206 protein-coding genes, 5 tRNA genes, 1 other RNA gene, 2 pseudogenes and 4 riboswitches (2 of these 218 cut by a window edge) are annotated in these 229604 nt (G+C 55.4%); of the genes and pseudogenes, 106 read left to right on the forward strand and 108 right to left on the reverse strand.

What is annotated here, in order from left to right; translation table 11 throughout:
• The 7 genes in view from xylB (AC1Z3F_RS14775) to AC1Z3F_RS14805 are tightly spaced (at most 46 nt apart) and all read left to right on the forward strand, a layout consistent with a single transcriptional unit that may run on beyond the window.
• On the forward strand, positions 1–1006 hold the 3' portion of the coding sequence (gene xylB / locus AC1Z3F_RS14775; RefSeq protein ID WP_131090669.1) for a xylulokinase. The gene continues 383 nt to the left of window position 1, outside the view; the window shows 1006 of its 1389 coding nt (coding positions 384–1389); the start codon falls outside the window, past its left edge; it ends in the stop codon at positions 1004–1006.
• Positions 1007–1032: 26 nt separating this feature from the next.
• Complete coding sequence (locus AC1Z3F_RS14780; protein WP_131090668.1) at positions 1033–1902, forward strand: glycerophosphodiester phosphodiesterase; 870 nt, start codon at positions 1033–1035, stop codon at positions 1900–1902.
• Between the two features lie 46 nt (positions 1903–1948).
• A complete protein-coding gene (locus AC1Z3F_RS14785) occupies positions 1949–2632 on the forward strand; it encodes an AzlC family ABC transporter permease (RefSeq protein ID WP_131090694.1) in 684 nt (227 codons plus the stop codon).
• Between the two features lie 2 nt (positions 2633–2634).
• The gene (locus AC1Z3F_RS14790; RefSeq protein WP_131090667.1) at positions 2635–2952 is read left to right on the forward strand and encodes an AzlD domain-containing protein; all 318 of its coding nucleotides are present in this window, start codon (positions 2635–2637) and stop codon (positions 2950–2952) included.
• Positions 2953–2977: 25 nt separating this feature from the next.
• Positions 2978–3280, forward strand: coding sequence for a thiamine-binding protein (locus tag AC1Z3F_RS14795; RefSeq protein WP_483566161.1), 303 nt, complete (start codon positions 2978–2980; stop codon positions 3278–3280).
• A gap of 14 nt (positions 3281–3294) precedes the next feature.
• Positions 3295–3444 carry a hypothetical protein gene (locus AC1Z3F_RS14800; RefSeq protein WP_242632618.1) on the forward strand — a complete coding sequence of 50 codons (150 nt, stop codon included), beginning with the start codon at positions 3295–3297 and terminating at the stop codon, positions 3442–3444.
• A 24-nt stretch (positions 3445–3468) separates the two neighbouring features.
• Positions 3469–3870 carry an O-methyltransferase gene (locus tag AC1Z3F_RS14805; RefSeq protein ID WP_242632617.1) on the forward strand — a complete coding sequence of 134 codons (402 nt, stop codon included), beginning with the start codon at positions 3469–3471 and terminating at the stop codon, positions 3868–3870.
• 130 nt (positions 3871–4000) lie between these two features.
• Here AC1Z3F_RS14805 and AC1Z3F_RS14810 read toward each other — a convergent pair whose 3' ends face one another.
• Positions 4001–4381, reverse strand: coding sequence for a hypothetical protein (locus AC1Z3F_RS14810; RefSeq protein WP_131090665.1), 381 nt, complete (start codon positions 4379–4381; stop codon positions 4001–4003).
• Between the two features lie 154 nt (positions 4382–4535).
• Between AC1Z3F_RS14810 and AC1Z3F_RS14815 the strand changes: the two genes are divergently transcribed.
• Together AC1Z3F_RS14815 and AC1Z3F_RS14820 are read left to right on the forward strand one after the other, a co-directional pair.
• Positions 4536–5042 (forward strand): GNAT family N-acetyltransferase, encoded by a 507-nt coding sequence (locus AC1Z3F_RS14815; RefSeq protein WP_242632626.1) that lies wholly within the window; start codon positions 4536–4538, stop codon positions 5040–5042.
• Entirely contained in the window at positions 5035–5862 is an 828-nt protein-coding gene (locus AC1Z3F_RS14820; protein ID WP_131090663.1) for a spermidine synthase, read from the forward strand. Before AC1Z3F_RS14815 ends, AC1Z3F_RS14820 begins: the two co-directional genes overlap by 8 nt.
• Here AC1Z3F_RS14820 and AC1Z3F_RS14825 read toward each other — a convergent pair.
• Positions 5859–6362 carry a DUF2087 domain-containing protein gene (locus AC1Z3F_RS14825; RefSeq protein WP_165477400.1) on the reverse strand — a complete coding sequence of 168 codons (504 nt, stop codon included), beginning with the start codon at positions 6360–6362 and terminating at the stop codon, positions 5859–5861. The genes AC1Z3F_RS14820 and AC1Z3F_RS14825 overlap by 4 nt on opposite strands.
• A 94-nt stretch (positions 6363–6456) precedes the next feature.
• Positions 6457–7905, reverse strand: coding sequence for an NCS2 family permease (locus tag AC1Z3F_RS14830; RefSeq protein WP_131090661.1), 1449 nt, complete (start codon positions 7903–7905; stop codon positions 6457–6459).
• A 170-nt stretch (positions 7906–8075) separates the two neighbouring features.
• Here AC1Z3F_RS14830 and AC1Z3F_RS14835 point away from each other — a divergent pair, with 170 nt between their 5' ends.
• Positions 8076–9050, forward strand: a complete 975-nt coding sequence (locus AC1Z3F_RS14835) for a universal stress protein (protein ID WP_131090660.1) — start codon at positions 8076–8078, stop codon at positions 9048–9050.
• A gap of 75 nt (positions 9051–9125) precedes the next feature.
• Here AC1Z3F_RS14835 and AC1Z3F_RS14840 read toward each other — a convergent pair whose 3' ends face one another.
• A complete protein-coding gene (locus AC1Z3F_RS14840) occupies positions 9126–10832 on the reverse strand; it encodes a C40 family peptidase (protein ID WP_483566162.1) in 1707 nt (568 codons plus the stop codon).
• A gap of 526 nt (positions 10833–11358) precedes the next feature.
• Positions 11359–11730 (reverse strand): metallopeptidase family protein, encoded by a 372-nt coding sequence (locus tag AC1Z3F_RS14845; protein WP_131090658.1) that lies wholly within the window; start codon positions 11728–11730, stop codon positions 11359–11361.
• Positions 11731–11864: 134 nt separating this feature from the next.
• Between AC1Z3F_RS14845 and AC1Z3F_RS14850 the strand changes: the two genes are divergently transcribed.
• From AC1Z3F_RS14850 to AC1Z3F_RS14865, 4 genes are all read left to right on the forward strand, one after another.
• Positions 11865–11937 (forward strand) — tRNA-Glu (locus tag AC1Z3F_RS14850).
• A 55-nt stretch (positions 11938–11992) separates the two neighbouring features.
• Positions 11993–12066: transfer RNA gene (locus AC1Z3F_RS14855), tRNA-Asp, on the forward strand.
• 49 nt (positions 12067–12115) lie between these two features.
• A tRNA-Phe gene (locus tag AC1Z3F_RS14860) sits at positions 12116–12188 on the forward strand.
• 60 nt (positions 12189–12248) lie between these two features.
• A tRNA-Asp gene (locus tag AC1Z3F_RS14865) sits at positions 12249–12322 on the forward strand.
• A gap of 56 nt (positions 12323–12378) precedes the next feature.
• Here AC1Z3F_RS14865 and AC1Z3F_RS14870 read toward each other — a convergent pair.
• Together AC1Z3F_RS14870 and AC1Z3F_RS14875 are read right to left on the reverse strand one after the other, a co-directional pair.
• Positions 12379–13233 carry a DUF8083 family protein gene (locus AC1Z3F_RS14870; RefSeq protein WP_483566163.1) on the reverse strand — a complete coding sequence of 285 codons (855 nt, stop codon included), beginning with the start codon at positions 13231–13233 and terminating at the stop codon, positions 12379–12381.
• A 2-nt stretch (positions 13234–13235) separates the two neighbouring features.
• The gene (locus AC1Z3F_RS14875) at positions 13236–14036 is read right to left on the reverse strand and encodes an exodeoxyribonuclease III (RefSeq protein ID WP_131090656.1); all 801 of its coding nucleotides are present in this window, start codon (positions 14034–14036) and stop codon (positions 13236–13238) included.
• Between the two features lie 105 nt (positions 14037–14141).
• Here AC1Z3F_RS14875 and AC1Z3F_RS14880 point away from each other — a divergent pair, with 105 nt between their 5' ends.
• Entirely contained in the window at positions 14142–15170 is a 1029-nt protein-coding gene (locus tag AC1Z3F_RS14880; RefSeq protein WP_131090655.1) for a 3-hydroxyisobutyryl-CoA hydrolase, read from the forward strand.
• A 24-nt stretch (positions 15171–15194) separates the two neighbouring features.
• On the opposite strand, the gene AC1Z3F_RS14885 is transcribed toward AC1Z3F_RS14880, so the two are convergent.
• Positions 15195–15698, reverse strand: coding sequence for a MarR family winged helix-turn-helix transcriptional regulator (locus AC1Z3F_RS14885; protein WP_131090654.1), 504 nt, complete (start codon positions 15696–15698; stop codon positions 15195–15197).
• 193 nt (positions 15699–15891) lie between these two features.
• On the opposite strand from AC1Z3F_RS14885, the gene AC1Z3F_RS14890 reads away from it, so the two are divergent.
• The 3 genes from AC1Z3F_RS14890 to AC1Z3F_RS14900 are packed head-to-tail and all read left to right on the forward strand — an operon-like array spanning position 15892 to position 16822.
• The gene (locus AC1Z3F_RS14890; RefSeq protein ID WP_483566164.1) at positions 15892–16089 is read left to right on the forward strand and encodes a hypothetical protein; all 198 of its coding nucleotides are present in this window, start codon (positions 15892–15894) and stop codon (positions 16087–16089) included.
• A complete protein-coding gene (locus tag AC1Z3F_RS14895; protein ID WP_262198705.1) occupies positions 16086–16526 on the forward strand; it encodes a hypothetical protein in 441 nt (146 codons plus the stop codon). The genes AC1Z3F_RS14890 and AC1Z3F_RS14895 overlap by 4 nt, the downstream gene beginning before the upstream one ends.
• Positions 16523–16822, forward strand: coding sequence for a winged helix-turn-helix domain-containing protein (locus AC1Z3F_RS14900; protein WP_262198703.1), 300 nt, complete (start codon positions 16523–16525; stop codon positions 16820–16822). Before AC1Z3F_RS14895 ends, AC1Z3F_RS14900 begins: the two co-directional genes overlap by 4 nt.
• Positions 16823–16825: 3 nt before the next feature.
• On the opposite strand, the gene nadE is transcribed toward AC1Z3F_RS14900, so the two are convergent.
• The gene (gene nadE / locus AC1Z3F_RS14905; protein ID WP_483566165.1) at positions 16826–17650 is read right to left on the reverse strand and encodes an ammonia-dependent NAD(+) synthetase; all 825 of its coding nucleotides are present in this window, start codon (positions 17648–17650) and stop codon (positions 16826–16828) included.
• 96 nt (positions 17651–17746) lie between these two features.
• Complete coding sequence (locus tag AC1Z3F_RS14910) at positions 17747–18190, reverse strand: MarR family winged helix-turn-helix transcriptional regulator (RefSeq protein ID WP_131090649.1); 444 nt, start codon at positions 18188–18190, stop codon at positions 17747–17749.
• Between the two features lie 39 nt (positions 18191–18229).
• Here AC1Z3F_RS14910 and pyrE point away from each other — a divergent pair, with 39 nt between their 5' ends.
• A complete protein-coding gene (pyrE, locus tag AC1Z3F_RS14915) occupies positions 18230–18787 on the forward strand; it encodes an orotate phosphoribosyltransferase (protein WP_207306536.1) in 558 nt (185 codons plus the stop codon).
• Between the two features lie 79 nt (positions 18788–18866).
• Here pyrE and AC1Z3F_RS14920 read toward each other — a convergent pair whose 3' ends face one another.
• A complete protein-coding gene (locus AC1Z3F_RS14920) occupies positions 18867–20069 on the reverse strand; it encodes a LacI family DNA-binding transcriptional regulator (RefSeq protein WP_483566166.1) in 1203 nt (400 codons plus the stop codon).
• A 93-nt stretch (positions 20070–20162) separates the two neighbouring features.
• Here AC1Z3F_RS14920 and AC1Z3F_RS14925 point away from each other — a divergent pair, with 93 nt between their 5' ends.
• The 5 genes and pseudogenes from AC1Z3F_RS14925 to AC1Z3F_RS14945 all read left to right on the forward strand — a co-directional run bounded on the left by AC1Z3F_RS14925 (position 20163) and on the right by AC1Z3F_RS14945 (position 27586).
• Positions 20163–21461 carry an ABC transporter substrate-binding protein gene (locus AC1Z3F_RS14925; protein ID WP_131090647.1) on the forward strand — a complete coding sequence of 433 codons (1299 nt, stop codon included), beginning with the start codon at positions 20163–20165 and terminating at the stop codon, positions 21459–21461.
• Positions 21462–21529: 68 nt separating this feature from the next.
• Complete coding sequence (locus AC1Z3F_RS14930) at positions 21530–22507, forward strand: carbohydrate ABC transporter permease (protein ID WP_483566167.1); 978 nt, start codon at positions 21530–21532, stop codon at positions 22505–22507.
• A complete protein-coding gene (locus AC1Z3F_RS14935; RefSeq protein ID WP_131090645.1) occupies positions 22504–23391 on the forward strand; it encodes a carbohydrate ABC transporter permease in 888 nt (295 codons plus the stop codon). The genes AC1Z3F_RS14930 and AC1Z3F_RS14935 overlap by 4 nt, the downstream gene beginning before the upstream one ends.
• Before the next feature lie 50 nt (positions 23392–23441).
• The gene (locus AC1Z3F_RS14940; RefSeq protein ID WP_262198695.1) at positions 23442–25772 is read left to right on the forward strand and encodes a glycoside hydrolase family 3 N-terminal domain-containing protein; all 2331 of its coding nucleotides are present in this window, start codon (positions 23442–23444) and stop codon (positions 25770–25772) included.
• 137 nt (positions 25773–25909) lie between these two features.
• A pseudogene (locus AC1Z3F_RS14945) lies at positions 25910–27586 on the forward strand (FAD-binding dehydrogenase).
• A gap of 150 nt (positions 27587–27736) precedes the next feature.
• Here the strand turns inward: AC1Z3F_RS14945 and AC1Z3F_RS14950 are convergent.
• On the reverse strand, positions 27737–28579 hold the full coding sequence (locus AC1Z3F_RS14950; RefSeq protein ID WP_131090643.1) for an HAD-IIA family hydrolase: 843 nt from the start codon (positions 28577–28579) through the stop codon (positions 27737–27739).
• A 138-nt stretch (positions 28580–28717) separates the two neighbouring features.
• On the opposite strand from AC1Z3F_RS14950, the gene AC1Z3F_RS14955 reads away from it, so the two are divergent.
• From AC1Z3F_RS14955 to AC1Z3F_RS14975, 5 genes are all read left to right on the forward strand, one after another.
• Positions 28718–29374 carry a TrmH family RNA methyltransferase gene (locus AC1Z3F_RS14955; protein ID WP_131090642.1) on the forward strand — a complete coding sequence of 219 codons (657 nt, stop codon included), beginning with the start codon at positions 28718–28720 and terminating at the stop codon, positions 29372–29374.
• Positions 29375–29480: 106 nt separating this feature from the next.
• Positions 29481–30878, forward strand: a complete 1398-nt coding sequence (locus tag AC1Z3F_RS14960; protein ID WP_483566168.1) for a M23 family metallopeptidase — start codon at positions 29481–29483, stop codon at positions 30876–30878.
• A gap of 161 nt (positions 30879–31039) precedes the next feature.
• Positions 31040–32062 carry a class II fructose-bisphosphate aldolase gene (gene fbaA / locus AC1Z3F_RS14965; RefSeq protein WP_131090640.1) on the forward strand — a complete coding sequence of 341 codons (1023 nt, stop codon included), beginning with the start codon at positions 31040–31042 and terminating at the stop codon, positions 32060–32062.
• A gap of 2 nt (positions 32063–32064) precedes the next feature.
• Entirely contained in the window at positions 32065–32481 is a 417-nt protein-coding gene (locus AC1Z3F_RS14970; protein WP_131090639.1) for a DUF3151 domain-containing protein, read from the forward strand.
• A gap of 95 nt (positions 32482–32576) precedes the next feature.
• Positions 32577–34529: a serine/threonine-protein kinase gene (locus tag AC1Z3F_RS14975; RefSeq protein ID WP_131090638.1), complete on the forward strand. Its 1953-nt coding sequence runs from the start codon at positions 32577–32579 to the stop codon at positions 34527–34529.
• 110 nt (positions 34530–34639) lie between these two features.
• Here AC1Z3F_RS14975 and AC1Z3F_RS14980 read toward each other — a convergent pair whose 3' ends face one another.
• The 7 genes from AC1Z3F_RS14980 to AC1Z3F_RS15010 form a co-directional block, all read right to left on the reverse strand.
• Complete coding sequence (locus AC1Z3F_RS14980) at positions 34640–35557, reverse strand: hypothetical protein (protein WP_483566169.1); 918 nt, start codon at positions 35555–35557, stop codon at positions 34640–34642.
• Between the two features lie 47 nt (positions 35558–35604).
• Positions 35605–36198 carry a DUF805 domain-containing protein gene (locus AC1Z3F_RS14985; RefSeq protein WP_131090636.1) on the reverse strand — a complete coding sequence of 198 codons (594 nt, stop codon included), beginning with the start codon at positions 36196–36198 and terminating at the stop codon, positions 35605–35607.
• Between the two features lie 48 nt (positions 36199–36246).
• Positions 36247–36726, reverse strand: a complete 480-nt coding sequence (locus AC1Z3F_RS14990; RefSeq protein WP_131090635.1) for a DUF1307 domain-containing protein — start codon at positions 36724–36726, stop codon at positions 36247–36249.
• A gap of 205 nt (positions 36727–36931) precedes the next feature.
• Positions 36932–41251, reverse strand: coding sequence for an FtsK/SpoIIIE domain-containing protein (locus AC1Z3F_RS14995; RefSeq protein ID WP_483566170.1), 4320 nt, complete (start codon positions 41249–41251; stop codon positions 36932–36934).
• A gap of 81 nt (positions 41252–41332) precedes the next feature.
• Complete coding sequence (locus AC1Z3F_RS15000; protein ID WP_131090633.1) at positions 41333–42646, reverse strand: type 1 periplasmic-binding domain-containing protein; 1314 nt, start codon at positions 42644–42646, stop codon at positions 41333–41335.
• Positions 42646–43602: a hypothetical protein gene (locus AC1Z3F_RS15005; RefSeq protein ID WP_483566171.1), complete on the reverse strand. Its 957-nt coding sequence runs from the start codon at positions 43600–43602 to the stop codon at positions 42646–42648. Before AC1Z3F_RS15005 ends, AC1Z3F_RS15000 begins: the two co-directional genes overlap by 1 nt.
• Positions 43553–45886, reverse strand: coding sequence for a hypothetical protein (locus AC1Z3F_RS15010; protein WP_483566172.1), 2334 nt, complete (start codon positions 45884–45886; stop codon positions 43553–43555). Before AC1Z3F_RS15010 ends, AC1Z3F_RS15005 begins: the two co-directional genes overlap by 50 nt.
• A 375-nt stretch (positions 45887–46261) precedes the next feature.
• On the opposite strand from AC1Z3F_RS15010, the gene AC1Z3F_RS15015 reads away from it, so the two are divergent.
• From AC1Z3F_RS15015 to AC1Z3F_RS15040, 6 genes are all read left to right on the forward strand, one after another.
• Complete coding sequence (locus AC1Z3F_RS15015; RefSeq protein ID WP_131090631.1) at positions 46262–46543, forward strand: pyrophosphorylase; 282 nt, start codon at positions 46262–46264, stop codon at positions 46541–46543.
• A 121-nt stretch (positions 46544–46664) separates the two neighbouring features.
• On the forward strand, positions 46665–52418 hold the full coding sequence (locus AC1Z3F_RS15020) for a DUF6531 domain-containing protein (RefSeq protein ID WP_483566173.1): 5754 nt from the start codon (positions 46665–46667) through the stop codon (positions 52416–52418).
• Between the two features lie 20 nt (positions 52419–52438).
• Entirely contained in the window at positions 52439–52885 is a 447-nt protein-coding gene (locus tag AC1Z3F_RS15025) for a hypothetical protein (RefSeq protein WP_483566174.1), read from the forward strand.
• Between the two features lie 124 nt (positions 52886–53009).
• Positions 53010–53267, forward strand: a complete 258-nt coding sequence (locus tag AC1Z3F_RS15030; protein ID WP_131090628.1) for a hypothetical protein — start codon at positions 53010–53012, stop codon at positions 53265–53267.
• A gap of 295 nt (positions 53268–53562) precedes the next feature.
• A complete protein-coding gene (locus AC1Z3F_RS15035; protein ID WP_131090627.1) occupies positions 53563–53859 on the forward strand; it encodes a hypothetical protein in 297 nt (98 codons plus the stop codon).
• Positions 53856–54155 (forward strand): hypothetical protein, encoded by a 300-nt coding sequence (locus tag AC1Z3F_RS15040; RefSeq protein WP_483566175.1) that lies wholly within the window; start codon positions 53856–53858, stop codon positions 54153–54155. The genes AC1Z3F_RS15035 and AC1Z3F_RS15040 overlap by 4 nt, the downstream gene beginning before the upstream one ends.
• A 16-nt stretch (positions 54156–54171) precedes the next feature.
• Here AC1Z3F_RS15040 and AC1Z3F_RS15045 read toward each other — a convergent pair.
• Positions 54172–54948 (reverse strand): annotated as a pseudogene (locus tag AC1Z3F_RS15045) (ISL3 family transposase); the annotation flags it as partial.
• A complete protein-coding gene (locus AC1Z3F_RS15050; RefSeq protein ID WP_262198660.1) occupies positions 54949–56256 on the reverse strand; it encodes an ISL3 family transposase in 1308 nt (435 codons plus the stop codon).
• A gap of 248 nt (positions 56257–56504) precedes the next feature.
• Here AC1Z3F_RS15050 and AC1Z3F_RS15055 point away from each other — a divergent pair, with 248 nt between their 5' ends.
• The 4 genes from AC1Z3F_RS15055 (at position 56505) to AC1Z3F_RS15070 (ending at position 59580) form a co-directional block, all read left to right on the forward strand.
• A complete protein-coding gene (locus tag AC1Z3F_RS15055) occupies positions 56505–56918 on the forward strand; it encodes a hypothetical protein (protein WP_131090624.1) in 414 nt (137 codons plus the stop codon).
• 181 nt (positions 56919–57099) lie between these two features.
• On the forward strand, positions 57100–57249 hold the full coding sequence (locus tag AC1Z3F_RS15060; protein WP_165477399.1) for a hypothetical protein: 150 nt from the start codon (positions 57100–57102) through the stop codon (positions 57247–57249).
• Between the two features lie 832 nt (positions 57250–58081).
• Positions 58082–58762, forward strand: a complete 681-nt coding sequence (locus tag AC1Z3F_RS15065; protein WP_131090623.1) for a DUF4956 domain-containing protein — start codon at positions 58082–58084, stop codon at positions 58760–58762.
• On the forward strand, positions 58762–59580 hold the full coding sequence (locus tag AC1Z3F_RS15070) for a polyphosphate polymerase domain-containing protein (RefSeq protein WP_131090622.1): 819 nt from the start codon (positions 58762–58764) through the stop codon (positions 59578–59580). Before AC1Z3F_RS15065 ends, AC1Z3F_RS15070 begins: the two co-directional genes overlap by 1 nt.
• Before the next feature lie 15 nt (positions 59581–59595).
• Here AC1Z3F_RS15070 and AC1Z3F_RS15075 read toward each other — a convergent pair whose 3' ends face one another.
• The 4 genes from AC1Z3F_RS15075 to AC1Z3F_RS15090 all read right to left on the reverse strand — a co-directional run bounded on the left by AC1Z3F_RS15075 (position 59596) and on the right by AC1Z3F_RS15090 (position 62709).
• Positions 59596–60264 (reverse strand): response regulator transcription factor, encoded by a 669-nt coding sequence (locus AC1Z3F_RS15075; protein ID WP_131090621.1) that lies wholly within the window; start codon positions 60262–60264, stop codon positions 59596–59598.
• Complete coding sequence (locus tag AC1Z3F_RS15080; RefSeq protein WP_483566176.1) at positions 60261–61709, reverse strand: sensor histidine kinase; 1449 nt, start codon at positions 61707–61709, stop codon at positions 60261–60263. Before AC1Z3F_RS15080 ends, AC1Z3F_RS15075 begins: the two co-directional genes overlap by 4 nt.
• Positions 61702–62154 (reverse strand): hypothetical protein, encoded by a 453-nt coding sequence (locus AC1Z3F_RS15085; RefSeq protein WP_483566177.1) that lies wholly within the window; start codon positions 62152–62154, stop codon positions 61702–61704. The genes AC1Z3F_RS15080 and AC1Z3F_RS15085 overlap by 8 nt, the downstream gene beginning before the upstream one ends.
• A 69-nt stretch (positions 62155–62223) precedes the next feature.
• Positions 62224–62709 (reverse strand): Lrp/AsnC family transcriptional regulator, encoded by a 486-nt coding sequence (locus tag AC1Z3F_RS15090; RefSeq protein ID WP_242632613.1) that lies wholly within the window; start codon positions 62707–62709, stop codon positions 62224–62226.
• A 104-nt stretch (positions 62710–62813) separates the two neighbouring features.
• On the opposite strand from AC1Z3F_RS15090, the gene kynU reads away from it, so the two are divergent.
• From kynU to AC1Z3F_RS15105, 3 genes are all read left to right on the forward strand, one after another.
• The gene (gene kynU / locus AC1Z3F_RS15095; RefSeq protein WP_483566178.1) at positions 62814–64094 is read left to right on the forward strand and encodes a kynureninase; all 1281 of its coding nucleotides are present in this window, start codon (positions 62814–62816) and stop codon (positions 64092–64094) included.
• A gap of 126 nt (positions 64095–64220) precedes the next feature.
• Positions 64221–65603 carry an amino acid permease gene (locus tag AC1Z3F_RS15100; protein ID WP_483566179.1) on the forward strand — a complete coding sequence of 461 codons (1383 nt, stop codon included), beginning with the start codon at positions 64221–64223 and terminating at the stop codon, positions 65601–65603.
• A 150-nt stretch (positions 65604–65753) separates the two neighbouring features.
• Positions 65754–66377, forward strand: coding sequence for a thymidine kinase (locus AC1Z3F_RS15105; RefSeq protein WP_131090617.1), 624 nt, complete (start codon positions 65754–65756; stop codon positions 66375–66377).
• Between the two features lie 151 nt (positions 66378–66528).
• Here the strand turns inward: AC1Z3F_RS15105 and AC1Z3F_RS15110 are convergent, their stop codons facing one another.
• Together AC1Z3F_RS15110 and AC1Z3F_RS15115 are read right to left on the reverse strand one after the other, a co-directional pair.
• Positions 66529–67062, reverse strand: a complete 534-nt coding sequence (locus AC1Z3F_RS15110; protein ID WP_131090616.1) for a TetR/AcrR family transcriptional regulator — start codon at positions 67060–67062, stop codon at positions 66529–66531.
• 40 nt (positions 67063–67102) lie between these two features.
• Complete coding sequence (locus AC1Z3F_RS15115) at positions 67103–67849, reverse strand: gamma-glutamyl-gamma-aminobutyrate hydrolase family protein (protein ID WP_165477396.1); 747 nt, start codon at positions 67847–67849, stop codon at positions 67103–67105.
• A 377-nt stretch (positions 67850–68226) separates the two neighbouring features.
• Between AC1Z3F_RS15115 and AC1Z3F_RS15120 the strand changes: the two genes are divergently transcribed.
• The 3 genes from AC1Z3F_RS15120 to AC1Z3F_RS15130 are packed head-to-tail and all read left to right on the forward strand — an operon-like array spanning position 68227 to position 71008.
• A complete protein-coding gene (locus tag AC1Z3F_RS15120; protein WP_483566180.1) occupies positions 68227–69465 on the forward strand; it encodes an ammonium transporter in 1239 nt (412 codons plus the stop codon).
• 24 nt (positions 69466–69489) lie between these two features.
• Positions 69490–69837, forward strand: a complete 348-nt coding sequence (locus tag AC1Z3F_RS15125) for a P-II family nitrogen regulator (RefSeq protein ID WP_483566181.1) — start codon at positions 69490–69492, stop codon at positions 69835–69837.
• A 40-nt stretch (positions 69838–69877) separates the two neighbouring features.
• Complete coding sequence (locus AC1Z3F_RS15130) at positions 69878–71008, forward strand: tyramine oxidase subunit B (protein ID WP_131090612.1); 1131 nt, start codon at positions 69878–69880, stop codon at positions 71006–71008.
• Positions 71009–71445: 437 nt separating this feature from the next.
• Here the strand turns inward: AC1Z3F_RS15130 and AC1Z3F_RS15135 are convergent, their stop codons facing one another.
• From AC1Z3F_RS15135 to AC1Z3F_RS15145, 3 genes are all read right to left on the reverse strand, one after another.
• Positions 71446–71949, reverse strand: coding sequence for a hypothetical protein (locus tag AC1Z3F_RS15135; protein ID WP_131090611.1), 504 nt, complete (start codon positions 71947–71949; stop codon positions 71446–71448).
• Positions 71950–72500: 551 nt separating this feature from the next.
• A complete protein-coding gene (locus AC1Z3F_RS15140) occupies positions 72501–73739 on the reverse strand; it encodes an allantoate amidohydrolase (protein ID WP_483566182.1) in 1239 nt (412 codons plus the stop codon).
• Positions 73740–73772: 33 nt separating this feature from the next.
• A complete protein-coding gene (locus AC1Z3F_RS15145; RefSeq protein ID WP_061952768.1) occupies positions 73773–74939 on the reverse strand; it encodes an FAD-dependent oxidoreductase in 1167 nt (388 codons plus the stop codon).
• A gap of 116 nt (positions 74940–75055) precedes the next feature.
• On the opposite strand from AC1Z3F_RS15145, the gene AC1Z3F_RS15150 reads away from it, so the two are divergent.
• Positions 75056–75931, forward strand: coding sequence for a LysR family transcriptional regulator (locus AC1Z3F_RS15150; RefSeq protein ID WP_061952770.1), 876 nt, complete (start codon positions 75056–75058; stop codon positions 75929–75931).
• A 54-nt stretch (positions 75932–75985) separates the two neighbouring features.
• Positions 75986–76549, forward strand: a complete 564-nt coding sequence (locus AC1Z3F_RS15155) for a hypothetical protein (RefSeq protein WP_131090610.1) — start codon at positions 75986–75988, stop codon at positions 76547–76549.
• An 84-nt stretch (positions 76550–76633) separates the two neighbouring features.
• Here AC1Z3F_RS15155 and AC1Z3F_RS15160 read toward each other — a convergent pair whose 3' ends face one another.
• The 3 genes from AC1Z3F_RS15160 to xylA are packed head-to-tail and all read right to left on the reverse strand — an operon-like array spanning position 76634 to position 80565.
• Positions 76634–77902 (reverse strand): FAD-binding protein, encoded by a 1269-nt coding sequence (locus AC1Z3F_RS15160; protein WP_131090609.1) that lies wholly within the window; start codon positions 77900–77902, stop codon positions 76634–76636.
• A gap of 9 nt (positions 77903–77911) precedes the next feature.
• A complete protein-coding gene (gene xylB / locus AC1Z3F_RS15165; RefSeq protein WP_131090608.1) occupies positions 77912–79339 on the reverse strand; it encodes a xylulokinase in 1428 nt (475 codons plus the stop codon).
• Between the two features lie 38 nt (positions 79340–79377).
• Positions 79378–80565, reverse strand: coding sequence for a xylose isomerase (gene xylA, locus AC1Z3F_RS15170; RefSeq protein WP_131090607.1), 1188 nt, complete (start codon positions 80563–80565; stop codon positions 79378–79380).
• Between the two features lie 132 nt (positions 80566–80697).
• Here xylA and AC1Z3F_RS15175 point away from each other — a divergent pair, with 132 nt between their 5' ends.
• Complete coding sequence (locus tag AC1Z3F_RS15175; protein WP_131090606.1) at positions 80698–81933, forward strand: ROK family transcriptional regulator; 1236 nt, start codon at positions 80698–80700, stop codon at positions 81931–81933.
• Here AC1Z3F_RS15175 and AC1Z3F_RS15180 read toward each other — a convergent pair.
• Positions 81930–82727 (reverse strand): MerR family transcriptional regulator, encoded by a 798-nt coding sequence (locus tag AC1Z3F_RS15180; RefSeq protein WP_131090605.1) that lies wholly within the window; start codon positions 82725–82727, stop codon positions 81930–81932. The genes AC1Z3F_RS15175 and AC1Z3F_RS15180 overlap by 4 nt on opposite strands.
• Positions 82728–83232: 505 nt before the next feature.
• Positions 83233–84252, reverse strand: coding sequence for a hypothetical protein (locus AC1Z3F_RS15185; protein ID WP_131090604.1), 1020 nt, complete (start codon positions 84250–84252; stop codon positions 83233–83235).
• Positions 84253–84684: 432 nt separating this feature from the next.
• Between AC1Z3F_RS15185 and AC1Z3F_RS15190 the strand changes: the two genes are divergently transcribed.
• From AC1Z3F_RS15190 to AC1Z3F_RS15210, 5 genes are all read left to right on the forward strand, one after another.
• Positions 84685–85338, forward strand: a complete 654-nt coding sequence (locus AC1Z3F_RS15190) for a Pr6Pr family membrane protein (protein WP_131090603.1) — start codon at positions 84685–84687, stop codon at positions 85336–85338.
• A 155-nt stretch (positions 85339–85493) separates the two neighbouring features.
• Positions 85494–86783 carry an adenylosuccinate synthase gene (locus AC1Z3F_RS15195; RefSeq protein WP_131090602.1) on the forward strand — a complete coding sequence of 430 codons (1290 nt, stop codon included), beginning with the start codon at positions 85494–85496 and terminating at the stop codon, positions 86781–86783.
• A gap of 169 nt (positions 86784–86952) precedes the next feature.
• Positions 86953–87501 carry a hypothetical protein gene (locus AC1Z3F_RS15200; RefSeq protein WP_483566183.1) on the forward strand — a complete coding sequence of 183 codons (549 nt, stop codon included), beginning with the start codon at positions 86953–86955 and terminating at the stop codon, positions 87499–87501.
• 209 nt (positions 87502–87710) lie between these two features.
• Positions 87711–88160: a hypothetical protein gene (locus AC1Z3F_RS15205; RefSeq protein WP_483566184.1), complete on the forward strand. Its 450-nt coding sequence runs from the start codon at positions 87711–87713 to the stop codon at positions 88158–88160.
• Between the two features lie 132 nt (positions 88161–88292).
• Entirely contained in the window at positions 88293–89273 is a 981-nt protein-coding gene (locus AC1Z3F_RS15210) for a TIGR00730 family Rossman fold protein (RefSeq protein ID WP_131090598.1), read from the forward strand.
• A gap of 93 nt (positions 89274–89366) precedes the next feature.
• On the opposite strand, the gene AC1Z3F_RS15215 is transcribed toward AC1Z3F_RS15210, so the two are convergent.
• Positions 89367–90896 (reverse strand): sodium:solute symporter family protein, encoded by a 1530-nt coding sequence (locus AC1Z3F_RS15215; RefSeq protein WP_131090597.1) that lies wholly within the window; start codon positions 90894–90896, stop codon positions 89367–89369.
• 359 nt (positions 90897–91255) lie between these two features.
• On the opposite strand from AC1Z3F_RS15215, the gene AC1Z3F_RS15220 reads away from it, so the two are divergent.
• The 3 genes from AC1Z3F_RS15220 to AC1Z3F_RS15230 all read left to right on the forward strand — a co-directional run bounded on the left by AC1Z3F_RS15220 (position 91256) and on the right by AC1Z3F_RS15230 (position 94478).
• On the forward strand, positions 91256–92911 hold the full coding sequence (locus AC1Z3F_RS15220; RefSeq protein ID WP_131090596.1) for a thiamine pyrophosphate-dependent enzyme: 1656 nt from the start codon (positions 91256–91258) through the stop codon (positions 92909–92911).
• Positions 92912–93527: 616 nt separating this feature from the next.
• The gene (locus AC1Z3F_RS15225) at positions 93528–93932 is read left to right on the forward strand and encodes a hypothetical protein (RefSeq protein ID WP_131090595.1); all 405 of its coding nucleotides are present in this window, start codon (positions 93528–93530) and stop codon (positions 93930–93932) included.
• A 114-nt stretch (positions 93933–94046) separates the two neighbouring features.
• Positions 94047–94478, forward strand: a complete 432-nt coding sequence (locus AC1Z3F_RS15230; RefSeq protein WP_131090594.1) for an SRPBCC family protein — start codon at positions 94047–94049, stop codon at positions 94476–94478.
• A 23-nt stretch (positions 94479–94501) separates the two neighbouring features.
• Here AC1Z3F_RS15230 and AC1Z3F_RS15235 read toward each other — a convergent pair whose 3' ends face one another.
• The 9 genes from AC1Z3F_RS15235 to AC1Z3F_RS15275 all read right to left on the reverse strand — a co-directional run bounded on the left by AC1Z3F_RS15235 (position 94502) and on the right by AC1Z3F_RS15275 (position 104792).
• Positions 94502–95098, reverse strand: a complete 597-nt coding sequence (locus AC1Z3F_RS15235) for a polysaccharide deacetylase family protein (RefSeq protein WP_165477395.1) — start codon at positions 95096–95098, stop codon at positions 94502–94504.
• Positions 95099–95384: 286 nt separating this feature from the next.
• A complete protein-coding gene (locus AC1Z3F_RS15240) occupies positions 95385–96689 on the reverse strand; it encodes an MFS transporter (protein WP_131090592.1) in 1305 nt (434 codons plus the stop codon).
• Between the two features lie 125 nt (positions 96690–96814).
• Positions 96815–97093, reverse strand: coding sequence for an HPr family phosphocarrier protein (locus AC1Z3F_RS15245; protein WP_131090591.1), 279 nt, complete (start codon positions 97091–97093; stop codon positions 96815–96817).
• 52 nt (positions 97094–97145) lie between these two features.
• A complete protein-coding gene (gene ptsP / locus AC1Z3F_RS15250) occupies positions 97146–98828 on the reverse strand; it encodes a phosphoenolpyruvate--protein phosphotransferase (protein WP_131090590.1) in 1683 nt (560 codons plus the stop codon).
• The gene (locus AC1Z3F_RS15255) at positions 98825–100831 is read right to left on the reverse strand and encodes a PTS fructose transporter subunit IIABC (RefSeq protein WP_483566185.1); all 2007 of its coding nucleotides are present in this window, start codon (positions 100829–100831) and stop codon (positions 98825–98827) included. The genes ptsP and AC1Z3F_RS15255 overlap by 4 nt, the downstream gene beginning before the upstream one ends.
• The gene (locus tag AC1Z3F_RS15260; RefSeq protein ID WP_131090588.1) at positions 100828–101808 is read right to left on the reverse strand and encodes a 1-phosphofructokinase family hexose kinase; all 981 of its coding nucleotides are present in this window, start codon (positions 101806–101808) and stop codon (positions 100828–100830) included. The genes AC1Z3F_RS15255 and AC1Z3F_RS15260 overlap by 4 nt, the downstream gene beginning before the upstream one ends.
• A complete protein-coding gene (locus AC1Z3F_RS15265; RefSeq protein WP_131090587.1) occupies positions 101805–102581 on the reverse strand; it encodes a DeoR/GlpR family DNA-binding transcription regulator in 777 nt (258 codons plus the stop codon). The genes AC1Z3F_RS15260 and AC1Z3F_RS15265 overlap by 4 nt, the downstream gene beginning before the upstream one ends.
• Positions 102582–102924: 343 nt before the next feature.
• Positions 102925–103419: a CoA-binding protein gene (locus tag AC1Z3F_RS15270; RefSeq protein ID WP_131090586.1), complete on the reverse strand. Its 495-nt coding sequence runs from the start codon at positions 103417–103419 to the stop codon at positions 102925–102927.
• A complete protein-coding gene (locus tag AC1Z3F_RS15275; protein ID WP_131090585.1) occupies positions 103419–104792 on the reverse strand; it encodes an O-acetylhomoserine aminocarboxypropyltransferase/cysteine synthase family protein in 1374 nt (457 codons plus the stop codon). Before AC1Z3F_RS15275 ends, AC1Z3F_RS15270 begins: the two co-directional genes overlap by 1 nt.
• A gap of 118 nt (positions 104793–104910) precedes the next feature.
• Positions 104911–105005: riboswitch (SAM riboswitch) on the reverse strand.
• A 111-nt stretch (positions 105006–105116) separates the two neighbouring features.
• Here AC1Z3F_RS15275 and AC1Z3F_RS15280 point away from each other — a divergent pair.
• The 3 genes from AC1Z3F_RS15280 to AC1Z3F_RS15290 all read left to right on the forward strand — a co-directional run bounded on the left by AC1Z3F_RS15280 (position 105117) and on the right by AC1Z3F_RS15290 (position 106896).
• Positions 105117–105677 (forward strand): histidine phosphatase family protein, encoded by a 561-nt coding sequence (locus AC1Z3F_RS15280; protein WP_131090584.1) that lies wholly within the window; start codon positions 105117–105119, stop codon positions 105675–105677.
• A 95-nt stretch (positions 105678–105772) separates the two neighbouring features.
• On the forward strand, positions 105773–106270 hold the full coding sequence (locus AC1Z3F_RS15285) for an RNA polymerase sigma factor (RefSeq protein ID WP_131090583.1): 498 nt from the start codon (positions 105773–105775) through the stop codon (positions 106268–106270).
• Entirely contained in the window at positions 106267–106896 is a 630-nt protein-coding gene (locus AC1Z3F_RS15290) for a methylated-DNA--[protein]-cysteine S-methyltransferase (RefSeq protein WP_131090582.1), read from the forward strand. Before AC1Z3F_RS15285 ends, AC1Z3F_RS15290 begins: the two co-directional genes overlap by 4 nt.
• 14 nt (positions 106897–106910) lie before the next feature.
• On the opposite strand, the gene AC1Z3F_RS15295 is transcribed toward AC1Z3F_RS15290, so the two are convergent.
• Positions 106911–107747 (reverse strand): shikimate dehydrogenase family protein, encoded by an 837-nt coding sequence (locus tag AC1Z3F_RS15295; protein WP_131090581.1) that lies wholly within the window; start codon positions 107745–107747, stop codon positions 106911–106913.
• Positions 107748–107921: 174 nt separating this feature from the next.
• Between AC1Z3F_RS15295 and AC1Z3F_RS15300 the strand changes: the two genes are divergently transcribed.
• A complete protein-coding gene (locus tag AC1Z3F_RS15300; RefSeq protein ID WP_131090580.1) occupies positions 107922–109259 on the forward strand; it encodes an MFS transporter in 1338 nt (445 codons plus the stop codon).
• Positions 109260–109354: 95 nt separating this feature from the next.
• On the opposite strand, the gene katG is transcribed toward AC1Z3F_RS15300, so the two are convergent.
• Both katG and AC1Z3F_RS15310 read right to left on the reverse strand, forming a co-directional pair.
• Complete coding sequence (gene katG, locus AC1Z3F_RS15305) at positions 109355–111535, reverse strand: catalase/peroxidase HPI (RefSeq protein WP_131090579.1); 2181 nt, start codon at positions 111533–111535, stop codon at positions 109355–109357.
• A gap of 90 nt (positions 111536–111625) precedes the next feature.
• Positions 111626–112060, reverse strand: coding sequence for a Fur family transcriptional regulator (locus tag AC1Z3F_RS15310; protein ID WP_207306535.1), 435 nt, complete (start codon positions 112058–112060; stop codon positions 111626–111628).
• Positions 112061–112720: 660 nt separating this feature from the next.
• Between AC1Z3F_RS15310 and AC1Z3F_RS15315 the strand changes: the two genes are divergently transcribed.
• Positions 112721–114568 (forward strand): BCCT family transporter, encoded by a 1848-nt coding sequence (locus tag AC1Z3F_RS15315; protein ID WP_262198639.1) that lies wholly within the window; start codon positions 112721–112723, stop codon positions 114566–114568.
• Between the two features lie 106 nt (positions 114569–114674).
• Here AC1Z3F_RS15315 and acs read toward each other — a convergent pair whose 3' ends face one another.
• The 4 genes from acs to AC1Z3F_RS15335 form a co-directional block, all read right to left on the reverse strand.
• Entirely contained in the window at positions 114675–116636 is a 1962-nt protein-coding gene (gene acs / locus AC1Z3F_RS15320) for an acetate--CoA ligase (RefSeq protein WP_131090577.1), read from the reverse strand.
• Between the two features lie 62 nt (positions 116637–116698).
• Positions 116699–117511, reverse strand: a complete 813-nt coding sequence (locus tag AC1Z3F_RS15325) for an ABC transporter permease (RefSeq protein ID WP_131090576.1) — start codon at positions 117509–117511, stop codon at positions 116699–116701.
• A 6-nt stretch (positions 117512–117517) separates the two neighbouring features.
• Positions 117518–118540 carry an aliphatic sulfonate ABC transporter substrate-binding protein gene (locus AC1Z3F_RS15330; RefSeq protein ID WP_131090575.1) on the reverse strand — a complete coding sequence of 341 codons (1023 nt, stop codon included), beginning with the start codon at positions 118538–118540 and terminating at the stop codon, positions 117518–117520.
• 81 nt (positions 118541–118621) lie between these two features.
• Positions 118622–119431 (reverse strand): ABC transporter ATP-binding protein, encoded by an 810-nt coding sequence (locus AC1Z3F_RS15335; RefSeq protein WP_131090574.1) that lies wholly within the window; start codon positions 119429–119431, stop codon positions 118622–118624.
• A gap of 5 nt (positions 119432–119436) precedes the next feature.
• Positions 119437–119539: riboswitch (SAM riboswitch) on the reverse strand.
• Between the two features lie 267 nt (positions 119540–119806).
• Positions 119807–119898: riboswitch (SAM riboswitch) on the forward strand.
• A gap of 15 nt (positions 119899–119913) precedes the next feature.
• Between AC1Z3F_RS15335 and AC1Z3F_RS15340 the strand changes: the two genes are divergently transcribed.
• Positions 119914–121254, forward strand: coding sequence for an acyl-CoA dehydrogenase family protein (locus AC1Z3F_RS15340; protein ID WP_131090573.1), 1341 nt, complete (start codon positions 119914–119916; stop codon positions 121252–121254).
• Between the two features lie 51 nt (positions 121255–121305).
• The gene (locus AC1Z3F_RS15345; protein ID WP_131090572.1) at positions 121306–122706 is read left to right on the forward strand and encodes an LLM class flavin-dependent oxidoreductase; all 1401 of its coding nucleotides are present in this window, start codon (positions 121306–121308) and stop codon (positions 122704–122706) included.
• Between the two features lie 84 nt (positions 122707–122790).
• On the opposite strand, the gene ggt is transcribed toward AC1Z3F_RS15345, so the two are convergent.
• Together ggt and AC1Z3F_RS15355 are read right to left on the reverse strand one after the other, a co-directional pair.
• Positions 122791–124614: a gamma-glutamyltransferase gene (gene ggt, locus AC1Z3F_RS15350; protein WP_483566186.1), complete on the reverse strand. Its 1824-nt coding sequence runs from the start codon at positions 124612–124614 to the stop codon at positions 122791–122793.
• Between the two features lie 219 nt (positions 124615–124833).
• The gene (locus tag AC1Z3F_RS15355; protein ID WP_131090570.1) at positions 124834–125697 is read right to left on the reverse strand and encodes an SDR family oxidoreductase; all 864 of its coding nucleotides are present in this window, start codon (positions 125695–125697) and stop codon (positions 124834–124836) included.
• A 283-nt stretch (positions 125698–125980) separates the two neighbouring features.
• Positions 125981–126070, forward strand: a riboswitch (SAM riboswitch).
• 85 nt (positions 126071–126155) lie between these two features.
• Here AC1Z3F_RS15355 and AC1Z3F_RS15360 point away from each other — a divergent pair.
• The 8 genes from AC1Z3F_RS15360 to AC1Z3F_RS15395 all read left to right on the forward strand — a co-directional run bounded on the left by AC1Z3F_RS15360 (position 126156) and on the right by AC1Z3F_RS15395 (position 132628).
• Positions 126156–126965 (forward strand): methionine ABC transporter ATP-binding protein, encoded by an 810-nt coding sequence (locus AC1Z3F_RS15360; RefSeq protein WP_242632612.1) that lies wholly within the window; start codon positions 126156–126158, stop codon positions 126963–126965.
• Positions 126966–126981: 16 nt separating this feature from the next.
• Positions 126982–127698, forward strand: coding sequence for a methionine ABC transporter permease (locus AC1Z3F_RS15365; RefSeq protein WP_131090568.1), 717 nt, complete (start codon positions 126982–126984; stop codon positions 127696–127698).
• 40 nt (positions 127699–127738) lie between these two features.
• Positions 127739–128614: a MetQ/NlpA family ABC transporter substrate-binding protein gene (locus AC1Z3F_RS15370; protein WP_131090567.1), complete on the forward strand. Its 876-nt coding sequence runs from the start codon at positions 127739–127741 to the stop codon at positions 128612–128614.
• 91 nt (positions 128615–128705) lie between these two features.
• Positions 128706–129923: an acyl-CoA dehydrogenase family protein gene (locus AC1Z3F_RS15375; RefSeq protein ID WP_131090566.1), complete on the forward strand. Its 1218-nt coding sequence runs from the start codon at positions 128706–128708 to the stop codon at positions 129921–129923.
• A 2-nt stretch (positions 129924–129925) separates the two neighbouring features.
• On the forward strand, positions 129926–131344 hold the full coding sequence (locus AC1Z3F_RS15380) for an NtaA/DmoA family FMN-dependent monooxygenase (protein WP_131090565.1): 1419 nt from the start codon (positions 129926–129928) through the stop codon (positions 131342–131344).
• A 108-nt stretch (positions 131345–131452) separates the two neighbouring features.
• Entirely contained in the window at positions 131453–131869 is a 417-nt protein-coding gene (locus AC1Z3F_RS15385) for a CoA-binding protein (RefSeq protein WP_131090564.1), read from the forward strand.
• 11 nt (positions 131870–131880) lie between these two features.
• Positions 131881–132300, forward strand: a complete 420-nt coding sequence (locus AC1Z3F_RS15390; protein WP_131090563.1) for an MmcQ/YjbR family DNA-binding protein — start codon at positions 131881–131883, stop codon at positions 132298–132300.
• A gap of 4 nt (positions 132301–132304) precedes the next feature.
• Positions 132305–132628, forward strand: coding sequence for a putative quinol monooxygenase (locus AC1Z3F_RS15395; protein ID WP_131090562.1), 324 nt, complete (start codon positions 132305–132307; stop codon positions 132626–132628).
• Positions 132629–132701: 73 nt separating this feature from the next.
• On the opposite strand, the gene AC1Z3F_RS15400 is transcribed toward AC1Z3F_RS15395, so the two are convergent.
• The 3 genes from AC1Z3F_RS15400 to AC1Z3F_RS15410 all read right to left on the reverse strand — a co-directional run bounded on the left by AC1Z3F_RS15400 (position 132702) and on the right by AC1Z3F_RS15410 (position 136317).
• Positions 132702–135056, reverse strand: coding sequence for a bifunctional metallophosphatase/5'-nucleotidase (locus tag AC1Z3F_RS15400; protein ID WP_131090561.1), 2355 nt, complete (start codon positions 135054–135056; stop codon positions 132702–132704).
• Positions 135057–135230: 174 nt separating this feature from the next.
• Entirely contained in the window at positions 135231–135440 is a 210-nt protein-coding gene (locus tag AC1Z3F_RS15405) for a hypothetical protein (RefSeq protein ID WP_131090560.1), read from the reverse strand.
• Between the two features lie 169 nt (positions 135441–135609).
• Positions 135610–136317, reverse strand: coding sequence for an HNH endonuclease family protein (locus AC1Z3F_RS15410; RefSeq protein WP_483566187.1), 708 nt, complete (start codon positions 136315–136317; stop codon positions 135610–135612).
• A 345-nt stretch (positions 136318–136662) separates the two neighbouring features.
• On the opposite strand from AC1Z3F_RS15410, the gene AC1Z3F_RS15415 reads away from it, so the two are divergent.
• Positions 136663–136932 (forward strand): hypothetical protein, encoded by a 270-nt coding sequence (locus AC1Z3F_RS15415; protein WP_483566188.1) that lies wholly within the window; start codon positions 136663–136665, stop codon positions 136930–136932.
• Between the two features lie 206 nt (positions 136933–137138).
• Here the strand turns inward: AC1Z3F_RS15415 and AC1Z3F_RS15420 are convergent, their stop codons facing one another.
• Positions 137139–138341, reverse strand: coding sequence for a siderophore-interacting protein (locus tag AC1Z3F_RS15420; RefSeq protein WP_483566189.1), 1203 nt, complete (start codon positions 138339–138341; stop codon positions 137139–137141).
• A gap of 211 nt (positions 138342–138552) precedes the next feature.
• Between AC1Z3F_RS15420 and AC1Z3F_RS15425 the strand changes: the two genes are divergently transcribed.
• Both AC1Z3F_RS15425 and AC1Z3F_RS15430 read left to right on the forward strand, forming a co-directional pair.
• Positions 138553–138900, forward strand: a complete 348-nt coding sequence (locus AC1Z3F_RS15425) for a zinc ribbon domain-containing protein YjdM (protein ID WP_131090556.1) — start codon at positions 138553–138555, stop codon at positions 138898–138900.
• A gap of 163 nt (positions 138901–139063) precedes the next feature.
• A complete protein-coding gene (locus AC1Z3F_RS15430) occupies positions 139064–140446 on the forward strand; it encodes an FAD-dependent oxidoreductase (protein WP_242632611.1) in 1383 nt (460 codons plus the stop codon).
• A gap of 19 nt (positions 140447–140465) precedes the next feature.
• Here the strand turns inward: AC1Z3F_RS15430 and AC1Z3F_RS15435 are convergent, their stop codons facing one another.
• Complete coding sequence (locus AC1Z3F_RS15435) at positions 140466–141050, reverse strand: CGNR zinc finger domain-containing protein (RefSeq protein WP_131090555.1); 585 nt, start codon at positions 141048–141050, stop codon at positions 140466–140468.
• Between the two features lie 81 nt (positions 141051–141131).
• Between AC1Z3F_RS15435 and AC1Z3F_RS15440 the strand changes: the two genes are divergently transcribed.
• A complete protein-coding gene (locus AC1Z3F_RS15440) occupies positions 141132–142214 on the forward strand; it encodes an LLM class flavin-dependent oxidoreductase (RefSeq protein ID WP_483566190.1) in 1083 nt (360 codons plus the stop codon).
• A 50-nt stretch (positions 142215–142264) separates the two neighbouring features.
• The gene (locus AC1Z3F_RS15445) at positions 142265–142894 is read left to right on the forward strand and encodes a cysteine hydrolase family protein (protein ID WP_131090553.1); all 630 of its coding nucleotides are present in this window, start codon (positions 142265–142267) and stop codon (positions 142892–142894) included.
• A gap of 51 nt (positions 142895–142945) precedes the next feature.
• On the opposite strand, the gene AC1Z3F_RS15450 is transcribed toward AC1Z3F_RS15445, so the two are convergent.
• The 5 genes from AC1Z3F_RS15450 to purS all read right to left on the reverse strand — a co-directional run bounded on the left by AC1Z3F_RS15450 (position 142946) and on the right by purS (position 148210).
• The gene (locus AC1Z3F_RS15450) at positions 142946–143650 is read right to left on the reverse strand and encodes an NADPH-dependent F420 reductase (protein ID WP_483566191.1); all 705 of its coding nucleotides are present in this window, start codon (positions 143648–143650) and stop codon (positions 142946–142948) included.
• Positions 143637–144680: an LLM class flavin-dependent oxidoreductase gene (locus tag AC1Z3F_RS15455; RefSeq protein WP_483566192.1), complete on the reverse strand. Its 1044-nt coding sequence runs from the start codon at positions 144678–144680 to the stop codon at positions 143637–143639. The genes AC1Z3F_RS15450 and AC1Z3F_RS15455 overlap by 14 nt, the downstream gene beginning before the upstream one ends.
• 214 nt (positions 144681–144894) lie before the next feature.
• On the reverse strand, positions 144895–147210 hold the full coding sequence (gene purL / locus AC1Z3F_RS15460) for a phosphoribosylformylglycinamidine synthase subunit PurL (protein WP_131090551.1): 2316 nt from the start codon (positions 147208–147210) through the stop codon (positions 144895–144897).
• The gene (purQ, locus tag AC1Z3F_RS15465) at positions 147207–147959 is read right to left on the reverse strand and encodes a phosphoribosylformylglycinamidine synthase subunit PurQ (protein ID WP_131090550.1); all 753 of its coding nucleotides are present in this window, start codon (positions 147957–147959) and stop codon (positions 147207–147209) included. Before purQ ends, purL begins: the two co-directional genes overlap by 4 nt.
• Positions 147959–148210: a phosphoribosylformylglycinamidine synthase subunit PurS gene (purS, locus tag AC1Z3F_RS15470; RefSeq protein ID WP_038991933.1), complete on the reverse strand. Its 252-nt coding sequence runs from the start codon at positions 148208–148210 to the stop codon at positions 147959–147961. The genes purQ and purS overlap by 1 nt, the downstream gene beginning before the upstream one ends.
• Positions 148211–148430: 220 nt before the next feature.
• On the opposite strand from purS, the gene AC1Z3F_RS15475 reads away from it, so the two are divergent.
• The gene (locus AC1Z3F_RS15475) at positions 148431–148841 is read left to right on the forward strand and encodes a YchJ family protein (protein ID WP_131090549.1); all 411 of its coding nucleotides are present in this window, start codon (positions 148431–148433) and stop codon (positions 148839–148841) included.
• A gap of 3 nt (positions 148842–148844) precedes the next feature.
• Here AC1Z3F_RS15475 and AC1Z3F_RS15480 read toward each other — a convergent pair whose 3' ends face one another.
• The gene (locus AC1Z3F_RS15480) at positions 148845–149888 is read right to left on the reverse strand and encodes an ankyrin repeat domain-containing protein (protein WP_131090548.1); all 1044 of its coding nucleotides are present in this window, start codon (positions 149886–149888) and stop codon (positions 148845–148847) included.
• Between the two features lie 180 nt (positions 149889–150068).
• Here AC1Z3F_RS15480 and rlmD point away from each other — a divergent pair, with 180 nt between their 5' ends.
• On the forward strand, positions 150069–151199 hold the full coding sequence (gene rlmD, locus AC1Z3F_RS15485; protein ID WP_131090547.1) for a 23S rRNA (uracil(1939)-C(5))-methyltransferase RlmD: 1131 nt from the start codon (positions 150069–150071) through the stop codon (positions 151197–151199).
• On the opposite strand, the gene AC1Z3F_RS15490 is transcribed toward rlmD, so the two are convergent.
• The 3 genes from AC1Z3F_RS15490 to AC1Z3F_RS15500 are packed head-to-tail and all read right to left on the reverse strand — an operon-like array spanning position 151196 to position 154185.
• Positions 151196–152773: a cation:proton antiporter gene (locus AC1Z3F_RS15490; protein WP_131090546.1), complete on the reverse strand. Its 1578-nt coding sequence runs from the start codon at positions 152771–152773 to the stop codon at positions 151196–151198. The two genes, rlmD and AC1Z3F_RS15490, sit on opposite strands and share 4 nt — an antisense overlap.
• 50 nt (positions 152774–152823) lie before the next feature.
• Positions 152824–153252 carry a hypothetical protein gene (locus tag AC1Z3F_RS15495; RefSeq protein ID WP_131090545.1) on the reverse strand — a complete coding sequence of 143 codons (429 nt, stop codon included), beginning with the start codon at positions 153250–153252 and terminating at the stop codon, positions 152824–152826.
• 33 nt (positions 153253–153285) lie between these two features.
• Positions 153286–154185, reverse strand: coding sequence for a 3-methyladenine DNA glycosylase (locus AC1Z3F_RS15500; protein ID WP_131090544.1), 900 nt, complete (start codon positions 154183–154185; stop codon positions 153286–153288).
• 75 nt (positions 154186–154260) lie between these two features.
• Here AC1Z3F_RS15500 and AC1Z3F_RS15505 point away from each other — a divergent pair, with 75 nt between their 5' ends.
• On the forward strand, positions 154261–154818 hold the full coding sequence (locus AC1Z3F_RS15505) for a mycothiol transferase (protein ID WP_483566193.1): 558 nt from the start codon (positions 154261–154263) through the stop codon (positions 154816–154818).
• Between the two features lie 75 nt (positions 154819–154893).
• Here AC1Z3F_RS15505 and AC1Z3F_RS15510 read toward each other — a convergent pair whose 3' ends face one another.
• Entirely contained in the window at positions 154894–156318 is a 1425-nt protein-coding gene (locus AC1Z3F_RS15510) for a CitMHS family transporter (RefSeq protein ID WP_131090542.1), read from the reverse strand.
• 231 nt (positions 156319–156549) lie between these two features.
• Between AC1Z3F_RS15510 and AC1Z3F_RS15515 the strand changes: the two genes are divergently transcribed.
• Positions 156550–158196: a sensor histidine kinase gene (locus tag AC1Z3F_RS15515; protein WP_483566194.1), complete on the forward strand. Its 1647-nt coding sequence runs from the start codon at positions 156550–156552 to the stop codon at positions 158194–158196.
• Between the two features lie 2 nt (positions 158197–158198).
• Positions 158199–158870, forward strand: a complete 672-nt coding sequence (locus tag AC1Z3F_RS15520; RefSeq protein ID WP_131090540.1) for a response regulator — start codon at positions 158199–158201, stop codon at positions 158868–158870.
• Positions 158871–159011: 141 nt separating this feature from the next.
• Here the strand turns inward: AC1Z3F_RS15520 and AC1Z3F_RS15525 are convergent, their stop codons facing one another.
• From AC1Z3F_RS15525 to AC1Z3F_RS15535, 3 genes are all read right to left on the reverse strand, one after another.
• A complete protein-coding gene (locus tag AC1Z3F_RS15525) occupies positions 159012–159686 on the reverse strand; it encodes a nucleoside/nucleotide kinase family protein (RefSeq protein ID WP_207306533.1) in 675 nt (224 codons plus the stop codon).
• 65 nt (positions 159687–159751) lie between these two features.
• A complete protein-coding gene (locus AC1Z3F_RS15530) occupies positions 159752–160207 on the reverse strand; it encodes a DUF6176 family protein (RefSeq protein WP_131090538.1) in 456 nt (151 codons plus the stop codon).
• 105 nt (positions 160208–160312) lie between these two features.
• Positions 160313–160837, reverse strand: a complete 525-nt coding sequence (locus AC1Z3F_RS15535; RefSeq protein WP_131090537.1) for a GNAT family N-acetyltransferase — start codon at positions 160835–160837, stop codon at positions 160313–160315.
• Between the two features lie 440 nt (positions 160838–161277).
• Between AC1Z3F_RS15535 and AC1Z3F_RS15540 the strand changes: the two genes are divergently transcribed.
• Positions 161278–162888, forward strand: a complete 1611-nt coding sequence (locus AC1Z3F_RS15540) for an alkaline phosphatase D family protein (protein ID WP_483566195.1) — start codon at positions 161278–161280, stop codon at positions 162886–162888.
• Positions 162889–162968: 80 nt separating this feature from the next.
• On the opposite strand, the gene AC1Z3F_RS15545 is transcribed toward AC1Z3F_RS15540, so the two are convergent.
• The 9 genes from AC1Z3F_RS15545 to AC1Z3F_RS15585 form a co-directional block, all read right to left on the reverse strand.
• The gene (locus tag AC1Z3F_RS15545; protein WP_131090535.1) at positions 162969–164255 is read right to left on the reverse strand and encodes an aspartate kinase; all 1287 of its coding nucleotides are present in this window, start codon (positions 164253–164255) and stop codon (positions 162969–162971) included.
• Positions 164256–164460: 205 nt separating this feature from the next.
• A complete protein-coding gene (locus tag AC1Z3F_RS15550; RefSeq protein ID WP_131090534.1) occupies positions 164461–165012 on the reverse strand; it encodes a hypothetical protein in 552 nt (183 codons plus the stop codon).
• Between the two features lie 116 nt (positions 165013–165128).
• On the reverse strand, positions 165129–165605 hold the full coding sequence (locus AC1Z3F_RS15555) for a MarR family winged helix-turn-helix transcriptional regulator (RefSeq protein WP_131090533.1): 477 nt from the start codon (positions 165603–165605) through the stop codon (positions 165129–165131).
• Between the two features lie 10 nt (positions 165606–165615).
• Positions 165616–167322: an MFS transporter gene (locus tag AC1Z3F_RS15560; protein ID WP_262198598.1), complete on the reverse strand. Its 1707-nt coding sequence runs from the start codon at positions 167320–167322 to the stop codon at positions 165616–165618.
• Positions 167323–167519: 197 nt separating this feature from the next.
• Entirely contained in the window at positions 167520–168320 is an 801-nt protein-coding gene (gene recR, locus AC1Z3F_RS15565) for a recombination mediator RecR (RefSeq protein ID WP_131090531.1), read from the reverse strand.
• 91 nt (positions 168321–168411) lie between these two features.
• Positions 168412–171951, reverse strand: a complete 3540-nt coding sequence (locus AC1Z3F_RS15570) for a DNA polymerase III subunit gamma and tau (RefSeq protein ID WP_131090530.1) — start codon at positions 171949–171951, stop codon at positions 168412–168414.
• 9 nt (positions 171952–171960) lie between these two features.
• Complete coding sequence (gene gluQRS, locus AC1Z3F_RS15575) at positions 171961–172881, reverse strand: tRNA glutamyl-Q(34) synthetase GluQRS (RefSeq protein ID WP_131090529.1); 921 nt, start codon at positions 172879–172881, stop codon at positions 171961–171963.
• Between the two features lie 27 nt (positions 172882–172908).
• Positions 172909–173005, reverse strand: an RNA gene (gene ffs, locus AC1Z3F_RS15580) — signal recognition particle sRNA small type.
• Positions 173006–173116: 111 nt separating this feature from the next.
• Complete coding sequence (locus AC1Z3F_RS15585; RefSeq protein WP_262198594.1) at positions 173117–174649, reverse strand: HNH endonuclease signature motif containing protein; 1533 nt, start codon at positions 174647–174649, stop codon at positions 173117–173119.
• A 188-nt stretch (positions 174650–174837) separates the two neighbouring features.
• Here AC1Z3F_RS15585 and AC1Z3F_RS15590 point away from each other — a divergent pair.
• Both AC1Z3F_RS15590 and AC1Z3F_RS15595 read left to right on the forward strand, forming a co-directional pair.
• Positions 174838–174925: transfer RNA gene (locus AC1Z3F_RS15590), tRNA-Ser, on the forward strand.
• A 134-nt stretch (positions 174926–175059) separates the two neighbouring features.
• Entirely contained in the window at positions 175060–175449 is a 390-nt protein-coding gene (locus AC1Z3F_RS15595; protein ID WP_262198592.1) for a VOC family protein, read from the forward strand.
• 81 nt (positions 175450–175530) lie between these two features.
• Here AC1Z3F_RS15595 and AC1Z3F_RS15600 read toward each other — a convergent pair whose 3' ends face one another.
• Positions 175531–176571, reverse strand: coding sequence for an isopenicillin N synthase family dioxygenase (locus AC1Z3F_RS15600; protein ID WP_262198590.1), 1041 nt, complete (start codon positions 176569–176571; stop codon positions 175531–175533).
• Between the two features lie 391 nt (positions 176572–176962).
• Here AC1Z3F_RS15600 and AC1Z3F_RS15605 point away from each other — a divergent pair, with 391 nt between their 5' ends.
• Both AC1Z3F_RS15605 and AC1Z3F_RS15610 read left to right on the forward strand, forming a co-directional pair.
• Positions 176963–177265 (forward strand): type II toxin-antitoxin system VapB family antitoxin, encoded by a 303-nt coding sequence (locus AC1Z3F_RS15605; RefSeq protein WP_131090525.1) that lies wholly within the window; start codon positions 176963–176965, stop codon positions 177263–177265.
• Positions 177266–177346: 81 nt separating this feature from the next.
• Positions 177347–177964: a LytR C-terminal domain-containing protein gene (locus AC1Z3F_RS15610; RefSeq protein WP_131090524.1), complete on the forward strand. Its 618-nt coding sequence runs from the start codon at positions 177347–177349 to the stop codon at positions 177962–177964.
• Positions 177965–177995: 31 nt separating this feature from the next.
• On the opposite strand, the gene AC1Z3F_RS15615 is transcribed toward AC1Z3F_RS15610, so the two are convergent.
• Positions 177996–178682: a DsbA family oxidoreductase gene (locus AC1Z3F_RS15615; protein WP_131090523.1), complete on the reverse strand. Its 687-nt coding sequence runs from the start codon at positions 178680–178682 to the stop codon at positions 177996–177998.
• A gap of 135 nt (positions 178683–178817) precedes the next feature.
• Between AC1Z3F_RS15615 and AC1Z3F_RS15620 the strand changes: the two genes are divergently transcribed.
• Positions 178818–179537 (forward strand): YoaK family protein, encoded by a 720-nt coding sequence (locus AC1Z3F_RS15620; protein ID WP_131090522.1) that lies wholly within the window; start codon positions 178818–178820, stop codon positions 179535–179537.
• A 69-nt stretch (positions 179538–179606) separates the two neighbouring features.
• Here AC1Z3F_RS15620 and AC1Z3F_RS15625 read toward each other — a convergent pair whose 3' ends face one another.
• Positions 179607–180956, reverse strand: coding sequence for an amino acid permease (locus AC1Z3F_RS15625; protein WP_131090685.1), 1350 nt, complete (start codon positions 180954–180956; stop codon positions 179607–179609).
• Positions 180957–181199: 243 nt separating this feature from the next.
• Between AC1Z3F_RS15625 and AC1Z3F_RS15630 the strand changes: the two genes are divergently transcribed.
• Positions 181200–181769, forward strand: coding sequence for a histidine phosphatase family protein (locus AC1Z3F_RS15630; RefSeq protein ID WP_262198584.1), 570 nt, complete (start codon positions 181200–181202; stop codon positions 181767–181769).
• Here AC1Z3F_RS15630 and AC1Z3F_RS15635 read toward each other — a convergent pair.
• The 5 genes from AC1Z3F_RS15635 to AC1Z3F_RS15655 all read right to left on the reverse strand — a co-directional run bounded on the left by AC1Z3F_RS15635 (position 181766) and on the right by AC1Z3F_RS15655 (position 187574).
• Positions 181766–182851 carry an alpha/beta hydrolase gene (locus AC1Z3F_RS15635; protein ID WP_483566196.1) on the reverse strand — a complete coding sequence of 362 codons (1086 nt, stop codon included), beginning with the start codon at positions 182849–182851 and terminating at the stop codon, positions 181766–181768. The two genes, AC1Z3F_RS15630 and AC1Z3F_RS15635, sit on opposite strands and share 4 nt — an antisense overlap.
• Before the next feature lie 130 nt (positions 182852–182981).
• The gene (gene aceB, locus AC1Z3F_RS15640) at positions 182982–184619 is read right to left on the reverse strand and encodes a malate synthase A (protein WP_131090519.1); all 1638 of its coding nucleotides are present in this window, start codon (positions 184617–184619) and stop codon (positions 182982–182984) included.
• A gap of 79 nt (positions 184620–184698) precedes the next feature.
• Positions 184699–186012 (reverse strand): isocitrate lyase, encoded by a 1314-nt coding sequence (gene aceA, locus AC1Z3F_RS15645; RefSeq protein WP_131090518.1) that lies wholly within the window; start codon positions 186010–186012, stop codon positions 184699–184701.
• Positions 186013–186341: 329 nt separating this feature from the next.
• Complete coding sequence (locus tag AC1Z3F_RS15650; RefSeq protein WP_131090517.1) at positions 186342–186944, reverse strand: HutD family protein; 603 nt, start codon at positions 186942–186944, stop codon at positions 186342–186344.
• 9 nt (positions 186945–186953) lie between these two features.
• Complete coding sequence (locus tag AC1Z3F_RS15655) at positions 186954–187574, reverse strand: AAA family ATPase (protein ID WP_131090516.1); 621 nt, start codon at positions 187572–187574, stop codon at positions 186954–186956.
• Between the two features lie 282 nt (positions 187575–187856).
• Between AC1Z3F_RS15655 and AC1Z3F_RS15660 the strand changes: the two genes are divergently transcribed.
• Positions 187857–189278 carry a helix-turn-helix transcriptional regulator gene (locus tag AC1Z3F_RS15660; RefSeq protein WP_242632622.1) on the forward strand — a complete coding sequence of 474 codons (1422 nt, stop codon included), beginning with the start codon at positions 187857–187859 and terminating at the stop codon, positions 189276–189278.
• A gap of 4 nt (positions 189279–189282) precedes the next feature.
• Entirely contained in the window at positions 189283–189996 is a 714-nt protein-coding gene (locus AC1Z3F_RS15665) for an AAA family ATPase (protein ID WP_315973741.1), read from the forward strand.
• 8 nt (positions 189997–190004) lie between these two features.
• Here AC1Z3F_RS15665 and AC1Z3F_RS15670 read toward each other — a convergent pair whose 3' ends face one another.
• Together AC1Z3F_RS15670 and AC1Z3F_RS15675 are read right to left on the reverse strand one after the other, a co-directional pair.
• Complete coding sequence (locus tag AC1Z3F_RS15670) at positions 190005–190667, reverse strand: alpha/beta hydrolase family protein (protein WP_131090514.1); 663 nt, start codon at positions 190665–190667, stop codon at positions 190005–190007.
• 62 nt (positions 190668–190729) lie between these two features.
• Complete coding sequence (locus tag AC1Z3F_RS15675) at positions 190730–191284, reverse strand: hypothetical protein (RefSeq protein ID WP_207306532.1); 555 nt, start codon at positions 191282–191284, stop codon at positions 190730–190732.
• Positions 191285–191447: 163 nt separating this feature from the next.
• On the opposite strand from AC1Z3F_RS15675, the gene AC1Z3F_RS15680 reads away from it, so the two are divergent.
• Positions 191448–191654: a hypothetical protein gene (locus tag AC1Z3F_RS15680; RefSeq protein ID WP_165477385.1), complete on the forward strand. Its 207-nt coding sequence runs from the start codon at positions 191448–191450 to the stop codon at positions 191652–191654.
• A gap of 53 nt (positions 191655–191707) precedes the next feature.
• Here the strand turns inward: AC1Z3F_RS15680 and AC1Z3F_RS15685 are convergent, their stop codons facing one another.
• The 3 genes from AC1Z3F_RS15685 to AC1Z3F_RS15695 all read right to left on the reverse strand — a co-directional run bounded on the left by AC1Z3F_RS15685 (position 191708) and on the right by AC1Z3F_RS15695 (position 195643).
• Entirely contained in the window at positions 191708–192121 is a 414-nt protein-coding gene (locus tag AC1Z3F_RS15685; RefSeq protein ID WP_131090683.1) for a GNAT family N-acetyltransferase, read from the reverse strand.
• A gap of 151 nt (positions 192122–192272) precedes the next feature.
• A complete protein-coding gene (locus AC1Z3F_RS15690) occupies positions 192273–194831 on the reverse strand; it encodes an ATP-dependent Clp protease ATP-binding subunit (RefSeq protein ID WP_131090513.1) in 2559 nt (852 codons plus the stop codon).
• A gap of 137 nt (positions 194832–194968) precedes the next feature.
• Positions 194969–195643: a response regulator gene (locus AC1Z3F_RS15695; protein ID WP_131090682.1), complete on the reverse strand. Its 675-nt coding sequence runs from the start codon at positions 195641–195643 to the stop codon at positions 194969–194971.
• Positions 195644–195949: 306 nt separating this feature from the next.
• On the opposite strand from AC1Z3F_RS15695, the gene AC1Z3F_RS15700 reads away from it, so the two are divergent.
• Positions 195950–197134 (forward strand): sensor histidine kinase, encoded by a 1185-nt coding sequence (locus AC1Z3F_RS15700; RefSeq protein WP_483566197.1) that lies wholly within the window; start codon positions 195950–195952, stop codon positions 197132–197134.
• A 349-nt stretch (positions 197135–197483) separates the two neighbouring features.
• On the opposite strand, the gene AC1Z3F_RS15705 is transcribed toward AC1Z3F_RS15700, so the two are convergent.
• The gene (locus AC1Z3F_RS15705) at positions 197484–198689 is read right to left on the reverse strand and encodes a hypothetical protein (RefSeq protein WP_483566198.1); all 1206 of its coding nucleotides are present in this window, start codon (positions 198687–198689) and stop codon (positions 197484–197486) included.
• A 323-nt stretch (positions 198690–199012) separates the two neighbouring features.
• On the opposite strand from AC1Z3F_RS15705, the gene AC1Z3F_RS15710 reads away from it, so the two are divergent.
• Positions 199013–200290 (forward strand): NAD(P)/FAD-dependent oxidoreductase, encoded by a 1278-nt coding sequence (locus AC1Z3F_RS15710; protein WP_483566199.1) that lies wholly within the window; start codon positions 199013–199015, stop codon positions 200288–200290.
• A 106-nt stretch (positions 200291–200396) separates the two neighbouring features.
• Here the strand turns inward: AC1Z3F_RS15710 and AC1Z3F_RS15715 are convergent, their stop codons facing one another.
• Positions 200397–201251 (reverse strand): NAD-dependent epimerase/dehydratase family protein, encoded by an 855-nt coding sequence (locus AC1Z3F_RS15715; protein ID WP_483566200.1) that lies wholly within the window; start codon positions 201249–201251, stop codon positions 200397–200399.
• Between the two features lie 115 nt (positions 201252–201366).
• Here AC1Z3F_RS15715 and AC1Z3F_RS15720 point away from each other — a divergent pair, with 115 nt between their 5' ends.
• From AC1Z3F_RS15720 to AC1Z3F_RS15730, 3 genes are all read left to right on the forward strand, one after another.
• Entirely contained in the window at positions 201367–202572 is a 1206-nt protein-coding gene (locus tag AC1Z3F_RS15720; protein WP_483566201.1) for an MFS transporter, read from the forward strand.
• Between the two features lie 232 nt (positions 202573–202804).
• Positions 202805–203941, forward strand: coding sequence for a glycosyltransferase 87 family protein (locus AC1Z3F_RS15725; RefSeq protein WP_444612630.1), 1137 nt, complete (start codon positions 202805–202807; stop codon positions 203939–203941).
• Positions 203942–204018: 77 nt separating this feature from the next.
• On the forward strand, positions 204019–204435 hold the full coding sequence (locus AC1Z3F_RS15730; RefSeq protein WP_131090506.1) for a LexA family protein: 417 nt from the start codon (positions 204019–204021) through the stop codon (positions 204433–204435).
• Between the two features lie 255 nt (positions 204436–204690).
• Here the strand turns inward: AC1Z3F_RS15730 and AC1Z3F_RS15735 are convergent, their stop codons facing one another.
• The 5 genes from AC1Z3F_RS15735 to AC1Z3F_RS15755 form a co-directional block, all read right to left on the reverse strand.
• The gene (locus AC1Z3F_RS15735; RefSeq protein ID WP_131090505.1) at positions 204691–205542 is read right to left on the reverse strand and encodes a LysR family transcriptional regulator; all 852 of its coding nucleotides are present in this window, start codon (positions 205540–205542) and stop codon (positions 204691–204693) included.
• A 124-nt stretch (positions 205543–205666) separates the two neighbouring features.
• Entirely contained in the window at positions 205667–206230 is a 564-nt protein-coding gene (locus AC1Z3F_RS15740; RefSeq protein ID WP_483566202.1) for a pyridoxine/pyridoxamine 5'-phosphate oxidase, read from the reverse strand.
• A 31-nt stretch (positions 206231–206261) separates the two neighbouring features.
• Positions 206262–207254: an acrylyl-CoA reductase family protein gene (locus AC1Z3F_RS15745; RefSeq protein WP_483566203.1), complete on the reverse strand. Its 993-nt coding sequence runs from the start codon at positions 207252–207254 to the stop codon at positions 206262–206264.
• Positions 207251–207682 carry a tautomerase family protein gene (locus AC1Z3F_RS15750; protein WP_483566204.1) on the reverse strand — a complete coding sequence of 144 codons (432 nt, stop codon included), beginning with the start codon at positions 207680–207682 and terminating at the stop codon, positions 207251–207253. The genes AC1Z3F_RS15745 and AC1Z3F_RS15750 overlap by 4 nt, the downstream gene beginning before the upstream one ends.
• Positions 207683–207741: 59 nt before the next feature.
• Positions 207742–208965, reverse strand: coding sequence for a YbfB/YjiJ family MFS transporter (locus tag AC1Z3F_RS15755; protein ID WP_483566205.1), 1224 nt, complete (start codon positions 208963–208965; stop codon positions 207742–207744).
• 460 nt (positions 208966–209425) lie between these two features.
• Between AC1Z3F_RS15755 and AC1Z3F_RS15760 the strand changes: the two genes are divergently transcribed.
• From AC1Z3F_RS15760 to AC1Z3F_RS15770, 3 genes are all read left to right on the forward strand, one after another.
• Complete coding sequence (locus AC1Z3F_RS15760; protein WP_242632607.1) at positions 209426–210526, forward strand: NAD(P)H-dependent flavin oxidoreductase; 1101 nt, start codon at positions 209426–209428, stop codon at positions 210524–210526.
• Positions 210527–210918: 392 nt separating this feature from the next.
• Complete coding sequence (locus AC1Z3F_RS15765; protein ID WP_131090500.1) at positions 210919–212244, forward strand: Y-family DNA polymerase; 1326 nt, start codon at positions 210919–210921, stop codon at positions 212242–212244.
• 69 nt (positions 212245–212313) lie between these two features.
• On the forward strand, positions 212314–213567 hold the full coding sequence (locus AC1Z3F_RS15770; RefSeq protein ID WP_483566206.1) for a glycoside hydrolase family 3 N-terminal domain-containing protein: 1254 nt from the start codon (positions 212314–212316) through the stop codon (positions 213565–213567).
• An 89-nt stretch (positions 213568–213656) separates the two neighbouring features.
• On the opposite strand, the gene AC1Z3F_RS15775 is transcribed toward AC1Z3F_RS15770, so the two are convergent.
• The 5 genes from AC1Z3F_RS15775 to AC1Z3F_RS15795 form a co-directional block, all read right to left on the reverse strand.
• Positions 213657–216944, reverse strand: a complete 3288-nt coding sequence (locus AC1Z3F_RS15775) for a S8 family peptidase (RefSeq protein ID WP_131090498.1) — start codon at positions 216942–216944, stop codon at positions 213657–213659.
• A 369-nt stretch (positions 216945–217313) separates the two neighbouring features.
• Positions 217314–217802: an FBP domain-containing protein gene (locus AC1Z3F_RS15780; RefSeq protein WP_131090497.1), complete on the reverse strand. Its 489-nt coding sequence runs from the start codon at positions 217800–217802 to the stop codon at positions 217314–217316.
• 372 nt (positions 217803–218174) lie between these two features.
• Positions 218175–218996, reverse strand: a complete 822-nt coding sequence (locus AC1Z3F_RS15785) for a hydroxymethylpyrimidine/phosphomethylpyrimidine kinase (protein ID WP_131090496.1) — start codon at positions 218994–218996, stop codon at positions 218175–218177.
• 34 nt (positions 218997–219030) lie between these two features.
• Complete coding sequence (locus AC1Z3F_RS15790; protein ID WP_131090495.1) at positions 219031–219645, reverse strand: hypothetical protein; 615 nt, start codon at positions 219643–219645, stop codon at positions 219031–219033.
• Between the two features lie 124 nt (positions 219646–219769).
• The gene (locus tag AC1Z3F_RS15795) at positions 219770–220426 is read right to left on the reverse strand and encodes a TetR/AcrR family transcriptional regulator (RefSeq protein WP_262198549.1); all 657 of its coding nucleotides are present in this window, start codon (positions 220424–220426) and stop codon (positions 219770–219772) included.
• 404 nt (positions 220427–220830) lie between these two features.
• Here AC1Z3F_RS15795 and AC1Z3F_RS15800 point away from each other — a divergent pair, with 404 nt between their 5' ends.
• The 4 genes from AC1Z3F_RS15800 to AC1Z3F_RS15815 all read left to right on the forward strand — a co-directional run bounded on the left by AC1Z3F_RS15800 (position 220831) and on the right by AC1Z3F_RS15815 (position 224358).
• The gene (locus AC1Z3F_RS15800) at positions 220831–221541 is read left to right on the forward strand and encodes a queuosine precursor transporter (RefSeq protein ID WP_262198547.1); all 711 of its coding nucleotides are present in this window, start codon (positions 220831–220833) and stop codon (positions 221539–221541) included.
• Positions 221542–221606: 65 nt separating this feature from the next.
• Positions 221607–222302: an ABC transporter ATP-binding protein gene (locus AC1Z3F_RS15805; RefSeq protein WP_131090492.1), complete on the forward strand. Its 696-nt coding sequence runs from the start codon at positions 221607–221609 to the stop codon at positions 222300–222302.
• Entirely contained in the window at positions 222292–223893 is a 1602-nt protein-coding gene (locus AC1Z3F_RS15810) for a hypothetical protein (protein ID WP_483566207.1), read from the forward strand. Before AC1Z3F_RS15805 ends, AC1Z3F_RS15810 begins: the two co-directional genes overlap by 11 nt.
• Before the next feature lie 9 nt (positions 223894–223902).
• Positions 223903–224358, forward strand: a complete 456-nt coding sequence (locus AC1Z3F_RS15815; protein WP_131090490.1) for a GNAT family N-acetyltransferase — start codon at positions 223903–223905, stop codon at positions 224356–224358.
• Between the two features lie 72 nt (positions 224359–224430).
• Here the strand turns inward: AC1Z3F_RS15815 and tgt are convergent, their stop codons facing one another.
• Positions 224431–225726, reverse strand: a complete 1296-nt coding sequence (gene tgt, locus AC1Z3F_RS15820) for a tRNA guanosine(34) transglycosylase Tgt (RefSeq protein WP_131090489.1) — start codon at positions 225724–225726, stop codon at positions 224431–224433.
• 133 nt (positions 225727–225859) lie between these two features.
• Between tgt and AC1Z3F_RS15825 the strand changes: the two genes are divergently transcribed.
• Positions 225860–226951: an FUSC family protein gene (locus tag AC1Z3F_RS15825; protein WP_131090488.1), complete on the forward strand. Its 1092-nt coding sequence runs from the start codon at positions 225860–225862 to the stop codon at positions 226949–226951.
• A gap of 2 nt (positions 226952–226953) precedes the next feature.
• On the opposite strand, the gene AC1Z3F_RS15830 is transcribed toward AC1Z3F_RS15825, so the two are convergent.
• Positions 226954–227493 (reverse strand): NUDIX hydrolase family protein, encoded by a 540-nt coding sequence (locus tag AC1Z3F_RS15830; RefSeq protein WP_131090487.1) that lies wholly within the window; start codon positions 227491–227493, stop codon positions 226954–226956.
• Between the two features lie 208 nt (positions 227494–227701).
• On the opposite strand from AC1Z3F_RS15830, the gene AC1Z3F_RS15835 reads away from it, so the two are divergent.
• Together AC1Z3F_RS15835 and AC1Z3F_RS15840 are read left to right on the forward strand one after the other, a co-directional pair.
• Entirely contained in the window at positions 227702–229150 is a 1449-nt protein-coding gene (locus AC1Z3F_RS15835) for an MDR family MFS transporter (protein ID WP_131090486.1), read from the forward strand.
• Between the two features lie 154 nt (positions 229151–229304).
• On the forward strand, positions 229305–229604 hold the start of the coding sequence (locus AC1Z3F_RS15840) for an SDR family NAD(P)-dependent oxidoreductase (RefSeq protein ID WP_131090485.1). It continues 477 nt past the right edge of the window; 300 of the gene's 777 nt are visible here — the first part of the coding sequence; its start codon is at positions 229305–229307; its stop codon lies off the right edge, out of view.

Raw genomic sequence — 229604 nt, forward strand, 5'->3', positions numbered from 1 at the left:
GCTACGTTGGCTACGTGATCAGGAAACGGAGAACGCAGAACGCACAGCGATGGTCTTATTGCCACACGACTACCTCACCTGGCATTTAGGTGGACGCAAAGAGGCGGTCAGTGATCATGGGGACGCCTCGGGTACGGGATACTATTCCCCAGCGCAGCGCCGCTTTGTACCCGAAATAGCTGCCGCAGCGTTGGGGCACCAGGTGCAATTGCCACGCCTAGCGCAGGGCAACGAGGTGGTCGGTCGAACGTCCACCGGGGCGGTAATCGGTGCGGGTACCGGAGATAATATGGCGGCCGCCTTGGGGCTGGATCTGCAGCCCGGTGACGTCTGCATTTCCATGGGCACCTCCGGGGTGGCCTCCGCAGTGGTAGAACACAGCGTGCATGACGGATCGGGCATGGTTAACGGCTTTGTGGCCGCCAACGACAAATTTTTGCCACTGGCCTGCACGCTAAACGGGGCACCGGTGCTGGACTTCGGCGCCCGCATGCTCGGGGTGGGACAACAAGAATTTTCAGACCTCGCGTTGGCTGCACAACCGGGCTCGGGCGGGGTTGTATTACTGCCCTACTTTGGCGGAGAACGTACCCCCAATCGGCCCGAAGCCACCGGTCTATTACAGGGGTTACGCACCAGCACTTCCCGCGAACAGATTGCTCGCGCGTATGTGGAAGGACTGTTGTGCTCCATGAAAGATGCGGTGGCTGCCCTGGAGGCGAGCACCAAGGTGAGAACCCGACGCATCTTGCTGATCGGTGGGGGAGCGCAGTCCGAAGCGGTGCGAGTGATCGCCCCACAGATCTTCGGCGTCGCCGTCCAGGTCCCGCAAACAGCAGAGTACGTGGCCTTGGGTGCTGCGAGGCAAGCGGCCTGGGCACTGAGCGGGCAGGATCAACCGCCGGTATGGAATAGCGCCGAGTCCACTACCTATGAGGCGCAATCCCGTCCAGAAATTTATGCGAACTATGCACGCCTGCGTGATGACACTAAGGGGTGGAAATAAGCGACAGATCGCGTAGCGTAGGGACTATGGATACGCTCTTTTTCGCCCACCGCGGCAGTTCCCACAAATATTCGGAGAACACCCGGGCCGCCTACCTGCAGGCCATTGATGAGGGTGCGGACGGTATTGAATGCGATGTCCATTTGAGCTTGGACGGTCAAGTGGTATGCCACCACGACCCCACCGTTGATCGCACCTCTGATGCCTCGGGACTGGTATCTACCTTTACCCTCGAGCAGCTCAAAGCCATGGACTTCACCGGGGTTGTACCGACCGAAGTACCGGCAGAGTACGGCACGGAAAATGAGCAGCTACTGAGCCTTGATGAGCTTTTGACGCTGATCGAAGAACGCGGCAAACCGGTGGGTTTGGCTGTGGAGATCAAACACCCCAGCCCTTATGGGTATCTACTTGAAGACCGGGTCATGCAGGTCCTTGCTGCTCACGGTTTTGATCCTCAAACCGGGCGGGCCGGAAGCGCGGGGCAGATCGCGGTGACACTGATGAGCTTTGATCCTGGCTCATTGCGCTACCTTGGCCGCAAGGTGAATCCGGACTTGCTCTGCCAGCTGATGACCGAGGTGAATCCCGATTACATTCAGGAGCTTGTAGATTCGGGGCAGGTGGGCCGGGCCGGTGTGTATTCGGTGCTGTACCGTTCGGTGGCCGAAGGCATTGAACTGATCAACGCCGGTGGAGCCGGGATTATCGGCTCGGGCGTTGCCTGGACGCGTGCCAATGAACCGATGGTGCGCCAATGGTTGGCCGAAGGGCGACATGCTCGCATCTGGACGGTGGACCGCCCTGCCGATGCACAGTATTTGATTGACCTTGGGGTTGGTGAGCTCACCAGCAACCGGCCAGTGGAGCTTCGCCGGGAATTGGAACAGCATTAAAAGATGAGCGATACAAGTGAATAAATGGTTGACCCCGGCCACCAAGATGGGCCTATCCATCGCGGTCGCGACCGGGTTGTACGGTATTTCTTTTGGTGCGTTATCCATCGCCGCGGGGCTGAACCTGTGGCAGACACTCGCGCTGAGCGCGCTGATGTTTACCGGCGGATCGCAGTTCGCTTTTATCGGCGTGATCTCTGGCGGCGGGGCCGCATCGGCGGCATTTTCCGCGGCTTCATTATTGGGCATCCGCAACGCGGTATACGGGATGCAGATTAAACAATCCTTGCGCCCGCGCGCAGCGCAGGTGCCGGGAATGGCCCAAATAACCATCGACGAATCCACGGCCGTGAGCCTAGGACAAGCAGAAATCGGCGAAAAGCGTCGCGGATTTTTCACCGCGGGCATTGGCGTTTATCTGCTGTGGAATCTCTTTACCCTGGTGGGAGCACTGCTGGGTGAGAAGATGGGGGATCCTGCCGCTTGGGGCCTCGACGGTGCAGCGGTGGCCGCGTTTATTGGGTTGCTGTGGCCGAGGCTCAAGTCGATGCAACCGATACTGATCGCGCTCGCGGCGGCGATCGTTACTGCGCTCGCGGTGCCGGTGGTTGCACCGGGCTTACCGATCCTTTTAACTGCTATTTGTGCCGCCGTTTATGCGGTGCTTTCGGCGCGACAAAAGCCTGCTGCTACCCAGCACGGTGATCTAGACCGTGTGGACGGGGAGTAACAATGAGTGAATTAAGCTGGTGGGTTCTAGCCAGTTGCCTCACGGCCTATGCCATCAAATTGTGCGGCTATTTTGTCCCGCGCAAGGTGCTGGATTCGCCGATGATGTCCCATGTGGCTTCCACCTTGACCGTTGCCCTGCTGGCCTCCTTGGTGACAGTAAACGCCTTCACCTCGGGCCAAGAACTGAAAATTGATGCCCGCATTGGCGCCTTGGCAGCGGCAATTATTGCGCTGATCTTCAAAGCGCCCTACCTGGTGGTGGTATTGGCTGGCGCACTGGCAGCGGTGCTCTTGCGGGCCACCGGGCTAGCGGCCTAAGCCAAGTAAGTGGGACAGTAGAGGCATGATTGTAGCTTTTTCTGTAGCCCCAAGTAACGACAACCCCAACGGTTCAGTCCACGATGCCGTGGCTGAAGCTGTGAAGATCGTGCGTGATTCCGGTCTGCCTAATCGCACCAGCTCCATGTTCACAGAAATTGAGGGTGAATGGAACGAGGTTATGGAGGTCGTTAAGCAGGCCACGATGGCCGCTGGAAAGTTCGGATCCCGCGTTGCGCTGGTGCTCAAAGCCGATATTCGTCCCGGCTACGAGGGCGAAATTGACGCGAAGATTCAACGGCTTGAGAAGGCTATCAAGGATAGTTAGGAGAGTGCGTCGCCATGATTCACCATAGGGCTGAACGTGAGGCCGGTGCGGTTGAGCAGTATCTGGAAGAATCCCTCGGGCTTCAGGTCCAGGCCCTGGAAAAAGGCCGTGAGCATGATCGGGCCTCGGGGCTGCCGTCCATTGAAGTCAGCACGGGGCAGTGAAAATTTCTGTAGTTAGTAGCGCAGATGATTGGCGCTCGCCGAGTGCTAGAGATCGGGACCTTAGGTGGCTACTCCACCAGCTGGCTGGCCCTTGGTGTTGGTGAATCGGGCAAGGTGATTACCTGCGAATTTGAGCCCTTGCATGCCCGCGTAGCGAGAGGAAACCTCGAACGGGCCAGGCTTGGCGACCGTGTAGAAATCAAATTAGGTGCCTCCCAAGCAACCTTAGACTCACTGATTACCAAACGCACCGAGGCATTTGATCTGATCTTTATCGATGCCGACAAGCGCAATAACGTGATCTATCTTCAACGAGCGCTGGAACTCTCGCACCCGGGAACGGTGCTGGTCTCAGACAACGTGGTGCGAGGCGGGGCGATCTTGGATGATTCGGGCCAATTGGGAAGCCAAGAAGCCGACGTGTGAGGAGTCCAAGAGGCACTGATCTGGCTACGTTATCATTCGCGGGTCTCAGCCACCGCACTGCAAACAGTGGGCGCCAAGGGCTGGGACGGGTTTGCGCTGGCCAGGGTGCTGTAAAAATGCGGAGACGGTACTAGCGTGCCGAGTGGTGTTCGCTGAAGCTGCGTTCGGGTTCCTCGTCGGCCTCCGGAGCAAAAGGTGGGGCCTTGATAATCAAGACGTACATTGCCACAGCGCAGATCACGGCGACCGGGGCTCCGATCCATAGGGCGTATTCGGTGTTGCGCACTAATCCTGCAACAACCGGGCCAATGAGCATCGGGACGATGTAGTAGTAATGCTGCGGTGTGGCCGGGCCCCAAATACGCTCGAGTTTTGAGATGAGACTGAAGCCGGCGGCCAAAAGAATGCATCCGAGCAGGATGACCCAGAGCGTTGATGAAAGGCTGATAGTCAGGGTCAGCGAGCCGACTAGGCCCGCGGTTAGATAGGCGTACTTCGTATTTTGATGCAAGCCTTCTCCCTTTTCTGCTCCAGTTTGATTTGATGCGATACATGTATTTTTTCAAACCTTTGGACAGTTCGCAATGCTACTTAAGTAGGAGGGGTGCCGGGAGCGTTGAAAGAAATAAGCCCAAGCACTGCCGTAGGCTAGAAATGTGCCACAAATGAACGACTACCGAATCCGACTGGCGACCGAAAACGACGTACGCCCAGCCTTGGAAATGAAACTTGATTCCTGGCGCGAAGCCTATGCTGCGTTACGCGAGCCCTCCTTCTTCGCCCATCACCAAGAACAGCTCGAAGGCCAAGTAGCTTGGTGGGAGCGGGGCTTGGCTTCCGGCGCGCAATTTTTTATCGCCGAAGATGAGCAGGGCAAGATCATTGGCCTTGCCGGCGGTACCCCAACCATTGAAGAAGACAAAGACACCGGCGTTGAGATCGAGCTGGGCATGCTCTACGTAGAAAAGCAGTACTACGGCAGCGGGCTGGGTGCACACCTGATGGACGTGGTGCTCGGTCAGCGTGATGCGCTGGTTTGGGTGCTGGAAGGTAATTCGCGAGCCCAGGCCTTCTTTGAAAAGCAGGGTTTTAAAGCCGATGGAACTACCGAGTCACTGGTGGGCACCTGGCAGGGATTGATTGAAAGACGGATGGTACGCGCCCATGGCTAGGGACTCCAAGGACTCATTGCTCGGCGAATTCCCCATTGATACGGGCACAGCCATTATTGAGTCCGATCCCTACGGCGGAAACCGGTACATCCTCAAGGTCAACGGGGTCCCGTCCTCGCATATTGACCTCGACGACCCGACGTACCTGGACTTTGAGTACATGCGCTGGATGGAACCGATTTTCACCTATGGTTTCCCCGCCGAAGACTTTGACGGCCGCGCCCGAAAACTGCGGGTGCTGCACCTAGGCGGCGGCGGTTGCTCGATGGCCCGCTGGGTGGCCGCGAGCTACGAGAACGCTCGCCAGGTGGTGGTGGAGCTCGATGCCAAGCTGGCCGAGCTGGTCCGTACCTCATTCGACGTGCCTCGTGCTCCGCTGGTGCGCCTTCGTGTGGGCGATGCCGCCGCGGTATTGCCAACCCTGAGTGATGACAGCCGCGACGTCATCATCCGCGACGTTTTTGCCGGAAGCACCACACCGCGGCAGCTGACCACGGTGGAGTATGCGCGAGATGCCCAGCGGGTTCTGGATGCGGGAGGTGTGTACATCATCAACTGTGGTGACACCGCCGATCTGGCCGGAGCTAAGGCTGAGGCCGCCACCCTATTAGAGGTCTTTGAACACGTGGCCATGATCGCCGACCCGCCAATGCTTAAGGGCCGTCGCTACGGGAACATCGTGTTCTTGGCCAGCGACGAACCATTGAAGCTCGGGGCCGGATTTGAACGCAACCTGCGCACCGCACCCTTGCCAGCACAGTTGGTTGCAGGGGCAGGTGTGCAACGCTTCGCTACCGGCGCCAGCGCAATCCTGGCCTAGTTAGCGGCACCGCGCTGGTAGCTGGAGCCATCAGCAGCACGCAGCAAAAGGCCGTGATCAACCATGTAACGACGCAACAGTGCCACATCGGGGTGAAAGACCCGCAGGCGCTCATTAACCTGTTCCTCGCGCAGTTGATCATCCTGGCCGATGATCGCATCACGAAGGTAGACCAGTACCTCGTGGCGGTCCGCCGGCTTGGCCGGCAAGGTATCCAAACGGTGACCGGTGAAAAAACGCTGAATGCCGCTGGACTCCGGCTTTGTTGCCGCGGCCGAGGCTAGCGTTCGCTCCAAGAACTGCTCGTTGAGTACCCAACAGTCATCCGCTTCGGACAACAAACCGATTTTCACCCAGCGCGCTAAATCTTTGCGTTGGGTTTTGGCAGGTTGCTCAGCAAGGTCGGACCCGGAAAGCACTGCACCAAGAAGCTGACGCATTGAAGGGTTTTTTAGCCCGGCAGCAACCTGAATCCACTCATTGGTCTGTTGTTGACTCATGAGCAACAGTCTAACCATTTTCTGCCTTTGCTCTGGATGCACAACAGCCCGCCATGACTAGGTCATGACGGGCTGTGAAGACAAGTGGTGAGTATTAGACCCCAACCCACATTTCAATCAAGCCAATGCCGAAGAACAGCACAAAGGCCGCGGAAACAACCCACATCAATGGGTGGATTTCCTTGGCGCGGCCCTGGGTGGCGCGGATGAAGACGTAGGAGATGAAGCCTGCACCGATGCCGTTAGCGATCGAGTAGGTGAAAGGCATCAGGGTGAAGGTCAGGAATGCTGGCAGCGCAATGCCCCAGTCGTTCCAGTCGATCTTTGAGACCTGAGTGATCATCATGAAACCAACAACTACCAGTGCAGGCGCCACAGCTTCGAAAGGCACCAAGTAGATCAGCGGGCTCAGGAACATGGCCACGATCATCAACAGACCGGTCACCACAGACGCCAGACCGGTGCGTGCACCTTCGCCGATGCCGGCGCCGGATTCCACAAAGATTTGCGCCGAGGAACTCGAGGTACCGCCACCGACGATAGCGCCGGCTGCATCAACCATCAGGACCTTATCCACGTCTGGGATCTTACCGTTTTCATCCATGGTGCCAGCTTCAGAAGCCAGACCAACCATGGTTCCCATGGCGTCGAAGAAGATCGATAGCAGGATCACGAAGGCCAGCAGCGAGGCGGCGGTGAAGCCCAGCTTGCTGAAGGCGCCGAAGATGTTGACGTGCCCGATCAGCGACAGGTCAGGCAAAGTCCAGTTTGGCAAGGACGGAACAACCAGCGACCAGGTGCCGGTCTTAAACGTGCCAATGTGGAAGATGGATTCAAGGATGTTGGCGATTACCGCGGAGACGACGATACCGATCAGGATCGCGCCCTTAACCTTGCGGACAACTAAAGCCATGGTCAGCAGCAAGCCGATGATGAAGACCAGGATTGGCCAGCCCATCAGTTCACCATCAAAGCCCAGTCCCACCGGGACGGTGGTGTTCGCGGCGTCCGGGATGCGCTGCACGAAGCCCGCGTTGACCAGGCCGATCAGCGCGATGAACATGCCGATGCCCACGACGATGGCCGTTTTCAGCCCGGCCGGAACCGCGTTGAAGACCGCGGTTCTGAACCCGGTGAGCACCAGGATGAACATGACCACACCGGCGATGAGCACCAGGCCCATGACGTCGGCCCAGGTCAGTTCCGGGTTGGTGGCCACGGTGATGGCCACAAAGGCGTTGACGCCAAGGCCGGTGGCCATGGCGAAGGGGTGGCGGGCCCAGATGCCCATGAGGATGGTCAGGATGCCGGCCACAAAAGCGGTCACCGCGGCAACGCGCTGGATGCCCAACTCGCCGCCCGAGGAGTCGGCGCCGGAAAGCACCAGCGGGTTGAGGACGACGATGTAGCTCATCGCGAAGAAGGTGGCGATGCCGCCGCGAACCTCGGTGGAGAACGTGGAGCGCCGTTCCGAAATCTTGAAGTACCGGTCGATCCGCGCGGCCGCAGACGTGCCGGAAGCAGTTTTGGTGGAGGAGGACATGGAAAAATTCTATGTTGTTTTTGTTGCGTATCGATATCTAACTTCTAACTAACTAGGCACAATCAGAAAACTTTAGACCCAACTCACACCTAGTAACTGCCAAAGCAAGTACATTGGAGGTAAGGGAAATCACACCCATGTTGATCTGAGGTTATGAAGGAGCGATTCAGATGAGTGATGAAGCGCCAGTCGCAGCAGAAAAGATCGAAGGAATTGTTGTCGGTGTTGATGGTTCGCAGCAAAGCAAGTGCGCTTTGCGGTGGGCCGAACGCGAGGCGGTGCGCCGCGGAAGCGTGCTGAATATCGTTTCCGCCTACACCATCCCGGTCTTCGCCGCGTCCTCCATGGATGCTGGTTACTCGACCCTGGACGATGATTTGATTCGCGGCGGAGCCGAGGAAATCGTCCGGCAGGCGCGGGCCGATCTTGAAGGCAGCCAGGCGCAGATCCGCACCTATATCGAATCCGGGGATCCGGCCGGTGTATTGCTGGATCTTAGCGCGGATGCGGAGCTGGTTGTTGTTGGCACCCGAGGCCGTGGTGGCTTTGTTGGTCGCTTGCTCGGCTCGGTGTCTTCGGCGCTTCCGGCACACTCCAAGTGCCCTACCGTCGTGGTGCCTTTGTGCATGTCCAAGGAGCAAGAAGCCGGAGCCGCGAGCACAAATGAGCGCAAGGCGGTGGTGGTTGGTATTGATGGTTCGGACCGAGCTCGTTCGGCCGTGCTAGCTGCCGCTGATGCTGCGATGGCCATCGGCCTGCCGATCCGACTGATTTGTGCGGTGCCGCCGGTGGGTGCAGCGCTGGCATGGATGCCAGCGACCATCGACCAGGAGGCAGTGCTAGAAGATGTCCGCTATCAGATGGGCGTTGGAACCCGATGGCTTAATTCCCACTACCCAGATTTGCAGATTGAAACCGACGTGGTTTCTGGGCCACCGGTGGAGGTGCTGATTCGCGAGTCTGAGCACGCGGTACTCACGGTGACCGGTTCACGAGGTCGTGGCGGATTTACCGGCATGCTGTTGGGCTCCACGTCTCAGGGCGTGCTGCACCACTCCAAGGGGCCGGTGATGGTGGTCCCTGACTCGGAGGATCCTCGCTTGGCTGATCGTCATAAGTTCGATACTCGCGCCCAGGAACAGTAGAAATAACTAAATGAACATAGACTAACGGCCACACACCCCAAGGGTGTGTGGCCGTTAGTCTATGTTGGCTGCTGCTTAGTAGCGAGCTGCCTGTGAGTACAGGTTGTTGACCCAGCTCAATGGCGTTACCGAAATACCAACACTTGGGTTACGGGCGTGTACTACGTTGCCGTTACCGATGTAGATCGCAACGTGGTAGAACGATGCGCCACCGTTGGAGGACGAGAACACCAGGTCACCTGGGCGCAGGTTGCTCAGCGACACGTGCTGTGGTGCGCTGAAGAACTGCTGGGTCGAGGTGCGTGGCAGGTTGATGCCCGACTGGCCGAAAGCACGCTGCGAGAAGCTCGAGCAATCAAATGCGTTTGGACCGTTGGCACCGTAGACGTAGTACTTGCTTGGATCGTCAGCGGTCTTTAGCGCCCAAGCGAAAGCAGCCGAGTAGCTCTTACCTGAAGACTCTGGCTCTGGCTCAGCGGTCTTGGTTGGCTCTGGCTCAGCAGTCTTGGTTGGCTGTGGCTTTGGAGCTGGCTTAGGTTCGGCCGTTTTGGTCGGCTTAGGTTCAGCGGTCTTGGTTGGCTTTGGTTCGGCCGTTTTGGTCGGCTTAGGTTCAGCGGTCTTGGTTGGCTTTGGTTCGGCCGTTTTGGTCGGCTTAGGTTCTGTAGTCTTAGTCGGCTTTGGCTCTGCAGTCTTGGTTGGCTCAGGATCAGCCGACTTAGGAGGTTCTGGAGCGAGGGTAGGAGTTACCGTATCGAGCTCTACAGCCTTTGGCCTGACCGTGTCCTCTTCTTCAGAGTCCTCGGTAGTCTCAAGTTCCGTTGGTTCTGCTACGGCCTTTGGCTTAACCGTGGCTTCTTCTTTGGAGTCTTCAGTTGGCTCAAGTTCCTGTGGCGCAGCTACAGCAAGTGGCTTGATAGCTTCAGGTGCTTCTTTTGGAGCTTCGGCAGTGTCTGCAGTAGCGATAACCTCTTCGAGGGCTGCTTGCTGCTCTTCGTTCTCTTTTTTCTCAACTGCCTTGCGAACTTCAGCCTTTTCCTTCTGCTGCAAAGTAGCAAGGTTGCTGATTAGTTCATCGCGAAGCTTCTTTTCCGGATCAACAGCGTTCTCATAGGTGGAAAGAGTGCTGTTGGCGGTAGCTGCGGCGGAGTCGTAATTTGCGGCGGCATCTTCAGCGGCGCTTTGTGCTGCGTCAGCGTATTCCTGCCATGCCGAAACCAGTGCTTCAGCTTCGGAAGCGGTGTTGACCGACTTCACCTGCTGTTCGCTCAGTGCGTCAATGGTGGCGGCCTTTCGGAACAGGTCACCATCCTGGTTGTCATCCAGCAACAGGCCTAGTGTCGAGTTGCCTGCACCGTTGCGGTAAATATCAGAGGCGATAGCGCCTAGATCCTTGCGGCTCTGTGCAAGGTAGGTTTTTGCGTAATCCAGCTGCTGGACTGCCTTCTTGGCATCAGCGGTGCGCAGATCGCGCTCTTCGCCGGCCGATAGCAGTGACTCTTGCGCCTGAGCAGCTTCGTTTTCTACTCGCTGCATTTCAGCGCGGCTGGAAGCCAGGGATTCCTCGATGCGAGCGATCATCGCGTTCGTCGAGTCTTTATTCTTCTTGGCTTCTTTGATCTCTGCGTCAGTAGGCAACGCGGAAGTGCTTGGTGCAGCTGCAATGGACACAGATGCAGGGAACGTAGCAGCGGTTGATGCGGAAGCAGGTAGAGCACCTGCAAGGCAGGATGCTGCTAGGGCCAGCGTGCTTGCGGCAACACTGAGCGTGTGGCGAGTAGCCATATCGTTCCTCACTAAGTACTTGGATGACGTGGAATCTTGAAAACGTGACTCTCTGAGGTAGAAAGATCACGATTTGGATAAGACTCCAATTAGCACATTAGGCTAATCGTGACACCCTTGGCAACACTGTTCACATCAGTCACATGAATCCCAAACGTGTAATTCATCTGCGGTTTTAGCGCGTGATCTGCGGGAACGTGTAATTGCGCGTGGTGAACTTTCTGAAAGAAACCTTGGAAAAATTTTCTGAATTTATGTCCCGAGGCTTGGTGCACTGAACTAAAGGTGAAGCGTTGGTAACGCGGGCAGCACGTCCCGGGGGTGATTCCTAACGACAGTAAAAAGTGGGTGCGTTAATAGGGAGCGTTTGGCACGTAGTGGAAAGCGGCAAGATGGACGCAGGCGTGTTCCCAAATATCCGCGCGAGCCAGGCGTGTGGTCCGCCTCTCTTTTATTCGGTCTCTGGCCACCAGCTTCGTTGAACTTTGTGAGGCAGATCTCAAAACAAGTTTTTGCGTTTTTTGCCTCAGGACCACCCCAAAGCATGCAATTTTTCATCATCGATTCCAAAGTGATGGGCCACTTCGTGCATGAGCGTGATTCGAATTTCACGCACCACGTCTTGATAAGTTTCGCAGGCCCGAAGGGTCGGATTTTTGAAGATTGTAATGTGGTCAGGCAGCGCTCCGGCGTCCCATCCTGAATCTCTCTCGGTGAGGGCTGTACCCTCATAAAGCCCCAAGATTTCAAGGTTTTCTGGCTCGCCTGGACGTGGCGTGTACTCGTCTTCGATGAAGAAAATGACGTTTTGCATCATGTCTATGGCGGAGTCCGGAATGGAGTCGATGGCCTGTTCAACTAGCTGCTCAAACTCGTCGTCGCTGATGTTCAAAAGCATGTTTTCAGCCTAGGCGAGGACGCTGAGTTGAGCATCGAAAATTTGGATCAGGAGCCGATTTTGCGAAATCAAAAAACCCCACGTATAGTTATTGGAGTCCGCTACGGAGAAGCAAGAAACCGAAGCGAACTTAGGCCCCCATCGTCTAGCGGCCTAGGACACCGCCCTTTCACGGCGGCGGCACGGGTTCGAATCCCGTTGGGGGTACAAGCAATCATTTTATGATTGTTAGATGGAGAAATCCATTGGCTTGCGAAAGCAAGGCCCTGTAGCGCAGTTGGTTAGCGCGCCGCCCTGTCACGGCGGAGGTCGCGGGTTCAAGTCCCGTCAGGGTCGCTCAATTTACTAATCTATTAGTAAATTTGGTGTCCACTTAGTGGTACCAGGCTCTGTAGCTCAGTTGGTAGAGCGTTCGACTGAAAATCGAAAGGTCACCGGATCGACGCCGGTCGGAGCCACGCAGGCCCTCGGTTTACCGAGGGTTTTACTGTGTGTATTGAAATAAATTCAAAACACTAGGCCCTGTAGCGCAGTTGGTTAGCGCGCCGCCCTGTCACGGCGGAGGTCGCGGGTTCAAGTCCCGTCAGGGTCGCATATGAACAGAAGCTCCGGATTGATTACCGGAGCTTTTGCTGTATCTACAGCACGTCAGTTCGCTCGACCAAGGTGACGCGGACCCAACCATCGGTTGCTCAAACGGCGGTATGCCGCAGCTGCGCCTGTCATGTCACCATCTTCCATTGCTTGAAGGCCATCCAAGAGATCACTGGCGGAATCATCGGGCCAAACAATCTCAGCCAGTAGCCCATAGTCCAGCTCAATTACCGAGCGGCTATCAAAGGACTCGAGCCAACTGCCGAGGTCTCCTAGCTCTTCAAAAAGCTGGGACTGCGGCGCATGGGTAACTAAAGTCTGCACGGCCCAGGCTAGGCGCTCTACGGCCTGTTCAAAACCGATATACATGCGCACGGTCTTCAGGCGTTCACCCTCGTGCACCGTTTCGCATTCGTCGTCTTCACGGAACAGCGCAAACCAGCTCAGCGGAATTCCCCACGAAGAGGTACGGGTATGTAGGTGTGTTAGATCTGCAGCCAAACGATCTGGATCGATCCGCTGTGAGTTGGCTTCACGAGAAACCGGCGGAACCAATAGATCGAATACCTCGGGGCGAATGGCTTCTTCGGCTTGTTCTGTCGCCAGGAAGCTGCGGGCTTGCAGTTGCCCGGGGCAGTAACGGGTATGTTCGGTGCCCTGATAGTCCAAGGTCTTCACGCTGCGGAAGAATTCGGGCTCGTTGTGTGGGAACGGGTCTGAGACGCTACGCAAGGTGCGCTGCCATAGACGTGCGTTCTCAAACTCATCCCATTGATCAGCGGTGCGTGCCGGCGCACACAAGATCATCGACTGGGCCCAATCTTCAAAGGTATCTAGTGGTTCGTAGACACGAAGAAGTGCTGTGGCCGAAGTAAGTTCGCTGGTGGGCCCAGTCAATTTTGGGTTCATAGTTAGTCCGACAACTCCACGATGACAGGCGCGTGGTCACTGGCGCCCTTACCCTTGCGTTCTTCACGGTCAATGCTCGCAGAAGTCACTCGCGCGGTGAGGGCCGGGGAAGTTAGCGAGAAGTCAATGCGCATACCTTCACCCTTTGGGAAGCGCAGCTGGGTGTAATCCCAGTAGGTGAATTGTCCCTCAGTGTAGTCGCGAACTACATCCTTGAATCCAAGCTCCTCAAAGGCGCTGAAAGCTGCGCGTTCGGGTGCGGAAACATGGGTGAGCTTGTTCTCTAAGAAGAAGTCGATATCCCAGACATCTTCATCTTTCGGTGCGATATTCCAGTCACCCATCAAAGCGATCTGCGCTTCGGGGTTTTCGCTGAGCCACTGGCCAGAACGCTGCTTCAGCTCATCAAGCCAATGAAGTTTGTAGGCCATGTGCTCATCGTCTAGGGCGCGACCGTTGGGAACATAGAGGCTCCACACCTGGACTCCGCCACACGTCGCGGCAATGGCGCGCGGTTCTTGAATCGGGTTCTTGCCACCCTTGCCAAATTCTGGCTGGCCCGGGAACGTTCGTTGTACATTTTCGAGTCCCACACGGGAGGCGATGGCTACACCGTTCCACTGGTTCACGCCAAAGTGGGCTACCTCGTAGTCATTGTTCTCAAACAATTCCCACGGAAAATTATCGTCTTTGCATTTTGTTTCCTGAATAGCCAGGACATCTACATCTGAGCGCTGCAGCCAATCCTCCACGCGGTCAGCGCGGGCTCGTAGCGAGTTCACATTCCAAGTTGCAATCTTCACTAGTTCAACCTATCAAGTTTGCGGAAGTGTGCCACTTCAATTTACTCGGAAGCCCGAGTATATTCTTAGTCAAACTGTGGCGCCATTCATTCCAAGGAGGCAACGTTGCCTGAAATTTTGACTGAACGACGTGGGCATTTGGGTTTGATCACGCTGAACCGGCCCAAAGCGCTGAATGCGCTTAATGCCGAAATGTGCCAGTTAGCTCTTGAAGCTTTGTTGCAGTGGCGAGATGACCCTGAAATTGTTCAGGTGGCGGTGCAAGGTGCAGGGGAGCGGGGACTGTGCGCCGGTGGCGACATCGTGGCTATTTACCGAGACATCAAGGAACGCACCGGTTCTTCGGAGAATTTTTGGCGTATTGAGTACCAACTCAACGCCTTGATCAGTGAATACCCCAAGCCATATATCGCCATCATGGACGGAATCGTACTTGGCGGTGGCATCGGAATCTCCGCCCATGGCAGTCACCGAATTGTCACGGAGACAAGTCTTTGTGGCATGCCTGAAGTGGGTATCGGTCTGTTCCCAGACGTTGGTGGAACGCACCTTCTAGCTAAGGCGCCTCAAGCAGCAGGCCGCCTTGCGGCCCTGACCGGAACCAAATTTGGTGCAGCCGATGCCATGCTGCTCGGCCTGGCCGATGTTTATGTTCCGCAGGCGCGGCTAGCAGAACTGCTAGAGAAGCTGGCCAGTGAGCCGGTGGATGCATTATTGGGGCATTTCGCTGAAGAGCCAGCCGAGGGGTTTATGCACGAAGAATGGGTGCAGGCTTTCACCCATCAGAATCTGCGAACAGTGTTGCTTGAACTTCACAAAGAATCGGCTCCGAAGGCGCAACAGATGGCGAAGGCGCTGCAAGCTGCCTGCCCAAGTTCGGTGCGACTGACCGATGAGCTGATACAACAAGCCGGAGGAGATCTTCGGGTGGATCTCCAGCGTGAATTCCGTGCAGTGGTTCACCGGTTAGATGATCCTGATTTTGCTGAGGGTATCCGGGCCGCGGTTATCGACAAGGACCGGACGCCACACTGGGTTGAATACCTGCCGGGCCTAAGCCACGAACAACGCACCGCAAAACAGCTCGGTCCCCTTCCCGGGGCGGAGCTGAATTTTGCATTGCTGGAGCACTAAATTTCGCGCTGATGGTTTGAGACTTTAGACGAAGTCTCCGGAGGCTTTGCGGAAGCGGGAGAGGATCTCAAATAATTCGGTAGCGTCCGAAGCACAGAGATTGCTCTGGGCAAAGAGCAGTTCGTTAAGATCATCGCGGGCCGCGTTTAATACCTGCTGACCTTGTTTGGTCAGTTCTAATAAACGCGTGCGCCCATCGGTAGGGTGCGCCATGCGCCGAACCAAACCGGTGGATTCCAACCGGTCTACCGAGTTGGTCAGGCTGGTGGCGTGAACCTGTAGTAACTCGCTGGCCTGGCTCATAGGCAGGGAACCGCGCTTGGAGAATCCCAGCAGTGCAAGCACCTCAAAGCGGGCAAAGGTCAGGCCATGAGGCTTCAGGATGGAGTCGGCTCGTTGTAAATAAATTGAGGCAGTACGCATCACTGCGGTGATTGCTGCCATCGGTTCGGCCTCAGCTTTCCACCCGTGTGAGATCCATTGTTCTCGCGCTTGGGCGATCGGATCGCGGGACAAAGGTGAAGCCATTGAGATACCCCTAAATTAGAAGACTTAGTCCAACAATATACTTGGACTTCCTAGGGAATGAAAAGAGCGCCCGCTCGACCTGATGGCCACGGTAGCTCAAAGAATGTTTCAACAAGTACTTTCCAATATGGAAAGTACTTGTTAGTCTGAAGGTATTCGTTAGGTTCGCAGGCAAAGGAGTAGGGCAATGAAGATGACCTTCAATTCTTGGTACGTCGCCATCATTAGCGCGGGAGGCTTGATCTTCCTCGCCTTGGCGATGACCGCCTACGTTACCGGTCATTCCTACCTGCTCTGCGTGGGGATTGTTTTCTTTACCGCGGTCACCGTGACGATGTCCTCTATTTACGCACAGCGTCAGAACAAAGCTCGCAAGGCGGCCGGCAAATGAGTTCCGAAGAGCAGATGAATGCCGATGAGCAACTGGCCGCCCTGAATGTGGTGCAACAGCGCATGGAGCGCGCCTCCGGCTACGGCGCCAAACTCATGGGCGTTTACTGCGTGATCTTGGGTTTGCTCATCGGGTCACTAGCGGCCCTATTGCAGGTCTACCGCCCCGAGAAAAACTTCACCGGATTCATTATTCTTACCGCACTTTTTGGCATAGCTGTTGTAGCAATATCGTTGGCCTACGCAAAGCTATACCGTTCACTACCGCGGGGATTTTCCAAACTATATCTTCGCGGATTCTTCGGGAGTATGGCCCTGTACATGGTTGCGGTTGCCATGCTTAACGCGGGTGAAATGGGTTGGGGTGTTACCGCGTTGACGGGGCTTATCGTAGCTGCGCCGCTGTGTATCACTGGAATAGTGATGGTGCGCAAATGAGTGGCCACGCTCGCGAACGACTCAATGAGGACTTCTCAAATCCGGTCAGACTCTCGCTCATGGGATCTTTGCGAGCTGTAGATGAGGCTGACTTTAAAACCCTGAAGGAAACGGTGGGAATTTCCGACTCGATGCTTTCTAGGCACTTGAGCGCGTTGGAGGCAGCTGGATACGTGCGTATCAAAAAGGGTTACGTAGGCAAAAGGCCCCGTACCTGGGCGAAGCTAACTTCGAGCGGGCAAGAGGCCTTTGCGCAACATGTTCAGGCGTTGAAGGAAATCACCGGATTGGCGTGAGCCTTAGGCCCGCCACCACTTGTCCCAATAGGTGGCTGGGACTGCACGCTTGTGACGGGAATTCACAAAACGCTTCTCGATGGCTTGGGCAGCAGCCTCACTAATCTCGCGACCTTCAAGATAGTCATCAATCTGATCGTAGGTCAGCCCAAGTTCATCTTCGTCGGTGCGCTGCGGCTGCCCATCAAGAAGGTCAGCGGTAGGCTTCTTCGACCAAAGCAACTCAGGAGCCTGGAGCTCACGTAATAGGGACTGGTTTTGACGCTTGTTTAAGCCAGCCAATGGCAAGAGGTCTGCTCCGCCGTCGCCAAACTTGGTGAAAAATCCGGTGACGGATTCGGCAGCATGGTCAGTGCCCAGTACCAACAGGCCGCGGTCACCAGCCAGCGCGTACTGCACGATCATGCGGGTACGCGCCTTAGCGTTACCACGGTTGAAGTCGCTGATCTTATCCAAACCGGCATCGGCAATAGCTTCATCCAGTGCGGCGACGGGCTTTGCGATGTTTACTTCGTACTGTTCATCTGCAGCGACGAAATCCATGGCCGCGGCAGCATCAGCGGCGTCTTGCTGTACTCCATGAGGCAGGCGCACCGAGACAAAGCGAGCTTCGCCGCCGGCCTCGCGGACTTCCTGCACTGCCAACTGGGCTAGGCGACCGGCCAAGGTTGAATCAATACCGCCAGAAATCCCCAGCACGAACCCCTTGGCGCCGGTTGCGGCGAGGTACTCCTTGAGGAAATCGACCCGACGCCGGATCTCCTGCGTGGCGTCAATTTCAGGGCGTACGCCCAACTCTTCAATGATCTGTGATTGCAATTCACGCATGTCTTTAATCCTAGGCAGTGGGGGTGGGCGCAGGGCAACTACGATGGCGTTTGCCGCGAAATTTAATCTGTTCTCAACATAGGCGTTGATCAGTGGTTAGGGAGTTTGTGGCTCTTGCTCCGGCTCCCAGCCCAGGCTGCGCGCAATCTTTTCCAGAGTCTGGATAACAGCGTCATATTCTGAGCCGTCTAGATCCTGACCGAACTGCGTGCGGATCTTCTCCACTAGCTCGCTGAGCTTCAGCAGTGAGGTGTGGCCACGTCCAGTGATCGAATACTCACCGTTATGTACGGTGACCCACCCGGATTCCACCAGCTCGGCCAAGTGCTCACTGAGCGACTGCGGTTCATCTTCGGACGCGAAGAAGGGGGAGAGGTCGGTGTTTAGCTGCGCTTCGCTGGCAGGTTGATGTTCTAGCAAGTTCAGGACCTGCCACTGCCGGCGTGTCACACCGTGTTCTTCTAGAGTCGCTGCAAACTGCTCGTCAATCAGCGAATCCACCAATTTTAACCAGTAACCCAAGGGGCGTTGTGCGTTCATAAAATCAGCCTAGCGATGATGCCGACTAGAATCGAGGGTATGAGCGAAACCGGCGCCCGTGCGCGACTAAAAGAACTGATCCAAGAACTAGCCATTGTGCGTGGCAAGGTCATCTTGTCTTCGGGCAAGGAGGCCGATTACTACATCGACCTGCGTCGTGTAAGTCTGCACCAGGAAGCTTCGGGTTTGATCGGCGAGGTCATGCTTGACCTGCTTGATGAAGCCAAGCTGGAATTCACCAATGTTGGTGGTTTGACCATGGGCGCTGACCCAGTGGGCACCGCCATCATGCATACCGCTCGCGCCAAGGACCGCGCCATTGATGCGTTTGTGGTCCGCAAGGCGCAGAAGTCCTACGGCATGGGTCGTCAGGTTGAGGGCCCAAGCGTTGAGGGACGCGACGTCATCGTGCTTGAAGATACCTCCACCACCGGTGGCTCGGCGCTGACCGCAGTTGAAGGTGTGCGCAAAGCTGGCGGCAACGTGATTGCCGTAGCCGTGATCGTAGATCGTGACACCGGTGCCAAGGAACGTATTGAATCTGAAGCTGGCGTGCCGTACCTGTTTGCCTACGGCAAAAAGGAGCTGGGCCTGTAACCAGTAGTTGCTTTTTTGGTCTCACAACCCGCTATTCCGAATCATTCGGAATAGCGGGTTGGCTGTTTTCTGAACTGTTTTAGCTCTGCGGTGGGGCAGCGGTGGTATCGCGCGGAACCAACACGGCAGGTAGCTGGTGCGGCTCGGTGACCTCTTCACCCTGAAGCAAAGCCAAGAGCATGCTCACCGCATGACTACCCATTTCATGCAGCGGCTGGCGCACGGTACTGAGCGCGGGGGCGGATTGGGCAGCGGCGGGAATATCGTCAAAGCCGATAATGGATAGTTCCTGCGGAACGGCGAGTCCACGTGCGGAGGCGACCTCTAGGGCCGCCAAGGCGGAGATATCGTTGGCCGCAAAAATTGCGGTGGGTGGCACCGGTAGGGCGAGGAGTTGTTCGGCCGCTTGCGTCGCGGTGTCCCATTGGTAATCGCCAGCGTGGATCAACTGCTCATCAAATTTGATGCCGGCTTCATCCAGCGCTCGCCGGTAGCCTTCTTCGCGTAGGTGTGCGGAATTCAAATCATCGCGCCCACGGATATGCCCAATGCGTTGATGGCCCAGATCAATGAGGTGCTTGGTGGCCGTATATGCGCCACCAGAATTGTCCACGTCTACGGTGTTGGGCATATCGGTGCCGGCCTGCGGGTCGATGGCGACAACAGGCACTGAGCTGTGCGGGATTTCTACGGTTGGGGTGACAATGATGGCCCCGTCAATGAGCGTTCCACCCAAGCGTGAGAGTGAACGACGTTCCCAGCCGATATGCCCTTCTGGGCTCAGGTTGCCAGCGTAGGCCATGAGGTCATATTTGGTGCCGCGCAGGGTGGCGGATATTCCGTTGAGAAGCTCCAGGGCGAAGGGCTCAAATTCGGCAACCAGGATGCCGATAATGTTCGTTTGAGAGTTGCGCATCGAGGATGCGACCAGTGAAGTTTCGTAACCGAGTTCATTGATGACCTGATGCACGCGAGTGATGGTTCTTGGTGCAACGCCGTAACGACCGTTAACAACTTTGGAAACGGTGGACACCGAAACTTCGGCAACGCGTGCCACATCATTGATGGTCACTCGGCCTTCCGCTGGCTTTTCGGCAGACGTTGGAAACTGCCCAGCGGTGGCATTCACGTGGTGTTGGGTCTCAGGGGTCATCACCCGACTAACAGTAGCGCATAAATCCGCGAAAACAGTGGTGTTTGTGGACTTGTGACCGGTGATTAGCAAATTTTCGATAACGTTTTCGCTAAGGATTTCGAAAACGTTATCGAAAACGATTGACATGACGTGCGTCACAGTGCAATTCTTGGTGGAGCCAAGTGCCTGCCGCGTGGAAGTCGACGGGTCATCACATCATCAATGCACAGGAGCACACGTATGTTGTCCAAGTCCCGAACTGCGAAAATGTTGGCGCTGGCAGCCACTGGCTCGCTACTTTTCTCCGGCTGCGCCTCAGGCTCTGATACTCCTGAAGCCTCGACAAACGGAACCACCACCATCACTTGGTGGCACAACTCGAACAACGGAGAAGGCAAGGCCTACTACGAAAAGGTCGCCAAAGATTTTGAGGCTACACATCAAGGCGTGGACATCGAGGTTAACGCCATGCAGCACGAAGACATGCTCACCAAACTCGACGCCGCTTTCCAAAGCGGTGACACCCCAGATGTGTACATGGAACGCGGTGGCGGGGAACTGGCCGCGCACGTGGAAGCCGGGCTGACCAAAGACCTCAGCGAGCAAGCCAGCGAAGAACTAAAATTCCTCGGAGACACCGCCGGCGGCTGGCAGATCGATGGCAAGACCTACGCCCTGCCGTACTCATTGGGCGCTGCAGGGTTCTGGTACAACAAAGCATTGTTCAAAAAAGCCGGCGTCGACAAGGCGCCCGAAACCTGGCAGGACCTTCTTGACGCCAGTGACAAGCTCAAAAAAGCTGGCATCACCCCAATCTCCGTAGGAGCGGGTGACAAATGGCCGGCAGCTCACTACTGGTACTACGCTGCGGTGCGTGAATGTGCCCAGCAAACCTTGGCTGACTCGGTCACCAATATGGATTTCAGCGACCAGTGTTTTGTGAAAGCTGGAGAAGACGTAGATCAGCTGATCAAGACCGAGCCGTTCAACCCAGGATTCCTCTCCACCCCAGCCCAGTCCGGTCCAACCTCAGCCTCGGGCCTCCTAGCCACCGGCAAAGTTGCCATGGAACTGGCCGGTCATTGGGAACCGGGCGTAATGCAGGGGCTCACCGAAGACGGTAAAGGTCTAGGCAAAAACACCGGCTGGTTCTCCTTCCCCGCAATTGAAGGTGGCCAGGGTGATCCGAAAGCACAGTTAGGTGGCGGCGATGCCTGGGCGGTAGCTCAAGACGCTCCAGACGAAGCAGTCGAGTTTGCCAAGTACATGGTCTCCGAGAAAGTTCAGAAAGGCTTTGCCGAGCTGGACATGGGGTTGCCTACTAACCCCAAGGCCAAAGACTCCGTTGCAGACCCAGCCTTGGTATCCATGATGGACGTTCGAGACAAGGCGCCCTACTTCCAGCTGTACTTCGACACCGCTTTTGGTGCTTCAGTCGGTGGAGCCATGAATGATCAAATCGCCTTGCTCTTTGCTGGCAAGTCCGATGCTCAGAAGATCGTTGATGCCAGCCAAGATGCCGCTGATCTAGAGAAGTGATCCCTACCGTGGCTCAAGAAGTAAGTTTTGTATCAAGTTCGCGTACCGATGACGCTGACCCAAATCCGGTGAGCGTTACACAACCGACCAGAATCAAGTCGGTCAAGGCCAAAGAGCGTCGGCGCAAACCAGCAGATAAACGCAAGAATCTAGAAATCTTGTTTTTCATCAGTCCGGCATTGATTCTCATCGCAGTATTTATGCTGTTGCCCATCATCCAAGCTGTGCGCTTCTCGGTGTACAACTGGAAGGGCTTCGGCCCACTGGTGGACTTTGTAGGGCTGAAAAACTACGCCCGCGTACTGCAAAACGAGGTTTTCACCGATGCGATGATTCATAACCTGATCATCATTGGTGGATCTATCGCTCTGCAATTGCCCATTGGTTTAGGGATTGCTCTCTTGCTCAACCGCAAGATGAAAATCCAATCATTGCTGCGCACCATCATCTTTGTTCCTTATGTGCTCTCCGAAGTCATCGCCGGGGTGATCTGGTTCCAACTCTTGCAACCCCAGTACGGGGTCGTGGACACCATCATCTCCAAGCTGGGCATCCAAGGTCCTGCCCAAGGCTGGCTCGGCACTCCCGAGCTGGCGCTGTGGACGGTACTGGCCGTACTGACCTGGAAGTACCTCGGGCTGGCGGTGATCTTGTTCTTGGCAGGACTCCAAGGGGTTCCCTCGGAGCTTTACGAAGCAGCACAAATCGATGGAGCGTCCTGGTGGCAGATCCAACGCAAAATCACCATTCCATTGTTGGGGCCGACCCTGCGCACTTGGGGATTCTTGTCCATGATTGGTTCACTGCAGCTCTTTGACATGGTTTGGATTCTCACCGGCGGGGGACCGGCCAACTCAACGACCACGATGGCCAGCTTCCTAGTCTCTGAGGGAACAAAACGGCAGAACTTCGGTGTGGCAGCTGCTGCCTCGGTGATCCTGTTTGTCGTTGCGTTGATCCTCGCAGTTTCCTACCAGCAGTTTGTTCTTAAGCGAGACTCGCAGCCAGATGACGAACGAACCAAGCCGAAGAAGGTCAAAGCATGAGCACCATCCTGGCCACCGGACCACAGCACACCCCAACCCAAGCGAAGCGCGCTAAAAAACGTTCCAAAAACCAAGGCGGAAACGTTCTGGTTTATGCCCTTGCGCTCGCCGTAGTCGCTCTAACACTCGGCCCGGTGCTCTATGGGGTGCTTGGTGGCTTTCGCACCAACGCTCAGTTAGCGCAAAACCCTGCGGGGCTGCCGGCCCCATGGGTGTTGGATAACTACCTAGGCGTGCTAAAAAACCCGGACTTCTGGAACTACGCACTGAACTCATCAATGATCGCGGTCATCACAACCCTGATCGTGGTGATCTTTGGAGTGATGGCGGCCTACCCGCTGGCGAGGTATCAGTTCCGACTGCGCGAACCGATCTTTATGGTCTTCGTTTTGGGTCTGCTTTTCCCGGCCACTGTGGCCATCGTTCCACTGTTCATCATGATTACCAGGGACCTGCATATGGGTAATACCTGGTGGGGTGTTGCCCTGCCACAGGCGGCATTCGCCTTGCCGATGACGGTGGTCATTCTGCGCCCGTTCCTGATGGCGCTGCCACAAGAATTGGAAGAAGCCGCCCAGCTCGATGGCGCCAGCCGAATCGGATTCTTCTGGCGCATCCTGCTGCCTCTATCGGGACCGGGCATGGTCACCGTGGGTGTCTTGGCCTTTGTTGGCTCGTGGAACGCCTACCTACTTCCACTGCTCCTATTACAAGGAGATATGCGGACCCTTCCCTTGGGCGTCGCAGATTACTCATCGGAGCACTCGGCGGACACTGCCGGCGTTTTCGCCTTTACCGCACTGGCAATGATTCCAGCACTGATCTTTTTCCTTGCCATGCAAAAGCGCATCGTCAACGGGCTACAGGGAGCAGTCAAAGGCTAATGCGTCCAGGCGAAAACACGCCTGCCCACTTTTTGAAGAATAGGACTTTCATGAAAACTGCCGAGCAGACTTGGCGTAATACCGCATTGCCAACCGAACAGCGCGTAGCTGCTCTTATGGAGCAGATGACCCTCGAAGAAAAAGCGGGGCAACTTGGTTCCTACTGGATCCGTCCAGAGGAAGAAAACCACGATAGTGAAGCCAACGTGGCACCCATGGCTGATACCTTCAGCGGCGGCCCGAGCTTTGATACTGCGATCCAGAACGGGCTGGGGCACATCACCCGTGCCTTTGGCACTGTCCCCGTAGATCCGGGCCAGGGGCGAGACCGGTTGGCTGAACTCCAAGAACAAGTTATTGCTGCCAACCGATTCGGCATCCCGGCCATCGCCCACGAGGAATGTCTTACCGGATTCACCACCTTGGGGGCTACCTGCTATCCGGCATCTATTGCGTGGGGAGCGAGTTTTAACCCGGAACTCATCAAATCGATGGCCGCACGCATCGGTGCAGATATGAAAAAGATGGGTGTACATCAAGGTCTTTCTCCAGTCTTGGATGTAGTGCGTGACTACCGCTGGGGACGCGTTGAAGAGACCATCGGTGAAGACCCACACCTAGTCGGAGAATTAGCGGTCGCCTACGTGAAAGGACTTCAGGGCTCTGGAGTCAACGCCACCTTGAAGCATTTCGCCGGTTACGCTGCCTCCCAAGCTGGACGTAACCACGCGCCGGTATCAATTGGTCCGCGTGCTTTGGAAGATGTGGTCTTCCCACCTTTTGAACGCGCAGTGCGTGAAGCACAAGTGGCGTCAGTAATGAACTCGTACGCGGATATTGATGGTGAAGCACCGGCCGCGAGCCGCCGGCTACTCACCGAAGTCCTGCGTGAACGCTGGGGCTTCACCGGCACCGTGGTGGCCGATTACTGGGCCGTGAGCTTCTTACACAGCATGCACGAAATTGCCGAGAGCGAAGATGCTGCTGGGCTGCTAGCGCTTTCGGCCGGCATGGACGTGGAGCTACCTGAAACCATCTCCTTCGCCAATCTGGCTGAGGCGGTACGTGCTGGGCGACTACATGAAGACGTGCTAAATACCGCGGTGAGCCGGGTGCTGACACAAAAGATTGAAGCCGGGTTGCTGGATCCTGACTATGACCCGCGGGGTGCATGGCTAGGTGATGATACGGAACTGGACTCGATCGAGAATCGAAAGCATGCCCGGGCCATGGCCGAAGAATCCATTATTCTTTTGCGTAATGAGCAGATCCTTCCACTCAAAAGTCCGGCACGCATGGCGGTCATCGGCCCCAGCGCCACACAGCCACGCACCCACCTCGGTTGTTATTCCTTTACCAACCACGTGTACTCGCGCTTCGCTGAACACGAGGACTATGGCGTCGAAATGGTATCCATTCTCCAAGCGCTTGAGGACTCCCCAGCGCTCGCCGGAAGCAACATTGAGTATGTTCGTGGCGTGGACTTCACCGACCTCGATGACAGTGGAATTGAACAGGCCGTTCAGGCCGCCCGTAACGCGGAAGTTGCCGTGGTGACAGTTGGAGATCTAGCCGGACTCTTTGGGCGTGGAACTTCGGGTGAAGGCTGTGACGTGGTGGACCTGAAGTTGCCTGGGCGACAGGCCGAACTTGTTGAAGCGGTCTTAGAAACCGGAACACCTACCGTGCTGGTCTTGGTCACCGGCCGCCCCTACTCGCTCGGACAGTTCGCCCATCGTGCGGCAGGCATCGTTCAGTGCTTCATGCCGGGTGTCGAAGGTGGCCCCGCACTCGCTGCGGTACTGACCGGCCAAGTGAATCCATCAGGCAAATTGCCGGTGCAGATTCCTGACCATGTGGGCGGACAGCCAGGAACCTACCTGACGCCCAAGCTGGGTTGGCACTCTGACGGAGTTTCGAATCTTGATCCCCGTCCGCTCTATCCATTCGGCTACGGCATTTCTTATACAGAATTTGAGATATCCGAGCTGCAGCTATCCCACACAGAAATCTCAACCGAAGGAAACCTGGAGATCAGTGCGACGATCACAAACACTGGTGGATTTGCAGGCGCGGAAGTAGTCCAACTGTATTTGTCGGATGAGGTCTCACAGGTGGTGCGTCCGCGACGTTGGTTAGCTGGTTTTGCCAAAGTTCAGTTGGAAGCTGGTGCTTCGACGCGGGTCACCTTCGACGTGCATGCGGATAGAACATCATTTATTGGATTAGATGGGCGCAGAATTGTGGAACCGGGCAACTTCATCGCGACGGTTGGCTCAAGCAGTGAGGACCTGCGCCTTCAGGGACAATTCCGGATTGTTGGCCACGTCCGTGAGCTCAAAGAAGGTCGAGTCATGGATACTCCGGTGAGAATCGACTAGCTCCAGGCAGGCCTTGAGGCCGTAGCGATGTGCCTGAGAGTAGCCACCAGCAGTATTCAATTCATTTTCTAGTGAGTACAGTTCGAATCCAAAGCCTGAGGTGATCAATCGGCCTCAGAATAATTGGGGTGGATTTGATGGACGCGGACGTCATTATTGTTGGTGCTGGTCTTGCCGGTCTGGTTGCGAGCAACGAAATAGTCAAGGCCGGCAAGAAAGTACTGATCGTTGAGCAGGAGAACGCCGCGAACCTGGGCGGTCAGGCCTTCTGGTCTTTTGGCGGAATCTTCATGGTTGATACCCCGATGCAGCGCCGCTTCGGGGTACATGATTCTTTTGACCTCGCTTGACAAGACTGGCAAGGGTCAGCCGGGTGGGATCGCTTGGACGGTGAACATCCCGAAGATCAATGGGCGCAGAAGTGGGGGCGCGCCTATGTTGAGTTTGCTGCCAGCGACAAACGCCAGTGGCTCCAAGAGCAGGGGGTGAAGTTCACTCCCTTGGTCGGTTGGGCAGAACGTGGCAGCTTCGCTGCCAATGGTCACGGCAACTCTGTACCCCGGTTCCACATCCCATGGGGCACTGGCACCGGAATCTCAGAACCTTTTGCCAATAAGGCACGTGAAGCGGTCGAATCAGGTCTTGTGCAGTTTGCCTTCCGACATCAGGTTGATGGGCTAGTCTTCACCGCAGATAAGGTCACCGGCGTGCACGGAACAGTCTTGGCTCCAGAGACGGCCAAGCGCGGAGCACCTTCGAACCGTCAAGCAATCGGCACTTTCGAATTCACCGCACAGGCAGTAGTTATTGCTAGTGGCGGGATTGGTGGCAACCACGAACAAGTCAGAAAATGGTGGCCACAGTCTCTGGGAACTCCGCCTAAAAAGATGATTACCGGGGTACCCGAATATGTTGATGGGCGCATGCTTGATATTGCCAATGAGCACGGAGTTCGGCTAGTAAACCGCGACCGCATGTGGCATTACACCGAAGGGCTACAGAACTGGAACCCAATCTGGCCTTCCCATGCCATCCGGATCCTCCCTGGGCCATCATCGATTTGGCTTGATGCCCGTGGGCGCCGACTTCCCGCTCCAGGGCTGCCAGGTTATGACACTCTTGGCACGCTAAAGATCCTGCGCACAACAGAAGATATCCGTGACTACGACTACTCCTGGTTCATCCTTGACCAGTCAATTATCAAAAAGGAATTTGCACTCTCCGGATCAGAACAGAACCCCGACATCACCAACCGAGACGTGAAGTTGCTCATAAAAAGCAGGCTTGGCCGTTCGGCTACCGGTCCGGTGGAGGACTTCAAAAAATATGGTGAGGACTTCGTAGTGGCCGATACCCTTGAGCAGCTGGTTGACTCCATGAACAAGCTGAGCGGAGACCATCTGCTTGATCTTGATGAGATTGCCAGCATCCTGAAGGCTCGGGATAACGAGGTGGACAATCCGTGCTCCAAGGATGCGCAGACCATCGGTATTCAGAACAGCCGCAGGTACCTGGGCGATAAGCTCTTCCGCACGGCAAAACCGCATAAGATCCTGGATAAGAAACATGGTCCGCTGATAGCGGTCAGACTATGGGTCGTTACGCGCAAGACTCTCGGCGGAATCCAGACTGACCTTGCGGGTCGTGCGCTCGGTTTAGACGGAACACCGATTCCCGGACTCCTTGCCGCTGGTGAAGCCGCCGGTTTTGGCGGCGGAGGGGCCCACGGCTACAACGCTTTGGAAGGTACTTTCCTTGGTGGCTGTATTTTCACCGGCAGAACAGTTGGTCGCTCGTTGGCTCAAGTGCTCTAAGCGGGGGGATAAACCATGACCGTAGCTAGCTGAGCATGATGCGAAATCGCGGCGGCCCATGGTCAACGGAGTGAGGCTGATCCCGGTTACAACACCGATGAAAAAAGCGGCCGGAACATTCCGGCCGCTCCTTTATGGTTCTGGATTTGGTTACTTCTTAGCTTCCTTGGCTTCAGGAACTACCGCGTCCTTGGCCAGTTCTGCGTGAAGGTTCGCCACGGATGGGTACTGAAGGTCCGGACGGAATGGGAAAGTATCCATATCTTCACGGGCGGTGATGCCGGTGAAGACCAAAGCGGTAAGTAGACCAGCTTCCATGCCAGCAACAATGTCGGTGTCCATGCGGTCACCAATCATTGCAGTGGTTTCCGAGTGTGCATCAATGCGGTTCAAAGCAGAGCGGAACATCATCGGGTTGGGCTTGCCAACTACATATGGTTCGCGGTTGGTTGCACGAGAAATCAGCGCAGCAATGGCACCGGTGGCTGGCAGCAGACCTTCTGCCGATGGGCCGGTAGCGTCAGGGTTGGTTGCGATGAACTTGGCGCCGCCTTCAATCAGTCGGATCGCCTTGGTGATCGCTTCGAAGGAGTAGGTGCGAGTTTCGCCCAAAACCACATAGTCAGGATTCTGGTCAGTCATGATGAATCCGGCATCGTGCAACGCGGTGGTTAGCCCGGCTTCGCCGATAACAAAGGTGCGTCCACCCGGACGCTGGCGAGCTAAGAATTCAGCGGTAGCCATCGCGGAGGTCCAGATGTTTTCTTCAGGGACGTCCAAGCCGGAAGCCAGCAACCGGGCACGCAAGTCACGTGGGGTGTAAATGGAGTTGTTGGTCAAGACTAGGAAACGCAGGTTGTTTTCGCGCCAGTAGCTCATCAGCTCTGCGGCACCCTTAACAGCCTGATTTTCATGGACAAGAACGCCGTCCATGTCAGTAAGCCAGCACTTGATGTCGTGGACAGTGCGGGCAGCGCGGTTGGTAGTCGTCACGAGGTGAAGTCCTCCCTGATGAAATTGTGGTGGGAGCTATCTGCGTTGAAAGAATCCCCTGCTACTAAAAAGACTACACAGCCTTGGAGAATTGCGCCGTGAACAAGGGCACGATTAGAAAGAACTACGCTTAATAACGTGAATCAAGAAACGCAGGAACCAGTAAACGACCCCAGCGAGCAGCATGTCATTGGAGTGGGCCCTTGGGAAGGGGAGCATCCAACCGACGAAAAGTATGATCTTGAGCTGCTAGCCAACGGTGATCGTCGCAATGTTGCTGACAAGTATCGCTACTGGAACATGGACTCGATCATCGCGGATTTGGATGAGCGTCGCCACGATTTCCATATCGCCATTGAAAACTGGCAGCACGACATGAATATCGGCACGGTGGTGCGAAGTGCCAACGCGTTCCTCGCCAAAGAGGTCCACATTATTGGTCGTCGCCGGTGGAACCGCAGGGGAGCGATGGTGACCGATCGTTACCAACACGTGCGTCATCACCCAACGGTCGATGATTTTGTTACCTGGGCGGAATCCGAGGGGCTGACCATTTTGGGGATCGATATCTTCCCTGACTCCGTACCTTTGGAAACCTACGACATTCCAAAGAATTGTGTTTTGGTGTTTGGCCAGGAAGGACCCGGGTTAAGCCCTGAAGTTCATGCGGCAGCCAAAGACACCTTGTCAATTGAACAGTTCGGTTCAACGCGTTCTATCAATGCGGCCTCGGCCGCTGGAATTGCCATGCACGCATGGATCCGCAGACACGTTTTTGGGCAACAGGTGGGGTAACGGAGAAATTAATACTCATGAGTATTAGTCGAGCATCTGGATTAGTTACTTTTTTCAGCTTACTCTGGAATCCAGTTATGGAAATGTGATCTGGGAGCGAGTGGCTGTGAAACGTCGTCATCAAGTGAATCATGACTTACTTCTGCCCGGGTTACACCGAAAGAAACGACCAGCAGTTGTGTGGTCAGCCTCGGTGATTGCGGCCCTGGGGTTGACCGGCGCATTAGCAATCCCATTGGTAGCCCAGCCAGCTGATACTCGTCAGGGGAACGTCCAGGTGTCCATGGACGCCGTCGCTGACGCTTCCTTGGCCTACGGGCCGGTGTTTGTCAGTGTTGATGCTCCGCTGAATGCTTTTGGGGCCTCGGGTAGGCAACTTGCCATCGACGGACGTCCCATCGGAATGGTGGCCGGTGCCTTAGATGCCTCCGAAGTGGTAGAAGCTGAGACCGTGGACGCGGAACAGAGTGCCGAAAGCGAAGAAGAAAATACCGCCAGTACTGCACTTTTGGCTGGCACGGTAGGCGAGATTGGCAAGCTCCCGGGAGACCTGCAGTTGATGCACCCGGTGACTTCACGCCGAATTTCTAGCCCTTATGGTTGGCGTTCGAACCCTACCGGTGCCGGAAACCAGATCCACATTGGTCAGGACTACCCAGTATCTTGTGGCTCTCCTGTCTACGCCTCTGAAGATGGAACGGTGAGCGTTTCGGGATGGGCAGGCCACTCTGGCATGCGTGTGAGCATCGATCACGGATCAAATATCCAAACCGGCTATAGCCACAACTCGAAGCTCATCGCTAAGGTGGGGCAGCACGTACAACAGGGCGAGTTGATCGCCTTGGCCGGTACCACCGGTAATTCCACCGGATGCCACGTGCATTTTGAAGTCATCATTGATGGTCGGTGGCACGATCCACGCAACTACCTGCCTTTGATCCCTGGCCAGCGTCAGGCAATGATCAATTCCCAGCGTCTGACCGTCGGCGCAAACTCTGCTCCAAAGAGTGGTGCTCCACGAAGCTCCGCACCTTCTACCAATCAGCCGGATCCGGACATTATTGTTCCGGAGAACGACACTCCATACATTCCTAGCCCAGCTCCCAAGCCGCGTCCGGTGCCAACTAAGACGGTCAAGCCGACACCGACCCACAGCGAGACTAAGACTCCTACCCCAACAAAGAGTCCAAGTACCTCAACTGCGCCGCCCGAAAGCACCACCAAGGCGCCTTCACCTAGTGCGAAGCCAACGCCTAGTACGTCGCCAACAAAAATTCCTTCGCCAATGCCTACAACTAAGGCGCCTGAACCCACCACCTCGAATTCGGCACCGCCGGTACAAAGTACACCGGATAAAGAGCCGACTACGCCCTCGCCAACGGTGAGCAGCACGCAGGAAAAGAAGAGTGGCGCTAGCTCGCCAACAGGCTCAGAAGGCTCGAGCGGCAGTGCTACCCCGAGTACAACAGGTAGCGCCAGCAGCTCAGCATCGATAACCCAATAAGCAACCATCCGTGAGGTGGTGGCGCTCTGCATTGCAAATACAGGTTCTTTACCGTGTCACGATATGAGATTTTAGGTTGAGATAGTGACCTAGGCGATAGGATGGATGGCGAACCGCCGTCAATGGAGACGCGAAACCTCGCTAATCACCAGGAGTGAAGCATGCCTATCGCAACCCCCGATAAGTACAATGCCATGATCGACGCTGCCAAGGCTGGCGGCTACGCCTTCCCAGCAGTAAACGTGACCAGTTCGCAGACCCTGAATGCCGCTATTCGCGGCTTCGCTGAAGCTGAGTCTGACGGCATCATTCAGGTCTCCACGGGCGGTGCCGCCTACTGGTCCGGTGCCTCCGTTAAGGACATGGTTGTTGGCTCGTTGGGCTTCGCAGCTTTCGCTCGCGAAGTAGCCAAGAAGTACGGCGTCAACATCGCCCTGCACACCGACCACTGCCCAGCAGACAAGCTGGATAGCTTTGTGCTGCCACTGTTGGCTGCATCTGAAGCAGAAGTTGCTGCAGGCCGCGACCCATTCTTCAACTCCCACATGTGGGATGGCTCGGCTGAGACCCTTGAAGAGAACCTGCGTATTGCTGCAGAACTGCTGCCACGCACCGCTGCTGCCAAGCAGATCCTCGAAGTTGAAATCGGCGCAGTGGGCGGCGAAGAAGACGGCGTAGAAAACGCTATCAACGACAAGCTGTACTCCACCGTTGAAGATGCACTGGCTACCATCGACGCTTTGGGCGCCGGTGAAAAGGGCCGCTACATCACCGCACTGACCTTCGGTAACGTACACGGCGTGTACAAGCCAGGTAACGTGAAGCTGCGTCCGGAGATCCTGAAGGATATCCAGGCTCAGGTTGGTGGCAAGATCGGCAAGGCTAACCCATTCGACCTCGTCTTCCACGGTGGTTCGGGCTCCTCCGATAAGGAAATCGCGGATGCTGTTTCCTACGGTGTTATCAAGATGAACATTGACACCGACACCCAGTACGCATTCACCCGTCCAGTAGCTGGCCACATGTTGGGCAACTACGACGGCGTGCTCAAGATTGACGGCGAAGTTGGCAACAAGAAGACCTATGACCCACGCGTTTGGGGTGCCAAGGCTGAAGAGGGCATGGCAGCTCGCATCGTTGAAGCTGCTCGTCAGCTGGGCTCGGCCGGAAAGTCGCTGAAGTAAATATGGCTGGCGAAAACCTGTTGGGCATTCCAGAAACTCTGCTTCCTGAGGAATCTGAGGTTTTGGCTCGCCTTGAAGCTGGCGATGAGCCAACGGACCTGGCCGCCAAGTTCCCATCATCCTCTTTGGTGTGGGCACTGCTGGCTGATGAAGCGCACGGCGAAGGCCGCATTGTGGAGTCCTACGCGTTTGCTCGTGTTGGCTACCACCGTGGTCTGGATTCGCTGCGTAAAGCCGGTTGGCGCGGACAGGGACCAGTTCCTTGGAGCCACGCGCCGAACCGCGGCTTCCTGCGTTCGCTGTATGCGCTGGGCCGTGCGGCTGCAGCCATCGGTGAAGCTGAAGAAGTTGATCGCATCGGCAAGTTCCTGAACGATTCGGATGCTTCTGCCAAGGCTGAAATCGAAGCCGGCAAGTAAGTATTTTGACTCTGCAAACGGCGGTTCTTCCCTTTTGGGGAAGAACCGCCGTTTGGTGCGTAGTTGAGTAGTAAAGGAAATTAGAAACTAACATTATGAGCGTTCTGCAAGCAGGCGATGCACTAGGTTCCAGCTACAAGCTGATCAAGAAAATTGGCTCCGGCGCTGTCGGAGAAGTTTGGTGTGTCAGCCAAGAGCGTGGAGGCCCAGATCTAGCCGCCAAGCTCTTACGCCAAGAACATGTGCAAGACTCAGACTTGGTGGAGAAATTCATCAAAGAGCGCTCAGTGCTTTTGAATCTGAAGCACCAAAATATTGTTGTCGCTAGAGACCTCGTAGTCGAAGGTCAGCAACTAGCCATCGTCATGGACCTTGTCGAAGGTGGGACGCTTAGAGACGCCTTAGAAGCGCAGGGGACACTGGCCCCTTCCTCGGCCATTGACTACACAGTGCAGGTTCTGGACGCCTTGGCTGCGGCTCATCAAAAGGGTGTCACCCATCGTGACATCAAACCGGACAATGTCCTCTTGGATCACGCACAAGCGAAGGTCTCTGACTTTGGTATCGCCTCTGTGCTTCAGGGAGCTAAAAAGAGCACTTCCGGCATGCTCGGCACCCCGGCCTATATGCCTCCCGAGCTGTTTACTCGCGGTGAAGCCGGCACCGCAGGAGACATCTATGCCGCGGGTGTGCTGCTTTACGAGTTGCTTGCTGGCCGAACTCCTTTTGCTGGAACTGGTAATGACTACACGTTGTCCTTCCGACACGTTTCTACCGTTCCACCACGCTTAGATATTCCAGATCCATTATGGGATGGCTTGTCATCCATGCTGGAGAAGGACCCTTCGCTTCGACCTGATGCAACTTCTGCTGCGCACCAGCTTCGTGGGCTAAGCAAAAAATACACGCAACTGCCTGCGCTTGAATCAGTCACCGCGCCAGAGCAATTTGAAGAGCTTGAACGTCCCGCCACGGTCATTCGAAGCAAGGACAAGCCAAGAACCACAAGCGATGCAAAACCTGCTGGATCGCTTAACCCAAGCGACCTGCCGGATTTGGGTGTGCCGGCCAATCACACCGTCGTTCGCCCGATGGCAACAAGGAAACCAGCAGCTCCCGTTGACGAAGAACCAACAACGGACCAGAAAAACCAATTCAGCCGTCCCGAGTGGCTGACCACGAAGGCTATGTGGCTACTTGGCGCTGCAGCCTTCCTCATCGTGGCGCTGGTACTCGGGTTTACCTTGATTCCTGGATCATCGGGCAAGGGCAAAACAAGCGACGAAGCGCTCACCGCAACGCAACAAGATCAAATCTTGCCTTCAGGGCTGGGCATATCCCGTCGTGCGGAGTACAAACCTCAAACGGGCGAAGTGGAGCTGACGCTAACTTATGCTGCTCAGAAGACACCGCTGCGAGGAGAGCTCTTTGAATCTCTGCCAGCTCCTGGGGAGGCAGGTAACTGCCCGAACGTTACTTGGGAAGGCGCCAAAGCCACACGCAACCAGCAGAGCATCAATGGTGTGGCAGCTGACTGTGGATGGCAATTGAGCGAACTAGCCATTCCTAAGCAATCTACTGCTGAAGTCAAAGCAAAACTAAACGTGGAGATTGCAGACCAGCAGGCGTTGGATCAGTGGCTGAAAAATGCTGCTGAGGCGACACTTACGGCAATGACGGATCCTGCCACTGAGGGCAGTGCTTATCCCGCTCAGCGACTGCAAGACATTGCGGTAAAGACTCCAACCAGGACAGTCAGTCAAACTCCGCTACCGGTGAAGTTGATTCCTGTTTGGCCTTCAGGGCCTGACGAACTCAATCCGATATACGCCAGCCCAGCGACAGGAAAACCCACCGCAGTGTTGCAAGCTGTTTCCCAAGGTGAAAGTGGAGTTCGTTTCTCGGACGGCTGCTCGGGTGCCTTGGCGGTGTCTAAAGATGGACTGGTGGTTACCGCGCTGTCAGTGTCACCGCAATGTACCGTTCGAGCAACGGTAGGCAACTTTACTGAGCTGGTCAGCAACCAGTTCAGCATTACGACTCGATGATGTGAACGACGCGGTGAGTTCTCACCTAGAAGCAACGCAACCGACCTGTTAAAAACGTCAGCCACGACGCAGGAGAACAGAACTGCGACGTGGCTGACGGAGATACGTTGTTAGCCGTTATTGACGGGCTGAGTCGTATCGGTTTGTGCTTCCCTCGTGGACGCGAACGGACGAGCCTCGTAGGCTTCGTCTCCTTCGGACCACTTCTTGCCCGCTTGGATAGGCGCTCCAACTGCGAAGCGGTCTACTGCTTCAGCGACAGCCTGAACCGAGTTCAACATTTCCTCACCAAAGACCGCTGGCCTGAACCCGGGGAAGGTCCTAGCGGTGTTCTTGGACTTCTTGTGCGCTTTAGGCTGCTGACCGTAGGGGTCAACCATGCTCGCGTTCGCGGCCGGATCATCCAGCAGTTGAATCCACTGCTGCGCTGAGGCAGGCAAGGTTGAATCCTCGGTGTAGAAGAGAATATATCCTTGCTTGGGTCCACCGAACACGTCAATGCGAGCGCCCTTATTGAAGGCACTGAAACGAGTTCGTTTCTTGCCGTTCAGTGACTGGAGGAGCGCCTGCAAGTCTGCTGGAGTGGCTACAGAATTATCAAATTCCATACGTCCTTCACGCCACCAAGTGATGAGACTATTGTCGTTTTTACTCTGGAGGGCGAGAGCTTCCCGGTGTTGCTCGACCGATTCTTCTTCGCTTTTGAATCCGACGGATATCGCGATGGGCACGCCAACGATCAGACCAATTATGGCTGCGATGCAAGTTGACAGTGCACCGTTCGAAGAGAAGTTGTCCGCTAGTCCGATGACGATGAATACCAAGACGATATCCACCAGGATCGCGACCACTCGTGGCAGATAACGGATGAGCACAATTGAGATTGCCACACCGAGGATCAGCCCGAGAAGGTAACCCACCACGGGCGGAAAGTATCCAGTAAAGAGATTCTTGAAACCAATGGTGCGAGAATACGTGAGGAAGCTGATGGAGATCATCAGTGCTACAGCCACTTGTGCACGTTTCACTACGCCGCTAGAGGCGCGACGCTTCCGTGTGGTGGTTGGCTGCATACTTAGGAAACCTGTCCCGCCCGGTCAAAGCGCGCGCCTTCAGGCTTGGAAGGCAGCAGCGTCAGGATGAGCAGGATGATTCCACCTACGCCAGGAACCAGCGAGATGAAGTACCAAGGGCCTGGGCGGTTGGTATCGTGCAGACGGCGCCAGGTGATGGCCAAGTTAGGAACAATTAGTGCAAGGGTAATCAGAAGCAAAAGTGCCACGCCGAGGTAAATCCATACCGAGTCCGGGCTTTGGATTCCACCAGGGCCTCGGGTGTAGGTAGCCATGTCATCACCGTCAACGGTTCCGTACGGTACCTCCACCTGGTACTTATCGGCCCACGCGATGCCACGGGCTACACCAATCGTCATGAATATCGAGGGAATCAGGCTGACGATAAAGGTGAAGAGCGCTACGTACCAGTACTCACTGCGCGATGCTCGCCCGCTGAAGGTGGCGTACTTCTTGAAGTAACGCGAGATGGCCTGCCCGAATGAAGCCCCGTAGAGAGGCTGGTCCAAAGGCTGTGCCGATGAGGCTGGCTGTTGAACCTCTGGCGCGTTGTAGTCAGGGTTTTGCTGGGTCAAATCTTGTGGAGTTGAAGTCATGAGGTTGAAAATCCTTCTGCAGTAGTCGAAAAAAGTTGGACGGCCGAATTACTGTTCTTTGGTGTACCCAATTTTGGTCAGCGCATCAATGGTCTTCTGCAGGTCCACAAAGTCGGTGGCATTTTCGCCGGTGAAGTCCCCCTGAATGATGTCGAGTTCTTTGAGCTTGGCAAGATCTGCATCTTCGAACTTCACTTCGGTGTACTCGAGCGCTTTGTTGTCGTTTACTGCGTAGCGGTATTCAACTCCATCGACGCCATTGGTCTTTTGCTGGTAGTCGTAAATTGCGCCTTTGATAGCGTCAGGGGTGACGCCCATTTTTTTGAAATCGATGGCATTGGAGCCGTACTGTTCGATCAGGCGGTCACCTTTGGAAACAAGAACCATTTCCGACTTGACACCGTTTTGGTCAGTGACCATTTTGACAGCCTGCGTGCCGCAGCCAGTGAGCAGTGTGGTGCCCAAGAGCAATGCGGCGGTGCCGATGGCTAACTGACGTTTTTTCTTTGATGGGCGAGTGACGCTCATATGCTTTTTCCTTTGCTACGTACATGACGGTCCGACGGGCCACGAAGAATTGAGAAAATTCGGGATATTTGATTCGAACTCTCTGTCGACTTCGTAGACTTATCCACCCTAACCACGCTTATTACTGAATTTTCAAACTGATGAAGTTACAGGGGTTGGTTCGTTGCTTCGTTCTCCGTCTGTTGGCTGCCGCTGTTATCCGTCCTCAGGCATCGGTTTTGAGATCGGCAGGGCTGACGGTTTGCACTAGAGTGATGTGTCCTCCGGTATGCATATATCCACGACCCGGCGTCAGCGCCACAGGTGTTTTACCCGGCATATCGATGCCGAAAATTGATTGGTCCTTGTACGGATCAGGCTGCAGGAGAACACCGGTGCCATAGCTTCTGAGAACCTTCTGCCAGCTATAGAGGCTCCTCAGTTCTGCGCTACGACCAGCGCCAATAATGCAGACTCCTTCTGGGCCGCTCTTGAGCAAGTTCTCTATCGCAGACCCCTGATCATCTAGCTTTTCAACATCGTCAAGCAGCAAGAATCGAGGCCCCTCGCGGAACATCAAATCGTTGATAAGGCCACTGATATCGGCACCGGGTGCGCAGACTCTTTCAAGTCCAGCATCACTGAGCGGGGAGCGCTTGTCGCAGATAGCCCAGACAGTGGGAGCTGGTGCACCTTCGACCCGCGTTTGTTGCAGCATCTGTGACAGAGCAATCATCAACGTTGACTTGCCCGAGCGTGCGGGACCGGCGATCAACACGTGCTCCTGCGGGTATATCTCTAGGAACGCTGGAGACAAGTCACTTTCACGAATGCCCACCGGAATCTTCCAAGACTCGTCATCAAGCACCGGAATTGCGTTCAGCTCCGTCGAGGAGAGTTCACCCGGTAGATTACGGATCAATGCTGGCCTTGGTCCACGGTTGCCCCAATGCGAATCGACAAAAGCGACTGCTTCGGAAATATCTGAACCGACAGTGGCAATATGCATTTGCTGTAATTCATTAATGCTGACGCAACGCCCAGGTACGGGCGCAGGGATATTTCCTCGCTTGATACCTAACGCGCTGTATTCATGATGATCCGAGAGCTTGAATACCCATTTTTGAGTGGTAATAGCATTCATGGCAGTTGGGATTCTGGTATTGATCGAACTAGTCACCGCGAAGTGCAAGCCGAGGGCAGGGCCCTCGGCGTAGGCCCGCATGAACTGTTCCATCAAGGAACCAGCTGATCCGTACGCGTCGAACTCTTCGCGAAGGGCAACAAATCCGTCGACCAAGATGATGGTCTTCTTCCGTCGGTGCGGATCAGCTTTACGGGCAGAGAGCTCATTGCCCAGGTGGCGCAGGAAGCGTGCTTGACGTTCTTTGCTCCCTTGATCAGTCCCTACGTAGGCAAGGGTGTGGGGTAGGCGCGAGAGGGGGCGAAGCGATCCTGCTCCCAAATCCAACACCATTAGATCTAGATCGTCGGGGTCCGTGTTCAATGCGGCGTTCAGAGCTAAAGAGCATAACGTGGTGCTGGTGCCTGAGCCTGGGATGCCAACGAGCAGCAGGTTACCTTCTTTCAGATTCCAACCAGTTGAAATCTGACGTTGCAGCTTTGGTTCATCGCGTACGGCGATTTTCAGGACGTTGTTATTAAACCCGCCAGCGGTGTGGATGGCCTCGGGGTTGGTCCCGGGCAGAGTTTCAAATCCTTGAAGCTCGGCCTTTTGACCAAGCGCCTCTGGCCAAACAAAACGCGGTTTTTTTATCGCGAGGTCGTCATTGGCTTCATTGATTGCTTCAATGAGCAAGTCGAGGTCACTGTCCTGGCTGAGTACGGTGTTGGTGTTCAGCGGTTTGGTTCCAGCTGCACCAAAGTTTCCTGGTTCCAACACGTGCAAGGTCGGTCCGCTACTGATGACGGCACGGCCGGTGACCAACGCAGTCTGTACTGCTGAGATATCGTCCTGCCCCAACTTTACGTAGCTTCGACCCATCTGCTTTCGGCTGATGCTGGCCGCAACTGGCACGCCAATAACGTTGTTGGAATCTTCGCGGGACTGTACGCGCAACGCAACACGCAAGTTGGTGTTTGCAAGAATATCTTCGGTCACTACACCAGCCGGACGCTGAGTTGCCAAGATCATGTGCACGCCAAGGGTTCGTCCCACGGCACCCACCGAAACAAGCGACTTGAGCACTTCAGGGAATTCTTTGGCAAGCATTGCAAATTCATCGACCACCAGCAGTAGTCGAGGCATTGGCTCAGCAGGATTGGTTTTGAGATAGGCATCAAGGTTGTCGATGTCCTCGCCAGCGGCAGCGAACTTTCGCTGGCGGCGCTCCATTTCGGCCTCCAACGATTCCAGCGCGCGGGTAGCTAGCTGCTCATCGAGGTTGGAGATAGTTCCGATGGTGTGGGGGAGGGCTTCACATGCAGCGAAGGCTGCGCCGCCCTTGAAGTCCACCAGGATGAAGTTGAGCTTGTCGGGAGCGTTACGCGCGGCTAGGCCAGCGACCATTGAACGCAGGAACTCACTCTTGCCTGAACCGGTGGTGCCACCTACCAGTCCATGCGGACCGTCTTTGACCAGGTCCAGCGACATGACGCCTGCTTCGCTGATGCCGATAGGCGTTTCAAAGCCTTTAGACGTTGCCCAGAGCTGTTTAATCTGGCTCCCGCTGATCTTCTGCAGGCCCAATAAGTCAGGAAGTTTGGAGAGGGAAGGCAAACCAGCGCCGGGCACAACAAGTTCCGGGTCATCAAAGCGAGCCAGAGATTGAGCTGCAATTTCAGCAGATATTTCACTCAAACCACTGATGGTGACGTGCTCAACGGACTGCGGCACATGTCGTTGGTCCACGGTAGCTTCTGCGTCTTCTCGTACGTGAATGACGGTATTACAAGCAGCGGGCAGGTAGTGCTCATCGGTGGCAATGACAATGCCGGAAATCTGATGCTTCCTAGATCCGGGAGCTTTGTAGCCAGTTTCAAAGGACCGCCCGTGCGCAAGTAGGGATCGCGCCGGTGCGTCACGACCTTCGGTTAATACTTCGGAGTCCACCACCATGAGGGTTAAACCGGGGACTTGGGCATCTGTGGCTTCTCGCAGATCTTTGAGTAGCGCTTTGCTTCGTTCACTTTGATCCGATAGCCATTGCTCATGCTCGCTACTGCCATGCCGGCGAGTATGAGGCAGCCACGAGGCAAAACCCCAACCATCTGCGCGACCGCGGTCGCAGAAGACAGCAATCCGAAGATCGGCGGGGCCCACATGGGTTGCAGCTTGGATCACGAGGCTACGCGCTAGGGCAAGCGCTCCTTCGCGTTCGCCAACGATACCCACGACGCCGGCGTTTGAGAGGTCGGCGATTACCGGTGCTGCCAGAAGTTTGTTGGCCTCATAGGTGTCTCGGATGTCCTTATCCATACGAGACACATTGGTTCCCGGAGCCAGTTCGGGTTTCCAGTTGCTCTGGCCGGTGCCGGCGTTCAGCGTCAGTACATCATCATCTTGGGCACGGCGTTGCCACAGGCGAGTAGTTGGGAACCGGCCGGTACGCAGAACGACGGAGGTATCCGGCACCCATTCGCGGATGCGTTCGGCCTCATCTTTAGAAGCTTCAGCCATCTGTTCCTTGAACTCGTCCAAGGCCTGGCTGAAGCGGGATTCTTCTTCGGCGAGGTTTTTCTTGTGGCGGCGCTTTTGCTCGAACCACATACCTATGGCCATTACCGGGCTCAACAACGCGAACATGGCGTACCGTGCGTTGCCCATCATCATGACCATCGCACCGGCCATCAACAATGGCGCAATGACGGTGATGTAACTGAACTTTGATGCCGGAGCAACCACCTTGCGCTCTGGAGGTGTCAGTGGCGGATGGTCTGCAACAGTACCTGGCCGTGGTGGACGGTTAAAGGGCGCAGTCTGAGCGGAAGTGAGGTTGTGAAGGGAACCAGGCTTAGGAGCCTTTTGCTCCGCAAAATCTGGGCGAAGTAGGATGCTGACCCCGCCAAGGGTGACCGTGGCGGTTTGTGAGATCAATATTCCTTCATCGTCTGCAGGGACTTGTTCCCCATTAACGAAGGTTCCGTTGGTAGATTTTGAGTCGCGGATTCGCACCGCTAATCCAGAATCCGACTGTTCTTCAACTTCAAAGGAAGCATGTTCCCATGACGCGCTTTCGGTATCAAGCTGAATATCGGCGTGAGGCGAACGGCCCAGAAGCAAGCGCCGATGTTCCGGAAGGCTAATCAATGCTCCGGTATTCAATCCGCCAGCGATGGCAGCAATCCAGCCGGAGAAACTCTGTTCAACACTGCTGGGCTGATAGCTAATGATGCTGCCCTCAAGCAACGTCAGGTCACTAAGTAGGGTGCTTGTTTCGGTGCGAACATCATCCACATAGACATCCCGATCCGAAGCGCTCTCCTGTCCGACTTTGGACAACAGGTCGCTCAAAGTCGTGGAATCGTCGGCTCCGTGAATGTCACGGATCATTCGCTGACCGTCAAGGTCGAACGCGATACGCATATGAATCAAGCCCTTCTTCAAAAGTGGACTGCAACGGTCATCAGCTCAAAGTCAGCAGCGCGCTGTGAACGAACGGGAATCCTACTGCGGCGCGGTGACAGCGAACCACTGGTTGGCGGATCCGTCCTTGGTGTTCATAGAGCGCAAACCTAAGTCTTGGTTGGTTAGGCGTAGCTCTTTTGTCTGGCCTGCGAAAGCTTCTTCCGAGTCGAATTTCAAGGCATCCTGAGTCAGCCCGTCGTCGACTCCAAGTGAAAGTCCGTGCAGGTTTTTGGCGACCTTTTGCGGTTGTGTGTTTCGAGCGTCATCAATGGCCCGGACCATCGCGACTACTGCATCATGAGCTCGTGAATCAGCTAGCGGTGCAACTTCACCGAAGGGGCGGTCAGCGGCCAAACTCAAAGTATCTTCGTCGGTAGCCATCTGCTGCACCACTGTTAGATAGCTGTTCATCGCCTGGCCCGACGCTCCTTTACTCAACGCAGCGTCGTCAAAGCTTTGGCTTCCTGCACTGGCAAGTTCGTTGGACAAGCTGGCGTTTTCAGCAATCATTGTCTTGGCAAAGACAGGGCTAGTTGCTTGCGGAGTTAACGCAATAGGCAAGCCGATTTTTGCTTTCTGCAGCTGGGCGACTAACTGAGCTTGGCGCTGTGCAGTGCCACTAACAACTACCGCATCAATGGGGAATTCACGGTCAGTTGAAGCCAGAGACTGGATCGACTTGGCCACGGTACTTAGATCTTCGGAGGCACCAACTTCACGCACGGCTCCAGCGGTCAGACCCTCTAACGGTTCTCCACCAGCATTGAGCAGAATTGGATTAGTTGCTGGCTGAACAATCTTGTTCAGTGTGGAAGCTACATCCTTATTACTTGCGCCAGTGCGGTACATGTCTGAGTACTGAGCTAGCGGACCGTTGTAATAAGGGAGAATAACTGGAAGTCCAGATTTTTGGGCTTCGTCTAGTGCTCCGGAAACGTGGTCGCCTGACGAAGCAATTACGATACCTGAGACATTTGATTTTTTCAGGTCTTCTACCGCGGCTCGTGCTCCGTCCACGGTGCCACGGTCATCGCGAGTTTCAACTGCGATATTGGTTCCACCCAGTTCAAAACGCTTCGCCGCTACCAGTGCACCGTTGGCTGCATCTTTCCATTCAGAGCCTTCGGCATCACCATAGGTGACGACAATTCCGATGGTCGAATCTTTCGGAACTCTTGATGCCTCTAACGCCATCGTGACAGGCGCGTCCGCGATCGGTTCCTTCTTCTGCGCTGGACGGAAAAGTGCACTACCGGCAACAACCAGGCCGATGACAACGAGGAATGCCGCAACAAGGATGATTTTAGTCTTGGGCGACTTTTGAGCGTTGGACTTCTTGTTCTCTTCTTCCATTAGGAATTACCTTCCAAGCGGAACGAGTACAGGGTATTGCTTTGGGCTCCCTGCGGAACTTCAATGCCAAATGCGGGCAGTTCGCTGCTGGCTTGCATTGAAGCTTTCACCTGAGCTTGGCGATGCAGGATTGAGGAAACATCCTCTTCTCGCAGGTTCGCATATTCCTCAGCAGTCTTGCTTGCCAATGCGAGCTGATAGTCAGCAGTTTCAGACAATGCAGCGCTGGTGCTCAATGAACCCAGCAGACCAGAGCCATTCACCTTGCGGTTACCCAGATCCAGGATCACCTTATTCAAGGAAGCAGTGAGCATTGCCTTGGCACCATTCATGTCCCTGGCTGACTGCCCGGACGACTGGGCAATTGCTTCTAGTGCCCCAGCGGTTTGGTCATCCATGCCGCGGCCTAAGGCGTCTGCTTGCTTCTGCAGATCTGCATGCTGCTGCTCAAGGTTTTTCTTTGCGCCATTTTCAACATTGTTAGATGTCGCCAAGAGTCCTGCGACAGAGTGGTCAAAGGCATTGATGACCTCTTCGCGGCTCAGGTTTCCCTGATTAGAAACGACGCGCACTTGATCATTGATGAGTTGGGATGCACTCTTCGAAGAATCAACTGCAGCTTGGGAGAAGGCATCACGGATCTGCGACTCGAGAGCTTTCTGTTGTAGCTCTAGCTGCGACAGGCTGTCTCCAAGCTTGGCATTCGTTTCCAGCGTTTTTGCGAACTCCTCATCCAAGTCAGCCAGTGCATTTTTGGCAGAAGATGAATCTGAGTCATCCTGCTTAGTTAACGCATCAAGCTGTCCGCTGAGCTGTTCAAGTTGCTTGGAAAGATCCTTGAGTTCTTCTCCGGCACCATCATTCTTCTTTGAGGTATCGGAGGCATCCAAAACGACAGCCCAGTCCTCAGCCTGATCGCTGAGCTGAACATCCATGGGTGCGTTTAAAGTCCTCATCCTGATCGTCTTCAGGAATCTGTCCGACTGGTGGCTGTTCATCGTCCGGTGTCCCCGATGGAGTGGGTTCATCTTCTGGAATGTTTGCGGTTGGAAGGGCTGAGTCAGAAGGCTCCGGCGATTCAAAAGGCTTCGGGGGATTCGGTTCATCTTCGGGGATGTTTGCCGTTGGGAGGGCGGATTCCGAGGCCTCTGGCGACTGTGAAGGCTTTGACCTCACAAAGGCCGCAGGCTCAGCAATGTCGATCTTCTTTTCAGAAGGTGTTGCCGATGCTGAAGGGCTGGAGCTTGAGCTAGGCGCCGGGCTCTCGGATGGAGTCTTGCTTGGTTTCGCCTTATCGCTTGGAGCAGGGCTTTCCGAAGGAGTTGGGCTTTCGCTGTCCAACGGAACCTGTGTCGGGGTCAAAGGCGTGGGGTCTACGTCTTCTGAAGGGGTAGGTTCTTCGGAGTGCTCAGGCACCTGCGACTCAGAAGGACTTGCGGTAGCGCTCGGAATGACTGGTAGATCATCCAAGCAGTCGGCATTGTCCGTGAGGTGATCGAGAAGTTTCTTTGCCTCTTCTGGAGAGATCCCGTGTTCTTCGTCGGACTGCTCCACCAATGAACAGATCTCGTCAATCAGTTCCTGGTTCTGTCCTTGCATGGAGGAGGTTTTTTTAGCTTCGCCGATACGTTCAATGTTCTTCTCAGCAAGCGCGTGCAGCGAATCTAGGGAGGCGGTCATCTGTGAAAGCTGTTCCCGCGAAGTGTCGACTGACTCTTTCAACTTTTCGAGATCTTCAGCTTTGATATTTCCACCGGCCTGCCCGTGCAAGCTGTCGAGGTCCTTCTGAGATTCCTCTAGAGACTTAACCAAGTCCTTATGAAGGCTCATGGTGTTGCCGATAAGTTCGGGCTGTAGATCAGCAATCAGTTTTTCCCCGTTGACAACCAAGCCAATTAGTTCTTCGGTAATCTTCATCGAAGATTCGCGGAACGCGCAGGTCATCGATGGGTCATCGCAGTTCTCCGCCGTTGGTTCAGCTGGGCCAATGGAGTCCGCCAAAGCCTGCGATAGGGAATCACGGCAGCCAGAGGTCGCCTTTGCGTATCCGTTGAGCTGAGAAGAGATTTGGCTCAAGCTGGAGTAGGCACTGTAGTTTCGGCCATTGCTTTGTACATTGGCACCGCAGCTGTCACCTTCCAACTGGGCGGAAGCTGGCGCTGCTGAGGTGTCGCCCAACATGGAGTCCATGGCGGAAACAACTTCCGAGAGTTGCTCGTTCGTTTCCTTGCTGGTTGTCTCAGTATTGGCGGCGAGGTCAACGCTAAGCTGCTCGACCTGCTTGTGAACACCCTCCATGGTCTTTGTCAGTGATTCACTGTTAGTTTTTAGGCTCTCCGCTGCGTCAACGCCGAGAGTGCCTGAAGTGGTATCTAGATTTTCTCGGACGTCGGTCATGGTCTTGCCTGCCCGTGCCAACACATCGTTGACGGACATAACGACGTCAATGGTGCGCTTCTGCATTTCAAGTTCGTCTGAACTGTTGCTCTGTGCGCCAGCGGTCAGAACACCAGCCGAGGATGGATCAGTATTCAGGCCTGGTTGAACTGCGATATCAAAACTTGGCACGTCAAAGTTTTCAACGTCGGCTGAAAGGCGCAAGGTCGTCTGAGCTGGCGATACCGGGGGAGCCAAGAGAGTTGCCCATTGAACTACGGTAGTGGCGGACGGGCCACTTCCATCTTTGCTGGCTGAAGACTCATCACCCGTTGACGTGGAGATGATTCCGTTTGTTCCTGATTTGCCGTTGCTATCGGAGGGGTTCAACTGATCAACGCGAACTCCAGGGAGCTCTGCGGAAGCCATCACCGTTAACGGGGCACCAACCAGCGCTGGATCGGTTTTTGACTGGCCGGCTACGTCATAGGAAACGTCTTGGGACTTAACAGTAAGGTTCTGAACGTTCAACCCAATTTCAACTTTGCCCGTATAACCTGCAAGGTCTTCGAGATTTGTACCCGTGGATCCGTCTTCTGCGCGGTAGGTCGTGCTGACGCGGATAGGTAGATCATCAACGAGATCAGAGCCCATCACTTTGTGGTCGCTAGACATCTGCCCGTCTTGGCCTACAGAGACAGAGTCGCTCACGATCTGAGTAATTGACGCGTCGGGTGCTAGGGATACCTGCACACCTTGGGAAATGTTCACAGGGTCTTTGACCTTTGGAGGCGCTTGAGTGCACCCCGCGACGAGCCCAATAGCTGCAAGGGTTGCCGAACCAAGTAATAGCTGACGCTTCATTCTTCTCCCGATAGATAAACCAGAGTCAGTCTAATTGAACCAACGCTGTCGACCGAATTTCGCTTTGTTCATCCACAGGAAAGAGTTAACTTGTAGCTTCAAGTAAGTCGCACGTCGACAAAAGATTACCCGTAAGTTACGTGCGCGAAATCCCCTGTATCGCACGTAAACACTAGAGGGTGTCACTTGTGAGGCGAAAAAGCGACGCAACTCAAGGTGTTGGATGAATTGCGTGACTAGTTATGCTGCGCTAGATTGTAATCAGTCGACCAGTTGGTTGAATAAACACGGATTGCCACGCCTAGATGAACACAGTGTTAACTAGGCATGACCTTCCGAAACCTAGTTATTGAAACTTGTTAGGAGCTGAATTTCATGTCCCGCGTTCTATCAACCGAACAGGCCAAAACTGCCATCACGGCGTTGCAGAACATCATCACCGGTGGTTTTACCGATCAGATCGATGCTTTGGACTCACAGGGCCGTATCCTCTCTGATCCCAACGTCTGGGATGGCAATCTCGCTTCCCAGTTCCGTGCCGACACTTGGCCAGAAACCAAGGTCGCCTTGGACAAGGCTCGTGCTGAGCTTGAAGAGCTGAACCTGCAGCTTGGCAAGATCTCGGACGATATCTTCTCCGCTGGTGGAAACCAGTAATTTCTTTCGTCGGCATCGAAGCCACCGGCTGGTAACTAAGGCCGCCGGTGGCTTCGTTACGCTTAGCCACCTCATCTTGTGACGCGATAGTTCGCAGCAGCTGATTTCAAGGAGTACTACGATGCACGCAGCTGAAAATCTCACCTTTAATTTCGGTACTGCTGAAACAGTTGCGGGTAAATTCCGTTCAGCGGCACAAAGTGTGAGGGATCAGCAGTCCGGTAGGCAGTCCTTCGTCTCCACGGGTAGCCAGGATTTCAAAGGCGGCTTCGCCGATGGCTTCACCTTTAATGCGGAAACGGCATCAGCTGACGGTACTGAGCTTGCTACGCAACTTGATCAGGTGGCCGAAGCGGCCGAACATCTGGCGAGCCAAGCGAAGGAAGAAAACGAGCGACGACAAGTCGCTCGTGAATACTACGAACACAAAGATTCGTGGCAAGGCAAAGTTGAAGAGTTCTTCCACCTCGAGGGGCCCGCCCCGACAGGGCCTGAATCAAGCCCGGTGACGCCACCGAAACCCATCGAATCAAAGGGCATGGCACGTCAGAGTCCGCTGGAACTTGCCACCGCCTCCAATGGTGTTTCCTCCGGCAACCCAGAAAACCTTCGTTCCTACGCTAATGGTTCGGCAGGCCTCAACGAAGAGTTGTCCGGCCTTCCTGGAACACTGAGCTCACAGCTTTCCAACTTCGCCAGCCAATGCCAGTTCGGCTCTCTGAATGCCGACGGAGTCATCACCGCCTTCAATGACTGGATGACTGCAAATAAGAACGACGTTACCTGGGCACGTACCGTGGCCGATGCTTTCGAGGCAGCTGGCGGCGAAGGTAGCGTTGCCACCGTTTCTAACGCTTCGCTCTTCGCCGCGTTGAAGAACGCCGGGGTTAATGCCAGCCGCACTGACCTTAAAATTCCAGCCGCCCAAGTTAAGGGTGGCGAGACCACAACGGGTTATGCTTCAGACCCAATCAATACCGCCAACGGTAACTTCATCGAGCCAGAGCTCGATTTAGCTTTTGCCGGGTCTACCCAGTCATTGCGTATTGAACGCATGTACAACAGCATCTCGGAAACCAACGGTTCTTTCGGACCAGGTTGGGACAGCGTCCTAGACATCCGCCTGATATTGAACTCCGAGGGTGCTACCTGCGTCATGTCTGACGGGCGTGAACTATTCTTCCCTCGCCAAGGTGAAGGCTGGGGTCGTGCCAACGCTGCCAGCTACTGGCTAGCCAAGCACACCATCAACGGCGCGGAACGTCTTAATGTTTCCACCAATGAGGGAGCGCAGTGGGGATTCAACACTGCCGGCCTCTGGCTCTACAGCACTACGGGTGAAGGTACTCGTATCGACGTGGAACGCGATGAAAACACTCGCGTATCACGACTTGTTCACGAATTCGGTCGCTGGATCAGCATCGAACGCGTAGCTTCCGAAGATCCGCAGTCACCCGAGCAACGTGTAGCCAGAATGGTGTCCAGCGACGGCCGCGAAGCCTGCTATGAATACAACACCTCTGGCCAGCTCATCTCTGTGACCGCTACCGGTGCTGGTACTCGGCGCTATGAGTGGAATACTGCTGGCCTAATTTACAAGGTCATTGATGCCCATGGCGTTGTTGAAGCAGAGAACACCTATGACGAGAAAAACCGTGTCACCACTCAGGTCTCTGAGTTTGGTCGCACCACACGTTTCGTGTACCTCCCGGGGCTGGTCACTAGCGTCTCTGACGTGGACGGTTCACGTTCGAACACCTATGTTTCAGATCAGCAAGGCCGATTGATCAGCATTACCGATGGCAATGATCAAGAGCAACGCATGGCATATGACCATCACGGCAACTTGCTCAATTCTATTGAGCGTGACGGTGGCGTGACCCGTCATCTGTACGATGACCGTGGACGCCGAATCCGCACCAAAACTCGTGAGGGTGCAGAACTAACCTACGGTTACGATGACTTTGACCGTATTACCGCTGTGGTGGCTGGCAATGGGGGCACCACTGCGTTTGAATACGATGATCAGAACTTTGAATCTGATGCTAAAAGTGGTTCTGCTTTCGGGCCGACTCGTAACCCGTCGGTCATCGTTGATCCCATGGGCGGACGCTCCCAGATGACCTGGGACCACGGTAAGCTCACCCGAGTTGTTGACCCAACAGGTGTTATCGTCACTTTGGGTTATGACGAGTTTGGGGACCTGGCCACGGTTACCAACGCGTACGGCAACACTGCCACCTTTGAACGTGATGGCGCGGGACGACTCATTCGTGCCATCAGCCCGTCAGGGGCCGTGACCTCGTTTGATTACAACGCTGTGGGCAACCTGATTCGCCTCACCGATGCAGAAGGCGGAACCTGGCACTACGAATACGGCACCAATGCCCGGATCAGTGCCAGCATTGATCCGACCGGTGGCCGAACAGCCTACGAATACGATCCTGTCCATGGCCATTTGGTGTCCACGATTGATCCACTGGGCCGTGCCACCAAGCAGTCCTACGATGATCTCGGACATGTAGAAGCGATTACTCTCGCCAACGGCGCACAGTGGTCTTTCGAACATGACCTACTCTCACAGTTAACTTCAGTCACTGATCCGCTCGGTGGATTGTGGCGTAACGAGTACGGCGTGAATGGGGATTTGACGGCCACCGTAGATCCGACCGGTGTGCGGGAATCAGCCTCCAATGATCAGAAGTCTAAGACGCTGACTGTTTCGGATGCGTTCAGCAAAGAAACCATCAAATTTGACGAGTACGGACGTCCCGTCAAGTCCGTTGCTAGCGATGGTTCAGCAGAAGTTATGGTCTATGACCTAGCTGGCCGTGTTGTTGAATTCTTGGACGGTGAAGGACACCTGACCAAGTTCACTTATGACCTAGCTGGCCGCATGATTGAAGAGACCTCTCCGAGTGGTGCAGTGTCCCGGTATGAGCATGATGCTGCCGGACGTCCAAGCCTCATGACTGATCCTTCCGGGGCTCAAGTCCGTTTGGAGTACAACGAGAATTCTCTAGTCATCGCCCGTCACTTCAGTAGTGAAGATCCGCAAGCTGTAGATGGTTGGCTGAGCGAACGCACCCATTACGACAGGCTAGGCCGCGTGATTGCTCAGGGTGCTGCGCGCTTCCAGTACGACGCTTGCGGTCGTATCACCGCGTTGCAAGATCCGCTGCACGGTACACGACGTTTCCAATATGATGCTGCCGGTCAGCTCACGGCCGTCGCTAATGGTGTTGGTGGAGTCACGCAGTACGAGTATGACGTGACGGGTAACTTGGTGAAAACCATTGACCCTCTGGGTAACATAGCCACGCGAGAATACGATGCTGCAGGACGCCTGGTCGCGCAGGTTGATCCGCTAGGACGCAAAACCTCTGCCGGTTATGATGCTGCTGGTCGTTTGATCTGGCAGCGCACCGGTGATGAAACTGGTGTTGAGCAAGAGCTGCGCTGGACGTACGACAACGCAGGCAACCTGAAAACAGTAGGCACCCCAACTCGTGTTTTGGCTGAGTACGCGCGTGATGCTTCCCGCCGTTGCGTCACCATCACTGATCACACCAAAGACGAAAAGCTCCCTGTTGAGCATGTGTTGCGTTATGACGGTGTAGGGAATCTTCTCTCACATACCCGTGACGGTCAGGGCCCATCGTGGGTTTATGACAATGAGGGTCGGATCGTTTCGGTCACTGACCCGACCGGCATGAGTATCTCGTATGGTCATGACATTGTTGGTCGCGTGACGTTGGTGGAACATCCGGTCTTCGGTCAGATTGTTTACACCTATAACCACGAGGGGGAGCTGACTTCAGCTACTGCACAACCGAAGGATGCTTCGCATCCCTCGGTGACTCAGTCGTGGGAGTACGCCTACGGTGCTATTAGCCGCCATGAGGTCTCTGGCGATGGCCAGGATCCACTAGTCACCAATATTTCTCGTGATGATTTGGGACGTATCGCTGGTGTTCAAAGTTCTGATGGCGTCGAGGCGCGCTACGCCTTTGATGGGGCGCATCAGCTGGTTGGTGCGTATTCGTTGTCGGGTTCCGAGGGGGTGCAGTTTTCAGAGGAAGCCGTTGTAGTCACGGATTCTGTGGCCGGCGGGCCTGGAACTTTGGTGAGTTCTGAGTGGGTGTATGACACTGCCGGACGATTGATCCGTGAGACTGACGGCGGTACCACTACTGAGTATGTTTATGATGCTGCAAGCCAGTTACTCTCACGGACCACAACCAGTGCTGACGGATCTGAAGAAACTGCCGTCTACGTTTACGACGGCTTGGGCCGTCGCATCAGCGAACGTTCTGACTCGATGGAACGCGTCTTTGAGTGGGCTGAAACAGGTCGACTAGCAAACATCACCACGACAGCTTTGAATCCTGCGACGGGTGCACGTACAGGAGAGACCACAAAGCAGGAGTTGTGGGTTGATGCGCTGGGTGACCTCGCCCAAATTGATGGTACTGATTTGTGGTGGGACACCACTACAGCGACCCCTCAGCTTCTTGCGGTGGGTCAGTCGTCGGTGACTCACGCTCCGGCAGGTAACACGATTGTTGACGGACAGATATCTGTTTCTGGCTGGCGCAGTGAACACCCTTCACACCCTGCAACTCCGTGGTCGCAGCAAACCGTACCCGGCCGTGCGACAGTATCCGGAGCCGGAATGGGCACTGGTTTCGCTGGTATTCCTGGGTTGCCGGAGCATGTTCAGCTCACGGGTAATGGGCAGGTGAATGTTCAGGGTCTGGACTGGCTTGGTGCTCGTTTGTATGACCCGTCGACTCGTGGGTTCTTGAGTACTGATCCGTTGGAGCCGACGACTGGGGCTGGTTGGGCTTCGAATCCTTATTCTTATGCGGGTAATGATCCGGTACATCAGATTGACCCGCTGGGTTTGTCACCGGTGAGCGCTGACGGGCTCAAGTCGTATAACGAAGGCAAGCAGAGTCAGAACATCTGGAACCAGGTGAAATCCGGTGCGGCTTCTGTGGGCAACGCGATCAGCGACAGCTTCTTGGGGGATGCCTGGCGTGGAACCGGTAACTGGATCAAGAAGCATCCCTACATCGCTGGAACAGCTATGGTAGTTGCTGGTGCGGCCCTCATGTTCACCGGTTTTGGCGGACCAGCCGGTGTAGTGCTAATTGGTGCTGCTTCAGGCGCACTTACTTCAGGAGGAGCATCGCTTATTTCTCAACAGGCCACGACCGGAAAAATTGACGGTAACAAAGTCTGGGCAGACGCGGGGATTGGAGCTGCAGGCGGTGCCATCGCCGGTGGACTTGCCGGAGGATTGGTTAAGGGAGCCAAAGCGTCAGTTAGTGCGGTGGGGAATGGGTCAACACGGATAGTGGATAAAGTTGGCCAGAGGTTGTTGAGCAGTGGCACGTCACGTTCTGCGCTTTCTGCCGGTGGGGGTGGTGCGACAAGCAATGTCTTGAGCACACTTTCTGACGGCGAAAAACACAGTTGGGGGGATTACGTTGCCTCTGCGGGACTCGGCTTCGGGTTCGGGGCCGGGGGATCAGTTGGAATTGGTAAATTCTCTTCGGCTATGGGCAACTCTGTTACCCGTCGTATTAATAGCTTGAAACCGGTTGTTCGAATGCCAACTCATCGAGCTGATCAGTTGTTGCCAGGGGGGCGGGTCCCACTAACGCGGAGCAATACCCATAGGGCAGACGAGCTGAGGTTTAATTGGGGCGGATTTGCCACGGAACAACTATTTGATCGCTTCACTTCCTCGGGCGTAGCGGTTCTCAACACTAGAATGAGTGGAGAAGATTCCGCCACTGGCGCCATGAACTCAGCACTGCAGGGCTTTGCTAATGGCTCCGCCGGAGCCGTAATTGGTCGCCACTAACAAATGAAGAGACTGAACCAATGCCGTCTAACTATTCACGAGCTTTAAAATTGTTTGCGTCCGCCGGCACGCGATTGCGCACCTTTTGGGCGGCAAAAGGCTGGGTTGTAGCGTTGATCGTGTTACCGTTCTTGGCGCTTTGGGTCGGTTTGATCATTATGGGTCCTTGGCTCAACACGGTAGATCGCCAGGAATGGAAGTGCGAGGTGGTTTCTGCCGAACCTAAAGTTGGTGGCGCAGGCCTGCGCGGGGGAGCTTTGAACGCTTCTGTGGAGGTTCAAACTAAGAACTGCGGAGAGATCATTCTTGAAGGTAGGGCCGTCGATTTTGATAACAAGGAAACTGTGGCTGCTTCCTTAGAGTCTGGTAGTGAGTGGATCTTTGAAATTGGATGGTTTGCCAGAAACTATTCGATGAAAATTGAGAGGGTTTCGCCAAGCACGCAGTATTATCACCGTGCTGGCTGATTAGGGCTGGTCACGGTGGCCTGTATGTTCGAAGTGCTGTTTTCCAGTGAGGCGTTAGCCGTAGCCGTAACCTATGAGTGAACGGAGATTGCGGATGCGATCACTGGCCTCGAAGGTCTCGCGAATGGCTGCTTCGTTCTATTCCTGGTGGGTTGGCGTGTGGCAAGCAAAAGGTGTCACCATCTCCTTTACCCTTTTTGCATTGATGGCGCTTTCTGGTGGCATGTCCGTTGCCAGCCAAGAGCTCACCACTGGTTCAGTTGACTTGAAGACGGCAGCAAAGGGCGCTCTTGTCGGTGCCCTCTCTGGTGGGCTGGGGTGCCGGCTCCGGGGCTTTCATTGCAACAAAAACGGCTGGAAAGACATTGAACCTAGGCGCTAGGGCGACTATCGGTGCCGGCAGTGGCGCCGCTGAAGGTGCAACATCTAGCACTGTGGAACAACTGGTTAAGAATGATGGCGACTTTAGTCTGAGTGAACTGGGCGGCACAACCCTTGCTGGTGCGCTGCCAGGTGGTATGACAGCGTATAAACCTAAATGATTAGGTAAAGACGTGACTAGAAATTTCACGGGCAAGCTATACCGATCGGGATACACGAAACAGGGCGAGACCCTGTTCCGAGCAGGAGACTCCAAAGGGTTTAGATACGGCGGGTACTGGTCCCATGACCGCCCGGTGGACGAGCTGACGATACGTCATAGCAAAGCAGTTCCGTATCATTGGCCGGGTGACAACGGAGAGCCACTGCCCCGTAATACTCTAGATATTGGTCTCGAAGGTCGCTGGGAGGCGGGAGCCGCAAAATATACCGGCTTGGTGGCGCCACAGAAGGATGCGAAGACAGGTGAACTATTTGAAGGCGGCGGTGGACAAGTACACATCCCTAGACTTTATGGACACCCTGAACGAAAAGAATGGCGCATCAATCAGAAAAAATTAGTCGAAATTAGCGAACCTTGGAACTTGGAATGAACTTAGATAAAAAGTCACATGAAGCCTTCGAGGTGGTTATTGATGTATTACTTGAGATCAATAAACCCGAGTGGTCGAGATCTTTGAAAGCATTAAAAAAGGGGATAGAAGGTACATCTGATTCTCTTGAGGTTCTGCGCCTAAAGAAGCAGGTGGGCGGACTTGTTCGCGCAGGATGGGGAGGTGTCGACGATATGTCCATTCCATACGACGAGGACAAGGATCAAGCTTTCTTCGCGTCAATTATAATTTTGAGAAAATTTGCTCGAACTAATTTAATGGCTCTTAAAAGTTAAGCGTGGCGCAGGATGCTCAGCACGGCCGTAGCCCCGCCGTATACAAGAGTATCCGCACCCGGTAATGATCATGATTCCGGTACCCTCGACCAATACGTTTCAGGTTCTTCGCCGTCAGATTCGCCGCCTCACTCCTAGCGTTGGTCAACCTCGTACGCACGAACACCAACAGTTCCCTTCGCCAAGCCGTGAGCGTGCGGAATAAGGACTTCGCTTCCACCATTTTCGTGGCCTTCACGGATTTCTCCACCACCGCCCACCGGGCCTGGAACTCATGGACATCCGTGGCATTCAACAACTGCCTGACGTGTTCTTTAATCCCGTAAATCACACCCAGTTCAGGATCGGATTCCAGGATCAACTTCAACCGTTCCACTTGCTTGATGGATAGGTTCTCCAGGTTGCAGGTCAATAATTTCCGATACTTATACGCCGGATCAGACACCCGGCCGCGACGGTCAAAGACTTCGTGGGACCTGCGTCGGCGCACCTGAGTAATCATCAGATTCGCACGCTGGATCACATGGAAATGATCCACGCTGATCTTCGCCCTCGGCAGATTCTCTCGCACCGCTTTACGAAACTCTGATGACATGTCGATAGCAACGTATTGGACGCGTTGACGCCAATACCTTGGCCTGGATTTCAACCACTTCTTCACTGCTGCGCCGCGGCGTCCGTCCACGATGTCCAGGATCTTGCCGGTATCCAGGTCCGTAAACACAATCGACCATGGCTCAATGCGAACGACTTTTCCCCTCCGACCTCGGGCGTAGCGGACTTTGCGGGCTCTTCACAAATGAGGGTGTAAAACCTTCCTAAATCCACCGGTCTCCAACAATGACCGTGCGACATAGTGCGTCAAATTTCGGAACCCCAAAGCGATACCCCGCAAATGCTCCAACCGCCCATTCAACGCCTCAGTAGGACCGTTCGAACAGCCAACATGGTCAAAATACGCCAGAATATCGCTCTTCCTACGCCGCAGAGTTCCACCGACCTTCTTCAACTCCGGCAAACCCTTGGGCACCTTCGTTCCTATCTCCTCAATCAACTGCCCCATAGCCCACCGACCGACTTCTGGTTTCGATTGCCGGTACGCATCAACCATCTTCTGATAAACACTCCACACCAGTTCAACCGGCTCATACTCAGGTTTCTTGAACAACGCTTCAACCTTGGCTTTCTGCTTCTCCGTAGCCAATGACAGCCCGGTAGTCAGGGTCCGCCGGCACTGATACAGCGGATCATCTTTGCGCCCTCGATGACCGTGCTGCACCCGTTGAACCCGCTGCCTTGTCTGGTCCAACGCGTCAGATCCGAGCTTGACCACATGAAAAGGATCCAAAACTTCCACGGCTTGAGGTAGCTCTTCAGCGGCAGCGGTTTTGAAGCCTGTGAAACCATCCATCGCGACCACTTCAATACCGTTTTTCCATGCTTCATCGCGTTCAGCAAGCCAGGTCTTAAACACGGCCTTGGAACGGCCGGGAATCATGTCTAATAAACGGGATGCTCCGGTGTCTTCCATGACGGGCGTGAGGTCCACGATGACCGTTACGTATTTATCCCCGTCGCGGGTATGACGCCACACGTGTTCGTCAACGCCAAGGACTTTGACCCCGTCAAAGCGGGTGGAATCATTGATCAGTAACCGTTCACCCTCGGCCAACACCGCGTCATTGGCCGTATTCCACGAAACGCCTAATCCTTCAGCAATCCGTGAGATTGAAAGGTGTTGGTTGACCAGGCCATAGAGCGCCCAACGCAAACCAGTTTTACTGATTTTCTGTCGTGGTGATACAGCTTGGGTGAGGTCTTCACGCCAGACATGGTGGCATTGCGTGCACCGGTACCTGCGGTGACGGATAGCTAGGGCGGTGGGCCGCCAGCTGAACGGTGCGTGCGCGATACGTCTGATGACGGTATCGCGTGGTATTCCTTGGGCTCCGCAGGATTGGCACCATGGGTTTGGGGTGGTGACTTCGCAGAGAATCTCAGCCCTGGCTGAGGTTATGTGTTGAGCGATAGCCGTTAGTCCTAGACTGTCGAGGCCGGTGAAAGTCGTCAGATCCGCTGGGGAATAGATAGAATGGTGCACAGTCGAGGTCTTTCAAGAATCGTTAGTGTGGTAACTTCCATTCTCGTGAAGGCCTCGACTTTTTATTGATTTATGACATGCCTGTGAGCTGTGGTGTTGGGTTTAGGTATCTACACTCTGAATTCGGAAGAGCCTCTTTCGTTGATCGAATATGGGGGAGCTATGGCTTCGACACAAAAATGGTTAGCGTCAATATCGACGGTGCTAGGTTCGTAATTGAACAAACGATAGAGCAGGATGACTGAGCAATGAACGACGAGGATGCGCCAACGACGAAGAAGAAGCTCCAGTTAAATGGACCTGAATCTGAGAGAAACGGAATCCTTGTATCCAGAATCATGCTGGCATCCGCGATTATATCTTCAATTATTGGTGTCGCAGGAATGATACTTATTCCGTTTGACACTGTGCTCGAAAATGTAGGTCGACAAGGCGCTAACATCGGCCCATATGCATTTATCTTATTACCGATTGGTGCATTTATGATCTATAAACAGTTAAGAAAAGGGGTTATAGAGAACAGAGCGAAAAATGACGATGCGAAGACTTCGATCGCAATGCTGAACACGGGAACAGTGTTTGCTTGCTTGTTCGCTTCGCCATTCGTTCTAGGTCAACTTGCTTTCTTGCATGGCTTTGCAGTTGTTGCGGGTCTTTGGTGATTCGTTTTTGCGAACCAAAAGTCACAAATTGAATCTCGTCTGATTTTGCCGGGAACGAATTCGACGTGGACCTGGAGAGCTGTCAATCATACAGGGCGATATACCTGATAATTATCTGAGTAATATGCTCGTGCTTCCACCTTTGAATCGTCTCAGGTTTGTGCCATTTTCTTTTCAAAGAATGGGTAGCAAGCCCACACAGTACACCTCTGAAGTTGAGATCCGCGCAGTGGCCAACGCCTTGGAATGCTTTGACCGGTATAAGTCCGTCTACGCAACCTACGCAGACATGGCACTAAAGCTGAACGTCGGCAAAGAAACCTTGTGGTGATGCGTCATTCCAATGCACTTTGCTAGACCAGCCATTTTCTGTTTGGCGGGTGGGACCGTTCAGCATTGGCCGCGACTGGGTATGTGCACCTCGTAGATACCAAGCTGAAGAGGGGCAGAATCAGGGGCTCTAATCCACTGGACGGAAAGTATTCAGAGTTGCCGAGCGGCCAAATTTCATTGAAGCATTCCTCGAGTACCAATCGGCTCCAAAGATCCATTCGCTGCCAGGGTCAAAGGACGCAGCGAGCTCTTCAGGCGTGGCAAAGCGTTGGGGCAGTCGCTCGATTAGGACCCTGCCACAGTTGGTGGTGTGCACGATAACGTAGTGGTCACTGCTGTATCGGGAAGTTCTGTGGGTACGGTCATCCGAGGCTGGCGAGGCGTACTCGACTTTGCACCTAATATCTTGACGGTCCAAATTATTGAGAAAAAGATTCCCTACTAGATCACCCATGACGAGTATCAAGCACACAACACCAAGGCATGCGCCAACTACCTTAATCCCATGGCCTTTTGCTTCCCAGAATTTGGTCCACCACTTGTGCAGCGATCTGAGCATTTCTAGGACTTTTGTCTTCATGCTTTGCGTTGGCCACCAAATCAATTTTGAGATTGCTACTGCCAGTAAGCCTATCGGTTGGTTTCCATATCATCTGTTGAAAGCCATCAAGGGCCAGTCTGGCTCGACAGACAGTCAACCGAAACATCAGGTCAAGTCTCATTCAGAAATATGAGGGCATTCTCATCCAGTTCTACTTTTGTCTTCATTCTGTTCACCTACAGTTCACCTAGAAGAGATCATCGCCTCACGCTTTTTGAAAGGGATAAGAATGTTGTCTTTCTGGACAGGACTAGCTTCAAACGTCATTGGTATTACCGTGCTGGTGTACTTCGTATACTTCCGCCGCCACTTCCGCCGAGACCTTGTTCTTGCGTACATCGCGTTGAGCATGGGCATCTTTGCGGTCACCTTGCTACTTTCAGGCAGCGGGGCAGGCATGGGACTAGGCCTAGGCCTCTTCGGCATCCTTTCAATCATTCGCCTGCGGTCTGACACCCTGACCCAGGAAGAAGTTGCTTACTACTTCATTTCGCTGGCTATCGGTTTGGTCAACGGACTACACCCAGACCCAGCCTGGCTTGCTCCGTCTGCCACCGCGGCTCTTGTACTGGTGATGTTTGTAGCTGATCACCCGAGCTTTGCCCCGCGCACCGAACGCCAAACCGTCACCTTAGAAAAGGCCTACCCGAAAAAGGCCGAACTACAGGCAGCGCTTGAGCAGCTATTAGATGCCAAGGTTTTGCGCACCGTAGTTATTGAGCTGGATATGGTTCGAGATCTGACCATCGTTGACGTCCGGTTCCGTACTAACGCTGGCGCCTCAGCGAAGACGGCGGACCATCCTGGAAATGCAGAGTCCTTCCCCGGAACTTACGAACTGGCCAAGGGGCAGACGCCGTCCTCGGCTTCCTCCGTACAGAACGGAGCCAAGCAGGAGACGTGGTCCTAATGACTGTGCTTGATAGTCGCAGCCACACAGCAAGGGCAACAACGGCCCGTGCTGCACTGGAAGAAGCCGTTGCCTACCGAGAACCAATCAGCTTGGACGAAGTGGTGTCCGAGGCTGCTTTGCAGACCCGTGTTGATAAGAAATTTCTGCTCACCCCTGAGCAGTTCACCGCTTTGTCAGAGCATCTAGGTGAGAAGTTCAAGATCATGCAGATTGATGGTTTGCGTACCTTCCGGTACGAATCCGTGTACTTCGATACCGAGGACTTTGACCAGTATCGGGCTCACCGCCAAGGGCGGCGCAGGCGTTATAAGGTTCGTTCGCGAACCTACGCTGACACCGGACTGTCGATGTTTGAGATCAAGACCAAGGGCTTGCGCGGGGCAACGGTGAAACATCGGATCCAGCAGGATCTGGATCAGGCCGGAGCGCTGACCGAAGATAACCTGCAGTTCCTGGAATTCGTGCTGGAGAGCGAATACGGTCAGCAAGTCCCTGAACTGCAACCGGTGCTGGACAGTTCTTATACCCGGGCGACCTTCGTGAACCCGGTGGATTCTGAACGCCTGACCTGCGATGTCGAATTGGAATACGCCAATTCGGGTAGGAAGATCAACGGACCGGATTTGATCGTGGTTGAGACCAAATCTGCTGATGGACGTGGGGCTTCTGACCGTGCGCTTGCAGGGTTGGGCATTAGAGAAGTATCCATGTCCAAATACTGCATCGGCGTGGCTCTACTGAATCCGCATCTTCCGGCCAACCGGTGGAGCAGATTATTGCAGCAGAACTTTGTCCCGGACCCGACCCTTCGCTAGGCCGCGCACCGCGAGCTATTTTGAGGTGGCTAGCCGGTAGCCAAAACCTCGCACGGTTTCAAAGCGTGTTGAGCCGAGCTTATTGCGAAGGTACCGCACATATACATCAACCACGTTGGAACCGGGATCAAAATCGTAGCCCCAGACTCGGGAGAGCAGCTGCTCACGGCTGAGCACCTGACCAGGGTTGCGTAAAAAGGCCTCGGCCAGAGCAAATTCGCGAGCAGAAAGATCCACTTCCGTTGAGTTCACGGTGACCCGTCGGCGCAGCAGATCCATGTGCAGATTTTCATGGCTCAGTGAAGAGACTTCAGGAGCATTGTCTTCGGTCCGCAAGCGTAAGCGGACCCGGGCTAATAGCTCATCAAAGTGGAACGGCTTGGCCATATAGTCATCGGCACCATTTTGCAGTCCGGCTACGGTATCTTCGACACTTCCGCGCGCGGTCAGGATGATTACCGGGGTAGAGATCTGCGCTGCGCGCAGTCGTCGTAGGACCGAGAAGCCATCTTCATCTGGTAGGCCTAAATCCAAGATGATCAACTCGTGCTCACCATCGAGCGCTTGAGTGAATCCCTCGTGCCCGGTCTCAGCGATGGAAGAGGTCAGCCCAGCAGCCCGTAGTCCCTTGGCCACAAAAGAACTGATGCGCGGTTCATCTTCAACGATCAATATTTGGCTCATGATTCCTTATTTCCAGTCGACAGCGGCAGATCAATGTAGAACGTGGAACCCTTGTTTGGCTCCGAACTTACCCAGACTCGTCCACCGTGAGTTTCGGCGATGGCTTGCACAATATTTAGTCCCAAACCGGATCCGGAAGAGCGGGCAGAATTCTGTCCACGTCCGAAGCGTTCAAAGATTCGTTCCAGATCATCGGGGTGAATGCCAAGGCCAGCATCGGAGACCCACCAACGCAAGGTAGTTTCACCCTGCCCGTTGCGCAGGATCTCGTTGCCTAACGCAATACGGCTATCGTCCTTGGAGAATTTCACTGCGTTAGCGCATAACTGCAGCATGGCCTGGGTCAGGCGTATCGGGTCCAGCCTGACCGTGGCCTCGGTGCGGTAGTCGATACGCCACTGGCGTTGGCCCAACCCACGAGCCTTATCCAGAATGTCATCAAGAAGCTTGCCCACCTGGACCGGCTCAATCTGCAGGAAGTCCGTACGGTTGGATTTGGCCAGGGTCACCAGATCATTGATCAGCAACGACATTCGGCCCAGCTCATCCATGGCAATATCGCGGCTCTGTTCTACATCTTGTGGGTCCGCAGGATCCATGAGCTCTAGATGTCCATTGATGATGGTCACCGGGGTGCGAAGCTCATGTCCCACATCGTCCAGTAGCTGGCGTTGGGCTTTGAGCGCACCTTCAAGACGGTCAAGCATTTCATTAACGGTGACGGTCAAGTCCGCAAATTCGTCATTGCCGGAGACCTCAATGCGCTGGGAAACATCGGTTTCGGAGATCTGCTGAGCGGTTGTTTGCAATCTTCGAATCGGCTCCAGCATCCGGCCCACAAGCAACCAAGCGGCTAAAGCAGCAACAAGTATGACCGAAGCACCCACGGCACTGTAGATCATGAAATTCCGGTCATTGGCAATGGCTTCGGCCGAGTAGTCGTAGGCCAAAACAAAAGAACCGTATTCGTGGTCCGCCGGCAAGCTGACCGGAACAACAACCGCACGATAGGTGGCGATATCCGTTTTTACCGTGCCCAGGCGGATGTGGTTGCTTTCTTGTACCTGGAAGGCCCATTCCAGGAATTCGGGGTCATCTTCCAACCGGGTGCCCACGATATCCGGTGCCGTCCAGCGAACCTCTTTACCAACGAGGGAGACCATTCCCTGTTTAGGCGAGGGCAGGGTGCGCTGCATGGCGATATAGAGCAGGTCTTCGGCGTGCTCAAAACGTTTCATGGTTCGCGGGTCCACGCCGGTTTCGGTCAGGACACCGAATTCTTTGACTGACCGGGAGAGTGATTCATCCAGACGTTCATTAAGTTCGTGGCGTTGCACGGCGAAGCTCGCCGCTCCGGCGGCCACAAGCGCCAAGCCGACCAAGAGCAACATGCCGGTGAGCACACGAGCGCGAATGGACCATCGGCGTTCGGGCGCTTTAGTCATCGTCATCTACGTCGTCGGCCTCATCGTCATCATCATCAGACTCGTAATCGTCATCATCGTCGTCGTCATCGTAGTTTTGGTTGCCTGATGGAGGCAAAGGTGTGACGGTTTTTTTAGGCGGAGCGGGAGTCACAGGTTTTGGTTTGGGCTTTGGCGTCGCGGTGGGCTTGGGCGAAGGTTTCTTGGTAGAGCTACTTGGCTTGGGGGTAGGTCTAGGCGTTGGTGTTGGTTTGGCCGTTTTGGACTCTGCTGGAGTGGATGAGGGGGTTGGTCCTCGGGGTGCATCGGTGGTGGGGGACGGCGAATCTTCCTTGAAGATAAACCCTTCGCCTAGATCCTGATCGGAGGGGCCACCTAGTGCACGGCTGATTCCAAATGCTCCTAGACAGATGAGCGCTACAACAGCGATCGAAGCCACGACGCGGCGCAATGTTTCCTTTCCCATGCCACTCATTGTTCCGGACGCAAATGAGATCTAGATGAGAGATGCCACTTGAGGACGCTGAGGGCAGGATTAGCGTAGATGCTCAAAGATGATCACTGTTTGAGTTGAAGAAAACGCTCTGTTTGATCCCAGATGCGTAGCGACAAAAGTACGCAGATCATCGATGCTCCGGGTGGCTACTCGAACCAGTAGATCGGGGGAGCCACCTAGGACAAAGACTTCTTTAACTTCGGGCAGTTCTTGCAGGGACTTCGCCGAAGAAAGCAGTCGGTCCCGGGCGGCTGGAGAAACGAGTACAGAGATCATCGCATTGACCGTGACACCAAGGAGTTTTTCGTTGATCGCTGCGTGGTATCCGGTGATGATGCCAGCGGAGGATAAGGCTTTGACCCGGCCCAAGCAGGTAGAAGGAGCCACACCAACCTTGGCAGCGAGAATGTTGTTGGCAATCCGGGCGTCTTTGCTCAGTTCCGAGAGGATCGCTAGGTCGGTGGCATCAACGCGAACAGGATTCGGAACGGCATCACCTTGCACCGTCCAGAGGGAATTATCCACGGGTATCTCATCTCATTCTTTATCAAAGTTCGAATTTGGTCGCATGATCTCGTGTTTGATTCTACGATGTCTACAGCGTAGAGAACTGAAATCTTAGGAGCACAATGCCTGCCGAGCTGACCCGCCAATCTTTAGCCCAGCTGGATGAGGCGGATCCCTTAACCGCTTTTGGGGATCGTTTCATCTTGCCTGAGGACACCATCTATCTGGATGGAAACTCGTTGGGTGCCCTTCCCAAGGGGGCATCAGAACGAGCAGCCCAAGTGGTCAGCGAAGAATGGGGCCAGGGGCTGATTCGTTCGTGGAATACTGCTGGCTGGTTCGATTTGCCACTCAAATTCGGCGACAAGCTAGGCAGCCTACTTGGTGCAAAGCCAAATGAAACTGCCATCACGGATACGACTACGTTGAACCTGTTTAAGGCGTTGGCCTCAGCCTTGCGCACGCAAAAAGCTGACGCTCCTGAGCGCCGGGTGATTCTGACCGAACGAGATAATTTCCCCACCGATATCTACATCGCCGAAGGTCTGGCTGACCTGGTCAACTCGCTGTCGCAGGAGACTGGTGTCGCTTATGAAGTGAAGCTGATTGATGACGAGGCTTCACTGCGTGCCGCATTGGACGATACCGTGGTAGTAGTAGCGCTGTCGCACGTCAATTACCGCACCGGTGCCATGTGGAACATGGATGAAATCACTGCGGCGGTTCATGCTGCTGGTTCGCTGGTTATCTGGGATCTGGCCCATGCCGCCGGTGCGGTACCGGTAGATCTGAACGCAGCAGACGCTGACTACGCGGTGGGTTGCACCTACAAATACCTCAATGGTGGACCAGGCTCACCGGCCTTCATCTGGGTTAATGCCCGCCACCATGAACGTTTCTGGCAGCCACTGTCGGGTTGGTGGTCCCACAACAGGCCGTTCGAAATGTCCCAAAGCTACACCCCTGCCAATGACATCCGCCGATTCATGTGCGGTACCCAGCCAATGACCTCACTGGCCATGGTTGAAGTAGGGCTCGATATTGCCATAGAAGCAGATATGGCTCAGCTGCGTGCCAAGTCGCTGGAGCTCGTGGACCTGTTCATCAACCTAGTTGAGACGCGATGCGCTGGCTACGGACTGGAACTGGTGACCCCACGAGAGCATGCCGCACGTGGTAGCCACGTGAGCTTCCGCCACGAACACGGTTATGAAATCATTGCGGCGCTCATCGACCAAGGAGTGATCGGGGACTACCGCGAGCCTGAGGTCCTGCGCTTTGGCATTACCCCGCTGTACCTAACGCGCACCAATATTTGGGATGCCGTGGAGAAACTGCGTGAAATTCTGCACACCGACTCGTGGCAGCGCGAAGAGTACGCCGTACGAAATGCCGTGACCTAACCGGGAAAGCGGTAGCCACTACTTTGGGGGGCTCTAGACTCTGGCCAGCAATGGCCAGAGTACGCTTATACGCAGCACGGTATGTTCTGATGCCGTGCTGTTTGTATGAGATTTGAAGGAGCATTGTTGGGCAAGCAGCCGGTACGCGCCACTGACGTCGGGTCGGGGCTGAAAAAATCACTGACCCCTGCGCAGATGTCCATGATCGCCCTGGGCAGTGCCATTGGCACCGGACTTTTTGCTGGCAGCAAGTTGGCCATCATGATGGCTGGCCCGTCGGTAATCCTCAGCTACGTGATCGGTGGTGTGGTTGCCTTGCTGGTCATGGGTGCGCTCGCCGAAATGACGGTCAAGCAGCCGGTGGCTGGATCCTTCGGCGTTTACGCTGAACGCTATCTGGGTCGATTTGCCGGATACCTGACCAAATATTTGTATTGGTCTGCACTGATCTTTGCGGTAGGCACCGAGGTTAGCGCGGTAGGCGAATATATGCAGTACTGGTTCCCACAGATTCCCGGACTGTGGTGGGTAGCCATTTTCTCCGCCGTGCTCCTAGCGGTGAACTTCTCCAGCGTGAAGATCTTCGGAACCACCGAATACTGGTTCTCGGCTATTAAGGTTTTTGCCGTCCTTGCCTTCATCATCATTGCCCTGTGGCTGGTCTTCCATAATTCTCAAGATCAGTTTGGGGTGCATAACTACAGCGCTGAAGGCGGATTCTTCGCCAACGGATTGTTTGGCACCTGGAGCGCGGTGATTGTTGCGATCTTCTCATATATGGGAATTGAAGCCATCTCGATTGCCGCAGCCGAGGCTCACAATCCAAAGATTGCGGTGCGCAAATCCTTCAAGGTTTCCTTTCTCAGGCTCTTGCTGTTCTACGTATTCACCATGGCTCTGATCCTGGCGGTGGCACCAACCAGCGAACTGATTTCCGGTGGTTCACCCTTTGTCACGGTGATGTCCCAAGTTGGTATTCCCTTTGCTGATTCCGTGCTGAATTTTGTGTTGATCATTGCTGCGCTGTCGGCCATGAACGCACAGCTTTATGCCGCCACACGGATGTTGCATTCTCTAGCTGACTCGGGCCACGCGCCACGCATGGCTTTTCGGACTAACCGTTCCGGGGCGCCGATTCATGCGGTGTGGATGTCTGCCGGCGGCATTGGAGTCGCAGCTATTGTTTATGCGCTGGTTCCGGATGGAGGATTTGGCATCATGCTGTCCTTGGCCACCTTTGGTGCCTTGGCCACGTGGTTCATGATTCTGATAACCCATGTGTCCTTCCGTCGCAGAGTGAAGAAGGAGCAGGTGGTTTTGGAGTACAAATTGCCTGGATATCCAACTGCGTCCATCTTGGGTGCTCTGTTATTGGCGGCGCTGCTGGCGACTTCCTTCTTTGTTCCTCAGTTCAAGTACACCTTGATCTTCGGCGTGCCATTTGTTGTGGTGATGTCAGTCTTGTACTGGGTGGTCTTTGCTAGAAAGCCAAAGCAGGACACCCTCTAGATTTCGGTAATTCGAACTTCCAACGCCAGCTGTGAGTTGAGTTGGATTGGGCGCTGAACCGAGTGTAACTACCGTTGAATAACGGAGCTGGCACTAAGATCGTAGGGTGCCCGCTAGTTGGTAGGCGCAACGATTCTTCAAGGAGCGATAGTGGCCAAGTTGTATTTCCGCTACGGAGCAATGAATTCTGGCAAGTCCACGAGTTTGCTTCAGGCTGCTTTCAACTATGAAGAACGTGGCCAGCGCATCCTGCTGGCCAAACCGGGTGTTGATACCAAGGGTGAGAACTCCATCGTTTCGCGACTGGGGATCAAGCGCATCACGGACTTCACCATTGGGCCAGAGGATAACGTCCGGGAGCAGTTCGCAGCCCAAAGTTCAGGGGACGACCCAGATGCATTGCTCACCCATGTAGATGCTCCACCCGTGGCCTGCCTTTTGGTGGATGAAGCGCAGTTCTTGTCGAGCGAGCAGGTTGATGACTTGTTGCGTATCGCGGTGCTGGATAACGTACCGGTCTTGGCTTACGGCATTCGCACTGACTTCCGCACCCATGCATTCCCTGGGTCGGCACGCTTGATGGAGCTTGCCCACTCTTTGGAAGAGCTGAAGACCATTTGCCGTTGTGGACGCAAGGCCATGTTTAACACCCGACGGGTCGGCGAAGCTGTGGTCTTTGACGGGGATCAGGTAGCCATTGATGGCGAAGACGTTTGGTACGAATCGCTGTGCGCCTCGTGCTACCTCGAAGCCTCCGGCGGGAAACTCAGCTAACACTCGATGCGATGGGCTTCTTGCAAACTATGTAAGTGAAGAAGCTCCCTTTTGCCGCAGCAGAGTCCGGGAGCCCGCAACATTTACAAAGCCAGAGGCCGGTGCCAGTTGCGTTTCTTCAGAATTCAGTATAAAGCTATTTTCCCAGCGGTCAGCTAATCAATCCCGCAACAGCCCGTTGCAGTCCCCAGTCGAACCCATCCGCTAATGGTGCATCAACGTCCAATTGCACGAGGTTCTGTCGGAAGGCAACAGACCCCAGGATGTGGTTGAGCAGTAATTGTTGTCCGTGGCGGGCCTGCTCGGTGGAAAGCCCTGAAGATTCCAAAAGGTCACGCAACTGCAATACTGGCGCCAATTCGGTGACTTGCATCGCGGTGGCAACTTCGATGACTTCAGGGCTGTCTTGTATCGGCAATAACGCGAGATAAAGGCGGCGCGAGAGTTGAAGAATCGCATCTGCAGGAGCGCTAAAATCTTCAGCATTAACCGAGAGCTGCGGGGTATTAAGCAGCTTGGCAGCCACCTGAGCTAGCAGTTCCTGCTTGTTCTTCACATGCCAGTAGAGAGCCCCAACTTGAACATCCAGCTCTTTGGCCAAACGACGCATCGACAAGTCAGCTAACCCGAATTGCTGCAGGATAGTGACTGCGGTGTCCACCACCGTATTTTGGGTCAATGCCATAATTCCAAGTCTAGCCTCCGGAACCCTTTGACTCTGGAGGTTAGCTGTTGATGAGCTCTGGAAGTATGCCGGAAACTTGCTCGTGCTGCGTAGCTAGGCGCTGAATCAACATGCGGAGCTGGGTGGAGGCAGTCTGCGGATGTTCCGGGTGCCATTGCACGGCGGTCACTGGCGCTGACTCATGAATGACGGCTTCAATAATGTCATCGGTGGACATGGCAGCGATTTGCAGACCTGTGCCCAATTCGTGAATGGCTTGATGGTGCGTGCACTTGTGGCTGGTCTTGGAAGATAGATCTTCCTGAAGCTCAGTGCTGATCGAGTCCAGACGGGTATCAACAAATGGATCGCTGCCGGTGCTGCGGTGAGCATCTGCGTTCTCCAGATGTTGAATCAAAGTGCCACCCAAAGCAACGTTTAATAACTGCAACCCTCGGCAGATTCCCAACAGTGGGGTCTTGGTAGTGATGGCATGCTGGATAGCTGCGATCTGGTTCCGATCCGCTGCAAGCTCATGATAACCACCGCCCGGGTAAGCAGAGCTGCGACCATACAGCGAAGGTTCAACATCTTCACCACCCATGATGATCACGGCGTCAGAAGCATCAACAATCTGCAGCATCTGCTCGACGCTCAGATCATTACAGGGCACTAAGGACGCATTGTGTCCGGCATCGATGATCTGACCTACAGTGTTTTCGTTGAGCTCATCAAGTTCCGTTTGGAATTGCGGGTTGTGGGGACGAGACTCACGAATGTGCAGGACCGAAAAATTCAAAGGTGCCAAGACTAGCTCCAACTATTGCGTTTAGGGCCAATGAAGCTGGCCCGTAAAGGTTGATACAACCCACGCTACAAGTTGCGGATTTCGCAGTGGAATCAGAGGTGTTTCCTACGCGTTTCCACAAGTTCATCTATAGCGACTGACTAATAAAGCCACGTCGGAGCCTAATAATTGCCATTCAGAATATCTTTGACGTGGCCTGCGACCAAAAAGAAGTCAGTAGATGACCACGCTTTTACAAAGAATTCACACCCTTGATATTTGATCCGTGAAACGAAACATTGTGTTGCTTATTAGAAACGGATTCGAAAGCGAAGCGGAACCTGGCCTCGATAGTTTGAAGTTGCTCGCAAACACAAACTTCGAAAGGGGCGCCCATCATGGAAGCCGCTGACATGGCTTGGCTCCTGGCGGCATTCGCCATGGTCCTGCTGATGTTCCCAGGACTGGCAATGCTCTACGGTGGCATGCTCAACGGACGCAATGTCCTGAACATGATGCTGATGGTGCTCAGCGCATTGGCAGTGACCGGCGTTGTCTACGTGGTCATCGGCCATGGCCTGGTTCTAGGTGATTCGCTCGGGGGCGCAGGAATCATCGGGAATCCTTTCGAGTACACCTTCTTCTCCGACTTCATGACCGACGACGAGGCTGGCGGCACCTTCTGGGGCGCGTTCTACATCCTCTTCGCCGCGATCTCCGTAGCACTGGTCGCTTCCGGCGCCGCCGGGAGAATGAAGTTCGGCGCCTGGCTGGTCTTCGTGGCCTTGTGGGTCATCTTGGTCTACTGCCCGCTAGGACACTGGGTCTTTGCGCTGGATAACCCAGAAACTGGGGCCGTCGGTGGATGGATGCGCAACAAGCTGGGCTTCCACGATTTTGCTGGTGGCACCGCGGTGCACATGAACGCTGGTGCCGCAGGTCTGGCCCTGGCTGTGGTTTTGGGCAAGCGCAAAATGAGCCCGGGACGACCACATAACTTGCCGCTCATGTTGATCGGCGTGGGTTTGATCGCTACTGGCTGGATGGGGTTCAACGGCGGCACCGCCGGCGGAGCGAACTTCATGGCTCAGTACGTCATTCTCACCACTTTGCTGGCCCTGTGTGGTGGCATGCTGGGGTTCATCACGATTGAACGTGTTCGTGATGGGCATGCCACCATGCTGGGTTTGGGTACCGGCGCCATTGCCGGAATGGTCGGCATCACCCCGGTGGCCGACGCTGTGGGACCAATTGGTGCCATCATGGTGGGTTTCCTCGCCGCAGCAGCTGCCGCGTGGGCCATTACCTGGAAACGACGTCACCAGATTGATGACTCATTGGATGTCTTTGCGGTGCACGGCATTGCCGGTATCACCGGTTCGCTGTTTGCAACCTTCTTCGCTAACCCCAAAGCACCCGGAGAAATGGCAGGGATCTTCTTCGGCGGCCACTTCAGCGAGCTGGGCCACGAGCTTATCGCCATTGCTTCCACGTTGGTTTACAGCTTCGTCATGACCTTCGCCATCGCTTGGGTGATGAATAAGATTTCGCCAATCCGCGTCAGCGAGGCCGAAGAGGAAGCTGGTTTGGATAACTCCATCCATGCTGAATCCGCCTACGACAGCCGTCAGCTTTAGCCACCTGCAAAGAAAGGCTCTGCCATGAAACTTATCACCGCAGTGATCAAGCCCATCCGGCTTGAATCCATTTGTTCCGAATTGGAAAAGGCCGGCTTCTCCGGAGTGACCGCCACTGAAGTCCAAGGCCGTGGTGCCCAAGGTGGGCGCACCGAGTACTACCGAGGACAAGAATTCTCCGTGATGTTCCGGAACAAGATCCGCCTTGAATTACTGGTCTCAGATCCTGACCTTGAACGCGCGCTGGAGATTATCGTCAGCACCGCCAAAACCGGGCAGGACGGCGAAATCGGTGACGGAAAGGTCTGGGTCACCTCTTTGGAACAGATCATCCGCGTGCGTACCGGTGAAACCGGCGAAGCAGCCATTTAACTTTTGAACCTCTAGAAAATTCCAGCAAGGGAGCTCCCGAATGACTACTATCAACTTCCGCTACCTCAGCGAGCAGGACATGATCGCCGCAGGTGTCACCGATATCGCTCGTTGCACCGACGTGATGGAAGAAGCGTTGATCCTGCTTCGCAACGGGGACTACCGGATGGCCGGAGAAAACGGCAACTCGCACGGCGCCATGATCACCTTCCCGCAGAACCCAGTCCACGAAGGTATGCCAAGTGATGGCCCGGACCGCCGCTTCATGGCTATGCCGGCTTACCTCGGCGGACGTTTCGGAACTACCGGCGTGAAGTGGTACGGCTCAAACACTGAAAACCGTGCCAAGGGTCAGCCACGGTCCATTCACCTATTCACTCTGAACGACACCGATACCGGTGCGCCGATGGCCGTGATGAGCGCAAACCTGCTCAGCGCCTACCGCACCGGAGCGGTTCCGGGTGTGGGAGTGAAGCACCTGGCCAAGCAGGACGCCAAGGTCGCCGCCGTGGTTGGTCCCGGCGTGATTGCCAAGTCCGTCATTGACGCGACCCTGTCGCTGCGCCCGAGCATTCACACCGTGACCGTCAAGGGCCGCTCGGCTGCTGGCGTGGAGTCCTTCGCTCAGTACATCCGTGAAAACTTCCCTCAGGTGACCTCGATTGTGGCCGCTGAAACCATTGAAGAAGCCATCAAGGACGCGGACGTCATCATGGCGACCACCAGCACCGACATTAAGGGTTCTGATGCCTTCCCTTACTTCCCAACTGAGGCCATCAAGCCTGGCGCGCTCCTGTTGCTACCAGCGGCTGCACGATTTGATGATGACTTCATCATCAACGATGCCCGTCTGATCCTGGACGCCCGTGGTCTGTATGACGCATGGGCTGAGGAATATGGAACTCAGGCCTATCAGCTGCTGGGCATTCCAGGTACTCACTTCCACGATTTGATGCGTGATGGCAAGCTGCCAGAATCAAAGCTTGAAGAGATTGCAGACGTTGCCACCGGCAAAATTCCAGCTCGCCGCAATGATGAGGAAATCATCCTTTACTCGGTCGGTGGCATGCCGATTGAAGACGTCGCCTGGGCTACCGATTTGTACCAGTCGGCCGAGGAGAAAAACATCGGCCAGGTGCTGAACTTGTGGGAGACTCCGGTCCTCGCCTAAAGATTTAGGTCCGTAGTCGGACCTTGATAAACGTAGATCCCCGAAAAGCGGAGTGTGGCCGCTTCTCGGGGATCTGCCATATCCGGGACAGAATTTATCTGCCGTGGAAGGGATGCCGTGGTCGCTGCAGTTTGCCCGACGGACCCCGGCGGGTCGATCCACCTCGCGTCCAGCTCGCTCAGTCTCGACGTCGAGTATCTAGGGGAGTTCTATTACCGGTGTGATGAACTCATACGTTTGGGAGGCAAAACACCTGCTCGCTTTCGTACTGCCGCCGGCCTAGCAAGACATGAATCTATCTCAACCCTGCGGTGCTATCGGTTTCCGAAGCTCTCAGAAGTTCTGCCTATTTTCCTCCGCGTTACACCGCTCCGTCCGCAGGGGAATCGCCCAACGTCGACTAGAGAGATAATGCGTAAAGGTCAGGCACCGGATTATCAATCGTTATGTTGCTTCGGTCTGAAAACGGTATTTGAAAGCGGTGCATAGGCATACCATCCAGTGCTTTCTCCCCGACGGGTAGCTTCCCTTGCACGCGATACTTCCTCTTCAAAATCTTTAACCTCAACGGCCAAGGAATCGAACACTGCGGCAGCTTCAGGGTTGAGGGCTGGTCCCCTCCCTTGAAATTTGCGTTTTGGTGAGCCTTCCAAGGACGTGACTAATTCGATTTCGAATTTATCGCCAAGTTCATCAGCCACACGTTGCGCTAATCGTTCACCCTCTGCAGCGAATCTGCGAGCCACACCTGCGGATTTCCACTCATAGTCATGGTTCAATCCGTCATAGTACGACTGTTCCCACTGCGAGAGTTCGTGTGTCAAAGTACCGGACAGCTTGGCAGTGTCGTACTCGATTGGTTCGTTAAACCAAAGCACCGTGTTTGCATAATCCGGAAACAGGCGCACCGTTGACGGCGCGGACTCCTGTGAAGAATTCATACCGCGATCATACCGACGCAGACCAGTAAGGCGCATCCTCATAATTGCCACCCCTTGGGGACGGTAAAGCGACGGAAAAGACTACCCGGCAGATCCACTTCGCGTGCTATTGCTCCATTCCCGTAAGTCGAACGCTCTACGGGACAGTCGGCGCACTAATCAAGTGGATCGTGGCACGACCGATGCGTAGTGCCACGCAAGAACGGCGTTTCTATCGTTCGTACAGGCGTCCGGTATCCCGTACCCGTGTAACGTCACTCTGACTCAAGTTTGCGCGAACTCCTATTGCCCGGGCGGATGTGCCATGGGGTCTCCTGCAGGAATGGGAATCACTTAGTTCTGTATTCCCACACACCACGGAAAGCGGGAATACAGAGATCGGGGATTCCCAGTTGCTATTCCAGTAATTCGGACAGTTCTTCTCAGACCACGGCAATGGCCACCGGTGGCATCCACCCTCTGCGATTTTGAAGTCGGGTCCGGAATTTGCGCACGGCAGCTTGGCTTCGGGCAAAATCTGCCCGAATTCAGGTGAAGAGATCCAACCCCGGCTACTGAAGCAACGATGCTAAGGCATCGGCCAAAGCTGCCGCGCCAAGTTCCGCGTCAGCGTCTTCTACATATTCTTCAGGGGAGTGGGAGATGCCGTTGGGGTTGCGAACAAAAATCATGGCACTCGGTACGTGTCCGGCGAGTACACCAGCATCATGCCCCGCACCGGTATCGAGTACCGGAGTGTTGGGCAGCGCCAGTCCAAGCTGCCCCGAAAGCTTTGCATCAAAACTTACCGTTGGACTCAATGATTCTTGGGAGAAATCGAGGCTGCAGCCCTCTTCAGCTGCAATAACCTGCGCCGACTCGTGAATCTCTTGGACAACACCGGCCGTAACCGCATCATCTGGATGGCGCACGTCCAGCCAGTAGTCCACCCGCGAGGCAATGACATTAGTTCCGCCAGGAACCGGTTGCAGCCGGCCCACTGTAGCTCGCGCTTTATCCCGTGTGCGGGCAATCTGCTGCACCGCGGCAATGCTGCGGGCTGCAGCCACCATCGGATCCTTGCGGTCAGACATCAGCGTGGTTCCTGCGTGGTTACCTTGTCCTCGCATGCTCAACTTCCAACGTCCGTGGCCGAGGATGGATCCGCCGATGGCCACCGGGTGATCCAGATCCGCCAGCCCGAGTCCCTGTTCCACATGCAACTCGACAAAGACACCAATCTGTCCCAAGAGGCGGCGGTCTGGGCCGATGAAACGTGGATCTAGCCCATTGCTGGATGCTATGTCGGCAAAACTATTGCCGTCAGGATCCCTCAGATTCAACGCCTTGTTTCGGTCAATGGCTCCGGTGAGCAGACGCGAGCCCAAGCAAGCCACACCAAAGCGGGAGCCTTCCTCTTCCGGGAACACCACGATGGCCATGGCACGGGTGCGCGCCAGATTCTTTACCTGCATCAGATCAAAGGCAATCAGCGCGCTGGCTACGCCAAGCGGCCCGTCAAAGGGTCCGCCACCCGGGACCGAGTCGAGGTGGCTGCCGGTGACAACTGCATTGGTGCGGATTCCTGTGGGCAGATCCCACCAGGCCCAGAGCGCGCCGTTTCCGTCTTCCTCAACGCTTAGCTGCCGTCTGGTGGCTTGTTCAATGAACCACGTGCGCAGGTCGATTTCAGCACTGGAATACACCGGGCGGGAATAGCCTCCGCGCAATGGGTCTTGCCCGGTGCCGGCGATGCCAGCCATGACCTCGGCGACCGTCGCAGTGGGAAGGTGTAGCGGGATGTTGAACAAGGGATTCTCCAAAATAGCTTGCTGCTGGGACTTCTAGACCATGGCTTTGGCGTGGGATGCGAGGCGGAAAAGCTCAGGGGTTTCCCGCACCCCGGTCGCCAAGTCCGCGGCAAGCTCGCCGAGCAGCGGGCCGAACTTGGCTCCATGCCCCGAGCAGGGCGAGAAGATGGTGATGCCGTCAACTTCATCCACGATGAAATCCTCAGTGGGGGTTGCGCTGAAAATGCAGGTGGTTTCGGCGTAGGGCGTTGGTTCCAGTCCGGGAAGGTACTTTTTGACGTACTCGATCACGCGTTCGCGGTTGGCTGGATCAATCTGGCCGTTTTGCTGGCTGGCAGTATCCAGCTGGCGTCCGGCCATATATTCGGCAACCTTTTGTCCGCGGAAGTTGGCGTCACGTCCGCCGGGCAGGCCATAGGACTTAAAAGCAGGGTCCTTGTGGATGTAGGTTGGCCATGCTTGGCGTGCTTCGGGATCCTGGTCGCGGTAAGGGAAGTGGAAGGCATTCTCTTGATATACAACCATCTTGGGAACGCTGCGTACAAAGCCTGATGGCAGAGGGAGATTTCCCAGCAATTCTGGCAACCAGCCGCCTGCGGCCACGATGATTTTGGATGCCAAGTAGGTGCGTCCATCTGCGGACGTGAGTTTGTATCCGTTAGTTGTTGCCTCGACGGAAGCGACTGGCCACTGGGTTTCCACCTGGGCGCCATAAGCCTTGGCTTGAGCCACCATTGCCTGAACCGAGCGTTCGGCGTCCAGCACTCCGGCACCTGGGTGCCAAAGGACTTCGGTATCAAAATTGATTCCGTTGAAACGGTTGCGGGCCTCGGCAGCGGAGAGCAATTCATGTTCCACCCCGGCGTTGGCGAGAATCCCGGCGAGCATACGTGGATTGCGCAGGGGTCCGTAGTCCGCTGAACCGCAGGGGTTGATCAGCTGGCTGCCGCTGGCCTCTTCGAGCTCATCCCAGGCTTTGCGCGCTTGAACAACAAGGTCCGTGTAGAGCTGGTTGGGGTAGCCATAACGGAAGATGCGTGCTGAGCCGTGCGAACTGGCATCGTCAGCGGCGGGCACTTTGCGCTCCAGCAGGGCAACTTCATGGCCTCGCTGAGCCAACCTCCATGCTGCCGAGGAGCCGGCGAGGCCTGCTCCGATGACAACGTATTCTGCAGAGGGCGACTGGGACGAGGTGCTCATGGCTTGCTCCTGATCTGGGCATCTTTGTTGTTCTACCTCTAGTAACCCACGAATATTATTAGGGCGTCCAATACATTTTTCCTAGACATTATTAGTTTTGTGCAAAAATTGAGTGCATGGAACTCCGCCACCTCCACTACTTCCTCGTTGTTGCAGAACATTTGCACTTTGGCCGCGCAGCCGAAGAACTTCGCATGTCTCAACCACCGCTGACCGTCGCGGTGAAAAAGCTGGAACAAGAGCTGGGCGTGCAGCTCTTTGACCGCACCACTCGCAGCGTGATTCTCACGCCCGCGGGGCGGATGTATCTGGACCGCATCAAGCCATTGCTGGCGGATCTGGATAAAGCCAATCAAGAACTGACCGAGGCAGGACTGGGGCTGCGCGGACGGCTCAATGTCGGATTTGTCAGCTCTGCCAGTTATGCCACCATGCCTTCGGCGCTGCGCAGGTTCCGCGAACTGCGGCCCAATGTTGAGCTGGTGCTGCACCCGCTCACTACCGACGAGCAGATTGAAAAGCTGCTAGAAAATAGTCTTGATCTCGGAATTCTGCGTGACCCAACAAGAGTGCCCGGCGTCGAATTGCAGGAGATCCATTCGGAGCCACTGGTGGTGGCGCTTCCGGCGGGCCATCGTTTGGGTGCCAATGAGCAGATCAAGGCAGAGGATCTCGCCGATGAAGACTTTGTCCTTTTCCCCTACAAGTACATGAGTGGTTTCTACTCGCTGGTGCATTCATTATTCGATGGTCGTACGCCGCCTCGAATTGTCGAGCGAGCCATTCATCAGGAGACCATTCTTGGGCTGGTCGCTGCCGGGCTGGGAGTCTCAATCCTGCCTGCATCGGTGTCGCGCTTCCAGATGCCTGAAGTCTCGTTCCACCCGTTGGTCGGTGAGCCAAAGACGCGGCTCTATGCGGGTACGGGTACTCCGAATCCTGCGGCACAGGCTTTTCAGAAGTGCTTGCTTGAGGCTGACCGCGAAGGCTGAGTAAGTACGTGGCGCGAATGGGGTGGGCTACGAGTTTTCGATAGCATGCTGAATATGTCTGGTCTTGAATCTGAACCATCAGTGGAGAATCCTCCTGCTTTTTCACGTTTTCTGCCCGGAGGCATCCCACTCACGGGGGCATTTGCCAGGTTTGGCGGAAAGCTCTATGAATGTGGGTCAGCAAAGCTGCCATCTGGTGAGTATGACCATGGCATGCTCGTGCTCTCCTCCATCGAGGAACGGCCCGGGCCGGAGTGGCAACTAACCTGGCGGTCTCAACTTGGTCCGCTTGCCGGATTTACTGAGTGGAGCAGAGTCGTTCATCGGAGTCAGGCCGAAGAGACATTCTGGTGCCGCAATTACCTAGTGTGGCAAGGTATAGGATTCTCAGGGTCGACCAACGTTCATGAAGAAAAGTATGTCGGGATGTTTTGGGAGCACTCGCGCAACATTCCCGAAGAGAAACTTCGCACCCTCAAGAAATACGAGCGCCTTGATGCCGTCGAGTGGTTCGCGCTAGTGCCACTCGACGACCTTGAGACGCTTAAGATTTATCGCGAGCAGTGGCCCGAGAGTCCGAAAAAACCGAAGAAATCTTTTTGGAGATTATTCCGATAGCCGGATATCCACTAGGCGATAGTTCCTTCAAGTTGGCAACTAGACCGATCGACACAAATTGGGTGTGCTCCATTGCCCTAGAACCTAAGCACCAAAGAGATTGCGATTCAGGAATTCGTTGCGGAATTTGCCCGCAGAATCCAAGCGCTGAGCCAACTCGATAAAGTCATTGAACTTCGGGTACAGCTTCTGCAGATCGGTTGACGTTGCTGCAAAGAGCTTGCCCCAATGCGGACGAGCCGCAAAAGGCGCGAGAGCTGATTCGACGTGCGGCAGGATTGTCTCCACTTCCTGCTGCTGCGGCTTCCACGTAAAGTGCAGGGCAATACCGTCGCGGCCGTAGTTGCCGCTGAGCCACAACTCATCGGCGGCAATGGTCCGCACCTCAGCCACCAGCAATAACGGGGTGATCACCGAGGACAGCTCGCGCATCGCGGTAATGGCTTGAACAGCGTATTCACGCGGAACCAAATATTCGGTCTGCAACTCATCACCGGCACTGGGCATGAAGTCCATGCGGAAATGGGAGAGCCGATCGGACCAAGGCCCGGCCACCCCGAGCTGTTCGCTGCAGATCGCGCCATCGGCTCCGGGCAATGGGTGCATCGGAGCGATCGCCGCCAGACCGCCAAATTTTCCCTGATCAATATCATCGAGAAGGGCATCACCAACACGACGCTTGAGCCATGTTTGGCCCACCAAGTCCCCGCTCCAATCGGTGAACAGGCTGACGCTGTAGGCGGAAGCCTGGATTCCATCAAAGTTGTCCAGAACTTTGTCCCAGGACAGCTGCTCATACACGGTCTGTTGCACATCAAAGCTCGGAACGATATCCAAGGTCAGATGAGTGATCACGCCTAGCGCACCAAGGGACACTACATAGCCGTTGAATTCCGGATCGTTTCGATTGACCGAGAGCTGCGAGCCATCGGCCAGCACGAGCTCGACTGCGCTGACTGCGGTTGCCAGGTTGCCGTGGGCTTCGCCCGAGCCATGGGTGCCAGTGGATACCGCGCCGGCCACCGAAATATGCGGCAGGGAAGCCAGATTGTGTAGCGCAAAACCGGCGGCGTGCAGCGCATCGGCCAGCGCGCCATAGGTGATTCCGCCACTGACGCGCACGTTCATGGCCTGCGCATCGATATCAATGACTTGGGGCATCTTGGCCAGTGAGATCATGGTTTCGCTGGTATCGGCAATGTCATTAAATGAATGGCGGGAACCGAGCACGCGCACCTTGCTGGCGGCGCGAACCTGTTCCTGCAGTTGCTCAATGCTGGTGGGGTACAGCAGTTCGCTGGCCCGGTACTCAAGGTTTCCAGCCCAGTTGAGTTCCTTGGTCTCTAGCTCCACGGCAGATCCTTACTTCTCTAGCCACTGGCTGGAAACCAGCGAACGGTAGCGTTCCAAAACATGCGGTGTTGCTTCTGTCGCAGGGACTTCGGTGGAGTCCTGGGTCCACTGCGGGAATGCTCCGGCCAGCACACCGGCAGCTTGCCGTGCCGCGCCATCAGCCACATACTCGCCAGGGGCCGGAATGATAATCGGCAGGCCCAGCACCTGGGCTGCAATCTGCTGCACCGCTGTGGACTGCGCTCCGCCGCCCACCAAGATGATGCGCTGGGCTTGAACCCCTTGGGCCTCAAGCGCGCGCAGCCCATCGGCTAGCGAGCAGATGATTGCTTCCACCGCGCTGCGAGCCAAGTTGGGTGCAGTGTAATTCGCACGGGTGATTCCGTGCAGCGAACCCGTGGCATCTGGCAGGTTCGGGGTGCGCTCGCCGTCGAAGTAAGGGAGCAGGGTCAGGCCATTGGAGCCCGGGTTGGCTGACAGGGCGAGGTCATTGAGCTCTGTCAGGCTCACCTGCAACAGGTTGGCGGTGGCATCAAAAATTCGGGTGGCGTTTAGCGTGCACACCAGTGGGAGGTAGTTTCCGGTGGCATCGGCAAACCCGGCCACCAGCCCGCTGGTGTCTGCAGATGGGGCATCGGCAACCGCGAAGACCGTGCCGGAAGTGCCCAGGGACATCACTACATCACCAACGGTGGCGCCAACCCCCAGTCCGGCGGCGGCGTTATCACCCGCGCCGGGACCGATCAGCGCGCCGGTGGCGGTGCGGCCGATGGATTCCAGCGGTCCCGCCACCGCAGGCAAAATCGGGGCGTGCCCCAGATGCTGCTCCAAGGCTTTGAGGTCATAGGATTTTTCGGCAGCCCGGTAGTACCCGGTGCCCGAGGCATCGGAGCGGTCGGTGCCTAGAGCGGCCAAGCCTTCGACACCGCTGCCCGGGCCATAACCGGCAAGACGCCAGGACAGCCAGTCGTGGGGCAGACAGACCGCGGCGACCTTGGCCGCGTTGTCCGGTTCATGGTCCTTGAGCCAACGTAGTTTGGCCAGGGTGATCGAGGAGACCGGAAGGGTGCCGGTACGCTGCGCCCAGTAGGCGGCGCCAGCCTCGCTGTCACCGTCGCCGGCCTCGGTGATGATGTCGCGGGCCGCCTGCGCGCTGCGGGTATCGTTCCACAGCAGCGCAGGGCGGATCACCGCACCGGTGGCATCCAGCACGACCATGCCGTGCTGTTGCCCGCCCACCGAGATCGCAGCCACATCGTCCAGGCCGCCGGCCTGGGCGATGGCTTCTTGCAGGGCGGCGAACCAGAACTCCGGGTCCACTTCGGTGCCTTCCGGGTGGCTGGCGCGTCCGGAGCGGATCAACGCTCCGGTGTCAGCGTCGCGGATGACAACCTTGCAGGACTGGGTGGAGGAGTCGATGCCGGCTACAAGCGTCATTGAGTGTGGCTGCTTTCTACGGTGGGTTCTGGCGGGGTTTAGCGCGAGCCGAGCAGGTGCTCGATGGCCAGCTGGTTCAGGCGGATGAAGGCGAAGTTGCGCTGCGCGGCAGCATCGGCGTCAAAGCCTGCGAAGCTCGCCGAATCGCTCATCAGATCCGCTGCGCTTTCTCCGGCGTTCAGGGTGGTTTCGCCCAGTTCGAAGACACCCGAGGTCTTCATGGCTTCCTGTACTTCTGGATCCGCGCGGAAGGCCAGGGCGCGTTCCTTGAGCAGCAGGTACATGGACATATTGGCCTTGGCTGAGTCCCACACGCCGTCGTAGCCGTCGGTGCGCGATGGCTTGTAGTCGAAGTGGCGTGGGCCGGTGTACTTTGGCCCGCCGTTGGGGAAGCCGTTCTCCAGCAGGTCAACGGTGAAGAATGCGCTGGTCAGATCGCCGTGGCCGAAGACCAGGTCCTGGTCGTATTTGATGCCGCGCTGGCCGTTGAGGTCAATGTGGAACAGCTTTTCGGCCCACAGCGCCTGGGCGATGCCGTGGGTGAAGTTCAGGCCAGCCATCTGCTCGTGGCCGGTTTCCGGGTTCAGGCCGACGATGTCGCCGTGTTCCAGCTGCTCGATGAACGCCAGGCCGTGGCCGACGGTTGGCAGGAAGATGTCGCCGCGTGGTTCGTTCGGCTTTGGCTCCAGTGCGATGCGCAGGTTGTAGCCCTTGTCCTTGATGTAGCCAGCTGCCGTGTCCACGCCTTCGCGCATGCGGTTCAGTGCTGCGGCCAAGTCCTTGGAGCCGTCGTATTCGCTGCCTTCGCGCCCGCCCCACATGACGAAGGTTTCGGCGCCCATCTCGGCGGCAAGATCGATGTTATGCAGGACCTTGGCCAGTGCGAAACGGCGGATCGAGCGGTCGTTGGAGGTGAAGCCGCCGTCCTTGAATACCGGGTGGCTGAACAGGTTGGTGGTCACCATCGGGACCTTCAAGCCGGTTTCTTCCAGGGCTGCGCGGAAGTCAGACAGGATCTTTTCGCGTTCAGCCTCGGTGGCGTCAAAAGGAATCAAGTCATTGTCGTGGAAGGTGATGCCGTAGGCGCCGAATTCAGCGAGCTTGTGCACGGCTTCTACCGGGTCCAGGTTCTTGCGGGTGGCGACACCGAATGGGTCGGCGCCGGTCCATCCCACGGTCCAGAGGCCAAAGGTGAAGTGGTCTTCAGGGGTCGGGGTAACGCTCATCGTGATACATCCTTGGATCGAGAGGGTTGGCTTTCACCATTTAGTTTATGTCCTGAACTATATGGTCGCTCATGCGCTAGAGTCAATAGCGAGCAATGAACGATTCACCCAAAAAATTCTTTAGGAGAAGGCATGCGCCAACCAGCGACTACTGCCCGAGCTACCACTTCTGGTGCGCCGGGCAACGTTGCAGATGTGCGCAAAGCCAACCTAGCTAGGGTCTTGTCGGTGATCGCAGCTGCAGGGGAGGACGAGCGGTTATCCCGCGCCGATATCGCGCAACTCAGCCAACTCACCAAGGCCTCGGTTTCCAGCCTGGTCACCGACCTACTGGCTGCCGGGTTGGTCACCGAAATTGGCGTGCACCGCGACGGGGAGCGTGGCCGACCCTCGGTAGGTCTGGTCCTGAACCCCGCGCGCTGCGTGCTTGGCATGGAAATTAACGTTGACTACATTGCCGCCGGTCTGGTGGACCTCAGTGGCAAACTGCTGGCTCACGAAGTACTGCCCCGCGCTAATCACAGCTCAACAGCAAGCGAAGTACTTGCTGCGCTCGGAGAGTTGAGCCAGAGGCTCCAAGCTGCTGCCCAGGCCCAGGGTCTGATGATCCTCGGCGGAGGATTAGCCGTTCCCGGTTTGGTCAACGAAGAACATTTCACCGTCCTGCAGGCACCAAACCTTGGCTGGGTTCAGCAGGAACTCGACGTGGCAGCATTGCTGCCCGAACCCAAAACCCGCTTCCGGCTCTTTAACGAAGCCAACGCCTCAGCACTGGCCCAACAGCAATTGATGGATGCCCAAGAGAACGACTTCCTCTTTGTCTCCGGGGAAGTGGGCATTGGTGGCGGATTGATCATCGACGCTGAACTTTTTGTCGGACCCCAGGGCCACGCCGGCGAACTCGGCCATGTGGTGATCGCACCCGATGGCAAAACCTGCAGCTGCGGCGGACGCGGTTGCTTGGAAACCGTTGCCGGGCAGGAAGCCATTTTGGCCGCCGCCAACCTCGGCGCGGGCGTCGACAGCGCGCCGCGTCAAGAGCGAATCAGCCAGCTCTACCAAGCGCTGGAGGCTGGCGAAGAGCCAGCGTTGAGCGCGGTATCCGAGGCCGGAAAATCCTTGGGGATCGCGGTGGCCTCGGCCCTGCGACTCTACAACGTTTCCACCGTCGTCTTTGGTGGTCACTTCGCCGCACTAGAACAATGGATGCGTCCTGCAATGGAAGCTAGCCTCCAAGTGCACGCGCCGAGCATCGCCGGTCAAGCGCGGTTGCTGTGCTCGACGTTGGGCCAAACAGGTGCGCTGGTTGGAGCCGCGCGCAGCGTGGTGGGGGACTTATTGGAAGCTCCTTACCAGCTGGTGGATTAGGGAGTGCCGACGGGCTGCTGAAGTTCGGTCACCCAATCTGCTTGGTCTTCGGATACAGCGCGCACGTAGACTTCGCGGCACGGGCCGGTCGGCACCAAACCTCGGGTCAAGACTTCCTCATGAACGGCCTGCCAGCTTTCATGAATAGTGTCCATTGAGCCAAGGTGCACTCCGCAAATTGCTTCAGGCACGGCGGGAAGCTCGATGATCTCGACACCGGCCAGGCTCTGGGCGCTAGTGGCATACCCGGCAATGACCTCTACGCCATCCTCGGTACCGTTGTACTGCGCAACGGGTGTGGCAAGGCTTTGGCCCTGAATGGACTGCGCGATCTTGTCGAAGAGTGGGCCGATGCGGCCGGCGATTTCAGGTTGCTCGGCCACGGTGAAGCGGCCGGCCGCCAAACGCACTGCGGGCAATGGCTTGTGAATGATTTCAATGCGTGACATGAGCTTCTCCTTGGAGATCAGTTGTAGACGTCGTTGCACTTCACGTAGGCGCTGCATGGCTAGCTGGTGTTCAGTCTCTACTTGCGCCTGACGAATGAGCAAAAGTTCGGAGATCTTTCCAGCAGTTGCTCCCTGAGCCAGACTTAAAGAGATCTCTTCGAGCCCAAATCCCAAATCGCGCAGAGCAACAATCTGATGCAAGCGCTGTAGCTGGGACGGATCATAGGAACGATAACCGCTGAACGGGTCCACATGGGCAGGGGTGAGCAGACCGGACGTATCCCAATGCCGCAACATGCGGTGGGTGACCTGACCAATCTGCGCAAACATCCCGATGGATAACATTCTTCAGTTCTCCGCCCTCACACTGTGTCAGAGTCAAGTCTGCGCGAGAATGTCATTGATATCCATGTTTAAGCTCGACTTAGTGACGTGTACTCAGTCGCACATCGTTGAAACCCGAGGAAGCCAACTTGGTATGGCAAATGAAAACTTCGGAGAAGTGAGGTTTGCATCATTAAGGCGCATAGATCGTACTGCGATGACGATTCATGCTGTGTGTTTCTGCTGACGGGTTACTACGTGACACAAGGATCGCTTGGGGCTCTTGGCTTCGAACTGGATGGAATGTTTGCCGAGGTCATGACGTTGCTAGCAGCGTCACATAGCGTTGCTGTGGATAATTAGTTTCATCAAAAGCCCTACAAAGAGCCTTGAAAATCGCGTGAAGATTCAGCAAAGGTATCAAGAACTCGATATCAAAGAGTTCCGTGGGTAAAAAGTAAGCATCTACCCGATCAGCCAGATGCTTACTTTTGATGAAAATCTATCTAGAGCCAGCCTGGTGAAATTACCAGTTGCATGCCTTAGCAGCGTTTCCCTTGATGACACTGGTAGCTATCCCCTTGCGCCAACCAGGCCAGCTTTTACGCTTACTTTCTAAGTCGATATTTATCGTTCCTGCAAGCCCCACAACATGACAGTTCCATTGTTGCGCCATCGTAGCTTTTGCCATGGAACGAGGATGATGTTGACGTAGATCGTCTAGACCCATTTTGTAAACGTAGCTTGGGTTGAAAGGTTGGTACCAACGCGCGAGCGCAGTAACTGTCAACCTGATCTCCCATCCACCGTTTTTCCATCGTTCCCACTTGACCTGTTTGATAATCCCTTTTGAGTAGGCAGGATCCGCAACTACTGGATACGTGAGATTCTCAACAGAATGATGGTCAACGACTTGAACTATGGCGTTTCCTTCAATCTCGTAGCGCGTATGAACTTCTAATCCGTTAGCATCCTTAGCCCAAGGAGGAGCAAACCCGCCTATCAGGTCTCCATTTTTAGATTCAATCAGTACACCACCCTCTACTTCGCGCATTGTGGCATCATCGGGAAGGTCTAAGTGGTATTCAAAACGCTCAGTAGATCTTGGATCGTTGATGACAGTAGCGATTTGAACGTCGCCGCTATCTTTGACAGATGTGACGGTGGAGAAGTCTGCGCCTTCATTCGAAATCACACCAGGGGCTAGGGCCATAGCTGATGCTTGATTTTCAGAGGGGCGAAGGATTTCGATGCTCTCTGAACCAGTGCCAATTCTTATGGGCTTCCCAGGCTCTCTTGGAACAACGATTGCAGTTTCAGCGACATGAAGATCAAACACGTTGGAGGCTTTAGAAGCTGCAATGTCTGCGGAGGTTCCTAAAACGTCATGTGAAGTGTCATCTGAAACAGCAGCGAGGTTTTCAAGTGCCGCGGTGGTGCTTTTAGAAACTGGCTCTTGGGGCTGTGCGAAGACGACGGTTGGCGCGCAGACAAGCGCGCCAACTATAGACAGGGCGAAAAATTTAGCACGGATATTTTGGGACAAAGCATCTCCGAGAACGGAATGGAAGGTGGACCGGATAGATGGTATGAATTAACATATGAAAGCACAGGATAAGAAGTTTTTCATCATTTCATTGATAATCATCATACTAGTAGTTATAGGTATATTATTATTTATTACATCCGGCGTTCTGGCTAATTTCCTTGACCCTGACCCTGAGGCGGGGCTGGTCATAAGCAAAATATCTGAACTCTAAACCGCTAACCTCGAAGTTTCGTGGCGGTCCACTGCTGAATACGGGTAGCGTGAAATCTCGGTACATCGTAGAAACTGAAACTCATAGCTTCGAAGACAGCGGATCTCATTACTATGTATGTCCTGTCTCGTCACTTTGTGGACACACGAACTGACGAATCTTCAAGTCGCTACGCTTAAATCTTTGGAAGCGGTAGCTGCTAGTTATAGTCTTCGAGAGTGAAGACCGCTCAAAACTCATTGCGCTATGTGAACCTAGTCCGAATGCTCTGGGCGCTTATCACTCTAAGTGCCATCGTAGCCACCTATGTGGACACCGCGTCACGAGGACCGGTATTGCCGATGAACTTCTTTGGGTACTTCACTATCCAGTCGAATCTTGTGGTCGTGGTGGTCGGACTTATTGCCGGGGGAATAGGCCTAGCCAAGGGTGCTTCGGTACCTCGCTGGGTTGTGGGCCTGCGTGCTTTAGCAAGTGTGTGCATGGTGGTGGTCGGTCTGATTTACCTCACCTTGTTGGCACCCTTAGGTGCTGCGGGCGGGGTGCCGCTGCCCTGGGCGAATTGGGTGATGCATATTATCGGTCCACTGGTGGTCATTGCCGATTGGCTCTTGGCGCGGGACCGTAGATTTTTGTCCTACGCGGTAGTGCCACTGTTACTGGTGTACCCGTTGCTCTGGACCGGGGTAGTTCTAGTTCGTGGAGCCACCGATGGCTGGGTTCCCTACCCATTCCTGAGCCCAGAGCAGGGCTACGCAACGGTTGCCTTGTATGTCTTTTGCATTGCTGTGCTCTTCGCTGGAATCGCGTTTCTTGTGCTCGCCTATGGACGTCGCGGGCGACACCGTGACGTACAACTCGAGATTCACTAATCGTTTCGGTAAACTTTGGTCGTAAGAGCCCCTAACTCTTGCAGCGAACCTTCGGGTTTTAGTGAGCAGGACAGGGGCATATTTTTTGCCCGGCACCGTGCCGGGACGGCGTGAAGCACGCCGCAACCGCTGCTTTATGCAAGGGGGAGGATCCCATGCCAGCAATCGTGATCGTCGGAGCACAGTGGGGCGACGAAGGTAAAGGTAAGGCCACCGATCTACTCGGTGGACTGGTCGACTACGTAGTGAAGCCCAATGGTGGTAACAACGCAGGGCACACCGTGGTCGTTGGTGGCGAGAAGTACGAGCTTAAGCTCCTTCCAGCCGGCATCCTTTCGCCGAATGCCACTCCGATTATCGGCAACGGCTGCGTGGTGAATCTTGAGGCCCTCTTCGAAGAAATTGATGGTCTTGAATCCCGTGGCGCCGATACCTCGAAGCTACGCGTTTCAGCTAACGCGCACCTGGTGGCTCCGTACCACCAGACCATGGATAAGGTCACCGAACGCTTCCTGGGCAAGCGTGCCATCGGCACCACCGGACGCGGCATCGGCCCGGCCTACATGGATAAGGTCGGACGCCTCGGCATCCGCGTGCAGGACGTCTTTGACGAGTCGATCCTGCGCCAGAAGGTTGAAGGCGCACTGCGCCAGAAGAACGAACTACTGGTTAAGATCTACAACCGCCGCAGCGTTGAGGTTGAGGAAATTGTTTCGTACTTCCTCTCCTACGCTGAGCGTCTGCGCCCGCTGGTTATCGACTCGACCTACGAGTTGAACAAGGCACTAGATGAGGACAAGGTTGTTCTGATGGAAGGCGGCCAGGCTACGTTCTTGGACGTGGACCACGGAACCTACCCATTCGTGACCTCATCGAACCCAACTGCCGGTGGCGCATCGGTTGGTTCAGGTATTGGCCCAACCCGCATCACCCGTTCCATTGGCATTATCAAGGCGTACACCACCCGTGTGGGTGCCGGTCCTTTCCCAACTGAGTTGTTTGATGAAATGGGTGTCTACCTGCAGAAGACCGGTGGTGAGTTCGGTGTGAACACTGGCCGCCCACGTCGTTGCGGTTGGTATGACGCAGTTTTGGCTCGCCACGCTTCGCGCGTGAACGGCTTTACCGACTACTTCGTGACCAAGCTGGATGTGCTTAGCAACATTGAGCAGATCCCAGTGTGTGTTGCTTATGACGTAGACGGCGTGCGCCACGATGAGATGCCAATGACGCAGACCGATTTCCACCACGCGAAGCCGATCTTTGAGTACTTCCCGGGCTGGACCGAGGATATCTCGGGCGCCAAGACCATGGAAGATCTTCCGGAGAACGCCCGGAACTACATTCTGGCTCTGGAAAAGATCTCCGGTACCCGGATCTCTGCTATTGGCGTGGGTCCGGACCGTGACCAGACCATCGTGCGTCATGATCTGATCCAGGACTAGTTCCTAGATATTAGGGAGCTATCGCAGTTCATTCATTGAATGAACTGCGATAGCTCCTTTTTCGTGCGCTCGACTCCTTTGACGACGATGGTGGTTTATCCACAAGATTCTTTGCGCTCTTCAAACGCTTACTATCAAGGCATAGAATATAAGTGCCTAAGGATGAGTGATGAGTACAGCGCCACTAGAAGAACGTAAGGTCGAAGATCTTGCCCACGCTCTTGGTCTCCCAACCGGGGAGATGGACCTCCGGGTCTTGCATGACGCCCTTCCGAAGATTCGTGTGCTTGTAAATCAGGAAATCAAAGCACAAGAACCAAAGACCAAAAGACGTTTAGCGATCGACGAACGTTTCGGAACCTTTTATGGCACGGAACGAGTCATGACGGAGCTAGCTGTTCGAACACCCCAGCAGTTAAGCGATAGGATTCGTCGTCATACGCTCTTGCGGGTCAAATTAGAAGACGGGAAAGTCAATGCCTATCCGGCCTTCCAATTTAAGAACCATGAAGTAGTTCCCGGCGTAAAAAAGGTTCTGCAGGTACTTCTGCCCGTTGCGGCGACCAATTGGAGCGTCGCGCGATGGATGACACTGTCCATGCCACAGTTGCAGGGTATGCGTCCCATTGATGTCTTGCGCGGTGAAGCCGAAACTGAGATTTCAGCTGATCTGGTATTCGAGGAGGCTCTGAGCACCAGGCAGGACTGGACTCGATGAGCCGGGCCCGAGCCCACCGAGTCTCCGCGGTAGTTTTGTCTGCTCAGGAAGTTGGCGAACTTACAGTTCGGAAGCTACCTCGGGGCACGCACATTTTTCGTTGTCATTCTAGGTACGCACGTCAACGATCTGGCGATCTCGTGAAACTAGGCGCATGGTTCTTCTCTAGTTCAAACGGTCGGTTTGACTTAGAAGCACCACGCGGCACTTTGAACGTTGCCCAGGCGATGGTGGGTGCGGTCTGCGAATCATTAGGTGTGCTCACACTGGATTCGCAGATCTCGGAGCAAGAAGTCCTCGCACGAAGATTGGTTCCCTTGGCTCTAAAAGAACGGGTAGATCTGGTGGACTTTACCGATCGTAAAGCGGCACAAGCTGCGAAGATTCTTGCTGGCGAAATGACGGGTGCTGCCAAGAACTATGCAGAATTTCAATCCCTTGCAAAGTCGGTTGACGCGGTTGGTAGGGGAGGTATCTGTTCGTTCTTGCGCTTTAGCAGTCCGGAAAGAGGCCGGGGATATTTCATCTTTGGCGATTCTGGTCCACGGCTATGGGAAACAGGCGAAGAGATTTCAATTGTTCCCGTGCTCAATTCTTTAGGTTACGAGATCATCAATGACGAACTTATGCCAGTGTCGGACGTGGATTTTAGGGCTTAGCTACGTGTACGAAGCTGTCTGAACAAGCAAAGATTTCGCACCGTTTCGCAGGAAGTCCTACGATTGAGTGGCGTCTGGTTGTCGTGACGAGCAGGCGCAACCAGCGTGTAGATGGACCAAGAAAGAACTCGAATGTCAGAACAGATCACTGTCAGTGCCGTCATTATCAGAAACGATGCGGGACAGGTTCTGACAGTTCGCAAACGAGGTACAACTTCGTTCATGTTCCCCGGTGGCAAGCCAGAGCTAGGGGAGTCGCCCATCGACGCGGCGGTGCGAGAAGTGAGTGAAGAGCTGGGAGCCAGTTTGGACCCAGCATTGCTGAGTATCATCGGCACCTTCACGGCCCCGGCGGCCAATGAAGCGGGGCATAACGTTCAAGCCACTGTATTTGAGCATCCTTTGGTACCGATTGGTGAACCACTGGCTGAAATCGAGCAGTTGCGGTGGATCGACCCTTCGGCGGAAGTAGATGAGCTCGCCCCTTTGCTCAAGGACGTAGTCTTCCCAGCTTTGCTCGCTGGGTCACGAAAGATTCAGAGCTTGGCAGTTTTCACCGGCTCAGCTTTAGGTAAGTCACCTATTTATGAGCAAACGGCCGAAAACTTCGCACGTACAGTTGCCGGCTCGGGCCGGGCCATCGTCTATGGCGGTGGACGCGTGGGCCTGATGGGAACGATCGCTGATGCGGCGCGAGCGGCCGGCGGAGAAGTTTTCGGAGTTATGCCGCAGGTTCTGGTTGATGGCGAACTGGCGCACCCAGGACTAACAAGCCTAGAAGTTGTTCCAGACATGCATGCACGAAAGCACCGCATGTCGGAACTGGCTGATGGCTTTGTCGCACTGCCCGGTGGTGCCGGAACGTTGGAAGAGCTCTTTGAAGTGTGGACCTGGCAACAGCTTGGCATCCATGCGAAACCAGTAGCGCTGTTGAATGTCGACGGATTCTGGCAGCCGTTGCTGAAGATGCTGGATCACATGACTAATCAGGGTTTCCTCGCCCCGCAGTTCCGCGACTCACTGGTCGTCGCCAGCGAACCGAATGCGCTTTTGGATGCTCTATCCTCGTGGAAAGCCCCGGCGGCCAAATGGGGCGCAAGTTCCAAGAACTAGAGCACGAAGAACAAAACGAGCCTTGTGCTCAGCGGTTTGCATCGCTGAGCACAAGGCTCGAATTTATTTGCCCGACCGGGTATTTCTAACGGACTAAAGCGTAGGTTCCTGCACGCCAGCAGCCACCGGAGCATCTTGCACCTTGCCGGCAACGCGCAGATTCCAGTGCTCAATGACCTGGCGGTCAGTGGACTTGGTGACCAGCGAAACGACGATGAACGCTACTGCTGAAGCAATCAAACCGTAGTAGATTGGCTCGTTGGCATAGACGCCGTCGAACTTGTTCTCGGCCTGAATCTCCAAGATGATCATTGTGCCCAGGGTGACTATGGAACCGGCAGCCATGGACGCGGTAGCGCCAACACCGTTGCCGCGCTTCCAGAGCAGGCCACCAATGATGGCTACCAAGAGGCCACCAACCAAGATGTCGTAGGCGATGGTCAGTGCTGCAACCACGTCGTCTACCAGAATTGCCAACGTCACCGTGACTACACCTAGAGCCATCACCCAGATTCGGTTAGCGCGTACGTCGTGCTCAGGGTTCTCATTCGAGTTGACCTGAATCTGCTTGCCGAACCAGCTGGCCACAAACGGAGTGACGTCGGTACGAGCCACGGTTGCGGCAGCGATCAATGCACCGGAAGCGGTAGACATCATGGCGGCCACGGCTGCAGCCATCACTAGGCCACCGACAGCTACGGGAAGTAGCTGCGTGGCAACTTCCGCGTAGACGACGTCCTTATTATCCGCAGCACCGGCGATATTTGGCAGGGCTACCTTGGCGGCCATACCAATCAGTGCGCCAGCGGCGCCGTAGAAGATGCAGTAGATGCCTGCGGTCATTCCGCCCCAGCGTGCAACCTTCGGAGTCTTGGCGGTGAAAACGCGCTGCCAGATGTCCTGGCCGATGAGCAGACCCAAGGTGTAGACAACAAAGTAGGTGATGATCGACTGCAGGCCGATGCCGGTGAAGCTGAAGAACTCTGCATCAACACGTTCGCGGATGCCGTCTAGGCCGCCTGCTGCGTTCAAGGAGAACGGAAGCATCAAAGCGAAGATGCCAATGGTCTTGATGACAAACTGCACTTGGTCGGCCAGCGTAATTGACCACATGCCGCCAATGGTCGAGTAGACCACCACGATGGCGCCGCCGATGGCGATAGCCACCCACTTTTCCCAGCCGAAGAGCACCACGAAGATGGTGGCGTAAGCGCTGGTGGAGGTAGCGCAGAGCATCAGCGTGTAGGCCAGCATGACAATGCCGGAACTGTTAGTTGCTGCGGCACTGCCGTAACGCAGGCTGAGCATCTGCGAGACGGTAAAGACCTTGAGCTTCTGCAGGGTTGGTGCAAAGCACAAAGAAAGCAGGACTACGCCGGCACCGATTGCCACGACGAGCCACATGCCTGAGATGCCCCATTTGTATCCCAGACCAACACCGCCCACGGTGGAGGCGCCGCCGAGCACGACTGCGGCCATGGTCCCGGTGTAGAGCAGTGGACCAAGACGCCGTCCGGCGACGAGATAATCACTGCTGTTTTTGGTGCGGGACTTGCCCCACCATCCGAAGGCGAGCATTGCGGCAAGATAAACCGCGACAATGGCCCCATTGATGAATTCCATGGACTACCCCGATGCGAGTGAGTGAAGAATGCTTACTGGAAGTAAACATTTATTGCTCAATAGGCTACTTGTGTGACCTGCGACCAGTCAACGCTAAACGGCTTTATGTCTGTGAACTGGACCGCTTGGGGGTGTGATTAACCTTACTGTCTCTGTTGACGAAAAATTATAGACAATTTGTACAGAAATATGCATGAAGGCAAGCATCGTGTCATACTCGCGTAGTATTGCGCATTCACGGTGCACAGTTGCTGGTTCTTTAGTACTGTTTCTCGACGACGCAACGTTGCTTCACCGGCTTTAACGCCATCTTTTTCGTTGCGTCAGAAGATTTCTCGCAACCAGAAAGACGCCTAAAGATGAGTGAAAATGCTCAAGGTCTGACAAAGAAGTCAGCCGGACATGTCATTGTCGATACACTTGCCGCGCACGGCGTTGAACGAGCCTACGTAGTCCCGGGCGAAAGCTACTTGGACGTCCTTGATGGCCTGCACAACTCACCCATTGAGACTGTCGTATGTCGCCACGAAGGCGGAGCCACGTACATGGCGGAAGCCGAAGGAAAAATGCATCAGCGCCCCGGCATCGCTATGGTGACCCGCGGGCCCGGTGCGGCTAACGCGCACGTTGGTTTGCACACCGCTTGGCAGGATTCCACCCCACTGGTTCTCTTTGTCGGGCTGATTCCTTTTGAACACCGCGAAAAGGAAGCCTTCCAAGAATTTGATCCGAAAGCCTGGTTTGGCACCGGTGCCAAGCGTGTAATGATTTTGGATCACGCAGAACGCGCCAGCGAAGTGGTCGCAGAAGCGATGTTTGCGGCCATGTCTGGACGTCCAGGCCCCGTGGTTGTTGGCCTTCCAGAAGACGTGATCCGCAATGAAATTTCGGCTGAGCTACACCCAGTAATCCCTGTGGCCACTGGCGGCATGACAGTGACGGACTGGAAAGCGCTGAATACCGCACTGCAAGAAGCAGACAAGCCACTGTTTATTTTTGGTGGCAACGATTGGTCGGCGAAGGGCGCTGCCGATTTCACTCGATGGCTAGAAGAGCATGACCTGCCCGCTGCAGCCGAATGGCGTTGTGAAGGTACCGTACCATTCAACTCACCTTCCTATGTCGGGCCCATTGGTTACGGACGTCCTAAGCCGACCTACAACCTACTAGAAGAAACCGATCTTTTGATCTTCGTGGGCACCGTTCCGGGGGACGTGATCACCGACGGGTTTAACATCCGCCAAAATTGGGAAAAGAAAAACTTCCTCGTCACCATCGACCCATCGCTACGTGGGCGCTCCGGCCCCGTTTCGCATCAGATCGTGGCTAAGCCTGATGTATTTGTCCGCGACTTGTTGCTGATGGATCTGCCGGTCAAAGATTCATGGAAAGAGTGGACTGCGCGGATGCGAAGTGAGCAGGAAAAGTTTGCTGAACTGCCATCGGCTGTCCCAGCTGATGGACCAGCAAAAATGGCGACGCTGATGTCCAACCTAGTCTCCGGACTTCCTTCGGATGCCATGGTCACCTTTGGTGCCGGTGAGCACACCAACTGGGCGCACCGTTACTTCCCGACCAATGGGTATGCCTCGATGCTCTCAGCTCGAAACGGTTCCATGGGTTACTCGATTCCATCGGCTGTGGCAGCATCGCTGAACTACCCGGGGCGCCGCGTAGTTACGGTTGCCGGTGACGGTGAGTTCCTCATGAACGGACAAGAGCTGGCCACCGCCACGCAGTACGGGGCAACTCCGTTGGTGATCATCATGGACAACCAGCAGTACGGAACCATCCGTACCCACCAGGAACACCAGTACCCGGACCGTGTTTCGGGCACGCAGCTGAAAAATCCTGATTTCGCTTTGATGGCGCAGTCTTTTGGCGGTTTCGGAGTCCGGGTTGAGCAGGACTCTGAAGTCCCAGCAGCAGTGGAAGCGGCTGTGAAGGCTATCGACGAGGACAAGACCTTTGCGCTGATCCACCTGATCGTAGAACAAGGTGTCAAGGCGTACTAAGCAAGACAGTACTATGGTCGGGCCGAGTCGAACTGGTTCCGCAGCGAAGCTCAAAGCACACAGATAATTCCAGCGGGTACCGTTTATGCGGTACCCGCTGGATGCCTTAAGTGGCACAGTAATTAGATGAAGTTTGCCAGCAAGAACTTGCAATAGCGGAACATAGAGACCTGAATGATCCTCTGATTGATAGCCTCATGCGCCGTTGAAACCCTGACGCGTATCGATATCGTGGTCCAATAGATCCCGGCGATACGGCAGCTTTGCAATTGCTCGGCCAGGTTAGTGCGGCGCTACTTGGCAACGTTGCCCCCACAGTGGCCCCAGCATCAGAGCCAGAAAAGCCGCAGCGCACCGAACAACCTGACTTTGATTGGGATGCAGTAAGACCTTGATGGCTCGCGCGGTGGCTGGTGAGCACCTCAGTTAAATTTGAGGGCTTCGCCCTGTCCCGCCCGAATCTTGGGAGGGTTGTATTTCATCGGATTGCATTTGGTGCTCGGATTCATTGCTTTCGCCGCGGCGCTTTGCTCAATTGCAAATATCACAATCCATCTGTGCTTTCTGTCTTGGCATGCTCGCCTTGAAGAAATAAGATGAATTGCTACCGAACTACGTGAAGCAAACCCCCGACCACGAGGTGGATAAACAGATGGCGATGATGAGCGAAGAGCTCATTGAGCAGTGGGCTGATGCAACTGCTGAAATCTACAATGAGTCCTTGACCGGCATCAATCTGAGCCGTCTGCCCGAGGCAGTGGCTCAGTACGTGGACCTATTCGCACGCAGTGAGAATCTGACGTTTAACGAAAGCTCCAACCCAACAGACTACTTTGAACATCATCCGTTCACGGCGGTGAGCGCAGTGCTCAACAGCCCCGAAGCCCTTGAGGTTTTGGACGATGATGCGCAGGACGCGCTGGATGCGATGTCTGACTTTACCGAAGCCTGGTATCACTTCGACCTTGAGCAGGAACCGGAGTTGGGTATTTCCGAGGCAGACGTTGACGAAGACTGGTAAACACCAGTAATTACGTACGCCGGCATCACGCAGAATCTGCATGATGCCGGCTTTGTCATATCCAAAGCCCTGATTGCTATTCCCAAAGAGCGCCGAGAGTGCAACGATGCGTGTATGAGCCAGTTCAGTGTTTTTGAGAGCACCGTTCTCATTCATCTTCCGGTGCACCGAGTCTGGGAATTGCTGACCGATTGGGCAGCTGCTCCCTTGTGGATCCATGGAATTGGTTCCATGCATTCCGATGATCCAGAACTAAAGGTTGGCACCAGCCTGGTCTATCGGGTCGCCGGCCATGAACGGGTTTATCACGTCCATGAACTCATCGAAAACCGATTGCTGATTCTGCATACTTCAGAAAACCCAGATGGACTGTCCTATCGGTACGACTTGAAGGACGACGCAGGGTACACCGAAGTGGTGTTGCAGGTGGCAATCATTAATCCTGATCTAAGCGTTGAACAATGTGAAGAACTTGCCACGAACGTTCGCGAAAGCGAGGGGGACAAGTTGGATCAATTGCGCCTCTACGCCGAGCAAGCTCCGTAGGCCTTTGGCTTTAAGTAGAGCTGTTAGCGTTGCACCCCAGCATGAGGTGCAAAGGAATAGGCAACAGAGTTTTGCAGTTTGCCGTCCAACAACTGATCTACGGTAACCGGGGTATAGCCCTGAGCCTTTAGCCTTGAGATCAATTCTGGAACGGCTTTCACGGTAGTGGCGTGCACGTCATGCATGAGGATGATTGATCCGGGCTGGACATTATCCATGGCGATGCTCATTGTCTGTTGTGGATCATGATGTCGACCGTCACGAGTATTGATATCCCACAGCACCAGCGGCAGCGGGATCAACTTGTCAATGGCAGGATTGTGGCGTCCCATCGGTGGTCTGAAGACTGACGGTTTGTCTCCGGTTATCTTCTCGATAGCTGTGCTGGTCCAAGCAACTTTTTGCTTGATTTGTTTATCGCTCAGCGTGGTGAGATCTGAATGGTCCCATGTGTGGTTGCCCAGCTGATGCCCCGCGTTGGCCATACGTTGTACTGTCTTTGGATACTTCTGAACTTGCCTACCGATCAAGAAAAACGTGGCTGGAGTATCAGATTTATCCAATTCATCAAGCAGGCTATTGGTGGACCGTCCCGGACCATCATCAAAAGTTAGTGCCACGCATTTATCCACGGCGCAATCGACTGGCTGACGTTGGTATTGCTCTGAAGCCTGCGGTGGTGCCGGGGCATCGGGCGGAGAAGTGCAGGCAGAAACTGAGCACACCAAAGCCAGTAGCGTGAGATACCGCAGAGGCAAGACAAAAAATCGTCGGCGCATCCTTCTAGTTTTGTAGCTGAGCACTGGTTTGGTGCAGAACGCCACAGTGAATGAGTCGAAAATTTCGCTGCTTTTTAGCAAACGTTGGGCACGGCCGTACGGCCGTGCCCAGGGTGAAATACGGAAACTACCGGAGCTCACCTTCGGCCACCGACGCTGGCTCATCAATCAGTGGATGCTCCACTTCGTCGCGAGCAAATTTTCCGGCCCACCACGCGATGGCGCCAAATACTGGTGACGCAAGGCCGGCAATGATGAAGATCGACTGCAGGCTCAGAACGTGGGTCAGCGGCCCCGCGACCGCCATGGATAGCGGCATCAAGGCAAGTGAAACGAAAAAGTCCAGACTGGAGATTCTTCCCAACAAGTGACTGGGCACCCTGCGTTGTAGCAATGTTCCCCAAATGACCATGCCCACGGCATCGGTGATGCCGAATGCCAGCAGGATGGCACAGAGCATCCAAGCTTGTTCAACATAGCCCACCAGAGCTAAAGGCAAAGTACCAAGGCACCAGCAAGCAGTCATGAGGCTCAAGTAGCGACGCGGGAATTTTGCCGAGGCAATCAGTAGTGAACCTACCGCGGAGCCGACGCCGAAGAAGGCGAGCGCAAAACTAAAGAGTTTTGCATCGCCATGCAGGTGATCACTGACGATAAACGGCAACAGCACTTCGAAGGGGCCGATAAAGGTGAATACGGAGATCACCGAAAACAGCAAGGTCCATAGCAGCCAGCGGGTGCGTACCGTATAGCCAACGCCCTCACGCAGTTGGCGGATGATCCCAGGCTTCGCCTGGCCTGCTTCCAGTGCTATCGCGTTGTAGGCGTCCTTTTTCGGAATCCTGCGCAGCATCATCAAAGCGAGCAAATGCACCAGCGCGACACCGATGATGGCGTGAGCTGGCGACAAAGCGGCCACCATGAAACCGGCGGTCATTGGGCCCAGAGCGGTATGCACCACGGGGCGGATGGTTCCTTCGAGGCCGTTGGCAGCCAGGAGCTGGTCTGCTGGCAACATCTTGGGCAACAACGCGGAGTAGGCCGGGTAGAAAAATGCTGAACCGGCACCCACAAAAAAGCCCGCCAGCATCAGGTGCCACAATTCCAACGCACCGCTGATGGCGAGCACCGCGGTGAGGGTCATCAATACGAAGGAAAAGCTCTCCACCAGCACAACAATGCGCCGGCAGGAATGCCGGTCCGCCATGATGCCGCCAAAGAGGACAAAGCACAGCAGACCTACGGCGTTGACAGTGGCGACCATGGACAGTTCCACCGGCCCGCCGTCTAAGCGGCGCACCTGATAGACCATGGCCACGGTCCACATGCCAGCGGCAAAGGTAGATAAAACAAGGGCGCTGGCCAGCAAGGCATAGTCGCGGATGGCGAAGGGCTTGATGAGGCGCAGTGCGGAGGTTTTGAGCGCGCTCATTGGTACTCCTGCGTTAGTGCGTAAGTCTCATCATCCGCTAAGTGATTGAATTTTGTCAATCGGTATTTTGGGCATAAAAACGGGGAACAGGCCATGGCCTGTTCCCCGGATCTATTCAGCTGAAATTACTCAGCGTCGTGGTCGGTCTCCAAGATGGTGACCAGCTGATCAAGAGCAGCTTCTGCGCCTTCGCCTTCGGCACGCAGCACAACGCTGGTTCCGTGCTCGGCACCAAGGCCCATCAGCGAAAGGATGCTTGAAGCGTCCATTGCCTCATCTGCTGGTTCGCCTTCCAGAGCGATGGTGACCTCTACTGGAAGTTCTGCTGCAGCTTCAGCAAAAATAGCTGCTGGGCGTGCGTGCAGGCCGACGCGGCTGCCGATGATTGCGGTACGTTCTGCCATGATGGCTCCTTCAGGATCAGTTGAAAGGTTGTTTAGGATAAATTCTAGTGGCCTACAGGCCGAAGCGGTCCAGTTCGCTCAGCTCGGCGCGTACTGCGCTACGAGCCAACTCGGCAGACGGTGCATCCAGAGCCAACTTGGCCAGGCGCTGCGCCTTGGCAAAGTCCACGGTACGCAATACGGCCGAAACTGGAGCCAAAGCGCGCTTGTTCATGGACAGGGTGGTGACACCCAAACCAACCAGTACTACCGCCAAGGCAGGATCCGCAGCAGCTTCACCACACACGCCCACTGACTTGTCACCGGCGCTGTGTGCACCTGCGGTAGTTGCAGCAACCATATGCAGCACTGCTGGCTGCCAAGGATCGTTCAGATCCGCAAGGGTGCCTAGCTGACGGTCTGCAGCCATGGTGTACTGAGTCAGGTCATTGGTGCCAATGGAAACAAAGTCACAACGCTGCAGGATCTGGCCCGCCAGCACTGCAGCTGAGGGGACCTCAATCATGGTGCCGGCGATGGCCAAGCCAGTGGCCTTCGCCATGGTGGCGAAGTCTTGCGCTTCAGCTGGAGTGGAGATCATCGGAGCCATCACCCAAACATCAGCCTCATGCTCGCTGGCAGCTTGGGCAATAGCCTTCAGCTGACGCTCGAGCACACCTGGGCTGGTCAAGTCGGTGCGGTAGCCGCGCACACCCAGTGCCGGGTTTGGCTCACTGGAATCGGTCAAGAATGGCAATGGCTTATCCGCTCCTGCATCCAGGGTGCGAACCACTACCTTCTTGTGTGGAAAGGCAGCAAAGACTGCACCATAGGCAGAAACCTGCTCTTCATGGGTAGGCTCTTTTTCCTTGCCCAAGAAGCAGAACTCGGTGCGCAACAGGCCAACACCTTCGGCACCTGCGCTCGCAGCTAGCTGTGCGTCGCCGCCGCTACCCACGTTGGAGAGCAACGGAACACGGTAACCATCGGCGAGTTCTCCGGTGCCGGAGAAATCTGGCAGGACCTCGCGGTTAGCGTAGGTGGAGGCCAGGTGCTCTTCGGCTTCCGTCGGATCGGTGATGACCTGTCCATCGATGCCGTCGACAAAGACGTAGTCACCGTCGGCCAGCTCAATGGTTTCCGGTGCGGCAACAATGGCCGGCAGGCCCAGCGAGCGGGCGATAATCGCGGTGTGTGACTGCGGTCCCCCATCGGAGGTGACCAAAGCCAGCACCTTAGCTGGATCCAGGGTCGCGGTGTCAGCAGGTGCCAAATCCACGGCAGCAAGGATAAATGGTTCATTCGAGTCCGGGATGCCTGGGGCAGGCACTCCGCGCAGTTCGGCAACAATGCGGGCGCGAACGTCCAACACGTCGCCAGCACGTTCGGCCATGTAGCCGCCCAGCGCGGTCAGCTGGGTGGCTACCGCGTCGGCAGCTTCCCAGATGGCCGACTCGGCGCACGTTCCACCAGCAACCAGCTTGGTCGCCGACTTGATCAGCGAGCGGTCGCTAGCCATCAACGCGGTGGCCTTCAGCACGGCCTGAGCGTCCCCGGTAGCCAGTGTTGCGCGCTCCTTGAGCCCGGTTGCAACCGCCTTGGAGGCATCAGCCAGGCGCTGAGTTTCTTCTTCAGCGCTGACACCCTGAGGCAGTGGTGCACCGTCGGCCGGTGCGAGGATTGGTTCAGGCATGCGACGTACGCGTCCAATGACGCGTCCGGCGCTGACGCCTACTCCAGTGTATTTCTTGCTCATGCTGCGACCTTTGCCGGCTCAGCGGCTCCAACTGGAGCCTTGCGTACGTACTTCTTCAAAACTATAACCAGTACTGCTGAGATTACCGCACCGATCAAGGTAGCCAACAGGAATAGTGGCCAGGTGTTATTCATAGCGAAGAAGACGAAGATACCACCGTGTGGTGCCTGGCTGATGACGTTGAAGGTCATGATCAGCGAACCGGTTACACCAGCACCAACCATGGAGGCTGGGATCACGCGCAGTGGGTCGGTGGCAGCAAAAGGAATGGCACCTTCAGAGATGAAGGCTGCACCTAGCAACCAGGCGGCCTTACCGTTTTCACGTTCGCCTTCGCTGAACAGCTTCGGCTGGACGGTCGTGGCCAAAGCCAGGGCCAGAGGTGGAACCATGCCGGCAGCCATAACGGCGGCCATGATCATCATTGGTGCAGGGTTATCTGCCAGTGAAGCGGTGCCCAGACCGGCTACTGCGAAGGAGTAGGCCACCTTGTTCACTGGCCCGCCAAGATCTACGGCCATCATCAGACCAAGAATCAGACCAAGCACTGCTGCAGCGGTACCGGACATGCCCGAGAGCCAGTTATTCAAAGCTTCGGTCAGCTTAGCGATAGGGCCACCAAGGAACAAGAACATCAGACCCGAGGCAATAATCGAACCCAACAGTGGGGTGATCACTACCGGCATCAAACCGCGCATCCAGCGTGGCACGTTCCAGGAGCCGATCCAGCGGCAGGCCAGACCTGCGATCAAACCACCGACGATACCGCCGATGAAGCCTGCGCCCATGAAGCCTGCCACCGCACCTGCGGTGAAGCCTGGGGCGATACCCGGACGGTCAGCGTAGGCGTACGCAATGTAGCCGGCTAGCGCGGGGACCAGGAAGCCCATGGAGAGGCTACCGATCTTGAACGCCACTGCACCGATGTAGGACATGAAGCCAGCATCAGGCAGGTTGAACAGGGTGTTCTCGGTCAGGTACTTGTCTGCAACGCCGGTGATGTCGTAACCGCCGAACAGGAAGCCCAAGGCGATCAGCAAACCGCCACCGGCGACAAAAGGAATCATGTAGGAGACACCGGTCAGCAGCGCACGCTTCAGGCCAGCGCCGAAGGACTCATTGTCCTTGTTCTCTTCGGTGCTGGTGGCAGCACCGGCAGGAACACGGCGGGCCGATGGATCCTCGGAAGCAGCAATGGCGTCGTTGATCAGCTTTTCTGGCTCATCAATACCGCGCTTGACTGGAACCTGGATCACTGGCTTGCCAGCGAAGCGTGAACGGTCACGCACGTCAACGTCCACCGCAAAAATTACCGCGTCAGCGGCGGCAATGACGGCTGGATCTAGTGGGGTGGAACCCGAGGAACCCTGGGTTTCTACGGCGAAGTCCACGCCCATTTCCTCGGCGGTCTGTGCCAAGGAATCGGCGGCCATGTAGGTGTGCGCAATACCGGTAGGACAAGCGGTCACAGCAACGATGGACTTCTTCTTTGGTGCATCACTAGCTACGGCAGCCGCTGGTGCAGCCGGCGCAGCAGCAGCTGGAGCTGGGGCATCTGAGGTCACAGCGCGAACCAGTTCCACAATTTCAGCTGGGCTGGTTGCTTCACGCAAGGAGGCGGTGAAGGACTTCTTCACCAGTGCGCGAGCGAGCTTGGACAGCAACTTCAGGTGCGCCTGGTCGGCGCCATCTGGGGCAGCAATGAAGAACACCAGGTCAGCTTCGCCGTCCTTGGCACCGAAGTTGACCTTCGGGTTCAGCCGGGCCATGGCCAAGGTTGGCTCGGTCACCGCGGCGGAGCGGCAGTGCGGAATAGCGATGCCGCCGGGAACACCGGTAGCGGTTTTGGCTTCGCGAGCCTTACCGTCGGCAGCCAGCGAGGCTGCGTCGGTGGCGCGGCCCTGGTTGGCAACCAGCAACGCCAGCTGATCGATGACTTCCGTGGTGCTACTGCCGAGGTCGGCATCGAGCAACACGAGCTCTTCTGTGATTAGTTCACTCATGACTCGGTTCCTTGGGTTGAAAAAAGTTCGTTGACACTGACCGCGTCAACGGTGAGATCTGCTTGGGTGGGGATGCTGGACCCGGGCAACTGTGTGGCAGCAGCCCCGTAGGCCACTGCGTTTTTCAGTCGATCCGGGGCGCTGGCCCCGGCAACATCTGCCAATAGGTAGCCGGCCAGCGAGGAATCGCCGGCTCCGACGGTACTGCGTGGGGTGATCGGGGTATGCGATCCGTACCATACTCCCTGCTTGGTCACCAGCAGTGCACCCTTGGAGCCTAGGGTGGCCAAAACTGCGCCGATCCCCTTCTCCAGTAGTTTGGTGGCGCACTCGGTAGCTAGTTGCGTGGAGCCTTCCAGCGCTTCTTCATCGCAGTCGCCCACTAATTCAGCCAGCTCTTCAGCGTTGGGCTTGATTAGATCCGGGATGTGCTGCTCAGAGTGCGCAAAAAGTTCGATCAGCGGAGCACCGGAGGTATCCACTGCGATCTTCGGGCACTTTTCACCCAGTGAGGCGCGAAGCTGTGCGGTGAGCTGTGCGTAGAAGTCGGCGGGGACTCCCGGCGGCAGCGAACCGGCCAAGACCAGCCACTGTGCACCGGCTGCGGCGTCGGCCACCAACTGGCTGAGTGCCTCAAGTTGTGCGGCGTCCAGTGTCGGGCCCGGCTCGTTGATCTTGGTGGTGGTGCCATCAGGATCGGTCAGGGTGATATTGGTGCGCAGTGGTTCGTCGATAGACAAGCTACGGTGCGCCAGCTGATCAAGAGCCAGTGCGGTGATCAATGGATCGGTGCTCGCCCCGGGCAACACGGCCAGGGTCTGAACACCGGCTGCGGCAATGGCGCGCGAAACGTTAACACCTTTACCAGCGGCTTGCACGTGGCTTGCCTTGGCGCGCTGCACGGACCCGTGGGACAGTGGCTCACCAAGTTCAATGGTCTTATCCAGTGCCGGGTTGACGGTCAGGGTCACAATCATGCGATCACCACTTCTACGTCAGCAGCGTCCAAGGTGGCGGCGAGTTCATCGCCGGGCTGCTGGTCAGTGACCAGAGTGTCGATGGAATCCAGGCCGGCAAAGCAGACCAGGGTTTCCTGATCAAACTTGGAGCTGTCGGCCAAGAGAACCACGCGGCGGGCACTGGCTACCAAGGCACGCTTGACGGCTGCTTCCAGTGGATCTGGGGTGCTCAGCCCGAAGCTGGCGTGCAGACCGTTGGTGCCAACAAAGGCGATGTCTGCGCGGTGACGGGAGTATTCTTCGACGGTCTGTGCTCCGGAGGTGGCACCGGTGAGTCCACGTACGCGGCCACCGATCAGTTCCAGGATGACACTTGGGCTCTGGACCAGTACCGAGGCGATGGGCAAAGCGTGGGTGATGACCACCAGTCCGGCGCTTGCGTTGGTGCGCAGCATGCGTTCGGCGAGGAATTCGGTGGTCGTTCCGGCATCAATGATGACCGAGGCATCCGAGACTGGCAGCAGGCTCAAGGCGCGCTGCGCAATCCGAGATTTGGCGTCTGCGTGAATTGCGGTGCGCACTAGGTGGCTTTCTTCGCGAGTGCTGGCTTCAGTGATGGTCACTGCTCCGCCGTGGACACGGCGTAAGAAGTTCTCTGATTCCAGTTGGGCCAGGTCGCGGCGCACCGTTTCCCGGGTGATATCAAAGCGTTCGGCGAGCTGAGCGACGGAGACTTTTCCGTCCTTCTCAAGCTGCTCGACGATCAGCCGGTGTCGTTCTTCGGCGAACATTTATTGCCTCCGCAATTCTTCATGACATGCACCACATGAATCTGTGTTTCCATGACTTTATGCCCGAATGAGTGGGAACGTCAAGTGAACTGTGAGGGAAAATTAACCATTCGGACATCTGAAGGTGGTTATAGTTGGCATTTTGCCGAGTGGGGAGCCAGTTGCCCGAAAAAATCGGTCTTAAAACTTTGATCTGCACGGGTCTTGGTGGGCACGTTTACCTCGTGAGTTCTAGAACCTAGGACCAGAAAAATCTGGGTATGCTGAACCGCAATAGACAGCTAACGCCGCTGGCGGGCAACCAAAAGGTTGCCCGCCAGCGGCGTTAGCTGATCAGGACTGTTTACGCGAGAACCTGACGCTTCGAAGAAATTACACCGGTATTAAAGCCGGCCAAGCGCAGTCCGCCATGGAAACGCGCGTGCTCAATCTTCACGCAGCGATCCATTACTACGTTCATGCCGGCCGCTTCGGCCCGGCGGGCCACGTCTTCATGCCATGAACCTAACTGGAGCCACAGGGTCTTTGCGCCAACGGCCAATGCCTCATCTAAAACTGACGGCATGTCATCGTGCTTGCGGAAGACCTCCACCAGATCTGGAGTCTCTGGCAGATCTGCCAGCGACTTGTAGACCGGCTGGCCCAGGATCTCATCGAGTACCGGGTTGATGAAGTACACCTTGTACTTAGACGAAGAAAGTAAATAGGTCGCCACGAAGTAGCTGGCCCGTGAAGGCTTATTGGATGCGCCAACAATGGCAACGGTCTTGGTATCGCGCAGGATGGTCAGGCGCTGCGCAGCTCCCGGACCTTCCCAGGTGCGTTCGGTGGTGCTCATTAGTTAGCTCCCTTCGGTGCTGCGTTAATGGTGCAAGCCGCACCATCATAGGTCGGTTCTGCAAAATCATCGGCGGAAGAAGCGACTGCTTCTTGCGAAGCGGTTAATGCCTGATCCAGATCCCAGAGGATGTCTTCAACATCTTCTAGGCCCACCGATAAACGGATCAGATCTTCAGGAACGCCGGCCGCATTCAATTGCTCTGGGCTCAACTGCTGGTGCGTGGTGGAGGCAGGGTGCAGCACCAAGGTGCGGGCATCGCCGATATTGGCAAGGTGGCTTGCCAGCTGCAAGGCCTCGATGAACTTGGTGCCGGCTTTGCGTCCGCCTTTCACGCCGAAACTGAACACTGAACCCACTCCCATGGGCAACAGTTCCTTGGCGTGAGCAAACTGCGGGTGGGATTCCAGACCGGCGTAGTTCACGTAGGTAACGCGGGGATCTGCTTCGAGCCAAGCAGCAACCTGCTTGGCGTTGGCCAAGTGGTTGTCCATGCGCTGTGGCAAAGTTTCTAGGCCCTGCAAAAGCTGGAAAGCTGACTGGGCCGGCAGTGCCGGGCCGAAGTCGCGCAGCTGCTCGCTGCGCAGTTTGGTCAGGAACCCGTATTCACCGAAGTTGGCCCACCAGGAAACATTGCCGTAGCTGGCCACCGGTTCGGTCATGGCAGGGAACTTGCCGTTGCCCCAGTCGAACTTTCCGGACTCAATAACAACGCCACCCAGGGTGGTGCCGTGGCCGCCAATGAACTTGGTTGCCGAATGGATGACAATATCGGCACCGTGCTCAAGGGGACGCAGGATGTATGGGGGAGTAAGCGTGGAATCAACTACCAGTGGGATTTGGTGGCGGTGTGCCACTTCGGCCAAGCCCTTCACATCGGCAATGTCACCGGATGGGTTGGCTATCACCTCGGTATATACGGCCTTGGTGTTCTCCTGGATCGCGGCGTCAAAGTCGGCTGGATCATTGGAATCAATGAAGGTGGTGTTAATGCCAAATCGACGCAAGGAAACATCCAGCTGGGTGATGGTGCCACCGTAGAGCTTGGAGGAAGCGACAATGTGGTCGCCAGCTTGGGCGAGAGCTGCGAAGGTGACAAATTCGGCAGCCATGCCAGAACCGGTAGCTACTGCTCCGATGCCACCTTCCAAGGAGGCCATGCGTTCTTCAAAGGCCGCGACGGTTGGGTTGCCAATACGTGAGTAGGTAGTGCCGTACTTCTGCAGCGCAAAAAGGTTCGCTGCATCGTCGGTGTCTTTAAAGACAAATGAAGTGCTTTGGTAAATGGGTACTGCTCGGGCGCCGTGCTCGGCGTCGGGGGTGCCACCGGCGTGCAATGCGCGGGTGCGGAATCCAAATTTATGATCTGCCATGATGGCTTACGACTCCTTGTCGATTGGGTTTTCGCGTTTCACCGCTCAGCGGTGGTGCGATCGAGGCAGGAATCCCGGAATCAATGTCGCTTCTTGTTGTGATTAAACAAGAAAAGCGGCTGCATCGTTTCTGGCGGTAGCACCGTAACCACCGGATGTGGCAGGTTGCTGCGGCTTCATCGAACCAGATCTCTCAGCCGCTCGGGATGGTGTAATAATCTTCGCAACATGACCGATCGTGACCTAACTATGAGTCGTAACGTTGCGTATTAGACGTAATATCGGAGATTCTTCGATATCTATGCACCCCGGTACGCTTGAGTCATGGATACTGCGTTGGCGTTGATCAGACACGGACTGACAGATTGGAATCTGGCGGGACGCCTCCAAGGCCGTACCGACATTCCGCTGAACGACATCGGACGCGAACAAGCCCGCGAAGTTGGACGTGAACTTCAAGGCGCCGGATGGTCACTTTTCCTTGCCTCCCGGTTGGGGCGTGCGCAGGAAACTGCTGCCCTCATTGCCCAGGAAGCGGGAGCGGAAGTAGGCCCACCTGTACCTGAACTAATTGAACGTAGCTTCGGGCCTTTAGAAGGCCGGATCATGGCTGAGGTCAGTGACGAAGAATCGGCAGCAGCCCAGCCTGAGCTGGAACCAATTGAGCAGATCCTACGCCGTGCCATTCCAGCTTTGCTTCACTTAACGGTCAAGTACGCCGGACAGAAGATTGCGGTGGTGAGCCACGGAGCGACAATGCGCGTGATCCGTGATGCACTGACCGGGATTAAGGCACCGTACGGAGTAGAAAACGGTGAACTGATCCACATTGATCTGGATCGGCTCCAGGCCTTAGCCCGCGAACTAGATCTGGTCTCCCTCTAAAGCTGAAAAGTTTTTCCTTTGACCTGCTCACACTTTTGCCGCGCACAACGTTTACATGGTGAAAGCCCTTAAAGGTGCCAATTCTCAGGAGAGCCATGCAAGTGCCGTTTGAGCGGATAGTCCAAGATTATGGGCTGAACGTATTACGTGTTTGCCGTGCCTTGTTGGACGAACACCGTGCCCAGGACGCATGGTCTGAGACATTTTTATCTGCACTGAGCGCCTATCCAAAACTTCCTGAAGAAGCCAATGTTCTAGCGTGGCTGGTGCGTATCGCAAGAAATAAGGCTATTGACGAGCTGCGCAAGAATAAGCCAGAAATTCTCGATGATCTTCAATCCTGGGAACAGGTTGATGATGGCCAGCAATCCGAAGCGCAGCTAGAGAATCTAGTGCTGTGGCAAGAAGTCGGACGGTTGCCGCACAAGCAACGCTTGGTTGTCGCCTACAGGTACTTGGGAGGACTGAACTATGCGCAAATCGCAGACATCCTTTCTGGAACGGAAGCGGCAGCGCGTCGGGCAGGTGCTGATGGGATCAAAAATCTTCGACGAATGCTCGAGGATGACACACTGTGGCAGGAGCAGTCATGACTGATGCAACATCTACTTCCCAAGCGACCAACGAAGAAGCTGCGCTTTTGGGGCAGCTGGGCGGACAACTGATGATTAAGGCCCGTGCTAAAGACTTGATTGATGTGTCCTACCGCGTGGTTGATTCTCCGGTGGGTTCACTGCTTTTGGCCAGCACCCCGGCGGGACTGGTTCGGGTGGCTTTTGAATCTGAAGATCACGATAAAATACTGTCTTTGCTCGCTACGAAACTTAGTCCACGAATCCTCAAAGATGCCTCGCGTTTAGATGCGGTGGCCCGGCAGCTTGATGAATACTTTGCTGGTGCCCGGCACAGTTTTGATGTGCCTTTGGACTTGAAGCTCTCAACAACTTTCCGCCGCCAAGTGCAGGAAGAACTGGCTGCGATTGATTACGGACAAACCTGGAGCTATTCGCAGATGGCTGAGCGGATTGGTAATCCCAAGGCCGTTCGTGCGGTGGGTTCGGCCTGCGCGACCAACCCGATCCCCATCGTTTTACCCTGCCACCGAGTGCTGCGCACCGACGGTTCGCTGGGCGGCTATCTGGGTGGATTGGATGCAAAGACGCAGCTGCTGAAGCTAGAGAATCCTGCGTTTGGAAGTTCAGCGCAGCGATTGTTCTAGGTTCAGAAACCTGCCTACTGATTTTCTCGAATGCCACTGAGCGATTCACGCAGTTCTGCGACGGTTTGTTCAGGAAGTTCAAGAAGCGGAACCATTGCCGCTGCCTGAAGTAAGAGATGCTCCCAACCGTCGGTATATTCAAGGCCTTGTGCGATCGCGGCCTTGATGGTTCCGGTGGTGTGCTCAGCGTAAACAAAATCGTAAACGTAACTCCCCGGGGAGAGGGTTGTGGTTCCCCACGCGGCGCCGTCCTCTGGGTACTTCCCGATGGGTGTGGCATTGATGATCAGTGAAGCTTTGGTAGCAACCTGCGAAGCCGCAGACCAGTCGACGACGGTTCCGGAAATTCCCATGCGGGTTGCAAGATCTAATAGCTGCTGAGCCACTTCGATGTCTTGATCGGTGATGGTTACCTCGGTGATGTGCTCCTTGAGGGCAATCAGGGCTGCGCGTGCCGCGCCGCCTGCACCGAGGAGTAGTACGTGTTGATGGGTTTTGGTGGCTAGCTTTTCTTCCACCGCGCTGATGTCGGTGTTGTAGGCATCAAGCTGACCGTTGTTGCGGATCAGTAGGTTCGCAGCCCCGCTGAGGGCGACCTGTTCAGTGCATGTATCGGCGGCGCTGGCAGCCCATTGTTTATGGGGCATGGTCACATTGGCTGCTATGACCGTGGGATCCAAAAGACCATCACGCGTAGGCTGCATTTCACTTCCAGCAGGAACATCCCACGGTTGATAGTTCCAACCGTTTCCCAAGGCTTCGAACACTGGGTTCCAAAGATTTGGAGACATTGTGGTCGAGGCGTGAGAACCAATGATAAAAAGTTGCGTGGTCTTCTCTGGGCGGTTCATAGTTTCCTTTCGGCGTAAACGAGTGCAGCGGTCAATTGATTGCTTCATATGTCTTGTGACGCGCCTCACCTTGCTGTACTTTATTCATTGTCACATATCGCACGATAGTGCGCATACCGCACAAAAGGTTTAGTGCATGAGCGAAACATCCCCGCCGTCGTGGAAGGACAACCCATGGGTAAGACCATCACCAATACGGGAGTCAGCATTGACTCCGAACAAGAACGCAAGTTGAAACGGGCTAAAAAGGCTGCGCTCGCTGGTTTTCTTGGTGGCGCATTGGAGTACTACGACTTCTTTATCTATGCGACGGCTGCATCTTTGGTCTTCTCAAAGATTTTCTTCCCTACTGGAGATGCGACCATTGCGATGCTTGCTTCCTTCGCGACTTTTGGTGTCGCCTACATTGCCCGCCCTTTCGGTGCAGTGTTCTTCGGGCACCTTGGCGACAAGCTTGGACGTAAAGCCACTTTGGTGATGACTCTGGTGCTAATGGGCTCAGCCACCTTCCTTATTGGTGTCCTGCCCGATTTCCGTACGGTGGGATACTGGGCCCCAGCACTGTTGGTGGTCTTGCGACTGATGCAGGGTCTATCGGCCGGCGCTGAAACCGCAGGTGCTTCTGCACTATCTACGGAAGAGGCTCCGGAAGGGCGAAGAGGATTCTTCGCAAGCTTTGCCATGAGCGGGATTTCTTTTGGCATCGTCCTAGCTTCGCTGGCCTTCCTGCCGGTGGCAGCAATGGACGAGTCGGCACGCTTGGCGTGGGGTTGGCGTATCCCGTTCTGGCTTTCGCTTCTGGTCTTGCTGGCTGCTTACCTAGTTCGCCGTTCCTTGGATGAGCCAGAAATCTTTGAAGAAAAGCAGGAAAGCGACGGACTGGTCAAGCTTCCGTTTACCAATATGATCTCCACTCACCCTGCTCAGTTCTTCCAAGTCGCCTTGATGTCCTTCCAGGTGGTCACCAATACCTTCATGCAGTCATTCGGTCTGGCCTATGCGGTCTCCGTGGGAGTCTCGGCATCCACAATGTTGTGGGTGAGTATCGCTGGAAATATCATCGCTATCGCCAGCCAGCCATTCTTTGCTCGACTCTCGGATTCCTTTGGGCGAAAGAAGGTCTTTGTTTCAGGTGTAGTGGGATCCGGGGTCATGATCTTTGTGTACTTCATGACGATTTCCACGGGAAATCTGGCGATGATATTTGTTTCAAGCATGATGATTACCGCTGGAACCTACGCTGCCTCAAACTCGGTGTACCCGGCCTGGTTCTCGGAGCTGTTCAATGTCAAGGTGCGCTATTCAGGAATGGCTATCGGATTGCAGGTCGGCATCCTTTGCGCAGGCTTTACCCCGATGCTCGCCACTGCATTGGTTGGCGGGGTCTCCGCGAACTGGGGTCCCGCAGCGTGGATCGTTGCCGGTTCATCTGTTCTGGCAGTCATCGGTGCGCTGTGGGCGCGCGAAACTAACAAGACCGAACTGCGGGAGCTAGGAAACCCTGTTCCGTAAGCGCGCTGTTTCAGGTCTACCTGCTTAAACGACTGCGGCCGCCACCTTCCGAATGATTCGGAAAGTGGCGGCCACAGTTATGTGCCTAGGACCGCTTACTTACGCAGTTCGAAGCGATCTGCATCCATGAGCTTGGCCCACGCTGCAGCGAAGTCCTTGACGAACTTGGTCTTGGCATCATCCGAAGCGTAAACCTCGGCCAGTGCGCGCAGCTCAGAGTTCGAGCCGAAGACTAGATCTACGCGGCTGCCGACCCAGCGGCCGTCAGTGGTTGCGTAGGTCTTCTCTTCTGCATCTGGGGTCCACTCAAGGCCCAGTTCCAGCAGGTTAGCGAAGAAGTCGTTGGTCAGTGCACCTGGGGTCTCGGTGAACACGCCGGTGTTCGAGCCATCCCAGTTGTTGCCCAGTACGCGCAGGCCACCAAGCAGTACAGCGGTTTCCGGTGCGGTCAGACCCAGCAGGTTAGCGCGATCCAACAGCAGGTACTCGGAAGGCAGGTTCAAGAAGCCTGAGTCGTAGTTACGGAAACCGTCAGCTACTGGCTCCAGCCATGCGAACTGCTCAACGTCGGTCTGCTCTTGGGTTGCGTCAACACGGCCCGGGGTGAATGGAACCTCGATCTGCTGACCGCCAGCTGCAGCGCCCAACTCAACACCTACGTTGCCGGCAAGAACCACAACGTCAGCGAACGAAGCCTTGACCAACGAAGTGGCGTTGAAGTTCTCAACAATTTCTTCCAGCTTCGCGATGACGATCTTAAGCTGCTCTGGCTGGTTCACGCTCCAGGAAACCTGTGGTTCCAGACGGATGCGGCCACCGTTGGCGCCACCACGCTTGTCTGAGGAACGGAAAGTTGCCGCTGCCTTCCATGCGGTGGAAACCAGCTGCTGAACGCTCAGACCGGAGTTCTTGATCAGTTCCTTCAGCGAGGAGATCTCTGCAGCGCCCAGGGTGGTCTCTGGTGCAGCTGGCAGTGGATCCTGCCAGAGCAGGTCTTCTGCTGGAACCTCTGGACCGAAGTAGCGGGACTTCGGGCCCATGTCGCGGTGGGTCAGCTTGAACCAAGCGCGAGCAAAGGCGTCAGCGAACTTTTCCTGGTTGTCCTTGAACTCGCGGGAGATCAATTCGTAAGCAGGATCTACGCGCAGTGCCAGGTCGCTGGTGAGCATGCGTGGTTCTCGGCGAGCTGCAGCGTTGTGAGCCATAGGAACCAAGTCGGCACCGCCACCATCCTTTGGACGCCACTGCTGTGCGCCGGCCTCAGAGTGGAACAGTTCCCACTCGTAAGCGAAGAGGATGTGGAAGAACTCGTTATCCCAACGGGTTGGGTGGTAGGTCCAGGTAACTTCCAGACCGGAACCGATGGTGTCATCGCCACTGCCGGTACCGAAGTCAGACTTCCAGCCCAAGCCCTGCATTTCCAATGGGGAAGCTTCTGGGTCGCCACTCTTGTGCGACTCTGCGCTGGCACCGTGGGTCTTACCGAAGGTGTGGCCACCGGCAATCAGGGCGACAGTCTCTTCATCATCCATGCCCATGCGGCGGAAGGTTTCGCGAATATCAGCTGCGGAGGCCAGTGGGTCAGCAACACCGTCTGGACCCTCAGGGTTGACGTAGATCAGACCCATCTGGACTGCAGCCAGTGGAGCCTCAAGGTTGCGGGCGCCGGTGTAGCGTTCGCTATCCAGCCATACCTTTTCTGGACCCCAGTAAACGTCGTCGTCTGATTCCCAAACGTCCTTGCGGCCGCCGGCGAAGCCGAAGGTCTTGAAGCCCATATCTTCCAGAGCCACGTTACCGGCAAGGATCATCAGGTCGGCCCAGGAGATCGACTGGCCGTACTTCTTCTTTACTGGCCACAGCAGACGGCGAGCCTTATCCAGGTTCACGTTATCTGGCCAGGAGTTCAGTGGAGCGAAGCGCTGCTGGCCTGCGGAGCCGCCGCCACGACCGTCGTGTGAACGGTAGGTGCCGGCGGAGTGCCAAGCCATGCGGATTAAGAATGGACCGTAGTGACCGAAGTCAGCTGGCCACCAGTCGTAAGACTTGGTCATTAGCTCAGCTAGGTCAGCCTTGACCGCTGCCAGATCCAAAGCTTCAAAAGCCTTGATGTAATCGAAGTCTGCATCCAGAGGGTTAGTAGCCTCCTGATTTTTTGCAAGGATCTTTAGATTTAGCTTATTTGGCCACCACTCGGTGTTGGCGTTGCCCTGGGTCGGGTGTACTCGACCAGTGTTGCCTACAACCGGGCACTGACCTGCTGTTGTCTCAGACATATGCTTTTCCTTCCGGATTTCTTGGGTTTAGGGATCGATGCTCATCGCGCGAGAAGTAACGCTCGATGACAAAGCGTAAGGGCCTTGCGGTTACTCGTTGATCAGCTCAGCCTGGCATTCGGGGCAGGTGCCCCAGTAGATGACTTCGGCTTCGTCAATTTTAAAGCCGTGATCATCCGAGGCGTGTAGACATGGCGCTCCGCCGACGGCGCAGTCGACGTCTGCGAGTTTTCCGCACCGGCGACAAACCACATGATGGTGGTTATCGCCAACGCGGGTTTCGTAGCGCGCAATATGGCCTTGTGGCTGAATCTGACGGATAACACCCAAGCTAGTGAAGAGTTTGAGTGAATCGTAGACCGCTTGGTGTGACACTGCGGGGTGCTCGCGGTGGACCGCCGAAATAATTGTTTCGGTGTCACCATGAGGGTTTGCTGCAACTGCTGCGAGGACAGCAACGCGCGGTTGCGTCACTCGCATGGATGCCGCTTTGAGCACTTGCTCAATCCCGTCCTGTGATGTCATATCTTCAGCATGCCTGCTTATTTTGAACGAGTCAAGATAAGTCGCAATGTATTTCAGGTTACGTCACAAAGACCTGCTGGTTAATCGCCACTTCACTGGCTGGTTAGTGAATATTCCGAATGGAGAATATGTTCTGCTGGATCTGAATCAGGGCCCAGCGTGTGCAGATGAGGCAATTCTTGCTCCACACAATTGCAAATTGCTCCAGAATCTCAGGGCTAGAATTCGGGTCCTGGAAGTCAGAAATAGGTGTGGCTCTCACGGGGAATTGCGCTCACGAGAGGGAGCTCACAGGTTTGCAATCCCTTAGGCATACTGCGCGAAAAACGGGCCATCTTGGGTCAAGAACCGCGAAAAATCAGCACTCTGGTTTGACCAATGGGTGTCGTTCGACCATGCTTAAAAAGGACTATTTACGATTTATTGTGAGAATCCGAGAAGAAATAGCGTCGGGTCACCGGAGAAATTGCCCGGTCATTCCCACAGGGTCGCTGTACCAATCAACGCCCGCTGACGCTAGATTTGGAATCAGTAAATCTACACCGATAAGCAATTCGCAATCAAGCACACTGCACGGCAACCACTTCCCGCGGGAACGGTTGTTTGTCGGGCTCCGGCCGGATTTCATCCGCAGAGCCTCACCAGTGAAGGAAGAACGCAATGGAGCAGACGGATCAATCTTTTGAAGACCTCGTCGGCGAGCTGCATTCGGCTCGACAACGACGACCAAAGAAATATTCGGTTTCAGGAACCGACTATTGGGTATTTGGTATCGCCGGCGCCTTAGCGCTGGCATTTATTGTGTGGGGTTTTGTGACCCCTGAGGGCCTAGGCAAAGCCTCAGATGTAGCTCTTGACTGGGTCATCACCAACACCGGTTGGCTGTTTGTTATTGCAGCCTCGGTCTTTGCACTCTTTGTCATTGTGGTCGCTGCGAAAAACTTCGGGCGCATCCCACTAGGCAAGGACGACGAAAAACCACACTTCAGCACTGTTTCATGGATCTCCATGATGTTTGCTACCGGTATGGGTATCGGCCTGGTCTTTTACGGCGTAGGAGAACCACTGTTCTTCTACATGTCGCCTCCACCAGGAACTGTTGAAGGTTCCACGGACGCAGCATTAAGCACCGCCATGGGTACCACGCTGTTCCACTGGACGCTGTTCCCATGGGCAATGTACGCCATCGTTGGTTTGGGTATGGCCTACGGTAGTTTCCGTTTGGGACGCCCACAGCTATTCTCAGCGATGTTCACCTCGATCTTCGGTGAGCGCATCATCCACGGCTGGGGCGGACGAACCATTAACATCTTGGCTATTATCGCCACCCTGTTCGGTTCGGCCTGTTCCCTGGGCCTGGGCGCACTGCAGATCGGCGGCGGTATCCAGTCCGCTGGAATCATGGAGAAGGTTGGCTCCGGTGTACTGGTAGTCATCATCGCTATCCTTACCGCACTGTTTGTTGCCTCGGCCGTTTCCGGCATTGAGCGTGGCATTCAGTGGCTGTCGAACATCAACATGGTTCTGGCAGTGATCTTGGCACTGATCGTATTCATCGGTGGACCAACCCTATTCATCCTGAACGTTATTCCTAACGCAGTAGGTGCCTTCATTGGTGACCTGCCGCAGATGGCATCACGCACGGCTGCCTCGGGTGACAGCACCATGTCTAGCTGGCTGTCCTCCTGGACCGTCTTCTACTGGGCTTGGTGGATCTCATGGAGCCCATTCGTAGGCTTGTTCATCGCGCGCATCTCGCGCGGTCGCACCATCCGTCAGTTTGTCACCGGCGTTCTTCTGGTTCCATCAGCCGTAACGCTGATCTGGTTCTCGATCTTCGGCGGCGGCGCCATTGGTTTGCAGGAACGTGCAGAGCGTGCAGGTAACACCGGCGACATGCTGACCAAGATGGCGGACGGAGCTCCGGACATCAACTTCGACCTGGTCCTCTTCGACCTGCTCGATAAGCTTCCGGTCTCCGGTTGGGTCGCAACGATCCTCATGATCGTCACGGTCTTGCTGATTGCCATCTTCTTTGTCACCGGCGCTGACTCGGCATCCATCGTGATGGGTGCACTGAGCGAACGTGGTGCAGAGGAACCAAGCAAGAAGGCAGTGATCTTCTGGGGTGTGGCTACCGGTGCTGTGGCAGCAGTGATGTTGCTAGCCGGTGGTGATCATCCGGCCGAGGCACTGAATGGTCTGAAGAACATCACCATCGTTTCGGCACTGCCGTTTGTGATCGTGATGCTGCTACTGTGCGTTGCACTGTGGAAGGACCTGAGCCGAGATCCGCTGATCTTGCGCGGCAAGGTGGCACGTACCGTGCTGGAGCAATCGGTGACCCAGGGCGTGGACCGGCATGAAGGTAGCCAGTTCAGCTTGATGACCACCGAAATCCCTATCGTTCAGCCGGCACAACAGCCTGGTGAATCAACTGGGGAAGCAACACAGGTATTTGTTACTGAAGCTGATGAGAAACCATTGGATCAGTCCAAGGACTCGTAGCTAGAAGCTCGTAGCTAAACAGTAAACAAGCCTCGTCTGGCAATTGCCAGACGAGGCTTGTTTACGTTAACGCACTTTGTGTTCTGAAGCAGGACTACCTGCCAAACTAGTTGCGTGCCCGGCAGATCGCATTGATTTCAGGGATGCACGGTTCATTTTGCAGGCTGGTGGTATCACCCAAAGCGGTGCCTTCAAAGAGCTGGGTGAGCAAGCGGCGCATGATTTTTCCAGAACGAGTCTTGGGAACGTCTGGAACCAGCACCACATCGCGTGGCTTAGCAATCGGCCCAATTTGCGTGGTTACCGTGGAGCGCAGCTGACTAATAAATTCTGCCTGTCGGGCAGCGAGCTGCTCATCAGGGTGTTCTGCAATCAGGGACTTATCCAGTGGCACCACAAAAGCGGTAGCGGCATGACCGGTCTTTGCATCCGGGGTCGGGCAAACGCCAGCTTCCACCACGCCTGGGTTGGTAACCAACGCTGATTCAATTTCAATGGTGGATAGTCGGTGACCAGAAATGTTGATCACGTCATCAGTGCGGCCAAGAATGAAAATATCTCCATCGTCATCAAAGCGAGCACCGTCCCCAGCCAAGAACCATCCTTGCTGAACGTACTGCTCCCAATAGCTGGTGTAATAACGTTCCGGGTTGCCCCAGACCGTACGTGCCATTGATGGGCCGGTTTGGGTGATGACAATATTGCCTTGGGTATTCGGCGCAACGCTGTTCCCCTGAGCATCCACGATATCTACGCTGACTCCGGGCAGGGCGCGAGCGGCGCACCCTGGCTTGAAGTAGTCATCGGTGGGCAACGGGGAGAGGATGGTAGCTCCGGATTCGGACTGCCACCAGGTATCAACCATGGGCAGACCCGCAGTGGTGTCGCGGCCGAGCTGTTCGCGGAACCACTTCCACGCTTCGGGGTTAACAGCCTCGCCCACGGTGCCGCCAATGTTGATGGTGGACAGATCGTATTTGGCTGGAATACCTTCTGGGAACCACCCCATCAGCGAGCGAACCAAGGTTGGTGCGGTGTAGTAACTGGTGACCTTGTAACGTTCAATCACTTCAAAGTGTCGTCCCGGGTGCGGCGCATTGGGCACACCCTCGTAGATCACCTGGGTGACGCCGTTAGACAGCGGACCGTAGATCTCGTAGGTGTGCGCGGTAACCCACGCCAAGTCAGCAGTGCACCAGTGCACGTCGTTGTCTCGCTGGGACGCATCAGGGTTGGCGAAGAGCAAGTTGTAGCTCGCGGTTGCCTGGGTCAGGTAACCGCCGGTGGTATGAACCAAACCCTTGGGTTGGCCAGTGGTGCCGGAGGTGTACATGATGAACAGCGGCGTTTCTGAATCAAAGAACTGTGCCTGATGTTCGGTGGACTGGGTCTCTACGGCCTCGTGCCACCACACGTCACGGCCTTCGGTCCAAGGGATCTCATCGCCGGTGCGGCGAATGACCAAGACCTTCTCGATATTGTTCTCACCGGAGACCGCCTGATCGGCATTGGCCTTAACCGCAACTGTGGTGCCACGTCGGTACTGGCCATCGGTGGTGACCAGTACTTTGGCCTTGGTGTCTTCTACTCGGAACTTCAGCGCTTCGGCCGAGAAGCCACCGAAGACCAATGAATGAATGGCTCCGATGCGCGCGCAGGCCAGGGTGATGACGATAGTTTCAATCAACACCGGCAGGTAGATAACGACACGGTCGCCCTTGACTACACCCAGAGCTTCCAATGCATTGGCTGCTTGGCTGATGCGCTCTTGCAGGTTTTTGTAGGTGACGGTCTGTCGGTCACCGGGTTCGCCTTCAAAGTACAGCGCGACTTTGTCTCCGCGGCCAGCAGCGACGTGGCGGTCAGCGCAGTTGACCGCAGCGTTGAGTTGGCCACCTAAGTACCACGAGATTTCTGGACCACGCTTGGCAGCTGCGTCGGCTGGGACGATTTGGCTAGTGGTGTGCCAGTTGGTATCCCAATCGAGGAGGTTTGCCGCTTCGTCCCAGAATGCTTGGCGTGCTTCCTCTGAGGCCAGCGTTGAGGTGGATGCCGATTCGATGGTCATGACAGAAAATTTCCTTGATGTGTTTTTTGGTTGGCGAAGTTGAATTGGGACAGCGGGAACTCTTAGGTCCAACGTTTAATGGCCCAGCGTTCTGCTATCGAGAGCAGGGCGTCGGTAATTTTTCCGAAGATGGCCAACAAGATGATGGTCATGATCAGTCGGTCCAGTCGGCCGTTGTTCTGCGAATCAGTCAGCAGGAAGCCCAGACCCATCGAAGCGCCGAGTAATTCAGCGGCAACAAGGAAGAGCCAAGACTGCGCTAGGGCTAGGCGCAGCCCGGAGAAAATCGAAGGCACCACCGCAGGAAGCTGCACCGTACGCAGCAACTTGATTCCGTTCAGCCCGAAAGATCGGGCGGCTTCTACCAGCTGGGCATCCACATGACGAAGAGCCAAGGCCACGGTGGTGAAGACGGGGAAGAATGCACCAATGATCACTAGGGTGACTTTGGAGTCTTCACCCATTTTCATCCACAGCACCAGCAGCGGGACCCATGCTAAGGATGGCACCGCACGCAACGCACTAATGCTCAAACCCAACAGAGCATCAGCCAATTTGGACAGGCCGACCAGTGCGCCAAGCAGTAGACCGAGCAAGGAACCAAAGAAGAATCCAAGCAATACACGTTGCGTGGAAATGCCAATGTGTTTGCCAAGATCTCCGTCACGCAATAGCTCAACTGCTGAAGTGACTACAGAAGTGGGGGTGGGCAAAGTCCAAGGAGCGACGATTCCAGTGGACGTCACGACCTGCCAGATCACCAGAACAATAACCGGCAAGATCAGGGATAACAACCAGTGTGGAGCGCGCAAGATGGTGGCAGAGACTCCGGATTTAGCCTTCTTCGGATTTCTCGTGGAGACGGTGGTGCTCATTGCTGACTACTCTCCGGAAATTTTGGTTGGGTCAGCTTTGGTAGCAAATTGGTCATCAACCAAAGTTGCTAGGGCCTCGTCTACGGATTCCTGCTTGGAGACATCGCCGCTGGCGACCAAGGTGGGCGCGATAGTCTTCAAGACTTTGGTGTACTCGGTTCCGGGAACGGCCGATACGTCCAAGTTGGAACGTTCTTCGATGACAGTGGTGGCAACCTTAGGATCTAGACCGGCAACATCAGCCAAGATCTTGGCGGTCTCTTCTGGATGCTTGCCCGACCATTCGCGTGCTTTCTCGTAGGAGTCAACGACCAGCTGGGCTAGTTCGGGGCTCTGCTTGATGAAGTCTTCGCGAGCATTAAGTGCACCGTAGGTGTTGAAATCTAGGTTGCGATACAGCAGCTTCGCACCGTCTTGTTCGGCTGCGGCCATGATGGGATCTAGTCCGCTCCAAGCGTCAACCGAACCGTTGACCAACGCGGTACGACCGTCCGCGTGTTGCAGATTCTGTACGGTGATGTCCTTTTCGCTCAGACCTGCCTGCTCTAGTGCTTGAAGCAGGAAGAAGTAAGGATCGGTGCCTTTGGTGGCGGCCACAGTTTTGCCCTTGAGGTCTTTCACCGATTTGATCTTGGAGTCCTTAGCAACCACCAGAGCGGCCCATTCTGGCTGCGAATACAGGTCGATAGTCTTGATCGGTGAACCGTTGGACCGGGCTAACAAAGCGGCGGATCCTGCGGTGGAGCCAACATTCACTGCGTCAGCACGTAATGCTTCATTGGCCTTGTTAGAGCCAGCGGACTGAACCCATTCCACCTTGACGCCTTGATCCTTAGCGGCGTCGTCGAGCCAACCTTTTTCTTTGATGACCAGGCTCAGCGGGTTGTAGGTGGCGAAGTCAATGGACAGGGTCTTATCTGATCCTGAGGCCGTAGCGTTTTCTCCGGCGCAACCGGTCAGGGCAGTAGCCCCGATCAACAGTGCTGCGGTGGCAAGTGCGGTACGTCGAGTGAAGCGGTGCGAAAGCATAATAATCCTCTAAATTGTGCGTGCGGGTAAGCGACAGCTATGTCGCTGATGGAGTAGATCAGGGGGAATCGGTGTTAAACGTCAATGGTTAGTCGGGTCCACACCAAGAAGTCGAAGCAATCCTGCGCGGTGAGCGATGAACTGATCTTCGTTGTGTTTGCGAGGATGAGAAGCGCTCATTGAGAGTTCTTTAATGACGGTGGCCGCGGTATCTTGACCCTCACGTCCCAGGACGATGACTCGGTCAGCCAAGGTCAACGCCTCGTCCACGTCGTGGGTGACCATAAGAATTGTGGTGGGGAAGGAAGCATGGATGGAGAGCAATAGATCTTGCATTTTCAGCCGCGTCAAAGCGTCCAGTGCGCCGAAGGGTTCATCAAGTAGCAGCACTCCAGGGCGCCGTGCCAAGGCACGAGCCAGCGAGACGCGCTGAGCCATACCACCTGAAATTTCGCGCGGGCGAAGATCTGTCGCGTGGCTGAGCCCGGTCAGCTCGATTAATTCATCAATCAGTTCAGCACCGTCGGCCTTGCTGGTACCTGGCGCGAGGCCCAAAGCGATATTTTCTCGGACCGATCGCCACGGTAGTAGTCGTGGTTCCTGAAATGCGACCGCACATAGTTCGTTGATGCCATCTACGTTGCGTTTTCCGGTACGGATGGATCCGGTGGATGGTTGGTCCAACCCGGAGACCGCGCGAAGCAGTGTGGACTTGCCGCAGCCGCTAGCACCAAGGATCGCAACAACTTGGCCCGCGGGGATCTGCAAGTTGATATCGCTGAGGACCGCGCGGCTTTCACTTTTGGTGGTGAAGGTGCGCGAAACATTGCTGAATTCCACGTCTAAAGCGGTCGAGGTGTGCGCTTGAGGCAGTGCAAGGCTAAGAGCCATGATCATCTCCATCGGTCCTGGCGGTAGCACCGGCCTATGGAGTGTGTCATCCATAGGTGGTTGCTGCGGCGTCACTGAGCCAGATCTCTCGGCCGCTCGGGATGGTTACGTGTCCATTACAGGCTTTCGAACGATTTGAAAGCAAATCTTGCGTAACATGAAAAATCTTCGATAACTACGTCACATGCGCGGGTTATTTCGTTATTTATTTCATTAGAAGGCTGTTTAATCGATAGTTGGGGATTCTTGCCAAGTCATCTTCGATATGACGCGTCATTGACTGTGCAACGCAACTGTCAAGCCACCTGGTCTGAACAATGAAATGTGACTTCGTGGCTTGGAATGATTGCTTTGTTACGGCTACAAATGAATGACAACCCATCCAGAGCGGCTGAGAGATCTGGCTCGACGACGCCGCAGCAACCACCCGAATCGCGGGACGGTGCTACCGCCAGGACCGATGGAAAGAATTGAGGACTTCAATGTCATTTGGCGAGTCGCCGAACTCTTCCGGTTTGGACTTCAACCAGCTCAGCGATCCTTCGCAGGCTAGCGCCATGGGACTAGATGACTTCGAAGAGCAACTGCCTACCCGGCAACTACTCAAAGTCACACCCGGTCCGGGCGCGGATGAACAGTATGACCGTTTGGCTGAAATTTTCCGTCCGGTATTCGCGCAGATCGCGTCTACCGCAAGGGACCGCGATCGCAACCGCGTGCTTCCCTTTGAACAGGTGGGCCTGCTGAACCGCGACCGCTTTGGTGCGCTGCGCATTCCAGTTTCTGAGGGCGGCTACGGCGCACGTCTGGTTGACGTGTTCCGCCTGCTGATTGAACTTTCCGAGGCTGATTCCCATGTTGGCCAGCTCTGGCGAGCACACATCGCCTTTGTGGAGAGCATTCTGATTCTTGAAGATCAAGAGCTGCGCAACAAGTGGGTTACCCGTATTGCTGCCGGTCAGATTGTCGGCAATGCGTACACCGAACGTGGCGGCAACGCACTAGGTACGCTGAACACCAAGGTCACCGAGTCTGAGGGCCGCTGGCTAGTTGACGGTGAAAAGTATTACTGCACCGGCACCATCTTTGCCGACTGGACCGCAGTGGCAGTGGCCCATCCAGAAAAGGCTGGCCGGCAGATTGCCGTCGTTTCCACCCAACGCAGTGGCGTAAAAATCCTTGACGATTGGGATGGGTTTGGTCAGGGGCTGACCGGTACCGGCACCACCGAGTTCCATCAGGTGCCCGTGGACTGTTTTATCCCACAGGCAACTAACGACTCCGAAGCTGCGATCTACCAGCTGGTCCTCACCGCAGTGCAAGCAGGTATTGCCCGCGCCGCGCTGAACGATCTGCGCCAGTCGGTCCAGAACCGTACCCGCATCTTCACCACCGGCACCGGCGTTCCGGCCTACCGCGAACCACAGGTACTTCAGCTGGTCGGCGAAGTCTCAGCAGAGTCCTTCGCCGTCGACTCGGTAGTGATTGGCGCAGTACTAGAAGTTGAAGCAGCACTGGTAGACCCAGGACTGAACGACGAGGAACGCTACGCGGTCTGTGAACTATCGGCTAACCGCGCCCAGACCATCGTGCAACCGTTGGTGCTCGGAGCAACCAGCAAACTCTTTGACGGTTTAGGGGCCTCATCAACCAGCATTGTGTGCAACCTAGATCGGCACTGGCGTAACGCACGAACCATCGCCACCCACAACCCGGCCATGTACAAGGCGCGCATCGTGGGGGACTACGAAATCAATGCGGTTCAGCCTCAACGTCTCTTGGTCACCGGCGAAGACAGCAACAACCAAAACTACGGCGCCTAAGCGCCTAATTTCTAATTTCACCAATACAGATTCACGGCAAGGAGAACACCTATGAGCACGAAGCGCGAAATTCTCTTCAACGCATTCGACATGAACTGCGTGGTGCACCAGTCGCCAGGTCTGTGGCGTCACCCAGATGACAAAGCCTCAACGTACAACACCATCGGCTACTGGACCCACCTAGCGAAGGTGCTAGAAAAGGGTAAGTTCGACGGCCTGTTTATTGCCGACGTACTAGGTACCTACGATGTCTTTAACGGCACCAACGAATCCCCACTGCGCTCGGGCGCACAGGCACCGGTTAATGACCCGATGATGCTGGTCTCGGCCATGGCTGCAGTAACTGAAAACTTGGGCTTCGGCGTCACCGCCGGAACCGCCTATGAGCACCCATATGCTTTTGCCCGTCGTCTGGCTACCTTGGATCACCTCACCGATGGTCGTGTGGGTTGGAACGTGGTCACCGGTTACTTGCCTTCGGCCGCCCGCAATATGGGCCAAGAAGACCAGATGGAACACGACGAGCGTTATGACCACGCCGACGAATACCTCGAAGTGGTCTACAAGTTGCTTGAAGGCTCGTGGGAAGATGACGCGGTTCAGAACAACAAGGAAACCGGGATCTACACGGACCCGGAAAAGGTGCACAATATTGAGCACGAGGGCAAGTACTTTAAGGTGCCCGGTATTGCTATCACTGAGCCGTCCACCCAGCGCACCCCGGTGATCTACCAGGCCGGCGCTTCTTCACGTGGCATCAAGTTCGCCTCACAGAACGCTGAAGCAGTATTTGTTACCAGCCCTACCCGCGAAATCCTCAAGGCTACGGTCACCAAGATTCGTGACGCTGTTGAGGCTGCTGGCCGCGACCGTTACGATGTGAAGATTTTCGCCATGCAGACCATCATCACCGATGAGACCTCTGAAAAGGCTCAGGCCAAGTACGAAGACTACAAGTCCTACGCGGACGTCGAAGGTGCACAGGTACTGATCTCCGGTTGGATGGGTGTTGACCTCTCCGAGTTGGATCCCGATGAGCCACTGGGTTCCAACGTGAAGTCCAACGCCATCCAGTCCTCGGTGGAGACCTTCCAGAAGGCCAGCGGCGATGACGGCAACCCATGGACCATCCGTCAGCTTGCTGAATGGGTTGGTGTTGGCGGCTTCGGTCCAATCACCGTTGGCTCGGGCCCAGAGGTTGCAGACAAACTCATTGATTGGGTGGACTACACCGACGTTGATGGTTTTAACCTCGCCTACGCCGTGACCCCGGCAACCTTCGAAGATGTTGTTGAGTACGTAGTTCCTGAGCTACAGGCTCGTGGTGCCTACAAGAGTGAGTACGCCGACGGTTCGCTGCGCAACAAGCTCTTCGGTACCGGGGACCGCGTGAAGGAAACTCACCGCGCTGCAAAGTACAAGATCAGCAATCGCTTGGCTGCCAAGAGCTAAAGTTCCTAAGGCCTAGCTAGCTACAAAGCGTGGAGGCGTTGTTCACTCAAGTGAACAACGCCTCCACGCTTTTGCGTTAGAAACTTACTTGGTTGGGTCAAGCACCAGGGCAGAACCTCCGCCACGGCGCACTGGTTCGGCTGCCGCCGTCAGCGTTCCGTCAGCATTGATTTCTACGGCTTCCACCGCACCAATTTCTGCCTGCGGGGTGAAGGAATCTCCGGCAGGAGTGAGCTTATGACCGAAGGCTTCCATCGCTGAACCGTATTTGGAGATGAACTCAGGTTCCGCGGTGACCGCGGCAGTATTGCGTTGCGAAGCACGAGGTGCAGCAATCGCCTCACTGATGCTCATGCCCAGATCGTAGCGGTTGAGCAGGGTCTGCAACACCGTGGTGATGATGGTGGAACCACCAGGGGAACCGATGGCCATAACTGGCTTGCCGTCTTGCAAAACAATCGTTGGCGCCATCGAAGAGCGCGGACGCTTACCTGGTTCAAGACGGTTTGGATCTTGCGGATCATAAACGGTGGAGAAGTCGGTGAGCTCATTGTTCAGCAAGAACCCACGGCCTGGAACTACCATGCCCGAACCACCGGTCTGTTCAATGGTCAGCGTGTACGCGACCGCATTACCCCAACGGTCAACCACCGACAGGTGGGTGGTGGAGATGTTCTCGGTGTCTTGCTCCTTAGCTGGCTCAGCAGTACTTGCTGGGCACTGACCATCAAAGTTTGCGACATCACCCGGAGCCACCGGCTTAGTGGCGGCCTTAGCTGGATCGATTTCGCACGCACGGTCGGCACCAAAGAGCTTACTGGTCAAGGTTTGGGTGGGAACATCGACAAAGGCAGGATCTCCCACATACTTACCACGGTCAGCGTAAGCCAACGCGGTGGCCTCAAAGTAGTGGTGCAACGCGTCGGCTGGTTCCATTGATGCAAGGTTAAAATTGCTCAGAATATTCAGTGATTCACCAATGGTGGTTCCACCGCTAGAGGATGGGGCCATGCCATAAACATCTAGTCCACGGTATTTCACCGTGGTGGGCTCCTGCTCCGCGACCTTGAAGTTGGCAAGATCTTCGGTGCTCACGTAGCCAGCGGGTACTGGCAGTTTGGTATCTTCCACCTTGGGTGGAGCCTGCACGGTCTGGGAAATCTCTGAAGCAAGATCACCTTGGTAGAAAGCTTTTGGACCCTTGGCTGCCAACAGCCGGTACGTGTCGGCCAGCTCTGGATTCTTGAAAATGGTGCCTACCTTTGGGGCATCACCCTCAGGCAAGAAGAGATCGCTGGTTGAGCTGAAAGCAACAAAGCGTTCCTTGTTATCTTGAGTTTGTTCATGGAAGGTCTTGTCCACCACAAAGCCTCGCGAGGCGACCTGAGTTGCCGGTTTGAGAACCTGCTTGAGGCTTTGTGAACCCCAGTTATCTAGCGCCCGTTGCCAGGTGGCCACGGTGCCAGGAACGCCTACTGCTACACCGCTGGTGACCAGTTCGGGGGTGAAGTTATAGGGCTTTGAGGTAGCCGGATCGATGAAGGCATCATGCGGTATTGCTGCCGGCGCGGTTTCACGCCCATCGATGGTGCTGACCTTGCCCGTGGACGCGTCGTAGTACATGAAGTAGCCGCCGCCGCCAATGCCAGCGCTGTAGGGTTCGGTGACACCTAGGGCTGCAGCGGTAGCCACCGCGGCATCAACAGCGTTGCCACCCTTACGCAATACTTCGAGTCCTGCTGCCGAAGCTTCTGGATCCACGGAAGCTACTGCGCCTCCGGTACCGGTAGCAGTCGGGGTCTTTTCTGTGTGCCTTGGGTCAGCGCTCGCCGGGAGGACTGTGAAAGCTCCTAGTCCCAAAGAAAGAATCGTTGCGCCAGCCAAAGCGCGCAAACTTGATCGTTGCATACTCTGATCTCCTGAAAGAGGTGGGGATGAAGTATGCGTCAATTTACGGGAAGTGCTCGAAGCGCTAGGGGTGTGACACGAGCCATCTTTTTAGAAGCGTTGTAATTCCGCGCAAGTGATCACAATATTTATAGTTATGACGTTAGAACTGTGGGCAGTGATCCCCGACTAGTCAGTCGAGGATCACTGCCCACTTCAGCGTTGGTGCAGCTGGTTAGTTTACTGAGCCAGAGCTTCCTTGATGGTCTTACCCAACGATGCGGTTGGACGGCCAATGAGCTGGGAAAGATCTGCCGAGTTCACTTCCAGGGCACCGTCACGAACCTGCACGTCGGTATCAACCAGGATGTCTGCAAACTGTGCTGGCACGCCGGATTCGGTGTAGATCGCAACGAGCTTCTCTGGTTCAACTTCCTGGTAATTGACCTCTTGGCCGGCGGCGGCGCCCACGGCACCGGCCAGCTGACTCAGGGTGAAGGCCTTGTCGCCACCAAGTTCGTAGATCTTGCCGGACTCATTTTCTTCGGAGAGCAATACCGCTGCGGCTGCTTCTGCGTAGTCGGCACGTGGGGCGGCGCTGATCCTGCCGTTACCTGCGGCGCCGAGAACTACGCCGCTGTTGAGGTAGCCCAGGAGCTGATCGGTGTAGTTTTCGGTGTACCAACCGTTGCGTAGCAAGACGTATTCAATGCCGGAGCCCGCCAGTAACTGTTCGGTAGCCACATGCTCTTGCGCCAGTTTCATGTTGCCGGTCAGGGCATTGGCAATAGAGGTATAAGCAATCAGCGATACGTTCACGCGCTGGGCAGCGTTGATGACGTTCTCATGCTGGGTGATGCGCTGGCCAACTTCGCTACCTGAAATCAGAAGCAACTTGTCTACGCCTTCGAGAGCTGACACCAGGCTTGCCTCGACGTTGTAGTCAGCGGCGCGGGTCTCCAGACCCTTGCCCGCCAGAGGAGCGAGTTTTTCTTCAGAACGTCCAAGGGCAACCAGTTGTGCAGGATCTGCACCGCGCTCTAATAGTGCGTTGATAACCAGTTGGCCCAGCTGTCCGGTGGCTCCTGCAATTGCAATCTTCATGTTGTCCTCTCGTTGGTCTGCAAACTAATACAACCACGTCCCTCGCGGTTCAATTCCCGACGGTCAGTCGTGCGCATGAAACCAAAAGGGGAATCAATACGTCAAGGGTCGTCGTCTTGATTCGAAACCTTTGAGGAAAGTGAAGAATTGCTACGCAGACCAAAGCAATTTTTTGACGTTGTGAGTAAGTTTTGGTGACTTCATGACTTCCGTTTACGTAATTATTGTTCGGTCATGGCCATGGAAGACAGACTTAAATCGTTCGGACCGTACAACCGAACACACACCATCCAGAGCGACTGAGAGATCTGGCTCAACGACGTCGCAGCAACCACCCGTAAGGGAGCGGTGCTACAGCCAGGACCGATGGAGTACTTTCACTTCGCGACGGGAAAGTCTGTTTAAAGACAGGATTTCCTCGTGAAGAACGCTCCGTATAACCAAGCAGTAAAGGAGCGATGATGATTCGTCTTGAGAACGTAACAACAACATTTGGCAATGGCCAGGATCAATTCACGGCAGTTAAAGACGTGACCCTGAACATTGAAGCCGGAAGCATTCACGGGATCATCGGCTTCTCCGGTGCTGGCAAGTCAACGCTGTTGCGCAACATCAACTTACTTCAGCGCCCAACCTCCGGTCAGGTTTTTGTCGATGACGTGGAACTTACCGGACTCAGCGATGGCGATTTGCGTAAGCAACGACATGAAATCGGAATGATTTTTCAGCACTTCAATCTGCTGAACAATCGCACCGCGTTGCAGAACGTGGAACTGAATCTGAAGTTTGCTGGTGTAGCAAAAAACGAGCGTCGCGAACGCGCCTTGGAAGCTTTGGCCATTGTTGATTTGGCTGACAAGGCCAGCGCATACCCAGGACAGCTTTCAGGCGGTCAGAAGCAACGCATCTCCATTGCACGAGCGTTGGTGACCGAGCCAAAAGTCCTCTTGTGCGATGAACCGACCAGTGCAGTGGATCCGCGAACCACGACCTCGGTGCTGCAGTACCTCAGCGACATCAACGCCAGCCTCGGAATCACCACAGTTATTGTCACGCACGAAATGAACGTTATTAAGGCCATCGCAGACCGCGTCTCGGTGATGGAAGACGGTTCAGTAGTTGAAGAGTTCGCCCTGAATGAGTTGCAAGAGCCTGGCTTTGAACCCACGACGCCTATCGGACGCTATCTGATCAGCGATGAAATTACGTTGAACCGCAGCCCAAAACCCGTTTCATCCTCATCAGCTGCCCACGTAGCGCGCGTATAAAGAACCTGGATTACCAATGAACTTATCTTCACTAGTGCTGGGCACGAGCAACGGCAGTGCAGCAGCTTTTAACTTTGACCGAATTGTTGAACTGGCCCCGGAAATTTGGGTGGCCATGGCACAAACTTTCGCCATGCTTCTGGTCGCCATTCCAATTGCAATTTTGCTCGGAACGCCACTGGGGATCTGGCTGTTCTCCATGTCGCCTAATGGTCTGCGTCCCCGTCCGCGGTTGCACCAGATTGTTGACGGAATAGTGAACACCATCCGTTCCTTCCCATTCCTTATTTTGCTGATTGCCATCATCCCGTTCACCCGGTTTGTGGTGGGAACGACCATTGGAACTGCTGCCGTCATTGTTCCGCTGACGATTAACGCGATTCCTTATTTTGCACGTTTTGTGGAACAGAACATCAGCCAGCTTGGCAATGGAGTTGTTGAAGCTGCGCAGGCCATGGGTGCTACCCGCGGACAGATCATTCGCGAAGTATTACTTGTCGAGGCAAGACCTGCACTGCTCTCATCTATCACCATCATGACGGTCAGTTTCATCTCGTACTCAGCGATGGCCGGTCTGGTAGGTGGCGGAGGTATTGGCGATTTTGCTATCCGCTACGGCTACTACCGTTACGAAACCGGCGTCATGCTCCTAGCGATCATTCTGATGATCTTGCTGGTGCACGCAGTTCAGTTTGTTGGTACTCGGCTCTCGCGTGCAGCAGACAAACGCTAAACACTTCTTCTCAACTCGCACTTTATCTAAGGAAAACATCATGGCAGTATCTCGTCGTACTTTCTTGACCTTCGCCGCTGGCTCGGCAGCACTCTTAGGACTAACCTCATGTGGTCTGGTCGGAGGCGGAGAAGCTTCCGGAACTGGGGACAAGACCATCAAGATCATTGTCACCGAATCGGCTCCGTCGCAGGAGCCCACCAAGATCGCTCAGAAGCTACTGGCTGAGAAGGGTTGGAAGCTGGATGCCACGTATGTCACCGATATCGTGCAGCCAAACCACGTGGTATCTAACGGTGAGTATGATGCGAACTTCTTCCAGCACGGTGCCTACCTTGAGCAGTTCAAGAAGGACCAGAACGTGGATGTGGATCCAGCCTTCTACATGTACAGTTCACCAGCCGGCGTGTACTCGAAAAAGTACGATTCCATCAAGGAACTGCCTAACGGTGCCACCATCGCATTGCCTGTAGATACCGCTAATAATGGTCGCGCATTGGCCCTGCTTGATAAGGCAGGGGTATTGAAGGTCACGCCAAACAAGAGCGTGATTCGCCTGTCGCAGAATGACATTTTGGAGAACCCAAAGAACTTCAAGTTTGTTGAAGTTGATCAGCAGTCATTGTCCAAGACTCTGCCGGACGTTGACGCCGGATTCCTCTTTGCTCGCCTCGGCGCCGAGATTGGTCTGAACCCAGACGACGCGTTGCTCTTTGAAAAGGAAGAAGAAGCACTTCCATACATCAACATCATTGGTGCCAAACCTGGATTCATGGATACCGAGAAGGGCAAAGTCCTTGAAGAGGCTTATCACTCAGATGAGGTCAAGCAGTGGTACGCAGATTACCTTGACGGCGCTCTAGGCACCCCATGGGCCCGCGACCTGGAAGCAGATTTCGCCACCTGGAATAAGTAGGCCTTGGCCCCACGACGATAGTTGATCCGCGTCGTGGGGCCACTACTTTTTGATACTGAACTTAGATACCGATGTCCTGCAGGGAGAAGCAATGACGACAATCGCCGCGGCAACAACAGAGAGCCACTACCAGGAACTGCTCAAGCGTTTCAGTGAAGTTTTCGCACGAATAGCTGAGGGAAGCCGAGAACGCGAACAAAACCGTGTTCTGCCATTTGAGCAGGTGCAGTGGCTCAAGGACGCAGGATTTACCACGTTGCGCGTACCTGAAAGTCACGGTGGCACACCAGTCAGTCACGAGCACCTCTTCCGTTTGCTGATTGAACTTGCCACGGCAGATTCCAATGTGGCTCATTTGTTGCGCAGCCATTTCGCCTTTGTAGAGACCATCGCATTGCAACCCGAGAAGTTTCAGGACCGTTGGTTCCCACGGGTGCTGGATGGTCAGATCTTTGGCAACGCTGCAACTGAACGTGGCGGCAACGCATTAGGCACCACGAATACCAAGCTCGTGAAGAACGCTGATGGCTGGGTCTTGCGCGGTGAAAAGTACTACACCACCGGATCGATTTTTGCTGATTGGGTTGTGGTCATGACCAGTACGCAAGGTGTTGAAGGGCGTCAGTACGCCATCGTTGACCGGAACGCTGACGGGGTGGAAATCCTGGATGATTGGGATGGGTTTGGCCAGCCATTGACCGGTACCGGTACTGCCATATTCACTGATGTTCCGGTTCAGGCCGAGAACATTATTCAGCGTAAAATCGCATCTACTCTGGAACCTGCGTTCTTCCAACTGTGTCTACTGTCGGTACTTGTAGGCATCGGTAAGGCCGCCCGCAATGAGGCAGCACAGATCGTAGCTACGCGTACCCGCACCTTTAACACCGGTTCGGGTTCTTTGTTCAAGGATGATCCGCAGATTCAAGAGTTGGTTGGACGCTTGGCGGCGAATGTTTTTGCTGCTGAATGCATAGTCACCACAGCAGCCCGCGAATTAGACGCGGCCCTAGATCCGCAGCTGGCTTTGGATTCTGATGCTGCGTACCTGCGTGCAGAGTTGGCAGTTCAACAAGCTCACGTAACCACACCAAAGCTGATTTTGGATGCCACCAGCGAACTCTTTGATGTCACCGGCGCGTCAGCGGTATCGACCTCTAAATCGTTAGATCGTTTCTGGCGCAATGCACGCACAGTTGCGACCCACAACCCGGTAGCCTTCAAGGCTCGCTCTGTGGGCGACTATTTCATCAACGGCACTGTGCCAAATGGCCTGAACTCTATCGGCGAAGCAAAAGCAGGGAAGTAATCATGGGAACTTTTGAATCACGTCCACGTTTGCTGCTCTCAGCATTCCTAATGAATACCTCAAGCCACATTCTTGGTGGCATGTGGCGTCACCCAGAAGCGCAGCAGCACCGTTTTAATGAACTGAATTTGTGGGTGGATTTGGCAAAGAAGCTGGAAGACGCCAAATTTGATGCGTTGTTCTTTGCCGATGTTGTGGGCCTTTATGGAGATCATGAGGGTGGTTGGGCATCCCACGTACGCAAGGGCCTACAGGTTCCTAGCCATGATCCGCTGGTACTGCTCTCTGCCTTGGCAACAAGCACCAAGGATATTGGTTTGGCCATGACCAGTTCTGTCATTCAGAGTCACCCTTTCCAATTTGCCCGACAGATTTCAACCCTTGACCACCTCTCGCAGGGCCGCGTTGCGTGGAATATCGTGACCAGCGTTCTAGAAAATGCACACCGCAACTTTGGTGGCAAGGACCTCGTAGCTCACGATGACCGCTACGGGTGGGCTGAAGAGTATGTGGAAGCTGCCTACAAGCTGTGGGAGGGGTCTTGGGAAGAGGACGCGTTGCTGGCCGACAAGGTCAACGGAATCTATGCTGATCCGTCCAAGGTCAACAAGATCAATCACCGTGGGGACTACTACCAAATTGATGGCCCACATCTTGCTTTGCCCAGCGCACAACGCACGCCGTTCCTCTTCCAAGCTGGATCATCAGCGCGCGGTTCGCAGTTCGCAGCAACGCACGCAGAAGCAACCTTCCTCTTCGCACCGCACGCAGAATATGTTGCAAAGAAAAACGCTCAGCTAACTGAAAATCTCGTTGCTGCAGGACGCCAGCGAGAAGACATCAAAGTCTTCGCAGGGTTGTCCTTTGTTGTTGGATCCACCGAGGCTGAAGCCAAAGCCTTGGAAGCCGAATACGACGAGTACTTGGATCTAGATGCGATTGTCGCGCACATTGGTGGCGGTCTGGGAGTAGATCTAGGCGGGTTGGATCTGGACACCCCATTGGGAGACATTCAGACCCAGGGTGCCCAAGGCGTACTTGAAGCGATCAAAGCTTCTGTCCCGGGCGGCAATCCTACGCTGAAGGACTTGGCCCATTACCGGGCCAAGGCGCAGCAAATCGTGGGTACCCCAGAAAGTATCGCTGATGAGCTTGAACGCTGGCAGGATGCAGGAATTGACGGCTTGAATATCATGAACCATGTGCTGCCTGGCTCCTACGACAACTTCATTGAAGGACTTATCCCTGAGTTGCGCCGACGAGGTCTGGCACAAAGCGAATATGAGCAGGGTAGCCTGCGACAAAAAATCTTTGGACGAGGAGACTACCTGCCACAGAACCATCCTGCGGCGCAGTATCGGGGAGCATTTTCCTCGCTGAGCGCAGCAGATACCGAGGCAGACGTCCAACTGCAGAAGTAGAAGGATCACGTCAGTGAGGTCAGCAGTCTCAGGTCAAGGATCGCTGCTGACCAACTGAGGATTATCAAACTATGCAGTGTCGCAGGTGGAGCGAGTAATGTGGCGCGTATGCACAATAGTCACGTAAATGATCCCGCGGTGATTCGTCGGATCTTGAGTACCCCGGGCAGGTGGGCAGTAGTTGGACTCACCAACAATCCCACCCGAGTAGCTCCGTCCATTGCACGATTCCTGCGTGATGAACTGTCTATGCAAATCATCCCGGTTTCACTAGATGCTCAGGATGTGATGGGGGAGCAAGGGTATTCAAAGCTTGCCGACATTCCAGGACCTGTTGATGTTGTTGACTGCTTTGTAAACTCGTCAAAAGTTGGCGATATCGTCGACCAGGCAATTGAGATCGGGGCCAAAGCTATTTGGATGCAGCTAGGTGTCATTGATCAAGACGCTGCCCAACGTGCCAAGCGTGCTGGGCTCGATGTTGTCATGAATACCTGCCCCAAAATTGAGTACCCGTTTCAGTAGTCGAGGCGAGAATGACAAACGATAAAAGCCAAGAAGTACTCGAACAAGCATGGGCGAAGCTGTGTTTGAGCCTGCCTTGTTCCTTCGCTGATTATCCTTTCGGTCCCGAATACACCGTCTTTAAAGTTTCGGGGCGGGACACGAGCAAGGCAAAAATGTTCGCGATGGTGATAAGCCTGCAAGGTGAGCCAGCGTTGAACCTCAAATGCGAGCCAGCGTTGTCAGATCAGCAACGCAGCGAGCACCCGGAAATCACGCCTGGCTACCATATGAACAAAAAGCATTGGAATACCGTCAGATCTGGTTTAGACCTTGAACTGATGCGAGAACTCATTGAAGATAGCTATGATCTTGTGGTCGAGGGCATGTCGGTGAGGGATAAAGAATACATTCGTTTGCAAGACACCATTAGCCACGGAGCCCTATACTAGAGGCATGTACTTCATCGTTGTTAAATATCAGGTAAAGCCAGAAAACACCGAGAACTTCATGGATCACGTTGCAGAGTTCACCAAGGCCACCCGCGCCGAAGAAGGTAACCTCTGGTTCGATTGGTCCGTGAGCGTGGAGGATCCCAACGAGTTCGTTCTTGTTGAAGCCTTCCGTGATGACGAGGCAGCTTCTGCCCACGTAAATTCCGCACACTTCGCAGCTGGCATCGAGTCCATGCGTCCGCTGCTAGTTTCTACTCCAAAGATCATCTCGCGCAAGGTTGAAGGCGACGATTGGGATTCCATGGGCGAATTGGTCATCGACTAATTTCCCAAACAGTGAAGGGACGTAACCACGAGATAATTCGTGGCTACGTCCCTTCGTTCATGTCCGGCTGTTTCTAGCGTCCGGCCTTGTTGCCGAAGCGGCGGATCAGTAGCAAGATGATGCCTGCCAAGACAATGACTCCTGCAACGATGCCAATCCAGCCAGCGGTGAAACCGGTATCGGCCAAATCCTCGGTGTCCTGCTGCTGAGAATCATCCGAGGAGTTATCCTTCGAATCGTCCTCTGACGGGGAAGATGAGTCGCTGGTTGGCGCTGAGCTATTAGTCGGCTCCGGAGAATCAGAGTCATCCTCAGATGGTGAGGATGGATCATCTGAAGAATCAGATTCGGAAGGTTCCGGTGTTTCAGTTACATCTTCGGACGGCGAAGGCGTAGCTGACGGCGAAGCCGACGGGGTCGGCTGTACTGGCGCTGCAACGACCGAGAAGTCAGTTGTAATGTCTTCATGCTGTACCTGCGAAACAATCAGCTGGTAGTCGCCAGGGGCTACAGAGCTTTCGACTGGAAGCTGGAACTTGGTGGTTCCGGATGCATCCGCAGCCGGGATGCCAGCAACCTCAACGGCGCCATCAAAAGCAGAAGCCGAGATTTGCGCGTTTTCTTCCAAACCGGTGACCGTCACCGTAACGTTTTCACCAGCGGTTGCTTCAGTTGGCGCAAGCGCAACCTTGGCCCAGTCGGTGCCAGCCAATGCTGCACGGCCTAGTGGAGATGGCGAGACTACATCGTGAGCCTTGAAGAAGTTCACGGTGGCATCAAGGTCAACCTGACCAGAATCAGAATGGTTGGTGCCCTCAGCGAAGGCCAAGAAGTTATCGCCACCGCCAGCCAAGAAAGCATTGGCGGCTACGCGGAAGGTCTCCGACTCATCCAGCGGCTTGCCGTTAAAGGTGATCTTCTTGATGTGTTTGCCTGCTGGGGCATCCTCAACGTAGGTGTAAGCCAGACCTTCAGAAATACCCAGCTGCAGCTTGTTACGTTCAGAGCCCTCAGGCTGCCACTGCTGTTCTAAGGCTTCACGGATCTGAGCTCCCGTGAGGTTAAAAGTCACAAGGGTATTAGCGAAAGGCTGGACCTCTGCGGCGCCCTGATAGGTGACGGTTCCGTCCTTGCCATACAGCAGATCAGCACGAAGACCGCCGGCGTTCATAAAGGCAATCTGAGCTGGCTTGCCAGCGAAGTCTTCATTGGAAGTGGCCCAGAGGTGAATATCTGCCACGGTGTTGCCTAAGGTAGATTCAACGCCGCGGTCTGAGCCTGGGGTCTGCCCACCACGCAAGATATCTTCCGAAATTGCGCCGACCTTCTTGCTGCCAACAACTTCAGCTTGGTCTTCGGCGTCCTTCACAATCTTCGCCACAGCTGGATCCGCCGCGTAGTTTGCCGTCCAGTTTCCCTCGGAATCTTCAGTGGCCAGCGGAAGACGTTCGCTGCTGGACTTCAAAACCTCACCGGTAGCAGGATCAACATCGAGGCTGACCTTGCCCAGAGTGGAACCGTACTGGTGCGATTGAATCACTGGGCGCTCGCCGGAAGGGCCAGCAATAGAGCAGTCATAGGAGTTGTGAGTGTGCCCGGAGAAGATCGCATCGATCTTGCCACTGGCTTTGCGCAGCAGATCTCCGTACGCAGTGTCTTCGGCAGCGATGCTTGGGCATTCGGCATTGGCTGAACCGTTGTGGGTTAACAACACAATCACGTCGGCTTCGCCGTTGGCGTCGTCGCCGTCGCTGAGCTGGGTAGCAACACGGTTGGCTGCCTCAAGTTCGCTTCCGATGCTCAAGCTTGAGATGCCGCTAGGTGAAACCAAGGACGGAATGTCTTCTGTTGCTGTGCCGATGAAGCCAACGGATAGCCCGCCCACTTCACGGATTGCGTACTCTTTCAGAGCTGGAGTTTTGGTGCCGGCCTTGTAGACGTTGGCGCCTAGCGCGAAGTCCGCACCTGGCTTTCCCGTTGCTTTGGCGAACCTGTCAACTACCCGTCCTTTGAGGTCCTCGTAGCCCTTATCGAACTCGTGGTTACCAACTACCGATACGTCCAGGCCAGCTGCACCCAATGCGTCGATTGTAGGAGCATCCTGCTGGGATGCGGAGGCGAAGGTCGAAGCTCCAATATTGTCACCAGCGGAGAGGAAAAGTGTGTTTACGTTTTCGCTTCGAAGCTGGGTAACTGCTCCGGACAAAACAGCCGCGCCGGCGGAATCCCTATCGGCTGCAATCCGGCCGTGGAAGTCGTTGATTCCCACAAGGTCCAGGGTCACCGAATCTGCTGCTGCGGTTGAGGCTGAGCTTTTGGTTGGCTCCTCGGTGGAAGCTGCCTGCGCAAGAGCGGTGCCGGTAGCTACGAGCGAAAGTGTTGCCAATGATGCGAGACTGAGTTTTCTCATCTGCTTGAATGCAGACATAGATGCTCCTAAAGAGTGACGAGTGTGACTACTTACATATCTATCCCATCTATATGAACCTGTCGATGCCTCGGTGTTAAATTGCCGTGAAGGACTACGACTTCTGGCGATTAAATAGTCAAAGCAATACACCAGCGGTGGGCTGACGTATTGCTTCGAAATGAATTTGGGGCTCTAGCGGCGACGTTTTTTTCGTGGTTCCGGGGACGTGACCGCAGAAGAACCCAAGATAATTCCCAACAGCAGCATCGCTGCAGCAATGAAGAATATTGTTGAAAGCACCCAGCAACCCATGGCTGCATCGCGATGGGAAGTATTCAAGGCAAACGCAAAAAGGCAGACGCTTGCTAGCAGCAGAAGGGCAGCTGACAACTTAGTCTTCATTGTTCGCCTTAGCAGCAGAGAATTTTACTGGCAGTCACAAAACATAATGACCACTAGCTTGATAAACACCATGATGCCACAAATCCATCAGGTTGACTATAGGTCTTAAGGAGGATATTTCTCCGCATAGCCAAGTTCTGTGTCTGCACAATGGGTCGATAGCCATTAATTACACGCAGGATTTTAGAATGCGCTCAATGGTGTCGTGTTCTGCCTTTGTCATCCACGCGCCGTACTTGGCTTTGACCTGTGTCTGGCGTGAGACGTATTCGCAGCGGAAGCTTTTGTTGGGCGGGAGCCAGGAAGCTGCGTCCTTGTCGCTCTTGGATCCGTTGGTCGGTCCGTCCGAAGCCATGAGGTTTAGCGGATCGTTGGCAAATTCGAAGCGTGCTTCTTCACTCCAGCGCTGTGCACCCTTTTGCCAGGCATCGGATAGGGGAACAACGTGATCAATCTGAACTGCAGTGCTGGTGTTCTGACCGCGAACAAACTTGATAGTTGTATTGGTATACGGATCGTGAAAGATTCCGCTGAGCACTACGCAAGGCCTTGACGCTGATTTGTACTTCACGTTTTCCAGATCGCGGGTCAGAATGTCATTGCGGGCATCACATCCGTTGTGATCCGGATCTTTCCAACCATTACTGAATTTTTCTCGCTCGTACCCGGTCTTTGGCGCACGGCCCTTAATGTCAATGTTCGCCAACAGATCCAGGGAGCCAGCGTAGCCGGCACGTTGCTTGGCAGAATCTTGTGAAGGGGCCGCCTGAGCATCCGGCGTTGTGTAAAGATCGATGGAATCCAAGGTTGAGCAACCGCTCATGACCATAGATGAAGCGATGAGGGCAAAAGCAATGGTGCGGCGCAGCAAACGCATGCGGTGGTACGGCTCCTAGGGCGACGACGAAAAGTAGGGGAGAGCCCCCCTAGAAAACTATATGGATCGCAGCGGACCATTTAGACGGCTGCGCGACGTGTTTCAGTGTGAGATCTATGGGAAATTTGTGGTGAAGTATCCGTTGACTGCGAATTACTTGCTCTCTACGTGCGCCAATATCCGTTGTTTAACTGGGCGTCGTGGCATAGGGTCAAAGAAAGTTTTGCAGTGTGGTGACTCGGAGAATATATGAAGCGGATTGTGCCAGTGGCTGTTGTGCTTGTTTGTGCTCTCACCTCGTGCACCACTCCGGTCTCGAAGCTGAAACCTTCGCAAGAACCGACCGTGTCCGTTGTTGAAGAGACCACGCAAGAACAATCGTCCGGTCTTGACCCGTCGTGGTTTCCGCCAATGGCCAATTTTGGCCACACGATTCTAGTGGGCAATGGTTTGCTGAATATCGAAAATGATCAGGGTGGCGAATTCATGGCAGTCAACGGTAACCACTCGGTGGCGTCATCGGTAAACACATTTCGGTTTAGCGACGAGGGTGAAGCGCTGCCGGAGACTTTGATCTATCGAGTTCAATTCGGGACAAAAAATCTTCTCAGGTGAGCCTGCCAAGGCACCGGAGCGGTTCAACTTCAAGTGCGGGTGGGTCAGGAAATGATCGCTGAAGATACCGCGCAATGCGCAATCCCGGCCGATGAGCTTAGCATGGAATTTGATGTCCCGGCCGGCCCTGAAGTAACGATCATAGAACAACCTCGCCCGGAGACGCGCGGATTCTACGAGATAGCATTTTACGACTAAATCGGTCCTCAGAATAGCTGGGTCGAGTGCCTCGGGAGATTGACTCCTAGCCTGCCTTCGCGAAGGGTCCAGTATGAAGAGATATGCGTTGCTCGTTTATCTAGATTCCAGTACTTGGTGATGTGGTTAATGGCCTTGACCGTTGAACGCTCGGCGTGAGCGATTACCCCGATTGGTGCCGTTGGTAACGGCAAAGTGCGTAGCGCTTCGGCGATAACGTGACTGCGCCCGGCTGGATCTTGATTCCGCGGAAGCCAGCTTAAAACAACCCCTTCGGGATGTTTCACGTCAAACATTGAAGTTGCCTCGGCAACTTCGAGCAGTGCCACCCCTTGTGCCTGTGCCGGTAGGGCTTCTAGAACTTTGGCAATCGCAGGCAACCCCGCTTCATCGGCAGCAAGCACATAGTATTGAGCATCCAGCGAAGGGGAGGACTTGCTGCGAGCTGGAGAAATAACTAATGGTTCTCCCGGCTTTGCATGTGCTGCCCAATGCCCAACCGTCCCCGGATCTCCATGAACTACAAAATCTATGGAGAGCTCGTTGAGCGCGGTGTCGACCCAACGGATCGTATAAGACTTTGAGCGGGGTACCTGTTCGCGCGGCAGTCGGTGACGCAAGGCATGGATGTCATAGGGCGGTACTAAGCCAAGTTCAGGGTCGGCTACATAGACCTTGACGTATTGGTCTAACGCCGAGTTGGAACGAAAGCCAGCTAAGTCTGGGGCGGCAGCAATGATGCGAACCATATTGGCAGAGAGCTGTTCTATCCGCGTGATGGTCAGGACATGTTGCTCAACTTTTTTGCGAGGTGCCTGGAAGTTTCCGAGCGACGGGGAGTACTGGGCCAGAGGTTCTTCATAGTTCTTTGGAGAAACTTGAGTAGCAACAGTTTCAGGATCAGCGGACAGCTGTGGCTCAGCGTTTGAACGGAAAGAACTTCGAAGCGTTTTGTCGATCACCTTACGGGCGGCGAGCAGCGCAGCTGCTGATCCGGCGCGCTGAGCTGCTGCCAGCAACTCTTCTTTCTCTTGTTCGTTGAGGATCTCGTTGTTGTTACCAATGCTGCGGTAGAGCTCTTCTTTTGCCACCGCATATCCAGCCTTGGCCCCAGCTTTTTCGGCGATGGCCAATACTTCTAAGGTCAGTCGCTCACCTGCGGGGATCGCGCTTGAAACGTGGTGCCCGCGATGCTTGTAGTGTTTAGACATTGGTGCGCTGCCCCCTCAAAGTGCTGTCGCAGTATTTGGCTCCTATGGCTGAGTATGAGCGCGGTTGATGAAACAAAACAAGTGGTCTTATAACAGCCTGCCCGCTTTGGGCCACCTTGGTGAATGGGAGATTCTAGGGCCGAAGTTGGCAACGGTATTCGATATTCGATTCATTCGACAATGGGAGTTCTGAGTAACTAAAATTAGCCCCATGTCTGATTCTTTGCCTCCGTGCCCAAAGTGCTCCAGCGAGTACACCTACGAACTTGATGCGTTGCTGGTTTGCCCTGAATGCGCACATGAATGGAACGCTGAAACCGAGGAATCGGAACCAACCGAGACCGTCATTAAGGACGCAGTGGGCAACGTTCTGCAGGATGGTGACACTGTCAGCATTACCAAGACCATGAAGGTCAAGGGCGCCCAGAGTGCACTGAAAGCCGGCACTAAGGTCCGCAACATTCGCCTAGAGCCAGGCTCCGGCGATCACGATATCGCCGCAAAGGTGGACGGCTTCGGCCACATGGAACTCAAGTCTTCCATCGTGAAGAAGATCTAATACTTCACCACGGTGATACTGGCGGTCAGCTTTCCTTCGAGGAAGCTGGCCGCCTCAGTTTTTAACCTGACAAAAATTGTGGGAATTTAATGGCGATTGACTCTAACGCCAATTTAGCGCAAGACTCTAGCTAGAAGGCAAAGGCACCAGCAAAGGGTTTATTGTGAGCGCAGAAAACACGGCAGGCATGCTCGACACCATCGTTATTGGCTGGGGCAAAGGTGGCAAAACGCTGGCTGGCACGCTAGCTCGCTCGGGTGAACGAGTGGCGATGGTTGAACAGTCGGCCCAAATGTATGGCGGAACATGCATCAACATTGGGTGTGTGCCCACCAAGATCTTGATTCATGAAGCCGAGCAAGCCCACGGTTCTGATTTTGATCCGCAACGCTTTGAAGCCGCGGTGCAACGCCGAGACAAGCTGACCTCGATGATGCGCGCCAAGAACTTCTCGATGCTTGATGATCTTGAGTCGGTCTTGGTCCTCACCGGGCACGCCACCTTCAGTGGACCTCGAACCATAAAGGTCAGTACCGAAACTGAAGAGCTGGAATTGAGTGCGCGGCGGATCATCATCAACACCGGTTCGGTTCCTGCCCAACCAAAAATTGAGGGAGTCGAAATTCGTGGCCGCGTCCATGACTCCACGACGTTACAGCATGCGGAGATGCCAAAGTCCCTGATTGTTGTGGGTGGCGGTTATGTCGGCATTGAATTTGCGTCAATGTTTGCGCAGTTTGGCGCTAAAGTTACCGTCTTGGATCGTGGTGAGCGTGCGCTGTCCAAAGAAGATCAGGACATCGCCAGCGAGGTTCAGTCATCATTAGTTGATGCTGGAGTTTCTATCATCAGCTCTGCTCAAGTCACTAAGATTAGCCAGGATCATTCCAGCGCAACGGTCAGTTTTGAACTCGACGGGCAAGCGCAGCAACTTGAAGCTGACGCAGTATTAATTGCCTTAGGCCGAACCCCAAACACCAGTCATCTGGGTCTTGAAGCTGCCGGAGTAAAAGTCGGTGAGCGAGGGGAAATCGTCGTAGATAAATTCTTGGCCACGAGCGCCGAGGGAATTTATGCTCTGGGTGACGTGAACGGTGGCCCGCAATTCACCTATGTATCACTGGATGATCATCGAGTTCTGGCCAATCACCTCTTAGGTGATGGTTCGCGTAGCACCGAAGATCGCGTGGCTGTTCCCTATACCATCTTCACTACGCCACCATTGTCGAGGGTTGGGCTAAGCGAAGCTGCAGCTATCGAGCAGGGCTTAGAGGTCAAGATTGCGGTGAAGAAAGTCGCAGAGATTGCCGCCATGCCACGGCCAAAAATAGTCGGTGACCCGCGAGGCGTGATCAAGTTTGTCGTTGATGCGCACACCGACCAGATTCTTGGTGCAGCGCTCATGCACGTTGATTCCCAAGAAGTGATCAACCTTGTGGCTTTAGCCATGCGCCAGAAAATGACCGCCAGCTCGCTACGCGATCAGATTTTTACTCACCCATCATCCACTGAGGCCTTGAACGAGGTCCTTGGCCAGCTCTCGTAATCTCGAACGAGTAGCGGGCTTAGTTTTGCCGTTCTTTCTTCCGCGCGTAGGCTCGCGCAGCGCGGACCCGGTCGCCACAGCGTGTTGAACACCAGTGCCGGCGGCCGTGGGTGCGCAGTAAATATCTGGTGCAAGGCTCTGATTCGCATTGGGCTAACTGAGTGGCCTCGTCGCTACTCAACAGGGAAGCCGCATCTTCGGCCAGTGTGGCTAACGCATGTTCAGTTAGCTGCGTGGCGGGGTGTTCCAGCGCGCGGAAAAATCCCTTACCGCCCTCTTGCTTCAGCAAAGGCGTATTTGGTGCTGCCAACAAGGCCGCGTTGATTCCTTGCAGCGCCACTTCATCAATTGGTGTACCCGAAGTGCTTGCCGAAAAAGCCTGGCGCACGTACTGGCGCAAGGTGACGAGCCGGTTCTGGCAATACTCCTGAAGCTGCGCATCTTCAGGTACGAGTTCTCTGTCAATCAGCCAGTCAGTGGTGGATTCTGGTGAGGCCAGCGCGTCGAATGTTTTGTTACCGGGTAGCTGGATTTCACTGTTGACCAGATCGATGCTGCTGTGTTGCTGCGCACCGGGGCTCGGGGGAAGTGGCATCTGAGTCATACTCTCATGGTATCAGTCTTGTTTTAACGTGATTTCCTGTTAGGGTGAGTATCACGGTAAAAGTCAAAATAAACATGAGAAATGAGATTTGCTTTGCAACCAGCGCCACGATTTGGCTCTGCGCCTTTCGCTCTGTCTGTACACACTGGTGGCGGACCAGGCGTCGGGCAAACAGCTCAAGATGGATTGAGTGACACCATCGATCTTGCCAAGGCAGCGGATCAACTGGGCTTCCACCGATTCTGGACGTCGGAACATCATGCAATGCCCGCACTATCCGTGGCCTCGCCCCCGCTGATGATGGCCAGGCTCACCGCCGATACCCGCCAAATCAGGCTCGGTGCCGGTGGAATCATGCTGCCAAATCATGCACCGTTGATTGTTGCTGAACAGATTGGAATGCTTGAAGCGCTGGCGCCAGGGCGGATAGACCTTGGGGTGGGGCGAGCGCCCGGTACCGATGGCGCAACAGCAGCAGCGCTTCGTCGGGGAACTGGAAGCGCGCAATCATTTGATGAGCAGCTAGCCGAACTTATTGGATTCTTGGCCGACGACTTTCCGCAGAATCACCCATACAGCACCGTGCACGCCGTTCCTGGGCCATGGCAAAACCAGCAGAACCAAGTGCCGGCAGCGCAGCATCAAACCCCGCTGTGGATCTTGGGTTCTTCGCCTTATTCGGCGCAATTAGCGGCGCGTCTGGGCCGGCCATATGCGTTTGCCCTGCAATTTGGTGAGGCTGATATTGAAACTGCGCTGCGTATCTACAGAGATAACTTTGTTCCATCAGCGCAGTTGGAGCACCCCTACGTCCTGGTCAGTCTTAGTGCCATTGCCTCCGAAGATATCGAATTTGCCGGGGCACAGGCAGCATCCGGGGCCATGGCTATGCTGCGGATGTTTAAGGGCGAATCCTATAAATTGCTGAGCCCTCAAGAGGTGGCCGACTACTCGGCGACACTCAACGAACGAGCCATCATTCAGATGTACACCAACCGTACCTTCGCAGGAACAGCGCAACAGGTTGCGTGGCGGCTCGAAGAATTGCAAGAGCGAACTGGCGCCGATGAGCTGATGTTAATGACTGGTTCTCACGTGCGGAACGCCGCGCTAGGTACCGTGCAACTGATGGCAGAGCACTACAAGCCCGCCAGCAAGTCTTGAAAAACGGCACCAACCGGTGCCACCGTTATACCGAATCAAAGGAGAACATCATGTCCACACCACGTCGTGCACTAGTCGTCATTGACGCTCAGCAAGAATATTTTGAAGGCCTGCTCAAGATCCAATACCCTGAGCGTGAGAAGTCCGTAGCAGCCATTGCGCAGCTAATGGACGCTGCACAACAAGCCGATACCCCTGTTGTTGTAGTCCAGCACCAGGGTCCTGCAGGGTCACCGGTTTTCGCTCCTGAATCTTCAACCTTCGCCCTTCAGCCACAGATTCATGACCGGCTTGAATCGGCAGCTCTGCGCATCACTAAGAACTTCGCCAGTATCTTTGAAGGCACCGGACTTGAAGTTTGGTTGCGCGAGCGAGAGATCGACACATTGACCCTTGTTGGCTACATGACCAACAACTGCGTGATCGGTTCGGCCGCTGCCGCCGAACCACTGGGATTCGCGGTCGAGGTGCTCTCCGATGCCACCGGCGCTATTGATATCGTCAACTCCGCTGGTTCAATCCCCGCCAAGCAAGTTCACGAAACCTTGATGGCTGTTTTGAACTCCAATTGGGCTGCCGTGGCACCGAGCGCCGAATGGGTCAGCGCGATTGAATCCGGCAGTGCATTAGCCGGGGATAACCTTATTGAATCAGCAGCCCGAGGGCGCACCGAACAGTAGTCACCACTGGCTCTAATAAAGCCAGTGAGGGCCCTGCGTAGTTTGATTTAGTTAGGCGGAGGTCGCCAACTGAGCCGATCCAATGAGATCGGCCAGTTGCGCCTCTGGCCGGTTGGCGCCAAACGCTGGCTGCCCCGGTTGCAATCGTTGACCTTCACTCAGCGAGCCGATGCGCAGTGGATCAAATCCAAACTCGTCCACAATTCGTGCAACAATTTCCAGATCTGCTTCAAGATCGCCGGCCACTGCGATGGCCTTGCGCCCAGCGACGCCAGCTGCACGAGATTCCTCTTCAATCTCGTGATAACCCATGTGGTTGAAGGCTTTCACTACACGGGCGCCGGGCAAGAACTCTTGAATCAGTTCGCTGGTGGAAACTTCTGGTCCGTTCAGGTCTTCACGGATACCGTCGGTTTCCCACCAGTAGTTCATGGCATCGATAACCAGTTTTCCGGCCACCTGCTGTACCGGAATGCTTTGGTACTTTCCCAGCGGCAGAGCCAAGATCACAATGCCGGCGTCTTTAGCCGCGGTATGCGCATCAACGGCTACTGCACCTGGCGTGAGGATTTGAATGGTGAGTGCGATGGCGCTGGGGTCACCGGAACCTGCAATGAGCACTTTGTAGCCGGCCTTGAGGGCTAGCCGAGCCAGTGCGGTGCCAATCTTTCCTGCACCTAGAATGCCGATAGTTTGCTGTTCCATGTTCGTGCCTTCCTGCAAAGTCGGTGATGCTAAGTGATTATGCTTGGGCAAGCATTTCGCGGACCATTGGGATGACCTTGCTTCCGTACAGTTCCACAGCGTGAAGTCGAGCGCCTGCATCCACGGCTCCGCCGGAGTAGATCAAATCAAAGCGTCCGATATCAAGGGACTTCACCGTGTTGGCGATCTTGCGGGCAACGGTTTCAGGCGATCCGATGTACAACGAGCCTTCGATTGCTTCATGCTCAAATTCTTCGCGGCTCATTGGGCTCCAGCCTCGGCTGGCGCCGATCCGGTCGCGCTGTTCCTTGTAGGCGTCAAACATTGCTTCGCGGGCCAGTTCATCGGTATCAGCTACGAAGCCCGGGGAATGTAGACCAACCGGAGTCGATTGGTGGCCGAACTGCTCATTGGCGCGGCGGTACAGGTCGATATAAGGTGCGAAGCGTTCCGGTGAGCCGCCGATAACTGCGAGCATCATTCGGAAACCGTAGTGCGCCGTGCGGATCACGGACTGTGGGGAACCCCCGACGCCTACCCAGGTGCGCAGTCGGCCGGATTCAGTTTTTGGGAAGACGTCCATGTCGGCTAGTGAAGGACGCTTGGTGCCTTGCCAGGTAACAGGCCTCTCGTCGAGCAGCTTGTGGAAGAGGTCGATTTTCTCATCAAAGAGGATTTCATAGTCGGCCATATCGTGCCCAAAGAGTGGGAAAGACTCAGTGAATGAGCCGCGCCCCAGCATGACCTCAGCGCGTCCGTTGGATAGCGCATCTACGGTGGAGAAACGTTGGAAAACGCGCACCGGATCATCAGAGGATAGGACGGTAACGCCGGAGGAGAGGCGAATACTTTCCGTTGCGGTGGCAATGCCAGCCAGTACGGTTTCCGGGCTGGAAATAGCGTACTCAGGTCGGTGGTGCTCACCAACAGCGATGACGTCAACGCCTGCCTGATCAGCAACCATGGCTTCTTGGACGGTGGCACGAATGGCTTGCGCTTGAGTTAGTAGCTGGCCATTGGCTCCGCTAGGTACATCACCAAAGGTGTCGATGCCGAATTCGATATTTTCGATGCTGTCCATGACCCGCTCCTCGTACCACGAATTAAGTTGATGCATCAATCATGACTCAATATTGTTGACGTGTCAACTATATAAATAATGTACTGCGGAAAGGCGCGCGTCTGGGCGTCGTGTGCGGCTGACGGGTAGGCGGGTCCCAGCCATGGGCCATCAAAGCAATTGGCCCGCCTCCCAGAAAAGGGAGGCGGGCCAATCAGGCTTCAACCGGTGGGTATTAGCCGAAGTACTTCTTCATGGTGCCTTCGTTAGCCTCACGAAGCTCATCCACCGAAGCGGTGAATTCACCCTGGACTTCCAAAGAACCGGACTGCGCATCAACGATGCCCAAGCGAGCCACGGTCACACCGCGGGCGCTGGTCATATCCTTAAAACGAACTTCTTCGCTTCGTGGGACAGCAACGATGGCGCGGGCCTGAGTCTCCGAGAACAAAGCGGTGAAGGAATCTACGCCGTCACGTTCCTTGATCTCATCCAGTGCTACACGAGCGCCAACGCCGAAGCGCAGAACCATCTCGGTCAATGCTGCGGCCAGACCACCTTCTGACAAGTCGTGAGCTGCATCGATCATGCCATCGCGGCTAGCGTTGATCAGGATCGCGCCCAGTTCCTTTTCCGCTTCCAGGTCAACTACCGGCGGTACACCGCCGAGGTGACCGCGCAGGTTGGCGAACTCCGAGCCATCCAGCTCGTCCTTGGTGGTGCCGATCAGGTAGATCGCCTGGCCGTCGGCCTCTTCGCGCCAGCCCGAAGGGGTGCGGCGAGCAACGTCGTCGAACTTGCCCAAGGTGGCAACCACTGGGGTTGGGTGGATCGGCTTGTCGCCGGTCTGGTTGTACAGCGACACGTTACCGCCGGTGACTGGAACACCAAGCACCATGCAAGCATCAGACAGACCACGGATACCCTCGGCTAGCTGCCACATGACATCTGGGTTCTCTGGGGAACCGTAGTTCAGGCAGTCCGAGACCGCCGCAGGGATTGCACCAGAGGTAGCAACGTTGCGGTAGGACTCGGCCAGTGCCAGCTGAGCGCCAGCGTATGGATCCAGATAGGTGTAACGGCCGTTGGCATCGGTAGCGATGGCCACACCCAAACCGGTGGACTCATCAATACGCACCACACCGGAATCATCCGGGGCGGCCAATGCGGTGTTGCCACCAACGTAGCGGTCGTACTGGTTGGTGATCCAGGACTTGTCGCACATATTTGGGCTGGCAATCAGTTCCAGCACGGCAGCCTTGAGCTCATCACCGGTTGCTGGCAAGTTCTTGCCGGCCTCCGAAGACTTAAAGGTGTCAGCCTGCAGAGCATCCTGCCACTCTGGGCGAGCGTAAGGGCGGTCGTAAACCGGGCCGTCGTGGGCCACGGTCTTAGGGTCCACGTCCACGATGACCTCACCCTTCCAGGTGATGATCAAACGGTCGGTATCGGTCACCTCGCCCAACCAGGAGTACTCCACGTTCCACTTGGCCATAACAGCCTCGAACGCGTCAACGTTTTCAGGGGTGACAACTGCCATCATGCGTTCCTGGGACTCCGACATCAGGATTTCGCCCGGGGTCAGGGTGGAGTCGCGCAGCAGCACGTCGGTCAGCTCAACCTGCATGCCGCCTTCACCATTGGATGCCAGTTCGCTGGTTGCACAGGAAATACCTGCAGCACCCAAGTCCTGGATACCTTCAACCAGTGAAGCCTTAAACAGTTCCAGGCAGCACTCGATCAGTACCTTCTCGGCGAACGGGTCACCGACCTGTACAGCAGGGCGCTTGGAAGGCTTGGTGTCATCGAAGGATTCGGAAGCCAGCACCGAAGCGCCGCCGATGCCATCGCCACCGGTGCGTGCACCGAAGAGCACCACCTTGTTGCCCACACCCGAGGCGTTAGCCAGGCGCAGGTCTTCGTGGCGCAGTGCGCCAACAGCCAAGGCGTTCACCAGTGGGTTGCCCTGGTAGATCGGATCAAAGACGGTTTCGCCGCCGATGTTCGGCAGGCCCAGCGAGTTGCCGTAGCCGCCGATGCCCGAGACTACGCCGTGCACCACGCGTTGCGAGTCTTCGTGATCGATGGCGCCAAAACGCAATGGATCCATCACGGCGATCGGACGGGCACCCATGGAGATGATGTCACGTACGATGCCACCAATGCCGGTAGCAGCACCCTGGTATGGCTCAACGTAGGAAGGCGAGTTGTGCGACTCGATCTTGAACGTCACGGCCCAGCCGTCGCCCAGGTCGGTAACACCGGCGTTTTCGCCCATGCCGACCATCAGGTCCTTCTTCATCTCATCGGTGACCTTCTGCCCAAACTGGCGCAGGTGGTTCTTGGTGGACTTGTACGAGCAGTGCTCGGACCACATCACCGAGTACATGGCCAATTCAGCAGCGGTGGGACGACGGCCCAAGATCTTCACGATCTCGGCAAATTCGTTGTCCTTCAAGCCCAGCTCTGCCCAAGGCAGTTCTACATCTGGGGTGCCGGCGGCGTTATCGACGGTGTCGATGTTGAATTCTTTGGTGACTTCCTGGCTCACTTTTTTCCTCCAACAAGGTGGGTCAGAACACTGGTGAAGAAGGTTAGCCCATCGGTGCCGCGGGCATCGGGGCCAAAGCCGACCTCAATGGCATGCTCCGGGTGAGGCATAAGACCCACCACGTTGCCAGCCTTGTTGCTGACGCCAGCGATCGAACGGCGCGAACCATTCGGGTTCCAGCCCACATAGGAGAACGCAATGCGGTTCTCGGCTTCAAGCTCATCCAGGGTCTTCTCGTCAGCCACGTACTGGCCGTCCTGGTTTTTGAGCACGATGGTGATTTCCTGGCCAGCTTCAAAACCATTGGTCCAAGCGGTCTGGTTGTTCTCCACACGCAGCAGCTGATCGCGGCAGATGAACTTCAGGTGATCGTTTTTGATCATCGAGCCAGGCAAAAGATGCGACTCGGTGAGGATCTGGAAACCGTTGCAAATACCCAGTACAGGCAGTTTGGCATCGGAGTTCGCAGCGTCGGCGATCTTGGCCATCATTGGAGCAAAACGCGAGATCGCGCCAGCCCGCAGGTAGTCACCGTAGGAGAAGCCACCAGGGATTACCACGGCGTCAACATCCTGCAGGTCGGTGTCGGCGTGCCACAGGGACACTGCCTCGGCACCGGAGGCGCGCACTGCACGGGCGGCATCACGGTCATCAAGGGTGCCCGGGAAGGTCACCACGCCGACGCGTGCTCCTGACAATTCGTTTGTTGGCGCTGAGTAGTCGCCAATCAGGGGGAGTTCGGTGCTCATTAGTCTTCGACTACCTCGACGTTGACGACATCTTCGATCACCGGGTTGGAGAGCAGGGTTTCTGCTGCCTCACGAGCCTGAGCAAGGATTTCTTCGGTCACCTCGCCGTCCACGGAAAGTTCAAAGCGCTTGCCCTGGCGGACAGCTTCGAAGGAGGTGAAGCCTAGGCGGGGAAGTGCTCCCGCGATGGCCTTGCCCTGAGGGTCAAGGATTTCTGGCTTGAGCATGACATCTACAACGATGCGGGGCATCCGGCATATCTCCTGTTGGCGAGGTTAAGTTAAATGCCACACGGAGATGCCGTCTCACACCAGGGGGATTTGGCGCTCCGCGAGCTTGCCCTAACAGTCTACCCGTGAATGTGACCGGCCAGACGTGCCTGTGCCTGATCGGGCCGATATCCCTAGATATAAGTCATGTGATCTTTGGCTCACGGGGCGCAAAACTGTGTGCGACGCGTATTCTGAAAGCGTGAAAAACTCTAGTCAGACAACGTGTTCATGCCGTGAATTGGACTCGGTCAAGCTCAGTTACGCTCAGTGCTGCCAGCGCTTTCATGACGGACGGGCGGACGGTTCGGTATTGCCTGAAACCGCTGAAGAACTGATGCGTTCGCGCTACAGCGGATTTGTGCTGGGCCTGGTTCCCTATCTTCTGGCCACCTGGCATGAGAGTACTCGCCCTCAAGAATTGGATTTGGACCCCCAGATGCGCTGGGCGGGTTTAGAAATCCTGTCCACTCGTGCTGGTGGTGCTCAGGCCACCCGTGGTGTTGTGGAATTTGCCGCGCACTATGTTGATGGGGGCAATGCAGCTGCGCAACATGAGGTGAGCACCTTTGTCCGCGAAGCTGATGCTTGGTTTTACGTTAACGCCCTGTGAGCTTTAGCGGCGGCTAGCAGTCTGCAGCATGGTTAACATCTGCGTCTGCTGGCGATCACGGGCCATCTTGAAAGCGTCGGCTCCGGTACGGTCTTTGAGTCGTGGATCTGCGCCGTTGGCAACCAACAACTCGGCGATATTCACTGAACTCTTGGTGCCTTGGCCCAGCACGATAGTTTCATGCAAGGCAGTCCAACCCAGATCATTCACGTGGTCAATGTTGATGTTAGTGCGCAACAGAATTCGTACGGCCGCAACCTGGCCGTTTTCGCTGGCCACAGTCAAGGCGCTGCCACCCATCCGATTGACCTCTTGGACGTTGGCGCCGCCCTTGATAAACATCTGCAGCGCACCGGTTTGACCGTTAGCGCTGGCGCGTAAGAACGGGGATTCCTGGTAATTGTCCTTGATGTTCGGGTTGGAGCCGGCATCAAAGAGTGTCTTGATGATGGGCTCATTTTTGGCAATGACTGCCTGCATCAGTGCCGTGCGTCCGGAGCCATCTTTGACTGCCAAATTAACGCCGGACTTCAGGACCTTTTTGACGCCCTTCAGATTATTGGCCTTGATGGCAGCAAATAGCTTGCTTGATTCGGCGGGAAGAGCCGCCACGGTGGATTCCACTGATTTCAGAGTCTCGCCGGATCCGGCTCCGGAAGCCAAAGGTGAGAGGGTGCTCTGCGAACTTGCACTACTTGGGGTGGCGCTAGCTGTAGCAATTGCTGAAGCAACAGTTGCTGGAGCACTAGTGGCTGCGGGGGTAGCTGACGGTGTGGCCGCCGTGCTTTGAACTGGTGCCTGCGAAGCGGAACTAGACGGTAGCGCTGAGGATTTTGAAGCTGTCGAAGATTCTTGAGCGACGGTTGGAGCTGGCGTGGCACTGGAGGCACTAGGGGCGTTGCTTGCCGAAGGGCTGCTGGACTGCGTTCCTTGGGCTTGCGGTGAGGACGGGGCGCAACCAGTGAATGCACCGATCGCGGCTGCCAATGGAAGCGCAATTAACGCGATGCCACGGCGGCGCGTGGAGAGCCCGGTTAGAAGTGCCATCTGTCCTTTCGCGGTTTCGGCAACCGTTTCCCATGACAATTAATGCCAATAGGGGATTTCGCTTGGAAACTTTCGATTTCCTTTGTGAGCATATCGGCTGAAGCTGAAAATTTACGGTCAATCAGCGCCAAAAATTCTTGGCGTTTGTTGTAGCAGATCTTCGCTAAAATCGTAGACATCATGGAATGCCTCTACTTTTCTGCCTCCCGTTGCCGCTCATGCACACAAATGACGGTTCCTTATGCCCGCCAGTTGCAAGCAAAAGTTGAGGATTGCCAACATCTGCTTGCCGACTTTGACACACTGAAATTCTTGCCCGCTCAACCAAGCAATGAACAGGGCTTCCGCAATAAAGCCAAAATGGTCATCTCCGGAACGACCCAGGCTCCGACCATCGGCATCCTCGATACCGAGGGGCACGGCGTGGACCTGCGCAACTGTGGCGTCATTGCGCCAACCTTGCGCACACTGTTGCCGGTGATTGAGCGATTCATCAAAGAACTCAAACTCATCCCTTATGACGTTCCCAAGCGCAAGGGTGAGCTCAAGCATGTAATCCTCACACTTTCGGACACCGGAGCGGTGATGGTGCGTTGGGTCTTGCGCACAAAGAAGCACTTTGTGGCCTTGCGCGATTCGCTGCCACAATTCTTGGAACTGTTGCCGCACCACAGTGTGGTTTCGGTGAACTTCCTTCCGGAGCACAAGGCAGTGCTGGAAGGTGAGGAAGAAATTATCCTTACCCGTCGCACCACCTTGGAATTTGGGCTCAACGGTGTGCCAATGCATCTGCGTCCACAAGGTTTCTTCCAAACCAATACCGAGATCGCTGCGGCCCTGTATCGTCAGGCACGCCAATGGATTGATGACGTTGAACCTGAAAGCGTGTGGGACCTGTATAGCGGAGTCGGTGGCTTTGCCCTGCATACCGCTGGCGAAGGCCGCACCGTCTACGGAATTGAAACTAGCGAAGAGGCAGTTGCTGCCGCAAAGATCAGCGCTGAATCAATGGGTTTCACCGATGCGCACTTTGTTGTCTCAGATGCCACCGAGTTTGCACTGAACGCAGGCTGGGCCCCGGACGCAGTGATTGTGAACCCACCGCGACGAGGGATCTCAGCTGAACTTTCGCAGTGGCTGAACAAATCTGATGTGCAGCACCTGATCTATTCCAGCTGCAATGCCAAGTCCTTGGCCCGGGACCTTGAGCGTCTAGAAAACTACACGCCTCGGGTGGCCCGTGTAATGGACATGTTCCCGCAGACTGACCACTACGAAGTCATGGTCAAGCTGGAGCGCAAGAGCTCCTAGCGGTCCAAGGTGGCGGTGCGTCGGTCCAAGCGGACAACAATCTCGTCCACCAAATGCGGATCAATATTCGGTTCGCGGCGAGCCTTGAGCAACTCGTCGCGGGCCGCTTCCAAGGCAATGGCCTGGATCGAATCTGCCTTGGCGATCACGGCGCGAATCTGAGTGTATTTTTCATCAGAGATCGCATCGTGCGGGTCCGGATCTTTAGACAAGATTGAATGCAATGAGTTCATGCGGCGGCGTACTGCCTGCTGGTAGTTCTCCGGTAACTCCTGCAAGTCAACGTTCTTGCGCAGCGTTGACATTGCAACAGCTTCAGCGCGACGGGCCAAAGCACGACGAGCACGTTTGGTGTCCTGCTCGTTATTGCGCAGCTTCAGTACACGCATGAGAGCTGGAAGGGTCAGACCTGGCACCACCAAGGTGCACAGCAATACCGCGCACGCGGTCACCACAACAAAGTTGCGTTCTTCGATGACCGTTCCGTCGGCTCGTACATGAGGTAGCGCCAAGGCGAGGGCCAAGGTTGCCAGACCGCGCATGCCACACCAGGTGAGTACCAGTGAGTCCTTGCGTGCGGGGATTTTGGCCTTGCTGCGGTTAGGCAAATAATACGTGCCGAACATCCACAGTGCACGTATCGCGATTACTACGAAACAGATGGCGGCAATACCCGGGATGTAGCCAATCAGGTTGCTGCCTTCCTCCTGAATAACCTGGTTCATTTCGATGCCCATCAAGCCGAAGGCCAGACCGGTGGCGAGCAGTTCCAGTACTTCCCAGAAGGCCTGACGGGTCAAGCGTTCCGCCGAGTCCTGAGGACGGTCACGACGAACCATTTCCAGGGCGGTGACCACCACTGCAATAACCCCTGAGACATGGACTTCTTCAGCGATCATGTACACCGCGTAGGGGGCCACCAAGGTGGCGGCGCTACGTGCGGCCAGGTTAGGAACAAAGCGGTTCAGCGCACCAATAGCCCAACCCATGGCTAGACCCAAGACCACTGCACCAGCAGCACCGATGACAAACTGTGGGATGAGCTCCAGCCCGACACTTGAGTTATCCACGGTGGCTTGAACAGCCAACTGGAAGATCACGATAGCCATGGCATCGTTGAACAGACCCTCGGTTTCCAGCAACGAAGTTAATCGTCGTGGCATTTTTACCTTCGTCGCAATGGCGTCCACTGCTACCGGGTCAGGCGGGGCAACAATCGCGCCCAAAGCCAGTGCCAATGGGATCGAAACGACGGGGGTGAAGGCCATGGCTGTGGCCGCGACCGTACCCGCAGTGACCACAATGAGCACTACCGCTAGCCGGATCAGGGCTTTCCACCGAAGTCGGAAGACCGACCAGCTGCTTCGCTGCGCTGTGGCAAAGAGCAGAGGCGGTAGGAATATTGGCAGGATCAGTTCTGGTTCGATATGCATTTCGGGCATGAACGGGAGGAAGCCCGCCAGCGACGCGAATATCAACATCAGGATCGGGTAAGGCAGTTTAATGCGTTCTCCGACACCGACGATCAGAATAGTGGCGAACAATAATCCGATGACCAGAAGGAAAAAATCCATAGTCTTCTAATTGTAGTAGATTCTTGCAACTAATTTGTGGTTTGTTTCCCTCATGTACCGGAATCCAAGAGGAATTTTGCTGCGTCCCATTGGCTAATCAAGCAGCCGTCGGATCGGGAGAATTCGAGGTTTACCGCTTGTCCGCGCAACAGTCCAGAGACCTGGGCGCGTTGCGGCCCACCGTAAATTTGGGTACAGACTTTAGTGGGGTTGGGCGAGGAATTTACTAGGGTAGTTAACTTTTCCAAAGAAGCACAGGCAGCCAAAGCATCGGGCAGAGTGCTGGTATTGGTGGCCTTTTCCCCATTGCAGTCCAGGGTGTGCTGGGCGGTAACTTTTTCACCGTCGGCACGGAAGATGATTTTCAGTTGAGTTTGCGCAGAAGGTTGCTGTGGCGCTGAGCAAGAAGTCGCCACCAAGATCAGTACGACGATGAATCCATGGATTAGAACCCGACTAGGGCGAGTATTGGTGCCCATAAAAACATTGTGCTCCGTGACCCTAACCAAGATCTAGTCTTGGACGATAAGCGGTAGGTTGTTGGCGACTTCCAGCAGTCTAAGACGCAGCACATCAGCCCTATCGGCAAATTGTTTTTGCAGCCGAACGTATTCGGCTTTTCCGCTAGGAGTCTCGATACGAATCGGCTCATGGCCCCAGTCGCCCAGGTCATAGGGAGAAGCTTGCATGTCCATGGTGCGGATATCCCATGCGAGTTCAAAACAATCCATAACCAAGTCGCTAGGCACGGCTGGGGAGAGCTTATAGGCCCACTTGTAGAGGTCCATGTTGGCGTGCAGGCAACCGGGCTGTTCCAGGTCGCGTTGAGTTTCGCGGGTGGGCTGTAGCTCGTTGAGGCCCACTGCTTGTGGCGTATAAAAACGGAAGGCATCAAAGTGCGTGCAACGAATTTTTTCGGTTTCCACTACTTCGTCGGTAGCCGCTGCGCCCAAGCGCAGGGGTAGGTACTCATGACGGATGCCATTAACCTCAGATTTGTAGGCCATGGCCCATTCGTGCAAGCCGAAGCACGCAAAATTTCCGGCCCGTTCCGAGGTGCCAGCCAGAATTACTCGGGCAAAATCTATGGCCCGGGCACGTGCCTGAACAAAGGCCTGTGCATCAAACTCGTAGCCGGTGCCCGAGGCGGTTTGAACCGGTCGATAGAACTTCCAATCAGCACGCTGTTGAGCCTGCTCCCCGCTGAGCACAACATTCATTCCTGGATGCCAGCGATACAGCTGACCCGGCTTTTGCGTGTAATAAGTGAAAAGAAAGTCCTCAATCGGATGCTTCTTTCCCTTCATGCGTCGGTCTACAAATGGTTCACCGAAGGCACGCGCGCGGGCCTCATGGTGGTTGGCCAAGGGCGTCCACTGTGAGGCTTCCAAAATGGTGGCGGTAACGGGCATACTTCTCATTATTCAATTCATCGCTCGGTGAGACCACTTTGGTACGCCAACTCACACCAACCTCAGGAGTAGGCCATGGATGATTTTCCTGTTTGGGAACCGCCAGTGTTTGCTAGCGAAGAGCTGCACCTATTTGCCATGCTTGATCGGTTGCGGGTGACTTTTAGGTACAAGGCTGACGGGCTGCAGATCACGCAATTAACTGCACAACTGCCCAATAGTGCCTTGAGCCTTGGCGGTCTGCTCCAACACCTTGCAGCAGTAGAGGATGAGAAATTCACTTATCTCATTGCACAAAAGCGTCCCGAAGTGTTGCTGGAACTCACCGCTCAGGGACACGATCCATTTGCTGTAGACAGCTCTCAAACAGCTGAAAATCTCTATGAACTCTATGACCAAGCGGTGGCCAATAGTCGAATGATCACGCAACAGATCCTCGAGAACAACCTGTTGGATACCGAATCAGCCCTGGATTTTGAAGGACAATTTTTGTCGGTACGTCGGATCGTTTGCGACTTGATTGAAGAGTACGGCCGGCATACCGGACACGCTGATTTACTGCGGGAAGCCATCGACGGCAGGGTGGATGAAGATCCGCCGCAGGATTTTCTCCCCTCATGGTTTGACGCTTAAAAATGCGGCGTCCCGCAGTGCTCAAGATTGAGGACTGCGGGACGTCGCTTTTGAACTAATTACTGTCTGCGGGCATTAGCCCATGTGGATTGCTCCGAAGATCACACCGGTGGCAAGCATAACCAAGGCCACAACCAATGCGCGCCACAATACCTTCTTGTGGTGATCGCCCAGATCTACGCGAGAGAGCGATACCAGCAGCAAGATGGCAGGAACCAGTGGGGACTGCATGTGTACCGGCTGGCCGGTGATCGAGGCGCGAGCCATGTCTACGGCTGGAACACCGAAGTGTGCACCGGCTTCGGTGAGCACTGGCAGGATGCCGAAGTAGAAGGCGTCGTTGCTCATCAGGAAGGTGGCCGGGATGGAGATCAAACCGGTGATAACTGCCATGTATGGGCCCATGGAGTCAGGGATGATATCAACCAGCCACTGGCTCATGGCATCAACCATGCCGGTGCCGGAGAGCACGCCGGTGAGTACTGCTGCACCGAGAACCATGGAGACCACAGCGATGATTTCGCTGGAGTGCGCTGCAATCATCTTCACCTGGTCGGAGACCTTCGGGAAGTTCACTACCAAGGCAACTGCGGTACCAACCATGAACAGGTAGGACAGTGGAAGAACGTCAACAACCAGCAACACCATGATGGCTACGGTGAGCACCAAGTTGAAGTAGAAAGTCTTTGGACGCAGGGTCTCGCGGTTTGGATCCAGTACGGTGCCGTTCATCGTGGCAGCTTCTGAACCATCCCCCTTGCGGGCTACAGCTTCAAGGACAGCAAGGTTTCCACCGGATGACGAAGTGCCAGCTGGTGAGGTGCCACCGGTTGGGGAGCTCATGTTGCCGCCACCGAATTCGGTGCCCCAGAGCTCTGGGCGTTCACGCTGCAAGCGACGGCGTTCAGCAACGCCCATCTGCCATGCGAACAGGGCAATAACAACCAGTGCGACACCCAAGGAAGGAAGCATTGGAACAAAGACGTCAGCTGCATCAACCTTTAGCGCTGCGGCAGCACGAGCGGTTGGGCCGCCCCAAGGAACGATGTTCAGCGTGCCGTTGGTCAAACCTGCAACGCAGGTCAGTACTACTGGGCTCAGGCCCAGACGCTGGTAGATCGGCAGCAGGGCTGCGGTGACCACGATGAAGGTGGTGGAGCCGTCACCATCTAGCGAGATGACTGCGGTGAGCAGCGAGGTGCCCATAACTACCTTGGCCGGGTCATTGCCTACAAGCTTTTGAATGCCAGCAACCAGGCGGTCAAAGAGGCCAACATCGATCATGATGCCGAAGTACATGATGGCAAACATCAGCAGTGCTGCGGTGCCGGACATGTCCTTGATGGAGTCCATGATCATGTCGCCCAGGCCGAAGCCGGCGCCGGTGAACAAACCGAAGATGGTTGGGACGAGAATCAATGCCAGAAGTGGCGTCATGCGTTTTGTCATGATCAGCGCCATAAAGGTGGCGACCATGAGGAATCCGAGTGCAACAAGCATTGCCCCGACCTCCATTTCGGTGAGTGGTACGTCTTTGTGTCACCCAGAAGTTCAGGGCACCAGTCAAAAGTACGTGGCGGGGCTCACGTTGCGCGCCTTGTGCTGATTATTGAACGCTTAAGTTCTTAACCATCTTTTTGCTCTTTAAAATCGCGTTGGCTCTTCAGTGCGTCTATGCTGGGTGGCATGTTCCGTTCTGGCCCTCGCTCGAGGCATTTTGCATCGCGCATTATGCGTTTGCAGTTCCTTGTTGTTGGTGTACTCATCGTGCTGGTCACCGCCGGAACGCTTTATGCCAGTTATGACCGGGTGTATTCGCGCGCCGAAGACACCTCGCTGACCATCGCTAGATCTGTCGCGGTACTTCCGGAAGTTGTTGACGAGGTGAACCGCTACTCGGCGATGGAAGACCTTGATGAAAAAGAGCTATCCAACGGGAAATTGCAGCAGCTGGCCAATGCCATTCTGGAACAAAAACAGGCGTACTTTGTGGTGATTACCGAGGACCGCGGACTGCGCCTGAGTCATCCCAATCCAGCAGAAATAGGCCAGATGGTTTCCACCGATCCGGTGGCACTGGACGGAATCGAAGCGGTGTCTAGGGAGCATGGCACCTTGGGCGAATCGGTGCGCGCCAAGGTCCCTATCCATGGCGGATCCGGCCAGATCATCGGCGAGGTTTCGGTGGGCGTGACCACCCAGTCACTGACCGGTGCACTCTTACAATCGTTTAGCTGGATCGTGCTCTTTGCCCTCTTGGCTGCCGGGCTGGCCACGGTGGCCGGACGGATCACCGTGCGCCGACTCAAACGCCAGACGCTGGGACTTGAACCGACCGAAATTGCCCAGCTGGTCCGTGATCAGCAGGCGGTGCTCTACGGTGTGACCGAAGGCGTGATGGGCATCGGCGTTGACCGACGGATCACCGTGCGCAACAAAGCGGCCCGGCAACTTTTGGGCCTGCCACATCGCACCGAACTCGAAGACGTAGTTGGGCGGCACTTTGAATCTGCTGGTCTGGACCGACGGTTGGTCAAGGCCATTAAAGAACGAGATCCGGCCCCGGTGCGCCTGGAAGCCAACGGCAATTCACTGGTTGCCCGAGTAAACGAGGTGAACCGTGACGGACTGGATTTGGGGCAGGTGGTGCTGCTCCATGATGTCACCACCATCGAGGCCCTGGGCACCAAGCTGGATGCGGTTCAAGATATGGCTGATGCCTTGCGTGCTCAGCGCCATGAGTTCGCCAACCGTATGCACGCGGTATTGGGACTTATTGATTTGGGCAAAATTGAGCAGGCCGAAGCCTACCTGCGTGAAGTGATGGAAACCGGGCCGAAGATCGCACAGGTGCCCGGACTGGAAGCGATCCAAGACGCCTATCTTTCGGCATTTATCTCGGCCAAGGCGGTCCGTGCTCACGAACAGGGCATCAAATTGCGGGTGTCGAGTCAATCGATGCTCTTTGGCCAGATCGCCTCGGCTCATGATGCTCAAGACGCCACCGCGGTGCTGGGCAATCTGCTAGACAACGCCTTTACCGCGGCCTTGCGCGGTAGCGGAGAGCCGTGGGTGGAAATTGATTTGCTCTCCGAGGCGACAACGCTGCACCTGGCGGTGGCAGATTCCGGTCCCGGCATCACCACCACGGAAGACATTTTTGCCCGGGATGTCAGTACCGGATCGCATCTAGGCAATGAACATGGGCGCGGGGTCGGGTTGCCCTTGATCAAGCGACTGGCACAGGCCCGCAGTGGGGATGTCTGGATTGCTGATCCGGGCAACGGCACCGACGGCGCGGTGTTTGCCGCCCGATTGCCTGCGGTACTGGTGGAACCTTCCACCCCAGAGAACAACAACAAGACTGAAGGAGCGTAGTGATGAGCGAAAACGCCAATGGAAACTATCAAGTCATGATCGTCGATGACGACTTTCGTGTAGGTGCCCTCCACGCAGAGATGGTCAATTCCATTCCGGGTTTCCAAGCTTTGGAACCAGTCCAAGACCCGCGCACGGTACCCAAACTTGTCACTACGCTTAAGCCTGACTTGTTACTCTTGGACCTGTACTTGCCACATGTCAGTGGCATTGAGCTGCTGCGTGAACTGGACGTAGATGCCATCATGATCTCGGCGGCCACCGAGCCAAAAAACATTGACAAAGCCATTCGGCACGGCGCCCTGGCATTTATTATCAAGCCTTTTGACGCTAAAACTTTGAGCGCCAAACTCAAAGGGTGGGCACGGTATCGACGTCAACTCACCGGTGTGACTGAATTTAATCAGCAGGGTGTTGACCGACTCTTCAGAGCCTTGCAAGGCAGTGAAGAAACAGCCCCGAGTGTGGGTGCTGCTCCCACCGAACAGGCGGTGCTCAACTGCGTGAAGGAAGCAGCTGAACCAATGAGTGTGGCCGAGGTGGCAGAAGCCGTAGGCGTTGCACGAGCTACTGCCCAGCGTTATCTCGCTGCCCTGGTAGCCAACGAATCCTTGGAGCTGCAGTTGGGCTACGGGACCCGAGGCCGTCCCGAGCATCGCTACGTGGCACGCTAGAAACGTGGATTAGGTAGCGTCCCAGATACGTGATGACGGTTGCCGCTAACAAGGCAATCCTGCCTTTGGCTGATCTGAATACTAGATGTTGAGGGTCAGGTTAGCACTCAGCGTAACTGAACTGTCCGTAGTGCGAATCCTCTAGCGCGTAGCTGAAACTGATCCGGCATCAATAAGCTTCGGAGACAAGTAATCAGTGTTGTCAATGATGAAGGTGGCGCGTTCCCACGGTTTGGCGGCTTCGAAGTACTGTCGCTGGCCGCCGACGTATCGATTCATCGTTGGATGCTCGGGGTCTGGATTGCTGCCGTTGCGAACTGCCATCCGAGCGGCAGTTTCTATGAATGGGACGTCGAGGAACATTGAGCAATCCCAGTGTGAAACTAGTTCGTCACGGTGGAGGAACATGCCTTCAACTATGATGAGTGCATTTGATGGGGCCAGTGCCTTGTCAGCCAACCTGAACTTGTCCATTTGAACGTCGTATGAAGCCGGCGAATACTGTCCGTTGCCGTTGGCCTTGAGTGGTTCTAACACGTGGTCTATCAACGAATGATAGTCATAGGTGTCTTCCCAGAAGCCTTTGGGGGAGGAGCGCCCCCGGGCATGACGGATTGAAGCTGGATTCAGAAAATTGTCTACGTGGATGATGATGACAGGCCGTTCATTGATCTCCGCTATGAGGTTAGCTGCGAAAGATGTTTTGCCGCTGCCGTCCACACCGTCGATCGCCACTAGTCTGCGTCCTGGCCCGACGTTGTCGAGAACTCTTTCTGCCAATGACTTCATGAACTTCTTCATGGACTCATTTTCCATGAAATCAGCTGAAGATAAGTGCCGGATTACGGATGCGCTGAGAGCCGAGTGCAATGAACGAAACCCTACTTTGGCTCCTCCCCGCTTTTTGCCCAGCTGAGCATCGCGGAACGAAGATGCTCTGGGGTTAGCATGAACTTCGGTGTTAGCTCTTCCCAACCTGGCTGCTTAACTTGGCGACTGTATCCTGCGTGGGTCGCATCAATAGCGTGCTCCTCATCGAGACCAGACCCCTCGGTTCCCGTGAGGCTCAGGTGATACATCCATGCTGAACCATCAGCTTCCTCATGGCGGAAGGTCGCTTCAAAAACTGCACGTTGAGCAGGTATTGATGCGAGGCACTCATCGTATCTATCGTTGAGAACGGACATCCATTCTTCAAACTTTTCTTCTTGGCCTTCAACGCTCTTTGAGCGGCTGAGCTCGAGACGTAACCCCTCTGGCACGGACAGTGGCATCAGGTGCCCCGGGAAGTCGCGTGGTTCGGGACGAAATGGGATGGCTGGGTAGTTGTTATCCATGACAGAATCCTGCCAGATACGCGCACCGGAAACCTTGATTGAACCAGTTCGTCGACTAGCCTCGCAGGATAAATGCTCCGCGGGATTCCGTAAATCACCGAGCATCTAGTCCACGTTCTGTACTGAAATAATGTCCTTCTCGAATCTGAGTACCGGATGCCATGTCGAGTCAGGCCCGAATTCAATGATTCCGCGTTCGCGGTAACCGAGCCCTTCATAGTATCTACGTAGATTGTCGTTTGTTGCGACGCAGTCCAGTCGGGCAACAGCACGACCGCTGCCTCGAATTTTTTCTTCCGCCCATTTCAAGATAGCCTGACCAATCCTTTGCCCGGATAGAGAACGATCAACCATCAGGCCGTGGATATATGCCGCAGCTGGATTGCGGTCAGGCCAAATGAGGTCGTCAGTATTTGTTAGGCGTACGGCGGCTGTGACATCTTGTGCGTCGGTGCGAATCCACCATTCAGCAAGGCTGATTTGTTCTGCAACGTCGCTAACGGGGAGTTCTCCTGGTGACCATTGCTGAATCGACTGTTCCTGTTGCCAAAGAGCTAAAGAGTCGCGAAGTTCAACGATTCCATTTGCTGATGAGCGAGTGGCACGATGCAGCGAAGCTAGCGTATCCATGCATTGAATTGTCGCATGTGACCAGCAGGCAGAGTGACTTCGGACCACCTCCAATGACGCCGAACTTCAATGAGCGTCTAACCGGCAAGTGCACTGCTTCACCGCTGAAACAGCGCCGTGAGGGGTGTGCCCGGAATGCCATTTTGGAGAGTCCCGTGAGCCGGTCGTCTTACGGGACAGGCGTCGATCTGACTCGTGATGATTTCATGACTGCGAATTCTCAAAAGTTTTGATTTCCCGTACACCCCGCCGGATAGAATTCTCGGAGTAGGGGCCCATTCAATACAAGCTGTGACACCATGTGAGCTTGGCATTTGAAGAAGGTGCTTTCAAGCGATCTAGCCCAGCGAGTTTTCGGTGCAGCGGTCGCTAGGATAATTTCTCTTTGTATTCATCTCAGCTCAAGGAAGCGGCTGAATTAGTCATGAACACTGAATTCCATGACTAATATTTCGCGTCGAAATTTGCTGACCGGCGCCTTGGGCGCAGGAGCCCTAGGCCTCGTTGGGCCCACCGGTGCCGCTCTGGCCTCTAGCAGCCCACGCTTGGTCCGTTCACGTTTGGGACTCACCAGTGGTTTCTCCATGGGTGACGTTTCCACCAACAGCGCGGTACTCTGGGCCCGCAGTTCTGGTGAAGGCCGACTGCGCGCACAGTTGCGTGCCGTGGATGAAACCGGACAGATCATTCGCGGTCGGGGATCCTTCGCCCGCACCCTAAGAGGTGCCCAGGCTACCGAGGCGAGCGACTTCACCGCAAAAATCAGTGCCGCCCATCTGCCAGCTGGAACACGCTTCTCGGTAAGCATCGGTTTTGAAGATGAGAACGGAACCGTAGGTGAAACCGAACAGGGCTGGTTTAGCACCGCACCATCCCTCAACGGCCGCCGCAACCATGAGGCTGCCCGAGCGCAAAGCTTCGTTTGGTCGGGCGACACCGCCGGTCAGGGCTGGGGCATCAATGAGGAAATCGGAGGCATGCGTGCCTACGCCGCGATGCACGCCACCAAGCCTGACTTCTTTGTGCACAGTGGTGACACGATCTACGCTGACGGTCCGATCCTTGCCGAGGTTAAAGAAGCCGATGGCCAGATTTGGCGCAACCTAGTGACTGAAGAAGTTTCCAAGGTTGCCGAAACTTTGGCCGAATACCGTGGGCGCCACCGCTACAACATGATGGACGCTAACGTGCGGGCGATGTATGCACAAGTCCCTGTCATCGCGCAGTGGGATGACCATGAAACGCACAACAACTGGTGGCCGGGGGAGACCATCACTGATGAGCGTTACACCGTGCGTGATATCAATACCTTGGCATCCCGAGGACGCCAAGCGTGGCAGGAATATCAGCCCATCGCTGATCCTCGTGCTTTGCGCGGTGGCACCGGTTTTGAAGCTGCACGAATTTACCGCAAGATTTCCCGCGGTCCGGCCTTGGACTTGTTCGCATTGGATATGCGCACCTTCAAGTCAGAGAACACCGCTGGCATGGAGTCAAAGGAAACTGCGATCCTCGGTGAAAAACAGCTGAGCTGGTTGGTCGACGGGCTAAGCCAGTCCAAGGCGACCTGGAAAGTCATCCTCAATGATCTGCCTCTGGGCATCATCGTTCCTGACGGCAAGGCACAAGAATCCATTGCTAACGCTGATCACGGTGCCCCGTTGGGTCGAGAACTGGAATTGGCGCGACTGCTCAAAGCCATTAAAGACCGTGACATCAAGAACGTCGTCTTCCTGACCGCGGATGTGCACTACTGCGCGGCACACCACTACTCGCCTGAGCGAGCGGCCTTCAGCGACTTTAACGAGTTCTGGGAATTTGTTGCCGGCCCGGTTAACGCCGGTTTCTTCGGCCCTAACAAGATGGACGGAACTTTTGGGCCGAAGGTGGACTTCGCTCTGGCCGGTACCGTCGCTAACCAGTCACCTCGCGATGGCAAGAGCCAGTTCTTTGGACATGTTGATCTGGATGATCAAGACATGTTTACCGTCAGCCTGCGCAACGGGTTGGGCGAAACTGTCTACTCCAAAACTTTGGAACCAGCCAAGTAATCGAAATATCCGCTCAAAAGATCAGGCCGGTGTCCGCTGAAAATTCAGCAGACACCGGCCTGATCTTGGGTAGAGCGGACTTAGCGTCCGGTGCCGCCGTAAACGGTAGCTTCTACGTCGGTATCCAAATCAAAAGCGGTATGGATGGCACGCACAGCGTCATTAAGCTTGTCAGCGTCGGTGACCACAGAGATGCGGATTTCTGAAGTGGAGATCATATCCACGTTCACGCCTGCGGTGTGCAGGGCTTCGAAGAAGGTGAAGGAGACACCTGGGTTCGAGCGCATGCCGGCACCGATCAGCGACAGCTTGCCGACCTCGTCGTTGTGCTCAATGTCTTCAAAACCGATCTCGCCCTGAGCGGTGGTGAGCGCGCCCAATACGTTCTTGGTTTCAGTCATTGGCAGGGTGAAGGAGATATCGGTCTTGCCCGAGCCGCGAGTCGAAATGTTCTGCACGATCATGTCGATATTGGCCTGAGCTGCGGCGATGACACCGAAAATCTGGGCTGCTTTGCCAGGGATATCTGGCACGCCGATAACGGTGACCTTGGCTTCGGAGTGGTCGTGGGCGACACCTGAGATGATTGGCTGTTCCAAGGGTTCTCCCTCTTGAATTTTGATTTTGTCGTCGGGGTTCGGGAGCACCCAAGTGCCCTCGTGAGTGCTGAATGAAGAACGCACATGCAGCGGCACACCAAAGCGTCGCGCGTACTCCACACAACGTAGGTGCAGAATCTTTGAGCCGCTAGCGGCCATTTCCAGCATTTCTTCGCTGGTGATTTTTTCAATCTTTTTAGCTGAGGCGACCACGCGTGGGTCAGCGGTGTAAATGCCGTCAACGTCGGTGTAGATTTCGCAGACGTCGGCGCCGAGGGCTGCAGCCAATGCCACTGCGGTGGTATCAGAACCACCGCGACCCATGGTGGTGATGTTGTTGGATTCCTTGCTCATGCCTTGGAAGCCAGCAACAATCGCGATGAAGCCGCGGTCAATGGCCTTACGCACACGCTGTGGAGAGACCTCCATGATGCGTGCTTTACCGTGGGATGAGTCAGTAATCAGACCGGCCTGGGATCCGGTGAAGGAAGCAGCTTGCTCACCAAACTGGTTGATGGCCATAGCGAGCAAAGACATCGAGATGCGTTCTCCGGCGGAGAGCAGCATGTCCATTTCTCGTGCAGGTGCATCATCGGTGAGCTGACCCGCCAGATCCAGCAGGTCGTCGGTGGTGTCACCCATCGCGGAGACGACAACTACGACATCGTGACCCTGGGACTTGGTTTCAATAATTCGACGCGCCACACGCTTGATGCCGTCGGCATCCGATACGGACGAACCGCCAAATTTTTGAACAATTAGGCCCATGGGCACTCACTCCACCTGTTTGAAAGCTATGTCTCGGCGTTGGTGCTGCACGGGTAGAAACGTTCAGGTTTCTAGTCCATGGCACAGCGCAAGACATCTACCAAATAAATATTGTGTCAGTTGCAGGCCAAGTTCACCTACTTGTGACGGTAAACATTGGTCATATTGCCTAGAAACTTTCACAGCTGTTGTTGAAAATCGCTGACTACTTCTTGAATTCGGCCAATATTTGTCGCCAAAAGCTCTTCCAATCCGACAACTGATCTGGTGTCTTAGCCTTAGTAACGTTAATGGCAATCGAGGATTTGTCCCCTTTGAGCCCAATGTCTACTTGGGTCTTGGTGCCGTCGGAAAAACTCGCACGCCAGTAACGCCAGCGTTCGGAGCTACTGGTACGGGCGGGGTCGCTGAGAGCTTGGGAATTGAATTTGTCTAAGTGTGCAATGGTAGATTCCCACTTGGCCAGTGCAGCGTCCAAATCGGCATCGGTGGTGGTGCTGACCGAACCTTGGAAGGTTCCATCTTGGGCCTGTCCAGGTAGACGCCGTCCAATTTGCTGCTCGTAGGCTACTGCTACGGACTGCGCCCACCAGCCTGGGTTCTGCACTGTTTCGGACATGTGAGCGTAAGCGAGCTCGGCAATTTCCTTATGTGTCAGTGCGCTTGCGTTCTTCGACTCCAGCGTTGCGCTCCACTGTTCCCACGAGGTGCCGGTGGCATTGGCGATGGCGCCGGTATTGCTGCTCTTGATTCCCATAGCTGAAGTTTAGGCATGGCCAGTTGCTTCGGACCAGAAAAGACTCGGGCACCACGGGATTTATCCCGTGGTGCCCGAGTCTTCGCACCGATCTTGTTGACGAAGCAGGCTTGCAGCTAGATTGTCTGAATCTCCGAGTTCAACCTACCCAGAAGATCAACCAACGTATCCAAGTCCGCATCTTCCCAGTTGGTCATACGTGAGCGAAGTTCTCCTCGCCATTGCTCAAAGCCGCTACGCCAACGACTTTTTGCGTGCTCCGTTGGTAGCAAGTCGAAGGCCCTGCGGTCCTCGGCATTGACTTCACGAACAATCAGATCAAGTTGCTCCAGCTTGGAAACCATCCGAGACAGCGTGGCCTTATCGATCAACAGCTTTTCGCAGATCTCGGATTGGGTGATGCGCTCAGTGCGCAAAATAAGTCCGAGTACCGGCAAATATCCCGGGGTCAGCTGACCATGGAGGCGGACCGCTAGTTCACGTTTAAAACGCGAGGTGAGGGCAATCAAGGAAAACAATTCCTGTTCGGCCTTCGAATAGCGGTCGGTGCGCTCCTGGCTACAGACTGCGTCATCCGTTCTAGTGGTATCCATGGGAATACTCCTAGCTATCGGCTGACTTCTGCGCTGACTGCGAGGTTGCGCTGTGTGCCGCAACAGCTTCCTTTGTCTCAGCCTCGCGCTCAGCGTTATTGCTGGTGCCGGTGGAACTAGCTCCAAGAACGGCGGCCTCGGCTTCAACTTCCTGCAGACGCTCGGAAGCGTTCTGAGTGGTTAGTGACTGATTAGGGATCAGGCATACGGCGACAACAACGAGCAAGGACAGCGGAGCTGCGAAGGTGAACAGTGAAGGCACTGCATCACCATAGATGGATTCGAAGATCACTCGTACCGGCTCTGGCAGGGTGGAGACCGTTGGCAGGTTGCCCGAGGAGAGAACCTCTGCCACGGCCTTGCCCTTTTCGCCGAGCGATCCGATGGCCTGCATCAAATCTGCCTGGCGATCAGCGATCATGTCCGGGATGGTGGCTGCCAAGATGGCACCCAAACCTGCGGTACCTGCGGTGCCGCCCAAGGTGCGGAAGAAGTTCACCGAGGAAGAAGCAACACCCAGTTCCTTGATGTCCACCGAGTTCTGCACTACCAGCACCATGTTCTGCATGACCAGACCCATACCGGCGCCAAGGATGAACATGAAGGAAGCAACTACCGCGTAGTTGGTGTCGTAGTGGATGGTTCCCAGCAGGAACAGTCCAATGACGATGAGTACCGAACCGGTGACTACCAGTGCTTTCCACTTACCGGTGCGCGAGATGATTGCGCCACCGATGGTTGAGATCACCAGCAGGCCGCCCATCAGTGGGAAGGTCATCAGTCCGGCCATGGTGGCTGAGGCACCACGAGCCATGATCATGTACTGGCTGAGGAACACCGAGGTGCCGAACATTGACACGCCAACAGCCAACGAGGCAATGACAGCGAAGGTGAAGGTGCGGTTCTTGAACAGGGACATGTTCAACAGTGGTTCTGAAGACTTGATTTCAACAATGATGAATGAAGCAATCAGAACGATCGCGCCAAGGACCATCAGGAAGCTGGTGGTAGAAGCCCATTCAAATTCGGAGCCGCCCAGCGACATCCAGATCAAGAGCAAGGAAACGCCGCCGGAGAGCAACACGATGCCCCAGTAGTCGATCTTGACCTTGCGCTTGGCAACAGCTGGCAGGTGCAGGGTGCGCTGAATCAGGATGACTGCAGCGATGGCAAATGGCAGGGCGATAAAGAAGTTCCAGCGCCAGTTGATGGTGTCAGTGACAAAGCCACCGATCAATGGTCCACCGACGGTACCGATGGCCATCACTGCGCCGAACAGCCCCATGTACTTGCCACGTTCGCGTGGGGAGAGGAAGTCGGCCATGACAATCTGTGCCAGGGCGCCAACGCCACCACCGGCAAGACCCTGGATGACACGCATGGAAATCAGGAAGGCAGTGTCCTGCGAGAAGCCGGCAGCCGCTGATGCGAGAACGAAGATTGCCAGCGAGATCTGCAGCAACAGCTTACGGTTGCCGAGGTCAGCGAGCTTTCCCCAGATAGGGGTAGAGATGGTAGTTGCCAGCAAGGTGGCGGTTACTACCCAGGTGTAGGAAGTTTGGCTGCCGTGCAAATCGGAAACGATTACCGGCAGTGAACTGGAAACGACGGTATTAGCCAAGATCGAGACGAACATGCCCATGAGAATGCCGGTGAGGGCGGTGAGGATTTCTCGGTGCGTCATCTTTACCTTGACGACCGGTGCGGTTTCGGTCATTAAAGCTCCAAAGAAAAAAGGGTCGGCTATGAGAGCCGATTGGTTGATTTATATCAACCATACGCCGATAGTTGATAATTCTCAACTAAGCGTGTTCCATCGCACACCTATGTATTGACCGTCGGCTGAAACTAATAAACCCCGCCGTTCCCGCGAGCTGCGGGTGGGCGAGGTTCACTAGGCGAAGCCTTGATTAGTTACCGGCTACGGTGGTCATCCATCGGTGGAACTACCGGGTGTGACGGGCGCGAAGCTTCATCGGCGGGAGCCTGATCCGGGTTAACCGCGCGGAACAACCGGGGTTCTGCGCTCGAAGAAGCGGGTGCTTTGTCCTCTTCTGCTTCGTCGTTTCGCGCTGGAGCAGATGTAGGTGCATCGTTGCGTCGTGCTGCCGCAGAGTTTGACCCTGCGGTGCGTCGACCTTCAAAGGCACGAGCCAAGGTGACCTCATCGGCGTACTCCAAGTCGCCACCCACCGGAAGTCCGGAGGCCAGGCGAGTGATTCGAATGCCCAAAGGAGCCAGCGCGCGCACCAGATAAACTGCCGTGGCCTCGCCCTCAAGGTTCGGGTCGGTAGCCAGAATCAATTCGGTGATGGACTCATCGGCCAGGCGGGTGACCAATTCACGGATGTGTAGCTGTTCCGGGCCAATGCCAGCCAACGGATTAATCGAGCCACCAAGCACATGGTATTTGCCACCAAAGGCGCGGGTGCGCTCGATGGCCATGACGTCTTTGGATTCCTCGACGATGCAGATCTTGGTTCCGTCACGACGTTCATCACGACAAATTGCACATCGTTCTTGCTCGGAGATGTTAAAGCAGATCTCGCAGAACTTAACCTTTTCCTTGACCAGCTGGATGGAAGCGGCCAACCGGGTCATATCCTCAGAATCGGCATCAAGAATGTGGAAAGCAATGCGCTGAGCCGACTTTGGGCCGATGCCAGGTAAGCGACCGAGCTCGTCGATCAGTTCCTGTACAGCACCTTCGTACACGTGCGCCTTCTTTCTTGCCTTGCTTAGATCTAGTGGAAAACTTCCGTGTTACACCTTAGTGTCTCACCCCGACAGTTCGCCGTGGTGCGGGCTACAGGCTGCGCTTGATTTCCACAACATTGCCGTTAACGTCTCGCTGCTCAATGACTAGACCACCGAGCAACCGTTCCACGGCGGGAACACCGATGAGCGCTGAATCTTCGACCTGGATGTCGTCGTCGCTCGGGACGAACTCTTCAGGCTCTTGGATCGCGGCGCGATCCGGAGCTGCGCTCGGACCGCCCCAACCGCTGGCGGCTTGAGTCGGTGCTGGTGCAGTGGGCGAATCCTTGGCCTGGTTCATCAGCTGCTGGTAGCGGCTCATGCGTTGTCCTGCGGCACTGGCTGCAGGCTCGCTCGGTGCAGCGGCTTGTTCCTGTGGCGTGCCCCAACTCGGGGCTGCTTCTGGAGCCGGTGCGGCGTGAACCGGCGCAGCTTGAACCGGCGCGGGCTGCTGTTGCTGTTCAACCGGCGCCGAGGCAGGCGCAGGAACAACGGCGGGAGCAGTGGTCGGTACGGTAGCTGGTGCCGATGCTACAGGTGACTGCGGCTGTGGCTCCGACTGCGACTGCGGAGCAGCGACAGGTTCTTGAACCTGCGGTGCTGGATCCGGCTCAGGGGTAGTCAAATTCTGGAACGACGCAGTTGTGCTCTGCGGATGCAGCGGCGTGGAAGAGACTGGGCGCGGAATATTGAGCGCTCCGCCCTCAGCTTCACGCGCGCTCATGCCAGCGGTCATGCGTGGTTTAGGCGCGACCGGGGGACCACCAAAACTGCGCGGAGCACTGGACTGTGGAGCAACAACCTCAGCACGCTGCGGCTGTTCGGTTACCACCTGGACAGGTGCTTCCGCTACCGGTTGAGAAGAATAATATGGATCATCCGGGTACGGAGGCTCATCCATAAAAGGCTCGTCGTAAGGCGGCGGAACGTCGTCATAGCTACTGGTGTAGCCATCGGCAGAGCCCGAACGTGGTGCAACTGGTTGCGGTGCCTGTATTGGGGCCGAAGGCGGAGCGCTCGGATCCGGTACAGGAGCAGCGGCCTGCGCACGTGCTGCGGCACGTGCGGCTACCCCAGCGGAAGTTACAGGCTTGTTGAACTTAGTTGGTGCTGGGATTTGCGCCGGGAGTGGCCGGCGCTCACCTTTTGGGGAACCACCACCGCCCGGGTTAGAGCCGCCCTCGGTAAGGACAATCTCTATTGGTGAACCAGCGACCTGGGACACCACACCGGTGATGGTATTCATCAAATCTGGACGATTGCGCAGATTCACAATCGGGCCTGTGTTGCTGAAGGCCAACGTGAGCGTGCGACCATCAAAGCCAGCCACCGAACCATAGGTGGACACCATCGAATGAAGAACTCGCGAACTGCCCTGCAGTTGTTCCAGAATCATCGGCCAAGCCTGCTGGAACTTCTGCACGCCAGAACTTGTAGCCGGTTGCTGCGCCTGTGGAGCAGGTGCTTGCTGTTGCTGGGCTTGCTGTTGAGCTGCGCGTTCGGCAGCTTCACGCTCAGCTTGCTCACGTTGGGCCTGTTCGCGCGATGCAGTTTCTTGAGCTTCACGTTCAGCTTGTGCACGCTGAGCCTGTTCGCGTTGCGCCTGCTGCTCCTGCTGTTGCTGAGCCTGCTGGGCAGCCTGACGCTGCGCATCAATTTGAGCTTGAGAAGGCTGCTCAGTTTCAGCCGGTGCCGCTGGCTGTGTCGGTGCTTGAACCGGCTGCGCTACTGGCGCTTGCGGTGCCTGCGGTTGCTGTTGTGCGGGGGCTGCTGGTTGCTGAGTGCGGTTTGCCGCGGTGCGACGAGCGAATTCGGCCATGGCAGGGTTCTGTTTGACGTCATCAATAGATACACCGGTGCCGAAGGACAAATCTTCGCCACTAGATGGGTCAGGAACCAGACTGAACGGCGCAACACCCTCTGGACGTGCAGCCGGAACACTAGGACCAGGCTGAACTTCAGTGGTGACCGAACGACTATCGTCCTTTGGTCCCCAGGTTGCTCCCCAGTCCGCAGCTTCACCGGTATTCAGCGAATCTGCGCCCGGATCCAATGGTGCATTTGGATCTTCGTTTTCGACCGCTGGTGCCTGCAGCTCGCCCTGAGGTTCGGCAGGCTGTTCCTGCTGAACCGGATGCTGAGCTGGTGCTGGGGCTGACGGCTGCTCTTGGACCTGCGCCACTGGCTGCTGGACCGGCTGAACTGGTTGCGTTGGCTGCTGGACCGGTTGCGCTGGTTGTTCCTCAGGTGCAGCGGGTGCTTCGCTGGCAGCAGGCATTGGAGCGCCTTCACGGCGGGCCTTGGCTGCCGCTAATGCTTCACGTACTGCGGCAGCACCCTGACGGGCGGCTACCGGATTAACTGGCGCGCCCAAGGAAGCAGCAGCTGTCGCTGCATCTCCTTCTTCAAGGGCCGGCAGTGGGCCGCCAGTCATTGCTTGGCGTTCGAGTCGATCCAAACGGGCTGCAAAAGCAGAATCAGAATTCTCTGAACCCGGCAGCATCAGACGAGCTGCCAGCAATTCCAGATGCAGCCGCGGCGAGGTCGCGCCGGTCATCTGGCTCAGAGCCTGATTGGTGACATCGGCCCAGCGCGAAAGCTCGCCAGCGCCAACCAACCCTGCCTGCAGATGCAATGCCTCAAGCTGATCTTCGGGGACTCCACGCAAGATCTTTTCCAGACCTTCAGGCATTGCCTTGGCAATGATCAAGTCACGGAAGCGCTCAAGAATATCTTCAACAAATCGGCGTGGATCCAAGCCAGTCTGGATAATGCGATCGATAGCGCCAAAGAGCCCAGCACCATCAGATTCGTGAAGCGACAGGGTTACTTCATCCAGCAAGGTGGAGTGCGTGTAACCAAGCAACGCAATCGCAGTTTCGTAATCCAGGGTGCCTTCCCGAGCGCCAGCCATCAGCTGGTCCAGAACGGAGAGGGTATCGCGGACTGAACCGCCACCGGCACGAATTACCAAGGGGAGTACACCCTCGGCTACTGCAACGTTTTCGCGTTCGCACAACACCTGCAGGTACGCCAACAGCGCCTCTGGTGGAACCAGACGGAATGGGTAGTGGTGGGTACGCGAACGGATAGTGCCGATAACTTTTTCAGGCTCGGTCGTCGCGAAGATGAACTTGATGTGAGCCGGTGGCTCTTCAACAATTTTCAGAAGCGCGTTGAAACCTGCAGCGGTGACCATATGAGCCTCATCGATGATGAAGATCTTGTAGCGGTCACGGGTAGGAGCAAAAGTTGCACGTTCACGAAGGTCACGAGCATCATCCACACCACCATGGCTGGCAGCGTCAATTTCGATAACGTCTAGGGAGCCCGGGCCACCATTGGCTAGCTCCACACAGCTAGGGCACGTGCCACACGGAACGGGAGTCGGACCCTGTTCACAGTTCAGGCAACGAGCCAAGATGCGTGCCGAGGTGGTTTTGCCGCAACCGCGAGGGCCGGAGAAGAGGTACGCGTGATTCACACGGTTCTTTTCCAGAGCCGTCATCAGGGGAGCGGTAACGTGCTCTTGTCCGATGACGTCGCCAAACGTATCGGGACGATATCTGCGATATAGCGCTGTACTCACACCGGTTCCCTATCGGTTGCGTGATGCTCGGGGCATCAGCTGTTGGACGATATTTTCAGGTTCTACGATCCACGGTTCACGAGGCAAGTTCACCGGATCGAAAGCTTCTAGGGCTGCCTGCAAACTTGTGCTTGGCAAGCCCAACGACTCTAGCAAAATCGCCACAACATCGGCTGGATGTACCCCGTGTTCGGTGATCTCTTCGAGTGTTACTGCACCATCACGCTTGGCTAAGCGCTGGCCTTTGCTATTCAGTGCCAGCGGCACATGAACATAGTCGGGAATTTCGTAGCCCAACAGTGAGGCAAGATAGCCTTGGCGCGGTGCCGAGGAGAGCAAATCATCACCGCGCACTACCTGGTCGATTCCACAGGCAGCGTCATCAACGACTACAGCCAAGTTGTATGCTGGCGCCCCATCGTTACGGACCAAAACAAAGTCATCCACGGTGCCACTGTAGTTACCTGCGAACTGGTCATGAACAGAAAATTCGTTCACTTCAGCGCGCAGGCGCAGGGCTGCGGGACGGATTTTCGCCTTAGCTTCGCGTTCACTATCGCTCAGGTTTCGGCAGGTGCCCGGATAAGCCCCGGGTGCGGCATGCGGTGCACTGCCAGCTTCGGCAATGTCCTTGCGTGAACAGAAGCATGGATAAACGAGATCTCGTTGTTTGAGCTGCTCAATGGCTGCAAAGTAAATCGGGAAGCGCTCTGACTGACGCAGGAGGGGACCAGCAAAATTCAGTCCCAAAGCTTCAAGTTCAGAAATTTGGGTGGCTTCGGCACCGGAACGAACTCGGTCCAAGTCTTCAACGCGCAGTAGAAATTCGCGTTGTGTTGAGCGGGCAAAAAGCCAAGCGAGAATAGCAGTGCGTAAATTGCCAAGGTGGAGTGGCCCAGAAGGGCTAGGGGCGAAACGGCCAGCGCCCACGTGGACTCCATTCGACTTGCGTGAAAAAGTAAAGACCCCTCATGCACCTGCCAGAGCCTATCTACCCTTGCTACCTTCCGGTCCTGGGGGAGTTCAACAGGATGACACCACACGAGGGGTCACCCAAAATACTACCCGAGACTCGTGCCTGATAAAAATCGGTGAGCGTGCGCTTGCTCTCAGCTTTCAAGTGCAATGAAGAGCGCAGATTAAACGCATCTCAACTAGGTTGTTTTCACCCTGTTTCTTGATCTGGCGGATCAATCCAACCTAATACTCGGCGTACCCGATCGGTCAGTTGCATGGGAGGAAGCATCGGGGTCTGGTCCTTTTCAAAATCGAAATTCTGCACATTGGTGACACTGCCTGGCAGCTCAATGCAGATCACCCCGTGCGGAGAACGCCAATTCACCGAACCATCAGCCAAGTATGTGGCTTGCCAGCCCAAAGCGTGTTTAAACATCTGGTGCCGCTTGCACAGCAGATGGGTGTTGGTCCTAGAGGTATGTCCACCGGCAGCCCATGCCTCAATATGATCTATTTCTGAAGTCTCGGCTGGCCGATTACAGCCAGGGAACCGGCAACAGATGTCCCGGTTGCGCAAGAGGTCCCGCAAGGCCTTTGAAGGACGATACTTTTCTCGCCCAACATCAATCACAGCGCCGGACCACGGATCGGTGAGTACCTTCATGAATGACGGGGCGTCCTGAGCAATGCGCAGCGCGGTCCCAATAGGTATTGGTCCGTAGCCTTCTAAATCTGCCAGTGCACGCTTCGGGTTGGCCAACATCTCCAGTGCGGGGATCGTCACGGCGACTCGTGCCTTCAACGGCGTTCCCGGCGCGGCAGGCCAACCGTCGATCAGGGCATCACAAATAATGTCCAGTCTTCGTTGCTGTTCGGTTCGTTCATCATCCGGGTCATCATGCTGCGAGGCGTGCCAGTTGACGGTGTTGATGATGCTCAAGGCCTTTTCTGCAGGGACGTGCAACTGTAGCGTCGACATTCCATTGGGCTCATGCCAGTAGATGACCTTGCGGTCCTGGACGCCCTTTTTGTGGCGCTCTTCAATGGGTTGAGGATGTAACCGTTCATGAATTTTTCGTGCCCTATGAGCCACTGCCGAATCAGCTGCGGTTCGCGCGATAGGCAAAAGCGTCTGTTGCATGTAGCGCACGTCTGCTGGTTCAAGATCTTGAGACTGCTTAACGATTTCCTGCGCGGTCCTGGTGGTGATCTCACCACAACTGAGTTCTTCAAGAGTCTCCGGGCATAAATGTCGCAGACCTTCAGCGATAAATAATCGATCTCTAATGTTGGCTTCGGATGCACGTATGGCTATGGACGCCTCGGCAACGAAGGAAGAACGCACTATCGCCTCATCGGAGGGATTCACGCTGTAGTACGCGGTGGCTTGCTCTTGAAATGGGTCTGGTGACGAATCAATGAGCGGCTCTTGGGTGCCTTGAGCAGATGCTGACTTCACGGCATGTTCAAACGAGTCAGCTAAGACGGCGGCTTCTGCAGCATCAAGCATGCTGCGTAATCGCGACATAGTCTTCAAGGCATCCAAACCTTGGGCCGCTGAAGAAACCGGCGGTTGTTCATAGAGCTGCCGGGCGGTGGCCGCAATTTGCGTGAAGAGATTATCTTGATCTAGATGCGCTGCCCACCGGCCGAAATCACCCGGAGTTGTCCGCGTTCCGGGAGGGCTAATGTGCAGGCGCCGAGGATCATCGGTGCTGTGAAATACCTCTCTTTTGCTCATAAATAGCAGTATCAATGCTTCTGTGGGTTGCAAAACGGGAAAGTTCCGAGCTGGGCATAACCCATAAAATCACCGGATTTCAGGGGAATGCGCCTTGGTTTCTTCGGGCGGATACGATGGGAGAGTGCCCGATTCGTTATTGGGCGAGAATTTAGATATGCTGGACTCTGCTCCACGGAGCAAACTGAGGAGGATTCGCCTAGCGGCCTATGGCGCACGCCTGGAACGCGTGTTGGGTTAACGCCCTCAGGGGTTCAAATCCCCTATCCTCCGCCAAATTTAATGTCTTGGTTCATCATGAAAATGATGAATCAGGACATTATTTTTTTGCCTATCAAGATCCCGTGAGCAGTTCCCGGTAGGATCCGAGACATCTATCAATCGATGAATGACTCGACGAGGCAGTAATCATGGCAAGCGTTTTGAGTGAGATTTCCATTGACTGCGCTAACCCGGTGCTCTTGGCTCGCTTCTGGAGTGAAGCGCTAGATTATCGAGTCTTTGAAGAAGAAGTCGGGCTGATCAGCATTGGTCCACAATCGCAAGAAGTGTTTCCCGTGATCTTGACCTTCGCTCAAGTCCCGGAAGCAAAAACCATCAAGAATCGATTGCACCTAGATGTGAGCCCGCGCGAGCTTGGTCAGCAACAGGAAGTTGACCGGTTGCTGTCCCTAGGTGCTTCCTACGCCGATGTTGGTCAAGACGTAGACGTGAGCTGGGTAGTTCTCGCTGATCCTGAAGGTAATGAGTTTTGCGTGCTCGCCGGCAAGGATTATGTAGCAATAAAAAAGACCTGTTGATCTCAACTTCGAAAATCAATTTCGAGCTGAGACCAACAGGTCTTGTCTGTCTTTGCCCAGAATCAGGGTAGAGAGGAAGAATTAGGCGCTTTTCTTGGCCTTGGCAATCTCCGGGTAGTGGATGGCCGCGGTCTGTGGGTGAGCACGCAACCAACCCTTAAGGACGTTGGCCCCGTAGGAAGCCAACATTGGGTTCTGCGGATCATCAGAAACACCACGGGCGTCTGCAGCTAGTTCTGCTGGCAACTCGACCTTGTCGATGACTGCATCTAGACGTGGTGAGTAGAAGAAAGGAACCGAGTAACGGTCAACACCCGCTGGTGGTGCAATGACGCGGTGGATGGTTGCCATCAGGTAACCGTCGGTAGCAACCTCAAGCATCTCGCCGAGGTTCACCACCAAGGCTCCTGGAGTTGGTGGAACTTCGATCCACTCTTCTTGACCATATGGCTGGACCTGCAGTCCGCCGACCTGATCCTGAAGTAGCAGGGTGACAAAACCGTAGTCTGCGTGCAGGCCAACACCCTGGTTGCCCGATTCAGGAACTACATCGCCGGAAACGTAGTGAACCAACTTGCCCATCCATGATGGGGTGTTGGCGAACGGTTCGTCGAAGTGATCTTCGGACAGGCCTAGACCTACTGCGATGGCCGACAGTAGTTCATGTCCGGTTTTGTTCATCAGCTCTGCCCAGGCCATGGCGCGGTTTTCGAGCTGCGGGAAATCTTCTGGGAACTGGTTAGGGCCCTGCAGGTTCAAGTAAGGCTTGTCCTGGGGAACAACGGCCAAGGCATCACGCTCTGGTCCATAATCAATCTGCTCACGGGCGTCGGCACGACCACGGGTGATTTCGGTGCCCATGCGGGTGTAGCCGCGGAACTGTGCGCTGTTGCGGTTATCTAGCTTGATCTTCTGCTCTACAGGCTTGTTGAAGAATTCAGCGATGGTGTCCAACAGCTCCTGATCTTGACCATTTTGGGAGCTGTAGCCAACGATTTGGAAGAATCCAACACGATGGGCCGCATCGCGAAGTGCAGCGACGAAATCTTCGTCGAAGCTTCCGTCTGCGTTACGCGAGGTAGAGATGTCGAGGAGTGGGATCTCGGTGACTACGTTTTTCATAACTCCAGCGTGCACCTTATGACGCGACTGTTACCAGCTAAAGTTACGCCCGGTTCCCTCAAGTTTCTTGCGCTGTAACATTGCTTGCAAAGCGCCTGGGAGAGGAAGATAATTCGCCCTCACGCACTTAGTGCAAGTGGCGAAACCCTTGAATCTTCAGGAAAAATCGCGTGGAGTCGGCAAATCCGTCACCAGCTTTCAACAGCATAGGGTCCGCATGCGGATTGCCGCGCATGGGTTACGCGGTAATGTAACGGTCTCCCGAGCGCCGGTTTGGAAGCTGTGACGAACTTGAAACTCGGATGTTTACCAAGAAAACTTGCTTAAGCGCACATCACTAACGCGTAAGTTCTTTCCAGCGATTCAAACACTCAGATCGTATGCTTAATGGGTGATATTTCGAGCAGTAGGCGATGGCCGTCCGTACCCAGAACACGGGTTGGTTTCTTCGCGCGATTGGAGCGAAATCCCACCACAGCAGGTGAAGTTGGATCAGTTGGTCACGACTAAGTCGACTCTGGATCTTGAAACCTTGCTGTCTGAAGATTCCACCTTCTACGGGGATCTGTTTTCACACGTGGTCCGGTATGAGGGCGTCTTGTATCTTGAAGACGGGGTGCACCGTGCATTACGTTCTGCGTTACATCACCGTTCCGTAATACACGCCCGGATATTGGATTTGGACGTCAATTAGATAAGCTATCGCCACGAGGATAACGAAGCTGTTCTCCTCAGCTAGTTACAGCCGAAGGGTTGCCGGAAGCTAGGTGGGAAGATGCGTAAAAGTGAAGACCCGGATCAATGGCACGGGGCACACATCGTTAATGGGCAAGATTTGAGCTTCAGCTCAGATCACAAAGCGAAAAAGTCTGCGCGCAGACGACAGAATATTGTCTTTATGGCGATGGCGGTACTAGTTCTTGCAGTGACCGTTGGAGCGCTACTCATCGCCACTGGAAACTGGAAACCGGGCGCGAAACCCACCGTCGCGAACGAAGTAACGCCAAGTCCCACAAAAATTGAAAACACGAAGTGTCCTGAAGTGAACTTCTCCTATCAGGACCCCGCGAGTTTCCGTATCCGGGTTTTGAACACCACTGAAATTTCCGGCCTGGCCGGAGATACAGCCAAGTCCTTGGAAGACCGTGGCTTCAAGATTTCTTCGCTAACGTCTGGCTGGAATTCCCTGTCAAACACGGTTGGAGCAGTCATCGCCGGACCTGATGGATACGCTCAAGCCTTTACCGTACAACGACAGGTGCCAGGAACGGTCTTCATCTTTGACGAAGACAAATGGGGCAGCAACGTAGACCTGGCGCTCGGTGAAAAATTCGAAAGCCTGCAAAAGGACCGCAAATTGGATACTTCTGCAGGCAAACTCGTCTGCGAATAGTCGGAGGTACTGATCCGACCATCGGTGTCTACTAGGCGTTAACCTTCTCTGCGTAAACCTCGGTTAGTGCGTTAGCAAATACCTCGGCTGGTTGTGCACCGGAGATGCCGTATTTACCGTCAAGAACGAAAAACGGAACTCCCGTGACACCGATCTGCTGGGCTTGGGAGATGTCCGCCTTGACGTCCTCAGCGAAGGCGCCAGCTTCAAGCTGCGTCGCTAACTCCTTGGTATCGAGCCCCAATGATTCGGCAATTTCAAGCAACGTCGGGGTATCGCCGGTGTTCAGGCCCTTTTCGAAATGTGCAGAGAGCAATGCTTCCTTCATCTCGTTGCCTGCGCCATGCTGCTTTGCGTATTCCAGTACACGCAAAGCGGTGAACGAGTTTGCAACCTTTAGGTTGTCAAAGTCGTACTTCAACCCCTCGGAAGCTGCCTGAGCGGTCACATGTTCGAGCATCTGCTGAACCTGGGACTGGTCTATGCCCTTCATTGCTGAAAGATACTGAGCTTCGCTACCTTCATAGTTATCGGGCAGGGAAGGATCTAACTGATAAGCGTGCCAGAACACGTCAACATTCTCCGAGTATTCAAAAGCTTCAACGCCATGCTCAAAACGACGCTTACCAATGAAGCACCAAGGGCAGGCGATGTCGGAGAAGATATCTACCCGCAGGCGCTTAGATTCAAGAGGCTGATTGCCAGTATTTTCAGTCATGCTTGACTCAACAACTTTTATGCCGATTGCATTCCACTATCCCTTTGTACTGAGTACGACCTAGAGCTGGAATAATAGAGAAGGCCTAGCGCCTCAGCAACGAGGCGAACACCGAAAACAAAGAAAGCAGTGCACGTGGCAAAGAATCTTCGCTGGCGAGCTATCCTCTTCGCAGGAACCATCACCGCCATGGCAGGATTTGTCGACGGTGTCGGCTTTGTGCACTTTGGTGGCTACTTCCTATCGTTCATGTCCGGTAACTCCACCCGCTCTTCGGCCGCACTGATGACCGGGGATAACACCGGTTGGATTAACGCCATGTCGCTTGTGGCTAGCTTTGTTATCGGCGTAGTTATTGCAACGTTGATTACCGCTCCACTGGCAGCTCTACGCAGGCCCGTAGCCATGTATTTCAGTGCCGCGTTACTTTTGACTGCCGCAGCAACCGGTTCGGCTTTCCCACATGCCACGGCCTTGTTATTGGCTGGTGCGATGGGCGTGGTGAATGTTTCCTATACCCGTTCCGGGGAAGTGTCACTCGGTCTGACCTATATGACTGGCACCTTGGTGAAATTAGGCCAAGCGCTCGGCGGAGCGATCCTTGGGCTGTTGACCGGTTCCAATCAAGGAACTATTCGGCTGTTATGGCTGCGCTATGCGGTGCTGTGGGTAATGATCACCATCGGCTCCCTTGGCGGAGTGCTGGCCTACCTAAACCTCGGTTTAGCCAGTTTGTGGATCGTGGGACTGAGCATGTTGCTGTGGGCGTCTCTGGCGCTGTTCCAAGAATTGCGCTCCGTTGCAGATCCTCTTTCAATCGCAGAACGCACCGGGGATAGACGCCGAGTCGACTAGATTCCTGCTTAAAAACAGTGGCACCCAGCTTCACGATGAAGCCGGGTGCCATATTGCAAGCGCCGGTTATTAGCCCAGCAGCGAGTCGCTATCTTGTTTGCTTGAATCGGTAGGGCGCAGCAACACCTTGTAGAGCACACCCAGCAAGATCAACCAGACGACGCCGGTGTACAAGGCCACGCGGGTTTCCGCGCTCAGTGCTAGCAGTACTACAACAAAGACCATGAAGATCATCGCTGCCCAGGCTGCGATGGTTCCGCCCGGTACTGCGTACTCGCGAGCTACCGAATTATCGCGCCCAGCCTTCGCTTCTTTGCGGCGCATGGCTAGGTAGGAAGCCAAGATCATGATCCAAACCCACACGGTCGCGAAGGTGGCGATCGAGGCGATAATCGTGAACAGCGCTTCAGGCAACAGGGCGTTGAGCACCACGCCAACCAGCAACACAATAGCCATGACTATCACCGACATCCACGGCACGCCGTTGCGTGAAACCCGGCCGAAGGACTTCGGTGCATGGCCCGCCAGAGACATGGCGTAGAGCATGCGTCCAGCGCCAAAGGTATCGGCATTAATGGCTGAAATGGCCGCGGTGATAACCACGGCGTTGAGTACGTGTGCAGCTGCCGGCAATCCCAGTCCGTCAAAAATTTGCACAAATGGCGAGGCGGAGCCGTCAATCTGGCGCCAATCAAAGAGCATCATCACTACAGCCAGGGAAGCTACGTAGAAGAGCAAGATACGCCATGGCACAGTGTTGATGGCCTCTGGAACAGACTTCGAAGGATCATCAGCTTCGCCGGCGGTAATACCGATGGTTTCGATGCCGCCAAAGGCAAACATCACCACGGCGAAGGACAATAGCAGGCCCATAAAGCCGTTGGGGAACAGCGTGCCGGCACTCATGAGCGTGGCAAAGCCAGTAGCGGTATCGGTGTCTGGGGCGTTAAAGCCGAAGATGATCAGGGCAACACCGCCAACGATCATGGCGATAATCGCCGTAACCTTCACAATGGCCAACCAGAATTCGGTTTCGCCAAAGACCTTAACCTTCATCAGGTTAATGGTGGCGATCAGCAGCACCACCACCAGAACCCAGATCCACTGCGGTACCTGCGGGAACCAGAAGCCCATATAGATGCCAAAAGCGGTCACATCGGCGATGGCCACAATGGCCATTTCAAAGCTGAAGGTCCAGCCAGTGACAAAGCCTGCAAAGTTGCCCAAGTAGCGCGAAGCGTAGTGTGCGAAGGATCCGGAAACCGGATGCTTCACGGCCATCTCACCCATGGCGCGCATAACGATGAAGACGGCTGCGCCGCCAATCATGTACGCAAAAAGTACGGCGGGGCCGGCAGCCTGGATAGCGGAGGAGGAGCCATAAAATAGGCCCGTTCCGATCGCTGAGCCCAGGGCCATGAAGCGGATGTGGCGGGCCGTGAGCCCGCGGGCAAGTGAGGCCTTGATATCGGTCACGATAGTATTGCTCGGATCCTATTGGGGTGCATTCGATCTGGGCCTGAAAGCGTTCAAAAACAGAAATCAGCCGAGAAAATCCTATGTGTTCACAAGGCTTTGGTGTGTAGAACGTGGCACAGATCAATCGTGAGCTTGACCACCAGCGGTTGCCCGGTAGCACCATTGAGGTGGGAGAATGGGCTTATGAAACTTGGATTCGTCCGCCACGGACAGACGCAATGGAACCTTGAAGGCCGACTGCAAGGCTCCAGTGATATTCCGCTGAACGACACCGGACGGACCCAAGCAAGCGAAGCAGTGAGCGTACTCGCCGGCGGTAACTGGGACGTTATCGTTTCCTCCCCGCTATCCCGAGCACGGGAAACCGCGCAAATCATCGCCGACGGTCTGGGCCTGGAACTTGGTCCTAGCTACGACCTGCTGATCGAACGCGACTACGCGCAGGGTGAAGGCATGGTGGAGGCCGAAGCGCTTGAACTGTGGCCAGATAAGCTCGGTGGCGGCATTGAACCACTGGACTCCGTCGTTGACCGGGGCCTGCGCGCAATCAATCAGATCGCGGCAGACTACCCGGGCAAAAATGTTGCCATCATCTGCCACGGCACCATCATTCGCTACACGCTCTCGCACCTAGCCGGCTACAAGCTGGATACCATCCGCAATGGCTCGGTAGCCATTGTGGGCCAGGGCCAGACTGGGGCCTGGGAGCTGGAACTGGTCAACGACGCAGTTCCAGAAAAGTTGGTCCGCTAGTTATCCAGTACTTCGTTGCCTTCGGGTAATACCGCGCGGATGCAGGAGGCCAACTGTGAATCACGTTGTCTGGTTTTCAGGGCGGCAAGCCACGAGCCGAGGCTACGGTAGGCGGAGGCACGCACCGGTGGGGTGGACAAGAAGATGTCGTGTAGTGCTCCGGGAAGGCGCACAATATGTAGTTCTCGTCCTAGGTTCAGGCTGCGCTGCGCCACCGTTTGGACGTTGAGGGCGACATCAGCACGGGTGGCTGTGTCATTCCAACGGGGCAGTAAGTAGTTATGCGCTGAGAGCATCACCAAGGTGGGCATCTGTAGGTCTAACCCCTTTTTCACCTTGGCCTGTGCGGAAAATACTGCAGAGATGAAACCGGTGGTGAGTTTAAACCCGTTGGCCGGACGCCACGCAAGGTCATAGTCCCACTCGCCAGCAAATTGGCTGGAGACGGTACGGGTATAAAACCCGGGATCAATGGTGGGCAAAAAACGGTGCGGGTTTCGTGTGGTGGCAGGTTGAATCATCCGGGCCAGAGCGGTGCGTCCAAACTCGCTGGCCTGAAATTCCAGCCAGGGGCTGTTGAGCGCCAACGCATCTACCTTGTGAGGATTGGCGCTGGCATAGAGGCAAGCACTCAACCCACCGGTGGAATGTGCCAGCAGGACAAAGCGGGTGCCCGGGTGGGCACTGGAAATGATCCGGTGCGCAACATCAAACTCTTCAAAATATTCTTCGAGGTCGGTGGTGAACCCCGGGCTGGTTTTTGCATGCAGACCATGAGCCTGGTCGGCGGCGAGGTTGCGTCCGTAATGGCGCAGGTCCAGTGCATAAAAATCTGCGCCGGCTTCGCTGAGGAATTCAGCCAACTCTTTTTGGAAAAAATAGTCAGACCAGCCATGTACGTAGAGCACCGCAATTCCACGCAATGGTGGGGAGAAACGTAGCCGTTGCTTCTTCTTGGGCTTGTGCCTAACTAGCGTCGCAGTAGAACCATCAACCAGTGGCAGTTGGCGCGCAGAAAAGTTCTCGCCCAGTACATCGGGTTGCCAAAGATCCTCGGCTGGATTCTTGAACTGGAAGGCCATGGCTACAGCCTAACCAGTGCACACAAAAAACGGCATCCGCCCGCTGGACTGGTTACCAACGGATGAATGCCGCTTTTCGTGGCCGATCTTGAGGACGACTGGTGACAATCGGCCGGGTATTAGTAGCTACTTAGCCTGCCATTTCCAGCGTGCGAGCTGGAGCATCAAGGTAGCGCAGGTAAGCGTTCTTGGTCAGGAAGGTTGGGAAGTCATCACGCAAGGCGCAAGCTTCAAAGATTTCCAAAGCTTCCTCAAAACGGTCTCCTTCAAACCGCTCCAAGTGATCCATGGTCTCTTCGGCCAGATCCTGTACCCAACGACGGGTGATGATTTCGCCTTCATCGGTGATGGCTGACTGGTGGATCCACTGCCACAGCTGGGATCGTGAAATCTCAGCGGTAGCTGCATCTTCCATCAGGTTACGTAGGGCCACTGCGCCATTGCCGCGCAACCAGGACTCGATGTAACGGATACCGATTTCGATATTGTCGCGAATACCGCGCTCGGTGATCCTGCCACTCACACTCTGAATGTTCAGCAGTGCCGAATCCGAGACCTCAACATCTTCACGGGTGCGCTGCAACTGATTCGGTTTTTCGCCGAGCACTTCGTCGTACACCTCGCGGGCTACCGACACCAGATCTGGGTGAGCCACCCAGGAACCGTCAAAACCATCGGCAGCTTCGCGAGCCTTGTCCTCACGCACCTTGCCAAAAGCGATCTCGTTGATCGAAGCATCCTTGCGGTTTGGAACAAAGGCGCTCATCCCGCCGATTGCGGTGGCACCGCGTCGGTGGCAAGCACGAACCAACTGCTCGGTGTAAGCCCGCATGAACGGTGCGCTCATGGTTACCGTGTCACGGTCAGGGAAAACAAAGCGTGGTCCGCGGGAACGGAAGTTCTTGATGATCGAGAAGATGTAGTCCCAACGACCTGCGTTCAGCCCCGAAGAGTGTTCACGCAGTTCATAAAGGATCTCTTCCATCTCAAAGGCAGCGGTGATGGTCTCAATGAGAACCGTGGCGCGAATGGTGCCGCGCTTGATGCCCATCAGGTCCTGAGCCATGTTGAAGACGTCGTTCCACAAACGTGCTTCCAGATGGTTTTCCAGCTTTGGCAGGTAGTAGTACGGTCCACGACCTGCAGCTAGCAAGCGGTGTGCGTTGTGGAAGAAGTGCAGTCCGAAGTCCACCAGGGCACCGGACATTGGGGTACCGGCAACCAGCAGGTGCTTTTCTGGAAGGTGCCAGCCACGAGGACGAACCACAATGGTGGGCAGTTCGCGCAGCTCGGTGTGGTTCAGCTTGTACTCGCGGCCATCTGGTGCGGTGAAGTCCAGTTCCTTATCCAGGATGCGGATCAGGTTTACCTGATTTTTGATCACGTTCTGCCAGGTGGGCGAGCAAGCATCTTCCATGTCAGCCAGCCATACGTTGGCGCCGGAGTTCAAAGCATTGATGGCCATCTTGCGCTCGATTGGACCGGTGATTTCTACGCGGCGATCTTCCAGCCCCGGAGCAATCGGAGCAACCTGCCATGAATCATCGTCGCGAATTGAGCGGGTCTCGTCCAAGAACTTTGGATCGCGTCCGTTGGCAATGCGTGCCCGGTTGACCTGGCGACGCTGCATCAGTTCGGCACGGCGGGTTTCAAAAGCACTGTGCAGGGATGACAGGAAGTCCAAGGCATCGCTGGAGAGGATTTGTTCCTGATGGCGAACTGGGATAGCGGTGATGGTGATGTTGTTCAAGGTGATGGGGGAGTTCATGGCAGCGTCCTTAAAAATCAAAAATGGTGGTGGTGCTAGCCGGCGACCTTGCCGGCTAGCACCATCGACCCATTAGGGTCTAATGGAATTGGCCTTCTTCGGTGGATCCCACCAGGGCCAGGGTGGAGGCGTTCGGGTTCAGCGCCGTGGAGATTGCGTCGAAGTAGCCGGTGCCAACTTCGCGCTGGTGCTTGGTGGCGGTGTAGCCGGCAGACTCGGAAGCAAATTCGCGTTCCTGCAGTTCGACGTAGGCGCTCATGCCGTCCTTTGCGTAACCCTGGGCGAGATCGAACATTGAGTGGTTCAATGCGTGGAAACCAGCCAGGGTGATGAACTGGAAGCTGAAGCCCATGGCACCAAGTTCACGCTGGAACTTAGCGATGGTGGCATCGTCAAGGTGCTTCTTCCAGTTGAACGAAGGTGAGCAGTTGTAGGCGAGCATCTGATCCGGGAAGTCCTTCTTGACCGACTCAGCGAACTTGCGGGCCAGCTCCAAGTCCGGGGTTCCGGTCTCCATCCAGATCAAATCCGAATACGGTGCGTAGGCCTTGGCTCTGGCGATGCAAGGCTCGATGCCGTTGGTGACCTTGTAGAAGCCTTCCGGAGTGCGCTCGCCGGTGATGAACTGCTGATCTCGTTCATCAACATCCGAGGTGATCAGGGTTGCTGCTTCTGCGTCGGTACGGGCAATCACCACCGAGGGTGTGCCAGCCACGTCGGCGGCCAGGCGGGCCGCGTTCAGGGTGCGGATATGTTGTTGAGTTGGAATCAGCACCTTGCCGCCGAGGTGGCCGCACTTCTTTTCGCTGGCCAGCTGGTCTTCCCAGTGAACGCCTGAGGCGCCGGCCGCAATCATTGATTTCATCAGTTCGTAGGCGTTCAGTGGACCGCCAAATCCGGCTTCTGCGTCAGCGACGATTGGGACCATCCAGTCTTCAACGCTGTGAATGCCTTCGGAGAATTCAATCTGGTCGGCACGCTGTAGTGCGTTGTTGATGCGACGAACCACTTGTGGGACCGAGTTTGCTGGGTAGAGCGACTGGTCTGGGTAGGTCTGGCCTGAAAGGTTGGCGTCTGCTGCAACCTGCCAGCCTGAAAGATAGATGGCTCGGAGTCCGGCTTTGACCTGCTGTACTGCTTGGTTGCCGGTCAGTGCGCCCAGTGCGTTGGTGTAGCCACCGGTTGGGGTTTCCTCGGTGAGCTGCTTCCACAACTTCTGCGAACCACGCTTAGCCAGGGTGTGCTCTTCTTGAACTCGTCCCTGCAGCTTTACAACGTCAGCGGCAGTGTAATCACGAGTGACATTGTTCCAGCGGGGGTTGTTCTCCCAGTCAGTCTCGATAGCTGCGATGCGGTTGTCGATCGAGGTTTCGTTGGTGTTCTCGGTAGTCATTACCTTGGCTCCTTTGCGCAAGTTCCGGGTTCATGTTGATCGGTAGATGATCTTGTGAACTTCTTCGTGAGAACTACTTTTCCTCAAGCGCAAGGGTTGAAATAGGGGTTTTCTACTTTAAGATCTTCACTTCTTCTCAAATATGAAAGATTTACGCTTCTTTGGTCAAAAGTATCCCAAAGCGCAAAAAATCGGCCAGACCTAGTGGTCTGGCCGAGAAGAAGTATGAAATTTTAGAATGTCTCGCGTGATGACGAGCGTGCAGATAACCGAAACCCTCTGTTGAGGGGTGCACTGTGCCGGCCCTCTACGGGAAAGGACGTGCGCTTTTAGGCAAGGTCGAAAGAAACAACCGCCATGACACCGCGACCGGAAATGCGTGGCTCTTGAACGTCCGAACCTGCCACGGTGTCGCGAAGATTAACGGGCAGCTGATCTTCGCCGAGTAGCAAGGTGGCTGAGCCTTGGAGCAGGATGCCTAGCTGTCCATCAAAGAGGTACTGCTCGCGCTTTTTGGACAGCTCGACGATTCTCACCGTAGGGCGAACCTTCTGCGGATCGGCGGCAACATAAACGGTGAGTAGTTCTTCGGTAGGCTGGCTGGCTCCAACCGGTGCTTCGGTGGTGAACTTCAGTGGACGCAACGGTTCTAGACCGTGCTGCTCTCCATCAACATCCAACTCAACGAAGTCTCCAGCGATCAAGGTAATAACTTGGGCTGGGAGAGTGGCAGTGAAAGAAGCTTCCTTCTCAATGGAGCGAATGGAAACTTGCCAGGACGCTTCAGCTTCACCGCCTCGCTGCAAGGTGCCGTCATCGGCCAGAGTGCCTGCGGCGATAAGTCGGACTTGGCCCAGTTCCCACTGCTTCTTGGTGCTCTTGGAAAGCTCAAGAATGGTTCCGGGTGCGTAGGTAGCCTGTGCTTCGCTCATGAGTCGAGTCTACTTGCCTGCGATCATGCGTAACTGATCAACCAATAGCGTCGTCGGCTTTGATGCATCAAGTACCAACCAGTCGTTGAGTTCGGCCAAACGAAGGTATTCGGTTCGTGCTGCCTGAAGGTATTCCACGGATTCTTCGTCTTCATCTCGCGCATTGATGCGTTGTGAGGCGAGGTAAGGATCAACGTCCAGAAGAATGACGGTGGTTCCCTCGGCGCTTTTCTTCGCAAGCCACGGCAAGAGGATCCCCGGCTTGTGGCCGCGAACGTGGCGTAGCACCAACTGGCAATACAAGTGGCGGTCCATCACCGTGAGGCCCGGAGCTTGTGCGGCGGTGAGGGAGTTTCGGGCAACGTTGAAGAGTCGAAACGTTGTCTCGATTAATTCCTGAGCAAGGTGTGGCACCGGGATGCCGGAGGTTCGCGAAAAGTTATTAAGCCAGCGGCGCCCCGCAACATTAGCGAGTTTGCGTGCCGGGATCTGCTCATTATTTAGTTCTTGCACCAGAGCGGTGATGACGGTGCTCTTACCTGCGCCGTCGATACCCATCACGACAAAAGTCTGTGGTGGATCGTGGGCGGAGTTTTTCGCGGATAGTACTTTTTCGACAATGGCTGTCATGGCTCTCCTCGTAGTTCACTATTGATATTTTCAACGAGTGGCAGGGGTGCAAGATTCCGGTGTAGCGCTGTGCATTTGTTGTGAGTGACGAGGCTTAGAGGCAATCGGAAGAATTGAAAATATTTCCTTGGTTGCGCTCCGCAAGACCGGAGTAATGGATCTTTTCTCTCGGACTTCTGGAAAAGTTGAGCGTTCTTCGCCTAGTCTAGGTATGTGACTGCAACCACATGGAACCGCGCAAAGAAGCCGGAAAATAGCAACGGACCCGGAGAAGCTCCGGAGATGGACGCCATTGCTCTGGGACGAAGGATACGTTTCCTTCGCAAAAGTAAGCAGATGACTTTGGACGATATATCGGCCGTGGTTGATACTGCGCCGAGCCAGCTTTCACTGATTGAAAATGGCAAGCGCGAACCAAAACTTTCTTTGCTCAAGTCGCTGGCCGGGGCCCTCGACGTCGGAGTTGATGACCTGTTGGGCACCGAGCCTCCTTCACGTAGAGCGGCCCTGGAAATCGAGTTGGAGCGCGCTCAACGTGGACCGCTATACGAGTCACTAGGTTTACCCACCGTACGTGTGGGTACGCGCCTTCCCATGGACGTGCTCGAATCATTGGTTGGACTTCAGCATGAACTTGAACGCCGACTGAACGACCAGGCAGCGACTCCGGAAGAAGCCCGCCGAGCCAATACGGCATTGCGTCACGAGATGCGAGGTCGCAATAACTACTACAAAGAAATTGAGCAAGAAGCTTCCAAGGTTCTTTCGGCGGTAGGCCACGATGCTGGTCCGCTGTCTCATCACCGTGCAGCAGACATTGCTGAACATCTTGGCTTCAGTCTGCGCTTTGTAGGCAACTTGCCTCACTCCACACGTTCGGTGACCGATCTGAAGAACATGCGTATCTACCTGACTCAGGCCAATCGCACTGATCATGATCCGCGGTCAGTTCTCTTGCAGGCCTTAGGGCATCATGTCCTGGGACATAAAACACCGACGGATTACTCTGACTTTCTGTCCCAGCGTGTGGCCACAAACTACTTTGCCGCAGCATTGATGATGCCGGAGAAATCGACTGTTGATTACCTGCGTCGTGCAAAGAACAATCGTGAGCTGGCCATCGAGGACCTGCGCGATGCGTTTGCGGTGTCCTACGAATCGGCTGCTCACCGATTCACCAATCTTGCTACCGAACACTTGGGTATGACTTGCCACTTCCAGAAGGTGCACGAGTCAGGAATCCTGCACAAAGCTTATGAAAACGACCGCGTGAATTTCCCTGCGGATCATACGGGCGCCATCGAGGGACAGAGCATCTGCCGTTATTGGACCAGCCGAGTGGTCTTTGAACAGATGGACAAGTTTCGGTCTTTTGAGCAGTACACGGATACGGTCAATGGCACTTACTGGTGCTCGGCACGCACCGAACGGCACTCCTCAGGGCTGTATTCGCTATCAATCGGTGTCCCGTTTGAGCACGTGAAATGGTTCCGCGGTCGTGACACCAAAGAGCGTTGTCAGTCCACCTGCCCGGACGAAAATTGTTGTCGCCGCCCACCGGCAGATCTTTCTGACCGCTGGTTTGGCAACGCGTGGCCAGCCACTCGTGCCAACACGCACTTGCTAGCTGCAATGCCGACTGGTGCCTTCCCTGGTGTGGATGAAACAGAGGTTTATAGCTTCTTGCAACGTCAGCAATACTGATCCTGTGGAAATTTCTCAGATGTTCATGCCGGTGCGCCGGGTGGAAGCTATCGACCCTCAGGCTCTAGAGGGAAATCAGCAATGGCCTTTTGTTCTTCCTCCGGTGCGTCAGCTTCTTCATGATGGTCTGGACCTAGGGCAGGTCACGATTCTTGTCGGCGAAAACGGTACAGGAAAGTCGACACTCGTTGAAGCATTGGCCATGGTCTATGGAATGAATGCTGAAGGTGGCTCCACGGGTGCTATGAACACAACGCGAGCCAGCGAATCGGAGCTATGGCAACAGCTAAAGCTTCAGCGCGGTGCGGCAGCTTCGCGCAAAGGATTCTTTCTGCGTGCTGAAACCATGCACAGTTTCTATACCTATCTTGAAGAATCGCGATTCAAAACAAGGTTGCACGAGCGAAGCCATGGCGAGTCCTTCCTTGATCTTGTAGAAGAGAGAATTCCCTATATCCAAGGACTATGGATCTTGGATGAGCCGGAATCAGCACTGTCTTTGGCAGGTTGTCTGCGGCTCATGAAGCTGCTTCGAACCATCCTTGATTCCGGGTCTCAGATAGTCATCTCAACTCACTCACCAATGCTTGCGGCGTTCCCAGGCGCGCGAATCTTGGAAGTCGGTGTGTGGGGATTGCGTGAGAGTGAATATGAGCAACTAGATCTTGTGCGTGGATGGCAAGAGTTTTTTGATGACCCGCAAAGTTGCTGGCGTTAAGGCGCGGTCTATAGAGCGTGCTTGGAAATGAAGTCCACAGTTGCACCGGCCAACCAAGCGCCATCCTGTGCCACCGTTCGTTGTGAACGCGCCACCTTGAATGAATGATTGCCGCCTTCGAACCAGGCCAGTTCCGTCGACTTATTTAGCTTCGCAACAACTGCTTCCATCTTTTCCGGGTTGGCAAACGGATCCTTGGTGCCTTCCAAAAACAGCATCGGAACTGCTAAGGGGTAGAGGTGCTCGTCGCGAAGCTTATCTTCCTTTTTAGGTGCGTGCAATGGGTAACCCAAGAAGATCAGAGCGTTCGACGGCATACCTTCGGCGACAGCCAATGAGGCCATACGTCCACCAAATGACTTGCCGGCAACAACCACTGGCAGACCGCCGGCTAAATGATCTTCAACCCATGAACGCACTTGATGCCAGACAGCGATGGCGGTAGGTGCCTTGTCTGGGAATTTCTTTCCTGCGTCCATATACGGGAAATTGAAACGCAGTACGCTGACGTCGAGATCAGCGACTGCTTGAGCGAACCCAGTCATGAACTCGTGGTCCTTGCCCGCACCAGAACCATGGGCCAAAATCATCAGGGCTTTAGCCTTCGATGCCGGCATCCACAGTGCGCTCAGCACAGAATCGTTAAAAGGAATCGACAGTTCTTGCGTCATAGATTTAAGCCTAGGGCGCGATGCGGATAGCGGCAGAATCTGTTGAGGCCGGGGTTCTAGCTCTATTGAATCCAGTCTTCACGATTGGCAGTGCCTGTATCCCCGCCGGACCTAGCGATGACGGTCAGCTTATCGACTTGCTCTCCGGCAGCAGCTTTGTCGTTGATCTTGATGATCATGTTTGAGGAGACGAAGCTTGAGGCAGGAGTGTCATAGGTTCCACCCATCCACGGACCGTCCTTGATGGTGACGACAAGTTCACCAAAGGCCGGTGACTCCACCTTATCTACGTAGGCATGTGGGTCATCCGGAAGGCAGCGGCGGTACACCTCTAAGGTGGTAATTTCTGCGTGGCACATGGATTCGTAAACGTCATTCATGCCCGAAAGCCACTGCGCGTATTTTTCTTTGGCCCAGGCTTTGCGGTCGTTGGGGTCTGCTCCGGTTCGGGCGCGGGAGTAGGTTCCGGAATTCTTGCCGTCCTCGGTGGCGAAAGTGATGCTTTCCAACTCCGGCGACTTCTCACCCACGCTCTCGAACATGATTAGGCCCATGAACCGGAGTTCATCCTCGCGGGTCTGGTAGCTTTCTTGCATTCCGTCCCGGTTGAAAATCATGCTGTTGTCTAACGAGATATTTATGACGCCCGGCTTTGGCGACTCCCATGAAGTCATCAAATTGTAGGGGTACGAGAATCCTTGAGTGGATTTGATGCCCGAATTGTCTTTCCACATCTTAATCTTGGAGTCCGCCCATGCCTGACCAGTCAAGGGTGCTGCAGTGGATTTAGTCGGAGACGGGGCGAGCGAATTTTCAGCAAGCTCGGTGTCAGCAGTTACCGCAGAGGCCGGGGCGTTAGCCGGGGCAGTTGCTGACTCTGAGGGTTCGGAAGAAGGTGTCGGGGCTTGGCTTGCGCTGCACCCTGTCATCAAAATGGCAACGAGAGACAAGGTCATGAAACTTCGGATGCGCAAGAGTAGCTCCTAGGAGAGTGATGAATTCCCAGTCTATTAGGGGACCTGCGCTCAAAGCTATCTATTTTAGAATCGCGCGAATACCCTGATTGGCCCAGATTTAAAATCTGCACCTTCAGTCAGCCCCATCGATTCATAAAACGCTCGTTGCCCTGGCTCATCATCGGTAATAAGCACAAACTGGCGAAGGTGTTTGTATCGGTCTTGAACGGCAGTAAATAGTTCCCTGCCGGCACCGCTGCGCTGGGCTTCTGGGTGAACCAAGATGTCTTGCACGTAGCAAATGGTCGCGTCATCGGAAATCGCCCGGGCTAAGCCGATGAGTTGGTGTTCCTTGTCGTAGGCGTAGACAAGAAAGTCAGAGTTTTTCAGTGCCGTGGCCAGTACGTCGGGGTGATCCGTATAGGCGCTCCACCCCACGGAGTTGTACAGAGCAATAACTTGCTCAGGGGAGGGGACCTTAGTGGTGGAGATTTCCATAGCGCAGTTGCTCTCATCGTGTCCAAGAATTGGGTTCACCCTAACACGCAGTAACTGAGCTCCCGCTAAAGATCAGTGCACACACAAAAGGGGGCTTGATACGCCGAAGCCAAAGCTCCGGCGTATCAAGCCCCCAACAGGCTAGTGCTTCCTAGTTATCGAAGTAGCTAGGTACCTGCTCGTTCTGTGCTGGCGGGGTGGGTGCATCCACCTTCTTGCGCACCACCAGCTTGTCCTGCGCGTAGTCCACCACGACGGTGTCACCGGCAGTCAGCGAATCATCGATGAGCAGATCGGCGATGGCGTCCTGCACCTTGCGCTGCACCAAGCGGCGCAGTGGGCGGGCACCAAACTCTGGATCGTAACCCTCAGAGGCTAGCCAATCCACGGCAGCATCACTGACTTCCAAAGCAAGTTCCTGATCCACCAGGTGCTTCTCGGTATCGGCGATGACCAGCTTGACGATCTGGCCGATCTCCGACTGCGAAAGCTTGGAGAAGAGCAGGACCTCGTCCAGACGGTTCAGAAACTCGGGGCGCATGAACTCGCGCACCTTGCTCATCACCTTGGCCCGGATCTCGCCGGCTTCACTGGCAGCCTTGGCCGAGGTGAAACCGAAGTTTCCGGCCTTGTTGGCCAGGTACTCGCCACCGAGGTTACTGGTCATCAGGATCAGCGTGTTCGAGAAGTCCACGGTGCGTCCGGCCGAATCGGTCAACCGTCCGTCATCAAGGACCTGCAGTAGTACGTTGAATACATCTGGGTGGGCCTTCTCGATCTCATCAAGCAGGATCACCGAGTACGGATTGCGGCGAACCTTCTCGGTGAGCTGCCCGGGCTCGTCGTGGCCAACGTATCCCGGAGGGGCACCGATCAGACGAGCAACGGTGTGCTTCTCGCCGTATTCGCTCATATCAACGCGGACCAGCGAGTCAGCCGAACCGAAGAGGTTGGTCGCCAGTGCCTTGGCCAGCTCGGTCTTGCCCACGCCGGTTGGGCCCAGGAACAAGAACGAACCAATTGGACGACCCGCAGGGGAGAGGCCAGTACGGTTTCGACGCACGGCGCGAGCCACGGCAGAGACCGCATCCTTCTGGCCGATCACCGAGGCGTGCAGGGATTCTTCCAGCGAAGCCAGACGCGACTTGTCGTCCCCGGTGATCCGCGAGGTAGGGATACCGGTGGAGCGGGCGATAACCTCAGAGATCTGAGCTTCGTCCACCACGCGGGTTACGCCCGCATCGCCGGCGGCCTCGGCGGTATGAATCCGAGTGGTCAGCTCCGCTATATGATCGCGCCAGGCGCTGGCGTCCTCATAACGTTCCTCGCCAATGGCGCGGGACTTTTCGCGTTCCGCTTCCATCAGATCGGTGCGCAGGGACTGCACGTCCTCGGTATCTCCGGCGGCGATTGAGCGTCGTGCACCGGCGATATCGATCAGGTCGATGGCCTTATCTGGCAGCTGGCGGTCGGTGAGGTACCTCGCCGAGAGTGATACCGCGGCCTTCAGCGCTGCTGGGGTGTACTGCACCTGGTGGTGATCTTCGTAGGATTCACGCAGACCTTCGAGGATGGCCAAGCTGACTTCCTGCGATGGCTCATCCACGGTGACCTTGCCGAAGCGGCGGGCCAACGCGCTGTCCTTCTCTACCTTGCGGAATTCGTCCAGCGTGGTGGCACCGATCAGGTGCAGCTCACCGCGTGCCAAACGAGGCTTGAGGATATTAGCTGCATCCATATTGCCCGACTCTCCGGAGCCAGCGCCGACCAGCAGGTGCATCTCATCGATGAACACCAAGATCTGACCTTCCGAGTCGGCAATCTCTTCAAGCAGGCCGGTGAGGCGTTGCTCAAAGTCACCGCGGTAGCGGGTGCCGGCGAGCATGCCGGGTAGGTCGATAGAGATGAGTCGGGCGCCACGGATCTGTTCTGGAACCTGGTCATCTACGATGGCGCGAGCCAGGCCTTCAGCGATGGCGGTTTTACCCACGCCGGCTTCACCGATCAATACCGGGTTGTTCTTGGTGCGACGAGCCAGGATCTCAACTACCTGATCCAGTTCGTCATCGCGACCAATGACCGGGTCAATCTGTCCGTCGGCAGCCAGGGCGGTCAAGTCAGTTCCGAAGCGCTCCAACATGGATGCATCGGACTCTTCCTGCCCCTGGTCGCCTCCGCCGTTCTGGGCGCGCTGGGCTTGCTCCATGGCAGCCTGCTGGAGTGACTGGCCGGTGATGCCGTGCTGTGCCAACAGGTTGCTGACCGGCGATTCCGGGTTGAAGACAAAGGCAAGGAACAGGTGGTCCGGGTCAATGTAGGTGGAACCGTAGTTGCGGGCCACCTGGTAGGCGTCGAAGAGACTGCGCTGAGCGGCCGAGGAAAGGCGTGTTGGCTTCTCTCCGGACTCTTGGCTCTTTGGCATGTGCGCAATTGCGTCCTTGCCGAGGGCTTCGATGTCGATGCCCATGGCGGTCAGGTGTTCGCCAACTGGTTCGGTGCGCAGAAGCGCGGTGAGCAAGTGCAATGAGTCAATCTCATCGTGGCCGTGCTCCTGGGAGATTGCTGCCGCGGTAGCTACTGCCTCGTGGGTACGGGTGGAAAGTAGGCGGGTGATGTCGATCGGACGTGCTGCCTGAGCCCGTGAAGAGAGGAACCGTGAGAGGAATTCCTCGAACGAGCCGTCAGATGGTGCACCAAAAAATGCTGGCAAGTGAGCCTCCTAGTAGAAACTTGAGCGGTCTATGCTCATGTTCAACGCATAGGACCTCAAGATATTCCCGCATGATCCAAAATTCCTTTTTTAGCACACGAGCTCACACCCTTCGAGGTGCTTCGGAGGGGAAGTACTTAATCCTTCGGGATTTCAACAATCCCCAGTCGCGCAGCAGCTATCAGGGCCTGAACGCGGTCGCGGACTGAGAGCTTGACGAAGATTTTTGCCATGTGTGTCTTGACCGTGGTCTCGGTGATGCCGAGGGTTTTGGAGATTTCAACATTATTAAATCCCTGAGCAAGGAGTTTTAGAATCTGGATTTCTCTACTGGTTATGCCCAGATCATCAATGAGATCTTCGACCTGTTGAGAATTATCCGTATGTGCTTTGCGCACCGCGGAAATCAGGTCGGCTGAAACCGAGCGGGAAATGACCGCAGTGCCGTGATGAACTGCGTGCACGGCATTAATTATTTCTCCCGGTTCTGAATCCTTAACTAAATAGCCGCTGGCGCCTGCGGTAAGTACAGGCACTAAATACTCATCCGAGGAAAATGCCGTAATTGCAAGGACTGCGGGGCTGTCTATGCGAGATTTAATGGCGCGAGTCGCGCTAACCCCGTCCATGATTGGCATCTGTAAGTCCATCAAAACAACGTCAACTTCGTTTGCCACGCAATAGTCGGCTGCCTGCTGTCCATTTTCTGCAAAAAATACGGTTACAAGCCCAGAATCCGTTGATAGGATTGTCCCCAACGCATGCCGAATTAGTGGCTCATCATCAGCGATTAGGACCTTTATTTGTTCCATCTGTTTCCTTAGCGTCGATGCTGCAAGCTCCAAACGGGTGCTCACTTGAAAGTATATAAGTTGTCGAGATGTGGAGTTTGTTATGAAGGCTTTGAAGATGATGGCCGTTGCCGCATTGGCATTGGCACCGTTAACCGCAGTGGCTGCTCCCGCATCAGCGGCGCAGAGTCAGTCAATCGGCTCCGGATCAGTTGCAACCCCAGCCGGATGGGGTGCAGACTTTTCGAAGTGGATATGCATTCACTACGGCGTAGGTTGCGAATAAGCTATTTGACTTGAACGCTGTCGCCGTGAATTATTCGGCATATGAGTGAACGACTAAAAGGCACCCTGACCAAGCACCTCGCTGGCCGGGGTGTCATTATTTGGGTGGGGATCGCTGTCCTTGTTCTCCTGTCGGGCAGTGAGTCCGTCACCCTCTTTAGGGACGGTTTTAGTCGAGCGTCACAAACAACCATCTTGGGAGCCCTCGTAGGGCTCGTGCTTTGCGTGGTGCTGGCTATCGGTCTTCGATGGGTCGCAGCGTCCCTCGGACTGTTTATTGCCGTTGCCTTCTTCTTCCTCAACGAGAGCTTCCTATTCTTCTTCACCTTCACTGCGTTTATGATTTTTGCGGCGCTGGCAGCAACTGTTGATGCACGAAGTGTTCGAGGATTGTTCCTCACGCTATCGGCGGCCTGGATGGTTCTGTTTGCTATCCAAGCCCATCAGGACGCCATATTGCTCGTCGCGCTGGTGCCGTTGACTGCCCTGTCCTACTTTGTAACGCGCAGTATCTATTCATTGCGAGAGAAGAATGATCACGCTGTTGATCAGATGCAAAAGGCTCGGGAACAGACGCGTATAGCCATAGACAGAGAACGTAAAAACATCGCCCGCGATATGCATGACATCGTTGCTCATGACATCACTATCGTCGCGATGCAGTCAAAGGCGGCCAAGTTCGCCAACGACGGGCAGGCCGCGCTAGAGGCACTCGATATCATCGCTAAGCTCAGTACCGAAACCTTGCATGACTTGCGACTGATGCTCAACGTCCTACGGGCCGATGGCACCATGTCCACAGAAGGCAGTGCCAACTTTGATAAGCCGGCTGCAACTACTGTCAATGCGCTTCAGGGAGCAGAACTTTTTGCTCAACGGCTCAAAGATGCCAACTTTAGAGTGACCTCGACCACGGATGAAAAAATCTCCGAACTGCCTCGTTCTGCGCAAACTGCGATCTATCGTGTGATGCAAGAAGGTACAACGAATGTCATAAAGCACGGTGTCCCGGGTGGTCACTGTTCATTAGAATTGCTTTCAAACGGCACCGAAGCCTCACTAGAAATCACTAATCAGGTGGGTGTTTCCGGTAGGAAAGTGAAGGGGCTACCAGCGGGCGGAAGTGGCCTCATTGGTATGGCCGACAGGATGCGTGCCTTTGGTGGAAAGTTCTCAACCAGCCAAGAGCAAGGTGTTTGGACCCTTCGCGCCAGCATTCCGTTCTAGGCCTTACCCTCCTACTAAAGTATGATTTCGATTTTTCGCTGAACACGATAGGTTAGATATGTATCGGTGAAGACCGATCACCGAGAAGGTACTTGGTGGTGTTTTGCGAGTGGCATCATCAAGGACCAGAGGGTGATTAAAAGGTACGTTGCATTGTGTGAACAGACTGATCTTTCATCGGCATTGCGCCCCCATCGCGTGCCGTTGTCTGTCGGCAATGCGACGTACCTTTTATAACTTCAGGTTTCCGTTCTTACGGAGACAGTAGGACGCCGATACATGCGAGCTTAAGTAGAAAGCGACGGATCCGGGATTTTCTCCCGGATCCGTCGCTTTTGTTCTGCGCCGACTATGCCTCTGAATCGTTAGAGTCGGAGTCGGTTTTCAGGACATGCTCGGAGACCTTGCCCAGTGCGCGTTCCAACGAGGAGCGCAGCACAATCGGAACGGTGATTTCCTCAGTGATCTGAACCAGACCCTCGCGCTCAAAGACACGAAGTAGCGATTCCACCTGAGGAACAACTTCTTCGAGGCTAGGAATCAAGTGGTGCTGCTCTTCGGGCAGATCCTCTTTGGTAGGAATCTGCAGCGCAAATTCAGTACGGACGGTGTTTGTCGAGGCAGCATTACTCAGCACCCCAGCAACCATCTCGGCGATCTGTGCCTGGCCCGGCTTTTCAAGAGTATTGATCAGAATGTGCGAGTAGAGCACCTCAGCGATCAGTTCCTTGATCAAGCGTGACCCTGCACCGCTGGTGGCGAGCAATGCTTCACTCAGTGATTCGGTAGGTGTCGCATTAGGTGCCTGATAGCGCAACAATGCGGTTCCGATTAGTGCATCCCAATAGGCCGAAAGGCGAGGGATGTCAGCCAGCGATGGAACGCTGGTTCCGTCTTCTGGTTCCCACTCAGGGTGCTCAATAGCCTCGGCGCTTTCGTCGACCTTGATGAACATTCCCAGTGCCTGGGCTGCATCTTGCAAGGTTTCTCCGGTGAGAACGCCAGCTGGTGTAGTTGGCTTACCTTCACCGACCCAGCCGATAAGTTCGCGGGCAGCAAAGACAAATGGCATTGATTCGAAGGCTCCGTTGGCCTCGTCGTCTTCAAGGTAAGGGGCGACGATTGGTGAATCACCAGCCATACGGGAGAGGAACTCGAAGGTCTGCTTGAAGTCTTCTACGCTGCCACCAAAGTTTGCAGTGGTGCCCAAGAAGGTTAGGTAGTGCTTGAGGATCGCAGCGCTGGCTTCTGAGACTTGATTGCCCAGCGAGGAAAGGTGGCCGAGCTGCTCGCCAAGAACAGTTGGATCCAGCGACTGGACGTCAATACTCTTGCGCAACTGCGCATGCACGGTCAGTAGCGTCGTGAGTCCTTCGAGCGCAGCGCGTGTTTCGCTGGCGGGGTGTCCGTCTTCTTGGAAGTGGCGGAACAGCTGGGACTTAAAAGGCTGTAAAGCTTGGCGCACTTCAGTTTCAAAAGGTACGGAGCTCGCCCCGGACTGACGAGCCGGATGACCCTGTGCGGTTTTCTTCTTGGCTGGTTTTCGTGAGGCCATGTGTGTGGTGGTGATCCTTTAAAACGGCTTGTCGAGAAAGATGATTATTTGCTTACTTTCAGTGTACGCAGAGCACAGATAGAGCGAACGTCTTGTGAGGGGTCTAACGCTTTCCGACGGGGTAAAAATGATCTAGTCGAGGGAAGTGCCGTAGAAAAGACGGTGTAGAGCAAGGATTTCCGCAAAAAATACAGATCACAGGGGAGTGTGGTGGCGCTCACCGTTGAATCCTCAGAACTCGTTGAAATTCTGCCTGGATCGCGCGACAGTGAACACATACAACCTCGCATTATGGGGCCAACGAGTTTCTAGGAGAGTGGATCATGGCTGGGATGACTGCGCCAGATCATGTAGTCGTTGTCGGTGCCGGATTTATCGGATTGTCGACTGCTTGGTATCTCCAAGACGCTGGCGTCAAGGTCACGGTAGTAGATCGTGGCGGGGTTGCCTCGGGGTCCTCGTGGGGTAACGCTGGTTGGTTGACCCCAGCTCTCACTCTGCCCATCGCAGAGCCATCAATCTTCTCCAATGGACTGAAGATGATGCTGGATCCAACGTCTCCGCTTTATATCCCGCTGAGCGCTGATGCCAAACTACTGCGCTTCTTGATCGGCTTCGCCTGGCACTCAATGCCCAAGCGATGGGAAGATGCCATGCGGGTCTTCTCGGAAATCGGAGTCACCGGACTTGATGCCTTTGACGAAATCTCTCAGCACACGGCCGCTGGCCCAGGAGTAGCGGAGCATTCCAAGGCGGCCGATCCATTCTTGACTGGTTTTACTTCGCTCAAGGACCGGGACGCGCTGCTGCACGAGTTTGAGATGATCGAAAAAACCGGTGGCACTGTCGACTTTGAGCTGCTCTCCGGGGATCAGCTGCGCGGCATTGAGCCGACCCTTTCGGATCGCGTCGCCGCCGGCGTAGCAATCAAGAATCAGCGCTATATCAACCCGCCAAAGTTCATTGCTTCTCTCGCTGAGTCTGTGGTTGCACGCGGTGGTGACATTATCGGTGCCTTTAATGTCACCGATATTCGCGACAACAAGAACTCGGTGACGGTTATTGGTTCAGAAGGACGGGCCATCACGGCGGACCACGTAGTTCTTGCTACCGGTGCGTGGATGACTGACATGGCTCAAAAGTTCGGCGTCAACGTTGTGGTTCAGGCTGGACGAGGTTATTCGTTCACCGTGGAGCCGGAACATATGCCAACGCACCCCATTTATTTCCCAACTCAGCGCGTAGCCTGCACCCCACTGGGGGATCGCTTCCGGATCGCCGGCACCATGGAATTCCGGGACGTCAACCACAAACTGGAGCCAAAGCGCATCGAAGCCATCGTGGCCGCTGCTACTCCGGTGTACAAGGGGATCAACTGGGAGAACCGCAAGGAAGAGTGGGTTGGTGGGCGTCCATGCACCGCTGACGGGTTGCCGTTGGTTGGCCAAACGCGTTCCCCGCGGATTTCTGTCGGCGGTGGCCATGGAATGTGGGGCGTAGCCCTTGGTCCATTGACGGGAAAAATCTTGGCTGCCCAAATCACCGGTCAAGAAGTCCCCACTATCGCACGTCACTTCAATCCGCTGCGTAAAGGGTTCTAGAGCTGAGCAATTTGAACCAGCCGGATTCTCACGGAGGTAGGAGGGTTGAAGGGACTCCGCACAATCAAGCAAGGTGCTCATCAGATTGCCGAGTGAACCGCCGGGCCTAGGCATGCCGGGTGGAAGTGCCCGATAACATCTGACGGTAGCCCTCGACGTAACTAGGGAATTGAAGGGACAACCCGCTGTCCAACAGCCGGGTGTTGTCCAAGCGCCGGTCGCCAGCACGTCGTTCGGCCGGAGGTGCCTCATGTTCAGGCTGCTCTAGACCTAGTTCGTTGGCTAGGAATTCGTAGACCTCTGCCAGCTGGGCAGGAGTATTGTCCGTGGCCAAGTACAGGTCGGCTACCTGATCATCTAAGCCGGCTACATGGACAATGGCGGCGGCTAGATCATCGCGGTGTATTCGGTTGGTCCAGTGTGAACCGTGTGGGATTCGGGCGCTGCCCGAGGTCACCAGGTCTATCAGTCGGTTACGTCCCGGGCCGTAAATTCCCGAGGCGCGCAAGATTGTCACCGGCAGTCCACTCTCGGTGAGCGCTGCCTCGGTGCGGGCCAAGACCTTTGCCGTATCGCGGGTGGCAACTACGGGTGCCTGCTCGTTAACCCACTGGCCATCTTCACCGCCCATCACGGCAGTGGAGGAGATGTAAATCAGTCGGCGCAGCTTTGGTGCCTGGCTACGAAGCCGAGCGCTGAGTTCTTGAGCCACCTGCAAATAGCTGCGCTCATATCCTTGTGCGTCGCGGGTTACCGGAACCGGGGTGAGCACTACGACCTCGGTATCTGGATCTACCACTGGCCAACGGTTGGGATCGAGTAAGTCGACATCCGTTCCGGCGAACTCTTCTGGAAGCTTGTTACTGTTGCGGCGCCATCCTGTGACGTGGTGTCCCTTGGCGTGGAAGCGTAACCCTGCTTCGGTGGCGACGTCGCCGCAGCTGACCAGTAATACCTTCACAATGCTCCCTCGGACTTGTTTCTCTTCTCTCTAGAATAGAACCAATTACCGTGACGGAAAGTTTCCGTCAGTGATAGAGACCGCGCTAAACATGCACGAGGAGGTCACTGTACTGATGAATCAGTCGGTGCTTTGTCGGCTGTTTGTTGCTGTCGCTTTCTTCTCACTTTTGGGTGAGGGCATGGCCGTTTTTGCCTTGACCCTTGAAGCCGCAGACCAGCTGGGTTCGTGGGCAGTGACCGCACTGTTCTTAGGTGGGCTGTTACCTCCGGTGCTTGTCGCGAGCTTAGTGGGCCGATGGGTGGATAGTTCGTCGTTATGGCGCGTGTGGATTATTAACCTTTGCGTCCACGTATTGATCTTCGCGGTATTGGCGCAGGCAGAAAACATGATTCTTTGTTTGGCTCTCATGCCAGTGGCCAGTATTTGCGCGGTGATTAATGGTTCAGTGATCTTCAAGATTGTTCCGCGAATTCGTGGCAGCTTTAGCTTGTCCAGGGCTGGCAGCTTTCTTGTGGTCGCCACGTCCCTGTCTGGAATCATCGCTCCGGCAGTTGCTTCATGGTTGTCAGCGCATGCGGGTTTCGGCACGGTTCTTTGGTGCGGGGCCGTTGGGTTCGCATTGCTCAGCATCGCAGCTATCTTGATGCGTTGGACTCTACGTGAGACTGCGCTGGGCGAACCGCAGCCCGAAAACCAAGACCGGCTGAAGCGGACTACAAGTAGTCCGGTTCTGTTTCAGAACCGTTGGTTGCGGATTCTGTTGATACCTGTGGCGGCCATTGTTTTGTTCACCTCGGCCGAGGGCGTAGCAGGAGTTTTCTATCTGAGAGATATCACCGCCGATGATACGGGGTATGCACTGTTGCTGGGCGCTTGGTCATTAGGTGCGGTGGCAGGGGCACTGATGGGTGGCAACTCGTGGTTCGACTCGCGCGGATCAGTACCCACACTTTTCGGGGGAGCGCTTGTAGGTATGGCGATACTTGTGGAGGGACTTTGGCCAAATGCCACGGCATTGCTGATTATTTTCCTTGTCGGGGGACTAGGCAACGGCCTGCGCAATACCGGGGTGCGAACCGCCATCTATGAGCACGTTCCGCAAGCACGCCACGGAAGTGCGTGGGCTCAATTGCGCATGCTCATTAACGCCATGGTGGCGTTGGGATATCTCTTGGGAACGCCGGGATTGATAATGAATTCTGCTCAAATGATCATTATTCTTGCCGGCGCAGGGACCGCGCTGTCCGTGGTTGTGGCGCTAGTTTTGTCCCGAAAAACTGCGACGCACAATGCCGCGCGGGCAGCGGAATTAAACTAGCGGTTTTTGCTCTAGGGTTAATAGCAGGCGCAAAAGTAGAATGGGCGCAGCCTGGCATCGAGGACGATTGCCATTCTGTCCTTAAATTCGAAATGGTGTCGACAGATTTCTATTACTGCTCTCTGGTGCTTCGGTAACCGGATTGCCAGATCCACCAACGCTAGGGTGAAGATTTATCCGTTCCTCAATCATCAGACCAGTCAGGCGATCAACGGCCATCCTAGAAATAGTGATGGTCTTGCTACTGGTCTGGACGTTGATCACCATCGAACCTACTGGCTGGGATCTGTCTGTATACCGCGAAGGTGCGCTGACTCTTCTGCGCGAACCGCAGAATCTATATGGGCCATTTGTCGGTCCGATTAATGCGCCCGGATTGCCCTTCACTTATCCAACGTTTGCGGCAATCATGTTCCTGCCAATGGCCGTCTTCCCCTACTGGGTTTCAGTAGCAGTGACCATGGTGGCTTCTATTGTCTTGACCTTCTTTGTTGGCAAGGATCTGGCTCTGCGGATAGCGCGGCGTTGGCCGCAGCTGGGGCGATGGGTTACGCCGCTGACCTTGACCAGCCTGATGCTGATCTCCGGTCCCTTCAGGGACACCATTTGGTTTGGTCAGATCAACATTCTGATCCTCGGCGCTTGTTATCTGGCGCTAGTTAATTCGAAGTCAATGACTCCGTTTGTTATTGCCGTGGGCATTTGCGCCGGAATTAAGCTCACACCTATAGCCCTGCTGATTCTCCCGTTGGCCATGCGTAAATGGCGTGCAGTGATTACCGGAACCTTAGTCTTCTTGGGCACTCAGTTGGTCGGGCTGATCTTCCAGTGGCGCAACACCCTAGACTACTGGTTCGACGTCGTGCGTGATCCTTCGCGCGTCGGAGACGTTGGCTATATCGACAACATTTCGCTTCAAGGATTACTGACTCGCTTGGGCGCGGGTTCGCTGATCTGGTTTGTCCTAGCGCTCGCCGTGGGCCTGGCATTCATCGCTCTTCTTTACCGGCTTCACGACAAGGTTGAGCCGGTGGTGCTTCTGGGCGTAGCGGCGACCTGCCCCTTGCTGGTATCTCCAGTGAGCTGGTCACACCACTGGGTGTGGGGACCAGTCATGGCCTACGCCTGGGTTGTGGTTGCCATGCGGCTGAAGGCTTGGCCACGACGGATCATGTTGCTGGTGGTTGTGTTCTTTAGCGTGGAACTGATGCTGTCAGCAAAGTGGGCCATCCGCCTCTTTGGCATCCACCCGGATCATGAATTGGCATCGTGGTGGTATATCTGGCCTGCGGTCCCCGTTGTAGGCATGCTCATTTGCCTCGTTACTGCCCTAGTAGCGAAGCCTCAGGAAATAGCAGAAACCAACTAGCATGAAGCACTCCGCGCCGCACTGTACAATTCTAGTATTCGAATATTTGTACTAGTTTGCAGTAGGAGGTGGTGGCGGTGGCTGAAGACAATGAATTGTTGCCACCCGGAGCTAGTCACGGTCCGGTACAAGCTGTTTCGGCGATGGGTTTTCCTTCACCAGCGCGCGACTACTTTGACGGCGGACTGGATCTAAACCGTCTGCTGGTACGGGATCGTGTCTCCACCTTCATCATGCGCGTCAGCGGACATGCGATGCGTTCGGCGGGCATCTATGACGGTGATGAAGTGATTGTTGATCGCTCACTATCGGTCCGTCACGGCTCAGTGGTGATTGTGAATCTTAATGGTCAGATGTTGGTGCGACGCTGGCACATTGATGGAGCCAAGGTTGGCTTGCTCAGCGACGAATCCCCCTTGCCGGTCTTACTAACCGAGGGCGATGAAGTAGGCGTTTTTGGCGTGATTACAAGGTGCCTGCATCATGTCAGGTAACCGATAATCCCTAAACGGATGACTCATACAATCGCTGATCCTTCGGATCCGCAACAACAGTGCTGCCCCACGTTGACGTAAGCTCGTTCTTTGCTCCGACGCTAGAACCCTGGCCGATGCCTAGCGGGCATACCCCGGAACAACCTCTAAGAACTTGGCCATGAAGCAGGACGAGAAATGCCTGGCTGGCACTCGTTACCGCGCATCGTGAGTCGCAGGACAAATGCGCAACGAATTCACAATCCGACCTTCGGTCTACGCATTCAGGGCCAGACGTGAAGCGTCGAGGATCGATCGCGCTCGATGTGCAGGTACCTGGTCCGCGACACTGAGCCAAACGGTGACTGGTGGCGCTCCGATCAAGGGCACAAATTCAACGCCAGGGTGTATGCCCCTGGTGCGAGCGATGTCCGGGATGATTCCAACTCCGCGATCGGCGGCGACAGTTTCGATCCATTCATCGTAACTGCGTGTCTCCACAATCTCCGGAGTGAGATTCGGCCAGAGATCCGTTGTGGTTGACCCGTTAACCGTGTTGATGACCAAGGGGCGTTGGGGTACGTCTTCCCACCGGATTGGCGCTCCGGAAGTCCAGGGGGATCGATTCGAGCACGCGAGTACGCGTGGTTCTTCAAAGAGCTTGATTGTTCGGGGGCTGTCGAGCAGCGCTGGGGATACCGGTGAGCGTAAGACGACCGCGTCTACATCTCCACGGGCCAGGGGTTGAGCCGTGGCATCTACTCGGGTAAAGGTCACTTCGATGCCGGCGGTATCTTGTAAATGTCGTGCCATATCCTGCGCCCATGGGGTGGGCAGGAGCCAACTGAAACCTAGAGTGATTGTAGTGTTTCCTCGGGCCACGGCAATTGCTCGATTAAGGTTGGCCAGCGTAGTCCTGGCATGATCTAGGAATAAGGCTCCCGCTGCGGTGAGCTCGAAGCGCTTTGAGGTCCGCCGGATCAGCTGGACCTTGAGAGCGGATTCGAGTTGCTGCACCGTTCTTGACAGGGCCGGTTGAGTGATCCGCTGTCTCAAGGCCGCATGAGTAAAGGATTCTTCTTCGGCTACAGCGACGAAGGCCCTTAAGTGCCGTACTTCCACATCCATGCTTCCCAAGCATAGACCCTTGCCGATCTGTTAGCTGTCCATTTAAACCAATTGTCGTTGCCGCCCTTATTTGAGGGGCGGCAACGACAATGGCTGCTATGAGAAATCGGTCAGTTGCTGGCCTTTAGCCCGCGGGAGTTGTCACCAGGTGGTGAGCCCATTGCCCGACGTTATCGCGGTTATATTCCACGCGAGTGTGGTTGCGATCTTCCCTTGCTTGCATGAACTCGAACTCGTCGGGCACGAGTGTGTAGAGCTGCCAGTCGGGATTCGGTTGGCCGTCGTAGCTGGGGCGTCCGCTCCAGTCCAGTTGCGATGCTTCGTCACTGAGCGCTGACGCGGTACCGGTGACGCGTACTTGACGTCCGGACTCGCGCCAGAAAAATACCAACGATGCGCGAGGGTTCTCTTGGAGCTCTTGGCCCTTTCGGGAGCTGCGGTGGGTGGAGAACTGGTAGCCGTTCTCGTCAAAGTCCTTGATGATCAGGGTGCGCCCCACGGGAGTTCCGTCTGCACGATTGGTAACAAACGTCATCGCGTGCGGTTGCCGATTCCCTGCTTCGATGGCGCTGTTCAGCCATGATTCAAACAAAGAGTTCGGATTCTCGGGGACAGTCTCGCTATCCAGGGTCGATAGTTCCTTGGGGAACGATGGCAGCTTTGCTAGCCGTTCACGTAGCTTGGTCATTCTCTCTTCCTTAGCTCTTGGTTCTGCGTGGTTATTCGGAGATTTGGACGACGGTGCGTCCTGTCCCATGCCCGTCGAGCAGGTCCTTTGCTGCATCTGCGGCGTCTTTGAGCAGGACGGTGCGTGTGACGGAATCTAGATGCTCCGGGTTGAGGTCGCGGGCAAGGCGTTCCCAAGCGTCGCGGCGCAGGCCTGGCTTCGTGCGGACCGAGTCCATGCCCAGTAGATTGACGCCACGGAGGATAAATGGCAGCACGGTGGTTGGCAGATCGCTGCCACCAGCTAGTCCGCAGGCAGCCGCGGCGCCGTTGTTGTGCAGTCCGGCCAGCGCTCCTGCAAGGGTAGGACCCCCTACGCTGTCGACGACTCCAGCCCACTGCTGCCGGGCCAGTGGGCGGTCGGTGTTCAGCTCACCACGGTTGATGATCGATGTTGCACCGAGCTCGGTCAGTCGCTCGCATAGCGCGTCGGGTCGGCCTGTTGCCGCGATGACTTCGTAGCCAGCTTGTGCGAGCATCGCGATGGCGACCGTTCCGACTCCGCCGCCAGCGCCGGTGACCAGGACAGGGCCGTCATTGGGGTTTACTCCCTGACGCTCGAGCGCAAGAATGCTCAGTGCCGCAGTGAATCCTGCGGTGCCGATTGCGGCGCTCTGGGCGGGGGTGAAGGCATCAGGGATGACAACCAGATCATCGCCGCCAACACGTGCAAGACCGGCCAGCCCGCCGTGGAGCTCTTCGCCTAGGCCCGCGTCGTCGAGCGTGACCAGATCGCCCGGGTGCCATCTCTGATCCCGCGAGGCGATAACTTCTCCGGCCAGGTCGATGCCGACGATGAGCGGAGTGCGTCGGATGACACCGGGCTTGCCGTGCAGTGCCAGAGCATCTTTGTAGTTAATGCTGGAGTAGTGAACCTGCACGGTTACGTCGAGGTCGTCTAGGAAGCTAGTCTCGGCTTCCTCAAGGGTGGTGCGGATGCGGTTATCTTCGTCCTTGCGGGCGATCCAAGCGGGAAAAGTACTCATTTTTCTGCCACCTTGTCCTGTGCATTTTGGGTGTCGTCGGGAAGTTCGCCGGTCAGGAACTGCGCGCGTCCTTGGCCAAATGACCAGTCCGCGGAGGTGTTCTCCGTGATACTCACGATGACGTCTTCGCCTGAAATCTCCAACCGGTCACCGAGGTATGTGGTGATCTTCTCGTTGAGACGCTGTTTCGCCTCGGTCGGTCGGGGCTTGCTAGTGACCTTTATGATGGTCAAGTTCTGCGTACGGGTGTAACCCAGACCTGTATCTAAGGCACGAAGCTCGAACGGTTCATGCTGGTGCAGGATTTGGTACCGATCGGTGAATGGGACATCGAACGCTTCGACGACGGCGTCGTGGATCGCATCAAGAAGACGGACCAGGTAATCCTCGTCGTGACCTCGAATGACATCGATGGTGATCAGTGGCATGATCTTGTTCCTTTCATAAAAACGGTTGTAATGGGCAAAGCTTTACGTGCGTGGTCCATTCAGCGGTTCACGCCTGCGCCGACTGTCTCGGCGGTCACCGGTTCGAATGTGGATTCGCTGGCAGGCCGGTGGACGGCCGGGAATCGAATCCGAATCAGCGCCGTAGACACCGCAGCTAGCGCGACGATTACGGCAGCTATGAGCAGCGGACCATGGAATCCGTCTGATAACAACGGGGCAACAAGGATAGGGCCGGAAGTTTGTCCTACTGCATATACCAAGCTGAGGATTGCGACCGCTGTGGGGACTTGCAGGTGTGCTCCCGCATCAAGGGCGAGGGTGGTAATGCCCATGAATGTCCCGCCAAAGAGTACCGCTGCGATTACCGCTCCTGCCATGCCAAGGTCGAGGGCAGCTAATCCGATTCCCGCCGCTTGCAGCAATAGCGCGATGGTCAGCAAAGTAGGGTGGGCCAACTTCTTGCTCAGCCAGGCCCAGCCAAGACAGGACGGGATAGCTGCCAAACCGACCACAATCCAGCTGAGCTTCCCCAGTCCGCCCGAGGCAGAGGACGCTATTGCAGCGACCAGGAATGTGCCCGCGATGATGTATCCGACACCTTCGAGGAAGTATGCCGCCACGAGCGGGACAAACCAGCGGTGGGGGCGATGAATCGGCTCCGTATGTGCAGGCGAGGTGTGTTCTGACTGCTCGCCCTGTACAAGTTGCCATGCGAAGGCACCAAGTATTGCCGTAAGCACCCCAGAAGCAAACCAGGCCTCACGCCAATCTCCGAACTGAGCGATCATAAGTACTACCGCACCTGAGATCGCGATTCCAGCTCCGACTCCGCCGTAAGACCAGCCAACCAGGTGGTGGGATTGTTTTGGAATGGTGTGGACAATGACGCTTGCCGCGACGACAAACATGATCGCGCTGGCTAGTCCGGCAAGACCGCGAAGTGCGATCCAAGCCTCGGGAAGTTCGGTGGCGGGCATCGCCATCAGAGAGAGTACGAGTACGCAAATACTCATACGCAGGGCGAGTGCAGAACGCGCCCACCGTGGAACTGCCATCATGACTATGGCGCCGATCATGTAGCCCAGGTAATTGCTTGTGGCTAGAGCCGCTCCCAGCTCGGCGGTGACGCCAGCTCGCTCTTGCATCAGAGGAAGAATCGGGGTGAACACAAAACGACCAACCCCGACGGCTGCCGCCAACGCGGCCCCGGCCCGTAGCGCGATGACCCATCCGGAGCTTACTACTTTCGCCTTCAATGACACCGATCTCCGATCACTTTTGATAGGACACCACGTTCTATCTCATCTGCTTTCGAGGCTACTCTCGGATCGGGCTTACGAAAATTGGCATTTACGCATGATCTATGCATCAGAAGCATGGATGTACGTACTGATTCCTGCAGATAGAGTTTGGTGAGCGCCTCCGTGGCACTCCCAGCCCTGAATCTTGGTGACATTGTCTATGTGGAGCCAGCTGCGACGGTGGAACTATAGTGGCAGAACATGGGCTTGTTGCCGCTGCTCGTTCAATCTTTGCCGTAGACATGATCGGCTATGCGCGCCATGCATGGTTGATGACTAGACGGCATTTTTTTAGCGCCTTAGGCTGTGCCTACTATGGAGGTAATTACTAGGTAGGGTGCGCTTCAAGCGCCTGAGCTAGCGCAACCGTCCTCCCGGAATTCTTCCGCGAAGATCAGCAAAGACAAAGGGTGAGACTCACGTGACTGACCGCAGTGCATCGGCTGAGTATTCAAACGACACTAGTCCGCTGGCAGCCTCGGGCCTCCTGGCCAAGCTCGGGGCAACCATTCCGCTGGTTTCTGCACCTATGGCAGGCGGTCCGAGCACCCCTGCTCTTGTCTTGGCCGCCGCCGAAGCGGGAGGATTGGGCATGCTGGCTGGTGGATATAAATCGCCCAAACAGCTCGCTGAACAGATCACCGAGGTAAGTACTGGAATTTCCACCATCGGAGCCAACCTTTTCGGCGTAAATCTCTTCGCACCGAACCCGGTGCCAATCGACAAAGATGCCTTTGTTGAATACACCGAGGCCCTGCGTGAGCTAGCAGCAACCTACGACCTGTCCCTGAACGAGGTCGAAGCCCTAGAGGACGACGATGAGTGGGCGGAAAAAGTGGACATGCTGGTCAGTGATCCCGTGCCAGTGGTCAGCTTTACCTTTGGGCTTCCCCCTGCCGAGGCTGTTCGCCGGCTGCAGAAAGCCGGATCATTGGTATTTCAGACTGTCACCAAGCCGGACGAAGCACAGCAGGCCGCAGACCTAGGTGTCGACGGGTTAGTAGTTCAGTCGTACAAAGCGGGCGGTCACTCAGGAACCTTAACGCCGGGCACGCCGATCGAGCAGATACCATTGGCGCAGTTGCTTGACCGCGTCCGTTCCCGGACCACACTTCCTATGTGGGCAGCAGGCGGAATCTCAACGCCCAACGCAGTGCGCGAGGCGCTCGCGCACGGAGCAGAAGCCGCTGTTCTTGGAAGCGTGCTACTGCGTAGCGATGAGAGCGGAGCCTCAAAACCTTATAAGGCGGCGCTGGCGGATCCTCGTCGCACTGAGACGGTTTTGACTACAGCCTTCTCGGGTCGTCCGGCGAGGGCTTTGCGTAATGATTTCGTGGACCAGTTCCATGGTGCTGCACCCAGTGGCTACCCAGCCATTCACCATCTGACCAGTCCTATCCGTAAAGCGGCAGCGGCCGCTAATGATTCGGAAAACATCAATATCTGGGCCGGCACAGGCTATCGCGACGCCACCGAAGAGCCGACAGTAGTAATCATGCGCCGGCTCGCAGCAGTGCGCTGACTCGGGCTAAGTCGCCCGGCGGCTGGAACCGGTGGTCAAGATCCGCTTCATGCACCCCCAGTCGGATCCAAAAATCCTAGTTGCGACGCCCAATGGCGGGCAAGTGAACCTTCGTGCTGCGATGGAATCTGAACGCAGCGGTGGTTCAGTCGCAGGATCCACTTGGTAGGCATACAAAGGATCTGGACCGAAAAATAGTGCCCGGTGAAGGCTCATCGAGATCTGTGCTGGTGTGAGCCTCAATCAGCTCGCTGTAGGTGTCGAATCGTTAGCTTGTAGTTAGCATGTAATGGAACAAACGTTCTATGATTTGAGTATGGCAGATTATTTTTCGAAAGTTTTGTTCTGACATTAAGCGCGTTATTGAATGATCAACGCTGAGATGGGATCAGATGAACTTCAACGGAAGCGATAACAACGTTTACCAACACACTGACCATGTGTCTCTCGTGGACGTTAATAATTTTTATGTCTCTTGCGAACGCGCCTTTGACTATTCATTGCGCAATCGTCCCGTGGTGGTGCTCTCTAATAACGACGGCTGCGTAGTTGCCCGTTCCCAAGAAGCCAAAGATCTGGGAATTGCTACCGGAGAACCATTCTTCAAGATTCAGCGTTTGATGGAGAGCCATAACCTAGCCGTGCGCTCCAGCAACTACGAACTCTATGGCGACATGTCCGCTCGCGTGATGGAACTACTGGGACGTTTTGGAACTTGGCACGAGGTGTATTCCATCGATGAATCGTTCATCGGGTTGGAAGGAAACCTAGAGCAGGTGCGTAAAACCGCAGCACACATCCGCACGGCTATCGATAAGACCATTGGGGTCCCGGTCTGCGTTGGTGTTTCCTCCACCAAAACATTGGCAAAGCTCTCCAACCACATTGCAAAACACAATGCAGGGCTCAACGGGGTCTGCGTCCAAGGCCTCATGGATCAGCAGGTTTTAGAAAACATTCTCACCCGGGTGCCCGTCACTGATGTCTGGGGAGTTGGACGTAAATCTGGTGCCAAGTTGGCGTCCATGGGCATAGAGACAATCGCGGATCTCAAGGCGGCTGACCCGTTGTTAATCCGCAAGAAGTTTTCAGTGGTTTTGCAGCGTACGGTTTTTGAACTTAATGGTCAGCGCTGCATTGGCCCGATTGAAGAGCGAGCCGACCGCGGACAAGTTATGTTCACTCGATCTTTCTCTTCCCCAGTACGCACCCGTGAAGCGATGGAAGAAGTTATGTCCATCTATGCGCAGAAGGCCGCGAGCAGGCTGGCCCGCGAAGGACGCTACGCCACCTTACTCACCGTCACTGCAGGCACCAGCCGCTTTGCTCAAGGTGAGGCTTCATTCCCGAGCGCGCAAGTGCGCCTACCGCGGCCAACCAGAGATCCGATTCTGCTTAGCAAGCTGGCTATCGCGGCCATGGGTGATCTTATGCAGCCGGGGACGGACTACGTGCGTGGAGGAGTGATCCTCTCTGGCCTCAGCGATTCACCGGGTGAAAAACAACTTGATCTTTTTGACATGGGTGATGAGCACGATGAGACAGAACAGAAAAATGTCTCCTCGGTAGTCCAAGATATTTCAGCTCGATTTGGCGCGAAATCCATTGGTCTAGGCCCTGCGGGCTTGGCGCAAAGCCCTACCTGGACAATGAAACGTGAACATATCTCTCAGCGCTACACCACCGAATGGGATGAACTACTAGAAGTTCGTGCCTGAACCGTCCAGAGCGGAATTCTGGCTGAAGACATTCGGTATCCTTGCAGATCACGGTGAGAGGATGAAGTTATGACCCCTCACGTCAGACAGCTCATGTCGCTGGGAATGCTTGCCATGCTCATGCTGACCAGTTGCAGTTCGCCAAGTTCCGAGACCAGTACGCAGAGCTCTCCAAAAGCCAGCTCTTCAAGTAACAATGGATCTGCACCATCAGCAACGTCCTCTGAGGACAGCACCCAAAGTAGCTCCGCCGCTGCCCAAACACCGCAGGCGCCTACGTCTCGTGAACAGGCCGAGGAACTTGTTGATCAACTGTCCGTTGAGCAACAAACGGCCAGCCTGGTGATGGCTGGAGTCCCTGCCACGGGTGCCAGTAGCACTGAACTGAAAGCCATGGAGAAACAGGGCATCACCAATGTTTTCTTGCGCGGACGTTCGCAACTCTCGGTGAAAAAAACAGCGGCGCGAACCGCTATCATCACCAAGCGCCTGAAATCCAATGTCCCCGATGATTTACCGGTGTGGGTGGCCACCGATCAAGAAGGTGGATTTGTTCGGGTCCTGCAGGGGACAGGTTTTACCAATCTGCCGGCCGCCGCGCAGCAAGGCCAATGGTCCTCGGGCAAACAGGCCACGAACATCAAAAAAGTCGGCGCGGAGCTTGCTGAGGCTGGCATCAATGTAAACCTCGCACCGGTCGCCGATGTGGTTCCAGCCAAAGTTGGCACCAGCAACGCACCGATCGGTTATTTCGGGCGACAGTATGGCAATACTGCCGGCGAAGTTTCTCAAGCCATCGGCACAGTGAACGACGCGTTGAATGACGCCGGAGTGCAGCCGGTAGTTAAGCACTTCCCAGGACTGGGCAGGGTGGCCAAAAATACCGATACCTCCAGTGGTGTCACGGACACCGAGATCGGTGCAGACGCCACCGATCTTGAACCCTTTAAGCAGGCGATTAGCCAGGGTAACTCGTGGGTCATGATCTCCAACGCCCGCTACACAAAAATTGATGCGCAGAACGAAGCGCCGTTTTCAAAGAAGGTCATCACCGGTCTGCTGCGCCAAAAACTGGGTTATCAGGGTGTGGTGATTTCCGATGATCTGTGCGAAGCCAAACAAGTGGCGCAGGTAGCGGTCGGTCAGCGCGCAGTGAAGTTTGTAGCCGCCGGCGGCACCGTGCCACTGTGCGTCAAATCTAGCCCGGCGATCACCATGGCTAAAGCGTTAGCCAAAGAAGCTAACGAGGAAAAGAAGTTCGCCGACCAAGTTCGTGAAGCGGCAGTGCTGATTCTGGAAGCTAAATTAGACCAAGCTGGCTAGCTGAGAAAAACCGTGGCATTAAAAAGGTCCGGGGCACTTTCCTACTCGCTAGGAAAGTGCCCCGGACCCGGTCTAGGGAAAACTGAAGACTAGTTGCTCTTCGGCTTTCCGGTGTTACCGGAAACGATATCCAGTACCTGGGCACGCTTGGTATCAGCGTTGTGCAGGTGCAGCAGCAGTGCCTTGGAAGCCTTGGCGCTGTCGGCTACGGTGACCGGAATCGTGTTGCCCTTTAGGTCGGTAAGCAGTGAACCTTCTGCACCAAAATCAACCTGTGGGGTTGCCACGTTGAAGTTGATCCAGTCGGTCTGATCTACCGGAACCATGGAGCCACCGTCATCGGTGTTGTACCAGGTGTAGCCAAGGACACGGTAGGAGATATCTGCAGCATCTTCATCCAGGCCAAGGGCCGAGAGGGAGACTGGCAGGATTGCCGTATTGGTGTCAAAGGTGTTGGCATCAACATCGCCAAGCACACCGTTCACTGGCTGAAGATCAACCTGTTCGCCGGTCGCCAGATCGAAGGTTGCTGCCAGATCCAGATCAATCTCGTCCATCACGGTGGTGAAGGTGACAAAGTCTGCCTTGCCATCGCTATTGGTATCAATCTCAACGTCCAGCTCGGTGCCACCGGCTAGGTGAGCCCAGTTCTCCCAAGTGGAAATACCGATGTTCAACTGACCATCGGCCACACCGGTACGAGGTGCAGTGCTTGATGCACCGACGTACTGCAGGTCCATGGAACGTGCTGCAGGAATGGCATCCAGCGAAGCGTCGCCGCGATCGCTGGAAGCACCAAGTTCAAAGGCACCAAGCAACGAGGTAACCTCGGTAGCGCCTTCACCAGCGGTGATGTCCTTGCCCTTGAGCTTCAGCGAGGTGGTGTTAGAACCCTTCTTCAGCTTCTTGACCGACCCGGACATATCCGAGGTCAGCTTTGGAGCAGCCTGTACAGGAACACGCAAGGTTGGAGCGTCACTGCTGGTCAGCTCAACGCGACCGGTAGTGTCGGCAATCCACGTGCGAGCCAAACCGGACTGAGTGGTTTCCATCGTTGGATCGATGGTCTTAGTCCACTGCTGCGGATCAACCTTCAAGGTCACCGTCAACTCGGCGGTGCCGCCAGCTGGGACAGTAACGCTGTTTTGATCCAAGGTGTAGCTTGCGCCCGGGATCTGGGTTGCAGCTACGTAGTCAGCCTTGTAGGTCTGAGCCTTGTCGCTGGTGTTCTTCACGGTGATCTTGCGCTGTGCGGAGTAGCCCTTCTTACCGTCAAGCTCAATCACGCCAAAGACCACGCTGGTCAGATCCGGTGCTTCAGAATCGTAGGCAAATGCTGGAGTATCCAATGCAGCATCGGCCATCACTCGGCCAGCACCCACACGGTTTGGTCCATAAGCTTCGCCATTGGCTGCCTTGATATCGGTGGCAGCGGTATTCATGATGACGCTCTTAGCCTGGTACGGGGTGTAGTCGCTGTCCTGAAGAACCAGAGCTGCGATACCTGCAACCAGTGGGGTAGCCATCGAGGTGCCCGACATGACTGCGGTACCTGTGCCGGTTCCGACGCCTACCGAGCTAATCTGCGTACCTGGGGCTGCTACGTCTGGCTTCACCACACCGTTGGTGCCGTGTACGCCACGCGATGATGAGGAGTTCAGCGTGTCACCTGCTCCTGATTCGCTGGAGGAGGCTCCAACAAAATCAGGGGACAGGGTAACCTTCAACGTTCCGGCTTCAGCAGCTGGACGCAATTTTTCGGACTGATCCAAAGTGAACTGAGCACCTGGGATCGTAGCGTTACCGGCAATGCCAGCGTCGAAGAGGTTAGCCTCGGAATCCAAGAGCACTCCGGTGGCACCGGCGGCTTCAGCGTTGTTGAAGCGAGCGCCGGATCCACAAGGGAATTCGCCGTTCTCGCTCCACTTGAGCCAAACCCACTTGCCTTCCAGAGAACCTGCTTCGAATGGCTCGCAACCAAATTCATTGCCAGCCGGGGCCATAACTACATCGCCCGAGAGCGCAGCAGCATCAGCCTTGGTGTAGTTGAAGTTTGCGGAGTACTGTCCGGAGGCCGAACCGGCAACATCACTTGGTCCATCAATCTGGATTTTATCCAGGGTGACGTGTGAGCCTACCGAGTTGGCTACGGTCAGTGAGGATCGCGAGTTACCTGGCGAACCGCCGACGTCGGTGACATCTCCTGCGTTACCCGAGGCTACTACCGAGAGGATGCCGGCCTTGGTCAGGGCATCAACAATGTCGTTTTCCGGATCCTCGGTAGGTGAGTGATCTGAACCCAAAGACATGTTCACTACCTGGGCGCGGTCGGAGAAATCGCCGTCACCGTTGGGATCCAGAACGTAATCCAGTGCCTGGCCCACTACCGATGAGGAGCCGGAACAGCCAAAGACGCGAATGCCGATGAGCTGTGCTTCCGGAGCGGAGCCGGGGCCAACTTTCATCTCTGATAGGGCCTTGGCATCAAGGTCCGAGTATTTTCCGGTGAAGGTGGAACCATCTGCGTTTACGCCGTAGCCTGCGGTGGTGCCCGCAACGTGGGAACCGTGGCCGGCTGCTTCACAGTCCAATGGGTTGGGGTCTGGGTGCGGAATCGGCTGGTAGGTGTCATCGGCATCGTTAGCGTTGTAGTCATCGCCAACAAGGTCCCAGCCACCAATGAACTTATCGCCGTCGCGCAGTTTTGATTCTGCAGAAGGAAGTTCCGTTGATGCTTGGGCTTGCTTATAGGCTTCCAAGGTACCTGGCCCACCGAAGCTTGCGTGGGTGTAATCAACGCCGGTATCCAGTACAGCTACCTTGACGCCTTTACCGGTCTTGTCCAAGGACTTCCAAGATTCCAAGGCCCCGGTATCAACGACCGACGAGCGGTTGGAAGGCTTCTTTGGAACGATGGAACTGATTTTTGCTACGTCACTACGTTCAGCGAGCTTTCGCAGATTATCCGCGTCACCGGTCAGCGCCACACCCTGCAATGCATTGTGGGTGGTGTAGATGATTGAAGACTTGGACTCGGCGGCGAGCTGCTTGCCCTTGGCCTTAACGTCCTTGTCCATCTTCTTTACCTTGGCAGCATCTTTTTTCTTGCCTGATTTTTTGACGGTTTCAAATGCTCCGTCGCCCTCAAATTGGACAAAGACGGATACCTTGCCGCTGGCCTTAGCTAGTGGCCCTGAAACCTTCAGTTTTGATAGCGCCTGGGTGTCGCTAATTGGTAGCGAGAAAGCTTGTTCGCCATCTGCTGGTTGGGGGATACCTGCTGCACTTGCCGGTCCTGACAAGGTGACAGCCATTGCAAGTGCAGTGGCTGACCCCAAGATCAGACGCGGCACTCGTTGCGTGCGCCGAGTGACCATGATTCTCCTAGCTGGGCTGGATAGCGGTAGTGCTCCCGTCATGGGCGGGCGAAAATGGCAAAGCGGTGCGAGCTTTGATGATCGTCCGAGGCCCACGTCCGCTAGTACGAGGGCCTATAGCTAGGAATCCTAGGTGACCCACAGCATATATCAAGGGGTTGTTGAATAATTTTCTGTAAACGGTATCGTGCGTGGCTTGGCGGTTTCACAATAAAATCCGCGCACCACCGCGACAAACCCGCCCAGCGTTAGCGACCGAGCGCGTCGATTTTTTAGAAAAAATAGACGCATTGTTACTCAGCAGTTGGCTAATGCTAGGCGGGTTTGTTGTTGGTCCATCGAGGTGAACCTAGATGCTATGAGCCGTGGTTAGAGGCGGTTCAAGAAGCTATGAACTCGCTCGTCGAGTAGCTCGATGCGTTCGGCAACAACCACCATTGGATCCGGGTAGATCGGATTTTTTGGAGGTGGAATGCGCACATTGCGTGAGCATTCGAAGTTCAGGCAAATCAAGGTGCCCAAGGTGTCACCGTCACGTCCGGCCTGTCCAGCTTTGCGTGTGGTCCACATGCCCACGGCAACAGGAATGTTGACGTCTCGGCACATCTCGCACATGGTGACGTTGGTCGGCTTGCGCTCGCCACTTGCTGGGCGCAACAAGATGCCACGGGTGTTTCCTGAACTATCGGTGTGGAACAGGTAACCGCGCTGCTGCAACTTGGAATCTCGCCAACCCAAGTACTCCATGGAATCCCAGTCCAGGGTGGCGAAGTTCTCTGGAAGCGTCAGTCGCTTTGCTTCTTGGCGGGTGGCGTTAACGAAAGATGAGCGAATGATTTTTTCGGTCAATGGCTGCATGATAATCCTCAAATTATCCGCGCACAGAAAAAGGGCGCACGGAAGTTTTAGTCAAAAAAGGGAGACTGAGGTCTGCAACGTAAAAAAGATGCGGGTGCGCCAATCAAAGCCCGCAGGCCTAAACCTTTGGCGGGAGACTTTCTAGCTAACCCCGTTCGACGCGCAGACGAACGGGTGGAGCGTCAAAGTGGCTTGCATAGCCGACCGCCCTTTCCCGTGACCTATTCACGCATCGAAATAAATGTTCTAAAGCAACCGTAGCAAGAGTGATCGAAACTTGCCAATGAGCGTGATCACGCTTAAACGTGGTGCCGGTCGCATTCAATAATGAATGCGACCGGCACCATGGTGAATCAGGTTTTGACCCCGGGCTTAGCGGCGTCCACCCTGCCACAAGGCATCAAATGGGGTGTTTCCCGAAACGCGGTTGCGAATGCCCTCGGTAACAAAGGCCTTAGCCGTGCGGGCAGCTTCCAGCGCGGTAGCGCCCTTGGCGAGCTCCGCGGTCACGGCTGCTGCCAGTGAGCAACCAGCACCTGAAACGGCGACTTCGCCGATCTTCTTTTCGCGAAGAATTTCTAGGGTTGTGCCGTCGTAGAAGACATCAATAGCGTCTTCGCCAGCGATGCGTACCCCACCCTTGGCCAATACTGCAGCGCCGGAGATTTCGTGAATCTTCTTGGTTGCTTCGACCAGATCTTCTTCGGTGCTGATCTTCAGTCCGGAAAGCTGTTCTGCTTCAAAGTGGTTTGGGGTCACGAAGGTAGCTAATGGCAGCAGTTCGGCCTTCAACGCTTCGTCGGTATCCAGTGCGTGGCCAGGTTCCTGACCCTTGCAGATCAAAACTGGGTCCAGCAAAACGTTGTCCCACTTCTGGGACTTCAATGCGGTGGCCACGGTGTTGATGGTTGCTGGTGAACCCATCATGCCGAGCTTGACGGTGCTCAACTTGTCTTCGTAGCAAGTTTGGATTGCTTCGAGCTGATCTGCAATGACCTGCTGATCGACTGGCACAAAGCGGTGGTTCCACGAATCCTTAGGATCAAAGGAGACAATGCAAGTCAGGGCAACGATGCCGTAGGTTCCCAGTTCCTGGAAAGTCTTCAAATCGGCCTGAGCACCTGCACCGCCGGTGGCTTCGGAACCTGCGATAGTCAAGGTTATGGCTGGAGCAACAATGTTTGTATTAGTCATAGTCTCAATTGAATGTAGTACGGATTTCGAACGGTTAGTTGTGCTGCCAGAAAGTCAGCGTGGTCGCTTTGGACCAACCTTCAGGCAAGCTAGCAGCATGCTCTTGCGTAGCTACCATCAGTAGCCAAGGCAGTCCATGGCTGAAAGCGGATCCGGCCAAGTTGGCCAGTACCGCGCGGCGGGCGACATCTGGATCATCGGGAGAGAACAAGTCCGGGTCGCTGAGCAGACCGTACGTTGCACCAAAGTGCATTCGTCCGCGGGCGACCGGGCGGTCAAAGTCGGTCACCTCGACAACATCATAGTTTTCCATGGGAGCTTCAAAAAGCCCTGAGGTGTCCGCCAGCTTGACGACTTGTTCTACATCTTCTGGCTTACCAGCTAGCAAGTGCATGGTTGCACTTTGCTCCCAGCCCTCGCCCTGTAACTTTGCGACGGTGCTGTCATTAGCTGGGCCCAAGAAGATCAAACGCTGTGCATCGGACGGGGCGGTCCATGAATCATCAGGCCAGTAACGAAGGATCTCTACGTCGTCGCCGTTTTGATTCACTGAACGAATTTCCTGCTGGTTAGGGAAAGACGCAATACGATCACGCAATAATGCGTAGCCGCTGGTCCAACCTGGTAGTGCTCGCGCAGTTCCGCTCATAGTGCTGCGTTCTCCTTTTGAATCGCTAGGGGTCACCTATCGGCATCACTGACTTTACGCCTAAAAACTGGGCAATACTCAACTGTGTTTCTAGGATTTCTCTGTCAGCGAGGACAGCCGATATCTAGGAAGCTTTAGACCGCTTTAGCGCCGAGCTCACCGAATGATCCGTTTCCATCTTGCCAGCGGTTTTTGGATCAATGAGCGACAGAATGTCTTCAAAGAGGGAACGGACTACCGGCAGACGGCAAAGCACTGCAAATTTAGCGACCACAGGTGCCAAATTTTTGATCAGCGTATGTGAACGTCGTTGCTCAGGGGACTGGTCAAAGGCCCACGCGGTGAACACCTGCCGCGCAACAAGTAGCAAGAACCGGGGGAGATCTCGGCGGATACCTAGGGGAGGCAGAGGCCGAGCGCCACCAACAGCCTGTTCCCACATCATCAGTTCAATTTTGGTTACTTCTTCATTCGCATGCTCGCCAGAAAGCAAAACCTTCAAAAACGCCGGCCCGAACTCATGATAGGGAGCCAAAGATTGCACGCCAGCTTCCAGCACGATGCGAATGTTGGTTTCTAAGGTATTGCCCTCATCGAGCCCGTCTTGGCACAACCGCAATTGCTCATTGCGTAAGTTCAGCAGCAGCTGCGCGACGATGTCTTCTTTGGACTCGAAGTAGTAGTACGCATGTGAAAGCGCTACCCCAGCATTGGCAGCGATGACCCGCATGCTTGATGCGCGGTATCCCTCAATGGCAAAACAGTCCAAGGCAGTAGCCAAAAGTTTGGCCTGCGTCTGTCGACCTTTTTCAGTGCGCGGTTGGATGCTCTTGAGCCTTTCGAACGGAAGCTAATGGAGTTGATTCTAGCATTTATTGAACGCGTTCAAAAAACTAAAACTTTCATGCGGATGCAAGCGAGGGCAATCACTAGGGGAGTAGATTCCTCGATTTACTGTTTCGAAGAATGCCAGATGAGATGCGGAATTTTGAGATCTAATGGTTCGAAAACTAAGTTGCACGTTCAAGCGTTCCTAAGTCGAGGGCCGTCAGCATGGGATACTTGCTAGGTAAGTGCTAATACAGCGGAACCGCGCGCTGGCATTAAACTCCACCCATTCCTTTGAGGTACGAGCATGCCTTCGCGACGAAGTTCTGGCGAACCACTTTTGACAAGGACAACTACATGGGCGCGAACAACGCCGAAAACAACCTGACCAAAGCCAATAAAGCGGTCTTCGCTTCAGCGGGGTCACCATACTTTTCCACGGTGCTCACCCTGATGGGTGCCATCGTGATCCTCTCAAACATCGGTGCATCCAAAGGCGTAAGCTTTGGCCCAATCATCACCGACGGAGGATTCTTTCTCTTTCCGTTGGCCTACATTCTCGGCGACGTTATTTCCGAGGTATACGGGCTAAAGGCTGCACGGCGGTCAATTATTCTCACCTTCGCACTCGCCTTCTTTGCGGTGTTCTCCTTCTGGATCATGATCCAACTACCATCCGCCGAGTTCTACGACGGTCAAGAAGCACTCGAACGCACGCTGGGCCCAATCTGGCAGATCGTTCTCGCTTCGGCCTGCGGCTTCTTGGTTGGACAGTTTGCTAACTCGTGGGTGCTGGTCAAACTCAAGGAACGTAGCGGAGAGCGTGGGCTCATTGGACGACTGATTGGTTCCAGCGGCGTCGGCGAATTCCTCGATACCCTGATTTTCTGCTCTGTCGCCGCACCGGTCATTGGTATTGCCGATGCGCCGAACTTCATCAACTACGTAGTGGTCGGTTTTGTCTATAAGACAGCTGTCGAAATCATTCTTGTACCGGTGACTTCGCTGGTCATCAAATGGTTCAAGCAACGCGAACCAGGCTACATCCAAGCCGTAAACGCTAAGTAGTGAACAAAGGGCATCATCCGCGAGGACGATGCCCTTTGTGGTTGTAGCGGGATAACGTTACAAGCATGCAGACAGGTCAGAGCACCAAGATTGTCTTGGAAGCACGCGAGCTGATTATTGGCTACCAACAACGCGTCATTTGTGGTCCGCTAGATCTGCAGGTTTCCGCAGGCGACGGGGTGGGAATCATTGGAGCCAACGGTAGTGGCAAATCTACGTTGGTGCGCACCATCCTTGGACACCTATCGCCGGTGCAAGGCACTGTCGAATTTCTAGGTCTGCCCGTGAACGAGGACTCGCTAGCCTTCCGCCAGCATGTCGCTGTCCAGATCACCGATGGAGCGTTTTTTGAAGAACTCACCGTTGCTGAACACCTTGAATTGGTGGCTCGCGGCCACAATCTGAACTCTTGGAAACAAAGCGTCAGTGAAGAGCTGGAGTTTTTTGAGCTACAACAAGTGGCCGGGCTACTGCCCAGCGAGCTCTCCTCCGGCCAGCGTCGCAAGGTGCTGTTGGCGGCGACACTCATTCGGCCTGCACAGCTGATGATCCTTGATGAACCGGAGCAACGTTTAGATCTGCGTATCCGGCAGAAACTCTATGATCGATTGGCCGTACTCAGAGGTTCCGGGACGACACTTTTAGTAGTGACCCACGATCCGCAGATGCTGCGTCACTGTTTGAACCACGCCTTCTTGCTGAACGAAGATCAAGGTGAAGCCCTTCACTCCGAGGCCGGAGCGCAGTGGCTTGAACGCTAGAGAAAAACTTCTGCAGGAAAACAAATTTGATCCGCAGCAGTTGCTCAACCGCGCAAAGCGACGGCGCAACTTTTCAGAACGCTTTGATCACTTCTCTGATGTCTATGTATGGGTGCTGGCCGCGGTTGTTGCTTTGGCATATCTTTTCAGCGCGATCTTTGGCCTCATCTTTGCTCTGCTTGGGCAGACGGTAGCTCACGTACAGACACCGTGGACGGTATGGAGTTTGCAAGAGCTGTCGCCGGTACTGCTCATGCTCAGCGCCATCTGTGTTCTACGGCTGTTTTTATACCTAGGGCCTGTAGGCGTGAATGCTGCCAAGGCGGACTGGTGGCTGCCGTTACCAATTAGCACCAGGCCCATTCTCGGCCGATCGATTCGAAGCGCACTACTGACTGGATTGCTGACCAGCAGTTTTGTAGGGGTGCTTTGGCTGATTGTCATGTTTGGTTTGGTCGGTGCTTATGAACCGCTGGTAGCCCTTTACGCACTGATTAGTTTTGCATTATCCGGAGTGCTCTTGACCAGCCTTGCGGTTGTGTTGCAAAGCTACGGGCTGCAACCACGTGCACAACGCTGGCTGGGACGCTGCATCGTGGCCGCCATAGTTGTCCTTGCAGCATTCTGGTTCTTGCTTCAGGTGAACATTCCGTGGGCAATAAGTGTCGTCGAAGGTGCGTCGAGCTCTGTGCTCCGGTTATCTGCATGGGCTCCTGCCGCAATCGGTTTGCTGTGCTTGAGTGTGCTCAGTACTTGGTGGGCATGGAAACGCAGCCCAAGGATCGGGGCGCGCGACATGCGCGTAGCCGGCGAGCATCAACGCTTGGCCTTGGGCTCTGCGATGCAAGCAGATACCAGAGGCGCCGTGGAGCCATCTTCGGCTTCAATTGGTCGCAGGCGACGTCGTGGGAACAAGCTTGCTTCCCGACTGCCGGTGGCCTGGCGCATTCTGGTGTTGCGTTTACTGCGAGGCGGGCGCTGGCATGCAACGCTGGGGTATCTGGTGATGGTCATGGCGATGGTTGCGACTGTTGAACAGGTGGCCAACCCGCTGAGCGCTCTGCTGTTTTACCTCGTGCTGTGTTTGTTGCTGACGATAAATGTAGCTGGAACTATTTCGCCTTTGATCTCGCAGCCGCAACTGACACAACACCTGGGACAATCTGCGGTTAAGCTACAACGAACAGCGGTACTTTTTGCAGTTTTCTATTGCGTGATCGCGTTGACCACGCTCACTGGGGGACTGGCGTTGCTGGGCGTCGTTCAGCTGAGCAATTTCTGGTTGTGGGGTGCAGCAGTGATCGTCGTCTCCCTTGGAGGGGCAGCAGCCAGCCTAGGTCATGCGCAACGTAAAGAACGCGACTGGGAGAGCCTGTTAGGTGGCTCCACCAGCGATACAACAGTGGTCATGGTTCTGATGAATGAAGCGTCCACCTTAATTCCAGCGGTGGCCACTTACGCGCCGCTCTTTGCTTTAGTGCTCAGTCCTGAAACCGGAATTGGTTGGCCGCTGTGGGGAATTTCCGTGCTATTTGCTCTCCGGGCCCTACGACCATTTCTCGGACGGGCGTACGCAGGTTTACGCGGATAGGATCAGAAGATGAGCGTAGAAATTTCAATTCATAAGCCGGAAGACCTCAGCACTGAGCAGCTGTATGCGTTGCTCAAACTGCGTACGCACGTTTTTATTGTTGAGCAGCGTTCTTCTTACCCGGATTTGGATGGTCTGGACCTCGTTCAAGGAACCCTGCACCTGGGCGCATGGGAGGACGGCGACTTATTGTGCACCGTACGCATTCTTGATATTCACGGTGAAAACCCGCATATCGGCCGTGTTGCTACGAAGGCGGAAGCACGGGGTCGAGGACTGGCCGGAACGCTGATGAAGCAAGCTGTTTTTATGTGCCGCCCGGACGTTCAGATTCATCTCGGCGCTCAAACCCAGTTGGAAGACTGGTATGGAAAATTCGGATTTGAACGATGTGGCGAAGACTTTGATGATGACGGAATCATGCACTTGCCGATGATTAGACGAGCGGCGACTGCCTCAGCCTAGAACATGACAAAGGGTGCTCATTTCCCGCCTGACGGCGGAAAATGAGCACCCTTTTTAATTGTTATCCGACTACTATGCCACCGGCTGACCCTGGGGATCCGGCTTGCCAGCGTAGTAGCTAGCCAAGACCTTATCCTTGAGATTAAAGAAGGTGCCATCTTCCAACGCCTGGCGGGCAGATTCAACCAAACTAACGGTGAAGTGCTCGTTGTGGATGGAAATCAGCGTGTGGCTGAGTAGTTCCTTGCCCTTGAATAGGTGGTGAATGTAGGCGCGGGTGAAGTTCTGGCAGGTGTAGCAATCGCAGTCTTCAACCAGCGGGGTGAAATCACGCTTGTAGCGGGCACCGGAAAGATTAAAGCGGCCCCACGGGGTGTAAAACGCCGAGTTGCGCGCCACACGAGTTGGCGAAACGCAGTCAAAGGTATCTGCACCGTTTTCAATGGCAGTAAAGATGTCATCCGGCTCGGAGATCCCCAGCAGGTGGCGAGGCTTGTTTTCGGGAAGTTCCTCGGCGCACCAACCGACGATGGTTCCAAGGTTTTCCTTTTCCAAGGCTCCACCAATACCAAAACCATCAAAGGCCATGGCTCCAAGATCCTGGCAGGCCTTGCGACGAAGGTCTTCATACTGTGCACCCTGGATGACGCCGAAGAGTGCCTGATATTCCTTGCCCGCACGGTTATCAGTTAGTGAGAAGTGCTCGGCGATGCAGCGCTCAGCCCAGCGACGGGTGCGCTCCAAGGACTCAATCTGGTAGCCGCGCGAATTCTGCAAAGTGGTCAGCTCATCAAAAGCGAACATGATGTCCGCTCCAATCTGGTGCTGAACATTCATGGAAATCTCTGGAGAGAAACGGTGCTTGGTGCCATCAAGATGGGACTTAAACCAGACACCCTCCTCATCAACGTTAGCCAAGCGTTCTTTGCCTGGTGCTACCGCGTCATCCGGACCTGACTGGTCAACGGACTTCATATCGATGACCTTCTTGAACCCTGAGCCCAAGGACATAACCTGGAATCCACCGGAGTCGGTGAAGGTAGGGCCGTCCCAGCCCATGAACTGACCTAGTCCGCCAGCTTCATCCAAGATGTCCGCACCGGGCTGCAAGTAGAGGTGGTAAGCATTAGACAAAACTGCTTGAGCGCCAAGCTCTTTAACCTGAGCGGGAGTCACCGCCTTGACGGTAGCTTTAGTACCCACCGCAATGAACGCAGGAGTTTTGATTTCGCCGTGTGGCGTGCGGATCACGCCGGTGCGACCCAACATTGGGGAGCCGTCGGGTGCAGTGAGTCGGGTTCCGACTTCAAAGCCAAATTCTTCTTGGCGGGCATGCGGGGAGCTGGGGTCAAAGTTCTTTTCGGGCACGTACCAAGTGTGCCGTATTAACGCGCCGGTGAGGAAAACGACAATGTCAAAGTGCCCACAAACCTAGCCCCTCACATGGCAATGAGCGAATAATGGGTGGTATGTGTTGTGTCCAACACGACGGAAGGAAACTGTGGGTCTGGAGAAACTGAAGGAATCAACAAAGTCGCTGGTAACGCTGGGACCGGCCCGCAAGGACCACTGGATTGGGTTGCGTACAGGCCTAGGCATCTTCGCTCCGCTGATCACGCTCTTTGCCATTGACCGAATGGATCTAGTGGTGTTCGCGGTCTTTGGTGCTTTCACCGGAGTCTACGGACGAGTTGATGGTTACTGGAACCGATTGCGCATGCAGGTTCGTTCAGGTCTTCTCTTTTTTGCCGTCATCGCCTTGGCACTAGCGGCCTCGTATTGGTGGGTTGACCACCAGAACCCAGAGGTCATGAAGTGGCAGATCGTCGGAGCCACAACACTCATTGCTGGGCTGTGTTCGGTGCTGGTCGGGTTTATGCGCCTGCGCCCGGGCGGATCCCTATTCCATATCTTCGCTTTTGCGGCCATCGCTTCGATTCCCCACGCGGCCCCCATGGGCGAGGCATTGTTAGTAGCGGGACTGACCATCGTGCTGGCGTTAGTAATCGGCGCCTCTGGGGCCATAGGTCAGTGGGCTAGTTTATGGAAACGTACCAAGCTTCCACCGCTGTCCGATAACGTGCGTAAAGCCATCTGGTGGGAGGGGCTGTTCCATGTACTCTCCGCTGGTGTGGCCGGAATTCTTGCCAACACTCTGGGCAGTGAGCTTTCTGCCGGACACAACTATTGGGCCATGGTTGCCGCTGTAGTTCCTCTGGTCGGGCATACGACTAGACTGCGAATCCGTCGCGGGGTGCACCGCGTATTGGGAACGCTGGTGGGCATGATCCTGATGGCGCTACTGATCTGGTCGAATCCGCAGATGTGGATCTTGCTCGCCTTTATCGCCGTGTGCCAGTTCTTGGCCGAGATGCTGGTCATGCGTAACTATTTCATGGCGCAGATCTTTATCACGCCCATGGCGTTGGTCGGCGTCTCGCTGGGCACCGGGCTCAGCAGCTCGGTGATGTATGACCGCGTGGTTGAAACACTGATCGGTTGTGCCGTGGGCATGCTCGGCGTGCTCTTGGGAAGTTGGCTCGGCTCGGTACTCAAACGCAAGCAGGGTCTCGTTCCCAAGAGCGAAAGCTGAACTTAGATATTGATACCCACGTGGGCCAACGCCTGACGCAAGATATTTTCGCGGCCACCGGCAAACGCGCCTTGAATATCTGAGCTCAGGGCTTCGGCCGGGGTCAGCCAGGTCAGTTCCAGAGCATCTTGGCGTGGAGTGGATTCACCGCGCACCGGAACGATGTAGCACATAGAAACTGCGTGCTGACGGTCGTCGGTTAATCCGGTTTCACTTGGTGCCGGGAAGTATTCGGCCACGGTGAAAGGAACCGGCGAGGCCGGAAGCTGTGGCAGCACCATGGTGCCCAGGTCCTTCTCGATGTGGCGAATCAGCGCGGCACGAATGGTCTCGCGGTACATCACACGACCAGAAACGAAGGTCCGCAGCATACGACCGTCATCGTCACCGGTGAGCAGAAGACCCACTTCATTCACATAACCCAGCGGGTCAAGGCGAACCGGGATCGCTTCAACATAAAGCATCGGTAGGCGCTGACGCGCTTCGTAAAGATCTTCTTCAGAAAGCCATCCGGGATACGGATCTGGGGTACGCACGTTCATGCTTCTATCTTCGTACACAAACCCCGCTCCATGGGTGAAGCTGTATCTGTGTTGCGCAACTCACCAACTGCACGCCAGCGCACTCTAGTACCGCCGGAGGTCTAAAGATAAAATTAGTTAAGCTTTCCTCAATTCTCGCCCCTTGCGTTCGCCGTGGGCACCGAGAGCATATTTCCTTTTCAATTACTCGTGGAAGCAGATTCCAGCCGTGACGAACGCTCCAGAACGACTGAGCAAAAAGAACTTCACCACGATTGCGGTGCTGATCGTATCCAGCTTCGTGGTCATCCTGAACGAAACAATCATGAACGTGGCATTACCTGTTCTGATGCACGAATTCGACGTAACCGCTGATGCAATTCAGTGGCTGTCCACCATCTTCATGCTCACCATGGCAGTGGTCATTCCGATGACCGGATTCTTGCTGCAACGCCTGAGCGTACGCAATGTCTTTGTCCTAGCCATTGGCATGTTTACCTTGGGCACCATTCTGGCGGCCTTGGCGCCAGGACTGACCGTCCTGTTGGTTGCCCGCGTGGTCCAGGCCTGCGGTACCGCCATCATGATGCCGCTGCTGATGACCACCATCTTGCACCTAGTGCCAGCTGAACGTCGCGGTGTGCTGATGGGCAACGTATCCATCGTGATCTCCGTGGCCCCAGCCATCGGCCCGACACTTTCGGGTTTGATCCTGCAGTACCTGTCGTGGCGCTTCATGTTCATCGTGATCATCCCGATTGCGGTCGCAGCACTGATCATCGGTACCCCGCGTCTGTCCAACGAAGTAGACGGTGCATCCACCCCGCTGTCGTTCACCTCGGTCCTTTTGGCTATCCCGGCCTTCGGTGGCTTGGTCTTTGGCCTGAGCCGACTGTCGGTAGGCGTGAGTGCGCTGAACATTGGCATCCTCGTTGTAGCGTTGCTCTGCTTGGCTGCTTTTGTCTTCCTGCAGCTGCGGTTGCAGAAACAAGATCAGGCGCTGCTGGATCTACGTCCGCTGAACTTCAAGGACTTTACGCTTTCGCTAGTGCTGATGATGTTTGCCATGATCTCGCTGTTCGGCGTGATCATCTTGCTGCCAATGTTCTTCACCAACGTGCTGGGCATTGATACCCTGACCACTGGTTTGATCATGCTTCCTGGCGGCCTGCTGATGGGCATTTTGGCCCCAATGGTTGGCAAGTTGTATGACCGGTTGGGGGCCCGTCCACTGATCGTTCCTGGCGGAATCATCTTGCTGACCTCGTTGCTGGGCTACGCACTGATCTTGAACGAAAGCACCCCAATTTGGTTGCTGGTTGTGCTGCACCTGGTGATGAGTTTGGGCTTGGCTCTGATCTTCACCCCTGCGTTCACCACCGCGCTGAACCCATTGCCGCACCACCTGCACTCGCACGGTTCGGCACTGCTTTCCACCTTGCAGCAGTTGGCTGGTGCCATGGGTACCGCTCTGCTGGTGGGCGTTGTGGCAGCGACTACCGCCTCCAAGATTGCCGCGGGTAGCGATCAGTTGGCCGCTACGGTTGAAGGCTTCCAGCCTGGATTCCTCATCGGTGCTGGCTGCAGCGTTGGCATCATCGTGATTGGCTTCCTTCTTGGTGGCAAGAAGGAACTGGTCAGCTTAGGCGCGCAAGAGGCCGAAGCAGAAAAGCACTAAACGGTTTAACACCTAAACAGCTGGATACTCAACTACTGAGTATCCAGCTGTTTGTGCATCTGGGGTGTGCCTAGTGCTTTTACCGCAATGCTTTTACCCCAGTGCACTGGGCAGTAGGCTGGCTGGTAAATGTACGCACTACAAAGGGGTAAGCATGCAGCTGCAGGATTCAGTCGCTTTAGTCACCGGTGGACTTTCGGGTTTAGGCCGGGCCACCGCACAAAAGCTCGCGGCAACCGCCAAACATGTTGTCGTTCTTGACCTGGCGCGAGAGGACGGCGACGAAATTGCAGCACAGATTGGTGCCAACGTTCGCTACGCCCCGGCAGATGTCACCGATGCCCAGCAGGTAGCTACCGCCATCGAGCGGTGCAAGGAACTCGGTGCGCTGCGAGTTGTGGTTAACTGCGCTGGCGTGGCCACTCCCGGCAAGGTACTGGGACGAGATGGCGTA

The organism is Glutamicibacter sp. MOO4 (assembly GCF_056934395.1).

Excerpts from the sequence above, each read along its gene's own strand:
- AC1Z3F_RS14790 (WP_131090667.1), top strand. The coding sequence starts at position 2,635 with ATGAGTGAATTAAGCTGGTGGGTTCTAGCCAGTTGCCTCACGGCCTAT.
- AC1Z3F_RS14795 (WP_483566161.1), top strand. The coding sequence starts at position 2,978 with ATGATTGTAGCTTTTTCTGTAGCCCCAAGTAACGACAACCCCAACGGT.
- AC1Z3F_RS15355 (WP_131090570.1), bottom strand. The coding sequence starts at position 125,697 with ATGAAGATTGCAATTGCAGGAGCCACCGGACAGCTGGGCCAACTGGTT.
- aceA (WP_131090518.1), bottom strand. The coding sequence starts at position 186,012 with ATGACTACCGAGAACACCAACGAAACCTCGATCGACAACCGCATCGCA.
- AC1Z3F_RS15545 (WP_131090535.1), bottom strand. The coding sequence starts at position 164,255 with ATGGGCCTAATTGTTCAAAAATTTGGCGGTTCGTCCGTATCGGATGCC.
- AC1Z3F_RS15445 (WP_131090553.1), top strand. The coding sequence starts at position 142,265 with ATGTCCACACCACGTCGTGCACTAGTCGTCATTGACGCTCAGCAAGAA.
- AC1Z3F_RS15745 (WP_483566203.1), bottom strand. The coding sequence starts at position 207,254 with ATGAGTACTTTTCCCGCTTGGATCGCCCGCAAGGACGAAGATAACCGC.
- AC1Z3F_RS15265 (WP_131090587.1), bottom strand. The coding sequence starts at position 102,581 with ATGTTCGCCGAAGAACGACACCGGCTGATCGTCGAGCAGCTTGAGAAG.
- AC1Z3F_RS15070 (WP_131090622.1), top strand. The coding sequence starts at position 58,762 with ATGACTGTGCTTGATAGTCGCAGCCACACAGCAAGGGCAACAACGGCC.
- AC1Z3F_RS15495 (WP_131090545.1), bottom strand. The coding sequence starts at position 153,252 with ATGGGCACCAATACTCGCCCTAGTCGGGTTCTAATCCATGGATTCATC.
- AC1Z3F_RS15585 (WP_262198594.1), bottom strand. The coding sequence starts at position 174,649 with ATGAGCAAAAGAGAGGTATTTCACAGCACCGATGATCCTCGGCGCCTG.
- AC1Z3F_RS15155 (WP_131090610.1), top strand. The coding sequence starts at position 75,986 with ATGTCTGGTCTTGAATCTGAACCATCAGTGGAGAATCCTCCTGCTTTT.
- AC1Z3F_RS15525 (WP_207306533.1), bottom strand. The coding sequence starts at position 159,686 with ATGGAAAATGAGTCCATGAAGAAGTTCATGAAGTCATTGGCAGAAAGA.
- AC1Z3F_RS15520 (WP_131090540.1), top strand. The coding sequence starts at position 158,199 with ATGAGCGAAAACGCCAATGGAAACTATCAAGTCATGATCGTCGATGAC.
- AC1Z3F_RS14935 (WP_131090645.1), top strand. The coding sequence starts at position 22,504 with ATGAGCACCATCCTGGCCACCGGACCACAGCACACCCCAACCCAAGCG.
- aceB (WP_131090519.1), bottom strand. The coding sequence starts at position 184,619 with ATGAACTCCCCCATCACCTTGAACAACATCACCATCACCGCTATCCCA.
- AC1Z3F_RS15735 (WP_131090505.1), bottom strand. The coding sequence starts at position 205,542 with ATGGATGTGGAAGTACGGCACTTAAGGGCCTTCGTCGCTGTAGCCGAA.
- AC1Z3F_RS15200 (WP_483566183.1), top strand. The coding sequence starts at position 86,953 with ATGAGTACAGCGCCACTAGAAGAACGTAAGGTCGAAGATCTTGCCCAC.
- AC1Z3F_RS15370 (WP_131090567.1), top strand. The coding sequence starts at position 127,739 with ATGGCAGTATCTCGTCGTACTTTCTTGACCTTCGCCGCTGGCTCGGCA.
- AC1Z3F_RS15700 (WP_483566197.1), top strand. The coding sequence starts at position 195,950 with ATGAGTGAACGACTAAAAGGCACCCTGACCAAGCACCTCGCTGGCCGG.
- AC1Z3F_RS15150 (WP_061952770.1), top strand. The coding sequence starts at position 75,056 with ATGGAACTCCGCCACCTCCACTACTTCCTCGTTGTTGCAGAACATTTG.
- AC1Z3F_RS14800 (WP_242632618.1), top strand. The coding sequence starts at position 3,295 with ATGATTCACCATAGGGCTGAACGTGAGGCCGGTGCGGTTGAGCAGTAT.
- AC1Z3F_RS14885 (WP_131090654.1), bottom strand. The coding sequence starts at position 15,698 with ATGGCTTCACCTTTGTCCCGCGATCCGATCGCCCAAGCGCGAGAACAA.
- AC1Z3F_RS14825 (WP_165477400.1), bottom strand. The coding sequence starts at position 6,362 with ATGAGTCAACAACAGACCAATGAGTGGATTCAGGTTGCTGCCGGGCTA.
- pyrE (WP_207306536.1), top strand. The coding sequence starts at position 18,230 with ATGAGCGAAACCGGCGCCCGTGCGCGACTAAAAGAACTGATCCAAGAA.
- AC1Z3F_RS15005 (WP_483566171.1), bottom strand. The coding sequence starts at position 43,602 with ATGAGGACTTTAAACGCACCCATGGATGTTCAGCTCAGCGATCAGGCT.
- AC1Z3F_RS15240 (WP_131090592.1), bottom strand. The coding sequence starts at position 96,689 with ATGAGCGCGCTCAAAACCTCCGCACTGCGCCTCATCAAGCCCTTCGCC.
- AC1Z3F_RS15670 (WP_131090514.1), bottom strand. The coding sequence starts at position 190,667 with ATGACGCAAGAACTGTCGATTCCTTTTAACGATTCTGTGCTGAGCGCA.
- AC1Z3F_RS15085 (WP_483566177.1), bottom strand. The coding sequence starts at position 62,154 with ATGGGAAAGGAAACATTGCGCCGCGTCGTGGCTTCGATCGCTGTTGTA.
- AC1Z3F_RS15765 (WP_131090500.1), top strand. The coding sequence starts at position 210,919 with ATGAACTTCAACGGAAGCGATAACAACGTTTACCAACACACTGACCAT.
- AC1Z3F_RS14970 (WP_131090639.1), top strand. The coding sequence starts at position 32,065 with ATGGCTGGCGAAAACCTGTTGGGCATTCCAGAAACTCTGCTTCCTGAG.
- AC1Z3F_RS15770 (WP_483566206.1), top strand. The coding sequence starts at position 212,314 with ATGACCCCTCACGTCAGACAGCTCATGTCGCTGGGAATGCTTGCCATG.
- AC1Z3F_RS15510 (WP_131090542.1), bottom strand. The coding sequence starts at position 156,318 with ATGCTTGTTGCACTCGGATTCCTCATGGTCGCCACCTTTATGGCGCTG.
- AC1Z3F_RS15315 (WP_262198639.1), top strand. The coding sequence starts at position 112,721 with ATGGAGCAGACGGATCAATCTTTTGAAGACCTCGTCGGCGAGCTGCAT.
- AC1Z3F_RS15055 (WP_131090624.1), top strand. The coding sequence starts at position 56,505 with ATGAACGACGAGGATGCGCCAACGACGAAGAAGAAGCTCCAGTTAAAT.
- AC1Z3F_RS15040 (WP_483566175.1), top strand. The coding sequence starts at position 53,856 with ATGAACTTAGATAAAAAGTCACATGAAGCCTTCGAGGTGGTTATTGAT.
- AC1Z3F_RS15440 (WP_483566190.1), top strand. The coding sequence starts at position 141,132 with ATGAGATTTGCTTTGCAACCAGCGCCACGATTTGGCTCTGCGCCTTTC.
- AC1Z3F_RS14890 (WP_483566164.1), top strand. The coding sequence starts at position 15,892 with ATGACCTTCAATTCTTGGTACGTCGCCATCATTAGCGCGGGAGGCTTG.
- AC1Z3F_RS15660 (WP_242632622.1), top strand. The coding sequence starts at position 187,857 with ATGGACGCCATTGCTCTGGGACGAAGGATACGTTTCCTTCGCAAAAGT.
- AC1Z3F_RS15280 (WP_131090584.1), top strand. The coding sequence starts at position 105,117 with ATGGATACTGCGTTGGCGTTGATCAGACACGGACTGACAGATTGGAAT.
- AC1Z3F_RS15290 (WP_131090582.1), top strand. The coding sequence starts at position 106,267 with ATGACTGATGCAACATCTACTTCCCAAGCGACCAACGAAGAAGCTGCG.
- AC1Z3F_RS15595 (WP_262198592.1), top strand. The coding sequence starts at position 175,060 with ATGGCAAGCGTTTTGAGTGAGATTTCCATTGACTGCGCTAACCCGGTG.
- AC1Z3F_RS15375 (WP_131090566.1), top strand. The coding sequence starts at position 128,706 with ATGACGACAATCGCCGCGGCAACAACAGAGAGCCACTACCAGGAACTG.
- AC1Z3F_RS15555 (WP_131090533.1), bottom strand. The coding sequence starts at position 165,605 with ATGGATACCACTAGAACGGATGACGCAGTCTGTAGCCAGGAGCGCACC.
- AC1Z3F_RS15210 (WP_131090598.1), top strand. The coding sequence starts at position 88,293 with ATGTCAGAACAGATCACTGTCAGTGCCGTCATTATCAGAAACGATGCG.
- AC1Z3F_RS15080 (WP_483566176.1), bottom strand. The coding sequence starts at position 61,709 with ATGACTAAAGCGCCCGAACGCCGATGGTCCATTCGCGCTCGTGTGCTC.
- ggt (WP_483566186.1), bottom strand. The coding sequence starts at position 124,614 with ATGCAACGATCAAGTTTGCGCGCTTTGGCTGGCGCAACGATTCTTTCT.
- AC1Z3F_RS15625 (WP_131090685.1), bottom strand. The coding sequence starts at position 180,956 with ATGGCCCTGGGCTCAGCGATCGGAACGGGCCTATTTTATGGCTCCTCC.
- AC1Z3F_RS15275 (WP_131090585.1), bottom strand. The coding sequence starts at position 104,792 with ATGGCAGATCATAAATTTGGATTCCGCACCCGCGCATTGCACGCCGGT.
- AC1Z3F_RS14985 (WP_131090636.1), bottom strand. The coding sequence starts at position 36,198 with ATGACTTCAACTCCACAAGATTTGACCCAGCAAAACCCTGACTACAAC.
- AC1Z3F_RS14870 (WP_483566163.1), bottom strand. The coding sequence starts at position 13,233 with ATGAACCCAAAATTGACTGGGCCCACCAGCGAACTTACTTCGGCCACA.
- AC1Z3F_RS15535 (WP_131090537.1), bottom strand. The coding sequence starts at position 160,837 with ATGGATACGCTAGCTTCGCTGCATCGTGCCACTCGCTCATCAGCAAAT.
- AC1Z3F_RS14940 (WP_262198695.1), top strand. The coding sequence starts at position 23,442 with ATGAAAACTGCCGAGCAGACTTGGCGTAATACCGCATTGCCAACCGAA.
- AC1Z3F_RS15630 (WP_262198584.1), top strand. The coding sequence starts at position 181,200 with ATGAAACTTGGATTCGTCCGCCACGGACAGACGCAATGGAACCTTGAA.
- AC1Z3F_RS15360 (WP_242632612.1), top strand. The coding sequence starts at position 126,156 with ATGATGATTCGTCTTGAGAACGTAACAACAACATTTGGCAATGGCCAG.
- AC1Z3F_RS15425 (WP_131090556.1), top strand. The coding sequence starts at position 138,553 with ATGTCTGATTCTTTGCCTCCGTGCCCAAAGTGCTCCAGCGAGTACACC.
- AC1Z3F_RS15790 (WP_131090495.1), bottom strand. The coding sequence starts at position 219,645 with ATGAGCGGAACTGCGCGAGCACTACCAGGTTGGACCAGCGGCTACGCA.
- AC1Z3F_RS14990 (WP_131090635.1), bottom strand. The coding sequence starts at position 36,726 with ATGAGCGTCACTCGCCCATCAAAGAAAAAACGTCAGTTAGCCATCGGC.
- AC1Z3F_RS15675 (WP_207306532.1), bottom strand. The coding sequence starts at position 191,284 with ATGATTTTCAACCGGGACGGAATGCAAGAAAGCTACCAGACCCGCGAG.
- AC1Z3F_RS15775 (WP_131090498.1), bottom strand. The coding sequence starts at position 216,944 with ATGGTCACTCGGCGCACGCAACGAGTGCCGCGTCTGATCTTGGGGTCA.
- AC1Z3F_RS15725 (WP_444612630.1), top strand. The coding sequence starts at position 202,805 with ATGGTCTTGCTACTGGTCTGGACGTTGATCACCATCGAACCTACTGGC.
- AC1Z3F_RS15385 (WP_131090564.1), top strand. The coding sequence starts at position 131,453 with ATGCACAATAGTCACGTAAATGATCCCGCGGTGATTCGTCGGATCTTG.
- AC1Z3F_RS15345 (WP_131090572.1), top strand. The coding sequence starts at position 121,306 with ATGAGCACGAAGCGCGAAATTCTCTTCAACGCATTCGACATGAACTGC.
- AC1Z3F_RS14995 (WP_483566170.1), bottom strand. The coding sequence starts at position 41,251 with ATGCGTATCGCGTTCGACCTTGACGGTCAGCGAATGATCCGTGACATT.
- AC1Z3F_RS15230 (WP_131090594.1), top strand. The coding sequence starts at position 94,047 with ATGAGCCAGTTCAGTGTTTTTGAGAGCACCGTTCTCATTCATCTTCCG.
- AC1Z3F_RS15515 (WP_483566194.1), top strand. The coding sequence starts at position 156,550 with ATGCGTTTGCAGTTCCTTGTTGTTGGTGTACTCATCGTGCTGGTCACC.
- AC1Z3F_RS15600 (WP_262198590.1), bottom strand. The coding sequence starts at position 176,571 with ATGAAAAACGTAGTCACCGAGATCCCACTCCTCGACATCTCTACCTCG.
- AC1Z3F_RS15120 (WP_483566180.1), top strand. The coding sequence starts at position 68,227 with ATGGAAGCCGCTGACATGGCTTGGCTCCTGGCGGCATTCGCCATGGTC.
- AC1Z3F_RS15780 (WP_131090497.1), bottom strand. The coding sequence starts at position 217,802 with ATGCAGCCATTGACCGAAAAAATCATTCGCTCATCTTTCGTTAACGCC.
- AC1Z3F_RS14925 (WP_131090647.1), top strand. The coding sequence starts at position 20,163 with ATGTTGTCCAAGTCCCGAACTGCGAAAATGTTGGCGCTGGCAGCCACT.
- AC1Z3F_RS15130 (WP_131090612.1), top strand. The coding sequence starts at position 69,878 with ATGACTACTATCAACTTCCGCTACCTCAGCGAGCAGGACATGATCGCC.
- AC1Z3F_RS14830 (WP_131090661.1), bottom strand. The coding sequence starts at position 7,905 with ATGTCCTCCTCCACCAAAACTGCTTCCGGCACGTCTGCGGCCGCGCGG.
- AC1Z3F_RS15220 (WP_131090596.1), top strand. The coding sequence starts at position 91,256 with ATGAGTGAAAATGCTCAAGGTCTGACAAAGAAGTCAGCCGGACATGTC.
- AC1Z3F_RS14845 (WP_131090658.1), bottom strand. The coding sequence starts at position 11,730 with ATGCTTTTGAACATCAGCGACGACGAGTTTGAGCAGCTAGTTGAACAG.
- AC1Z3F_RS15245 (WP_131090591.1), bottom strand. The coding sequence starts at position 97,093 with ATGGCAGAACGTACCGCAATCATCGGCAGCCGCGTCGGCCTGCACGCA.
- AC1Z3F_RS15480 (WP_131090548.1), bottom strand. The coding sequence starts at position 149,888 with ATGGCACTTCTAACCGGGCTCTCCACGCGCCGCCGTGGCATCGCGTTA.
- AC1Z3F_RS15655 (WP_131090516.1), bottom strand. The coding sequence starts at position 187,574 with ATGACAGCCATTGTCGAAAAAGTACTATCCGCGAAAAACTCCGCCCAC.
- fbaA (WP_131090640.1), top strand. The coding sequence starts at position 31,040 with ATGCCTATCGCAACCCCCGATAAGTACAATGCCATGATCGACGCTGCC.
- AC1Z3F_RS15785 (WP_131090496.1), bottom strand. The coding sequence starts at position 218,996 with ATGACTAATACAAACATTGTTGCTCCAGCCATAACCTTGACTATCGCA.
- AC1Z3F_RS15720 (WP_483566201.1), top strand. The coding sequence starts at position 201,367 with ATGAATCAGTCGGTGCTTTGTCGGCTGTTTGTTGCTGTCGCTTTCTTC.
- AC1Z3F_RS15145 (WP_061952768.1), bottom strand. The coding sequence starts at position 74,939 with ATGAGCACCTCGTCCCAGTCGCCCTCTGCAGAATACGTTGTCATCGGA.
- AC1Z3F_RS15750 (WP_483566204.1), bottom strand. The coding sequence starts at position 207,682 with ATGCCACTGATCACCATCGATGTCATTCGAGGTCACGACGAGGATTAC.
- AC1Z3F_RS15175 (WP_131090606.1), top strand. The coding sequence starts at position 80,698 with ATGCGCCAACCAGCGACTACTGCCCGAGCTACCACTTCTGGTGCGCCG.
- AC1Z3F_RS14920 (WP_483566166.1), bottom strand. The coding sequence starts at position 20,069 with ATGTCAATCGTTTTCGATAACGTTTTCGAAATCCTTAGCGAAAACGTT.
- AC1Z3F_RS15610 (WP_131090524.1), top strand. The coding sequence starts at position 177,347 with ATGCGTAAAAGTGAAGACCCGGATCAATGGCACGGGGCACACATCGTT.
- AC1Z3F_RS14975 (WP_131090638.1), top strand. The coding sequence starts at position 32,577 with ATGAGCGTTCTGCAAGCAGGCGATGCACTAGGTTCCAGCTACAAGCTG.
- rlmD (WP_131090547.1), top strand. The coding sequence starts at position 150,069 with ATGGAATGCCTCTACTTTTCTGCCTCCCGTTGCCGCTCATGCACACAA.
- AC1Z3F_RS15260 (WP_131090588.1), bottom strand. The coding sequence starts at position 101,808 with ATGATTGTGACCCTGACCGTCAACCCGGCACTGGATAAGACCATTGAA.
- AC1Z3F_RS15410 (WP_483566187.1), bottom strand. The coding sequence starts at position 136,317 with ATGCGTTTGCTGCGCCGCACCATTGCTTTTGCCCTCATCGCTTCATCT.
- AC1Z3F_RS15530 (WP_131090538.1), bottom strand. The coding sequence starts at position 160,207 with ATGGATAACAACTACCCAGCCATCCCATTTCGTCCCGAACCACGCGAC.
- AC1Z3F_RS15615 (WP_131090523.1), bottom strand. The coding sequence starts at position 178,682 with ATGACTGAAAATACTGGCAATCAGCCTCTTGAATCTAAGCGCCTGCGG.
- AC1Z3F_RS15215 (WP_131090597.1), bottom strand. The coding sequence starts at position 90,896 with ATGGAATTCATCAATGGGGCCATTGTCGCGGTTTATCTTGCCGCAATG.
- AC1Z3F_RS15390 (WP_131090563.1), top strand. The coding sequence starts at position 131,881 with ATGACAAACGATAAAAGCCAAGAAGTACTCGAACAAGCATGGGCGAAG.
- purQ (WP_131090550.1), bottom strand. The coding sequence starts at position 147,959 with ATGAGCACCGAACTCCCCCTGATTGGCGACTACTCAGCGCCAACAAAC.
- AC1Z3F_RS15540 (WP_483566195.1), top strand. The coding sequence starts at position 161,278 with ATGACTAATATTTCGCGTCGAAATTTGCTGACCGGCGCCTTGGGCGCA.
- katG (WP_131090579.1), bottom strand. The coding sequence starts at position 111,535 with ATGTCTGAGACAACAGCAGGTCAGTGCCCGGTTGTAGGCAACACTGGT.
- purS (WP_038991933.1), bottom strand. The coding sequence starts at position 148,210 with ATGCCCCGCATCGTTGTAGATGTCATGCTCAAGCCAGAAATCCTTGAC.
- acs (WP_131090577.1), bottom strand. The coding sequence starts at position 116,636 with ATGACCATCGAATCGGCATCCACCTCAACGCTGGCCTCAGAGGAAGCA.
- AC1Z3F_RS15830 (WP_131090487.1), bottom strand. The coding sequence starts at position 227,493 with ATGAACGTGCGTACCCCAGATCCGTATCCCGGATGGCTTTCTGAAGAA.
- AC1Z3F_RS14910 (WP_131090649.1), bottom strand. The coding sequence starts at position 18,190 with ATGAACGCACAACGCCCCTTGGGTTACTGGTTAAAATTGGTGGATTCG.
- AC1Z3F_RS15330 (WP_131090575.1), bottom strand. The coding sequence starts at position 118,540 with ATGCTTTCGCACCGCTTCACTCGACGTACCGCACTTGCCACCGCAGCA.
- AC1Z3F_RS15365 (WP_131090568.1), top strand. The coding sequence starts at position 126,982 with ATGAACTTATCTTCACTAGTGCTGGGCACGAGCAACGGCAGTGCAGCA.
- AC1Z3F_RS14895 (WP_262198705.1), top strand. The coding sequence starts at position 16,086 with ATGAGTTCCGAAGAGCAGATGAATGCCGATGAGCAACTGGCCGCCCTG.
- AC1Z3F_RS15420 (WP_483566189.1), bottom strand. The coding sequence starts at position 138,341 with ATGTCTAAACACTACAAGCATCGCGGGCACCACGTTTCAAGCGCGATC.
- xylA (WP_131090607.1), bottom strand. The coding sequence starts at position 80,565 with ATGAGCGTTACCCCGACCCCTGAAGACCACTTCACCTTTGGCCTCTGG.
- AC1Z3F_RS15705 (WP_483566198.1), bottom strand. The coding sequence starts at position 198,689 with ATGGCCTCACGAAAACCAGCCAAGAAGAAAACCGCACAGGGTCATCCG.
- AC1Z3F_RS15110 (WP_131090616.1), bottom strand. The coding sequence starts at position 67,062 with ATGGCATTGACCCAAAATACGGTGGTGGACACCGCAGTCACTATCCTG.
- AC1Z3F_RS15650 (WP_131090517.1), bottom strand. The coding sequence starts at position 186,944 with ATGAGCGAAGCACAGGCTACCTACGCACCCGGAACCATTCTTGAGCTT.
- ptsP (WP_131090590.1), bottom strand. The coding sequence starts at position 98,828 with ATGAGCAAGAAATACACTGGAGTAGGCGTCAGCGCCGGACGCGTCATT.
- AC1Z3F_RS15300 (WP_131090580.1), top strand. The coding sequence starts at position 107,922 with ATGGGTAAGACCATCACCAATACGGGAGTCAGCATTGACTCCGAACAA.
- xylB (WP_131090608.1), bottom strand. The coding sequence starts at position 79,339 with ATGACGCTTGTAGCCGGCATCGACTCCTCCACCCAGTCCTGCAAGGTT.
- AC1Z3F_RS15815 (WP_131090490.1), top strand. The coding sequence starts at position 223,903 with ATGAGCGTAGAAATTTCAATTCATAAGCCGGAAGACCTCAGCACTGAG.
- AC1Z3F_RS15635 (WP_483566196.1), bottom strand. The coding sequence starts at position 182,851 with ATGGCCTTCCAGTTCAAGAATCCAGCCGAGGATCTTTGGCAACCCGAT.
- AC1Z3F_RS15075 (WP_131090621.1), bottom strand. The coding sequence starts at position 60,264 with ATGAGCCAAATATTGATCGTTGAAGATGAACCGCGCATCAGTTCTTTT.
- AC1Z3F_RS15000 (WP_131090633.1), bottom strand. The coding sequence starts at position 42,646 with ATGGAAGAAGAGAACAAGAAGTCCAACGCTCAAAAGTCGCCCAAGACT.
- AC1Z3F_RS15285 (WP_131090583.1), top strand. The coding sequence starts at position 105,773 with ATGCAAGTGCCGTTTGAGCGGATAGTCCAAGATTATGGGCTGAACGTA.
- AC1Z3F_RS14835 (WP_131090660.1), top strand. The coding sequence starts at position 8,076 with ATGAGTGATGAAGCGCCAGTCGCAGCAGAAAAGATCGAAGGAATTGTT.
- nadE (WP_483566165.1), bottom strand. The coding sequence starts at position 17,650 with ATGCGTGAATTGCAATCACAGATCATTGAAGAGTTGGGCGTACGCCCT.
- AC1Z3F_RS15020 (WP_483566173.1), top strand. The coding sequence starts at position 46,665 with ATGCACGCAGCTGAAAATCTCACCTTTAATTTCGGTACTGCTGAAACA.
- AC1Z3F_RS15710 (WP_483566199.1), top strand. The coding sequence starts at position 199,013 with ATGGCTGGGATGACTGCGCCAGATCATGTAGTCGTTGTCGGTGCCGGA.
- AC1Z3F_RS15400 (WP_131090561.1), bottom strand. The coding sequence starts at position 135,056 with ATGTCTGCATTCAAGCAGATGAGAAAACTCAGTCTCGCATCATTGGCA.
- AC1Z3F_RS15030 (WP_131090628.1), top strand. The coding sequence starts at position 53,010 with ATGGCTGCTTCGTTCTATTCCTGGTGGGTTGGCGTGTGGCAAGCAAAA.
- AC1Z3F_RS14805 (WP_242632617.1), top strand. The coding sequence starts at position 3,469 with ATGATTGGCGCTCGCCGAGTGCTAGAGATCGGGACCTTAGGTGGCTAC.
- AC1Z3F_RS15325 (WP_131090576.1), bottom strand. The coding sequence starts at position 117,511 with ATGAGCACCACCGTCTCCACGAGAAATCCGAAGAAGGCTAAATCCGGA.
- AC1Z3F_RS14820 (WP_131090663.1), top strand. The coding sequence starts at position 5,035 with ATGGCTAGGGACTCCAAGGACTCATTGCTCGGCGAATTCCCCATTGAT.
- AC1Z3F_RS15010 (WP_483566172.1), bottom strand. The coding sequence starts at position 45,886 with ATGAAGCGTCAGCTATTACTTGGTTCGGCAACCCTTGCAGCTATTGGG.
- AC1Z3F_RS14815 (WP_242632626.1), top strand. The coding sequence starts at position 4,536 with ATGAACGACTACCGAATCCGACTGGCGACCGAAAACGACGTACGCCCA.
- AC1Z3F_RS15560 (WP_262198598.1), bottom strand. The coding sequence starts at position 167,322 with ATGACCGAAACCGCACCGGTCGTCAAGGTAAAGATGACGCACCGAGAA.
- AC1Z3F_RS15195 (WP_131090602.1), top strand. The coding sequence starts at position 85,494 with ATGCCAGCAATCGTGATCGTCGGAGCACAGTGGGGCGACGAAGGTAAA.
- AC1Z3F_RS15180 (WP_131090605.1), bottom strand. The coding sequence starts at position 82,727 with ATGTTATCCATCGGGATGTTTGCGCAGATTGGTCAGGTCACCCACCGC.
- AC1Z3F_RS15395 (WP_131090562.1), top strand. The coding sequence starts at position 132,305 with ATGTACTTCATCGTTGTTAAATATCAGGTAAAGCCAGAAAACACCGAG.
- AC1Z3F_RS15685 (WP_131090683.1), bottom strand. The coding sequence starts at position 192,121 with ATGGAAATCTCCACCACTAAGGTCCCCTCCCCTGAGCAAGTTATTGCT.
- AC1Z3F_RS15550 (WP_131090534.1), bottom strand. The coding sequence starts at position 165,012 with ATGGGAATCAAGAGCAGCAATACCGGCGCCATCGCCAATGCCACCGGC.
- AC1Z3F_RS15405 (WP_131090560.1), bottom strand. The coding sequence starts at position 135,440 with ATGAAGACTAAGTTGTCAGCTGCCCTTCTGCTGCTAGCAAGCGTCTGC.
- AC1Z3F_RS14785 (WP_131090694.1), top strand. The coding sequence starts at position 1,949 with ATGGGCCTATCCATCGCGGTCGCGACCGGGTTGTACGGTATTTCTTTT.
- AC1Z3F_RS15455 (WP_483566192.1), bottom strand. The coding sequence starts at position 144,680 with ATGGACAGCATCGAAAATATCGAATTCGGCATCGACACCTTTGGTGAT.
- AC1Z3F_RS15505 (WP_483566193.1), top strand. The coding sequence starts at position 154,261 with ATGGATGATTTTCCTGTTTGGGAACCGCCAGTGTTTGCTAGCGAAGAG.
- AC1Z3F_RS14780 (WP_131090668.1), top strand. The coding sequence starts at position 1,033 with ATGGATACGCTCTTTTTCGCCCACCGCGGCAGTTCCCACAAATATTCG.
- AC1Z3F_RS15125 (WP_483566181.1), top strand. The coding sequence starts at position 69,490 with ATGAAACTTATCACCGCAGTGATCAAGCCCATCCGGCTTGAATCCATT.
- AC1Z3F_RS15805 (WP_131090492.1), top strand. The coding sequence starts at position 221,607 with ATGCAGACAGGTCAGAGCACCAAGATTGTCTTGGAAGCACGCGAGCTG.
- AC1Z3F_RS14900 (WP_262198703.1), top strand. The coding sequence starts at position 16,523 with ATGAGTGGCCACGCTCGCGAACGACTCAATGAGGACTTCTCAAATCCG.
- AC1Z3F_RS14840 (WP_483566162.1), bottom strand. The coding sequence starts at position 10,832 with ATGGCTACTCGCCACACGCTCAGTGTTGCCGCAAGCACGCTGGCCCTA.
- AC1Z3F_RS15310 (WP_207306535.1), bottom strand. The coding sequence starts at position 112,060 with ATGACATCACAGGACGGGATTGAGCAAGTGCTCAAAGCGGCATCCATG.
- kynU (WP_483566178.1), top strand. The coding sequence starts at position 62,814 with ATGCCTGCCGAGCTGACCCGCCAATCTTTAGCCCAGCTGGATGAGGCG.
- AC1Z3F_RS15435 (WP_131090555.1), bottom strand. The coding sequence starts at position 141,050 with ATGACTCAGATGCCACTTCCCCCGAGCCCCGGTGCGCAGCAACACAGC.
- AC1Z3F_RS15500 (WP_131090544.1), bottom strand. The coding sequence starts at position 154,185 with ATGCCCGTTACCGCCACCATTTTGGAAGCCTCACAGTGGACGCCCTTG.
- AC1Z3F_RS15340 (WP_131090573.1), top strand. The coding sequence starts at position 119,914 with ATGTCATTTGGCGAGTCGCCGAACTCTTCCGGTTTGGACTTCAACCAG.
- AC1Z3F_RS15800 (WP_262198547.1), top strand. The coding sequence starts at position 220,831 with ATGGGCGCGAACAACGCCGAAAACAACCTGACCAAAGCCAATAAAGCG.
- AC1Z3F_RS15255 (WP_483566185.1), bottom strand. The coding sequence starts at position 100,831 with ATGAGTGAACTAATCACAGAAGAGCTCGTGTTGCTCGATGCCGACCTC.
- AC1Z3F_RS15335 (WP_131090574.1), bottom strand. The coding sequence starts at position 119,431 with ATGGCTCTTAGCCTTGCACTGCCTCAAGCGCACACCTCGACCGCTTTA.
- AC1Z3F_RS15490 (WP_131090546.1), bottom strand. The coding sequence starts at position 152,773 with ATGGATTTTTTCCTTCTGGTCATCGGATTATTGTTCGCCACTATTCTG.
- AC1Z3F_RS15295 (WP_131090581.1), bottom strand. The coding sequence starts at position 107,747 with ATGAACCGCCCAGAGAAGACCACGCAACTTTTTATCATTGGTTCTCAC.
- AC1Z3F_RS15060 (WP_165477399.1), top strand. The coding sequence starts at position 57,100 with ATGGGTAGCAAGCCCACACAGTACACCTCTGAAGTTGAGATCCGCGCA.
- AC1Z3F_RS15270 (WP_131090586.1), bottom strand. The coding sequence starts at position 103,419 with ATGAGCACCACCGAACGCACCTGGGAAGGTCCGGGAGCTGCGCAGCGC.
- AC1Z3F_RS15065 (WP_131090623.1), top strand. The coding sequence starts at position 58,082 with ATGTTGTCTTTCTGGACAGGACTAGCTTCAAACGTCATTGGTATTACC.
- AC1Z3F_RS15695 (WP_131090682.1), bottom strand. The coding sequence starts at position 195,643 with ATGGAACAAATAAAGGTCCTAATCGCTGATGATGAGCCACTAATTCGG.
- AC1Z3F_RS15025 (WP_483566174.1), top strand. The coding sequence starts at position 52,439 with ATGCCGTCTAACTATTCACGAGCTTTAAAATTGTTTGCGTCCGCCGGC.
- AC1Z3F_RS15015 (WP_131090631.1), top strand. The coding sequence starts at position 46,262 with ATGTCCCGCGTTCTATCAACCGAACAGGCCAAAACTGCCATCACGGCG.
- AC1Z3F_RS15740 (WP_483566202.1), bottom strand. The coding sequence starts at position 206,230 with ATGACCAAGCTACGTGAACGGCTAGCAAAGCTGCCATCGTTCCCCAAG.
- AC1Z3F_RS15380 (WP_131090565.1), top strand. The coding sequence starts at position 129,926 with ATGGGAACTTTTGAATCACGTCCACGTTTGCTGCTCTCAGCATTCCTA.
- AC1Z3F_RS15135 (WP_131090611.1), bottom strand. The coding sequence starts at position 71,949 with ATGAATTCTTCACAGGAGTCCGCGCCGTCAACGGTGCGCCTGTTTCCG.